Source organism: Olleya sp. YS, assembly GCF_029760915.1.
Taxonomy (GTDB): domain Bacteria; phylum Bacteroidota; class Bacteroidia; order Flavobacteriales; family Flavobacteriaceae; genus Olleya.
Genome location: NZ_CP121685.1, coordinates 230,686 through 461,371 on the forward strand (window position 1 = coordinate 230,686; position 230,686 = coordinate 461,371).

The following is a 230,686-nucleotide window of genomic DNA, read 5'->3' on the forward strand; positions in this document are numbered from 1 at the left end:
TAAAGACGATAACTGTCCTGATATGCCAGGAACTTTAGAGGGTTGTCCAGATACAGATAACGATGGTGTACCAGATCCTTATGACAGATGTCCAAATGTAGCTGGAGAACAATCTAACAGAGGTTGTCCATTACCAGATACAGATGGAGATGGTGTACTAGACAAGATGGATAAGTGCCCACAAAACAAAGGATTAAGTAGTAACAATGGTTGTCCAGAAGCTAAAAAAGAGCCAACAAAAATGACAGTATCTAATAAACCTGTTTTAATATATTTTGAATTAAGTAAAGCTGAAATCACAGAAGACAGTCAAACCATATTGGATAACGTTGCACAGTTTATGAAAAAATCTAAGTTCAAATCTTATGAGATTTCAGGACATACAGACAATACCTCGTCTAACGAGACCAATTTGAAACTGTCTTTAGAACGCGCTAATGCAGTAAGAGCTTATCTTGTGGATAAAGGTGTTGATGTAACCATGTTAATAACCAAAGGGTTTGGAGAAGAATTCCCGATTGACAAAACCAATACAGAGGAAGGTAGACAGAAAAATAGACGTGTAGAAATTATTCCATTGCAATAATGTGACAACTCATCTATAAAAAATAACAACTGGGTTACTTGTTTTAGTGAAACACAACGGTTTATTGCACCTTTGAAGTGTTAAACAATAAAACCACACATCATGAAAACATCAACAACACCAAACCAATTAAAAAGTAACCTATTAACCACTTTAGTTTTATTTGTATTAAGCCTAACACTAAGTGTTGCCCAAACAGATACTAAGGTTACTACCGAAGAGGGGCAGACTATAACAGTGACAATAGACAATGTAAAAAACAATACTGGACAAGTCGTGTTTGCCTTACATACAAAAGACACTTGGATGAAAGGTCAAGGAGTACAAAATACAACCACTACAATTGAAAACAATAGTGTAACAATTACTTTTACAAACGTACAACCAGGTACCTACTCGATTATGGCATTACACGATGTTAATAATAATAACCGCATGGATTTTGAAAACGGTATGCCACAAGAAAGCTATGGTATGTCAAACAATCCTATGAGTTATGGACCACCACAATTCTCTGAAGCTAAATTTGAAGTTACAAACGAAGATTTAGAATTTAACATACGCTTCTAACCACATCAAAAACCGAATAGTTATTAAGCCACTTTTTAAGTGGCTTTTTGTGTTTGTACTATTTGACTTTGACAAATTTTTCAAGTAACTTCGTTTAACGACTGATATAAAACACTTGTACTGCACTTTTCGAGGTGTTGAAACGTTTTCGTATCATTTAAGTTTGCATCATTACGAAAAACATCCTGCCATAAATTGAACAATTATTTTCAAGACATCGAATACCATTTAATAAAACACCTTTCGGAAACTAAAGAAAGACTTTTAATTGCTGTGGCTTGGTTTACGAATCAAACTATTTCTAATGCTTTAATTCGACTGAAAGATGTTAACATTGACATTATTGTAGATGATAATAAAGTAAATCGAGAATCAACAGCTATAATAGATTTACAGAATAACGCAATACAAATCTCATTCATTAAAGATTTACAAAAGAACTATTATTCAATGCACAATAAATTCTGTGTAATTGACAATAAAACTGTTTTAACAGGCTCATATAATTGGTCAAAAAACGCAAATACAAACGACGAGAATTTAGCTTTTATTTCTGACAAGGATATTGCTACAAGTTACAATATGGAGTTCAGCAAAATAAAGAACAAAAAATATAAAATAGACAGAATTTCATTTTCAAAAACAGAGGTAGAACAAATAACAAATCTCATTGAAAAGGGACTTGTCAACTCACTTAAAGCAAATCGTGAAAATCTGGAAACTGGAATGTTTAACAAGTGGACTGACAGAAAAATCAAAAACCAAATTCGTGAAATTAGCGAGAGAGTTCATAACACAGTCAAAGACAAAGTAGGTTCAATTGGAATTTATTCAGATTTAATAGCTAAATATGGAATTGAATTTAATTATTTGGCAACCGAAGAGGAAAAAGCCAACTCTCGGCATAAATATTCAAAAGAAGGAATTGATAAAATAGAACACTATTTAAACATTGATTTTCAGTTATTAAAAATCAAAGCTATAGACAAAATCTTATCTAAATATCAGGAATTAATTAAAACAAAAACAGCCAGAGAGGAAACAAGAAAGATATTAGAAATGGTTAATTATATAATAAAAGAGAAGTTATTTATTAATAATCAGTTAAAAAAAGACTGAATTGAAAAAATAACGTCGCACTACAACGTATAAAATTAATTGCTAGTGCAAGCCTACTCACGAAAATTCTCGCCGATTTTCTATTCGGTTTGTATTTGTTAAATTAGTTGCTAAAACCACGAAACTAATCATAAACAAAACCGTTAAACAAAAAACAAAAAAAAGAGCAACTTAAGTTGCTCTTTTTTTTGCTATTAATCAATCCTAATTAAAGGCTTTCACCCAACCAAGCATTCATCATCCAAACGGTTTTTTCTTGTTCAGTAATAAAATCGCTCATCATAGCGTTGGTTCCTTCATCATTGGCATCGTCAGATGCGTTTAAAATGTGTCGTTCTATTTTTAATAATTCGGTTAGCGAGGTTACAATTAACGCAACTGCGTTTTCGTCTTTAGACACATTGTGTCCAACAGGTACTTTAGCCTGTTTAATATAATCTCCAAAGGTATGTAAAGGGGTTTCGCCTAAAGTTAACACACGCTCTGCTATTAAATCTACTTTCATATTAGCATCTGTATACAGCTCTTCAAACTTAACATGTAAGTCAAAAAAGTTTTTTCCTTTTATATTCCAATGGATGCCTCTTAAATTCTGATAATATATCTGAAAATTAGCTAGTAAGTGATTTAATTGATCTGCTAATTCTTTTGTTTTTTTGATGTCTAATCCAAGACTATTAAGTGTCATAAAGCTATTATTTTTTGTTTAACATAAATTTACTGTGAATTAATTTCGATTTATCATAAATTTTATTGATAGATTTTATATTTTTATAGTCTTAAACTATTATTATGACTATCACACAATTATCATATGTCCTCGCAGTAGCAGAAAACCAGAACTTTACCAAAGCTGCTCAAAAATGCTTTGTGACGCAACCTACGCTAAGTATGCAAATACAGAAATTAGAAGACCAATTAGATGTTTTAATTTTTGACCGAAGTAAAAAACCTATAGAGCTAACCGAAGTTGGTAAAAAAATAGTAACACAAGCTAGAAATATAGTTAACGAATCGTACAGAATACAAGATATTGTAGATCAAGAAAAAGGATACATAGGTGGCGAATTTAAACTAGGGATTATCCCAACCGTTATGCCAACCTTACTCCCAATGTTTTTGAACAATTTTGTAAAAAAATATCCTAAAGTAAAGCTTAAAATAGAAGAGTTAACCACAGAGGAAATTATTTCTAGAATAAACGACGGACATTTAGATGCTGCTATAGCTGCGACACCGTTAGAGAACGAAACTATTAAAGAACGTGTCTTGTACTTTGAGCCTTTTGTGGCTTACGTCCCACAAAACCATAGATTAAGAGATAAAAAGACGTTAGAGGTCTCAGATTTGGATATTGACGACATGTTGTTACTAGAAGATGGACATTGTTTTAGAGATGGTGTGATTAATTTGTGTAAAGCGTTTAAACATCATAGTGATGATAAATTTCAACTAGAAAGCGGAAGTATAGAAACCTTAGTAAAATTATCTAATGAAGGCTTAGGTATGACCTTATTACCTTATTTGCATACTTTAGACTTAAATGATAAAGCCAAAAATAACCTACATTATTTTACAGAACCATCTCCAGCACGAGAAGTGAGTTTAATTTATCATAAAAGTGAACTAAAGATGCAAATTATTGAAGCATTACAAGATGTAATATCTGGTGTGGTAAGAGGCGCAATTGCTTTTCAGAACGTGCAAATAATAAGTCCAATAAGTAAATAAAAAAAGCGACCAGTTGGTCGCTTTTTGGTTTATCTTGTTAAGGATTTAAATAAATTAAACATTGATCTAGTTTTGGGTTTTGTAGTACTAAGGATTGTATATACACCTTAAGCTCTTCTATCTCGTAGGGCAATAATCGCTCCAGAGCTTTTTGTACTTCTTTACAAAACAACGTGGTATCAAAACTAACTTTTTGAAGTACAGTTTTGGTGTACTCAAACATTGCTCTTGCCATAATTAATTAAAGGTTTAGTTAAATAAAAGTAGTATTGTATTATAGGCAAACGGTTTAAAAGTTCCGATTAAAGGTAACAAAAAAATACATTCAAATTTCAAAGTCAACAAACTTTAACACTTAAAAAGACGTTAAATTTTAGGCTTTAAAATCTGTTGTCACCATCCAATAAATCGCCTAATCCACCTAAAATACTACCTTCGCCTTTACTTTTTCCACCTCTAGGCACGCTTTGTAATACACGTCCTGCTAATCTACTAAATGGTAAGGATTGCACGTAAACCACACCTGGACCTTTTAGTTTTGCAAAAAACAAACCTTCGCCTCCAAAAACAGTATTTTTTATACCACCAACAAACTCGATGTCATAATTAACCTCTTGTGTAAATCCAACAATACAACCAGTATCTACTCTTAAGGTGTCTCCAGCATGTAATACTTTTCTAGCTAATGTTCCGCCAGCGTGTACAAATGCCATTCCATCTCCTTCTAGTTTTTGCATGATAAATCCTTCACCACCAAACAACCCTCGACCTAATTTTTTACTAAATTCAATTCCAACACTAACACCTTTAGCTGCACATAAAAAGGCATCTTTTTGGCAAATAAATTTTCCGCCATACTCTAATAAATCGATAGCAACAATTTTTCCTGGATAAGGCGATGCAAAACTCACCTTACGTTTTCCTGTAAGGTTATTGTAAAAGGCTGTCATAAATAAACTTTCACCTGTTAGCAATCGTTTTCCTGCGCCAAACACTTTGCCTAAAAAACCTGTATCGTTTTTAGAGCCATCTCCAAAAATAGTTTCCATTTTAATGCCATCATCCATCATCATAAAGCTTCCTGCTTCAGCAATAACACCTTCATCTGGATCTAATTCGATTTCTACATATTGCATTTCTTCTCCAAAAATCTCAAAATCTATCTCGTGAGCATTTTTGTTATGTTCTGGTAATTCGTCTTTACGATACATATTTTTAAGGTTTTAATTTATTATATGTTGCTTATTAATGTAATTTGTTACAAAAAGTTAACTACCCTTTAACTTTAATAGACCATTCAAAATTAAACGTGGACACAACTAATCCTTCTTGGTTGGTTCCAATGGATTGCATAGTCACCGTTTGACCGTCTCCAGTTTTAATGGCTGCAGCTAGTGCTTGGTCTACCTTGTGACCATCATCACACACAAAAGTGATTCGTCCAGTTGCTTTTTTAGTAAACGTGGCGTTGTTAGAGGTGACTAACATAGATACTTTTTTACCAGAGGATTTAATTTTCATCATCATCATAGCTCCAGTTGCAAACTCTGCTGCCATCCCTTGAACAGCCCAAAACATAGAATTAAACGGATTTTGATTTATCCACCTATGCTTTACAGTAGTAATACATTGCTGGTCGTTAAGCACTTTAGTGCGAACACCACAAAAGTAAGCAGATGGTAATTTAAGCATTGTAAATGCGTTGAGTTTACTGGGAGATATCTTCATTTATAAGTCTATTTTCAGCTAAATTATTGAAAATAATTGACATTACTATATGTTAAAAAAATGTTAATTTTAAGTACTTTGTATTGCATAATACCTTCTTTTAGATATATATTTGCATAAGAAACTATTATATACTTTTTAAATATGGTTACCAATCATCATAAAAACCTAGCCACTTGTATTCATTTATCGACATTTTCTCGATTTATAATTCCATTTGGAAATATTATAGCGCCAATTATATTATGGATTACTAATAAAGATAAATCAGATTTTATAGATACACATGGTAAGCAAGCTATTAATTTTCAATTTAGTGTATTGCTATATGCACTAATTATTGGTTTGGCTTGTATTCCGTTTTTTGCTTTTAATGTATTTAGTCATTTTGACATCTTAGATTTTCAAGCGTTTGAAGGAATAAGAATTAATATTAGCAAACCCTCTCCTCTATTTTATATTGGAGGAGGATTAGGTCTTTTAGCTGTTATTGGATTTATATTGGAAATCATTTTTATTATTAATGCAAGCTTAAAAGCTAAAGATGGAGAGAATTACAACTATCCATTAACCATACATTTTATAAAATAAGCACATGAAACATTCACTATTAATATTAGTCCTATTATTTTCAGTTTTTGCTTTAAGCCAAGTAGATAAAGATTCAGAATTATATAAAAAATTAGCTATAAATGATAGTATGTTATTTACAGAAGGATTAAATAAATGTAATCCAAAATTAATGGCTAAATACATACACTCTGACTTTGAATTTTACCATGACAAAGGTGGAATCAATAAAGGTAAAGACCAATTTATAATTGGTTTAGAACAACAATGTGCTGGAGAAGGCTTAGGTAACAAACGTTATTTAGTAGCTGGATCTTTAGTTGTTTATCCTCTTTATAACAAAGGTGAACTTTATGGCGCAATACAACATGGAGAACATAATTTTGGAGATAGTACACCAAAATTTACCCACTTATGGCTCCTTGAGAATAACGAGTGGAAAATAAGTAGGGTTTTAAGTTACGACCATTAACAATCATCATCAATCAATCATATCATCAAAAAACGAACAGTTTAATTATGAAACACTCTAAAGACTTATGAAGATAGAAAACACAAAAGCACAAATGCGTAAAGGCGTTTTAGAATACTGCATTTTGTCTGTTTTAAAAGACGAAGACGCTTACGTTGCAGAAATTTTAGGTACGCTAAAGGACGCAAAGTTGTTGGTAGTAGAAGGAACCATTTATCCTTTATTAACTCGACTAAAGAATGCTGGATTACTCAATTATCGTTGGGAAGAATCTACTTCTGGACCACCACGTAAATATTACGGATTAACAGAAACAGGTCACCTATTTTTAAAGGAATTAACCACGACTTGGGACGAATTACAAAACGCAGTAAACATAGTAACATCAATTAAATCAACTAAAAAATGAATAAAACAGTCAACATAAATTTAGCAGGTATATTTTTTCATATCGATGAAGATGCATACTTAAAATTACAGCGCTATCTTGAGGCTATAAAACGTTCATTTACAGACTCTCAAGGTCGTTCAGAAATAATAGCAGATATAGAAGCTAGAATAGCAGAACTATTCTCTGAACGCATGAAAACAGACCGTCAGGTTATTGGAAATAAAGAAGTTGAAGACGTCATTACTATTATGGGGCAACCTGAAGATTATCTTGTCGATGACGAGATTTTTGAAGACGAGCCAAACAAAAGTTATACACATTCAAAATCATCAAAAAGCAGTAATTCTAAAAAGTTATTTAGAGACACAGAAAACAGTTATATTGGAGGTGTTTGTGCAGGATTAGCGCATTACTTTAATATAGATGTTATTTGGGTGAGATTAGTATGGATTTTACTTGTTTTTGGAGCAGGAACTGGTATTTTCTTATATATTTTACTTTGGATTTTTATTCCTGAAGCCACAACCACATCGGACAAGTTAACCATGACTGGTGAGGAAGTCACGATAACAAACATCGAAAAAAAAATTAAAGATGGATTTGAAAGCGTATCCGAAAATGTAAAGAATATTGATTTTCAAAAACACGCAGACAAATTAAAAGAAGGATTTGAACAAGCGTCAGATAACATTTCAGAGTCGGTCAAACGTATTGATAGCAACAAGATAAAATCTAGTAGCAAATCGTTTTTTGATAGTGTTGGAGGCGTATTCTCCTCATTTTTTAAAATCTTTTCAAAATTTATAGGTATTGCTTTAGTCATGTCATGTGTTGCTGGAATAGTTGTTTTGGCTATAGGTCTATTATTTGGAACATTCTATGATGCTGATTTTAGATTTTTTGATGCCGATTTTATTAGAGCACATGATGCATTAGACGGATCATTTTGGGTATTTCCAGTATTGATTTTTATAGTCTCTGTTATTCCTATAATTTTCTTTATATACTTAGGTTTAAAAATCTTGATTAACAATCTTAAACCTATGGGTAGTGTTGCAAAATACAGCTTAATTGGTCTATGGATAATGGCGGTTATTGGACTAGCAATAGTAGGAACCAAACAAGGCTTGAGTTATAAAGAGAAAGCTGCAGACATCAAAACACAACCATTAGTAAATATCAAAACAAACGACACTTTAGTGGTTAGTATGAATTATAATGACACATTTGCTGAGCGTTTTAGAAGAGATTACGGCTTACAAAGTGCTAATGATGACAATGGTAACGAGGTAACTTTCTCTCAAGGTATTCGATTAATAGTAAAATCAACAAAAGATAGCGTCGCTAAACTTAGAGTAGATAAATCTGCAAGAGGAAGTAACTTTAACAAAGCTAAAGATAGAGCTAAAAATATAAGTTACAACTATACTTTAAATGGTAATAATTTAATTTTAGATAACTATTTTACAGTCCCAAATAATGCTATATCAAGAGATCAAGAAGTAGAATTAACCTTATACTTACCTGAAGGTAGTATTTTATATGCAGAAGAAAGTACTTATAACTACCACAAAAATAATAGTCACTATTACAATGACATATTAAATAATGGTATGGAAGAGCACTATCTATTGGTTAAACGTGCAAAATTAGAATGCCTTGATTGTGAAGAAGATGAAAAAGACAATGACCAAACTATGACCAATGAAGAAGACACCTCAACTCTAGTAGTTAACGAAGATGGTTTAGTAGCTAAAAGTGAAACTATGGACGTCATTATAAATGATGAAGGTGCAAAAGCTAGCACCAAAAATGTTGAAGTCACTATCACAGAAGAGGATGGTATAAATATTACAAACAAAAACGACAAATAACAATCACACTAAAAACAAACATTATGATCGCATTAATCGAGTATCTAGTCACCTCAATTTCATCTATTTTTATATAGATAAAACCAAAATCAATCAAAAAAACCAGCCATCTCAAGCTTTAAAAAAGTTTGGGATGGTTTTTGTTTATATTTGTAAGTAACTAAACTATTTATACAAATGATTAAACAATTACTATCCTTATTTTTAATACTGATTACTACTACAGCCTTTTCTCAAAAAAAAGAAAAAGTAAAAGGTAGTCGCGTGTTAAGCACAGAAACTACTGCTGTTTATGGGTTTCAGCGTTTAGTTTTAAACGAAGATTTTGAAGTTAAATTGGTTAAAGCAGACTCAACGTCGGTACAAATAATGACAGACGACAACTTGCATGAATACATAAGTATAGTCTCTCAAGACAGTACCTTAAGTCTTAAAACAACTGCAAAGCTTCAGGAAAAAAAATTAGAAATCACTGTGTTTTATAATGATATTTTAAATACCATAGAGCTAAATGAAGATGCGGAAATAAGTTCTGAAAACACCTTAGAATTCAACGATTTAACACTTACTGCTTCAGAAAGCTCAAAAGCCTACTTAACTATAGAATCTGATTTATTTAAAATAATAAACAACGATAGAGCTAAAGTAGAACTTAATGTAACAGCAAAAGCAGTTAATTTAGAGCTAAACGACAATAGTAAATTAGAAGCTTTAATTAATGCGTCTAATATTGTCGCAGATTTATTAGAAAGTGCTAATGCAAAAGTTGAAGGTGACACAGAAAACTTAACTTTAACAGCAGATAACTCTTCAGATTTTAGAGGCGAAAATTTAACCGTTAAAGACGCATCTGTAAAGACAGAGAATAGAGCTGAAGTTAGTATTGAAGTTAATGGAGATTTAATTATTGATGCTTCAGGCTCTTCAGATATTAGTATTTACGGTAGTCCAAAAATTACAATAGAAGCGTTTGAGGATAATGCTATTTTAAGACGTAAATAGCCTCATGTTATAATACAAAAAAGCCGAAGCAAATGCTTCGGCTTTTTTAGTTAGTACTATTAAAGTGTTAGTTATAAGTAGACGTACTTACTTCAAAATTAGCATCTTTTGCTGCTAAATAACGTTCGGCATCTAAAGCTGCCATACAACCTGTTCCTGCAGCTGTAATAGCTTGTCTATACACGTGGTCTGCTGCGTCTCCACTAACAAAAACTCCGTCTATGTTAGTTTTTGAAGTACCTGGTTTTGCATTAATTATATAACCTGTTTCATCTAGGTCTAAATACCCTTTAAAAATATCGGTATTTGGTTTGTGTCCAATTGCAACAAAAAATCCAGTAGCTGGTATCTCATGCTTCTCATTAGTCTGATTATTAAATACTCTTACACCAGTAACTACTTGTCCATCACCTAATACCTCATCGGTTTCTGTGTTATATAGTATTTCAATATTCTCAGTATTTTTAACACGCTCTGTCATAATTTTTGATGCTCTAAACTCATCACGTCTTACTAACATAGTTACTTTGGTGCATAATTTAGATAGGTAATGTGCTTCTTCACAAGCACTATCTCCTGCTCCAACAATAACTACTTCTTGATTTCTATAGAAAAAACCATCGCAAACTGCACATGCAGAAACACCACCTCCTAACTTTAGATATTTTTGTTCTGAGTCTAAACCTAAGTATTTAGCAGAAGCACCTGTAGAAATAATAACAGTATCGCAATGAATTTCTTTTTCATCGTTAACCCATACTTTGTGCGTATCTCCAGAAAAATCTACTTTAGTAACCCAACCGTTTCTAACATCTGTTTCAAAACGCTCTGCTTGCTTTTGAAGCTGCATCATCATTTCTGGACCAGTAACACCATCTGGATAACCTGGAAAATTTTCGACTTCGTTAGTTGTTGTTAATTGTCCACCTGGTTGTGTTCCTTGGTACAAAACTGGTTTCATATTGGCTCTAGCTGCATAAATTGCTGCAGTATATCCTGCAGGACCAGACCCTATAATTAAGCATTTTACTCTTTCTATTGTATCAGACATATATATATAATTTTTCTTTGACAAAAGTAGAATTTTAAGTCAAAACCTTACCTAAGATTTATTAAAAGTTATTATAAAATCATAAACATATCTTATGGTGTTTTATTGAAACATATATATAGTGATTGTTTATCTTTTTTTAAAATTCTGGTTGAAAAGATTTAAGAAGTCGCATTAAATTAGTTTCCATTTGCGTAAAATGCGTATTCCTTTCTGTTTTATTTGAAGCATTGGTAAAATAAGGGACGATGCTTCCATCTTCGTATTTATCTATAATTAAGGGATGTACATAATATTTTCTGCAGACGTTTCTGGTGTTACCCAATTCTTTAGCAGCTGTATCAATTGCTATTAATATATTTTTTTTATTCTGTTTATCATCTTCAGTATACCCTAATTCTTTCAAGGTTTCAAAACAAATAATTGTGGCTGCCCAAGTCCTAAAATCTTTGGCGGTAAAAAGTATTCCGCTTACCTCTTGCAAGTACTCATTTAGCATCGTACTATCTACTTTTTGCTTTACACCATTTTGATCGTAGTATTGAAACAATTCCCAACCAGGTATTTCTTCGCACTTATTAACCAAGCGTATCAATTTTTTGTTTCTTAAAGACACTTTGTACTCTTTTCCTTTTTTACCCACAAACTCAAACTGTATTTTATCTTTAAATGTGTTTACGTGTTTGGTTCTTAACGTAGTCAACCCATAGGTTTCGTTACGTTTAGCGTATTGATGGTTGCCTATTCTAATATGTGTTTCTTCCATTAATCTTACAATTAATGCCAAGACTTTAGTTTGTGTCCATTTGTTTTGGTCTAAATCAGATTCAACTTGCGCTCTAATATTGGGTAGCTGTTGACCAAACAAATACATTTTATAAAACTTTGTTTGGTTTCTAATCTTATTCCATTTGGGATGATATCTATATTGTTTACGTTGTTTGTTATCACGTCCTACAACTTGAAGATGTCCATTGGGAAGTTGTGATATTTTCACCTCATTCCAAGCTGGTGGTATTACTAATTTTTGCAATCGATCTAACTGGCTTGGCTCTTTAATAATTTTATTTTTTAACTTAAAAACAAAATTGTCATCATCTTTTTCTCTTATGATTTTAAGATGTGATGGATTGGTATAAACCAAATCAAATTCTTCTATCACCTGTTCTGGTTGTAAAAGAATTTGATTGTAAATGGATGCATGTAAGGAAGCCACAACTATAAGTTTTTGTGCATATAAGATTTGTAAGCTTCTGCTAATTCTTCTTTTTGTTTGTCGGTAAACACTTTTCCTGCTAATTGAAAAAATGTATGTTCTTCATCTTCTAGGTGATGCTCAACTTTCTCTTTTAAATCTTTAGCTATTTTTAACCAAGCAGAAGAGCTATAGTCTGTATTGTCAAGTTGTTCGATTAACTCATCAATTTCATGATGCTCTGCAATACCGTGTCTTGCTTTTTCCTGCATCATATCATTGCTAATTAATGGTTTGTAAAAGTGACGTTCTTCAGCTTGAGCATGGATTTCGAGTTGATTTTTCAATTTTTTGTATAGCATGTCTCTATCACTAGTATCTCCTGAGGTTTTAACAAGACGGTCTAATAACTCCCTTTGGGTATCGTGGTCTTTTCTAATAGATTCAAAAATAGTCATGGTTTTATATTTGATGGTTAATAAAGATGTAGTTTTATCTAATAATTTTTTTGACAAGCATCATCAATCCTAATTTTGTAAACATTTTAAATCCAGTTTGTAACCAATGTGAAGGCTGTAAAGCATCCCTAAAATCTTCTTTAATTATCTTTAATTCCTCCCATGCAATTTGCTTTTCGAGGCTTAACCTTCTAATATCTCTTTCTATGTCTTCCTGTGTATTGTATTGCTTCATAATTAATCAAAAAAGGATTTAGAAATGGTTCTAATTACGGTATTATTTATTTGCTTACGCAGTAAATAAATAATTAAAGAAATTATAAAAAATAAGGCGCCTACAATTACAAAGCCTAATGCAAAACTGTCAAGATTATTTCCTATAGCTATTGCAGAGGATATTGCTAAAAAAACTAATCCAATAAGCATCAGTCCACCAATTAAAAGTGCTTTAAGCATTAGACTTAAAGAGCTTGTTAATTGTTGAAAAATTTTAAGCTTGTAATACTCGTGCGATTTTTTTAAAAAAGCTTCGCCTTTATCAACTGCTTGGCTAGAGGTGTCGTTTAATGATTCAAAGACGCTCATTATTATTTTTGTAGTTTTTTATTTCTAGCCTTTAAATCTTTTAATTTTTTTTCTAAAGTAGTAATAACATCGTCAGCTTTATAACTAGCACTGGATACAATAGTTTCTAGTTGTGAATCTAGATTACTTTTTTGATTAGTTAATGTACTAGCTACTTGATCTTTTAAGTGTACTGCACTATCTGCAATTTTATCTTTTGTAGCAATAGCTTCTTCAGTTAATTTTTTTCTAGTATTGCTTCCTTTATCTGGTGCAAATAGTATTCCTAAGGTAGCTCCTATTGCTCCACCTAATAATAGTCCTAATGCTGTATTTGTGCTTTTACTCATGTTTTAATTTTTTTATGGTTAATAATTAAATAAATGAGCTTTCATTATAATATTGAAAGCTCAATTATGGTTTATACCCAAAGATAGAAAACTTCAATTAAATTATTCTTAATAAAAATCTAAATTAATTGATAAATATTTGTTAAAGACTTTATATTTTGATCTAATATTATTGATTATTTATAATTTTAACAAAAACACTTGCAATGAAAAAATCAATAACTACCAAAAACCCTTACACTGGGCAGGTTTTAAAAGAATACCAATATCATTCAAAAAATGATATCGAAAATATTTTAAATACTTCGGATAAAACATTTGAAAATTGGAAAAAAACCGACATAAAGCATCGTACAGATTTATTGCAAAATTTAGCAAACTTACTAGAGCAACATAAAGAAAAGTATGCTAAACTTATGATGGAAGAAATGGGAAAACCAATTACGCAAGGTATAGCAGAAGTTGAAAAATGTGCTAAGCTTTGTGATTTTTACATTGCTAATGCTGACCATTTTTTAGCAGACCAAATCATTGAAACTGAAGCTAAAGAGAGTTTTATTAGTTACGATCCGCTTGGCGTTATATTATCCATAATGCCTTGGAATTACCCCTTATGGCAAGTCTTTAGATTTGCTGTACCTACATTAACTGCTGGTAATGTAGGACTACTTAAACATGCTTCAAACACAACTGGATCAGCTTTAGAAATTGAAAACATTTTTATTGAAGCAGGTTATCCTAAAGGTTGTTTTCAAACCTTATTAACCGATCATGAAACCATAGAGTCAATAATAGGTAATAAAATTATTAAAGCTGTTACACTTACAGGAAGTGAAAAGGCAGGAAGAAGCATTGCTGAAGTTGCAGGTAAAAATCTTAAAAAAACAGTTTTGGAATTAGGCGGAAATAATGCCTGTATTATTTTAGACGATGCTAACCTTGATAAATACATAGATACAATTGTAAAAGCAAGAATGCAAAACAATGGACAAAGTTGTATTGCTGCAAAACGATTTATTGTAACTGAAAACATCTATGATGAATTCTTAGAAATGTTTACTAAAAAAATTGAAGGTTTAACAATAGGTAATCCAGATAGTAAGGATACCTATATTAGTGTAATGGCTAAACAAGGTTTGGCAGAAGAACTAGAAAATCAGGTTAAAAAATCATTAGAAAAAGGGGCTGTAATCCACTACGGAAACGAAAGAAAAAACGCTTACTACCAACCAACAATCATTACCAACGTAACTTCAAATATGCCTATATTTGAAGAAGAAACCTTTGGGCCAGTTGCAGCGGTAATTAAAGTCAAAGATAAACAGGAGGCTTTTAAAACCGCAGCTAATTCTAGATTTGGATTAGGCACAATGGTATTTTCAGAAAACATCAAAGAAATTTATGATGACATAAGTAATGTTCCAGATGGCGCATTATTTATCAACGAAATGGTAAAATCAGACCCAAGATTACCCTTTGGTGGAACTAAAGCATCTGGTTACGGTCGTGAATTATCCAAAGAAGGAATCTTAGAATTTGTAAACATCAAAACAGTATACATTAACAAATAAATTAACCAAAAATAACTAAACAATATGAGCTTAATTAAAGACGAAGATGAAAAAAGAAGAGATTACATTTTACAAAAAGACAAAACAACAAAACGAACTGGAGGTTTTGTAGCAGTCATGTTAATCATACTCACATCAGCTGTTATAATTTCAGGATTGGTATTTAAATGGTTTTAATTTCATTTGAAACAATCTTTTTTGTAAATTGTATGGTGACTTTTTAATTAAAACATATTATTATGAAAGCAAAAATTATATTATTCATAGCATTGTTTTTATGTCTTTCATGTAATGACAAAAAAGAAAATATTTCAGAAGAAAAAGAAAATACTTATACAGAACAAAAAACCACTAAAAAATTCCCTCTTGAAGGTGCTTGGGAGCTAGTAAGTTTTTATAATTATGTAGATGATAAAGTCAAAGACTCGTCCTTTACAGATCCAAATCAAAGACAAATAAAGCTCTACACGAAAGAAAAGTTTATGTGGAGTAAAAAAAGACCAGCAGATTCAACTGAGTGGTTTGCTTACGGTAATTATAAAGTTGAAAATAATATGTTGATAGAACATGTTGAATATGGCTCGTTAACCATGGACAATATAATGAAACAACGTTCCTCTTTTGATTATGAATTAATTATAACTCAAGACACTTTTAGTCAAGTAGAACTTGATGAAAATGGTTCCAGAATTTATTCCGAAAACTATAAAAGACTAGAATAAAAAAAGCTTCAGTTTCCACTGAAGCTTTTAAAGTCGGGGTGGCAGGATTCGAACCTGCGACCTCCGCGTCCCAAACGCGGCGCGATAACCGGGCTACGCTACACCCCGAAACTGGTTATCTTTTCCTAAAACATCCTGTTTTTGGAGGTGCAAATATATACCTTTTCTTTAAATTAGAATAAAAATTATTAGTAAATTGTATGTTTAATTAATTTGCTTACAATGACGTCTAAAAACATTCAATTTTTAATTCTCATAATCGTTTCTTTTTTAGCTTGTGCTCAAGATAAAAATCCCGTAAATAATGACCATTACCATGAAATTGTAGTTACAGAATTGAACAATCCTTGGGGATTTGCTTTTCTTCCTGATGGCTCAATGCTAATTAATGAAAAAGATGGACGTATCATTCATTTTAAAGACAACAAAAAAACAGAAATTGCCAATCCTCCAGACATATACCTAAGAGGTCAAGGTGGATTATTAGATATCGAGCTACATCCTGATTATAAAACCAATGGATGGATTTATTTTTCATATGCATCTTCAACAGGAACTGGTGATGGTGGAAATACTGCTATTATGAGAGCCAAACTAAAAGATAATGCTTTGGTTGATAAACAAGTATTATACAAAGCAACTCCTAACACCACTAAAGGTCAACATTTTGGATCAAGAATTGTATTTAAAGATGGTTATTTATTTTTCACCATTGGTGATCGTGGAAATAGAGATGAAAACCCGCAAGATTTAACCAGAGATGGTGGTAAAGTCTACCGATTGCATGATGATGGACGCATTCCTGAAGACAATCCATTTGTAGATACTAAAAATGCAAAAACTGCAATTTGGTCTTACGGTCACCGCAATCCACAAGGCATGAAAATTAATCCGTCAACTGGAGATATTTGGACGCATGAGCATGGTCCACGTGGTGGAGATGAAATTAACATTATTAAAAAAGCAGCTAATTATGGTTGGCCAATCATTACATATGGTAAAAACTATTCTGGTACAACTATTACAGATCAAACAGAAAAAGAAGGCATGGAACAACCGCTACACTATTGGGATCCCTCAATCGCACCTTCAGGTATGGCGTTTATATCAAGTGATAAATATGCAGATTGGAAAGGTAGTGTATTAATCGGTTCACTTAAATTTCAATATTTAGATTTATGTACTTTAAAAAATGGAAAAGTGGTTAAAGAACAACGCTTATTAGATGGATTGGGTCGTGTTCGTTCTGTCGAGCAAGGTCCTGATGGCTATATTTATGTAGGCATAGAAAACTTAGGTATTGTTAAATTAATTAGAGGTCAGAAAAATGAAAATTAATTTTTTAATTGTAATAGTATTCCTATTGTTTTTTAGCTGTAATTCGTCAGATAAAAAAGTAGTCTCAAAAGAATTATCAGCATCAATAGACGCTGGACAAACTGTCTACCAAAACTTTTGTTTAAACTGTCATATGGCTAATGGAGAAGGTATAGAAAAAGTATATCCTCCCTTAGCAAATTCTGATTATTTAAAAAATAATTTAGAAGCCAGCATCAGAGCCACTAAATATGGCTTAAAAGGAAAAATAATAGTAAATGACAAAGTGTATAACAATGTAATGGCTCCAATGGGATTAAGTAATCAAGAAGTTGCTGATGTTATGAACTATATTTCAAACAGTTGGAACAATAAAAATAACTCACTAATAACTCCTGAACAAGTTTCAAAAATTCAACCTAAATAATACCGCTTAAATTCTTAAATTTGGAGCAAAATCTAAACATTACATATGCTTATTATAGGAATAGCTGGAGGTACAGGTTGCGGTAAAACAACTGTTGTTAATCAAATTTTAAATCAATTACCTGAAGGAGAAGTTGGTGTCATTTCTCAAGATTCATATTACAAAGATACCACTCACCTATCTTATGACGAACGTGTTAAAATTAATTTTGACCATCCACGCTCTATAGATTTTGAGTTATTAGAACAGCATTTAAAAGACCTAAAAGATGGTCAAACTATAGAACAGCCTGTATATTCGTTTGTTAAGCATAACAGAACTGGTGACACCATTAAGACCATACCAAGAAAAGTGATGATTGTTGAAGGTATTTTAATACTGACGCATCCAGAATTAAGAGATATGTTTGATATTAAAATTTTTGTACATGCAGATAGTGACGAGCGTTTAATAAGACGATTAAAACGAGACATTACAGAGCGTGGACGTGATATAGACGAAGTGTTAACACGTTATCAAAATACGTTAAAACCAATGCATCAACAATTTATAGAACCTATGAAAGAGTATGCAGACATTATTATACCTAACAATAAATATAATACTGTAGCGGTTGATATTGTTAAGACTATTATTAACGAGAAGTTGCAATAATGAAAACAAAGTGGTACAAAAACGTTTATATTATTATCCTTATCATTTTTGGTATATGGATGATTTTTTTTGATACCAATTCTTTAGTCAATCATCATGATGTTAATAAAGAAAAAAATAAGCTTGAAGAACAAAAAGACTATTACAAAACCCAAATCAATCAAGATAAAGAAGCTTACCAAGAGCTGAATAGCGATGAAGGATTAGAAACCTTTGCAAGAGAAAAATATTACATGAAAAAAGAAAACGAGGATATTTACATCATCGAATATGAAGACAGCCTAAAGACCAACAATAATGAGTAAATCACTTTTTTCTGCATTTGAAAACGTATCGTCTAAAGCTTGGAAACAAAAAATTCAAGTCGATTTAAAAGGTGCTGACTATAACGACACCTTAATTTGGAAAACTACCGAAGGTATTGACGTTAGACCATTTTATCATCAAGATGAGATAGACAACACCTTCCTGATTCAACCTCAACAATGGTCAGTTGGGCAAATTATTTTTGTTCAAAACGAAACTGCTGCAAACCAAAAAGCAATTGATGCCATTCAAAGAGGTGCAGAAACCATTAAATTTATAATTCCTAACCCAGATATTTCTATTGAAAAAACGCTAGAAGCTATAGATTCTAACATTACAAATATTCAGTTAGAACTTCAATTTTTTGACCCACAATTTATTGACCAAGTGGCTCAAATTTCTGCGAAAGCACAACTTATAGTAGACCCAATAGGTCAATTAGCAGCTACAGGAAACTGGTTTAAAAACGAAGAACACACACTAGTTTTTGGTGAGTCGTTAACTATTAACACTACCACTTATCAAAACGCAGGCGCAACTAGCGTACAACAACTAGCGTATGGCTTAGCCCATTTAAACGAGTATCTAAATCGCGCAGAAGGTAAGTCTTTAAAGACTATTCATTTCAACGTGTCTGTTGGGACAAATTACTTTTTTGAAATTGCAAAACTCAGAGCGTTACGTGTGTTGTACAACACCTTAGCTTCAGAATACCAATGTGAAGCGCAATTGCATATTCATGCTATTCCAACCAAACGCAACAAAACTATTTACGATTACAATACCAATATGTTGCGTACCACTACAGAATGTATGAGTGCTATTTTAGGTGGTGCCAATACCGTTTTTAATTTACCATACGACGCCATTTACCATAAAGACAATGAGTTTGGAGAGCGTATTGCCAGAAATCAGTTATTAATCTTAAAACACGAAAGCTATTTTGACGCAGTCCATAATGCATCAGACGGTAGTTATTATATAGAAACCCTAACCACGCAATTGTCAGAAAAAGCACTAGCTCTGTTTAAAGATATAGAAGCCAATGGAGGATTTATTGCACAATTAAAAGCGGGAACCATTCAGAAAAAAATAAAAGAAAGCGCTAATAAAGAACAAGAGTTATTTAATAATGGTAAACTAACACTTTTAGGGACTAACAAACACCCAAATAAAAATGACAAAATGAAACACGAGCTAGAACTGTTTCCGTTTGTTAAAATAAACCCTAGAAAAACCCTTATTCAACCTATTATTGAAAAACGATTAGCCGAAACAGTAGAACAAGATAGATTAAAAACCGAATAAATATTTAGCAAATTATGAACACACGTATTTTTAAAATTGTATTAGTAGTTATTTTAACAATAACTTTTAGTTGTAATAAAAACGAAGCAAAATTACCAGACTTTAAATACGCAGATCAACCTAAAGCGGTAGATTGTAAAACGGGTTACGACGATGTATTAAACGAAGCATTATATGCTTTTGAAAATGATATAGTGAATAAATACGACCCAAAAACCAAAAACAAACTTAGAGCTTACAGAGCCTATATTAGTAATGTTATTTCTAACAGAACTAATTTAGAGCAAACCGTAACAGCACATAGTAAAGCGCTTTATGATGTACTAAAAACTAAGCCTGAATTATGGGATAACAATCATTTAAATTATAACAATGAAGCTGTTAAATGTATTATGGATAACATTAAAGACACCTCATTAAAACAAACTTTAAATGCTTTAGTGGAAAACACAGACAGTAATAGAATTTCAGAATTATTTTCTGCACCTTTAACAAGTAACACCTCATACTCTAGAGACACGTACTTAGCCACCTTTATAGCTTTAGATTTGTATTATTCTAAATTTAATAGTGTAGACTTTTCTACAGTAGATTTAACTGCAAACGAGCCTAAACCGCAACCTATAGATTTTAATAAAAAACCAGTACAAACTCCTGTATTACAGCCAAAACAACCACAACAAGAGATTGATCATACTGGACATAATCATGATTAATAACTGATGTGATTTGAAAATTAAAATTTATCTAGTAGCTATAATTTTACTTTTACATTCTTGTAAGGATGAAAAGAAAGTCGAACAAAACATTGTAAAAGACAATCTTTTTGGTAAACATTATAATTTATCTAAAGACAACATAGATATATACTTACCAAATACATTACAACAGTATAGTGTAGATCAATATGAAAGTGTATTAGCATCAATTGAAGATTCAATAGCAAGACAATCTGAACTACTACGCTTTAATATTTTGAAATTTTCAAAAAAGAACGTGTACTTTTTCAGAACACCAAATCACACAACAGATGTAACGGTTAAAATGATGGACTACTACCCTTTTACCAAACAAGATTCAAAATACCTGTCCGCATTGTTATCACAATCGTGCAGAGAATCTTCAGAAGTAGCAAATAGTACATGTACAAAATTAAGGTCTGGATATTCTGGGACACCACAGACCAAAGCATTTATGGCTAAATTTAAGATAGATTCAGATAAAGAGCCTTCAAGTTTTGCTACAATCTATGCAGTAAGTTCTAATTATAAATCGTTTATAATCACATTTCGTTCGTTATTAAACAGAAATTATAATAAATTTATTGAAAAAACTATCGTCAAATAATGACCAGAAAAAACCTTCAACATATCACCTTAACCGCTTCAGCTAAAAGCCAAAAGCCAAAAGCTACCAGCACTTTCTTAACTGCAGAAGACATTCCTGTCTCATCCAACTATTCTAAAGCAGATTTAAAAGACGTTGAGCATCTAGATTTTGTCGCAGGAATTGCTCCAAATCTTCGTGGTCCTTATAGTACTATGTATGTTAGAAGACCTTGGACCATACGTCAATATGCAGGATTTAGTACAGCTGAAGAAAGTAATGCGTTTTACAGACGTAACCTTGCTGCAGGACAAAAAGGATTATCGGTTGCTTTCGATTTAGCCACACACAGAGGTTATGACTCCGATCACGAACGTGTGGTTGGCGATGTTGGAAAAGCTGGAGTTGCTATAGATAGTGTTGAAGACATGAAAGTGCTCTTCGACCAGATTCCGTTAGATAAAATGTCGGTGTCTATGACTATGAATGGTGCTGTGTTACCCATTATGGCATTTTACATTGTTGCAGCAGAAGAACAAGGTGTACAACCAGAACAGCTAGCGGGAACCATTCAAAATGATATTTTAAAGGAGTTTATGGTACGTAATACTTACATCTATCCGCCTACACCATCCATGAAAATTATATCTGATATTTTTGAATATACTAGTAAGAACATGCCAAAATTTAATAGTATTAGTATTTCAGGATACCATATGCAAGAAGCTGGTGCGACTTGCGATATCGAGTTAGCTTACACGCTTGCAGATGGTTTAGAATATATCAGAAAAGGACTAGATGCAGGCATGGATATAGACACTTTTGCACCAAGATTATCGTTTTTCTGGGCAATTGGGATGAACCATTTTATGGAAATTGCAAAAATGCGTGCAGCACGTATGTTATGGGCAAAATTAGTAAAACAATTTAATCCAAAAAACCAAAAAAGTTTAGCCTTACGTACACATTGCCAAACTAGTGGATGGAGCTTAACAGAGCAAGACCCATTTAACAATGTAGCACGTACCACTATTGAAGCTGCAGCTGCAGCGTTTGGTGGCACCCAAAGTTTACATACCAACGCGTTAGACGAAGCTATCGCGCTACCAACAGATTTTTCGGCACGTATTGCACGTAACACACAAATATTTTTACAAGAAGAAACCCATATTACAAAAACGGTCGACCCTTGGGCAGGCAGTTATTATGTGGAAAAATTAACCCATGATATTGCTCAAAAAGCCTGGTCTTTAATTGAAGAAGTTGAAGCATTAGGAGGCATGACCAAAGCTATTGAAGCTGGTATCCCAAAACTACGTATAGAAGAAGCTGCAGCCCGAAAACAAGCACGTATCGATTCTGGACAAGACATTATTGTTGGAGTTAACAAATACGTATTGGAAGAGGAAGATGCTATCTCTACTTTAGAAGTCGACAACCAAACCGTCCGTTTACAACAAATAGAAGGGTTAACAAAAATAAAAGCCCAACGTAACTCTAATAAAGTTAACCAAGCCTTAGCTAATTTAACCGAAGCTGCTAAGACAGGTCAAGAGAATCTATTATCTTTAGCAGTAGTAGCAGCAAGAGAACGCGCAACTTTAGGCGAAATTAGTGACGCTTTAGAAGCTGTTTTTGGACGTTATAAAGCACAAATCAAATCTTTTTCTGGCGTGTATAGTAAAGAAATTAAAAATGATAAATCGTTTGCAAAAGCCAAAGAGCTAGCAGACCAATTTGCAGAGCAAGAGGGTCGCAGACCACGTATTATGATTGCTAAAATGGGACAAGATGGTCACGACAGAGGTGCCAAAGTCGTCGCTACTGGTTATGCAGACGTCGGTTTTGACGTCGATATTGGACCATTGTTCCAAACACCACAAGAAGCAGCTAAACAAGCAGTAGAAAACGACGTGCATATTTTAGGGGTTTCTAGTTTGGCAGCAGGACACAAAACCTTAGTCCCACAAGTCATTGAAGCACTTAAAAAGTATGGACGTGAAGACATCATGGTTATTGTTGGTGGTGTCATCCCAAAACAAGATTACCAATATTTATTTGATGCAGGCGCAGTTGCTGTCTTTGGTCCTGGAACCAAAATTAGCGATGCTGCTATTAAGATTTTGGAGATTTTGATTGATTAGGTCATATGAAGGTAAGTGTTACATCCTAAATAAAAATGCAAAATCTATATATTAATTTTCTAATAAAAAAACCACTAACATCGTTTATTGACTGATATAAAAGACTACATGTTGAGCTTAAAAAAAGTATTAAAACGTTATTATATCGCATACGTCATAAACAATTACGAAAAATGAATTTTATTTTAGGAATAGGTATTGGAATAAGTCTATTAGCAATTTTTCAACTGATGAAAGAAAAAAACGCTAAACTTATTTCTACCAAAATAGCTGTTTTAATAAATATAGTTTGGATTGTTAGGCTTGCTTTTTTTCTGATTAAAGATTCTGAAATAGCTTTAAAATTTCCAATCTTATTGATGTTGGATCAAAACTTGCTACTGTTGGACAGTGTCGTTTTATGGATGTATTCAAAATCTTTATTAAACACTGCTAAATTTAAAGTTAAAACACTTCTTAATTTTCTTCCCTTTATAATAGGATTTTTAATTTCTGTAGCTACTTACCTATCTGTTCCCAACGAATTAATTGTAGAGCAATACATTAAAATGAATAACAACATTAGTAGTAATAAATCTCTTTTTACAATAGATGTCTTAGTCCTTTTCTTAGTAATCATAATAATATCAATCATTTATTTTAGTAAGAGTATTGTAGAGATAAAAAAGTACAACAGTATTCTCTATAATCATTTTTCTAGCTTAAAAAATATTAATGCCAATTGGATTTTAAAGTTTCATGGTCTGTGGATTTCTCTTTTTTTGATTCCAATAATTCTATACTTTATTAATTATATGTATCCAATAATTAACATTAAAATCCTATTAAGTATTATGATTATAATTCAAGTCTTATTTTCATTTATTTTTAATTCAAATGTATTATCTCAAAACTATGTTAGAATACCTGAAAAAAGCAATATAAAACAAGACAACAAATCAATAAAGGAATTTGAAGAGCAAATAAGTAAGTTAAAAAAGACTCTAAATACAAATAAATACTATCAAGATGAGAATCTTTCGTTAGTTAAACTTTCAAGCTACCTAAATATCAAACCTACAGAATTAACTGAAATAATTAAATGTAGTGAGTTTGAAAATTTTTATGATTTGATTAATACATATAGAATAGAATCTATAAAAAAAGAACTCCTATCATCTACAGAACAAATTATGATTATAGCCTACAATAATGGCTTTAATAGTAAATCTGCTTTTAACAGAATATTTAAAGATAAAATAGGACAAACGCCAAGTAATTATAGAAGTTTATATAAAAATACGTCCTAATAATATTAAAAGGACTTCTATATCTTAGACTGCCACTACTTTTGATTCAAATTAAAATTTTACACTATTATGAAAAAAGTTTGGCAAAAGACACCTGCATTATTAAAAGCATTATTATTGAACATAGTTTTATTATATCCAATAGTAACTATTAATCAAATTATAATACAACTCAACCTTAAGTACTTTCCAAAGTATGGTATTAGTTTAATCCCTATTTTAATTATACTCTATTTATACTGGAAAGTTATCACTAAATGGAATCCATATATAAATAAAGACGATATTAAATTAAGCTTTAAGTTTAACATTGTAAATATAAAAAACATTTTAATCGTTTTAGGTTTAGGTTTATTTACAGTAATAACTATATACTTTAGTTACATATTTTTTGATATAGACAACTCTCCTCAATTAGGATATATAAAATCATTTTCTAATAATAATATTATAACAGCTATTCCTCTTTTACTAGGATTAGCACTTACAGCTGGTATAGCAGAAGAAGTTACTTATAGAGGTTTTATACAGAATACTACACACAGAAAATACTCTAAAATTATTAGTTATTTAATTATTGGAATATTATTTTCAATAGCTCATTTTTTACCATTAGAATTAATAGCGCCATATATTTTAATTTCAATTGCGTATAGTTTTATTGCTGATAAACAGAAATCAACTGGATTGGTAATATTTACACATTTTCTATCTGATTTTGCATTGTTTTTATTGATTTATTTCAATGTAATATCATAGTGGTATACTCTTTAAAAAAGTGTTATTAATTTATTATTACAGTTCTTTGGAGTTAAAACACAGAACCTTAGTCCCACAAGTCATTGAGGAACTTAAAAGTACGGACGTGAAGATATTATGGTTATTGTTGGTGGTGTCATCCCAAAACAAGATTACCAATATTTATTTGATGCAGGCGCAGTTGCTGTCTTTGGACCTGGAACCAAAATTAGCGATGCTGCTATTAAGATTTTGGAGATTTTGATTGATTAGGGTTGCACATATAAGAATTACATTTTACATAAAATACGTAGTTCTACGTATTTGTTTTCTTACAATAAAGGACTAACTTCGTTTGATATTGATATAAAAACACTTGTACTGAGCTTGTCGAAGTATTGAGACGTTTTCATATCATGTAAGTTAGCTACAAGTTTAAAAATGAAAAAATGACAAAACAACAATTAGGAGGAACAAGGCATTCTTCACCATTAGGTGATGAAGTAAGCTATCCTTTAACAAATGATGAGTACTTTCTTATTAAAGAAAACCTTAACACGGATAAAATTAGCAATTTTGAAGCTATGCTTTTGTCACTAGGTATTTCTTCTTTGATCTCTTTTATTATTTTTTGCATGACAGGATCATTTGAAAATAAATCAGTCATTGAAGGCAAAGAAGTAATAGAACCAAATTATCAGCTAATAATTATAGTTATTATTTATGGTGCAGTTACTTTCGGGTCTGTTCTTGGTTTCATCTTTTTATTATTAAACAAAAAAAAATCAAAAAATATAATTGCGAGATTAGACAGTAAAATTACCAATCACCTAAATGAAGTTTCTGATGAGTAATGCATATTTAATAATTTTTGACGCAAATGATAAGGATTATAAAGATATCCTTATCGAAGAAATACGCAGTAATTTTGTTTCCAAGATAAATAATGAAAACTCAATAATAATTTCTGTACCAGAAACTATGAATTCAAAGAAAATTTTTGAGAAAATAGAATCTGTAGTTGAAGAGAGTGTAACAACTGTGGTTGTACCATTCAACTACTTTTATGGAAGATTAGACAATGAAGTATGGGATTGGTTAGAAGAAAAATTCCCAAATAAAGGAATTGCTCGTGAATCCGAAAACTAACAACCAGTAGCTAACAAAGTATATAATTAATTGTTGTGGTCATTGCTAAATCGGAAAATCCTAGCAGATTTTCTTATGGTTTGTTATAGTTTATTATCTTTAAGCTAGACAACGCAACTAATAAACACAAGTACACGTTAAACGAAAACCAAAAATCAGTAATCCAACTACTGATTTTTTTTGTGCAAGATTGTAATCCCATTCAACAAAACACGACTTATATCATATAAATATGTTATATTAATTTCTTTAATACACGCTATGATTATGATAACTGTAAGACCTTTTAAACTTTGCACAACACTTTTGTTGTTGGGCTTGTTTTTGGGTGTGCAGTCGTTTATCCTTGCCCAACAATCCTCAACATTTAAAACTACTACAAAAGATAGTTTAAAGACCAAAAAACTAAAAGCAATTGCTTTAGATGGTATTGATGGTCCTTATATAATTAATGACAAACTCTACAGAGTGACTGCGACTAACCAAGTAGTTACTTCTGTTATTGACAAAGATTCTATTTTAGTTCAAGTAAACAACAAAGATAAAGATGCATTTTATGTGTCGTTACAGTCCGATTATACGTACCCAGAAACCAATTATACCCAACCTGACAACATGGTGGTTATCTCAGATATTGAAGGTAACTTTAATGCGTTTTCTAGCTTTTTAATAGCTAACAATATTATAGATAATAATTACAATTGGAGTTATGGTAATGGACAACTGGTTTTGGTTGGCGACTTTGTAGATAGAGGCAAAAACGTGACACAAGTCCTGTGGTTAATCTATAAATTAGACTATCAAGCTAGACAGCATAATGGACAACTTCATTTTATATTAGGTAATCATGAAATCTTAAACTTTTATGGCAACTACAAATACAATCATGGTAAATACATAAAAGTCGCCCAAGAGATTAGCCAAATAAAAAACAAAAAAGAGGCTGTTAAATACCTCTATTCTGAAGCTTCAGAATTAGGTAAATGGTTAGCCTCAAAAAACGTGATTGAAAAAATTGGGAACTATATTTTTGTACATGGTGGATTAAGTCCAGAGTTATTAGACTATCAATTAAGCTTGGAAGATATTAATAAATTATCGCGTTTAAGATATCATGACAAAAAGTATCCAAAAGACAAGACCCTAAACTTTTTATATGGTCCTAAAGGTCCGTTTTGGTACAGAGGTTTGGTGGTAGAACGATCTAAATATAACAAGATAACAAGTCAAGACCTTGATGCTATTTTAAACTACTATGAAGCTACAAAAATAGTGATTGGTCACACACCTGTTACAGATGTTTCAACCGATTTTGAAGGTAAAATTATTAGAACAGACGTGTTACATGACACAGTTAAGTTTACCAATAAAACCAAAGGATTATTGATAGAAAATAACCAAGAATTTGTTATTGATGCGATAGCAACAAAAATGGTGTTACAGTAGTTATTATAACGAATTAAAATAAGTATCTAAATGACTCATACGTTTATTAACCCAAGTGGTTAAGTAGGTGTAATGGTCTTGATTAGAGGTGTCGTTTAGCTTATTGATCCAGACTAATTGTTCGCGTTTATAGATGTTTTCTGTGGTAAATCTGTTGTAAATGGTTTCAATTTTAGACAACAAATTGTCATTACTAAACTGATTAGCTCTTAAAGCGGTCCATCTTTCTTTAAGCTTTTGGTTATAATTATTAGGGTTTAATTGTATTAATCTATTAAACAAGCCATTTCCTAAAATATCGTTGGTGTAATTTTCGCGTTTTCCATCCTGAATAATACCCATAACACCATCTAAATCCCAAGCCACAAAAAAATACGGTTCGCCAGTAGTGTACTTTCCTAAATAATAGTTTTTACCCAAATTATCGGTAGCTCTCACCACATTTATAAAAAGGTAATAATCAATAACATTATCTATTTGCACATGCTTGTCTATGTTATTAATGAAGTCGTTATCAGATCCATTAACCACTAGATTAACAAAGTCTGAAAGGTTTTTCCAATCAGCTTCATAATCTATTAAAGGGTATTCTACCCTAAAACCAGCCCAATGCGGAAACAGGTTATTATACTTGGGTGCTTTAGTAAAATCTGGTCCACCATCGTAAGAATTAGCTTTATACAATTCTCCATAAATCGTTTTTTTGTCGTGTTTTTTAAGCTTCAATTGCTTTCTATCTACAGATTCTGAAAACTGATACAATCCATAATACTGGTTATTTTTAAAGACCTCAACATACTTGACCTCAAATCCACTTTTGGCTTTAGGTTCTTTATCTGCGTAATAAGGCTTATGGACTTTGGTCCATAATTTTGTAGAGATATGAGAGCGCAAACGTAAAGGCTCGTTAAACATACCATCCAAAATCCAATCGTCGTCAGATCGCATCCCTTTAAATTTTAGGTCTTTGCTATCTTTGGTAATACTATCTGTCCAAAACTCGATATCATAAGACTTTTTAGGAAAGGTTAGCGATAAATTTCCTCTGTGTCTCACTCCCATTAAACTTTTTTTGTATTCACCCTTATTGTAATAGGTAAAATATCCAGGAATTTTAGAAAATCGGTCTATTTTAGAGGTATCGATTGTAATATGAATTAGTGGCAATTTTGTGATAAACAAGGTATAACTGTTTCCATTTGACACTTTATATTGATTGGTATAAGATAAGTTTGAAGAAGCGTCTTCAAGTGTATAAATCTTGTCAAATTTTAAACTGGTTATTGTTTTATGTGAAGAAACAATAGAATCTAAATTAGAAGTGTGCCAAACAATAATTTTATTGTTATCATCCACACCAAAACTACCTTCTTCAGCAACAATATCTTGAGCATAAGTATGAACAAAGCAAATTAAAAGTAGTACCTGAATTATATGTTTCATTTAGTAGTATATGTAGATTCTTTTGGTAAAATAATGAATATATTTTGTATTCTGTTGTAGATGTTAAATTTTACTAATTTTAAGATTAAAGAACTGTTAACAACTAAGGTTTTTATTCCTCATAAATAATTGTATTTTTACGCTTAATAAAACCAAATCAAATTAATGGGTAAAATCATTGCAATTGCCAATCAAAAAGGTGGTGTAGGAAAAACAACAACCTCAGTAAACTTAGCTGCTTCACTGGGTGTTTTAGAGAAAAAAGTGTTGCTAATTGATGCAGACCCACAAGCCAATGCAACGTCTGGTTTAGGCATAGATGTCGAGTCGGTAGACATAGGTACCTATCAATTATTAGAGCACACCAATAGTGCTAAACAAGCCATAGTTAAAACCGAAACACCAAACCTAGATATTATTCCTGCTCATATAGATTTGGTAGCTATAGAAATAGAATTGGTAGATAAAGATGAGCGAGAATATATGCTTAAAAAAGCATTACAAGACATAAAAAACGATTACGATTTTATATTAATAGATTGTGCACCATCCTTAGGATTGTTAACGCTTAATGCCTTAACTGCTGCAGATGCAGTCATCATTCCAATCCAATGCGAATATTTTGCATTAGAAGGCTTAGGCAAATTATTAAACACCGTAAAAAGTGTACAAAAGGTTCATAATCCTGAATTAGATATTGAAGGCTTATTACTAACCATGTACGATTCGCGTTTACGCTTATCTAACCAAGTGGTAGAAGAAGTACAAAAGCATTTTAACGATATGGTTTTTAAAACCATTATACAACGTAACGTTAAACTAAGTGAAGCACCAAGTTATGGCGAAAGCATTATAAATTATGATGCCTCTAGTAAAGGTGCTAGTAATTACTTAAGTTTAGCTAAAGAAATTATTACAAAAAACTCCTAAATTATGGCGAAAGCGACAAAGAAACAGGCTTTAGGACGTGGACTTTCAGCATTATTAAAAGATCCAGATAACGACATACAATCTGCAAAAGATAAAAACGCAGATAAAGTAATTGGTAACATTGTCGAATTAGATTTGAATTCGATAGAGATGAATCCGTTTCAACCACGTACCAATTTTAACGAAGAAACCCTTCGCGAATTGGCATCTTCTATAAAAGAATTAGGTGTTATTCAGCCTATAACAGTGCGTAAATTAGGGTTTGAAAAATATCAATTAGTCTCTGGTGAGCGTCGTTTTAGAGCCTCTAAATCAATTGGATTAGAAACCATTCCTGCATATATCAGGATTGCTAATGACCAAGAAAGCTTAGAGATGGCGTTAGTAGAAAATATACAACGTCAAGATTTAGATCCTATTGAAATTGCATTGTCATACCAACGTTTAATTGACGAAATCCAGTTAACTCAAGAGCAAATGAGCGAGCGTGTTGGTAAAAAACGTAGTACCATTGCTAACTATTTGCGTTTATTAAAGTTAGACCCAATTATACAAACAGGTATACGTGATGGATTTTTAACTATGGGTCATGGTCGTGCGATTATTAATATTGAAAACCAAACCACTCAATTAGAGATTTACGAGAAAATTTTAAGCGAAAAACTATCTGTTAGAGCCACTGAAAATTTAGTACGTCACTACAACTCTACCAGTGAGGTAAAGGTACCAACTAAAAAAGAAACCGAAGAATTGCCAAAATATGTTAAAAAAGGCATCACTGCGTTTTCAGAATACTTTGGACATAAAATTGACGTTAAAGTATCCAGCAATGGTAAGGGAAAAATAACAATTCCGTTTCATTCTGAAGAAGATTTTAATCGAATTAAAAAGCTAGTTCAAGGTGCTAAATAAAGCCTCCATTTTTACTTTAATATGTTGTTTATTAAGTGCATTTAGTATCGCTCAAGACACAGAACCTGTAAAAGACACTGATACTACAGAGCAAATACAAGAGATTCCTAAAGTTTTAAAACAGAGACAACAAAAGATTAGTGACAAACCAGTCGTTATCGACTCAACTGTTTTAAAACCAACTAGAGCATACGACCCTTTGTCGCCTTCTCGCGCTGCATTTTATTCTGCCATATTACCAGGTTTAGGACAAGCCTACAATAAAAAGTATTGGAAAATACCTATAGTTTACGCAGCATTAGGAACAGGAATTTATTTTTATATTGATAACAATAAAGAATATAATCGTGCTAGAGATGCTTACAAAAGACGTTTAGCAGGTTTTAGTGATGACGAGTTTCAAGGTAGGTTAACTGACGATGGTTTAATTGAAGCGCAAAAAACCTTGAGACGAAACAAAGAGCTATCTTTACTAATTACTGTTGGTATCTATGCACTAAATATAATAGATGCTAATGTCGATGCACATTTACTTCAATATAACATTAGCAACGATTTAAGTTTAAAACCACATTATAAAATAGAAGAATTTGATAATTTAGGTCGTGTGGGTTTAACTTTAAATTTTCAGTTTTAATAATAGATTTATGAAAATCGCTTTACTAGGCTATGGTAAAATGGGAAAAGCAATAGAAGCTATTGCTATACAACGTGGTCATAATATCGTCATAAAAACCTCAGAGCAATCTGGTTATGACATTACTGATGCAGACGTAGCTATAGACTTTAGCGTCCCTTCTGCAGCATTCAATAATATTTCAAACTGTCTTAATAATAAAGTTCCCGTCATTTCTGGAACTACGGGTTGGTTAGAACGATACAACGACGTAGTTTCGCTTTGCGAAAAACAAAAAGGAGCTTTTATATATGCGTCTAATTTTAGCTTAGGTGTAAATATCTTTTTTGAGCTAAATAAAGTATTAGCTAAAATGATGGCAAAAGTTGACGATTACAACGTTGACATTGAAGAAATCCATCACACGCAAAAACTTGACGCACCTAGTGGTACTGCAATAACTTTGGCTGAAGGCATTATTAGTAACAACCAAGCCTATAAAGCTTGGAAGTTGGATAAGAGTGAAGACAAGACTGTACCAATAACCGCTAAACGTATTCCAGAAGTACCAGGAACGCATACTATTACCTATAACAGTACTATAGAAACTATTAAAATAGAACATAAAGCACACAGCAGACAAGGTTTTGCTTTAGGAGCTGTTATTGCTGCAGAATGGTTAGTAGGTAAAACTGGGATATTCTCTATGAAAGATGTGTTAAATATTGGGTAACCTAAAAAAAAATGTTAACATTTGTACATATCAAAATAAACTACCTCATTAAAAATATATTATGAACGGAACAAATTGGATTATCTTTTTCTTTGTTATTCAGTTTTTACACGGATTAGCAACTTGGAAATTGTATGTAAAAGCAGGCAGAAAAGCTTGGGAAGCGTTTGTACCAGTTTATAACGCTGTTATATTAATGAAAATTATTAACAGACCTTGGTGGTGGACTATTCTTCTATTTTTACCTATTGTAAACCTAATTTTATTTCCTGTGATTTGGGTAGAAATAGCTAGAAGTTTTGGCAAAAACTCTGCTACAGACACCTTTTTAGCTATTTTCACATTAGGGTTTTACAGTTTCTATTTAAATTATGTCGCTAAAGATATTCAGCATATCAAAGACAGAGATTTACATCCAAGAACAGAATTAGGAGATTGGGTAAGTTCTATCTTATTTGCAGTTATTGCTGCTACTATAGTGCATACGTATATTATTCAACCCTTTGTTATACCAACATCTTCTCTAGAAAAAACCTTGTTAATTGGTGATTTTTTATTGGTTAGTAAAGTGCATTACGGTCCACGTACACCAGGAACAACGGTAGCGGTACCAATGATTCATGATGCTATTCCTGGTACAACAACACCATCTTATCTTAAAAAACCGCAATTACCAATGTTTAGATTGCCAGCATTTGAGACCATAAAAAACAATGATATTGTGGTTTTCAATTGGCCTGTAGATACTTTGGTGGATATTAATAATCCTTATGGAGAAGTGCGTTACAAGCCTGTTGACAAAAAAACAAATTACGTTAAACGTTGTGTTGGTATACCTGGTGACACACTTACGGTTAAAGATGGTTATGTGTACATTAATGGTAAGAAAAACGAATTACCAGATCGTGCAAAGCTTCAGTATTTTTATTTAGTTGAAACTAAAAACCCACTATCTCAGAGCTTTATAAATCAATATAAGTTAACAGAATGGGGACAAGTAAAAAGCATTAGCACCAAGCAATGGAATAATGAAAAAGTACAAAATGTAATTAGAACTAATAATATTGCATTAGATGTTGTAAAACAAGATTCTATTAAAACTATTGTATTGGGTAATGTCGATGAAAAACTGATGAAAATTATTGGTATGGATTACGACAGAAATGCGTTATATGCTAACCTAACCGATGAATTAGCTGAAACGATGCGTTCTGACCCATCAGTTACAAATGTCAAAAAAGATATTTCTTCAAGTAAAACCGAACAGTTATTTCCTAAATCTCCAGATTACACATGGAATAGAGACTTTTTTGGACCAATATACATTCCAGAAGCTGGTCAAACGGTAAAATTAAATTTAGAAACTTTACCACTTTACAAGCGTATTATTACTGCTTATGAAGGTAATACACTAAAGGTTAATGGTAATCAAATTATCATAAATGGTAACGTAACAGACTCGTATACGTTTACACAAGATTACTATTGGATGATGGGAGACAACAGACACAACTCGCAAGACGCAAGAATGTGGGGTTTTGTACCATTTAATCACGTAGTAGGTAAACCTGTTTTTATTTGGATGAGTTGGGATACTAATGGTGAAGGTATCAACAAAATACGTTGGAATCGACTATTTACAACTGTTGGTGGTAGCGGTAAACCTGTTTCTTATTTAATACCATTTTTAGTAATATTGGGTGCCATTATTGCTTTTAATAAATTTAGAAAACGTAAGAAAGCTGCTTAAGGGTTGATATGTATTTTGGTGATTTGGTTATTTGTTGATTTACTAAAACTTAAAAAAACAACATGTATACTTATAGCTTCGAAAAATTGGAAGTTTGGATTGAGTTTAAAGAACTTTCAAAATCAATTTATGCATTAACTAAAAAATTTCCGTCTGATGAAAAATTTGGATTAATTTCTCAATTAAGAAGAGCAAGTGTTTCTATTTGTTCTAATATAGCTGAGGGTTCAGCTAGAAAAACAAATAAAGACAAAGCACATTTTACAACTATGGCTTTTAGCTCTGCAGTGGAAGTTTTGAATCAGATTATAATTTCCTATGAGTTAAATTATATTAACTCTGAAAAATATTTTGCGCTAAGAAAATCTATAGAAAGTATAACAAATAAACTTAATGCGTTAAGAGCTTACCAAATCAACAAATAAACGCATTATCAAATGAAGAAGATTCTACTCCATCCAACATACTTCCCTAGTATCGCGCAATGTGTAGCAATTGCTAATGCTGAAGAGTTAATTTTTGAAATGCATGACAACTTCCAAAAGCAAACGTATAGAAACAGAGCGTATATTTATGGTGCTAATGGAAAATTACAATTAAGTGTTCCAATAATACATAGTCATAAAGAGCGACAGTTATACAGAGATGTCAAAATTAGTGACGTAGATAAATGGCAGCTAATACACTTGAAAAGTTTTGAAGCTGCTTATAGAACATCTCCATATTTTGAATTTTATGAAGACGACTTCCAGCCTCTTTTTAAATTAAAGTCAGAATTTATTTTTGACCATAATTTAAAGTGCTTTGAAGTCATTTCTGAGTTTTTGCAGTTAGACTTAAGTCCCAAGTTTACAAATACATTTGAAAAGACACCATTAGACTTAAAAGATTATAGATATTTAGCCAATGCTAGACAGGAAAAAAATATAGTTTTAGACCCATACACACAAGTGTTTAATGATAAGCATGGCTATATTAATAATCTGAGTGTTTTAGATTTATTATTTAATGAAGGAACTAATGCTCTAACCTATTTAGAATCTCAAACCCTACCTGATGTATAGACCATTAATACATTACGGAATTCACTTTGGGTTACCGCTTGTAATTGCGCTGCTATTTTTTAAAAAACAGTGGAAAAAAGCGACTTTAATAATGCTTTTGGGTATAATCATTGATGTAGACCATTTACTAGCCACACCAGTATTTGCTCCAAACAGATGCAGTATCAACTTCCACCCTTTACATACTTATTATGCTTTAGCAGTTTACCTAGTATTGCTTATTCCAAACAAAACCAGACTTATTGGACTAGGATTAGTTATACACATTATTGCAGACATCACTGACTGTTATTTAATGAGTCATTAAAAAGAAATTCGAGCCATAATAGGATAATGGTCAGAATACTGAACATCATAAGTTTTAAAACTATTGATAGTGTAAGATTTATCAACTAATATAAAGTCTATTCTTAGCGGAAAAAATTTGAAGTTATATGTACGTCCAAAACCATTACCTTGTTGTTTAAATGCATCTATCATATCTGCTTTAATGGTTTTGTATACATAGGAAAACGCAGAGTTATTAAAATCACCAGAAATGATGACTTTATACGGACTACTATTTTTGTGTTTCAAAAATAGTTCAGCTTGACTTTGTTGTAATTTAAAGGTCTCTCCTATTCCGTTAATTAACTTTTCAGAATTTTCGGTAGTTAAACTTTGTACTCGTGGGTCGATGCGTAAAGATTGTAAATGCAAATTATACACTCTAATAGTATCGTTACCTTTAACTATATCCACAAATATGGCATTATTAGCAGTATTGGGAAACTCAATAGAACCTGAGTTAACTATAGGATATTGAGAAAAAATAGCTTGTCCTATTTTTGTTTTTTTTCCTTCTAATTTTTCGTATTTATATTTATAGAAAGAAAAGTCGATATCATCTTGTAAATGATACTCTTGTAAACACAAGACTTTTGGATTTTCTTTTTTAACAAATTCTACTAATTTTTGGTCTATGTCTTTACTAGGAATCCATTCATATAAATTAAACAAACGCACATTATAATTCATAATGGACAAGCTTTCTGTACCATCTTCCTCCCAGTTAGAAAATTTATATAACGATCCAAATAAAAAATAACCAATTGTAACGACAATAAGGGATAATAGGAGTTGTTTTTTTATTTTAAACAACCAATACACAAAGAACAGTACGTTAAGTAATATTAAAAATGGCACACCTAAACTTAGTACAGATAGTGTAGCAAATGTCTTTGGTGGTATATTAGGTAATACGTAGGAAAGTAGTAACAAAAACGCTGCAATAGAGTTTATGAAGAAGATAATTTTTTCAAAAAACGTTAAGTTTTTCATTTCCCTGCTTTAAATAAAAATTCCTTTTCGTCTTTAGATAGACTATCGTAACCACTTTTACTTATTTTATCTAATATAGCATCAATTTTTTTCTGATTATTTAGTTGGTTAAACTCTTCTTTTTTATAGCCAGCAACGTTACCCTTTTGTTTGTGTACGGTTTTCATTTTAGGCGTTTTGCTAGCTTTAAATAGGCTAGTCATCCAATCCATAAACCGACCAAAACCAGTACCAATATCATGTCCCATAGCTAATTGTTTTGCATAGATAAAACCTAAAGCTGCTCCACCTAAATGTGCTAAATTACCACCAGCATTATTTCCTCCAATAATATTTAGAACGTCAAAACCAATCAACACTGCACCTATCCACCATAACTTCAAATTAAACGTAAAAAATCTAATATCCTTGTCTGGCATATAAGCACATAAAAATATTAGTATAGCTCTTACACCAGCAGAAGCACCAAGTAAATATGCAGAAGTGGCGAACACTTTGGGTATAACATTATATCCAAATAAAAAGGCTAATCCACCAGCAATAATACCCATAAAATAGATGTTTAAAGCCATTTTTGGATTGAATAAATTTAACATGATTCTACCTAAAAAGTACAACCAAAGCATATTAAACAAGACATGAAACAAATCAAAATGCAAAAAACCATATGTAATAATAGTCCATGGTTTGTACAAAAAATCGTAAAAATCACTTGGTAAATGTAACCACTTAAAAACTCCAGGAACAAAACGTCTAAAAATTACAGCAAATAAAAAAACAACACTATTAATAGCTATTATTTTTTCTAAGACATTTAGCCTTGCATATTTATATTTTAATTGTTCTATCTGATTCATTTATTGATCCCAACGGTATTTGTTCATGCTATTTTTTTTCCAGTACCACATAATAATAAAACCAATAATTGCACCACCAACGTGAGCCAAATAAGCAGTATTGCTTGGGCTGAAAAACGATTGTCCTGTAAACGCAGAAATAACATCTAAAATTATAATTCCTGGTATAAAGTATTTTGCTTTAATAGGAATTGGTAATAATATCAGCATTAATTCTGCATTAGGATTCATTAATCCAAAAGCAGCTAAAATACCCATAATACAACCTGAAGCTCCAACCATTGAGCTATTATATGCATTATAAGCATCTTGTAAACTAATAATTAATTCTGAAGAAACACCATTTAAAATTTTACCAGTATCCATCATATATTTTATCTGATTTGTTGATAAACCAGATTCTAAAGCTTGATTATAAGCTGGAAAATAATCCCAATAATAACCAGCTAACTGGAACAATACAGCTCCTATTCCTGCAGAAAAATAAATGAACAAAAACTTATTACGTCCCAAACGTTGTTCTACAGGTGAACCAAACATCCATAGCGCAAACATATTAAATAGTAAGTGTGTAAATCCACCATGCATAAACATATGAGTTACCACTTGCCAAGGTTTAAAAGTATCACTAGCAGGAAAATGCATAGCGAATAAATCGTAAAACAGACGTCCATCTCCAACAGTTATAGTACCCACAAACATGATTATATTTATTATAATCAAATGCTTTACCGTATCTGTTATTCTCATCATAGTTTACATAAATTTTTTATCTAACTCATCCACAGTCATGGTGATAAATGTGGTTTTATTAGTAGGTGACACATTAGGTTCCTTACAGGCAAATAAACGATTTACTAAATGTTCTTGCTCTGGGTTGGTTAATGTTTGTCCTGTTTTTATTGCTAAGCTTTTCGCCATAGATTTTGCTAACAAATCTGTAGCCGAAAAATTACTATCTGGCACTTCGTTTTCTACATCACTAATCAATTGCTCTAAAATAATAGACACTTCACTTTCTGGAACATTTACTGGTACTCCAGTAATTTGAACGGTTTCATCTTTTATAGATTGAAATATAAAGCCTGTAGATTCTAAATCTTCTTTTAATTGATCAATTAATGCTATTTCTTGCTTAGAAAAATGTAACTCTAACGGAAAAAGTAACTGTTGACTCACACCTTCCTTAATAGTAATGTGTTGCAAAAATTCTTCATACAACACACGTTGATGTGCACGATGTTGGTCAATAACTAACATACCAGACTTTATGGTACTAATAATAAATTTGTTGTTAAGCTGATATGTGGTTTGCTTTTGCTCGACATCTTGTTCATTTTTGAAAATAGATTCATTTTCTGGCTCGCTTTCAAAATGTACTTCACTAAAATCTGTATGTGTTTTAGTACCTTTAGATTCTAAACCTACATACAAACTTTCCCAATTAGCGCCTACGTCTTTTTTATAAGTTTGAGTATTTCTGGTCTTTGATGTTTCGTCTTTAAACGGATTAAAACTTTGATCGACCTCTATGGTTGGTGTTCCTTTTTGTTGATAGCTATAAGGCGTATCTAAATTGGCATCACGCTCAAAATCCAACACAGGTGCTATATTAAATTGTCCTAGACTATGCTTAACAGATGAACGTAGAATGGCATAAAGCGTATGCTCGTCATCAAACTTAATTTCTGTTTTTGTTGGATGAATATTGATATCGATACTTTGTGGATTAACCGTTAAATTTAAATAATAACTTGGTTGTGCACCATCTTTTAATAAACCTTCAAACGCCGAGTTAATAGCATGGTTTAAATACGCACTTTTAATAAAACGGTTATTAACAAAGAAAAACTGCTCGTTTCTAGATTTTTTAGCGAATTCTGGTTTACCTACAAATCCAGAAATGGTTAAGACTTCGGTTTCTTCCTCGACAGGAACTAGTTTTTCGTTGGTTTTGGTTCCAAAAATATTGACAATACGTTGTCTGTAATTACTAACTGGTAAATTAAAAGTTTCGCTTCCATTAGTAAACATAGAAAATCCGATACTTGGATGCGCTAATGCTACACGATGAAACTCGTCAATAATATGACGTAACTCAACAGAATTAGACTTTAAAAAATTACGTCTAGCAGGAATATTAAAAAAAAGGTGTTTAACAGATATTGAGGTACCTTTTGGTGTTACAACCACTTCTTGAGATTTAACCTCACTACCTTCAATAACTAGTTCTGTACCTAAGTCTTGTTGGTCCTGTTTTGTTTTTAGCTCCACATGTGCGATAGCTGCAATACTTGCTAAAGCTTCACCTCTAAAACCTTTAGTGTGTAATTGAAATAAATCGTCTGCTGTGCGTATTTTGGAGGTGGCATGACGCTCAAAACTTAATCTCGCGTCAGTGGTACTCATCCCTTTTCCGTTATCAATAACTTGAATTAAGGTTTTTCCAGCGTCTTTAATTATAAGTTTTATGGTAGTTGCTTCAGCATCAATAGCATTTTCTAACAGCTCTTTTACAACTGAAGCTGGACGTTGCACGACCTCTCCTGCTGCAATCTGGTTAGCAACGTGATCTGGTAACAATTGAATGATATCTGCCATACGATTAGTTAGGGAAGAATATGGATAAATCGAATCCTATAAGCAAGAAAAATAAAAACACTAGAATAGCTACAATCAATAAAATACGTCGATTGGCTTCTCTATCTGGATTGCTTTTTAGTTCGTTTAAAGCATTATTAAATTTACCTTTTAAGCCAGGATTTTCACCTACAGTGGTTCTGTGTTCATCAAATTTATGTTTGATTTCAAACGGATTACCTTCACCTTTGTAAAATCTAGGTGTGTAATCGAATCTTTTATTTTTTCTTCTAGACAGAAATCCCATAACTTATGGTCTATTTAATTTTTGTTTCTAAGTAATACATTAAAATGGCTAATAATGCTAACACGCCTAAAAGCAGAAATAAAGTATAATTTTTTCTGTTACTGGACGTTGTTCTTCTAGCATCATTCCAACTAGAGTTCATGCTTTCTTTAAGCTTTGTAGCAGAATTGTTGTCTTTAGAAAAGCGTGTTTGGTAATTGAACTTTTTATTTTTCTTCTGAGTGAACAAACTAGAATAGTTTTAATATATAATCTACTCAAAAATACTGAAAATACTACAGAACCTTAGGTTCTGAATGCTAAAAATTGTTAACAAGTTGTATCGACCAGTAAGTTATTGTTTTGAAATAACAAGTAGCAGAATAAAACGATAAACCAATTACTAAATTCTAAACACTAATTTTTAAGCGTTTCTACGTAATTCAGCCATTTTTAAAGCTGCAACAGCTGCTTCCACACCTTTATTACCGTGTTTTCCACCAGAACGATCAATTGCTTGTTGCATCGTGTTATCTGTTAATACACAGAAAATGACTGGAGTTTCACGAGTAATATTTAAATCTTTAATACCCTGTGCTACAGCCTCACAAACAAAATCAAAATGCTTGGTTTCGCCTTGAATTACGCTACCAATTGCAATAACAGCGTTAACCATTTGCTCTTGCATTTTTTTACAACCGTAAATCAACTCGTAACTTCCTGGCACATCCCAAACCACAATGTTATCTGGTTTTACTCCATGTTCTAAAAGCGTGTTTTTTGCGCCTTCTAATAAGCCTTGGGTGATGTTATCGTTCCATTCTGAAACAACAATCCCAAACCGAAATTGCTTTCCGTTTGGGATTGATGCTTTATCGTATGCTGATAAATTTGTTGTAGCCATAGTCTAGTTTGACATTGCTTGTGCTTTTCCAATAAACACTTCAACTTGAGTAGCTTCTGGTGATTTTGGATAGTTATCTTTTATTTTATTAAATAAGTCTAATGCTTTTGATGCTTGACCTAAATTTAAAGCAGTAACACCAGCTTTAAATAAGTAGGTTGGTGCTGTAAAGTCGTTTTGACGTAAGTTAGCAGCTTCTGTGTAATACTTTAAAGCATCTTCAGCTTGATTTAATTGTATAAATGCGTCGCCAATTGCGCCTTTAGCCATAGGTGCTAAAGCTTCGTCATCACTTTTAAATTTATCTAAATAAGCAATAGCTTGCTCGTAATTTTTAATGTTTAAGTAAGCCATTCCTGCATAATAATTAGCAAGGTTTCCAGCTTGAGTCCCACTATACTGATCAGCAATATCTGTCATCCCTAATTTACCTTCTCCTCCAGATAAGGCTAAATTGTATAGAGAGTCTTGACCAGATGAAGCAGTAACTGCTTCGTTAAAAAACTTTTGAGCTTGGTACATCTCATTCATAGCTTCACTTTGTTTAGGCTTAGCTATAAATTGCTGGTATCCTAAATATGCTAAAGCTAATCCAGCTACGACACCAATAACTATAAAAATATTTTTCTGATTTTTTTCTACAAACTCTTCTGCTTTGTTAGCAGATTCATCTAAGGTATTAAAAACTTCTGCTGTTGCCGAGTTTTCTTCTACTTCAATTTCCTTTTCTACTTTTGTTTTTGGTTTGTATCCTCTTTTCTTGTAAGTCGCCATGTTCGTTTTATTAATGCGCACAAAAATATAATTTTTCTTTATAAATAAAAGGTTATTATTTGATAATTTTCAATAATTTGCACATCCTTATCAGGCTATTCTTAATAAAGCACATTCTTTTAGCACTAATTCTATGATTTTAAAGTCTTTATCGCTTTTAAACTATAAAAATTTTGACTCCAAAACCTTCTCGTTTAACGAGACTATAAATTGTTTGGTAGGCAATAATGGTGTAGGAAAAACTAATGTGCTGGATGCAATTTATCATTTATCCTTTGGTAAAAGCTATTTTAATCCAGTAGCCAAACAAAACATCAAATACGACCAAGATTTTTTTGTAATCAATGGTGAGTATGACAAAGACCAAAAGACAGAAAACATAGTAGTTAGCTTAAAAAAAGGACAGAAAAAAATTATCAAGCGTAATAGTAAAGTTTATGATAAATTTAGTGACCACATTGGCTTTTTACCGTTGGTAATTATTAGTCCAGCAGATAGAGATTTAATTACAGAAGGTAGTGATACTAGACGTAAATTTATAGATGGTGTGATCAGCCAAAGTGATAAAAGCTACTTAAGCAGTTTGATTAACTACAACAAAATCCTGTCTCAACGCAACTCGTTGCTAAAATATTTTGCGGTAAATCACACCTATAATAAAGATACTATTGATGTTTACAATCAGCAATTACAACAATACGGATCAGAGATTTTTGAAAAACGAAAATCATTTTTAGACAATTTCATCCCTTTATTTAAAGCACGCTACAAAGCAATAAGTAATAATAATGAAGACGTGTCCTTAAATTATAAAAGCGATTTATTTGAAGATGATTTAGTCACACTTCTAAATCAATCTATTAATAAAGACAAGGCACTTCAATACACAAGTGTTGGGATACATAAAGACGATTTAGAGTTTAATATTGGTGATTATCCTATTAAAAAATTTGGAAGTCAAGGACAGCAAAAATCGTTTTTAATTGCCTTAAAACTGGCTCAATTTGATAGTATTAAAGCTATTAGTGGAGATAATCCCATTTTACTTTTAGATGATATTTTTGATAAGTTAGACGAAACACGTGTGGCACAAATTATAAAATTGGTGAATGATGAAAATTTTGGACAAATTTTTATTAGTGATACACATGCAGAACGCACTGAAAATGCAGTAAAACAAGTGCATCAATCTTATGAAATATTTAAACTGTAGAGTTGAAAGTATTTAAAGTTTAAAGTTTATAAAGTTGCTTACTCGGACTTGTTATTGTTAGTAAAACGAAGCAATCTGTTTAAAAATAGAATTATTAATTAAAAAGAAAATCCACTGGAGTTTATATTAAGCGCAGTCGAAATACGGAAACTGAAGATGAAAAAACTATACTACATACTACTCATCTTAATAGTAAGTTGTACTAAAAATCCAAAAGATTTTAAACAACACATTACTGGATATTGGGAAATTAAAGAAGTGACACTAAATGATGGCACTAAAAAACAATACAATTTTAACAATACTATTGATTATATTGAAATTAATGACACTACAGGATTTAGAAAAAAGATGAAACCTAACTTAGATGGAACATTTCAAACCTCAAATAATTTAGAACGCTTTACTGTAAAAGTTGAGAATGACAGTTTAAACTTATATTACAAAACACCTTTTTCTAATTGGAAAGAAACCATTTTACATGCTAATAACAATCAATTACAAGTTATAAATAAGAATAAAGACTTATATTTATATCAACGCTACACACCTATTACCTTAGACTAATGCCAAAACGCAATAACACCATATTAAATATTTCTGATGCTTTAAAAGATTTTGTAACCGAAAACAATTTAGAGAAAGGATTAGACAAAGTCAATGTTAGAGAGGCTTGGGCTAAACTTATGGGAAATGGTATAAACAATTATACCACAGCAATAGAATTAAAACGAGATACGCTTTACATACAACTTAGCTCTAGCGCTTTAAGAGAAGAGTTAAGTTATGGTAACCAAAAAATAATAGCCTTATTAAACGAAGAGTTGGGTAAAGAGATTATTAAAAAACTGGTTTTAAGGTAATTGAAAAAAATTCAACAATGCGAATATTTTTTTGAAATATTTTAAAAATAATGTTCAGTTAACATTATATATTCTATCTTTGAAACTATTATTAACAAATTTTTTTATTACAATGGCTCAAGGCACAGTAAAATTTTTCAATGATTCAAAAGGATTCGGTTTTATAACTGAAGAAGGATCAGACAAAGACCATTTCGTACACATCTCTGGACTTATCGACGAAGTTCGTGAAGGAGATACTGTAGAATTCGACTTACAAGAAGGAAGAAAAGGTATGAACGCAGTAAATGTAAAAGTAGTATAATTATATATTTTCTATTTCAATCTTTACACAAAAGCCTTTCCATATGGAAAGGCTTTTTTTGTGTCAAAACGTAATTAATTGAAAATAAACCAAATAAATAGCTTGTATTAAATTTAATGGCACCATCTTTGCAACCAATTAAATAATTAATATTAAATTTTATTACAATGAGTAAAGGCACAGTAAAATTCTTCAATGACTCTAAAGGTTTTGGTTTCATAACAGAAGAAGGTGTAGACAAAGACCATTTTGTACACATTTCAGGATTAATCGACGAAGTCCGTGAGGGTGACGAAGTAGAATTCGACTTACAAGAAGGTAAAAAAGGATTAAACGCAGTTAACGTTAAAGTAATTTAACAACTACCATATATCTTTAAAAGTAAAAGCCTCTCCAATTGGAGAGGCTTTTCTTATTTGATAACATTTGTAAACTAAAAAAATCCAGCTAAACGCTGGATTTTTTAATTCTATAATTGTTTTAAGCTTAAAACATCTCGCGTCCAGAAAAATGGAAAGCACCTTCAATAGCTGCATTCTCATCGCTATCACTTCCGTGTACTGCATTTTCTCCTATAGAAGCTGCATATAATTTACGGATAGTCCCTTCTGCTGCATCTGCAGGATTAGTTGCACCAATTAGGGTTCTAAAATCCTCAACTGCGTTTTCTTTTTCTAAAATTGCTGCAACAATAGGACCACGTGTCATATACTCTACCAACTCACCAAAAAATGGTCTTTCGTTATGTATCGCGTAAAATGCTTCAGCATCTTGCTTAGTCATGTGTGTTAATTTCATTGCAACGATTCTAAAACCTGAAGCGTTAATTTTTTCTAAGATTGCGCCAATATGCCCTTTTTCAACAGAGTCAGGCTTAAGCATTGTAAATGTTCTGTTAGTTGCCATTTTTTAATTTTATATTATCTAATTCATTTAAAAAACAAGCCTTATTACTTTTCTAAAAAGCGCTTGTTAATTTTGTGCAAAAGTAAGGTATTTATTAAGAAAAACAATATTATCCATTATTAAAAATTTGTATATTCGTCTGCTATGAAAACACAAGAAATTTCAGAATTAAAAACACTGCTAAATTCGCCTAAAAAAATTGTAATAGTTAGCCATAAAAATCCAGATGGAGATGCTATTGGCTCTAGTTTAGCGTTGTTTCATTACCTAACAAAAACTAACCATTTAGCTACTGTTATTGTACCAAATGACTATCCAGATTTTCTAAAATGGATACCAGGTCAGGATTTAATTTTAAAATATGAATCTCAGCAGGAAGATTGCAATCAAAAATTAGAGGAAGCAGATCTTATTTTTGCTTTAGACTTTAATGCGTTTCATAGAACAGGAAACATGGAAACTGTTTTAACTAACAATACAGCATTGAAAATAATGATTGATCACCATCAACAACCTGATGGATTTGCCAAATACACTTATAGTGATGTTAGTATGAGCTCTACCTGTGAGATGGTTTATAATTTTATTGACTATTTAGATGGTTTAAAAATCATCGATAGCAATATTGCAACTGCCATTTACGTTGGTATCATGACAGATACTGGATCTTTTAGATTTAGATCAACCACAAGTGCAACCCATAGGATAATTGCTAGTTTAATAGATAAAGGTGCAGATAATACCATGATACATAATCAAGTGTACGACACCAATAGCTACAACCGATTGCAACTATTAGGTTGTGCGCTAAGTAATCTAAAAGTTGTACCAGATTCTAGAGCTGCATATATCACTTTATCGCAACAAGAGTTACAGCAGTTTGATTATAAAAAAGGAGATACAGAAGGATTTGTAAATTACGCCTTATCATTAAACAACGTCGTTTTGGCAGCTATTTTTATTGAAGATTTGCAGCAAGGCATTATTAAAATTTCATTACGATCTAAAGGTGATTTTTCTGTAAATGAAATGTCAAGAGCGCACTTTGAAGGAGGAGGACACACCAATGCTGCAGGAGGAAAAAGTGACACGACTTTAGATAAAACCGTTGAAAAATTTATTAGTATATTACCACAATACAACATTGCATTACATGAAGCATAACCTAATTATATTAATAATATTATTAACCACAGTTTTTGGTTGTAAAACACCTGAAGCCCGTAAACCTGTTTCTGTAAATTCTGGGTCTTTTATAAATGAATCTGTTGAACGCAACAAAGCATTAAACCAAAAAGAAACAGAGGTTATTGAAGCTATTATGGCTAAGCAACCAGAAAAAAATTATCAAACCTCAGGTAACGGTTTTTGGTATTATTATAATACTAAAGTTGAAGATAGTACAGCTACACCAGAGTTTGGTGACCTAGTAACGTTTGATTATAACGTCAAAGACCTTAAAGGAAACACTATTTACACTAAAGAAGAACTTCAAACACAACACTATGCAATGGACCAACAAGAGTTGTTTAGTGGACTTCGTGAAGGCTTAAAATTAATGCAAGCTGGCGAAACTGCTACATTTATTTTTCCATCTCAAAAAGCTTATGGTTATTATGGTGATGAAAATAAAATAGGAACCAACATTCCAATAATTTGTGAAGTTTCTGTACATTCGATAACCCAAAAAGAATAGAAATAAACCCAATTTAATACAATGAATAATTTAATTAACACAATGAAATTAATAATTATTGCACTTATGGTAAGCCTTTCAAGCACGTCTTGCCAAGATAAATACCCAGATTTAGAAGACGGATTATATGCCGAAATTGTAACCAATTACGGAACTATGGTTGCCAAATTGTATTACGATAAAGTACCAGTAACCGTTGCCAATTTTGTTGGTTTAGCCGAAGGAACACACCCAAAGTTAGCAGACACCTTAAAAGGAAAACCATTTTATAATGGAGTAATTTTTCATCGAGTAATGGACAAATTTATGATCCAAGGTGGTGACCCAACTGGAACAGGTATGGGTAGTGCAGGTTTTAAGTTTTATAGCGAGTTTGACCCATCATTAAGTCACAATAAAGCAGGAATTTTATCTATGGCTAATTCAGGTGGTGTTAACACTAATGGAAGTCAGTTTTTTATAACCGAAGTCCCAAGAACAAATCTAGATGCCTTTTTAGCAGATGGTAGTTTAAAAAATTGTAATGCACCAAGAACTAGTTGTCACCCAGTATTTGGAGAATTGGTATTAGGATTAGATGTACAAGACACCATTTCTAATGTGCCTGTTGCTGGACCAAGAGGGACGACACCTGTAGACGATGTTGTGATGCAACAAGTTAATATTATCCGTAAAGGAAAAGACGCTAAAGCATTTGATGCAGCAAAAGTATTTACAGAGCAAGAACCGTTACTACCAAAAAAATTAGAAGATCTAAAAGCAGAAATGCAAGAAAAAATGAAAGCTCAAGCTAAAGAAGCAGCTGATAAGTTTATTAAAGACAATATTGATAAAAAAGGGGAAGTAAAAGAGTTTTCAACTGGATTAGTAATGATTTTAGATGCTAAACCAAATGGTGTTACACCAAAAGCATCAGACAGAGTGTTAATAGATTGTACTGGTTATTTAGAAAACGGAACATTTTTCTGGACAACAAAAGCAGAAGATGCTAAAAAAGCAAACCAATACAATGAAGATGCAGACAAGCAAGGTGCTTATAAACCGTTTGGTATGCCTTATAACGAATCTGCTACTTTAGTACCAGGATTTAGAGAAGCGATGTTAAATATGGATATTGGTGACAAAGCCAGAATATTTGTACCAAGTTATTTAGGTTATGGTGCATCTGGTAATGGACCAATTCCACCAAACGCTAATATCATTTTTGATTTAGAATTGGTTGGATTGGAGAAAAAATAGAATACAATAAATATAAATACATTAAAAGCACTCTTCGGAGTGCTTTTTTGATTTAAATACTTTGAGTTTTAGTTTAGTTTCTAAAATGTCAAGTGTGCTTTATAATTAATTCATTCATAATAGTATTATTTGTTATAACTTAAAAAGTACACTCCAAAAAATTTCATAACTTTCCAGTCAACTAACTTAAAATTTACAACCTTATGAAATTAGGAGCCTTCTCAATAAGCCTTGCAGTTAAAGATTTAAATACCTCTAAAGCTTTTTACGAAAAATTAGGGTTTAGCGTATTTGCTGGACAACCAGAAAAAAATTATCTAATTATGAAAAATGGGAATTCCCTAGTAGGATTATTTCAAGGGATGTTTGACAATAATATTTTAACTTTTAATCCTGGTTGGGATGAAAGTGCTAATAAATTAGAAGATTTTGATGATGTTAGAAGCATCCAAAAACATTTAAAGCAATACAACGTCCCTTTTATAACAGAAGCTGATGAGAACACCACTGGTCCTGCTAGTTTTGTGGTTTTGGATCCAGATGGAAATGCTATTTTAATAGATCAGCATGTATAAAGTAGCTAATTGCTACTACTCTACAGGAAAATCAAAATATTGATTACGGAAAGGTTCACCTCTTAATGTAAAGTGCCACCACTCTTGCGGATAATTTCTAAAACCATTAGTCAACATCACCTTTTGTAATAATTGTCTGTTAGCTTGTTGCTGTTTACTTAGATTTTTATTGTCAACCCAAGATTCTGTACCAAAAAAGTCATAAGGTGTTCCCATATCCAACTCTTCTCCAGTTTCAAGATTTATAATAGTTAAATCTAAAGTACTACCACTACTGTGTCTAGATTTAGAAGCAATATAACCCTCTTTAAATAGATTTTTCTTTTGCACATTAGGATAATAGTCTTGTTTTTTTAGGGTATCGTTAACTTGTTTAGCCCAACGCACAAAATGGTCAACTGCTCGTTGTGGTCTGTAAGCATCATAAATTTTTAATCCTAACCCTTGTTTTTTTAGTGTATCTTGTACCTTTTGTAAAGCTTTAGCAGCTTGAGTTGTCATAATAACCACTTCTTTATTGTAACCATCTATCTGCTGTCCCACAAAATTATTGTCGTTACAATATCTTAATTCCACAGCTAAGTCATCAATAATATCCTGAGCATAAACAAAACCTTCACGTAATTGTGCAGTGCAAATGATTGTAAAAAATGTTAGTAAAAGTGCTAGACTAAACTTCATGATTAATTATTTATAGGCTAAATTTAAAAAATAAAAATCAACTAAAGATTGTCATGCTATTTAATGAAGAAATAAAGCTGAATTTACCAGATGCAGAAATAAGCTACTTTCCAAACTTTTTTAATCAAGAAGAAGCAAATCAGTTTTATAAAGTGTTATTAAATGACATCCCTTGGCAACAAGATGATATAACAATTTTTGGAAAAACCTACGCACAGCCTAGACTAACTGCTTTGTTAGCAGATAATAACAAACCCTACAGCTATTCTAATATAACCATGCATCCACACGTATTTGATTCCGCTTTAAACGAAATAAAAAAACGAGTAGAGCAACACGTTGGAATAACTTTTACCACATGTCTTGCAAATTTATACAGAGATGGACAAGATAGTAACGGTTGGCATGCAGATAACGAAAAAGAATTAGGTAAAAATCCAACAATAGCTTCGGTAAGCTTTGGTGAGGCTAGGTATTTTAATTTAAAACACAGACATAACAAAAATCTAAAACAAAAACTATTGCTAGAGCATGGTAGTCTATTATTAATGAAAGGCGAAACACAACACCACTGGTTACATCAAATTGCAAAAACTAAAAAAGTAGTGAAACCAAGAATTAATTTAACGTTTAGAATCATTAAATAAGGATAAAACATTAGGTATTAACTGTAAATAAGTGGATGAGATTCCGTTTAAAGTCAGAGATTTTAAAACCAACAAACTTTTATACGGACTGCATGCTTTAAAAATTTTAAAGATGGGATCCCAACTGTTGTTGGGATTTATGTGACCAACAAGCTATAATTCGCGCTTTGCGCTTTTAAAGCTTGGGTCTTACAAACATAAAAGCCAAGGTCCCTCAACCTTGGCTTTTTGCTATTTGGCATCTTTTGTATTAGGTTAGATTTAGGGTCTCTATATCAACTTAATGGATGCAAATATTAATTAATTAATCCATTGAACTAAAAAGTATGTAATTCTTAGTACGTGTCAAACATAAAACTTATTCTTATAGTTTGCGATAAAAAACATTATAAATCGATGAAATGCATAAAATTTTAACATTTATCGATTAAAATATACTAACTATCGTTTAAAAACACTTTTTTAGCACACTATTTTTTTAATTTGCTTAAAAAATTAAATGTAAATTTGAACGTTATAAATAAAGTTTTGGCACTTAATTTGAATACTTAGTATAAATTTTTTTATATGAAAACCTATCTTTTAGTTCTACTCACTTTGTGTTCTGTTTCTGCAATTGCTCAAGAACAGGACTATTCATCTCAAGACTTAGTCATTAATAAACATATAGAAGGTACTTTATTGCTTCCCAATAATAAAGATAAACCCAATCTAGCTATTATAATTGCTGGATCTGGACCGACAGATAGAAACGGAAATCAGAATTTTTTAAAAAGTAATACCCTAAAAAAACTAGCTATTGGTTTAACCAATAATAATATTGCAACTTTTAGATACGATAAGCGCATTGTAAAACAAATACGAGAAAACAACGTAGACAAAGACATTATGTTTGACGACTTTGTTACTGATGCTACATCTGTCATAGACTATTTTAAACTGCAAGGCAAGTATAATAAAATATTTATCGTTGGGCATAGTCAAGGTAGCCTGGTTGGCATGCTTGCAGCAAAAGATAGAGCTGATGGTTTTATATCCTTAGCTGGAGCTGGCCAAACTATAGATAATGTTATTTTAGAACAAGTCGAAAAAACTGCTCCTCAATTTACTGAAGATACCAAACGTGTGTTTAAAATTTTAAAAGAAGGAAAAACAACTACAGATTACCCTATAGCTTTATCATCAATTTTTAACTTAGACGTTCAAAAATTTATAATGAATTGGATGACCTATAATCCAGTAGAAATAATGAAAACTTTAGATATGCCTTCATTAATCATTAACGGAACCAAGGACTTACAAGTTAGCGAAGCTGAAGCTACGCTTTTAAAAGACGCATCACCTAAAGCAGAATTAAAAATTATTGAAAATATGAATCATGTGCTAGTGACTATTCTAGGTGATGATCTAGAAAACTCAAAATCTTATAACGAGTCACAAAGACCTTTAGCATCAGAGCTTATTGATAGCATAGTTTTGTTTATCAACAAATAATCAAACAACCCTATATAAAACAGAAAAAGCATCCTAAAAGGATGCTTTTTCATACTAACCAACCAAAAATATGATAATTACCACTCGTTTCTATTAGGTAACCACACCTAGAAAGAAAGTCATCATAAGTAATTACACTTTCTATATTACAATTGTCGTGCCAAATCACTGATAATTACACGTTTAAATGTTAAAAAAACACTAAAATTATTAATAGAAAAAGCACCCAAAAAAAGGGTGCTTTTTCATACTAACCAACCAAATGTAATCATTACTCGTTTTAGTTAAGGTAACCACACCTTGTATTAAAAGTCATCATAATTGATTACACACTATACAAATCAATTCTTGTGCCAAACTTTATTTTTAAACCTTTTGTTAACCATTTTATTTGATTATTTTGCGATAAATAAACTAACATTATGAGTGAACCACTATTTACTAACGACACCGTTATTTTTGGCGTATTGATGCTAGCTTTAGGTTTGATTTTTTATACCGAATCATTAAAAGGTGGCTTTTGGGAAAAATTTTATAAGATTGTTCCAGGTCTATTTATGGCGTATATGCTACCAGCAGTATTAACAACCATTGGATTAATTGCTCCAGAATGGGAAACTACTACTGATACTGGAGAAGTTATTAAACATAAAACCAATTTGTATTATGTGGCTAGTCGTTACTTACTACCTGCTGCTTTAGTATTAATGACCTTAAGTATTGACCTAAAAGCTGTTTTTAATTTAGGATGGCGTGCTTTAGTTATGTTTTTTACAGGAACAATTGGGATTGTCATTGGTGGTCCAATTGCCATATTATTAATTTCTATTTTCTCTCCAGAAACTGTTGGTGGAGCTGGTCCAGATGCTGTTTGGAGAGGCTTGTCCACACTAGCAGGAAGTTGGATTGGTGGTGGAGCCAATCAAACTGCTATGCTAGAAATTTTTGAATATAATCAAGCAGAATACGGTAAAATGGTTTTTGTCGATATAGTCGTAGCTAACATTTGGATGGCACTTTTATTAATAGGAATTGGAAAACGTACCAAGATTAATAAATGGCTAAAAGCAGATACGTCTTCTATAGAAGAACTAAAAGAAAAAGTCTCTACTTTTTCTGAAAGTGTAAAACGCAATCCGTCACTTACAGATTTAATGATTTTAGGAGCTATTGGTTTTGGAACAGTAAGTATTGCACATTTAGGTGCTAATTTTTTAGCTCCATTTTTTGGCGAAGTGGTCTCTAATATAGAATCACCAACTTGGAAAAACACACTTACTTTTTTAGATAGTACTTTTTTCTGGATGATTAGTATTGCTACTGTAATTGCAATAGTGCTATCCTTTACAAAAGCACGAAACTACGAAGGTGCTGGAGCTAGTAAATTTGGAAGCGTTTTTATCTATATTTTAGTTGCAACCATCGGAATGAAAATAAACATTGCCTCAATTTTTGACAATTTAGGTTTAATAGCTGTTGGATTAGTCTGGATGACAATTCATGCTATACTTTTAATAGGTGTCGCTAAATTAATTAAAGCACCTTATTTCTTTTTAGCTGTTGGAAGTCAAGCCAATGTTGGTGGTGCAGCATCTGCTCCAATTGTAGCGTCTGCATTTCATCCTTCTCTAGCAACGGTTGGTGTCCTTTTAGCAGTTGTTGGATATGCTGTAGGGACTTTAGCCGCAATTGGTTGTACTATTTTAATGCAATTAGCTGCAGGAGGTTAGTATTTTTGTGATATTTATTTGATATTTGCCCACGCTTAAAAACAAGTTTTAAATGAAAAAAATTATTGCATTATTAATCTTAGTTTCTCTATTTTCTTGTAGAACTGATGCTGATAAACTAACAGTTAAAGGTACAGTTAAAGGATTAAAAAAAGGAACCATATATTTAAAGAAAATAGAAGATACTTTATTAGTTACTGTAGATTCTATTAGTATTAACGGTTCACCAGATTTTACTTTACAATCAGATATTGAAGAACCTGAGATGTTTTATTTGTACTTAAATAAAAATACTAAAGAAGATGAACGTATTTCATTTTTTGCTGATAAAGGATTAACAGAAATTAATACGACACTTAAAAACTTTGCTTATGATGCTAAAATCAAAGGATCAAAACAGCACGAAACTTTAGAAGAATATTTAGCAATGATTGGTAAGTTTAACAATAAAAATCTAGAGCTAACAAAACAAATGTTGGAAGCTGCCAGAGATAACGATAGCTTAAAATTAAAACAGACAGAAACTGCTTTAAATAACTTTACAAAACGCAAGTACTTGTTTACTGCCAATTTTGCAGTTAATCATAAAGATAGCGAGGTGTCTCCTTATTTAGCACTTTCAGAAATTTATGATGCTAATATCAAATACCTTGATACCATTAATAACGTATTAAGTCCAAAAATTAAAGCTTCAAAGTATGGTAAAGCTTTAGAAAAATATATTTCTAAAATTAAAGAAGAAGAAAAACAGTAGTAATCTACTAAATCTATAAAATAACAAAAAAGCCATTTAATTACTTAAATGGCTTTTTATTTATATTTATCTCAACTTAGAGAAGCTTCTAAGAGCCGATGGAGGGACTTACTTCGACTTCGCTCAGCATAAACTTCTCGTCCCTCAATTTTTAATTAATATTAATTTTTTGAAATAAAAAAGCCTCTCTACTTAGAGAAGCTTCTAAGAGCCGATGGAGGGACTTACTTCGACTACGCTCAGCATAAACTTCTCGTCCCTCAATTTTTAATTAATGCTGATTTTTTGAAATAAAAAAGCCTCTCTACTTAGAGAAGCTTCTAAGAGCCGATGGAGGGACTCGAACCCACGACCTGCTGATTACAAATCAGCTGCTCTAGCCAGCTGAGCTACATCGGCAAAAAGAGTTGGCAAATATAATTCTGAAAATTAAATATGCAAACTCTTTTTCGTAGGATTATCCTAACTTATTGATTCTGTCAATTAATGCACGACCTTTATCCTCAAGCTCTTGTTTAATTGCATTAAAATGTGCTTTTTTATTCTCTACATCTCTAGCATTAGTCTTAGCTATCAAATCGTCAAAGGTATCAATTGCATCATCTATAATTGCTTCACTTTTTTTAGTATCCTTATCTGTGTTTGAATATTCCCAAACATAAACTGCTTCAATAATATCTCCTAAAACATAATTAATGTCTTTTTTTAGGTCTCTTTTATTTGCCATAATATTAAAATTTATTTAGCTGCAAAGCTACATATAAAGTTCCAAATTAGAACTATTTATAAGCATTTTAAAGCCTTTATTTTAATTGATTGAGGTTATTTACCAGAATAACTAACAAAGTTTCTTGGTGTCTCATAAAGAGTTACTTCTAAGTCTAAATTAGGTTCTAATTTAGCCTTAATTTTATTGTAGATAACAACTACTATGTTTTCTGCGGTAGGATTTAAATGTTTAAATTCTTCTACTTCGACATTAAGATTTTTATGATCAAAAGCGTCCTCTACTTCTGCTTTAATAATATCTTTTAATATTTTGACATCTATTACATACCCTGTTTCTTGATCTATATCTCCTGTAACACTTGCTATTAACTCATAGTTGTGACCATGATAGTTAGGGTTATTACACTTCCCAAAGATTTTATCATTTTTTTCAAAAGACCAATCCTTTCTATATAATCTATGCGCTGCATTAAAATGTGCTTTTCTGTTTACTGTTACTCTCATGATTGGATATTTATAAAATCGTAGAACTTATCAAAAATTATTTTAAACCAGGCAGTATATAGTTCTGGTTGGGTTTCTATATCTGTCTTAACATCTTCTAATAGCATCCATTTCCAAGCTTCTACTTCGTCTTTATTAATAATTGGCTCATCTTGGTAGTAACCAACCATAATATGGTCTAATTCATGCTCTGTTAGGCCATTATCAAATGGTGCTTTGTATATAAATGAGGTTTTTTCTTCTAAATCTGTAACAAAACCCATTTCTTCTTGTAAACGTCTAGTACCAGCTTCTATATTGGTTTCTCCATCACGTTGATGACTACAACATGTGTTAGTCCATAATCCTGGAGAATGATATTTACTTAATGCTCTTTGTTGAAGCATTAACTCATTTTTATCATTGAAAACAAAAACTGAAAAAGCGCGATGCAATACTGCTTTTTCGTGTGCTTCCATTTTTGGCATTAAACCTATTTGCTCATCAAACTGATTGACTAAAATTACTTTTTCTTCTTCCATTAATTCTTATTAATACACAAAGTTAAGGATTAGACTTTTGGTAATTTTTGTTTTAAGTTAATTTTAATAAAAAAGCATCTCTAATAGAGATGCTTTTTTATTAAATACCAATTAATATTATCTATTAATAACTATAAAGTTACTTCTTCTATTCCAATCGTGCTCGTCTTCTGAACATTTTACTCCATTACTACATCTATTAACTAACATAGTTTCACCATATCCTCGACCTTCTAACCTATCTGGAGATATGCCTCCTTTTTCAATAATATATTGTTTTGTTGAAACATTTCTTCTGTTAGATAAAGCCCAATTGTAATCGTCTGATGCTCTAGAGTCTGTATGCGATTGAACATCAATTCTGATAGTTGGGTATTTTTTCATGTAATTAATGACCTTCCATAACTCAACTTCTGCGTCAGGTCTAATGTTAGACTTATCAAAATCAAAATAAATTGGATTTAAATCTAATACTTCTACTAAATCTCTACCAACATCTGCTGGCTTGGTAGTTTCTGGAGTTAAGTTAAGCTTTAAGACCACATCTTCCCTCTTGCTAGGATTAACAACAAAAGTTTGATCTGATTGAATGAAACCATCCTTAGATGCAATGATATTATATTTTTGCTTAGTACATGGTCCTTCATAACTAAAAGATCCATTTTGATCTGAAGTTAGGTTTTGGACTTCAATTCCTTTTTCATTTATAACTACTACACTTGCATAAGGTATTATGGCATTAGTATTTTTATTTACTGTAGTACCAGAAACTAACTGTGTACAGAATGATCTAGAAAATCTGTAGATGTCATCATCTCCTTTTCCGTTATATCTGTTGGACGTTAAATATCCTTCATTTGAGAATTCGTCTATAATAAATTCAAAATCATCTCTGGAACTGTTGATAGGCTTACCTAGATTAGTAACCGTCTGTGTTACATCATCTAACTTAGTCATGAAAACATCTAATCCACCTAATCCTTGGTGACCATCTGAAGAAAAATATAAAGTTCCATTGTTACTAATGTAAGGGAAATTTTCTCTACCCTCTGTATTTATTTTACTTCCTAAATTTACTGGATCTCCATAGCTACCATCTTCTAAAATATCTACATAGTAGATGTCTGATTTACCTTGTGTTCCTGGCATATCACTTGCAAAGTATAATCTAGATTCATCTAAGTTTAATGCAGGATGCGCAACATTATAATCATCATTGTTGAATGGCATACTCGTAATATTTGTCCAAGCACCATTTATAAACTCTGCTTTAAAAATCTTCAATCCATTAACTTTCTCGTCACTTTTTCTAACTTTTCCTTTATAGTAGTTGTTTCTAGTAAAATACATTGTGTTACCGTCTTGAGTAAACGTAGTTGATGACTCGTGAAACTTAGTATTTAAAGTAGAAGAAAATGGTTTTGCAGTGTTATCTTCATTACTTATAAAATATAAATCTAAGAATGGCTGTTCATTCCATTTATAAAGCTTACCATCACCTCTGGATGATGCAAATACTATCCCATCCTTATAAAAAGAAGTTCCAAAATCTGAAAAACGTGAGTTAAAATCTAAGTTTTCTAATTCAAAATCTCCAGAAAGTGCCTCTATGGTTTCAAGGTAATTTGGTGATTTTGAAAATAGGATGGCTCTAGAATCTTCTGGTTTTAAAGTTGCAAATTTTTTCATATTTGCATTAGCACGTTCATAGTCACCTATCGCCTTTAAACTCATTGCATATCTGTAGTAATATTCATATTCAACAACAGCGTCTAGTTTAAAGAGCTCTCCATACCATTTTGAAGCTTCTTCCATCTGCGTATTAAAATAATATGCATTAGCTAATTTTTTATAAACTTCTGGTGTTTTATTACCGTTTTCAACCAATTTTAATAATTCCTTGGTTGTAGCTACATATGATAAATTATCATATTTTTTTTCGGCACTACTACTTATACCATCCTTTTGAGAAAAAGAAACATTAAATGTCAGTATAGTAATTAAAGTAGAAAGTATAAATCTATTTTTCATAATTATTATTGTCAATTATTAGAAGAATCTTGGTGATAATATTTTAGAAATATCTCTTGGTTCAAACCTCAGAAAAACCTCAAAAGATCCTGCATCAAATTTGGTTTGCCCTAAATCTGTTACTTCTCTATCGTAAGCAAGTCCTAATAGAAAACTGTCAGATATTTGGTATCCAAATAATCCACTAACAGCAGCATCCCAACGATATGCTAGACCAAATGTAAATTTTTCATTAAATAATGCATTTAATGTTAAATCTGCTTGTAATGGTGCTCCTGTAACTGCTTTAACCAAAAATGCTGGTTTAAGTTTAATATCGGTATCTAAGTCAAAAACATAACCACCAATTAAGTATGCATTCATTCTTTCTTTAGCTTGTGATAAAGAAGACTCATCAAAATGAGTAGTTTCTAATAAGTTTGGAACAGATAAACCTAAATACCATCTATCTGCTTGACGATAATAAATACCAGCTCCAACATTGGGAGAAAACTTATTTTCAATGTCTGATTGTAATAATGCGTCTCCGTTGTTATATTGACTAAGTTCAGAATATCGTATATCTAGCAAATGCCCACCACCTTTTAAACCTAAAGATAACCTACCTTCTTCAGACGTATGTATTGTATAAGAAAAATCAATATCTACATAAGTTTCTTGAGTTGGACCAATTCTATCATTTATTACCGATAGACCTAAACCTACTTTATTCTCTCCTCCTAAAGGGGAATGAATATTAAAAGTACCTGTATCTGGCGCACCATCCAATCCTACCCATTGGGTACGATATAATAATAGTGCACTTAAACCATCTCTTTGACCTGCATAAGCTGGGTTTACACTCATAGTATTATACATGTACTGAGTGTATTGTGCATCTTGTTGAGCAGACACATCTACTAAGCTTATAGAACTTATTAGAACGACTAAAATTAAAATTTTATTTCTCATTATAAATAAAGGTATAATTATATTTTTAATTAGAGATAGCCTTTTCAGGCTATCTCTTTCTTATAGATTATTAACGTTGAATATATAAATATCCAGCTCTTGATTTAGTTTCTCCATCTTTATTGTATTCAACAATATAGAAGTAGGTACCTACTGGTAATTGTTTTTCAACTTCAACGTTTACTCTTCCATTAGATTCACCTGTAAAGAAGTTACCATTTTGAGCATAACCTTTAGTTTCAAACACTATTACTCCCCATCTGTTATAAATCTTAACAGTGTTTTCAGGATATAATTCTATGTTTCTTATTACAAACACATCATTATCACCATCTCCGTTAGGCGTTACTGCATTGAAAATTTCTAAATCATCTTCAGAAGGTGAAGCATTATTTACATCTAAATAATCAGGTAAACCATCTCCATCACTATCTACTGCATCACCACCAAATCCAATTCCATCCATATTTGGATCTGGATACTCATCTTCTGTTAAAATTCCGTCGTTATCATCGTCAGTATCTAAATAATCTGGAATACCATCTCCATCTGTATCATCATTTGTTGGATCATTATCTCCTGTAGGATTAACGTCTCCATCTGAAACATCAACATCTCCATAATCTTCGTTAATAGTATCTACTCCGTCATTATCATCATCAGGATCTAACCAGTTTGGCATTCCATCTCCATCTGTATCGCCAAACGGGAATTCGACTCCATTTGGTACATTATCAAAATCACAATCTCCTGCTAACCATTCTGCCGATTGAGGAACAGTAGTACTAGATGTAATAAAGTCACATGGATCTAATGGATCTGTATTATCATCTAATTCAGTTCCGTTAATTACTCCATCACCATCGCAATCTAATGCTTCCCATGCTGGGGAAACTGAATCATCGTCTTGGCTTGCAGTTAAGAAATCACATGGATCTAATGGATCTGTTCCATCAGTAATTTCTTGTCCATTAGTTACTCCATCACCATCACAGTCTGCTGCTAAGTATAAAACATCTGGTGTCAACGTAACATCTGATATAATGAAATCACACGGATCGTTCGGATCTGTTGGTGCCTCTCCATCTGGTGGTGTTAATTCATCGCCATTTGTTACTCCGTCACCATCACAGTCTGCTGCTAAGAACGCTGCATCTGGTGTTAACGTTATATCTGATGTAATGAAATCACACGGATCGTTCGGATCTGTTGGTGCCTCTCCATCTGGTGGTGTTAATTCATCGCCATTTGTTACTCCGTCACCATCACAGTCTGCTGCTAAGAACGCTGCATCTGGTGTTAACGTTATATCTGATGTAATGAAATCACACGGATCGTTTGGATCTGTTGGTGCCTCTCCATCTGGTGGTGTTAATTCATCGCCATTTGTTACTCCGTCACCATCACAGTCTGCTGCTAAGAACGCTGCATCTGGTGTTAACGTTATATCTGATGTAATGAAATCACACGGATCGTTTGGATCTGTTGGTGCCTCTCCATCTGGTGGTGTTAATTCATCGCCATTTGTTACTCCGTCACCATCACAGTCTGCTGCTAAGAACGCTGCATCTGGTGTTAACGTTATATCTGATGTAATGAAATCACACGGATCGTTTGGATCTGTTGGTGCCTCTCCATCTGGTGGTGTTAATTCATCGCCATTTGTTACTCCGTCACCATCACAGTCTGCTGCTAAGAACGCTGCATCTGGTGTTAACGTTATATCTGATGTAATGAAATCACACGGATCGTTTGGATCTGTTGGTGCCTCTCCATCTGGTGGTGTTAATTCATCACCATTTGTTACTCCGTCACCATCACAGTCTGCTGCTAAGAACGCTGCATCTGGTGTTAACGTTATATCTGATGTAATGAAATCACACGGATCGTTTGGATCTGTTGGTGCCTCTCCATCTGGTGGTGTTAATTCATCACCATTTGTTACTCCGTCACCATCACAGTCTGCTGCTAAGAACGCTGCATCTGGTGTTAACGTTATATCTGATGTAATGAAATCACACGGATCTTTTGGATCTGTTGGTGCCTCTCCATCTGGTGGTGTTAATTCATCACCATTTGTTACTCCGTCACCATCACAGTCTGCTGCTAAGAACGCTGCATCTGGTGTTAACGTTATATCTGATGTAATGAAATCACACGGATCGTTTGGATCTGTTGGTGTCTCTCCATCTGGTGGTGTTAATTCATCACCATTTGTTACTCCGTCACCATCACAGTCTGCTGCTAAGAACGCTGCATCTGGTGTTAACGTTATATCTGATGTAATGAAATCACACGGATCGTTTGGATCTGTTGGTGCCTCTCCATCTGGTGGTGTTAATTCATCACCATTTGTTACTCCGTCACCATCACAGTCTGCTGCTAAGAACGCTGCATCTGGTGTTAACGTTATATCTGATGTAATGAAATCACACGGATCGTTTGGATCTGTTGGTGCCTCTCCATCTGGTGGTGTTAATTCATCACCATTTGTTACTCCGTCACCATCACAGTCTGCTGCTAAGAACGCTGCATCTGGTGTTAACGTTATATCTGATGTAATGAAATCACACGGATCGTTTGGATCTGTTGGTGCCTCTCCATCTGGTGGTGTTAATTCATCACCATTTGTTACTCCGTCACCATCACAGTCTGCTGCTAAGAACGCTGCATCTGGTGTTAACGTTATATCTGATGTAATGAAATCACACGGATCGTTTGGATCTGTTGGTGCCTCTCCATCTGGTGGTGTTAATTCATCACCATTTGTTACTCCGTCACCATCACAGTCTGCTGCTAAGAACGCTGCATCTGGTGTTAACGTTATATCTGATGTAATGAAATCACACGGATCGTTTGGATCTGTTGGTGCCTCTCCATCTGGTGGTGTTAATTCATCACCATTTGTTACTCCGTCACCATCACAGTCTGCTGCTAAGAACGCTGCATCTGGTGTTAACGTTATATCTGATGTAATGAAATCACACGGATCGTTTGGATCTGTTGGTGTCTCTCCATCTGGTGGTGTTAATTCATCACCATTTGTTACTCCGTCACCATCACAGTCTGCTGCTAAGAACGCTGCATCTGGTGTTAACGTTATATCTGATGTAATGAAATCACACGGATCGTTTGGATCTGTTGGTGCCTCTCCATCTGGTGGTGTTAATTCATCACCATTTGTTACTCCGTCACCATCACAGTCTGCTGCTAAGAACGCTGCATCTGGTGTTAACGTTATATCTGATGTAATGAAATCACACGGATCGTTTGGATCTGTTGGTGCCTCTCCATCTGGTGGTGTTAATTCATCACCATTTGTTACTCCGTCACCATCACAGTCTGCTGCTAAGAACGCTGCATCTGGTGTTAACGTTATATCTGATGTAATGAAATCACACGGATCGTTTGGATCTGTTGGTGCCTCTCCATCTGGTGGTGTTAATTCATCACCATTTGTTACTCCGTCACCATCACAGTCTGCTGCTAAGAACGCTGCATCTGGTGTTAACGTTATATCTGATGTAATGAAATCACACGGATCGTTTGGATCTGTTGGTGTCTCTCCATCTGGTGGTGTTAATTCATCACCATTTGTTACTCCGTCACCATCACAGTCTGCTGCTAAGAACGCTGCATCTGGTGTTAACGTTATATCTGATGTAATGAAATCACACGGATCGTTTGGATCTGTTGGTGCCTCTCCATCTGGTGGTGTTAATTCATCACCATTTGTTACTCCGTCACCATCACAGTCTGCTGCTAAATCAGAAAGACAGTCTTGTATCGTTACCGTTCCGCTTGGGTCTGTGTTTACTGTATTACCACTGGTTACCGTTCCGTCTACTGTGAAATCTTCATCGCCTTCTGCGATATTATCATCTGTAATTGGAATACTAACATCTACACTTGTACTTCCTGCTGGAATCGTTACTGTAGTGGTTGTCGTTGTATAATCTGATGTACCTGCGGTTCCACTTGTCGTTACAATATCTATTACCGTATCTACTGAACTTGGCGTGTTGATGGTTACTGGTACTGTTGCGGTACCATCACCTTCGTCTACTGTCACGTCACCTATGGTTACCGTTACTGGATCGTTATCTGTAATCGTTACCGTTCCGCTTGGATCCGTATTGTTAGTGTTACCACTGGTTACCGTTCCATCTACTGTAAAGTCCTCTGTTGGCTCGCCAATGTTATCATCCGTTATTGGAATACTAACATCTACTGATGTGCTGCCTGCTGGAATCGTTACTGTAGTGGTGGTCGTTGTATAATCTGATGTACCTGCAGTTCCACTTGTCGTGACAATATCTATTACTGTATCTACTGAACTTGGTGTGCTTAAGGTTACTGGTACTGTTGCGGTACCATCGCCTTCGTCTACTGTCACATCGCCTATGGTTACTGTTACTGAATCGTTATCTGTAATCGTTACCGTTCCGCTTGGGTCTGTGTTTACTGTATTACCACTGGTTACCGTTCCGTCTACTGTGAAATCTTCATCGCCTTCTGCGATATTATCATCTGTAATTGGAATACTAACATCTACACTTGTACTTCCTGCTGGAATCGTTACTGTAGTGGTTGTCGTGGTATAATCTGATGTGCCTGCGGTTCCACTTGTTGTTACAATATCTATTACCGTATCTACTGAACTTGGCGTGTCGATGGTTACTGGTACTGTTGCTGTACCATCGCCTTCGTCTACTGTCACATCACCTATGGTTACCGTTACTGGATCATTATCCGTAATGGTTACCGTTCCGCTTGGATCCGTATTGTTAGTGTTACCACTGGTTACCGTTCCATCTACTGTAAAGTCCTCTGTTGGCTCGCCAATGTTATCATCCGTTATTGGAATACTAACATCTACTGATGTGCTGCCTGCTGGAATCGTTACTGTAGTGGTTGTCGTTGTATAATCTGATGTACCTGCGGTTCCTGAGGTAGTTACAATATCTATGACTGTATCTACTGAACTTGGTGTGCTTAAGGTTACTGGTACTGTTGCGGTACCATCGCCTTCGTCTACTGTCACATCGCCTATGGTTACTGTTACTGAATCGTTATCTGTAATCGTTACCGTTCCGCTTGGGTCTGTGTTTACTGTATTACCACTGGTTACCGTTCCGTCTACTGTGAAATCTTCATCGCCTTCTGCGATATTATCATCTGTAATTGGAATACTAACATCTACACTTGTACTTCCTGCTGGAATCGTTACTGTAGTGGTTGTCGTGGTATAATCTGATGTGCCTGCGGTTCCTGAGGTAGTTACAATATCTATTACCGTATCTACTGAACTTGGCGTGTCGATGGTTACTGGTACTGTTGCTGTACCATCGCCTTCGTCTACTGTCACATCACCTATGGTTACCGTTACTGGATCATTATCCGTAATGGTTACCGTTCCGCTTGGATCCGTATTGTTAGTGTTACCACTGGTTACCGTTCCATCTACTGTAAAGTCCTCTGTTGGCTCGCCAATGTTATCATCCGTTATTGGAATACTAACATCTACTGATGTGCTGCCTGCTGGAATCGTTACTGTAGTGGTTGTCGTTGTATAATCTGATGTACCTGCGGTTCCTGAGGTAGTTACAATATCTATGACTGTATCTACTGAACTTGGTGTGCTTAAGGTTACTGGTACTGTTGCGGTACCATCGCCTTCGTCTACTGTCACATCGCCTATGGTTACTGTTACTGAATCGTTATCTGTAATCGTTACCGTTCCGCTTGGGTCTGTGTTTACTGTATTACCACTGGTTACCGTTCCGTCTACTGTGAAATCTTCTGGTCCTTCTGCAATAGCATCATCTGTAATTGGAATACTAACATCTACACTTGTACTTCCTGCTGGAATCGTTACTGTAGTGGTTGTCGTGGTATAATCTGATGTGCCTGCGGTTCCACTTGTTGTTACAATATCTATTACCGTATCTACTGAACTTGGCGTGTCGATGGTTACTGGTACTGTTGCTGTACCATCGCCTTCGTCTACTGTCACATCACCTATGGTTACCGTTACTGGATCATTATCCGTAATGGTTACCGTTCCGCTTGGATCCGTATTGTTAGTGTTACCACTGGTTACCGTTCCATCTACTGTAAAGTCCTCTGTTGGCTCGCCAATGTTATCATCCGTTATTGGAATACTAACATCTACTGATGTGCTGCCTGCTGGAATCGTTACTGTAGTGGTTGTCGTTGTATAATCTGATGTACCTGCGGTTCCACTTGTCGTGACAATATCTATTACTGTATCTACTGAACTTGGTGTGCTTAAGGTTACTGGTACTGTTGCGGTACCATCGCCTTCGTCTACTGTCACATCGCCTATGGTTACTGTTACTGAATCGTTATCTGTAATCGTTACCGTTCCGCTTGGGTCTGTGTTTACTGTATTACCACTGGTTACCGTTCCGTCTACTGTGAAATCTTCTGGTCCTTCTGCAATAGCATCATCTGTAATTGGAATACTAACATCTACACTTGTACTTCCTGCTGGAATGGTTACCGTAGTGGTTGTCGTGGTATAATCTGATGTGCCTGCGGTTCCTGAGGTAGTTACAATATCTATTACCGTATCTACTGAACTTGGCGTGTCGATGGTTACTGGTACTGTTGCTGTACCATCGCCTTCGTCTACTGTCACATCACCTATGGTTACCGTTACTGGATCATTATCCGTAATGGTTACCGTTCCGCTTGGATCCGTATTGTTAGTGTTACCACTGGTTACCGTTCCATCTACTGTAAAGTCCTCTGTTGGCTCGCCAATGTTATCATCCGTTATTGGAATACTAACATCTACTGATGTGCTGCCTGCTGGAATCGTTACTGTAGTGGTTGTCGTTGTATAATCTGATGTACCTGCGGTTCCTGAGGTAGTTACAATATCTATGACTGTATCTACTGAACTTGGTGTGCTTAAGGTTACTGGTACTGTTGCGGTACCATCGCCTTCGTCTACTGTCACATCGCCTATGGTTACTGTTACTGAATCGTTATCTGTAATCGTTACCGTTCCGCTTGGGTCTGTGTTTACTGTATTACCACTGGTTACCGTTCCGTCTACTGTGAAATCTTCATCGCCTTCTGCGATATTATCATCTGTAATTGGAATACTAACATCTACACTTGTACTTCCTGCTGGAATCGTTACTGTAGTGGTTGTCGTGGTATAATCTGATGTGCCTGCGGTTCCACTTGTTGTTACAATATCTATTACCGTATCTACTGAACTTGGCGTGTCGATGGTTACTGGTACTGTTGCTGTACCATCGCCTTCGTCTACTGTCACATCACCTATGGTTACCGTTACTGGATCATTATCCGTAATGGTTACCGTTCCGCTTGGATCCGTATTGTTAGTGTTACCACTGGTTACCGTTCCATCTACTGTAAAGTCCTCTGTTGGCTCGCCAATGTTATCATCCGTTATTGGAATACTAACATCTACTGATGTGCTGCCTGCTGGAATCGTTACTGTAGTGGTTGTCGTTGTATAATCTGATGTACCTGCGGTTCCTGAGGTAGTTACAATATCTATGACTGTATCTACTGAACTTGGTGTGCTTAAGGTTACTGGTACTGTTGCGGTACCATCGCCTTCGTCTACTGTCACATCGCCTATGGTTACTGTTACTGAATCGTTATCTGTAATCGTTACCGTTCCGCTTGGGTCTGTGTTTACTGTATTACCACTGGTTACCGTTCCGTCTACTGTGAAATCTTCATCGCCTTCTGCGATATTATCATCTGTAATTGGAATACTAACATCTACACTTGTACTTCCTGCTGGAATGGTTACCGTAGTGGTTGTCGTGGTATAATCTGATGTGCCTGCGGTTCCTGAGGTAGTTACAATATCTATTACCGTATCTACTGAACTTGGCGTGTCGATGGTTACTGGTACTGTTGCGGTACCATCGCCTTCGTCTACTGTCACATCACCTATGGTTACCGTTACTGGATCATTATCCGTAATGGTTACCGTTCCGCTTGGATCCGTATTGTTAGTGTTACCACTGGTTACCGTTCCATCTACTGTAAAGTCCTCTGTTGGCTCGCCAATGTTATCATCCGTTATTGGAATACTAACATCTACTGATGTGCTGCCTGCTGGAATCGTTACTGTAGTGGTCGTCGTGGTATAATCTGATGTACCTGCGGTTCCTGAGGTAGTTACAATATCTATTACTGTATCTACTGAACTTGGTGTGCTTAAGGTTACTGGTACTGTTGCGGTACCATCGCCTTCGTCTACTGTCACATCGCCTATGGTTACTGTTACTGAATCGTTATCTGTAATCGTTACCGTTCCGCTTGGGTCTGTGTTTACTGTATTACCACTGGTTACCGTTCCGTCTACTGTGAAATCTTCTGGTCCTTCTGCAATAGCATCATCTGTAATTGGAATACTAACATCTACACTTGTACTTCCTGCTGGAATCGTTACTGTAGTGGTTGTCGTGGTATAATCTGATGTGCCTGCGGTTCCACTTGTTGTTACAATATCTATTACCGTATCTACTGAACTTGGCGTGTCGATGGTTACTGGTACTGTTGCTGTACCATCGCCTTCGTCTACTGTCACATCACCTATGGTTACCGTTACTGGATCATTATCCGTAATGGTTACCGTTCCGCTTGGATCCGTATTGTTAGTGTTACCACTGGTTACGGTTCCATCTACTGTAAAGTCCTCTGTTGGCTCGCCAATGTTATCATCCGTTATTGGAATACTAACATCTACTGATGTGCTGCCTGCTGGAATCGTTACTGTAGTGGTTGTCGTTGTATAATCTGATGTACCTGCGGTTCCTGAGGTAGTTACAATATCTATGACTGTATCTACTGAACTTGGTGTGCTTAAGGTTACTGGTACTGTTGCGGTACCATCGCCTTCGTCTACTGTCACATCGCCTATGGTTACTGTTACTGAATCGTTATCTGTAATCGTTACCGTTCCGCTTGGGTCTGTGTTTACTGTATTACCACTGGTTACCGTTCCGTCTACTGTGAAATCTTCATCGCCTTCTGCGATATTATCATCTGTAATTGGAATACTAACATCTACACTTGTACTTCCTGCTGGAATCGTTACTGTAGTGGTTGTCGTGGTATAATCTGATGTGCCTGCGGTTCCTGAGGTAGTTACAATATCTATTACCGTATCTACTGAACTTGGCGTGTCGATGGTTACTGGTACTGTTGCTGTACCATCGCCTTCGTCTACTGTCACATCACCTATGGTTACCGTTACTGGATCATTATCCGTAATGGTTACCGTTCCGCTTGGATCCGTATTGTTAGTGTTACCACTGGTTACCGTTCCATCTACTGTAAAGTCCTCTGTTGGCTCGCCAATGTTATCATCCGTTATTGGAATACTAACATCTACTGATGTGCTGCCTGCTGGAATCGTTACTGTAGTGGTTGTCGTTGTATAATCTGATGTACCTGCGGTTCCTGAGGTAGTTACAATATCTATTACTGTATCTACTGAACTTGGTGTGCTTAAGGTTACTGGTACTGTTGCGGTACCATCGCCTTCGTCTACTGTCACATCGCCTATGGTTACTGTTACTGAATCGTTATCTGTAATCGTTACCGTTCCGCTTGGGTCTGTGTTTACTGTATTACCACTGGTTACCGTTCCGTCTACTGTGAAATCTTCTGGTCCTTCTGCAATAGCATCATCTGTAATTGGAATACTAACATCTACACTTGTACTTCCTGCTGGAATCGTTACTGTAGTGGTTGTCGTGGTATAATCTGATGTGCCTGCGGTTCCACTTGTTGTTACAATATCTATTACCGTATCTACTGAACTTGGCGTGTCGATGGTTACTGGTACTGTTGCTGTACCATCGCCTTCGTCTACTGTCACATCACCTATGGTTACCGTTACTGGATCATTATCCGTAATGGTTACCGTTCCGCTTGGATCCGTATTGTTAGTGTTACCACTGGTTACGGTTCCATCTACTGTAAAGTCCTCTGTTGGCTCGCCAATGTTATCATCCGTTATTGGAATACTAACATCTACTGATGTGCTGCCTGCTGGAATCGTTACTGTAGTGGTTGTCGTTGTATAATCTGATGTACCTGCGGTTCCTGAGGTAGTTACAATATCTATGACTGTATCTACTGAACTTGGTGTGCTTAAGGTTACTGGTACTGTTGCGGTACCATCGCCTTCGTCTACTGTCACATCGCCTATGGTTACTGTTACTGAATCGTTATCTGTAATCGTTACCGTTCCGCTTGGGTCTGTGTTTACTGTATTACCACTGGTTACCGTTCCGTCTACTGTGAAATCTTCATCGCCTTCTGCGATATTATCATCTGTAATTGGAATACTAACATCTACACTTGTACTTCCTGCTGGAATCGTTACTGTAGTGGTTGTCGTGGTATAATCTGATGTGCCTGCGGTTCCTGAGGTAGTTACAATATCTATTACCGTATCTACTGAACTTGGCGTGTCGATGGTTACTGGTACTGTTGCTGTACCATCGCCTTCGTCTACTGTCACATCACCTATGGTTACCGTTACTGGATCATTATCCGTAATGGTTACCGTTCCGCTTGGATCCGTATTGTTAGTGTTACCACTGGTTACCGTTCCATCTACTGTAAAGTCCTCTGTTGGCTCGCCAATGTTATCATCCGTTATTGGAATACTAACATCTACTGATGTGCTGCCTGCTGGAATCGTTACTGTAGTGGTTGTCGTTGTATAATCTGATGTACCTGCGGTTCCTGAGGTAGTTACAATATCTATGACTGTATCTACTGAACTTGGTGTGCTTAAGGTTACTGGTACTGTTGCGGTACCATCGCCTTCGTCTACTGTCACATCGCCTATGGTTACTGTTACTGAATCGTTATCTGTAATCGTTACCGTTCCGCTTGGGTCTGTGTTTACTGTATTACCACTGGTTACCGTTCCGTCTACTGTGAAATCTTCTGGTCCTTCTGCAATAGCATCATCTGTAATTGGAATACTAACATCTACACTTGTACTTCCTGCTGGAATGGTTACCGTAGTGGTTGTCGTGGTATAATCTGATGTGCCTGCGGTTCCTGAGGTAGTTACAATATCTATTACCGTATCTACTGAACTTGGCGTGTCGATGGTTACTGGTACTGTTGCGGTACCATCGCCTTCGTCTACTGTCACATCACCTATGGTTACCGTTACTGGATCATTATCCGTAATGGTTACCGTTCCGCTTGGATCCGTATTGTTAGTGTTACCACTGGTTACCGTTCCATCTACTGTAAAGTCCTCTGTTGGCTCGCCAATGTTATCATCCGTTATTGGAATACTAACATCTACTGATGTGCTGCCTGCTGGAATCGTTACTGTAGTGGTCGTCGTGGTATAATCTGATGTACCTGCGGTTCCTGAGGTAGTTACAATATCTATTACTGTATCTACTGAACTTGGTGTGCTTAAGGTTACTGGTACTGTTGCGGTACCATCGCCTTCGTCTACTGTCACATCGCCTATGGTTACTGTTACTGAATCGTTATCTGTAATCGTTACCGTTCCGCTTGGGTCTGTGTTTACTGTATTACCACTGGTTACCGTTCCGTCTACTGTGAAATCTTCTGGTCCTTCTGCAATAGCATCATCTGTAATTGGAATACTAACATCTACACTTGTACTTCCTGCTGGAATCGTTACTGTAGTGGTTGTCGTGGTATAATCTGATGTGCCTGCGGTTCCACTTGTTGTTACAATATCTATTACCGTATCTACTGAACTTGGCGTGTCGATGGTTACTGGTACTGTTGCTGTACCATCGCCTTCGTCTACTGTCACATCACCTATGGTTACCGTTACTGGATCATTATCCGTAATGGTTACCGTTCCGCTTGGATCCGTATTGTTAGTGTTACCACTGGTTACGGTTCCATCTACTGTAAAGTCCTCTGTTGGCTCGCCAATGTTATCATCCGTTATTGGAATACTAACATCTACTGATGTGCTGCCTGCTGGAATCGTTACTGTAGTGGTTGTCGTTGTATAATCTGATGTACCTGCGGTTCCTGAGGTAGTTACAATATCTATGACTGTATCTACTGAACTTGGTGTGCTTAAGGTTACTGGTACTGTTGCGGTACCATCGCCTTCGTCTACTGTCACATCGCCTATGGTTACTGTTACTGAATCGTTATCTGTAATCGTTACCGTTCCGCTTGGGTCTGTGTTTACTGTATTACCACTGGTTACCGTTCCGTCTACTGTGAAATCTTCATCGCCTTCTGCGATATTATCATCTGTAATTGGAATACTAACATCTACACTTGTACTTCCTGCTGGAATCGTTACTGTAGTGGTTGTCGTGGTATAATCTGATGTGCCTGCGGTTCCTGAGGTAGTTACAATATCTATTACCGTATCTACTGAACTTGGCGTGTCGATGGTTACTGGTACTGTTGCTGTACCATCGCCTTCGTCTACTGTCACATCACCTATGGTTACCGTTACTGGATCATTATCCGTAATGGTTACCGTTCCGCTTGGATCCGTATTGTTAGTGTTACCACTGGTTACCGTTCCATCTACTGTAAAGTCCTCTGTTGGCTCGCCAATGTTATCATCCGTTATTGGAATACTAACATCTACTGATGTGCTGCCTGCTGGAATCGTTACTGTAGTGGTTGTCGTTGTATAATCTGATGTACCTGCGGTTCCTGAGGTAGTTACAATATCTATGACTGTATCTACTGAACTTGGTGTGCTTAAGGTTACTGGTACTGTTGCGGTACCATCGCCTTCGTCTACTGTCACATCGCCTATGGTTACTGTTACTGAATCGTTATCTGTAATCGTTACCGTTCCGCTTGGGTCTGTGTTTACTGTATTACCACTGGTTACCGTTCCGTCTACTGTGAAATCTTCTGGTCCTTCTGCAATAGCATCATCTGTAATTGGAATACTAACATCTACACTTGTACTTCCTGCTGGAATCGTTACTGTAGTGGTTGTCGTGGTATAATCTGATGTGCCTGCGGTTCCACTTGTTGTTACAATATCTATTACCGTATCTACTGAACTTGGCGTGTCGATGGTTACTGGTACTGTTGCTGTACCATCGCCTTCGTCTACTGTCACATCACCTATGGTTACCGTTACTGGATCATTATCCGTAATGGTTACCGTTCCGCTTGGATCCGTATTGTTAGTGTTACCACTGGTTACGGTTCCATCTACTGTAAAGTCCTCTGTTGGCTCGCCAATGTTATCATCCGTTATTGGAATACTAACATCTACTGATGTGCTGCCTGCTGGAATCGTTACTGTAGTGGTTGTCGTTGTATAATCTGATGTACCTGCGGTTCCTGAGGTAGTTACAATATCTATGACTGTATCTACTGAACTTGGTGTGCTTAAGGTTACTGGTACTGTTGCGGTACCATCGCCTTCGTCTACTGTCACATCGCCTATGGTTACTGTTACTGAATCGTTATCTGTAATCGTTACCGTTCCGCTTGGGTCTGTGTTTACTGTATTACCACTGGTTACCGTTCCGTCTACTGTGAAATCTTCATCGCCTTCTGCGATATTATCATCTGTAATTGGAATACTAACATCTACACTTGTACTTCCTGCTGGAATCGTTACTGTAGTGGTTGTCGTGGTATAATCTGATGTGCCTGCGGTTCCTGAGGTAGTTACAATATCTATTACCGTATCTACTGAACTTGGCGTGTCGATGGTTACTGGTACTGTTGCTGTACCATCGCCTTCGTCTACTGTCACATCACCTATGGTTACCGTTACTGGATCATTATCCGTAATGGTTACCGTTCCGCTTGGATCCGTATTGTTAGTGTTACCACTGGTTACCGTTCCATCTACTGTAAAGTCCTCTGTTGGCTCGCCAATGTTATCATCCGTTATTGGAATACTAACATCTACTGATGTGCTGCCTGCTGGAATCGTTACTGTAGTGGTTGTCGTTGTATAATCTGATGTACCTGCGGTTCCTGAGGTAGTTACAATATCTATGACTGTATCTACTGAACTTGGTGTGCTTAAGGTTACTGGTACTGTTGCGGTACCATCGCCTTCGTCTACTGTCACATCGCCTATGGTTACTGTTACTGAATCGTTATCTGTAATCGTTACCGTTCCGCTTGGGTCTGTGTTTACTGTATTACCACTGGTTACCGTTCCGTCTACTGTGAAATCTTCTGGTCCTTCTGCAATAGCATCATCTGTAATTGGAATACTAACATCTACACTTGTACTTCCTGCTGGAATCGTTACTGTAGTGGTTGTCGTGGTATAATCTGATGTGCCTGCGGTTCCACTTGTTGTTACAATATCTATTACCGTATCTACTGAACTTGGCGTGTCGATGGTTACTGGTACTGTTGCTGTACCATCGCCTTCGTCTACTGTCACATCACCTATGGTTACCGTTACTGGATCATTATCCGTAATGGTTACCGTTCCGCTTGGATCCGTATTGTTAGTGTTACCACTGGTTACCGTTCCATCTACTGTAAAGTCCTCTGTTGGCTCGCCAATGTTATCATCCGTTATTGGAATACTAACATCTACTGATGTGCTGCCTGCTGGAATCGTTACTGTAGTGGTTGTCGTTGTATAATCTGATGTACCTGCGGTTCCACTTGTCGTGACAATATCTATTACTGTATCTACTGCGCTGACCGCATCAATAGTTACTGGAACGGTTGCGGTACCATCGCCTTCGTCTACTGTGACGTCACCTATGGTAATATTAACTAAACAAGAGTTTATAGTATCACTCGTAACAGCTGCAGTTGTTGCTTGCTGGTAAGAATTCATACTAGTATCCTCTGGAACACCATTAGCATCAACTTGTCCTTCGTCTGCATCTGCAAGATTATCACTTGTTGTCAAATCTGATTGAACAAAAGTTCCTGCTGCTTCAACAGCATCTGGACAACCATCATTATCACTGTCTGTGTCTAAATAGTCTGGGGTATTATCACCATCAGAATCTGTACTTTGGCATGCAGAAAGAATAAATTCTATACCATCAGTACCTGTTCCAAATAATCCGCCTTGTACAAACTCGACAGTAAATGTTGAAATTTCACCATTAATCTGCATTGTTCCCGCAGCAGTACCATCTGAATCATTTTGTGTACTTTCTGGAGTGTGACCAGGGTCAGCTGGAGTATTTATTCCAGCATCAGATGCTGTATTTGAAGTCGTGAAAAAATCGTCTGTTCCTGTTAATTCAGTCCAAGTGAGACCTCCTTGAAGTGTTACTATTGCTCCATTTTGAGTAGTAACACCATCCGTACCACCTAATCTGTCTAGGTGGACAATTGGATTAGTCACTAATACTGGATTACCCAAGGAATCTACATAGTTTACAGTAAGCGTGCTTCCCCAAACAAATGAACTTTCTAAAGAAGGAGCATTAGCTAAACTTTCTGTCCAAAACGATTGATTGGTAAAATTACCCGAAGCAAAATTAATCACATTTGTGGTAGTTATCTCTGCAATAATCCCATTACCAAAATCATAAGAAGCTGAAGTACCACCTGTAATAGTCCAAGCTCCTGATAATACTTGAGTTGCACATTTACCCTCGTCTGCATCTAAAATACCATCATTATCATTATCTAAATCAGTACCATCATCTATGCCATCTCCATCTGTATCTGGTAAAACAGTTACAGTTACAGTTGCAGTATCACAATTAGTTGAATTGGCAGTTTCACATATTTGATATTCTAATGTATAAGTTCCTGCTGGAACACTAGACGTAACATTTACTGCTCCAGTTGATGTATTTAAAGATACTCCTGGATTAGTAGTACTTAATTGTGTTAATGTTACTCCACCAGCTCCAATTGTAGGCTGACTTGTATTTAAAATATCATTTGCTAATACATTTGAAACTACTACACCACCAACACCTTCGGTTACATTATTACCACTATCATCATTTGCATTAATAAAAAAATTTATTCCTGTAAAAACCCACTCTAATTGATCTGCTCCATTAGGACTTCCTGTTGCCTGAGTTGTATTTATAACAATTGTAGAGTAACCACCTTGCAATTCTAAACTTCCAGCAGCAGTCCCATCAGTAGGAGGACCACATTCAGGAGCATTAGTTGTAGTTCCATTACTTCTTCTAACGGTAGTTGTTGTAGACTCAAAATGAACATCATTTTCAGAAAGTTCAATCCAAGTTCCACTTGCCAAAGTATAAAGAGGTGAATTAGCAGTTGTACCTGAAGCACCTCCTAGACGGTCTAAATGTATTATAGGGTTTCCTATTGTTACTAAATTATTAGATGTAGGGCCATCATAAAATCCTATAGTAACTGATCCAGCAGTTGGAGTAGCTGCCCTAACTCTTAATGATGCATTGTTATCTACTGCAGCATCAGAATAAGAACCAGCACAAGCCATTGTCTCTGTACCAATAATTGACCAATTGTTAAGATTTGTTACTCTTACATAAACACTTCCTGCTTGCGCTTGCCACTCTCCACTAGGTCCTGATTGAGACCAAGTACCAGTTATTTGAGCTAAAGAAACTGTAGTTGTTGTTAATAAGAAAATAATCGTGAATAATACTTTAAGACATGCTACTTTTTTATTGAGCACTGATAGAGTAGAGATTTTCATATTGTTGATGGGTAAAATTATTTTATATTCAATTAATTTGGGTTATATCTACAATGTGTGGTTTTAACCACACTTAACTACGAATGTAAAAACTTACAAACTTTTTTATTTCACTTCTACGCTGAAAGGTGTTAATTTTCGTTAAAATGTATATTTAGTCGTTTAATGTCACAAAAGTGAATTAACTTATTTTATAGAAATTTATTCAAAATCAATTTGTAATCATAGATAAAATGCAAATATAATCGCTTAAATGCTATTTACAAAAGTTTTGAAAGAAATTACTTAACATTTATTTAAAGCGATTGTTTTATAACTACTTACGATAAAAAATTACAAGAGGTTTTATTTACAGATTAATATACATACGTTTATATTTGCACAAATTGACAAAATGAAGTTTTTAGACGAAATACAAAGAAGAAGAACATTTGGTATTATATCTCACCCAGATGCAGGTAAAACAACACTTACAGAAAAACTATTACTTTTTGGAGGTGCAATTACTGAAGCTGGTGCTGTAAAAAGTAATAAAATAAAAAAAGGTGCTACTAGCGATTTTATGGAGATTGAGCGCCAACGTGGAATCTCTGTTGCAACTTCTGTATTGGCTTTTGAATATAATGGCATCAAAATAAATATTTTAGATACTCCTGGACACAAAGATTTTGCAGAAGACACCTTTAGAACTTTAACTGCTGTAGATAGTGTAATTGTTGTTATAGACGTTGCAAAAGGAGTTGAGGAGCAGACAGAAAAATTGGTAGAAGTCTGTCGTATGCGCAACATACCTATGATTGTTTTTATTAATAAAATGGATAGGGAAGGTAAAGATGCGTTTGAATTGTTAGATGAAATAGAACAGAAACTCAAACTAACAGTTACTCCTTTAAGTTTTCCTATAGGTATGGGCTATGACTTTAAAGGCATTTATAACATTTGGGAGAAAAATATTAATTTGTTTAGTGGAGATAGCAGAAAAAATATTGAAGAAACTATAGAAATTAGTGATTTAAATTCTAATGAATTAAATGAATTAGTTGGTAACAAAGCTGCAGAAACTTTACGTGAAGAATTAGAATTAGTTGAGGGTATTTATCCAACGTTTAACAATGAAGAGTATTTAAAAGGAACTTTACAACCTGTGTTTTTTGGTTCAGCTTTAAATAGTTTTGGAGTTAGAGAATTATTAGATTGTTTTGTTGAAATAGCTCCAAAACCAAGAGCTAAACAAAGTGAGGAACGTTTAGTTAAACCAGATGAAGATAAATTTTCTGGTTTTGTATTTAAAATTCATGCTAATATGGATCCAAACCATAGAAACAGATTGGCTTTTGTTAAAATAGTTTCGGGTCAATTCAAGCGAAACACACCATATTTACATGTTAGACATAATAAAAAGGTGAAATTTTCAAGTCCTAATGCTTTTTTTGCAGAGAAAAAAGAAATTGTAGATGTTTCCTATCCAGGTGATATTGTTGGATTACAAGATACTGGAACCTTTAAAATTGGTGATACACTAACAGAAGGCGAAGTACTTAATTATAAAGGAATCCCAAGTTTTTCACCTGAACATTTTAGATATATCAATAATGCAGATCCATTAAAATCTAAACAATTATTTAAAGGTATAGATCAATTAATGGATGAGGGAGTAGCCCAATTATTTACTTTAGAGCTAAATGGTAGAAAAGTTATTGGAACAGTAGGCGCCTTGCAATATGAAGTTATTCAATACAGATTAGAGCATGAATATGGTGCAAAATGTACATATGAAAATTTGAATGTGCATAAAGCTTGTTGGGTAGATCCAGAAGACAAAAAAAATGAGGAGTTCAAGGAATTTTTAAGAGTAAAACAACGTTTTTTAGCCAAAGACAAAAGAGGACAATTGGTGTTTTTAGCAGATTCTGCTTTTTCTTTACAGATGACAGAGCAAAAATATCCAAGTATTAAATTTCATTACGTTTCTGAATTTGAATAAACCAAAATTTATTTTAAAGCGATTTAAGAGCGTTTTACTATTTAGTATGCAGAAATACATTACCTAAATTTTTAAATTCATATTTATCATATTAAATAAAGTAATATTTTTTAAAACTATAAGTAATACTTATAACAAACACTAAATATTATAATAATATATTATAGTTGTTGTTCTTCATAAAAAAACCTTTTTACAAATTTGTAAAAAGGTTTTTTAGTTAAACTTTAAAATTATACCTAATCAGTCGATCCAAAATTCAAAAGAATAGGAGATTGCTCAAAAAAATATTTTGAGCACCTACTAAAATCAAATTTTATATTGTTATTTAAATAATTAAGCTTGACCTGTAAGCCAATATTTAATGGTATAGGAGGTTGCCCAAAAAAATATTTTGAGCACCTCTACTAAAATCAAATTTTATATTGTTATTTAAATAATTAAGCTTGACCTGTAGGTCCAAAATTTAATGGTATAGGAGGTTGCTCATAATCTTTGATTTCACCATGTGCTTTTTCGAATCGTTTTACATTTTCGCCTAAAGCTTTTAACAATCGCTTTGCATGTTGAGGCGTCAAAATAATTCTAGACTTTACTTTACTTTTTGGTGTACCAGGCATTATACTAACAAAATCTACTACAAATTCCGAAACGGAATGATTGATTATTGCCAAGTTAGAATAAGTGCCTTCAGCAACTTTTTCGTCTAACTCTATATTTATTTGTCCTTGCTTTGGTTTATTATCTTTATTATCTGCCATAATTATTTTGTTTTAAATAAAGAATCCTGCAATAGTGCAGGATTCTTTTAATTATTCAATAAGAATTATATTTATAACTTAAACTATACAATTAGTTATAGTTAACTTCTTGTTTAGCTTTCATCATTTGATCAAATTCTTCTTTAGATCCTACTATGATGCTCTCGTAAGCACGCATTCCTGTTCCTGCTGGAATACGGTGTCCTACAATAACGTTTTCTTTAAGACCTTCTAAAGTATCTACCTTACCAGCTACTGCTGCTTCGTTTAATACCTTTGTAGTTTCTTGGAAAGACGCTGCAGAGATAAACGATTTAGTTTGTAAAGAAGCTCTTGTAATACCTTGTAAGATTGGCGTTGCTGTTGCTGGTTGCGCGTCTCTTGCTACTACAAGTTTTTTATCTTCACGACGTAAGATTGAGTTTTCATCTCTTAATTGGAAAGCAGAAATAATCTGTCCTTCTTTTAAATTAGTAGATTCTCCAGCATCTTCAACTACTTTCATTCCGAAAATTTCGTCATTTTCTTGAATGAAATCAGATTTATGAACTAGTTGGTCTTCTAAGAAGATTGTATCTCCAGAATCAATAATTCTTACCTTACGCATCATTTGTCTTACAACAACCTCAAAGTGCTTATCATTAATTTTCACACCCTGTAAACGATATACTTCCTGTACTTCGTTTACTAAATATTGTTGTACCGCAGATGGACCTTTAATATTTAAGATATCGTTTGGAGTTACTGAACCATCAGATAAAGGCATACCAGCTTTAATAAAGTCGTTTTCTTGTACCAAAATCTGGTTAGATAACTTCACTAAATACTTTTTAACTTCACCTAATTTAGACTCAACAATAATCTCGCGATTACCTCTTTTTATTTTACCAAATGACACTACACCATCAATTGCACTAACAACCGCTGGGTTAGAAGGATTACGTGCTTCGAATAACTCTGTTACACGTGGTAAACCTCCTGTAATATCACCTGCTTTTGCAGATTTACGAGGAATTTTAACTAAGATTTTTCCAACCTTAATTTTTTCTCCGTCGTCAATCATAATGTGCGCACCTACTGGTAAGTTGTAAGAACGAATTGCTTCACCTTTAGCATCCTCCACAATAAGTGTTGGTATTAATTTTTTGTTTCTTGATTCAGAAATCACTTTTTCTTGGAACCCTGTTTGCTCATCAATCTCTACTTGATAAGTAACCCCTTGTTCAATATTTTCATATCTTACTTTTCCAGCAAATTCTGAAATAATTACACCGTTGTATGGATCCCAAGAACAAACTACATCTCCTGCTTTTAGTTTATCTCCATTTTTAACAAAAATATGAGAACCATAAGGAATGTTATTTGTACTTAAAGTAATACCTGTTTTCTTATCAACTAATTTAAGCTCTGAAGTACGAGAGATTACAACATCTACTGCTTTACCATCGTTATCAGTACCTTTAACCGTTTTTAAGTCTTCAATTTCGGCAATTCCATCGAACTTAACAGCTAATTTATTTTCTTCAGAAATGTTACCTGCAATACCACCTACGTGGAATGTACGAAGTGTTAACTGTGTACCAGGCTCTCCAATAGATTGCGCTGCTACTACACCAACTGCTTCACCACGTTGTACCATTTTATTAGTGGCTAAGTTACGTCCGTAACATTGTGCACAAATACCTTTTTTAGCTTCACATGATAATGGTGAACGTACTTCTACAGCTTCTACTGGTGAATTTTGAATTCTTGCAGCAACTTCTTCATTAATTAATTGCCCAGCTTCTACTAGAACTTCTTCAGTTAATGGATTGTAGACATCATTTAATGAAACTCTACCTACAATTCTTTCTGCTAAATCTTCAACAACTTCGTCATTCTTTTTAAGTGCTGTTACTTCTACACCTCTTAAAGTACCACAGTCTTCACTGTTTACAATAACATCTTGAGATACATCTACTAAACGACGTGTTAAGTATCCTGCATCTGCAGTTTTAAGTGCTGTATCGGCAAGTCCTTTACGTGCTCCGTGAGTTGAGATAAAGTATTCTAAAATTGAAAGTCCTTCTTTAAAGTTAGAAAGAATTGGGTTTTCAATAATTTCTCCACCACCTGCATTAGATTTTTTAGGCTTTGCCATTAATCCACGCATACCTGTTAACTGACGAATCTGTTCTTTAGATCCACGAGCTCCAGAATCAAGCATCATATATACCGAGTTGAATCCTTGTTGATCTTCTCTAATACGCTTCATTGACAATTCTGTCAATTCTGCATTGGTAGAAGTCCAGATATCAATAACTTGGTTATAACGTTCGTTGTTAGTAATCAATCCCATGTTATAGTTACCAGTAATACCATCGACCTTAGCATTTGCTGCATCAATCATAGATTGTTTTTCTGGTGGAATAATAATATCTCCTAAACTAAATGATAACCCTCCTCTAAATGCGAAATTATACCCTAAAGTTTTTATTTCATCTAAGAAAGCAGCAGTTTCTGGTACACTAGTTACTTTAAGGATATTACCAATAATATCTCTTAAAGATTTTTTAGTTAATACTTGGTTAATATAACCTGCTGCAGCTGGAACTTTTTCATTAAATAGTACACGTCCTACTGTTGTTTCAATAATCTGTGGTACTAATTCTCCAGCCTCGTTAAAGTCCATTGTTCTAACTTTAATTCCTGCGTTTAATTCTACTCGTTTTTCGTTGTAAGCTATTGTTACTTCTTCTGCCGAATAGAAAGTTAAACCTTCACCTTTTACTGGCACCTCTTTAGTAGATAATCTGTGCTTAGTCATATAATATAGACCAAGTACCATATCCTGAGAAGGTACAGTTACTGGAGATCCGTTTGCTGGATTTAAAATATTATGAGAGGCTAGCATTAAAAGCTGTGCTTCTAAAATTGCTTCTGGACCTAGAGGTAAGTGAACAGCCATCTGGTCACCATCAAAATCAGCATTAAACGCAGTACACACTAATGGGTGTAACTGAATTGCTTTACCCTCAATTAATTTAGGTTGGAAAGCCTGAATACCAAGTCTGTGTAATGTAGGAGCACGATTTAAAAGTACTGGATGTCCTTTTAAAACATTTTCTAAAATATCCCAAACTACTGGTTCTCTTTTATCTATAATTTTCTTAGCAGACTTAACTGTTTTTACAATACCTCTTTCAATTAATTTTCTAATTACAAAAGGCTTATAAAGTTCTGCAGCCATATTTTTAGGTAAACCACACTCAAATAACTTCAATTCTGGTCCTACAACAATTACAGAACGTGCAGAATAGTCAACACGCTTACCTAGTAAGTTTTGACGAAAACGTCCTTGCTTACCTTTAAGTGAATCTGATAATGATTTTAATGGTCTGTTAGAGTCTGTTTTTACAGCAGATGATTTACGTGTGTTATCAAATAATGAATCTACAGATTCTTGTAACATACGTTTTTCATTACGTAAAATTACCTCTGGTGCTTTTATCTCCACTAATCGCTTTAAACGGTTGTTACGGATAATTACACGACGGTATAAATCATTTAAATCTGAAGTTGCAAAACGTCCACCATCTAAAGGCACTAATGGTCTTAATTCTGGTGGAATAATTGGCACTACCTTCATAATCATCCATTCTGGACGATTTTCTCTATTTTGATTAGACTCACGTAATGCTTCAACAACTTGTAGACGTTTTAAAGCTTCTGTTTTACGTTGTTTAGACGTTTCTGTATTAGCTTTATGACGTAATTCGTATGATAAAGCATCTAAGTCTATTCTTGATAATAGATCTATAAGACATTCTGCACCCATTTTAGCGATAAACTTATTTGGATCAGAATCTTCTAAATATTGATTATCCTGTGGAAGTGTTTCTAAAATATTTAAATACTCTTCCTCAGTTAAAAAGTCCATTTTTTGTAATGGTTCTCCTTCTTCATTTTTAGCATTACCTGGTTGAATTACTACGTAACGTTCGTAATAGATAATCATATCTAATTTCTTAGATGGTAATCCTAATAAATATCCTATTTTGTTTGGTAACGAACGGAAGTACCAAATATGTGCTACAGGTACAACTAAATTAATGTGTCCTACTCTGTCACGTCGTACTTTCTTTTCTGTTACTTCTACTCCACAACGGTCACAAACGATACCTTTATATCGAATACGTTTATATTTACCACAAGCACACTCATAGTCCTTTACAGGACCAAAGATACGCTCACAGAATAAACCATCACGTTCTGGTTTATGTGTACGATAATTGATAGTTTCTGGCTTTAATACTTCACCTCTAGACTCTGCTAAAATAGACTCTGGTGATGCTAAACCAATAGAGATTTTATTAAATCTCTGTACTGTATTCTTATCTTGTTTTTTTGCCATAATTCTTATAGTGTTCAGTTTGTAAAGCAGTTTTAAGATAATTTAAAACTGCTTGACTCACTTAAAATTATTCTTCTAATCTAATGTCTAATCCTAATCCTTTCAATTCGTGCATAAGTACGTTGAACGATTCTGGTAATCCTGGTTCTGGCATTGGCTCTCCCTTAACGATTGCTTCGTAAGTTTTAGCTCTACCTACTACGTCATCAGATTTTACAGTTAAGATTTCTCTTAAAGTACTTGACGCTCCATAAGCTTCAAGTGCCCAAACTTCCATCTCACCAAAACGCTGACCTCCAAATTGTGCTTTACCACCTAAAGGTTGTTGTGTAATTAATGAGTATGGTCCAATAGAACGTGCGTGCATCTTATCATCTACCATATGCCCTAATTTAAGCATATAGATTACTCCAACGGTTGCAGGTTGATCAAATCGATCTCCAGTTCCACCATCATATAGATACGTATGACCATATCTTGGTATTCCAGCTTCATCAGTTAATTCATTAATCTGATCTATGGTAGCTCCATCAAAGATTGGAGTAGCGAATGTGCGACCTAAATCTTGTCCTGCCCATCCTAAAACAGTTTCATAAATCTGTCCAATGTTCATACGCGATGGTACACCTAATGGGTTTAATACAATATCAACCGGAGTTCCATCTTCTAAGAAAGGCATATCTTCTTGACGAACAATACGTGCAACAATACCTTTGTTACCATGTCGTCCTGCCATCTTATCACCTACTTTTAACTTACGTTTTTTAGCAATGTATACTTTAGCTAATTTGATAATTCCTGCTGGTAATTCATCTCCTACAGATATAGTAAACTTCTCACGTCTTAAAGACCCTTGTAAGTCGTTTTCTTTAATCTTGTAATTATGAATTAAGTCAGCTACTAATTTGTTAGTATGCTCATCTGTAGTCCAAGTACCTCCTGTTAAGTGCGTATAATCATCAACAGCATTTAACATTTTTAAAGTGAATTTTTTACCTTTTGGTAATACTTCTTCACCTAAATCGTTAAAAATACCCTGAGATGTTTTTCCGTTAACTATTGCAAAAAGCTTTTCAACTAATACAGCTTGTAACTCATCAAACTTAGTGTAATACAGATTTTCTAATTTTGCAATATCTTCTTTATCCTGAGCTCTCTTACGTTTATCTTTTACTGCTCTAGAGAATAATTTCTTATTAATTACAACTCCATGTAAAGAAGGAGACGCTTTTAATGATGCATCTTTTACATCACCAGCTTTATCTCCAAAGATAGCACGTAATAATTTTTCTTCTGGTGTCGGATCAGATTCTCCTTTAGGTGTAATCTTACCAATTAATATATCACCAGGTTTTACTTCTGCACCAATACGAATCATTCCATTTTCATCAAGGTCTTTTGTTGCCTCTTCAGAAACATTTGGAATATCATTAGTCAATTCTTCATTTCCTAGTTTAGTATCTCTAACATCTAAAGAGTACTCATCTATATGAATAGAAGTAAATATGTCTTCACGTACAACTTTTTCAGAAATTACAATTGCATCCTCAAAGTTATAACCCTTCCAAGGCATAAAGGCAACTTTCATGTTTCTACCTAGAGCTAGCTCTCCTTTTTGGGTTGCATAACCTTCAGATAATACTTGACCTTTAACTACTTTATCTCCATTTTTAACAATTGGCTTTAAGTTGATAGAAGTTCCTTGGTTTGTTTTTCTAAATTTAACTAGAGGATAGGTTTTAACATCACTGTCAAAACTAACTTTTGCTTCGTCTTCTGTACGTTTGTATTTAATAACAATCTCGTTAGCATCAACATATTGTACTACTCCATCTCCTTCTGCATTAATTAATACACGAGAATCTGAAGCTACTTGACGCTCTAATCCAGTTCCAACAATAGGAGCTTGAGGACGTAATAATGGTACCGCTTGACGCATCATGTTTGATCCCATCAATGCACGGTTGGCATCATCATGCTCTAAGAAAGGAATTAATGATGCTGAAATCGATGAAATTTGGTTAGGTGCTACATCAGTATAATGAATCTCTTTAGGATCCATTACTGGGAAATCACCTTCCATACGAGCAATTACTTTATCATGTAAAATTTTACCCTTACTATCAACTTCAACAGTTGCTTGCGCGATTAATTTATCTTCTTCTTCTTCAGCACTTAAATATATTGGTTCTCCTTTAATATCCACGACACCTTTATCAACTTTCCTGTATGGCGTTTCAATGAATCCCATTGAATTAACCTTAGCATAAACCGATAATGAAGAAATTAATCCAATGTTTGGTCCCTCAGGAGTTTCAATTGGACATAATCTTCCGTAGTGTGTATAGTGTACATCACGTACCTCAAAACCAGCTCTTTCTCTAGATAAACCTCCAGGTCCTAATGCTGATAAACGACGTTTGTGAGTAATCTCGGCTAATGGATTAGTTTGATCCATAAACTGAGATAACTGGTTTGTACCAAAAAACGAATTAATTACTGACGATAAGGTCTTAGCATTAATAAGGTCAATTGGTGTAAACACCTCGTTATCACGAACGTTCATACGCTCACGAATAGTACGAGCCATACGAGCTAAACCAACACCAAATTGAGAAGATAATTGCTCACCTACTGTACGAACACGACGGTTAGATAAGTGATCAATATCATCAATCTCTGCTTTAGAGTTAATTAACTCAATTAAATATTTAATTATGGTAATGATATCTTCTTTGGTAAGCACTTGCTTATCCATACCAATATCTAATCCTAATTTTTTATTCATTCTATAACGACCTACTTCACCAAGAGAGTAACGTTGATCACTAAAGAATAATTTGTCAATTATACCTCGTGCTGTTTCCTCATCTGGCGGTTCAGCATTACGTAATTGACGGTAAATATGTTCTACTGCTTCTTTTTCAGAATTTGTTGGATCCTTTTGAAGCGTATTATGTATTATTGCGTAATCTCCTTGTTGCGCACTTTCTTTATGTAAAAGAATAGTCTTTACGTCAATTTCAAGGATTTCTTCTATATTGTCTTTATCTAATTCTGTGTCACGATCTAAAACTATTTCGTTACGTTCAATAGATACAACTTCACCAGTATCTTCATCTACGAAATCTTCATGCCAAGTATTTAAAACACGTGCGGCTAGTTTACGACCGATTACTTTTTTAAGTCCAGATTTTGACACTTTAACCTCTTCGGCTAAGTCAAAAATCTCTAAAATGTCTTTATCTCGCTCAAATCCAATAGCTCTAAAAAGAGTCGTTACAGGTAACTTCTTCTTTCTATCGATGTAAGCATACATCACTTGGTTAATATCCGTAGCAAATTCTATCCACGATCCTTTAAAAGGAATGACTCTAGCTGAATATAATTTGGTTCCATTAGCATGGAATGATTGCCCAAAAAATACACCTGGAGACCTATGTAACTGAGATACTACTACACGTTCTGCACCATTGATACAAAATGTACCAGAAGGTGTCATGTAAGGTATAGTTCCTAAATACACATCTTGAACAATGGTCTCGAAATCCTCATGTTCAGGGTCTGTACAATATAACTTTAACCTTGCTTTAAGCGGAACGCTATAGGTTAGTCCTCTTTCAATACACTCTTCTATGGTATATCTTGGTGGATCAATAAAGTAATCTAAGAATTCTAATACGAATTGATTACGTGTGTCTGTAATTGGAAAGTTTTCCATGAAGGTATTATATAAACCTTCATCACCTCTTTCTTCAGATTTTGTTTCTAACTGGAAAAAATCCTGAAAGGATTTAATCTGAATATCCATGAAATCTGGGTATTCTGTTCTATTAATTATAGACGAGAAATTTAATCTTTCAGCTTGTGTTACTAACATCAATGGACGAAATTTTGATTAAAAAAAATATGATTGCATATAGCTAATGACTATATACGACAAATGGTTTAGGTCGAAAAGCACATGCTTCAGACCTAAACCTTTGTAAAAATTATTGAGTAAGCTTACTTAAGCTCAACCTCTGCTCCAGCTTCTTCTAATGAAGTTTTTAAGCCTTCAGCTTCGTCTTTAGAAACTCCTTCTTTGATTGCACTTGGTGCATCATCAACTAAACCTTTAGCTTCTTTTAATCCTAAACCAGTTAATTCTTTAACTAATTTTACAACAGCTAACTTAGCGCTACCTGCTGATTTTAAAATTACATCAAATTCAGTTTGAGCTTCTCCAGCGTCTCCACCAGCAGCACCACCACCAGCAGCAACAGCTACTGCAGCAGCAGCAGGCTCGATACCATACTCATCTTTTAAAATAGTAGCTAACTCGTTTACTTCTTTTACCGTAAGGTTAACTAATTGTTCTGCGAAATCTTTTAAATCTGCCATTTTTCTATCGTTTTAATAATTTTTTAATTTAATATATAATTGTAAAAGTGCGTACTTTTTAAATTATCCCTCTTTTTGAGATAATGTTTTTAAGATACCTGAAAGTTTTCCACCACTAGATTTAAGAGCCGAAACAACGTTTTTGGCTGGAGATTGTAATAATCCAATGATTTCTCCAATTAACTCTTCTCTAGACTTGATGTCAACTAGCATATCTAACTGATCGTCTCCTAAGTAAATAGCTTCTTCAATAAAAGCACCTTTTAATAGAGGCTTTTCAGATTTTTTTCTAAAAGCTTTAATTACTTTAGCTGGAGCGTTTCCAGTTTCAGAATACATCACAGATGTATTTCCTTTTAGTGTTGATGGTAATGCTCCAAAATCTCTATCTGAAGCTTCCATTGCTTTTTCAAGTAATGTATTTTTAACTACTGCTAATCTTACATCTGCTTTAAAACAAGCACGACGTAAATCTGAAGTAGCACCTGCATTTAAACCAGAAATATCTGCGATGTAGATATTTGAATTATCAGCTAATTGTGCAGTTAAGTCTTTAATTACTTGTGATTTTTCTTCTCTTGTCATAATAATATAAAGTGTTTAACTACTTAACCTATTTTAGTATCTACAGCAATACTAGGACTCATTGTACTTGACATATAAATGCTCTTTACATAAACTCCTTTTGATGCAGTTGGTTTAAGTTTCATTATAGTTGTTAATAATTCATTTGCATTACCTTCAATTTTATCAGCACTGAAAGATGCTTTACCTATTGATGCATGTACTATTCCTGTTTTATCAACTTTAAAGTCGATTTTACCAGCTTTTACTTCTGTTACAGCTTTTGCTACATCCATAGTTACCGTTCCTGTTTTAGGGTTAGGCATTAAACCACGAGGACCTAATACACGTCCTAAAGGACCTAATTTACCCATAACACTAGGCATAGTGATAATTACATCAACATCAGTCCAACCACTCTTGATTTTATCAAGGTATTCGTCTAATCCAACGTAATCTGCACCAGCTTCTTTAGCTTCTGCTTCTTTATCTGGAGTTACTAAAGCTAAAACTTTAGTGTCTTTACCAGTTCCGTGAGGAAGAGATACTACACCTCTTACCATTTGATTAGCTTTTCTTGGGTCAACCCCTAAACGAATTGCTAAATCCACAGATGCGTCAAATTTGGTATTAGTAATTTCTTTTACTAATTCTGAAGCTTCTTTTAAAGAATATACTTTATCCTTTTCTATTTTAGCTACAGCTTCTTTTTGTTTTCTTGTTAATCTTGCCATTTTAAAATCTTTTTAGGTTAATTTGGTGCATCTCCACCTTTAACAGTTATACCCATAGATCTTGCAGTACCAGCAATCATTTTCATTGCAGAGTCAATAGTAAATGCATTTAAATCTACCATTTTATCTTCTGCAATAGTTTTGATTTGATCCCAAGAAACTTTTGCTACTTTTTTCACGTGTGGTTCTCCTGAACCCTTTTTTACTTTGGCCGCTTCTAATAATTGAACCGCTGCAGGTGGTGTCTTAATTACAAAGTCAAATGATTTGTCTTTGTAAACAGATATCACAACTGGTAATACTTTACCAGCCTTATCTTGGGTTCTAGCATTAAATTGCTTACAGAACTCCATGATGTTTACTCCAGCAGCACCTAAAGCGGGTCCAACCGGTGGCGACGGATTCGCTGCACCTCCCCTTACTTGTAGTTTAACTACTTTTCCTAATTCTTTTGCCATTTTGAATAATTTAGTTTTGTGTTCTTATTAAGTGGAAGCCTAAAGGAACACTTATCTCTAGTGTAACAATTATTAAATTTTTTCTACTTGCATATAGCTTAATTCTAATGGTGTTTTTCTTCCAAAAATTTTAACCATTACTTCAAGCTTACGCTTTTCTTCATTGATATTTTCAATAGTACCGTCAAATCCATTAAAAGGACCATCAATTACTTTAACAGTTTCTCCTTTTGTAAATGGAATCGCAACATTAACATCCGCATCTACTGACAACTCATCCACTTTACCTAACATTCTATTAACTTCAGATTGTCTTAATGGTAAAGGATCTCCTCCTTTAGTTGCTCCTAAAAAACCAATTACGTTAGTTATTGATTTAATAATATGTGGAATCTCTCCGGTTAGGTTTGCCTTAATCATAATATAACCACTGAAGTAAACTTTTTCTTTGTTTACTTTTTTACCGTTTCTTATCTGAACTACTTTTTCTGTAGGCACTAGTACTTGTTCTACATAATCTTGCAAACCTAGTCTAGCTATTTCATTTTCGATATAGGTCTTAATTTTATTTTCTTGACCACTTACCGCTCTGACTACATACCATTTTTTTTCTCCTACCTCAGCCATAATTTTTTATCCTATAAGATTAAAGTATAAACTAATTACCTTACTAAAAACGGTATCAATTCCCCAAATAGCTAAAGAAAAAATAATTGAAAAAACAGCCACAAGGATAGTTAAACTTTGCGCTTCAGACCAAGGTGTCCAAGTCACATTATTTTTTAACTCTCCAAATGATTCTTTTATGTAGTTTACTATTCCAGCCATATTTTATTATTTAATGTCTTCAAAATGAGCGGACAACTTATTACTATTTAACAAGAGATAAACACTTGTTTAACTATTGCACGGGTTGAGAGACTCGAACTCCCGACACCTGGTTTTGGAGACCAGTGCTCTACCAACTGAGCTAAACCCGTAAATATAAATCAAGGCACTTCGAAAAACGAAGCACCTTAATTCTATATTTATTAAACTATAATTTAGTCTAAAATCTCAGTTACCTGACCAGCTCCAACTGTTCTACCACCTTCACGAATCGCGAAACGTAATCCAACATTCATTGCAATTGGTTGAATTAACTCAACAGTAATTGTTAAGTTATCACCAGGCATTACCATCTCTACTCCAGAAGGAAGCGCAATATTTCCTGTTACGTCAGTTGTACGTACGTAGAACTGTGGACGGTAGTTATTATGGAATGGAGTGTGACGTCCACCTTCTTCCTTTTTAAGGATATAAACCTCAGCTTTAAATTTAGCGTGTGGTGTTACAGATCCTGGCTTAGTAATTACCATACCTCTAGAGATTTGAGACTTCTCAATACCTCTTAATAAGATACCAGCGTTATCACCAGCTTCACCTCTATCTAATATTTGACGGAACATCTCGATTCCTGTAATTGTAGAAGTTAATTTCTCAGCACCCATACCGATAATTTCTACAGGGTCTCCAGTATTAGCTACACCGGTCTCAATACGACCAGTAGCAACAGTACCACGACCTGTAATTGAAAATACGTCTTCGATTGGCATTAAGAAAGGCTTATCCATATCACGAACTGGCTCTTCAATCCAAGTATCTACAGCTTCCATTAATTCCATTACAGTATCAACCCACTTTTGCTCTCCATTTAAAGCACCTAAGGCAGAACCTGAAACAACAGGTCCATTATCACCATCGTACTCATAGAACGATAATAATTCTCTAACCTCCATATCAACTAACTCTAATAGCTCTTCATCATCAACCATATCCACTTTATTTAAGAATACAACGATTCTTGGGATACCAACCTGACGTCCTAATAAGATATGCTCACGAGTTTGTGGCATTGGACCATCTGTTGCAGCTACTACTAATATAGCACCATCCATTTGAGCAGCACCAGTTACCATGTTTTTTACGTAATCGGCGTGACCTGGACAATCTACGTGTGCATAGTGACGATTTGCTGTTTGATATTCTACGTGTGAAGTATTAATAGTAATACCTCTTTCTTTTTCTTCAGGAGCGTTATCGATAGTATCGAAATCTCTTGCTTCTGATAAACCTGCATCAGCTAATACTTTAGTAATAGCAGCAGTTAAAGTTGTTTTACCGTGATCTACGTGTCCAATTGTACCAATATTTAAGTGTGGTTTTGAACGATCGAAAGTTGCCTTTGCCATGTTTTAATAATTTAATCTTAGTTATATAATAATATTAGTGTATTCTAAATTAATCTTTAAAAAGAGCCAATGACGGGATTTGAACCCGTGACCTCTTCCTTACCAAGGAAACGCTCTACCCCTGAGCTACACCGGCTTAAATAATTAGAGCGAGAGACCGGGTTCGAACCGGCGACATTCAGCTTGGAAGGCTGACGCTCTACCAACTGAGCTACTCTCGCAATTATTTAAAATCCTTTAATGTTTAAAATATCTTTAAAAAAAGTGGGGAGAGCAGGATTCGAACCTGCGAAGACGTAGTCAGCAGATTTACAGTCTGCCCTCGTTGGCCGCTTGAGTATCTCCCCAATTTTAAACTTTTCACTCTAATAAAGAACTTATAAAGTCAAATTGAAATTAATCAATTTTTCCTTATTTAAGAGCCGATGGAGGGACTCGAACCCACGACCTGCTGATTACAAATCAGCTGCTCTAGCCAGCTGAGCTACATCGGCTTTTTGCTGCAATTTTTAGTTATAAAAAAAGCCCGCTATTTCTAACGGACTGCAAATGTAAATATTTATTTATTTATTCAAAACATTTTTTCAAAATATTTTAAAATTTTTCTCTTAATTTTTGTTTTCGCTTTTTTAATTGCCTTTCTAAAGAAGCTACAGCCACATCAACTCCTTCCTCAAAAGACTTACAATGTTTTTTTACTATTAAACTATCGCCTGGCACATTTAGTTTAGCTTCAAATATTTTATTTAGTTTATCACTTCTTTTTTCTACTTTTAAATAGACTTCTGACTGTATTACTTTATCATAATACATTTCTAATTTATTCATTCTTTTTTGAATAAAGTCTAACAGTTTTTGATCTGCATTAAAATTAATTGCTTGAGTGTTTACCTTCATACTTGAGATTTTAGTGGTTAAACATTTATTTTTTGCTTCTTGGATGCGCTTTAGCATATACTTTTTTTAACTCTGCTATACTATTATGTGTATAGACTTGAGTGGCTGCTAAACTTGAGTGCCCTAACAGCTCTTTTACTGCATTCAACTCGGCACCTTGATTTAAAAGATGAGTTGCAAATGAATGCCTAAGAATATGCGGACTTTTTTTCACCTTACTTGAAGCTAAACTAAAATAATCATTTATTATTCTGTATACAAGGGTTTCATAAATTTTAACGCCTTTTTTTGTAAGGAACAAATACTCGTTATTTGAAATATTTTCTAATTGGTTTCTTTGAATTAAATACTTACTAATACTTTCTGTGACTAATTTTAATAAAGGAATGACACGTTCTTTATTTCTTTTTCCTAAAATTTTTATGGTTTTATTTTCTAAATCGACATCTTTTAATTTGATATTTATAAGTTCTATTCGTCTTATTCCTGTAGAATAAAATAGTTCTATGATGAGTTTATTTCTAATACCCTCAAAAGATTGATTGTGGTTTATTTGATCTAATACATCAGCAACCTCTTGTTCTGAAAAAGGTATTTGTACTTTTTTTCTTGTTTTGAGCGCTTTGTGTTTTGCAAGAGGATTAATTTTTATTTCTTCAATTTTTAATAGGAATTTGAAAAAACTATTTAAAGCAGAAATCTTTCGGTTTATACTTCTATTAGATATTTTTTTTTCCACTAATCTGACTATCCAAGTCCTGATTTGTGAATAGTTAACTTCTTTTATTGTATTGTCTGAGCTTTCTTCATTTAGAAAATCTAGGAATGACTGAATATCTTTATTGTAAGCATTTACTGTTAGCTCTGAATATTTTTTTTCGAGTAATAAATAATCTAAAAAAGCTTTTAACAACATAAAATTTAGTATCTATTAAGTAATGTATAAATATACTATTTTGAAATGGATTGTTTGTAAAACAAAAATCCCACTAAAATTAGTGGGATTTTGAATGTATAGAATCTACAATTAGATTGCTTCTTGATCTTTTAAATGTTGCACATACTGAGCTTTTTGAATCTTAGCTCTTTTTTCTACAGAGGGTTTAGTAAATTGTTTACGACCTTGTAAAGCTCTACGCGTTCCAGTTTTATCAAACTTACGTTTGTAACGTTTTAACGCTCTTTCTATATTTTCTCCGTCTTTTAATGGAATTATTAACATAGTGTCTTAACCTCCTCTCTTTTTAAAATTTTGAGGTGCAAATATAAAAAGTATTTTAAATTAAACAATTAAAAATAATTATTGCTTGAACAGTGTCGAACGCTTTGTCAAATCTTTAATTAGTTTTTCATCCTCTTCACTTTCTAATAAGGTATTGTAGTTTTCCCAAAACTCTTTATCATAAGGTTTTATTGAAAAGATATCTGCATCCCATTGTTGTTGTAAAGCTGTATCTACTATTTCTTCATCTTGAATGATTTCTGTAAATAATATTTCTTGAACCGTATAATAATAGCGTTCTTCTTTATTAAAAAGAGCTTCTTCTTCTTTGTCTATTTTTCCTGTTGGCTTATACCCTACATTAACCAACTTAGGCGTTTCGTAATAGATATAATTAGGATACATTTTGTCTTGATACTCCATGTAAGAGATAACCAATTTGTGATTGATTTGGGTATCAAATAAAGTTTTACTTCTACTTTTCTGAGCGTTAGATCCTGCTTTTAATTGATATTCTATCTTCTTAATAGCAAAATTATCCCAATAAATGTAGATCCAACCGTCTGCAATATAACCTTCGTTATAAATACCTTCTGTATTTAAACCAACAAAGTCATCACTTTTATTGATTTTTATTTTGTAGATTTTTCTTTCGTTATCAACTAAAATAGTATCTAATTTAAATTGGTGAGTTTTTAAAATATCTTCGCCTAATAATGCTTTTGGGCTTTTAGAGTTTCTAACTAGATTAAGCTTTCCTTTAAACAAGTTTTCTAATCCGTTAACACGTGTATCGTTCCATTTAATTGCTTTAACTAATGAGGACTTTTTAATTGTATCCCTTTTTAAATTTTTAGGTTTTAAGTTAACGTTAGCATTATACTTTAGGTAAGTAGAGTATGAAAATAGACTATCTACATCACGTAAATCGTAACTTTTTCTAACCTGATCGACGTTAATTTTCATATTATCTTTTCCGCCAGACACATAGCTTGAATCGTCATATAAAGTAATAGCACTTTCTATTAACCATTTAAATTGTTTTTTGTTACGCTCTTTGTGTCTTAAAAATCCTTTTTGAAGGTAAGGTTGTTCTGGAAGGTTACTTTGAAGCTTCTCTAATGCACGTAACACAATATCATTACCAGTTGTTGGTCTGTTTTCCGCAACGATTAATACCTCATCTAAAGAGGCTACATCTTCTTCTAAAAGAATATCCAACTCGTTATCAAATTGATCGATAGTCGTTTTATAACTTTTATAACCTATTGAAGAAATTACAATGGTATCCGTAACATATTCACTAGGTACTAATAATACAAACTTACCGTCTGCATTGGTTATAGTTCCAATAGTTGTGTTTTGGATATACACACTTGCATTTTCTATAGGAACCATCGTCATAAAATCGGCTACCTTATTTTTAAGTTCGGTTTGTGCAAGTGTAGATGATGTAATTAGCAAAAAAAAGATAATTGCTAATTGTTTGATTTGGGTGAATTTCATTTTAAAATTTTTTTTACTTAGTCGCTGGTTTATAATCTTTACCATCAATAACCATTTTAGCGATTATTTCTCTAAGTATCTCAGAGGTACCACCACCAATTGGTCCTAGTCTACTATCTCGCAATAGTCGTGCCAATGGATACTCTTCCATATAACCATAACCTCCTAAAAACTGAAGGCAATCATAAATGACTTCGTCTGCCATTTTTGTAGATTTTAATTTAGACATGGTTGCTTCTTTAACCACATATTCACCTTTGTCTAATCTATAAGTGATTGCATAATTAAAAGATTTACAAATTTCCATATCTGCATAATGGTCTGCTATTTTATGTCTTAATGCTTGGAAACGGTCTATAGTTTTTCCAAACGCTGTACGTTGCGACATATAGTCTAAAGTATACTCTAAAGCAAATTGTGCTCTAGCATGAGCATTAACTCCCATAATTAAACGTTCTGATGCAAAATGCTGCATAATGTAACCGAACCCTTTGTTTTCTTCTCCCATTAAATTAGATGCTGGAATAGTTACATTATCAAAAGCAATTTCTCCAGTATCTGATGCTCTCCAACCCAATTTATCTAGTTTAGTCGCAGATACACCAGGAGTATCTCTATCTATTAAAAAAATACTTATTCCTTTATTACCCAGCTCTGGTTTAGTCTTTGCTGCTATTACTAAGTAGTCACTATATACACCGTTAGTAATAAACGTTTTAGATCCGTTTATTACATAATTGTCACCTTTTTTAACTGCTGTGGTACGCATACCTGCTACATCACTTCCACCAAATGGTTCTGTAATACATAAGCAACCTATCATGTCACCTGCAATACTTGCTGTAAGGTATTTTTCTTTTATGGCTTCGCTTCCTTCTGCATTTAAATGGGTCATAGCTAAATATGCATGTGCCCACATTGCTGCTGCAAAACCACCTGAATTGATACGTTGTAGTTCTTCTAATAGAATGACCATGTAAAAAAGGTCCAGGTTTAGTCCACCATATTGTTCTGGATAGTTGATTCCAAAAAAGCCCATGTCTCCGAACTTCTTCCAAATAAAGCGTTCAATTGTTCCTGTTTGTTCCCATTTTTCAATGTGAGGAATAACTTCTTTTTGTAAGAAATCGCGTAAGCTTTCTCTAAATAATTGATGCTCTTCTTTGAAGTACATACTTTCCATAGCTATGTTTTTTGATGATATTAATCGAGCTGTAAAGATAACTTAATTATCTCTAATTTTTTTACAGGAAAATCTTTAACTTTTGTTAATTCGTCTAAAGACTTAAACCCTTCACGAAGCGTCCTAGCCTCAATAATATTATGAGCCACCTCGTAGTCTATAAATTTGATGGTTACCAATTGCTCTTTTGTAGCATAATTTAGTGGAATTTTAGTAATACTTCTTGGTGTTTTAATACTAAAATTATCTTTTATATTTTGAATAACTTCTGGTGTTAAACCATATACTTCTTGTAATTCTATAAAACTATGAAAGCCATTAATTTTACGCCTGTATTTTATAATACGTTCTGCATACGATGGACCTATACCATATACTTTTTGCAATTGTGCAGCTGTTGCTGAATTTAAATCCAGTTTTTGAGCTTCTGTTTTTGGTGTATTTGAAAAGGGCTTATCAAAAGTTTGCTGTTTAGGCTTTGGATTAGTTACCCAATCTGGAAACTTAAAATAAGGTGATATTTTTGCCAAAAGCGAATCTGAGACTTTAGTGACTTGCTGAAACTGACTCACCGAATTAATCCATTTATCTTGTTTTCTGAAGTTTAATAATCTATCAATTTCTTCATTTGACATGCCCAAGCTATAGCCTTTATAGTCTGTGATAAAGTTTGGGTTAAAAGGGTAAATTTTTGGTTTTCGATTTTCAATCTCAATTGCTTTAAGCGAATCTATTTGATTGATAAATGCAGAAACCTCATGACTATTTGAAGAAAAATCATGATTGGTTTGCATTAGTTTTGGTAATACTAAATGGTAAAACCCTTGTATTAGAAGTATGATTATTAACAATAAAAAAATCCCACTTCGTTGTTGTTTAGAAAACTTGAAGTGGGATTTAAAATTCATATTAATATTATAAATTAAATCTTATTTTTTGATAGCAGCCATGTATTTACCTAGTTCTGCTCTAACTTTTGGAGCTAATATTACTAATCCAATCATGTTAGGAACCATCATTGCAAATACCATAGCATCTGAGAAACCTATTACCGAGTCTAAGCTTGCAGCAGCACCAATAATGACAAATACACAGAAAATAACTTTATAAGTATATTCTGCTTTTTTAGTTCTTCCAAATAAGAAAGACCATCCTTGAAATCCGTAATAAGACCAAGATATCATTGAGCTAAATGCAAATAAAACTACTGCAATTGTTAATACATAAGGAAACCAACTTATTACGCTACCAAATGCACCAGAAGTCATTAAAATTGCTTCTGCATCATTAGCAGGACCTGTTCCTGATAAAGATCCAGTAATAATTAAAACTAATGCTGTCATTGTACAAACTACAACAGTATCAATAAATGGTTCTAATAAAGCAACCATACCTTCACTTGCTGCATACTTAGTTTTAACTGCTGAATGCGCAATAGAAGCCGATCCAATACCTGCTTCATTTGAAAACGCAGCACGTCTAAATCCTTGCACTAATACACCAACAACTCCACCTGCAATACCTTCTGGGCTAAAAGCACCATTCCATATAGCTGCAAATGCACTACCTATCATATCATATTTAGCAAAAATCACAAATAAAGATGCTAGCACATAAATTAATACCATAAATGGTACAATTTTATCGGTTACTTTGGCGATAGACTTAATTCCACCAATAATTACTATTCCTACTAATATAGCCATTACCAATCCAAAAGCCCATCCATAACCATGTAATAAAGAACTATCTCCACCTGTAATGTTTTCTACTAATTGAAAGGCTTGATTTACCTGAAACATGTTTCCTCCTCCAAAAGAACCTCCAATCACAAATATGGCAAATAAGACTGCTAATACTTTACCTAATCCGCCTAATCCTTTAGATTTTAGACCCTTAGTTAAATAGTACATTGGACCACCATAAACGGTTCCATCTGCTGCAATATCTCTGTATTTAACACCTAAAGTACATTCTACAAACTTGGATGCCATTCCTAAAAAACCTGCAATAATCATCCAAAATGTTGCTCCTGCTCCACCAATAGAGACAGCAATTGCTACACCTGCAATGTTACCTAAACCTACAGTTGCTGACAAAGCAGCTGTTAAGGCTTGAAAGTGAGATACTTCCCCTTCATGATTTTCAATAGCTATTGTTTCTATATTATCTCCTCCAGGCGTTGAGTCACCTGCACCAACTAAGGATTCGTGATGATCTATATCGTCATATTTACCTCTTACAATATTGACCGAAGTAAAGAACCCTCTAAAGTTGATAAACTTAAAGTAAATAGTGAAGTATATTGCTCCTAAAATTAACGGAAATAATACCCAAAACACTTTTACTCCTCCTCCAAAATCTATTTGATAAAATATAATATTAACAAACCATCCTGTTGCATCTCCAAATTTTTCGTCAATGATTTTATCAATACCCTTATCGTCTTGAGCAAAGGTTATTAATGGTACTATTAGTGTTAAAATTGAAAGAAGATATTTCTTCATAATTAATTTATTTGTTAGTTAAATATTTAGTTAGGATAGCAAGATGCAAAAAAATGCTGAATTTTTAAAAGAAAAGCTGTTAAATGCTATTTACACATTTAAACTAGTCCAAACTAAAAACTGTATTTAATTTTTTAATTTGTTCTGGTCTACCAAGGACTATGACTTTTGAGTTTGGTACTAATTGTTGTTCTGCTTCTGGATTAACCACATAATCTCCATCTCTGGTTTTAAAACCAATAACATTGCAGCCAGTTTTGTTACGCAAATCTAGATCTCTGATAGTTTTTACAGAGGTATTTGGGTCGTATAAACGTTCTACTTGAACTTCTTCGATATTTATATTATTTTCTCCAACAATAGCCAAATTATCTATAAACTCAATCAAATCTGGAACAACAACTAAGGATGCCATATGGTCTCCACCAATACGGTCTGGTAAAATCACATTATTTGCACCTGCGAGTTTTAATTTTTCGTAAGACGTTTCTTGAGAGGCACGACTAATTATTCTTAAGTTACTTTTTATTTGTCTTGCAGATAATACTACAAATAAATTATCGGCATCGTTGGGTAACGCAGATATTAAAGTACTAGCACGATCTATTCCAGCTTGTAATAAGGTTTCGTCTTCATTGGCATTACCATATACAAAAGGCGTGTTTTCGTCTTCAAATTTCTCAATGATCGCTTTGTTTTTTTCGATAATAACAAAAGGTTGTTTGTGAGCTGACAACTTAGTCGCAGCTTGTTTTCCGTTTCGACCGTAACCACAAATGATAATATGATTGGACAGTCCATCAATTTTTTTCTGCATTTTCTTTTGTTTTAAATCTTCAAAATTACTTTTACTCAAAATAAACTCGGTTATAATGGCTAACGCATAACCTACAATAACAACACTGGTTAAAATTAAAAAAATGGTAAAAATTTTAGACGCATCATCTAAAGGATGTACTTCTCCAAAACCAACCGTAGTAATGGTTATTACTGTCATGTAAAACGCATCTACCCAAGTGTAATTAGACATAAATCTAAAACCTAACACACCAATTATTAAAACAGTTAATAAAAGTGCTATTGCTGTATATATTTTAGATCTATAAACTGCTATTAAAGGATTGGTCATAAATTTACAAGTCAAATACAGATGATCGTTTAGTGTATATTATATCTTTAATTCTTATCCAAAATGCTAAAAACAAATAGAGTGCAAAACCAAATCCAAGCGTTGCAAATGTCAAGTACATAAAACTAGTACGAACTACCTTGGCTCTGATACCAATACGATCTGCAATACGCTGACATACGTGATAACCTCGTTTTTGAAAATAGTGTAATGGTTTGTATAAAAATTGCATACTGCAAGGTAATTAATTTTGCGTTAGTATGGTATTACCTACAGCACATTTTAAACACAGATTGTTATCGCAATAGTTATTTTTTAACTGAATAATCGCCTGACTTTGTAATGTAGATTTAGCCTCTACGTTTAAGGTTTTAAATTTATCGACAATGCTGTTTTTTTCTGGTTTTAGATGTTCCATTACGCTAATAATTTCTTCGTCTATAGATTTTCCTTGTTGCTTAGCATAACAGAATTTAAGCGGAATAATGGTATTAATTAACAACAAATCTATAAACGCTTTAGTAATAGTTTTTTTACTGGTTTTTGATGCTTTTTCAAAGGTGTAATGCGTGTCCCAGAAGGAAGACGTAGAAATAGAAAACAACTTGTACAAATCCTCTACATGATCTAGTGCTATAACTTTTGAGAACAAGTTGTGATGCACATGATACAAATTAGCTAATTGCGATAATCTAATGGTCGGAAAATTAGGTGGACGTAATCTAAAAAACTGAAACGGAAGCACACCAGTATTCTCTAATCCAAACTTCTGCTTTAAAAACAAATACTCTTTTTGTAACGCTATGTAGTAAGCGTCTTGCACCTCTGCTTCTAGCATATTGGCTTGACCAAAAAATAAAGCTTCCAAACTCTGCAAGTTGGATTGTTGCTTTCTAACAATAGAAAAATCAAAACTATTAGCTAAACTTAAAAACGCCTCACTATTGACTTTTAAACCAAAATTTTTAGCTAGCAGCTTAAATAATACTGCTTCCCAATTGTTATTGGATTGTTGTAAAATAGCTTCAATATCTTTTGCTTTACGTTCTAAACGCTCAAAATAGAGACGCTCTAACCAGTTGTTAATGACGAATGGACTAACCTCAGCAATCGTGTTTTCGCAATTTATCCACGATTGTTTGCTATTAAATAGTTTGTGATAGTTGTTTAAAGCAGAAGTTTGGACATACTGTTTAATCTCTAAAGTTGGGATTTGTGTGTTGTCTTTTCTAAAGATGTTGGTGTCGTGTTCCCAAACCACATGCAAAATCACATTATCATAATTAGCATCCACCTCATGATTATGCACAAACCAATCGCTGGATTTAATGTGGATTTCTACATTTCCAGCCCATAACTGATTGTCTATAGTGAGTTGTGCATTAAAAAAATCTGGTCCAGCATGTTGGTTGTGTGTTCCAACGTGGTTAATAGTGATAGACTCTCCTGTTGTGGTTTTAAGGTTAGTGCTGTCCAATTTTTTAAGTTTCCAGAGGTAGTGTAGAAAATCTTCTTGCATGCATTAAAAATACACTTTTGATTTAAATTGAACACAAACTATAGTCTATTAAACACAGGAAATGTTAAAAAAAACGTTAACAACTATTTGTAAGCCATTCCTGACTAATTGTGCTAATTACTACATTTAGCCAGTATAACTAACTAATTATCAAAACAAAATGGCAAAAATTACAAAAATAAACGACGACGGAACCACAACACCATCTAATGACCAACCAACATTTACACCAAGTCCAGAGAGTGCCTCTAAAGCAAAAATGTTTCGTGTAATATCCATTGTATTGTGGGCAATTGCAATTGGTATTGAAATTTACGCAATACTATTATTACGCAAACCACCAATTAACATGACTTGGATGATTGTGTTTATAGTGGCTATGTTAATTCTGGTGGTAGTTGCTAACATCCTTTGGAAAAAAGCCAACAGACTAGATCCAGCGTCCGAGAAAAACAAAACCAAATTTTTTATTCAAAATCAATTAGGACTAATTATTAGTGTTATTGCGTTTTTACCGTTAGTAGTCTTAATTTTAACCAATAAAGATTTAGATGGAAAACAAAAAGGAATTCTTGGTGCTATTGCAGGAGCTGCCTTATTAATTGCAGGATTTACAGGTACCGAATTTAATCCAGTCTCGCAGGAGCAATATGCAGAGCAAACCCAACAGGTGCAAGATTTAACAGGCGGAAACAATGTGTATTGGACCAAGTCTGGTAAAAGCTACCATTTGTATAGCGACTGTGGTTATATTAACTCTAAGCGTACTAACGAGATATTTGAAGGAACCGTAGCCAACGCTAGAGAGTTAAAAAACATTACAGATATTTGCGACCGTTGTCAAAATAAAGCTAAAAAAGCAAAAGCTTTAGAATTGGATACGTCTACAGAAGATGAAGCTGCAGAATAGTTGATTAATAGCGTTTTTAAATAAAAAGAACTCACCACTTTGGTGAGTTTTTTTAAAGAATGAAAGAAAGGAATGATTAAATTATTTAAAAGCTCATCTTTGAATGGAATCATTCAAATCTTAGTTTCAACATATTGGTTATGGCACTTTGGTGAATTATTACATCTATATAATTATACAGATGTTTTATTTGTATTTATGTACCCAAATTGGTTACTCTTTATCTTCATATCATTTAGTTTGATAGGAATATCAATAGGCTTGACAGTTTTTTTAAAGAAAATAAAAATCAAAAGTGGATATTTTAAGTTAGTTGGTCTATTTTTAATTGGACTATTAATACATTTAATAGTAATATCTTAAAAATATTAAGTAATACAACATATTTAATTAATTGCATAAACATACGACTAACCACACCTAAATCCGTTATACAAAACCCACAAAAAAACTCACCATTACCATGGTGAGTTTTTTTGTTTTATGTTGCTAATAGTAATTGTTAGGCTTGAAGAGATTGCTTCGTGTCTCGCAATGACTGGTTGAGGGTTTAGTCGATGTATCCTTTTTCGCGCATCCAGTCGTCGTTAAACATTTTACCAACGTATCTGCTTCCATGGTCGTGGAATAATACCACAACCACATCGTCTTTTGTAAAGTGTTCTTTAAGTTGTAACACACCTTTTATGGCTGCACCTGCACTATTACCCAAAAACATACCTTCTTCTTTAGCAAGGCGTTGTGTGTACACGCAAGCGTCTTTATCGGTTACTTTAGTAAACCCATCAATAATATCAAAGTTGACGTTTTTTGGTAGGATGTCCTCACCAATCCCTTCGGTAACGTAAGGATAGATTTCGTTTTCGTCAAAAATGCCTGTTTCGTGGTATTTTTTAAATACAGAACCGTAGGTATCAACTCCCCAAACTTTAATGTTTGGATTTTTCATTTTTAGATAGCTTCCTACACCAGAAATGGTTCCTCCTGTGCCTACACCAACTACAAAGTGTGTTATTTTACCGTCTGTTTGTTCCCAAATTTCTGGTCCAGTACTTTTAAAATGTGCTTTACAGTTACTTGGATTGTCGTATTGGTTTACGTACCAACTGTTTTCTATTTCGGTACTCAGTCGTTTAGAAACCGAGTAGTATGATCTTGGATCGTCAGGTTCTACAGCTGTTGGGCAAACCACTACTTCTGCTCCTACTGCTTTTAGGATATCGACCTTTTCTTTACTCTGCTTGTCAGCCATTACAAAAATACATTTGTAGCCTTTTACTATAGCTGCCAATGCTAATCCCATACCTGTGTTACCAGAGGTTCCTTCTATAATGGTTCCTCCTGGTTTTAAGCGTCCATCTGCTTCTGCATCTTCTATCATTTGTAAAGCCATACGGTCTTTTACCGAGTTTCCTGGGTTAAAGGTTTCGTATTTTGAAAGGACTAGACAGGGTAATTCTGCGGTTAGTTTGTTTAGTTTTACTAAGGGTGTGTTACCGATAGTTTCTAATATGTTGTTTGCGTATTGCATGTTATATTTTTTGCTTCTGCAAAAATAAGTTAAAAGTTAAACCTTGAAAATTAAAAGTTGTTTTATTTTATTTCAAAGCATTAATCACTTTAGGAATTACATGTTTAAAGCTACGATTTGCAGTTCCTTTGCTTCTCACTTTGTTTCTGATTTTATTTTCTCTCTGTTCATTTTGTCTTGATACAAACTGCGCAGCAATCATAAGATCCATAAAAATGAATATTGGCGAATAAACGAACTAAAACATCAAGTCAAAAATAGGAAATTGCTAAAGCACCACTCACTATCGGAATTACATGCTTAAAGCTGCGCTTTGCAGTTCCATTCCTTCGTTCATTATTTCTGATTTTTGACGTTTTCCGACTATATTGGAATTTCAAGTGGGAAGAAAAATTTGAGGTTTGTTTTAGTGTTTGATGTTTTGATGAGGTTGCGTTAGCGGTAGTAACGACATCCTTTTTTGTGCGCGCTTATGTGCAAAAAAGATATAGTGGATGACGCGACCCTTGTGGTAACGCCCAAAAAAAATTAATCAAATCTAATGGCTTTGATTGGTGATATTTTTGAAATGATGTACGATGGTACTAACAGCATGAGTAGGCATAAAATAAATGTACCAATATTAAGTGCAATAATGTAGCCAATATTGATATACACTGGTACTGCAGACACGTGATACGTTTTTGGATCTAATGGGATTAATCCAAAGTATTTTTGCAGTAATAAGATACTGATACCTATGAGGTTTCCCCAGAATAGTCCTTTTAAAATCAAATAGGCTGCGTTGTATAAAAATATTTTGCGGATGCTTAAATTGGCGCTTCCTAGTGCTTTTAAAATGCCTATCATTTGGGTTCGCTCCAAAATGAGTACCAACAATGCGGTAATCATATTAATGCCTGCTACTAGAATCATGATTCCAATAATGGCATAAATGTTATTATCGAATATTTTAATCCACTCGAAAATAAATGGATATTCTTTATCTACTGTTTTAGCATTTAGATTGGAAGGGACTTCTTGATATATGGATTTTCCTGTAGTTTCTAGATTGTTGTAATTGTCTATAAACACTTCGAATCGTCCTACTTGATTGTCATCCCAATTATTTAAACGTTTGATGTGTTTAATATCACCAATAACGTATAATTGGTCAAACTCCTGCAAACCAGAATCGTAAATACCAACAATATTAAACGTGACGACTCTTGGTGGCTTGGTGGTGTCTTCTCTTAAAAAATAGGTATTGATTCTATCGTTAAGCTTAAGCTGTAATCTATTGGCTAAATATTGTGAGAGTAAAACGTCTTGATTTAGTTTTTGAGTGTAGTCTGGCAAACGTCCTTCGACTAGAAAATCTTTAAAATATTGCCAGTCGTAATCTGCTCCTACACCCTTTATAACCACATATTCAAAGTCGTTTTCTAGTCTTATTATTCCGGATTTAGTTGCAGTGCCTTGTATGTGTGTAACTTCTGGAACGCTTGTAAACTCTGGGTAAAAATCCTGATCTGTAGATATTGGTCTAATGCTTTCTTGCGAGTTGTTATTGTCGTAATTCTCAATAATGGTGTGACCATTAAAAGCAATTACTTTTTCTCTAATTTTTTGTTGTAAGCCAATTCCGGTTGCAATAGCAATCATCATTACAATTATACCTAATGCAATTGCTACGATACCAATTTTTATTATTGGTGCCGATATGCTACTTTTATACGCTTTACTGTCAATTATGCGTTTAGCTATAAAAAACTCGAAATTCAATTTAGACTATGAGATTTAATGTTTTCAAAAATACAGTTTTATTATTTGTTTTAGTATTAATTTCTTGTGCTTCTAAAACGAAAAATAATATTAGTGATTCAAGCGAGTTACTCACACAAACTAAGCAAGACAGCATTAGTATTAAGCTTGATCCGATTGTTGTTGGCGCTAACCAAACGGAAGGCTATTTACCTTTATTAAAAGGGAAACGTGTTGGAATTGTGGCTAATCAGACGAGTGTAATTTTTAAAGTGAATAGTGAAAAGTTAACAGTGAATAGTTATAGCCATTTAGTAGATTCATTAGTGTCTTTAAAAGTTGATGTTAAAACCGTTTTTGCTCCTGAGCATGGGTTTAGAGGAACTGCAGATGCTGGCGAAATAGTTAAAGATGGTCTTGATGTTAAAACAGGATTACCAATTATTTCTCTATACGGAAACAATAAAAAACCTACAGCAAATCAGCTTAAAGATATTGATGTCGTAATTTTTGACATCCAAGATGTTGGTGCACGTTTTTACACGTATATCTCCTCTTTACACTATGTTATGGAAGCTTGTGCTGAACAAAATAAAACGCTAATTGTACTGGATAGACCAAATCCTAATGGACATTATGTGGATGGTCCAATACTAGAACCTGAACATTCTAGTTTTGTTGGGATGCATCCAATACCTGTAGTACACGGACTAACTATTGGTGAATACGCACAAATGATAAATGGTGAGAATTGGTTAAAAAATAAGGTGCAATGCAACTTAACGGTTATAACAATAAAAAACTACAACCGCAATATGGCCTATGATTTACCTATTAAACCGTCCCCAAACTTACCCAATGCGCAATCCATAAATCTGTACCCTAGTTTGTGTTTTTTTGAAGGAACTACTATTAGTGTTGGACGTGGTACAGACTTGCAGTTTCAGGTATACGGATCGCCATATTTACCAAAAACTGATTTTATTTTTATACCACAACCTAATGAAGGAGCCAAATATCCTAAGCATGAAAATAAAATTTGTAATGGGTACAATTTAAGCGACGTGTCGCCTTTAAAAACTCTAGATTTAAGTTACTTATTGAATGCTTATAACACGACTAAAAATAAGGCTGATTTTTTCTTAAAGAATGGCTTTTTTACAAAACTAGCAGGTACTAAAACATTGCAAGAACAGATTGAAGCGGGTTGGAGTGCAGACAAAATAAAAGCCACTTGGGCAAGTGGCTTAAGTAAGTTTATGGATAAAAGACAACCGTATTTATTGTACTAAATCTATTGTTTATTTTTCTTCTCTTCTTCAAGTGCTTCATCATACTTTTTACCGTTAGGTCTTAAGTTTTCCTTTCTATATTCTTCTCTTGATTGTTTGTCTAAACCACCATTGTCAATATCAGAGATATTATATTTTACTTCTTTTTTATCAATGTCTTTAACAGTATTTTTCTTTTCTCTTTCTGCAATAGCTGCTTCTTCTGCTTTTCTTTTTTCAGCTTCAGCTAACGCTCTTTCTCGTTCTTCTTTTTGTCTAGCTTCTGCTAATGCGCGTTCTTTTATGGCTCTTCTATTGGCTTCAATTTGAGCTTTCTCTCTATCAGCTTTTTCTCTAGCTAATCGCTCTTTGTTAGCTTCTGCTAAGGCACGTTCTTTTTTAGCTCGCTCTTCAGACTCTCTTTTAATTCTTTCTCTCTTTTCGCGTTCTTCTGCTTCAATTTTAGAACGGTCTGGTCTAGAATTAACATTGGCTAAACGCGTATCTCTTTCTTTTTTAACTCTCGGCTTGATGTTTCTTTTACGTTGTTCGTCTTCAGATAAACTAGCTCTTAAAATATCTTCTTCCAAATCTGCAATAGCATTTTCTGGTTTTAAAATAACTTCTATTCTATTTAAAGAAATTGGGTATACAGCGTCTTCTCTGTAAGCTACAACAGTATAACGACCAACCTCAAAATGATGTAATGGTATTTTTGCTTCTTTACTACCTAAATCCATTAAAACCGACTCTTTTTGAGTGTGGTATAAAAAACTAAATCTAAAAATTTCTTTACTACTTTTAAGAATAATAGTATCTCCTGTTCTGTTTAATACGTGTACAAGACCTGCTTTAGTAGCGTTAACATTTTCCACTATAGTTGTTCTGCTTCTTGTCTGAGAAAAAGAAAGCGTACTTAACAACAGAGTTAAGGAAAGTAGGTATGTTATTTTTTGCCTAGTCATAATTACAAATTATATCATTACGCTAAAAATCAGTTCAAGGGGAAACCAAAATTATAATGAAATTGGGAGATTCCATATTAATCACTCAATAAAATAGCTATTATTAGCTAAACGACACAAAAAAGTCGATGAATAGTTAATTTATCTGATTATCAATGAATTAAAGCACGATATATGATTTTAGTAATAGATATTCAAAAAACATACCAATGCTATAAAATATTCTTGTTTATTTACAAAAAATATTGAAAAATCAATAATTCTTATTCTATGGTTGGCTTACGGTATTTATGAAACGGCTGCTTTAATAAGTGCTTTAAACTACTGTTTTCCGTCTCGTTTGGAAAAGTATCTACGCCATACACAATTTTGTCTCGATCTAAGGTCATAAACGTTCCAAATAATCGGTCCCAAATAGAAAAAATATTTCCGTAATTACTATCTGTATAAGGCAGTTTATAATGATGATGCACTTTGTGCATATCTGGAGATACTATAATAAAACTTAACGCCTTATCTACTGCTTTTGGCAATCTGATATTAGCATGAGAAAACTGAGTAGCTACCAAGGATAAGGATTGATATAAAAACACGATTGCTATTGGAGTCCCGACTATAAAAACTCCCAATAAAGTAAATGCAAACCGAATCATACTCTCTAAGGGATGATGTCTATTTGCTGTAGTGGTATCTACTTTATGATCACTATGATGCACCAGATGAATCATCCATAGTGGTTTTACTTTATGTTCTACATAATGTGCTAAATAGGCACCAAAAAAGTCTAAAAGTAATACGCCTAAAATGACTTTTAACCCTAAGGACATATCTGGAAGCCAATTGATAATTCCAAAATTATTTGCTTCTACCCAATCTGAGGTAAATAACAATAAACCAGCTAAGGCAAAATTAATAATAACCGTTGTTGCTGTAAAAAACAAGTTAGGCCAAGCATGTGTCCATTTTTTGTATTTAAAATTTACTAAAGGTAAAATACCTTCTAATAACCAAAATAAAGTGATACCTCCAATGAGTATAATGGCTCTATGAGGTGATGGTATAGTTTCAAAATAATTTATTAGGGTTTCCATTTATAATTATTATAAGTTAATTGACAATAAACTGGACTTTTTTAAGGTCGATTTGTTGTACTTGATCTCTCCATAATAAAGCTTCATCAATCTTTTTTAAATATGTAAATGTTGTATAGTTTAAGAAGGCAAATAGAGAAGCGTTTATATCATGTATTTTTAAGTCTTTATATTTTTTAAGAAGTCTTCGAGCTTTTTTAGGTTTTCCTAGTAGCAGCTCTTTTTTAACAATTAGCAAATCCAGCTTTTGCGTTAATGCATCTTTATTGTCTAAATCTGTATTCTCAAAAAATACTCTAGCTTCCTCTAAATAAATGTCTGACAAATTTATTATATCCTTCTTAATATTTTGGTTTGCATAAATAGCTGCTTCTTGATACTTAACACCTAATCTGAAAGCAGTAGAGAAATTTTTATCTTCAAAATAAATACCTAATTCCGGATTTAAAGAAGAAGTATTTAAAGCATAGTTTTTAATGATAAACGATAAATTTTGATCCATAAAATAATCCTGTGGTGAGGCATTTAAAATAAAGCCATTAGGATCCATAACTTTAAGATTATCATCATTAAATCTCTCTTCATAATTTAAACTTCGCTTTCCAACAACCTCTTTAGCCAGTTTATCATAACTAGACTCTTGAATAATAACTGGCACAAAATAGTCCCAAACTAATTCTTTAATACTATCATTATTAAACAACTCTACCACTTTAAATTTTCCATTGCTATCTCTTATTGCTACAGGATAAGAATCGTATGTGGCATCTTCCCAAACTGCTAAAATCATTTTATTTTTTGATAGTGCTAAGCGTTTGGCCAATTCAAAAGAGGTCAGCCATTCCTGAGAAAATGAGGTATTAATAGTAACAACACATAATAAGGTTAAGAGTAATATTTTTTTCATACTGTTAAGATAAAAAGATAAATTTTTAATTCAAATACAATTTACTTTATTAACGTTTTCATCTTCTCGACAATATTAAAAGCTGCAGGACAAATGGCTACATTTTTTAATGTTAAATTAGATATTTGTTGAAACTTTTTTCTGTTGGTATGCGGGAATTCGGCACACGCTTTTGGACGTACATCATATATTGAACAATAATTATCAGCTCCTAAAAAAGTACAAGGTACAGATTGTAGGACGTAGTCATTGTCTTCGTCTAAACGCAAGTAACTATCAATAAATTGTTGTGGTTTTAGTCTAAAATGTTTTGCAATGCGTTGTATATCTTTATCAGTAAATAAAGGTCCAGTGGTTTTACAACAATTTGCACAAGTTAAACAGTCGGTTTGTTTAAACTCCTCTTCATGCAACTCTTGCATTAAATAATCTAATTGTTTTGGTGGCTTCTTTTTTAATTTGGTAAAAAAAGTTTTATTGTCCTTATGCTTATCTTTGGCAAGCTTTGGGAGATTATTTAAAAATGCTTCCATCGTACAAAAATACTATTTTTAAGACACTTTGACTAGACGCATTGTGATAATTAAATGACTATGAAAGACCTTTTTGGAACAGCATTATTAGATTACCAAAATGGTGATTACACAGAAGATTTAATAACCTCAACTAATATTTCTGGAGAGGATATATTACCTCTTCCTTATCTATTTAGAGGTTACAAAAACATGCCTAAATTAGAACAAAAAGCATTGCAGCTATCCAAAGGACACGTATTAGATGTTGGTTGTGGAGCAGGTAACCACAGTCTGTATTTGCAAGAAAAAGGTCTAACTGTAAAAGCTATTGACGTTTCTAAAGGCGCTATAGAAGTCTGTAAAATAAGAGGTGTAAGACGTGCTGAAATGATAGATGTATTAAAAGAAACCGAAACTTTTGACACCATTTTACTATTAATGAATGGTACTGGAATTTTTCAAAAACTACATCGTGTTACAACTTATTTGAAGCATTTAAAATCTTTATTAAATGAAGATGGGCAAATCCTTATAGATTCTAGTGATATACAATACATGTATGTTGATGAGGATGGTGGGTTTTGGCAAGATATGAATGCTAATTATTATGGCGAATTAGATTACTTTTTAAGCTATAAAGGTGAGGAGGAAGCACCTATGACATGGCTTTATCTTGATTTTAACACCTTACTCACCGCTTGTACTGCTGTAGGGCTAAAATGCGAAATGCTCGCGGAAGGCGAGCATTATGACTATTTAGCTAAACTTTATATTTAGATAGTATATCCTTTTTCTGATAGTTTTGCTATCATACTTTTATATAAATCGCCACTCCACATGATAGAAATATCACTCATTGAAGCATTCATCGAATCTTGAGAGCTTACAATTTTTTGTCCTGTTTCGCTTTGGTAAAATTCTTTTAAAATAATTTTATCACCTTCAGATAATGCTTCAGGTTTAAACATGTTTTGACCTGCTTTGGTAGCATATAAGGCATTCATGTTTTTAACATCTTGGTGCGTAAAATGTGCTCTGTAGGCACTTACAATCATTTGTGCTAATTCATCCATAGATTCTGGTTTGACTTTTTTAAGTTCTCTCCAGACTTCTGCAGGTACTTCTTGAGAAGCAAATTGCTCTTCTAACATAGTAAACATTTGATCTATAACTCCTTCATAGTAAGTCATAGTACCATTACTTTTAATGCACTTTTTTACATCTTCGCTGTACTCATCAACTTGTGCAAAGCTTAATGTTCCGATTGCTAAAAAGCATATTAATGTGAAAAATTTTTTCATTTTAGTCAGTTTGATTCGTTTAAAAAAGTGCAACTATTGTGCCACACCATTAATAAACGTTTGATTTACTTTAATATTTGGAATCTCTTTTTCATCGATTGTCATGATATCTTTATCTAAGATAATAAAATCGGCAAATTTACCGACTTCGATACTTCCTTTTTCTTGCTCTTCAAAGTTAGCATATGCAGCCCAAATAGTCATTCCTTTAAGGGTTTCTTCTCTTGTTAGTCCTTCTTCTTTATTAAATCCACCTTCAGGATATTGCTTAGTATCTTGTCTAGACACTGCTGCGTAAAAGGTTAAAAACGGACTTACTTGTTCCACTGGAAAATCTGTCCCTAGTGCTACTCTTCCGCTTTTTTCTAGTAAGGTTTTGTAAGCATAAGCCCCTTTTATTCTGTCTTTCCCTAAACGGTCTTCTGCCCAATACATATCGCTAGTAGCGTGTGTTGGCTGTATGGAAGGGATAATGTTTTCATTTTTAAAATAATCAAAATCATTATCTGTAATAACTTGTGCATGCTCTACTCTCCATCTACTGTTTGATTTTCCTTTTAAGGTTTTCTCATAGGTTTGAAGCACAAATCTGTTTGCAGAATCACCAATTGCATGTGTGTTCATTTGGTAACCTGCTTGAGATATTCGTTCCGCTAAATCTACATACTCTTGTGTACCAATAACTAAAGCACCAAAATGATTATGCTGGTCTGAATACTCTTGTTTTAAAGCTGCACCTCTTGAGCCTAAAGCACCATCTGCATAAACTTTTACAGATTGTACATTTAGCCTGTCTGTTTTTATTTTTCCTTTTGACAAATAATACTCTAAATTGTCTGTTCTATTACTAATCATAGCATACACACGCATGTCTAATTTACCTGCTTGTTGTAAGCTGTCGATCAATTCAATAACCTGTTTATCCAATCCAGCATCTGAAACCGTCGTTAAACCTAAATCAGTACAAATATTGTGTGCTTCCAACAAGGCATCAATCTGTTGCTGTTTGCTTGGTTCTGGGAAAATAGCTTCAACCAACTCCATAGGATTATCGATTAATATTCCTGTAAGTTCACCATTTTCTTTAAGGATTTCACCACCTTCTACAACTGTATTTTTATCAATCTTAGCTAGATCTAAAGCTGCTTGGTTACATAACATAGCGTGTCCATCTATTCTGGTTAATGCCACAGGAGTATCTGGATACAACTTATCTAACAATGCTTTATTAGGATAGGTTTTGTCTTCCCAATCGTTTTGATCCCAACCTCTACCAATTATAAAATTTGAAGGTCTTTTGTTATGAAAATCGATGACTGCTTTCATGACCTCATCAAAACTGGTGGTACCAACTAAATTAACACGCAACTGGTTTAATCCTAAGCCATAAAAATGACAGTGCGCATCTATAAATCCAGGTAAAATAGTCTGTCCTTTAGCATCTATAATATTGGCTGCTTGATATTTTTTTTGAATATCTGATGCTGTCCCAACCTCAACAAACTTTCCGTCTTTTATAGCAAAAGATTCCACAGTTTCAAACTGAGAATTTACAGTATAAATCGTTGCATTAGTAACAATAGTGTCGACTTCTGTTTTATTTGAAGTACAAGCAGTAAGTATTAAAAATAAAATGAGGAGTTGGTTGATTTTCATAAATTAAAATTTTGCGTAAATATAAGAATAAAAAAAGCCTCAAGTTGAGGCTTTTTTAAATTGTAATAGTCATCACTTTTATAGTATGAACATGAGAGTTTTAAAAATCAAACTTATAAGTTGCACCAGCTAAAAATTGAATACCTTGTACTGGTGTATTTTGCCATTTGGTATACTCTTCGCCGACAATATTATTGGCTTTTGCAAATACCGAAAAACGGTCGTTTATGTTGTAACCAACATGTGCATTAACATCAAAATAGCTATCAAGTGTAACTACTCCAAAAGTAGGCATCACTAAGCTTGGAACATTAAACTGATCTTTACGTTCTCCTACAAAGTATAAATTTGCTCCTGCAAACCAATGCTCATTAATTTGATAGTCTAAAAACACAGATGCTTTAATATCTGGAAGATTCCATGCTTCAGCTTCGTTTTTGACATCATAAGCAAAGTACTCTCCTTTGATACCAAGCGTAAAATTTCTGTTCACATCTACATTTAACTCTCCAGCAATACTAAAGGTTGTGACATCATCATAAGTTACTCCAAAAGAGTTTCCGTAAGTGTAAGGTTCAGAAGTTTGTGTGACGTCATTATTTACAAATAAAGGTTTGTTTTTTTCAGCTTTATAGTGTCCACTTACCGAATAGCTCATGGTATTAGATAACTTCCCTTTTAATCCTACAAAAGTGTTGTATTGTTGATCTGTTGGAGCCACTAATAAATTAGGAGATACAAACGGATTTTCTTGAGCAAAATCATAATACGAATGCTGAATCAAACCACCTTTTACACCTCCAAAAGCTATTAAAATCTCATCTACTAATCTATAACTAGCAGAGATGTTTGGGTAAATAAAGAATTTATTCTTGCTTGCTTCAGTATCGTTTAAATAAACCGCTTTTACACCTAAATCAACTGTTAAATCATCTTGTTTTAATTGAAATGTTGGTGCAACACCTACTTGAAAATTTCCGTAATTTAACTCAGTTGGAGATGCATAAGCTTTATCAAAGCTTCCGCCTAAATAATCTGTAAATATTTCTATATCTACATCGTAATCTTGAATATTAATAGTCCCTATTCCATTAGCCTTAAACCTATTTTCTCCAGAACCATAGTTATCTCCAAAACGTCTAAAAAAGACACTTCCAGAAGATAGGATAGCGTCTTCAAAAGTAATATCACCTCCAACATATCCATTGGTAAAGCTGTGACCAACGTCTAATGCGTCCGCAGTAGTTTGATCAAACAAAGGTTGCTGTAACCCATACCAATTGTAGGTTTGGTATTGAAAACCTCCTAAAACCGACCAACTATAATCACGGTTATTTTTACTGTAGGTTAAGTTTAGTTTTGAGTCTGAAAACCCATTGTCTGTCAATACATTTTCAATATCGCCTTGTGACGAATGATGACCAACGTACGCGCTAAAAATCTCATCTCTACCTATTGCATGGTTTAAATACACCTCACCCAAAATAGTTGTATAAGTTCCTACACCTAACGTCGCATAATTATCAAAAAGCTTTGCTTTTTTTGCCTTATCAACTACTGCAGCTTTTCCTTTTGCAGGCGTAAAGGTTGATGCTACCGGAAATGAAAAGATATTATATTTTACCTCCTTTTTTGTGGTGGTTTCGGTATCATCTAAAGTTGGAGTTTCCTTTACTTTGAACGCATCAGATATAGTTGGTGTATAAGGTTTTACAACATCTATAACTCCTGTTTGTATGGTATCGTTTTCTCTATCTTGGGCAAATGCAAAGACAGTGATTAACAACGAAACAATTAATAAGATGACTTGCTTTTTTTTATTAAACATAATTAATATTTATGAATGACAATTGTCGATTGATGATATTAGTCTTCAGTGATTACTGATGAATTTGTTTTGGCTTCTTCAGCTTTGATTTTATTTAATTCGGTTTGTGCTTCTGCCTTTACATCTTCAAAATTTGAAAAGTTTTTAATAACACTTTCTAAGATATAAGTAGCTTGAAACGCATCACCTAACGCATAAAAATTCTTAGCCATAACTATTAAGCCTTTTGCTCCATAGTATTTATAACCAGAATAATCTTTGGCTAATCGCTGAGTTACCTTGTTAGACTCGTTATACAAACCATCTTTATTTTTAAAGTACGCATTGTAGTATAAAGCTTCTGCTGCAGTTTCACCAGTTGCAAAAGTTTCTACTTGTGCATAAGCTGTTCTGGCTTTAGCTTCGTTGTTAGTTTTAATTGCGGAACGTGCAATAATAACATAGGCATCACTTCTAATTTTATTGTCCAAATTAGCGTTGCCAAGCACTTTTTCCGCGTAAGCGACTGCTTGATTATAATTATTTAATTGGTAGTTAGCTTGCATTAAATTAGATTGTGCAAACAAACTATTTTGCGGGAAGTTAGCTTCTACTTCTAAGCGCTGCAACGTTGGGATAGCTGCATTCCAATCTTTTTTATCCAATTGAATTTGCGCCAAACGCAACAAAGCTTCTTCAGAAAATTCGCTTTGCGATTGATTAACAACATAGGCATAGTGTGGTTCTGCATTAGCTTTTAAATCTTTTTTAAAGTATAGTTGCGCTAAATAAAAATGGGCTTGAGTAGCGTGTAACCCTTTAGGAAACTGGTTTAAGTATCCATTAAATTGTTTGATGGCATCATTAACATTTTCATCTAAATACTGTTTTTCTGCAGCTTCATATGTTGCATTGTCTAAATCGGCATCTGTAACTTCAACAAAATCTAGTGTTCTTACCCAAGCTGCATACTCGTCTACCTTACCTAAATCTATATAAATCAATCTTGCAGTAGCTACTGCTTGATTGGCCTCTGGAGTTCCTGGATAGTCTTTTGCTACCGATTTAAACGTGTTTAACGCTTGCTGGTTTTGACTTGCATTGTAATACACTAATCCTTGACGTAATTGTCCTTTGCTGGCAAATGGACTGTTACTATACTCTTTTTTAAGTTGGTTGTAAATAGCAATTGCTTTAGCATCTTGACCAGCCTTAACATAACTATTACCCAATGCATACATCGCATCGTCACGTAATTTTGATGTTGGATATTTAGTTATAAATTGCTCTAACTGACTAGTTTTACTATTCTCGTTTCCAATAAATCCATGACTCATTGCTTTCTGGAAAAACGCATAATCGTTTTCCATAGTACCTACTTGCATTGCTTTATCATAAGCCGAAATAGCTTCACCGTAACGACTGGAGACAAAATAACCATCTGCTAGACGCAAATACGCATCGTTTAATCTAACCTTGTCCGTTTGATTTTTTTGGATGTATTGGTTAAAATACGTTGTTGCTTGGTCATAGTTTTTTTGTTTAAAATACGCATAAGCAATATTGTATTCTAAATTCTGAAACTCGGTTGTAGCTGAAGCTTCACTTTGTTGAGCATACTGTTTAAAACCGATTAACGCATCCTCATAATTGGTTAAATTATAATCAGTTTCGGCTTTCCAAAATGTTGCTCTTGCGGTAAATTTTTGGTCTTGTTGTTCTTTTAATGATTTATCAAATAAATTTTCGGCTTCTTGATACTGATTATCGTTAAACAATTCCAATCCTCTGTAAAATGCTACTTTTTGATAAGCGACTTTACTTTCGTAGCTATTTTTATTTTTTAATAATTCTAAAGCTTCCTTATAGTTTTTTGAAGTGATGTAAGAATCTATTAAAAGTGTTTCTATCTCTTCTTTATATTGCGTATCAGGATACTTTTCTAAATAACCCGTTAATACTTGTGGTACCGATTGGTAAGCATTACCAATCTCGTAACTAATTTTGGCATAATTTAACCACGCGTCCTCTTGGATTTTTAAATCATAATCCATTTGTGAAGCGTTTCTAAACGCGTTTAAAGCCTCTTGCTTTTTGCCTACATTCACGTAGCTTTCTCCTAAATGGTAATATGCATTTTGTGCCACACTATTATCTGCGCTTACTATTTTATTAAACTCAGATATGGCTTTGTCATAATCTTTTTGCTTGTAATAGGCATACCCTAATTGATAGTAATCGGTGTTGCTCCACTTACCTTTTCTTCCTTTATATTCGGTTAAATACGGAATAGCTTCGCTATATTGTTCTAGGTTGAAATAACTTTCACCTATAATCTTATTTAATTCAGATACTTCATCTCTATCGCTAGTAGGCAGTTTTTCTTTGGCTAGCTCGATAGCTTTTTCAAATTTTCCTAATTTGAAATTTAAATCGGCTTGATAATAACTTAGTTTTTCTTTATATTTTTCTTCATCACTGACTTGCTCAAAGTATTTATTAGCTCCATCGTAATCATCACCTTCATAAGACATAAATCCTAGATAATATTTCGCTTGTGATCCATATTTTTGAGAGGTTTCTACACGTGTTAAATACTTTTTGGCATCCTTATAATTTTTAGTAATAAACGAAGCGTAACCATTATTAAAATTATAGGTTTCTCTATCTGCTTTAGATAATGCATTATCATCTACTTTGGCATACCATTTTTGAGCATACGCATATTTACCATTGGTAAAATAATAGTCTGCAACGTCTAAAAAAGCTGTATTACGCTTAGTGCTTGTTGGATAGTTTTCTACAAAACGTTCCATTAACACATCTGCGTTTTGCTGATTTAATCTAATAGCTGCATTGGCAATATAAAAGGCACAATTGCTCTGAATGTTTTCATCATCAGATGCTTTTTTTATTTGAGTAAATAAGTTTTGGGCTGCTAAATACTGCTGGCTATTATACAATTGCAATGCTTTTTGATAATCGCCCAAACTACTAGTGTAAACTGCAGATTCTTGTGCAAGTAACTGAAAACAAAACGCTATGGATATTAAAAATGTAAGTTGCTTTTTTACTAACATTGACATTATTTTTTAATTCAAAATCAAAGATAAATTAATCTATAGGTCTAACGTTAGAATTAGTCAATAATTATAAACGGAGTTATTAAAAATAAAAAATCTAGTACAACTAAAGTTGTTTTAAGCCCTATTTAATAAACAAAAGTTGCCTTAAAAATAATAGAGTTTCCGTTTTCTGTTTATGACATTAATTGTTTACTTTGTGAAGCGCAATTTAATAGCATTAAATCGCGTTGTTTCAGCTAAAAATAAATTTATTTTATGTCAAATACTGTTTTAGAATTAAAAGACGCCTCTATATTTCAAGGTGATAGCCTAGTACTATCTGACGTTAATTTAGAGGTTAATAAAGGTGATTTTGTGTATTTAATTGGTAAAACAGGTTCTGGAAAAAGTAGTTTTATGAAAACACTTTATGGTGATTTAAAGTTGACAAAAGGTGAAGGTCATATTGTTGATTTTGATTTACCAACTTTAAAAGAAAAAGATATTCCGTTTTTACGTAGGAAGCTAGGTATTGTATTTCAAGATTTTAAACTGCTTACCGATAGAACGATAAACGACAATTTATTATTTGTACTGAAAGCTACAGGTTGGAAAGACAAAGCAAAAATGAATGAACGTGTTGCTTCTGTTTTAAAAAAAGTAGCTATGGAAACTAAAGGTTTTAAATTTCCACATGAATTATCTGGTGGAGAGCAACAACGTATTGCCATAGCACGTGCTTTATTAAATGATCCTGAATTAATCTTAGCTGATGAACCTACTGGTAACTTAGATCCTCAGACTAGCATTGAGGTTATGGAAGTACTACAGGATATTAATAAAAATGGTAATACTATTTTAATGGCAACTCATGATTATGCTTTACTATTAAAGTATCCAAGCAAAACTTTAAAATGTGATGACAATAAGGTTTTTGAGGTTGTACAACGTAAAACCAATTAAACTATGCTATCTGTTTTAATACCGACTTACAATTACGATGTCACCAAGTTGGTATCTGCCTTACATAAGCAATTAATAGCGTCTACAATTGCTTTTGAAATCATTATTTTTGATGATGGCTCTAAAACAGAAATAGCCAAAGAAAACCAAAAGCTTAACACACTAAACTTTGTTACTTTTAAAGTAAACCCTGAAAATGTGGGCTTAAGTAACAACAGGAATCTGTTAGCCAATACCGCTTCATACAATTATATACTTTTTATTGATGGTGATTCCTTAGTAATTGATCCAGATTATATTAGTAATTATCTTGAAGCAATAACTGCAGAAACTGCTATAATTTATGGTGGACGTATTCATCCAAAACAAGTTTCTAAACAAAGAAAATTACGTTGGAAATACGGTACACATCGGGAAGATTTGACTGCCAAACAAAGAGAGCAAAACCCATACAAACGCATGTTTTGTAATAATACATTAATGACTAAAGCTATCTTTAACACCATTGGTTTTGAAAAAACGTTAACCCAATATGGTCATGAGGACACTTTATTTGCTTATAAAGCCAGTCAATTACAAACTAAGGTGTTACATATTGATAATCCTATTTTACATGGTGATGTCGATTTTAGTTCTGTGTTTTTAAAAAAGACAAAAAACGGATTGCAGAATTTAGATTATATCTATAATTCAAATTTGATTGACTATCATTTTATTCCGTTTTTAGTATACTTTACTAAGCTAAAACAGTGGAAACTTAATTATATCTTAGCAGCTAGTTATTATCTGATTAGTCCTTTAATAAAACTAAATTTGACTTCCAAACGACCTTCTCTATTTTTATTTGATTTGTTTAGAATTAGCTACTTTTGTCATATCAACTTAAAAACATGAGCTGTTTCTTCTCTGTAGTCATTCCGCTTTATAATAAAGAAAAATACATTTTAAACACCTTAACATCTGTTTTAAATCAGACGTTTCAAGATTTTGAAATCATTATCATTGATGATGGTTCAACAGATGACAGTGTAGAGATTATTGAGACTATAGTTGACCACAGAATTACCTTAATTAAACAACCTAATCAAGGCGCCTCAATTGCTAGAAATAATGCGATTAAGGCTTCAAAAAGTCAGTACATCGCTACTCTTGATGCAGATGATATTTGGGAAAACAATCACTTACAAGCACTTAAAGCGTGTATAGAAAGTATTGAAAACGCTGTTTTATATTGTACTAATTATAAAATAAAAAGACTTGGTGGATTGATTACTCCTGCTGCATTTAATTTTGATTATCAAGATCATTGCTTGATTATTCAAGATTTTTTTAAAGCTAACACCATTAATTTTATACCTACATCGTCTTCAGTTGCCTTTAAAAAAGAAGATTTTTTAAAACTCAATGGTTATAACACAAATTTAAGAACAGGTCAAGATATTGATTTATGGATTAAATTTGGACTACTAGGCAAAGTAGCTTTTAATCCTAAAATCACAATGACTTATAACCTATATGACACTTTAAGTTTATCCAATAGTACATTTAATGACGATAGGTATCTACTAATAAATAATTACAAAACTGAAGAGTATGATAACCCCTCTTTAAAGCATTATTTGGATATTAACAGATATGCATTGGCTATTAGATACAAGCTAAATAATGATGAGTATAACTTTAAAAAAATAAAAGGAGAAATTGATTATAGCAATCTAAACAGCAAACAAAAACTACTGTTAAAGCTACCAAAAACTGTTTTGAATATTCTTAAGAACATTCAGCACTTTTTAATTAAAAACAATATTTATTTATCGGCTTTTAAATAGCTTGAATGCATTATAATCTCTAATATAATCGGCTTCGTCATAAACCTCTGAAGCTAAAACTAAACAGACAGCTCCAGAAGAAAAATTTTCCAGTTCTCTCCAAATACCAGGAACAATTAATAATCCTTTATTTGGCTTATTTAGCGTTACCGAATTTATATTAGTACCATCTTTTAAAATAACATCAAAACTTCCACTTAAAGGTATCAGAAACTGGTATAACGCTTTGTGTGCATGACCACCTCTGTAAGCATCACTTGGTACGTCATACAAATAGTACACTCGCTTAATATCGAAGGGTACAATATCCTTCTCTACTACAGATAAATTACCTCTTCCTTCTGGGTCTTTGATTTTTGGAATTTCAATTATTTTAATCACTTATGTACATTTTAGCGTGTTTCTAAACCTTCTTTTAACAATTGCTTATATCTTGAAATACCTGAGCGTCCTACTTTAAATTTGGGTAAAAACAATTTTGCTTTTAACTGTTTTAATTGTATTAATAAATACAATTGTTTTATTAATCTAAAATAAGCCAAACTACCTGAATATTTATAAAATAAAGCAGCTCTAGCATAAATTAAAGTGTCACTAGCCGAATCTTGACCAGAACTAAAGGCTGGATGAGACAAGATAATTTTGGGTTGAAAATACAACTTTAAATTACTTTTTAAAGCATTACGCAAAAACACATATTCATTTGCTGTTTTAAATTCGGCTCCCAAACCAAAATTAGGATTAAACTCTACTAGCTGATTAATTAAACTGTCTCGATTAAAAGTAATTACAACAGAATTGACCGTAAAAATGCTTTTTTTATCATGTATAACAGTAGGTTTATAATCTCTAAACTCATTACCATCAAAATCTGTCATTTTGAAAGTTACAATATCTGCATCAGTATATTTTTGATACGCTTCTAAGATAATATTGCTTAAATTATTTACATAAATCACATCATCATCTGCAACTAAACAGATTTTACCTATAGCATGTTTAATTGCTAGATTTCGACTATTAGGCAGTCCTCTTTCAAAAGAATTTACAACTCTTATATTATCATGAGATGATTCTAAGAGTTTATCTGGAGTCGTTTGATTAATAATTAATATGTGATAATCCTCTAATTGTAGGTTTTGAAACATTGGTTTTAAAAACGATAGTGATGTTCTATGCATCGTTGACACCAAAATTTCAAAATCAACATCTTTTTTCGAGGATTTACTCATTTAATTTATCTTTGAAACAAATGTAATCATTTTATGAAAATTTTATTGGTTGGCGAGTATAGCAGACTTCATAATTCCTTAAAAGAAGGATTAGTTACTTTAGGACATGACGTTTTGTTAGTTGGAACAGCTGATGGGTTTAAAAATTTTAATGTGGACATTAACTACGAAGCCACTTTTTTTACCAGACCAAGCATAAATTGGTTAGTAAAAGCAATACTAAAACTTACCACTATTAATCTTATAAAACTTGAATATGCTTACCGTTTTAATAAAATATTGAAATCTTTAAAAGGATTTGATGTTGTACAATTAATTAATCAAAATAGTATTAAAACGCATCCTTTTATTGAGAAAAGATTATTAAACAAGTTAATTAGTCAAAATAAAAAAACTTTTTTGTTGGCTTGTGGTACAGACTATGTTAGCGTGCAATACGCCTTAGATAAGAAATTTAAATATTCAATACTGACACCCTATTTTAATAATGCTGATTTAAAAAAATACTATAACCATATTTTAAAAAAAACATCTTCAGCCAATCAAAAGTTATTCGCTTTTTTACAGAATAATACCAATGGAATTATATCTAGCGATCTAGATTACCACCTACCATACAATAATAAAAAAGGCTATTTGGGTATGATACCTAACCCAATTATAATTAATAATAATGATTTGACTCCTACAAAAAATGAATCAAAAATTGTTATATTTCATGGTATAAATACTTCAAATTATATAAAAAAAGGTAACGATATTTTTGATAAGGCATTAGATACTATTTCAAAAAAATATCCAGATACAGTAGACGTTGTTAGGACAGAAAATGTACCATATACTGATTATATAACATCATACAATAGTTGTCATATATTAATGGACCAAATATATGCTTATGATCAAGGTTACAATGCTTTAGAAGCTATGTCTAAGGGTAAAGTAGTATTTACAGGTGCAGAAAAAGAATGGCTAGACTATTACAATCTAGAAGAAGATACAGTCGCAATACATGCACTTCCAAGTGTAGATTATCTTGTTGAAAAATTAGATTGGTTAATTAATAATCCTGACCAAATAGAGCGTATTTCTAAACATGCAATAGCGTTTATTAAAACTCATCATCATTATAAAAAGATTGCAAAACAGTATCTAGATACTTGGAACAAAGCGTAATTATTCTTCTTCAATTCTATCTGGTATAACACCAAATAAAGACGAGTAAAAGATCAATAAAATGATGGCATAATACATGACATAAGTTGCGAAGTGTGCCATATTTGCTCCAACTACTCCAAACTCGTCAATTAAAAATTTACTAGTAAAATATAGAGTAACTACAGAGAACGCTTCTGTAATTATATAATGCCAGAACATGCGCTTAGCTAAAAATTGATAAGCAATAACTATAGACAGTACTTTTATAAAATCGCCTAATAATTGCCAAATAAATAATTCTTCAACTGGTTTAAACTCGTCAGTAAATACCATTTGTATTATTACGTGTCTCAAAAAATAAACTGCAATTAATCCTAAAGCAAAAATTGGAATAATAGTTTTATAAAAGCTAAAGACTTCTTTTCTAAAATCTTTAATATTATCAATTTCAGAAAATCTTGGAAGGATATACATGGTTAATAATGTACTTACAAAAAGTAAATAGTACTTGGACACTCGGTTCATCGCTTCCCAAAATCCAGCTTCTTTTAAACCAACATTATCAATAATATAACTTCTAATCAATATAGCAACAAAAGGTAAAATGATTGCAGAAAATAATGCCATACCAGAATAAGAGCTCAACTTTTTTGCAAAATTGAAACTAAAATTGCTGGCTTTAATTAAAGGTATAAAGTTTTTACGGTTAATAATACCAACTAAAGTGATTAAAAATATCAAAGATTCGGCTATAACTACAGCAATTAATGCTCCATCAATTTGTTCTAACCATATTAGTAATATAGTTATAACAGCACCTAAAATTTGACCGAAAATATTAAAAATGATTAGGTACTTATACTTAGCAAAACCATTCATTATGGAAAATGCTAACATATTTAAAGCATAAAATGGTAGTGCTATTGCAAAAATTTTAATAACGTAAGCGTAGTTATTGTATTCTTTAAAAATTAAATCGTTAATATAGTCTGCTTTAAAATACACCAAAAAGCTCATTAGCATAGTCGCAATAAAGCCTAAGTAAAATACTGTAGAAATGGTTTTACTTAGCTCTAAGGTGTTATTTTTAAACTGTGCTATATATTTTACAACACCTTTGTACAATCCTAAAATAGATATGGCTTGAATAGACCCAACAAAGTTTCTTAGATTTCCTACTAAAGCCATTCCTTCTGACCCAACAAAAAGTGCAATAAATTTTGACGTTAAAAATCCAGCAATAATTTTAATGATTACAGACACAGAATTAAGTGAAGCAACCTTTACTAAAACATTATTATTTATGTACGCTAAAACTCGTTTCAATTAGTAATTATTCAGTTTATCAATTACTGTATCTACCTCTAAATTAGTCATTATCGGACTAATTGGTAAACTCACGCAAGTTTCGTGAATTTTTTCTGTTATTGGAAATTTTAAGTGGTTAATTCGATAAAGCGCTTGCTGTTTATGTGGTGGAGTTGGATAGTGTATTGCAGTTTCTATATTATTTACTTTTAAATATTCAATAAAAGACTTTCTGTTTTCTACCAAAACCACAAACAAATGAAACACATGATTTTGTGATCCGTCATAATATGGAAGTTTTATTTTTTGGTTTTTAATTTCAGAAATATAACGTTTTGCAATGGTCTGTCTAGCTTTGTTGTCCTGATCCAAAGACTTTAATTTTATATTTAAAAACAATGCTTGCAGTTCATCCAATCTATTATTTACGCCTAAAATTTCATTTTGATATTTGGTTGTGGTTCCATAATTTCTGAGTTTTGAAACGACTTCTGCTAAACTAGAATTGTTAGTCGTTATTGCTCCAGCATCACCTAAAGCACCTAAATTTTTTGCAGGATAAAAACTAAACGCTGCTGCATCTGCTAAACTACCTGCACTTCCTATTTGATTTTTAGCACCATGTGCTTGTGCAGCATCTTCTACGATTATTAAATTATGTAATTTGGCTAATTCTGTTATGGATTGCATATCACATAGTTGTCCATATAAATGAACGACTAAAATGGCTTTAGTCTTATCAGTAATATGATGTTTGATAGTTGTGGCTTCGATATTGAAGGTATCTGGATTTGGCTCAATTAAAACTGGTGTCAATCCAGCTTCAATAATGGCTAAAGTTGAAGCAATAAAAGTATGAGCAGGCACAATAACCTCATCCCCTTTTTTTAATACACCTAACTCTATATAGCCTTTAAAAATTAAAACCAAAGCATCAAAACCATTACTTACACCAACGCAGTGTTTTGTACCACAATAATCTGCATAATTAGCTTCAAAAGTTTTTACTCCTTCGCCAAGTATATATTGTCCATTATTTAGAAACGAAGAAAATTCTGCATTAAATTCGTTCTCAAAACGAGCATTTATTTTTTTTAAGTCTAAAAACTTAATCATATAAAAACTGAATTTAACTTATTAAAATTCTTAGTGTCTACTGAATAAAAATCTTGAATAATTGTTCGTGCTCCAAAACCTTCTTTCCAGTATTGCAGTCCATGATTGACTTTTTTACCCTCGTTTTCATTAGACGTTCCAAAATCAAAATACGGTTTGTCTTTAAAAATATTAGTTAGTAAATGATGGTGCAAAAAGTCTAAACTTCCTAGTTCATTTTTATTGTTATTTCCTGATATATATTGGGAATGCGCCACATGTTTAGTTTCAAATATCGTTGTACCAGCAACAATCTTATCATCTTTATAAACATTAAATTGTCTAATCTGAGAGTTAAAATTTTGTTTAAGTGTCGTTATTTCTGTTAAACTATGGACTGGACTTGTATTGTGTTTAGTATTGAGGTTAGGTATCAAAATTAAATTCCAAAACTCATCAAATTGTCCTACTTCCTTGACGACTAAGTTTTGTTTCACTCCTCGTTTATAACCTTCTACTCTATCTTTAGACAACTTGATTTTTTGACTCATGTTGACAACAGATAAAGCATCTCTTCTATGTAGTTTAGCCTCTACTAAAAACATTAAATAGTTAAGCTCTTCATTAGGAATTTTGGTATAAATAGAAGGTAATATTTTTAAGTTTAACAGCTTAATTTCCTGTTGGTGTAAATATTGTAAAATAGCTTTAAATATATCTAAAACAACTTTAAACTTTAACTTTTCAGAATAAATCAGCCCTCCATAAGTTAGTCCTTGATGCGAGTGTAAAGTAGCTTCAGTTATATTGGCTGGTAACACTGCAATTAATTTTTCATCTTGAAATACTAGTAACGAGTGGTCTGTAAATCGGTCTTTATGGTAATCCATAAAATCTCGATAAAACAAAAAGGTTGCATTTTTAGCTTGAGCTATAAAACTATCCCAAAGCGCTTTGTTTTTACTAGTATATGTGGTTATTAAAAATATAACAAATGGTGTTAGTTATCAAGGCTTGAAAGTACTAATTTTTCTTTAATAACAAGTAATAAAAATGAATACAGCCTTTTATAGGCTAGTTGTTTGTATAAAAAAAGAGAAACACTGTTTAGTATTTCTCTTTTTATGAAAGTAATAGTTTAAACTATTAGATAATTTTATTTCTTTTACGTTCTACTTCAGTTAAAAATACTTTACGTAAACGTAAGTGGTTAGGTGTAACTTCAACATATTCATCTTTTTGAATATATTCTAAAGCTTCTTCTAACGAAAACTTAATTGCAGGCACAATTTTAGCTTTATCATCTGCTCCACTACTACGTACGTTACTTAACTTTTTAGTTTTAGTAACATTAACCACCATATCGTCACCACGAGAATTTTCTCCAATCACTTGACCTTCGTAAATATCTTCTCCTGGATCAACAAAAAACTTACCTCTATCTTGTAATTTATCGATAGAATAAGGTATTGCTTGCCCTTTTTCCATAGACACTAACGATCCGTTTTGACGTTCAGGAATACCACCTTTTAATGGTTGATACTCTTTAAAACGGTGTGCCATAATAGCTTCACCAGCTGTTGCAGTTAATAATTGATTACGTAATCCAATAATACCTCTTGACGGAATTAAAAACTCGCATACCATACGCTCGCCTTTAGCTTCCATACTTAACATTTCTCCTTTACGCATCGTTACCATCTCTACAGCTTTACCTGATACGTGCTCTGGTAAATCTATAGTCATTTCTTCTACTGGTTCGCATTTAACACCATCAATCTCCTTAATAATAACTTGTGGTTGTCCAATTTGTAACTCGTAACCTTCACGACGCATAGTTTCTATTAACACCGATAAGTGTAATACACCACGTCCAAAAACCATAAATTTATCTGCACTATCTGTTTCTTCAACACGAAGTGCTAAGTTTTTTTCAAGCTCTTTATTTAGTCTTTCTTTAATATGTCTAGACGTTACAAACTTACCATCTTTACCAAAGAAAGGCGAGTCGTTAATAGTAAATAACATACTCATTGTTGGCTCGTCAATAGCTATAGTTTTTAATCCTTCAGGATTTTCAAAATCGGCAACTGTATCTCCAATATCAAATCCTTCTAAACCTACTATTGCACAAATATCTCCAGTCTGAACTTGATCTACTTTAATACGACCTAGACCTTCAAAAACGTGTAATTCTTTAATTCTATTTTTAACAATCTTACCATCTCTTTTAACCAAAGAAATTTGCTGTCCTACTTTTAATTCACCACGAGTTAAACGTCCAATTGCAATACGACCTGTAAACGACGAAAAGTCTAAAGATGTGATTAACATTTGTGTGTTTCCTTCAGGAATTTTTGGTGCAGGTATATGCTCGATAACCATATCCAATAATGGTTCGATATTTTCGGTTGGCTTTTGCCAATCGTCGCTCATCCAATTGTTTTTTGCAGAACCGTAAACTGTTGGGAAGTCTAACTGCCACTCTTCTGCTCCTAATTCAAACATTAAATCAAACACTTTTTCATGTACTTCTTCTGGAGTACAGTTTTCTTTGTCAACTTTATTAACTACCACACAAGGTTTTAACCCTAAATCGATTGCTTTTTGTAATACAAATCGTGTTTGTGGCATTGGACCTTCAAAAGCATCTACTAATAACAAAACACCGTCTGCCATATTCAATACACGCTCTACTTCTCCTCCAAAATCGGCGTGACCAGGTGTATCAATAATATTGATTTTTGTGTCTTTATAAATAACCGATACGTTTTTAGAAGTAATTGTAATTCCTCTTTCACGCTCTAAATCGTTATTATCTAAGATTAGATCTCCTGTGTTTTCGTTTTCACGAAATAATTGACAGTGATACATAATTTTATCAACCAAAGTCGTTTTCCCGTGGTCAACGTGTGCAATAATTGCAATGTTTTTAATATTAGCCATAATAGTGCCTTATTTTAAGCGTGCAAAGGTACTCAATTTTTATCGATTTAAAGGGTTTTATCATTTATTTGATGATTTCAATTTATAATCTTGTAACGTTTTTAACTTATCATACACAGATAGTTATCCTTACAAGAGAAAAATTAATGGTTAATTGACCAATTAATTTCTATAAAAACAATATATGTTTAGATTTGTATCTGTGACTTAATCAATAATATAAAAAACATCATTTTTCATGAAAAAAATCATCTACCTACTAACCATTGCCATTTTGTTTGCCAGTTGTGGCACTAAAAGTGAAGAAGCAAAATTTATCCCTAAACATGCTATTGGTGTCATGTATGTTAATGTTAAATCACTTTCAGAAAAAAGTGAAGGACTGGACTTTAAAGACTTAAAGGTTAATAGCTTAATGGAAGACAAAGCACCTAAAGAACTTAAAGACTTTATGAGTGAATTTATGACGTCTGAAAACATAAATAAAACCTTTAGAAAAGAATATATCCTAGGATTTATGACTTACAAAAGGCTTACTGGTGTTGGTGGACTAATTTTACCAATTAATAACGCAGAATCATTTGAAGCTTTTATACAACCTATGATTGATAAAATGCCAAGATTAGAAAAAGAAACTAACGTAGGAAAAGATGATGCTTTTACTGTGTATTCTAACCGAGAGCTAGCAATTGGATGGAACAATAAAACTGCACTTTTGATAGGAGCTAATAATTATGCTGGCGCAGAATTAAAAGACTTAACAACATTAGACGCTTCTGAAACTGTGTTAACCACAAAATATTTTAACGACTTTTTTGATAAAGGTCAAGATATGGGTGTGCATATTACATCAACTCCACTAGGAGATGCTTTTGATGGTTTGTTAAGTATGTTTGCTGGTTTAGACGTTAATTTAGAGGATAATAATATAGCCTATTATGGTAGTTTTGAAAAGGACCATATCCATACTGAAACTAAATTAAAATTAAATAAAGATATTAAGTCTTTAAGTGGTTATAAAGATTGGATGAGTACAGATTATAACAGAGACATGTTAGACGTTTTACCAAAAGACGCTTTGTTAGTTGGAAAACTATCTATTAATTTAGAAAATTTACACGAGCATTTTTATGACTTAAGAGACAACAAAACGCTACCAATGGAAGCTAGAGAAGAGCTGAAAAAAAGCTTAAAACGAATGGATAGAGACTTTAACAAAGAATTTAATATGGACACTAAAACATTTGCCAAAATCTTTGATGGATCTGCACTTTTTGCTTTAACAGAAGGTCAAACAGTAAAAGACTCAGTATACAGTTATAATTATTATACAGACGAAGAAGAATACAAAATAGTCGAGAAAAAAATGCCTAACATGTTTGGTGCAATTGGCGTTAAAGACAAAGCTAAATTTGACAGACTTTTTAATAAAATTAAAGATCTTGGTGCACCAATACAAGAGATTAGCACCAACTATTATGAGGTAGATCGTAACACATTTATGGTCATATCAGATAGTTTTGTGTTTTTTACAAATCATGCTAATAGTGCAGACGAGGTTAAAAATAATGGAAAATTAGCCACTAACCTTTCAGACTTTGAACACAAAGATAAATTGTCACACTCCATTTATTTATACACTAAAGGTAATATCACCAATATTGCTCAAGATTTTACAAATATGTATAATCCATATGGTAGAAATAATTTTTACAGAGTAGATGCAATGGATGAACTAACCGAAATAAGTGGTAAGTTATATGAAAAATACTTTGGAGAAAACCACTATTTTATTGATGCAGATGGAGCCGAATCTTTTACCTACACTAAAGGTGACAAAAACTCTTTAATCCAAACGATTCTTTATGGTGATGAAATGGCTAAAACTATGAGCGAATTAGAAGATAAAACTGAGGATGTTAAAATTGAAGACTTAATAGAAGAAACCATTATAGAATCTACCAAAACAAAATAAGTTAAGTGCAAATACACATTAAATCTATTGTTCCAGATTTTTTTACTCCAGCTTCGTCAGAAGTCTGGAGTAAAAATTTTGAATTAGATACTGACTCTAGTTATTTAATTCAGGCAGTTTCCGGTAGTGGTAAAAGTTCTTTTTTTAATTTTTTATATGGTTTAAATAATCGGTATTCTGGAACCATTTTATTTGACAACAATTCCATATCTACTTTTTCTGAATGCGATTGGACTAACATTAGAAAACATCAAATCTCCATTGTTTTTCAAGGCTTACGACTGTTTCCTGAATTAACTGCTTTTGAAAATATTCAACTAAAAAATGGGTTAACCAATCATAAATCTAAACCAGACATTTTAGAGATGATGTCACGTTTAGATATTGATCAATTAGCCGATAAAAAAGCTGAAACGTTATCTTACGGTCAGCAACAACGTGTTGCAATTATCAGAGCATTATGTCAACCTTTTGAGTTGTTGTTGCTAGACGAACCGTTTAGTCATATTGATAATACTCAAATAGACAACGCCATAGCATTAATTAATCAAGAGGTCACAAAGAATAACGCTACTTTAGTTATTGCCAGTTTGGGCGACACTTATAATATCAATTATACAAAAACATTCATGCTATGATTGATACACTGTTAAAAAAACAAGTCCATAAATCTCAATTATTATTTTTTGCGTTAAGTTCTAGCTTAGGCTTAGGAATTTTATTGGTTGTTATTCAATTATTTATAGACACACAATCTATTTTTAATTCTAAAAACGACTTATTAGGTAATCAAAACCTAATTATTTACAAAGATTTAGGTAGAAATAATGCTTTTACAGATGCAGAAATTACAGAACTCGAACAGCAAGACTTTATCACAAAAACTGGTGGTTTTACCCATGGTACATATCGCGTATTAGCTAGTGTTACATTCCCTAATCATGCAGGAATTACTACTGAAATGTTTTTGGAAGCAGTCTCTGACCAGTTTATTGATATTACTAATAAAGACTGGAAATGGCAACCAGGTGACCGAGAAGTCCCTATAATAATTCCAAAAAACTACATTAATTTATACAATTTTGGATATGCTACCAGTTCTGGATTACCACAGATTAACGAGAAAATAATTAGGCAAGTTCCAATTGACTTAACCCTTAGCGGAACGCACAAAACTGAAAACTTTAGAGCTTATATTTTAGATGCGTCAGAAAACATTAATTCGATATTAGTTCCAGAATCTTTTTTAAAATTTACTAATAAGAATTTAAGCCCAAATAAAACTGCTAAAATATCGAGATTAATACTGGATGTCAAAAATCCTTCTGATCCTAAATTATTAGAATTTTTAGCCTCTAAAAATTACAAATACCTCTCAAACGATGTTAAAAATTCTAAACTAAGTTATGTGTTAAAATTAATATTAAGTATTGTCCTTTTTATTGGTTTACTTATTACTATTCTTTCAATGTATTTAGTCATTACCAATATTAACTTGCTTATTTTAAAGAATAAACAAACTATTACGCAGCTTCATTTTTTAGGATTTTCTAAATCAGATATCGCAAAAGTTTATCATGCAATAGCATTAAAAGTGTTAGCCATTTCAATTATTGTTGCTTTAGCTATAAGCATTATATTAAAGTTTGTTTTTGCACCTTATTTAAGTATACTTCAAGTAGAGCATTCTTTACTATCCATTGTGTATTTGGTTATTATTAGTATAATTATTTTTATCGCATTGGCTCTTTATTATCGTAAACATACCAACGCTAAAATTGGTCAGATGACACAACCAAACACCAGTCTTTTAACTACTGAAATTTAAACTATCTTTGCACCACAAATCATTTTAATTATGACGCTTCAAGACATTCCTAAAATAAAACATACTAACAGTAATAACTTCTTTTTACTTTGTGGTCCTTGCGCAATTGAAGGTGAAGACATGGCTTACAGAATTGCTGAGAAAGTTGTTTCAATTACTAATAAGCTTGATATACCTTATATTTTTAAAGGGAGTTTTAAAAAAGCTAACAGAAGTAGAATTGATAGTTTTACAGGAATAGGAGACGAAAAAGCTTTAGAGATTTTAGCAAAAGTCTCTGAGAAATTTGATGTCCCAACTGTTACAGATATCCATGAAGTTAGTGATGCTGCTAAAGCTGCTCAATATGTGGATGTATTACAAATACCAGCGTTTTTGGTAAGACAAACGGACTTGGTTGTTGCTGCTGCAAAAACAGGTAAAGTAGTTAACCTTAAAAAAGGACAATTTATGAGTCCTGAAGCTATGAAACATGCGGTACAAAAAGTAAAAGATGCAGGAAGCAACAAAGCATGGATTACCGATCGTGGAACCATGTTTGGCTACCAAGATATGATTGTAGATTTTAGAGGCATACCAACTATGCGTCAATATGCGCCAACAGTGTTAGACGTGACACACTCGTTACAACAACCCAACCAGAGTGCTGGTGTTACTGGTGGACGTCCAGATATGATAGAAACTATCGCTCGTGCTGGAATTGTAAATAACGTCGATGGTTTATTTATCGAAACACATTTTGATCCTGCTAATGCAAAAAGTGATGGTGCCAATATGCTTCATTTAGATAATCTTGAAGGTTTATTGACTAACTTAACTGCAATTAGAAAGTTAGTACAATCGTTTTAAGTTGAAACAACTAATTATAATTTTATATGTCTTAATGTCTGGGTTTGCTTTTTCTCAAAGTGGAGAAACCAGCTCTTTTAAAGAATCTAAATCTCTTGATGTTGTGTTCTCTCCTAGTGTATTGATTCAAAAAGAAGTTTTTGTAGATGCAAATATCGGAATAGGAGAAGTCTCTACATCTTTTCCTGAAAAAATGTTTCCAATTGTTGGCTTTCAAGGTTTTAGGATTGGGCTAGAAACCAATTTAAAAGCTAACGAAGATTTTATAATTGCTCCAAAATTAGGTTATGAATTTTCCATTACTTTTTTTTCTTTAAGGCTTTCAGCACTTAATTATTTTCAGAATAATCAATCAGAATTTAGACTTCTTCCAGAACTAGGAATTAGTCTTGGAGGTTTAGTAAATGTAACTTATGGATATGGAATTGGTTTTGGACAATCTATAAACGGAATCTCAAACCATAGATTATCATTAAGTTTCAATTTAAATAAAAGATTGTGGAATGCTGTAATTTATGGCTCAGACTCAAATTAATTCAACAAAATAATTATTATAAAAATAATCTGTTTGAATAAACCTATAGTCAAATTTTCTTTTTAGGCTTTAAAATTAATTTAAAAGGATTGGTATTTATTTCTAATTGCCTTTTGATAACATAAATAATAACTTCATCATCAATATCTTCTAAAGAAAAATACCTTAGTGAGGTAACAGATTTGCGGTTTGTGGTCACAAAATGTGATCTATAATCTTTTAATCGCTCACCATGCCAAAAAGCTAAATCGACATAGTCTTTAGATTGGTTTAAATAACAAATAGGAATCCCATTCCAGTAATAGAATGGGATTTTCCATTTGTATAATAATTCTGCTTCAGGAACAATTGCTTCAATAACCATTTGTAATTCTAACAAAATAGAACGAAACGGTTCTGGCTGCTTTAATATGTATTGTTCTGCAGGATTCAACTCTTACAGGATACGCAATAAACTTAAAATACCTATTACTAGCAATGCTATACCTATGATAGCTTTAAATGGCATCAATTTATCTGATATTTTTCTTAAAGTATCCTCCAATGCTGGTACTTTTCCAAACACATGAGTTAGCAATAATAAACCACCAATAATACTCACTATATTAAATATTAAACCATCCCAAAACTCTAAAATTGCTAAAACAATTAAGGCACCACCTATTACGGTTTGAAAAGGTGCCAAAACACCTGCTATTTTATTAAAAAAGTTGCTTTCGCCATCCCATTTATCTAATGTTGCTAAACCAAGCAATACACCACCAGAAATATTTGCAATGTCTAAAAGTAATTCTGTTAAATCCATAATTTTGTTTTTTAGTTAATTAGTTGAATTTAAAATTAGTAAAAAAAAGTAAGTAATCTTCAAATTTGTTAAAAATAGAATAAGATTTATTTGTAAAATCTGGCTTTTTAAATTAAGACACTTTTAACTTGTGTATTAAATAAAAATAAACTTACTTTGTTTTTCAAAGTACTTTATCATGAGCAACGAAGATTATTTAAAAGACATTAACGAGATTAAAAACTTAATGAATAAGTCGTCTCGTTTTATTTCACTAAGTGGTTTATCAGGAATTTTAGCAGGTATTTATGCCTTAATTGGCGCTGCAATTACCTATTACTTAGTTACGGAATATAGTTATGGAACACTAAAACTTGATGGCTGGATATTTGAAACAGTACTATTTATACTTTTTATGGTTGCTACATTAAGTATTATAACTGGAATCTTTTTAACGACCAAAAAAGCTAAAAAAAATGGTGAAAAAATTTGGGATAACTCCTCTAAAAGATTACTTATTAATTTTTTAATTCCTTTAGTAGCAGGCGGTTTGTATACCATTATTATATTAAGTCAAGGAAAATATGGACAAACAGGTGGCTTAATGCTTATATTTTATGGCTTGGCATTAGTTAACGCTTCCAAATATAGTATTGGTGACATCAAATATTTGGGTTACACCGAAATTATTCTAGGTTTGATAGCTGCTATATATCCAGGATACGGATTCTGGCTTTGGGTATTAGGCTTTGGAGTAATGCATATTGTTTATGGAACATTTATGCATTTTAAGTATGATAAAATCAAATAAAAATGTCTAAAAAAACAGTACTATACATAGTCATAATAGTCATGATTATTTTAAGCATACCTTTAATAGCCATGCAATTTACCAATACAGTAAATTGGTCAGTCTTTGATTTTTTAGTTGCTGGAGTTTTATTAGTTAGTTTAGGTTTAATAGCCACCTACTTAGCAAAAACAATAAAAAATCCAAATATTAAAATAGTAATAATTATAGTATTAATAGTTTTGTTCCTATTAATTTGGGCAGAATTAGCAGTAGGGATTTTTAATTCACCTTTTGCTGGAAGTTAAAATTAAATGAGCATAATAAATAACATAAATAAAGTTTTTGATCACAGGATTAGATTGGGCATCATGTCTGTTTTAATGGTCAATGAGTATGCCGATTTTAAAACACTAAAAGAACTTTTAGGTGCTACAGATGGTAATTTAGCTAGTCACACTAAAGCATTAGAAAAAGCAGAATATATTAAAATTGAAAAACAATTTATAGATCGTAAACCCAACACAAGATATTTTGCAACCAAATTAGGACAAGCCGAATTTAAAAAACACATCAACGCACTTGAAAAATTAATTAATAAACAATAGATTTTTTTTAACTTTTTACTTTGTATTTCAAAGTACTTTAAATTACAATTAAAAATGGAAAACACACACTCACAACACCACATCAATCAACCACAACAAAACAATAACAAATTTGGACATTGGCTTAAAACATCAATTACAGCTAGATTACTAATGGTAGGTTTTCTAACCTTAATCTTATTAATTCCGTTATTTTTTATTCAAACTTTAATTGACGAACGCTCCAGACGACAGGAAGATGTTGTGCAAGAAATTAATGAAAAATGGGGAAATGAAGTACTGTTATATGGTCCAGTTTTAAAAATTCCGTACAAAACTTTTTCAGAAAAAATAGTCACTAATCAAGAGACAAAAAAAAGCTACACAGAAACTAAGGAGAATATATATTATGCTTACTTCTTTCCTTCAGATTTAAACATATCGTCTACAGTTAATCCAGAAGAAAAAGAACGTGGTATCTTTAAAACTGCGGTTTATGATAGTCAGATAAATTTAAATGGTCAATTTAGTACTCCAGATTTTTCAATAGGAGACATTAAACCAGAGCAAATCCTTTGGAACAAAGCTAAACTTATGGTTAGTACATCAAACTTAAAAGGAGTTACTACTGCAAAACTTAAGCTTAATAATACCAATTATGAGTTTGCTTCAACCTATAACGGAAAATCTAATAACTACTATAATCAAGTAGTTATGCATACCTTAGAAACTAAGGTTTTAAAAGAATTTACAGAAGATTCTTTTAACAAAAACATATCTTTCGCTTTAGACTTTAACATAAAAGGAAGCAAGCAAATTAGATTTATTCCTATTGGTAAACAAACAAAAGCTTCTATGATGTCTAATTGGAAAGACGCTAGCTTTTTTGGAGAATTCCTACCCTTTAACGAGGATAAATTTACTGAAACAGGTTTTGATGCTAAATGGAATATTCTTGATCTTAATCGTCCATTTTCTCAGCAACATTTTGGTGCATTGCCAAAGTTAGACGAGTTTGCTTTTGGTGTTAATTTTATGATTCCTGTTGACGAATACACAAAAAGTGAACGTTCAGCAAAATATGGCTTTCTAGTTATTGGACTAACCTTTTTGTTATTCTTTTTAATACAAACACTAAGTAAGATTAATATTCATCCTTTCCAGTATTTAATGATTGGTTTGGCGTTAACCATGTTTTACACACTATTAGTGTCTATTAGTGAGCATAGCAACTTTTTAAAGGCTTATTTAATTGCTGGTGTATCTGTAATTTGCTTAATTACACTCTACTCAAAATCTATATTAAGCACCTGGAAGTTCCCTCTATTTATTGGCCTCTCCTTAACTGCTTTATACACCTTTATTTACGTTATTATTCAGTTAGAAAATTACGCCTTAATCGTGGGAAGTATTGGTTTATTTATCATACTAGCACTAGTTATGTATGTGTCAAGAAAAATAGATTGGAACAATAATTAACCTTTTAGTTAGTGTGTGATGATGCTCCTCTGCTTTGGCATGAGCATCATTATTTATATAATTTTAATAATGAAAATAAGTATCAACACCCTTTACCTTAAACTAACAGGTATAGTATTACTAATAGAAATAGCTATTGCACTTTTTTTAAAAGAAGGGTTTATCCGCTTTACTGTTGGCGATTTTTTAGCTTCAATTTTGGTGTACACATTGCTAAGAAGTTTTTTAAAAATAAAACACATTTACATTGCTATAATAGCTTTAGTAATTTCTTTTTCCATAGAATTTTTACAGATGTTTAATTTCTTAGACTATTTAGGTGTTAGAGGAAACAGCATTATTGCCATATTACTAGGTAGCCATTTTAGCATAGAAGATTTAATTGCTTACGCATTAGGCGTGATTACCATTTTTATAATTGATTTAAAATACATGACACATGAAGACCATTAAAACCTATTTAAAAACCGAATTTAAAATCATTTCCATTCTATCCATGCTTTCAGCATTCAGTATTATTTTATTGATGGTTAGAATGAAATTGACACAGTCCTACTACTATTTATTTTTAGTCTGGAATTTATTTTTAGCAGGAATACCATACCTTTTAAGCTCTTATTTGAGCACACTCCATAAACCCAATACGTTCTATGTGTTTGCAGTTAGTTTTGCTTGGTTACTCTTTTTACCTAATGCACCTTATATTATTACAGACTTATTTCATTTACAATATAGTAACCAGCACTTAATTTGGTTAGACACTTTAGTTATTGCTGCTTTTGCAATAACTGGAATGCTACTGTTTTTTAAATCGGTTGTATCAATGGAAACCATCTTTAAGACTAATTTTAATAATCGCATTATAAATTACAGTAAACCTATATTATTTATTCTTGTTGGTTTTGGTGTCTATTTGGGACGTTTTTTACGCTTTAATTCTTGGGAGATTATCAATAAACCAATAAGCATTTTTGAAACTATTTTTGAGATTACGTTAAATCCAAGCATACACCAAAGTGCTTGGTTATTTACAGTTGTCTTTGGATTGTTTTTATGGGTTGGCTATATAGTGTTTAAACAATTTACTACAATCAAAGCATAAAAAAAGGAAAGCTGTTGCTTTCCTTTTTTTAATATTTTTAGATTTTAAAAATCTGTAGGATCGTTTGGATCAGTTTCATTAGGTCCTAAAAAGCCATCACCATCTGAATCTATTTCATCTTCATCATTGACACCATCATCATCGGAATCTTCGTCATATGGATCAGTTGGAGCAAATCCAGTAGAAATGTTACCTAACACTGCGTTTATTTCCTCATAATTATATAAACCATCATCATCACAATCTGCATAATACAACCAATAATTACTGTATGGTTGAGAGATTAAAGTTTCATCAGAATCACATGTATCTAAAGGATCAGTATTACTGTTAACTTCATCATTGTTAGTAACACCATCACCATCAGTATCAATAATTGGAAAATCGGTTGCATCGTTAGGGTCTGTACCAGCAGATACTTCATCACAATCAGTTACTCCATCATCGTCACTATCTGAATCGTATGGATCAGTAATATTTCCGTTAGGATTACAGTTAGAATTTGGATTATTAATTCCGGTTAATTCTTCACAATCTGTTAAACCATCTTGATCACTATCTGCAAAACCTTCCCCTAACAAGTATATCATACCTACTGCAGATTGATTAGAAATAGTATTTGTAGTCAATACAAAAACTTCTTGTAACATTAAAGTATTGACATATAAACTAGGATTGGCAATTGGATTGATGTTAGCATCTGCATCTGCTTGAGTTTCAAAATAAGTAAAAGTTGTGTTAGGGTAAGTTACTCCGTAAGTGTCTGTTAAATCATATTCATAAGCTGTGCTATCACAATTAAGTGAAAAAATCTCAGAGAAAAACGTTATAACATCTTGTTCATCTAAATAATCTGGTATTTGGTCACCATCACTATCCTCATTCATTGGGTTACCGTCATTATCATAATCTTCATCAATGGTGTTGACACCATCACCATCATCATCAACGTCTAAATAATCTGGTGTTCCATCTTGGTCTGTATCATCATCATCTAAATTGTTATTTCCGTTTAAATCTTCATTAAAATCTAAAACACCATCTGCATCACTATCTACTAAATCCACACAGGACATTTGCATACCTAAATCTGTTGTAGGTATGGTAAAGTTTCCTGTAACTGCGTCTGTACTTTGACCATTAGCTAAATCAAAAAACTGAGCAGAAAAATTAGTATCTGAGTCACAGTAATCAATTACTAAATCTAACAATCCGTTAGTGATTGGTATTGTACTTGTAGAATCATTATAAAATAATTGCACATATCCATTAGTAGCAGGATTACCAGAGCAATCATTAAACACTCCTGTTAAGTTTGTAGTTTCTGCGTTAGAATCTGAAACAGTTATTGTAATGTTAGTATCTATTGAAAATGGACCAATAGTTTCAGTGAAATCGTTATTAATACATCCATAATTAGGAATAGTTAATGTTAATGTTTCATTTAAAGGGACTAAACCACAATCTTCACCATTTTGATTAGTGTAACCACCTGATGAAGAGCTCCAACCAATAGCATCACGTTGTAATTGTATATAAGTATTAGGTATTGGGTTACCATTTCCATCGACCAAAGTCACACAAAACTGAACGGTATCAAAAGGCGCATCACAATTCCAAAAACTAAAGTGAGTGACTTCTCCAACATATTTATTACCATCTAATGTAGCAAAACCTTCTTCTACCCAATAGCCATATTGCTCATCAAAATACCATAAAGGGATAGTTGCTGGTGGATTAGTTGCGTTGGTTGGTACTGGAATAGAAATCTCTGCAACCGTACCTTCAGCTATATTTAAGCTCTCGCCATTTTGTCCAATTAGCTCTACTGCAATCATACCATAAGTTTCCAAAACACGTAAGTCACCATTACTATTTTCTGCAATAAGTGCTCCTGGCATTTGTAAATCCATAGTCTCGTTATCTGGATTAAGATGTTTTAAAACCACATCTACATTACCTTGATACGGAAAACCATTTTCGGTCTGATACTCTCCAGCAAAATTTACAGCTGTCCCATTTGGTAAACCTACAGATATAGCTTGACCAGAAGTAACTGTTGTCAATACATCTAAATCTAATAACATAATTGTTACTTGATTAACACCATCTGTTGGTACTAAAGCTCTAGAGCCATCTATAAAACCAGTTTTACTGGCTTTGACATAGGCAAATTTTTCATAAACTTGAGCATTTTCTAAAGAAAAAATACCATTAGAATCTGTTAACGTCATAGATGTTCCAATGGTTATGGTTACTCCAGAAACTGGGTTACCATCCTCATTGACAACAGTTCCCATAAAACGAGCAGTTGTAGTGTTTCCAAAATTGTCTAAAAAAGGGTTACCAGTTTCGGCATCCACTTGTTGTTGATTTAATGGAATATTATTGTCTTTTTCGCAAGATAAAATGGCAAAAAGTGCAAGCAATGGAAGTAACAATCTTAATTTTTTCATGTCAATTGGTTTATTTTATAAATATAACAAGTTGATTAGTAAATCACCTACTTTATAGATGCATCTTACCACTAATGGTTGCGTATAAAAATAGTTTTTACTTTAATTTAATAATTTATCATTACTCTTTTCCGTTTACATAATCTTGCAAATAGCTAAAACGCTTAGTTAATTGACCATTTTCGGTCATTTTAGCACGTTTTAAAACACCATCCGCATCATTATTAAAAAAAGCAGGAATGACATGTTTTAAAAACATATCTCCAAAGCCTTCACTTGCATCTTTTGGTAATTCGCATGGTAGGTTATCTACTGCCATAACCGTTATAGCATCTTTATGGTTATAAGCAACCTCATGTTCTGTTTCAGGATGATAGCCATAAAAAGGATCTGCAATGGTCGACGGTCTTATGGTACTAGCTACAGGTCCATCAATATCGCAAGAGATATCCGCTACTAAATTGATTCTAAATTCTGGATGCTTAGCATCTTCTCTGGTAAATAAATAAGGTGCTCCATCTCCGTAGAAGTGTCCTGCTATAAAAAAATCGGTTTGTTTTGCGTAAGGCATAAAATTACTTTCGTAATTACTTGGATCTTTGTAGAACGCATACTTATTGCCAACTTTACCATCCTTACGTTTATTATATTCCATGACATCAACCATGCAATACACAGGTTCTGAAAATTCAGTAGTCAAATACAAGGCATCACTAACTTCTTTAATTTTTAAGTGATCTAAAATTTCTTTGGCGCCTTTTGCTACTTTTCCAGTACCTGACAGTAATATCTTAATATTAGGAATAGTGATTTTGTCTAATTCCTGCTTAACATGATCTAAATCGTCTAACGTTTCTACTTTAGGCAAATTGAATAATCTGTCTCGTAAACCCAAAGCTCTAAATCCATTATATGCACCTACTAATCCAGCATAACGACCAAAACCTATAAGTCTGGCACCATTTTGTTTAACAATGGTTTCATGATCATATAATTCAATATTTTTTTCTAAGATGGCTTGCAACAACTTACGATTGTAAGGTTGTTTTTTAATGGTATGGCTAAAGAAAAAGTATTTTTTATTTGGAATCAGTGCCTCAATAGGCACTTCTTTTACGCCAAACATAACCTCTGCATCAGAAACATTTTCTGACACTTGAAAACCTAATTTTTTATAGTCGGCATCATTAAATACGCGAATATCAGAAGTTTCCACAATAACTTCAGCTTGAGAAAAATCAGCTTGTAGCTTTTTTAAATCGTCAGGTGAGAATACAACACGTCTATCTGGTGGATTTTTACGTTCTTTTATAATGGCGAATTTCATAAATCTAAATTTGTAGTTGCTAAAATACCTTTAAAATTAAGGTTTAGCAAATATAATTTAGTCTACACGTTGCACTTCACTTTCGCTTTTTAAAACATAATCTCCATCATCTTGTTTAATGTAAAGGGCTTTGTTTCCTGACTCACCATCTCTAGTAACTTCGGTACCTTTAATTGTTTTTGTCACTTTATCAGTGTAGGTTTCTTGGACTTTTCCTTGTGCAGTTCCATTACCCCATTTCCATAGTACTTTTGTTCCTTTTTGTATCATTTTATATTTTTTTGTTTAAATTACTTTAAAAGCCTGACATTATATCTTAAGATTTTTATAAAACTTGATTGGTACAGACTTTGCTTTATATTTTTTAGTAATTTCGTTATCCTTAATTACACAACCTTTAATTAAAATGGGGTCGACTGGTTTTGACAGCGAGATTAATTAAATGGTAAGCACGTCGAGTAATGATTTTGAACTCGTAAAACGCTAAGTCAACTTTTTAATCGGCGAGAATAACTACGCTTTAGCTGCCTAATCCGAATTATAGTAGGATTAAGCCTCGGCTCACAAGGTGAGCAAGCTTTATGTCTCCGGAAAGCCTTGATTGACGGCGTTCCATTTTGAGGCATCGAAAATGTCAATATAGATTAAGTAGCGCTTCGATGCTTTTTCGAAACTAAAGAAGATAAGTTAAAAGTGGGTTGTTTGTAACCAGCTTTTAATCGAAAACCCAAGAACAAAATAAACGTGTAGAAAGCCCTTTGGTTACTTGTTTGGACGAGAGTTCGATTCTCTCCGACTCCACTTATACTCTCCACAGTCTAGAACTTTTGGAGAGTTTTTATTTATAATTAATATAGTATGGAAAAAACAGTTACAGAAGCCATTAAGTACCGACGCTCTACTAGGGTTTACAAAAAAATAGACATAGATACAGAACAAGTAAAGCAATGTTTATACAATGCTTCGTTAGCACCAACAAGCAGTAATTTACAGCTTTGGGAATTTTATCATGTTACTAATAAAAAAACTTTAAAGCAAATTGCAGAAGCATGCTTTAATCAAAGTGCTGCAAAAACGGCTAATCAAATAGTTGTAGTTGTTACTAGAAAAGATTTATGGAAACAACGTGCTAAAGCCAATATTCAGTTTTTAAATAGTGTATACAATAAGCCAGATTTATCTGATAAAGACTTAAAAAGAAAAAAAATGGCAACAAATTACTATAAAAAATTAATTCCGACTATTTACACGGATTTTTTAGGAATTCTTGGTTTTACAAAATATATAATTTTTCAAATTGTTGGTATTTTTAAACCAATATACAGACAAACCAGATTAAGTGATATGCGAATTGTTGCTCATAAAAGCGCAGGTTTAGCAGCTCAAAATTTTATGATTAGTATGGCAGCTGTTGGGTATGATACTTGCCCTATGGAAGGAAGCGATACGTTACGCGTAAAAAAAATACTTAATTTACCGTCTGGTTCTGAAATAAATATGGTTATTGGTTGCGGAATTAGAGAGGAGTCTGGTATTTATGGCCCACGTTTTAGAATACCTTTTGAGGAAGTTTATAAAGAGGTTTAAAACTACTTGACGTACTTATAACCTTCATGTTTCCATTTGGAAAAGCCACCTTCTAAATCATATATTTTTTTAAACCCTAAATTTTTCATCTTTTCAGCGCATTTAGCACTTCTACCACCTTTTTGACAATACAAAAGCACAGGTTTTTCTTTGTTTAATGTTTTTATGTCATCTTCGAAAGTTGGAGACATAAAATCTATATTTTGGGCTTCAGCAATATAACCAGATTGATACTCCTCTGGCGATCTTACATCTACTAATTGTACATTATCTAATTGTAAAAGAGTTTGCATCTCTTCTGGAGAAACTACTTTAGTCTCACTCTCTATTTGTGGTTTACAACTTATTAATACTATTACTAGTAAAAAGCTTAATAAGATTGATGATGTTTTCATAATATTATAGTTATTCAACTTCTCCTGTCCACTCACTAAATCCTCCTAAAAGATTATAAGTGTTTTCAAAGCCTAATTGATTCATAATTGCACATGCTTGAGCACTTCGTCCTCCTGCTTTACAGTAGACATACATGTTTTTAGATTTATCTAATTCTTCTACTTCATATATAAATCCTTGACCTTTATAAATATCAATATGCAAAGCATTTGGTATTTTTCCTTCTGCTACTTCATCCTCTGTTCTTACATCTAGGATGATTGCATTATCATCATTTTTTAATTGATTTACCCAATCTTCTTGTGTTAAATCTGCCATTATCCGTTACTATTATTTTACCTCAAAATTAACGTTTCTTTAGGATATAGACGTAAAAAAATCCGAAATGTTACAATTTCGGATTTTAATATAAGGGTATAAATAGTATTATACTTTTATAGAACAACCTATAGCTCTAGTTTCTTTAACTTCAATATCTTTTCCGCTTAATAGTGCGTTTACTGCATTTTCAACATATTTTATTTTAACAGCTGATTCATCTTGGAAATTATCATCTATTGCGCCAATGTACTTCACGATATTTTTTTCGTCATATTTTTCTAGAATGTAAACGTGTGGTGTTTTAGTTGCACCATATTGAGGGTAAATTTTTTGTCCTTCGTCCATTAAATATGGGAAAGTAAATCCTTTTTCCTTCGCTCTCTCCTGCATAGCTTCCATATTGTCACCTGGTTTAACCTGAGTATTATTAGGCATAATAGCTATTACTGGATACCCTATATCTGCATATTTTTTGTTTAATGCTTCAATCCTATCCTCATAGGCTACTGCATAAGGACAAGTGTTACAAGTAAAAACAACTATAAAGCCTTTAGCCTCTTTAAAATCTGATAAAGACACCATTTTTCCATCGATATTTTCTAATTCAAAATCGGTAGCATCATCACCAATTTTATAACCTTGAGATTCAATATTTGTTTTGGTTGTAAATGCGCTTACTACAATTAGTAATAACATTACTGCTGTAATTTTTAGTGTTTTTTTCATGATTATTTAATTTAAAAATTGTTTTAATTCGGTTTCTAATTCTTCATATTCAAAAGAGTGTTCGTAAAATAATGTTTTCTTTTGATTATATATTATTGTAGCAGGAATAGCTCCTGACCAGTCTTTGTCAACTTTTGGAATCCACGTATTAGAGTCTACGTCATTTAGTAGTATGACTTCACTTTTAAGTTTGTGCTTTGCCAAAAATGGTTTTAGCTTAGTTTCTAAATGCTTTGGAAAATCTAAACTTACTAAAATAACTTCAACTTTTTTATTAGCATAGTCTTTGTTCAATTTTTCAAAATAAGGTAATTCTTTGACACATGGTGCACACCAAGTGGCCCAAAAATTAACGACGTAAGTTTTACTATTATCTTTAGCTGCCAAGTAAACTTCTAACTCGTTAAAATTGAAAATTTTTAATGCATCAGAATAGAAAGTAGTAGATTCTTTTACTGTAGAATTAGAGTTGCCAATGTTATTACCTAAAGGCGTTAAAAGTAAAAACGATATTAGTAAAATAAACTTCATAAAGTAAAAATAGTATTAAATACAATGTGTTTTTATCTTTTAACAAATAATTAAATGGCAAAACATTTGAAAACTAAAATTTGATTTCTATATTTGAACTTTACAAAACAAATGAACGCAACTTTAAATCATACTTGGTGGTGGAACTCTCGAAAATCAACATTCGTGAACTAACGCTATAGGTATATTTAACAAAAAATATCAAAAAGGCTTGTCATTCACGACAAGCCTTTTTTCATTTTAAACCAAAACATGAAAACATTTAGTTTATATACACATTACAAAAAAATATTAGCAGATACCATTACACCTGTTAGCATTTACCTTAAAATAAGGGATAAATATCCTAACAGTATTCTATTAGAAAGTAGCGATTATCATGCTAACGACAATAGCTTCTCATACATCTGTTTTAATCCTATTGCCTCTATTAAAGTAGATGATAAAGCCATTACACAAACGTTTCCTGATGGAAGTGTAATGAAGAACAAAGTGCGTAATGTCACTAAAATGATTCATAAATTTACTAAACGATTTAAAGTAAATTCTGAAGATTTTAAATTTATTAATAACGGAATTTTTGGGTACACCGCTTATGATGCGGTCAAACATTTTGAAGACATTGACATTTCAAAAAAACCTAACTCTTTAGACATACCAGATATTTATTATGCTGTATATCAGAATATTATTGCAATAAACCATTTTAAAAATGAAGCTTATATTTTTGCACATTGCTTTGAAACCGAAAATAATATTGAAGAAGTCTTACAACTGATTCAATCTAAAAACTTTGCGTCTTATGATTTTAAAACTAACTCTGAAATTGAATCAAACTTAACAGATGATGAATATAAACAACAAGTTGTATTAGCAAAGCAACATTGTGCCAGAGGTGATGTGTTTCAATTAGTACTATCAAAAAAATTTTCACAAGCGTTTAAAGGCGACGAGTTTAATGTTTATCGTTCATTGCGAAGTATTAACCCATCACCTTACTTGTTTTATTTCGACTATGGTAATTTTAAAATTTTTGGAAGCTCGCCAGAAGCACAATTAGTAGTTAATAAAGGTCGTGCAGAAATCCATCCAATTGCAGGTACTTTTAAACGTACAGGTAACGATGAAAAGGATACGGAATTAGCAAAACAATTAGCTGCAGATGAAAAGGAAAATGCAGAACATGTTATGCTAGTTGACTTGGCAAGAAACGACCTAAGCAGACATGGAAGCCAAGTTAAAGTAGTAACGTATAGAGAAGCTCAGTTTTTTTCTCACGTTATTCATTTAGTAAGTAAAGTCACTGGAAAAGTGTATAAAGATGTTCCAACCATGCAAGTAGTAGCAGATACCTTTCCTGCAGGAACTTTAAGTGGTGCACCAAAGCACAGAGCCATGCAACTTATAGAAAAATACGAAAAAACAAGTCGTACTTTTTATGGAGGCGCAATAGGTTTTATGGATTTTGAAGGTAATTATAATCATGCTATTATGATTAGAACTTTTATGAGTAAAAACCATAAACTACATTGGCAAGCAGGAGCTGGATTAGTATCAAAATCTGACCCAGAGGACGAATTACAAGAAGTCTACAATAAACTAGGCGCTTTGACAAAAGCTATTGAGTTAGCAAAGAATATTTAAAATAGTAAGAAGTGAAAAAAATTAAAACTAATAGCCAAAAGCTAAAAGCAAACAGCTAAAATATATGAAAGTATTAGTAATAGACAACTACGACAGTTTTACCTACAACCTAGTCCATTATTTAGAAGATTTAGATTGTGAGGTTACTGTAAAACGAAACGACAAACTCACTTTAGACGATGTTGAGGCTTTTGATAAAATAGTATTATCACCAGGACCAGGAATACCTGACGAGGCAGGATTGCTAAAAGCTATTATAAAGCAATATGCGCCTACTAAAAGTATTTTAGGAGTGTGTTTAGGACAGCAAGCTATAGGTGAAGTTTTTGGAGGTACATTAATAAATTTAGAGGACGTCTACCATGGAGTAGCAACCACAGTTACGACCAGTGTAGATGACGAGATTTTATTTAAAGGATTAGATAAAACCTTTGAAGTTGGACGATACCACTCATGGGTCGTCAATGCAAATTTACCAGACGTCTTAGAAGCCACATCGTTTGATGAAAACGGTCAAGTCATGTCATTAAGACATAAAATATATGACGTTAAAGGCGTACAATACCATCCAGAGAGTGTTTTAACACCAAATGGAAAACAAATATTAGAAAATTGGGTGAACAGTTAGCAGTTAGCAGTTAGCAGTTAGCAGTTAGCAGTTAGCAAAAATTGAAATAAATTAGGAATTAAAAAAATAGAAAAAAAAAAGAAAAGTCCCAAATCAATTCGCAGAATTGAACATTGAAATGCAGAAATAATGAGTGAAGGAATGAAGATGCGAAGCGTAGCTTCAAGCACAGGACAGAGCGTTAAAAAAATGTATAGTATACATTTTTAGCGTATGTGCCAGCTAGCGCTAAGGATAAAGCGAATGGTGCTTTAGCAATTTCCTCATTTCAATATGATTTTTTGGTTCGTTTTGTATCAAGACAAAATGAACAGAAATAAAATTGCTTTAGAAGATAATAAAAGTATAATTAAAAAAATTACCGCTTTCGCGGAAATGAAAAACAAGTTTTTCAATGAAACACATACTAAACCGATTAATAAACCAAGAAAGCATCACCAGCGAAGAAGCAAAAAACGTGTTGGTTAATATTTCCGCAGGACAATATAACCAAAGCCAAATCGCTTCATTTTTAACCGTTTATATGATGCGAAGCATCACTCTGGAAGAGCTTCAAGGCTTTAGAGATGCACTTTTAGAATTGTGTATTCCAATAGATTTGTCAGATTTTAATGCTATTGATTTATGCGGAACTGGTGGAGATGGAAAAGACACCTTTAATATTTCCACATTAGCCTCTTTTGTAACTGCAGGTGCAGGAGTAAAAGTAGCAAAACATGGTAATTACGGAGTCTCTTCTGCATCAGGATCTTCAAATGTTATGGAAGCGTTAGGGATTCATTTCTCAAATAAATCAGATTTTTTAAAATATGCTATTGATCAAGCTGGCATTTGTGTGTTACACGCGCCTTTATTTCATCCAGCGATGAAAAATGTGGCTCCAATTCGTAAAGAATTAGGTGTGAAAACCTTTTTTAACATGTTAGGACCAATGGTAAATCCAGCGTTCCCAAAAAACCAAATGGTTGGTGTTTTCAATTTAGAATTACAACGTATCTATGGGTATCTTTATCAAAATACTGATAAAAATTATAGCATTGTTCACGCGCTTGATGGTTATGATGAAATTTCATTAACAGGGAACACCAAAATTATATCTAATACAACCGAAACGATGTTAAGTCCATCAGATTTAGGTGTAGAACAAATAGAACAGTCAGATATTTTTGGAGGACACTCAGTAAAAGCTGCTGCCAAAATATTCAAAAACATAATTAATGGAAAAGGAACAGAAGCGCAAAACAATGTGGTTTGTGCCAATGCAGGATTAGCAATTGCAACAGTCAATCAAATCTCTCATCAAGACGGATTTGAATTGGCAAAAGAGAGTTTAGAAAGCGGAAAAGCTAAAGCTAGCTTAGAACGATTAATAGAATTGAGTAAATAAATATAAACGTCACTTCGAGTGATTTTTGAGGTACAAAAAAAATGTATCAAGAAGCTAATAAAGTTCTCGATACAATTTCGATAAAAATCGAAATCACTCGAACTGACGGAAAAATAATATGGACATATTACAAAAAATAACAAACGATAAACGTATAGAAGTAAACCTTCGCAAACAACTCATACCCATAAAACAATTAGAGCAATCCGTTTTATTTGAACGTGACACCATTTCACTTGCAAAAAAATTAAAAGCAAGTAACACAGGTATTATTGCTGAACACAAACGTCGTTCGCCATCAAAACTAGTGATTAATCACAATCTAAATGTATTTGATGTCGCTAAAGGTTATGAAAACGCAGGAGTTTGTGGTATGTCTGTGTTAACAGACGGAAAATATTTTGGTGGTAGTTTGGAAGATTTATTAATAGCCAGAGCAAGTTGTCATTTACCATTATTGCGCAAAGAATTTATAATTGACCCTTATCAGATTATCGAAGCTAAAGCTTATGGAGCAGATGTTATTTTATTGATAGCTGCTATCCTGACTAATGCAGAAATCAAACAATTTTCAGAATTGGCAAAAAGTTTAAATCTTGATGTGCTTTTGGAAGTACATAACGAAGCGGAATTACATAAATCTATTATGCCAAGTTTAGACATGCTTGGCGTAAACAACAGAAATCTTAAAACCTTTGAGGTAAGCCTAGACACTAGTAAACAACTTAGTAATTTAATTCCTGAAGACTTTGTAAAAGTCTCAGAAAGTGGAATAAGCAACATACAAGCAATTAAACAATTACAACCTTATGGTTATAAAGGGTTTTTAATTGGTGAAAACTTTATGAAAACCAACAATGCTGGCGAAAGCGCTATGCAATTTATAGAAAAATTAAAATAATAATCAAAATTTATGGCGTGTGGTGAGATTCCCACTGTCGCAAGAAAACAATGAAACTAAAAGTTTGCGGAATGAAATTAGAACATAACATCCAAGATGTTGCAGTTATGCAGCCTAGCTATATGGGTTTTATTTTTTATGAAAAGTCATCACGTTATTTTAATGGAAATATTCCTGAAATCTCAGAAAATATTAAAAAAATAGGCGTTTTTGTTGATGCCACTTTCGATTATATTCGTGGTAAAGTTGAAAAATATGACTTACAAGGTGTTCAGCTTCATGGAAATGAATCTCCTGAATTATGTCAACGATTAAAAGAGCTTGACATTATTGTTATAAAGGTGTTTTCTATTAAAAATCAATTCGATTTTAAAGTTTTAGAACCTTATGAGGACGTTTGCGATTTGTATTTATTTGACACAAAAGGTAAAGAACCAGGTGGAAATGGCTATGTTTTTAATTGGAATGTCTTGAAAAAATACCCATCTGCTAAACCCTATTTTTTAAGTGGTGGATTAGGACCAAAAGAGATGGACGCCATTCTATTATTTTTAAAACGACCAGAATCTCATTTGTGTTTTGGATTAGATTTAAATAGCAAATTCGAAACTGCAGCAGGTTTAAAAGATGTTGCGAAACTAAAAGCATTTAAACAACAATTAACAGCAAATAATTATGAAGCATAATATAGATAGCAAAGGATATTATGGAGAATTTGGAGGCGCATACATACCAGAAATGCTGTATCCAAATGTAGAAGAGTTGCGTCAAAACTATTTAAAAATAATGGCTGAGCCTTCATTTAAAAAAGAGTTTGACCAATTATTAAAAGATTATGTAGGACGTCCTTCTCCACTCTATTTTGCTAAACGATTAAGCGAAAAATATAACACTAAAATCTATCTAAAAAGAGAAGATTTAAATCACACAGGTGCTCACAAAGTAAACAATACTATTGGACAAATACTAATGGCTCAGCGTTTAGGTAAAACCAGAATTATTGCTGAAACTGGAGCTGGACAACATGGTGTAGCAACAGCAACTGTTTGTGCTTTAATGGGTATGAAATGTATTGTCTACATGGGAGAAATTGATATTGCACGTCAAGCACCAAACGTTGCTAGAATGAAAATGTTAGGTGCAGAAGTTAGACCAGCTCTATCTGGAAGTCGCACCTTAAAAGATGCTACTAACGAAGCTATTAGAGATTGGATTAACAATCCAGTAGACACGCATTATATTATAGGTAGTGTTGTTGGACCTCATCCCTATCCAGATATGGTTGCACGTTTTCAAGCAGTGGTTAGCGAAGAAATAAAATGGCAATTACTAGACAAAGAAGGTACAGAAAAACCAGATTATGTGGTCGCTTGTGTTGGAGGTGGTAGTAATGCTGCAGGTGCTTTTTATCATTATTTAGAAGATACTGATGTTAAGCTAATTGCAGTAGAAGCAGCAGGAAAAGGAATACATTCTGGAGAGAGTGCTGCTACCTCTGTTTTAGGAAAAGAAGGGATTATTCATGGTAGTAAAACCTTACTAATGCAAACTAAGGATGGTCAAATTACTGAGCCATATTCAATTTCAGCAGGATTAGACTATCCAGGAGTTGGACCCATGCATGCGCATTTGTACAAAACTGGTCGTGCAGAGTTTATTTCTATCACAGATGATGATGCCATGACTGCTGGTTTGGAATTAAGTCAGCTTGAAGGTATTATTCCTGCAATAGAAACGTCACATTCTCTAGCAGTTTTTAAAGATTATAAATTTAAAGACGATGATGTTGTAGTTATAAATTTATCAGGAAGAGGCGACAAGGACTTACAGAATTATATTGATTATTTTAAATTGTAGAATTATAGCGTTACCACAAGGGTCAGGCTTTCAAGGCTCGCTATCAAAGATGAGCTCAAACAAACCTTTCAATCCTTAACGCAACATAAATAATGTGAACCTGAAACAAGTTCAGGTTGACGAAATATATTAAAATGAACCGCATTCAATCAAAATTACAAGAAAACAAAAAGCTACTGTCCATATATTTTTCAGCAGGATATCCCAATTTAAACGATACCGTTTCAATCATTCAAAACTTAGAGAAAAGTGGAGTTGACATGATCGAAATAGGTTTACCCTTTAGTGATCCTTTAGCAGATGGACCAACCATTCAAGCCAGTTCTACAGAAGCTTTAAAAAACGGTATGACAACCCAAGTACTGTTTGACCAACTAAAAGACATTAGACAAACGGTGTCTATTCCGTTAATTATAATGGGTTATTTTAATCCAATCTTGCAATATGGTGTTGAAGCCTTTTGTAAAACATGTCAAGACATTGGTATCGATGGACTCATAATTCCAGATTTACCTCTAGATGTTTACAATGAACAATATAAAACCACTTTTGAAACATATGGGTTAATCAACGTGTTTTTAATAACGCCTCAAACTTCAGAAAAACGTATTCGATTTATCGACTCGATTTCTAACGGATTTATTTATATGGTTAGTAGTGCAAGTGTTACTGGAAGTAGTTCCGGTTTTGGCGATGAACAAACCAACTATTTTAAGCGTATTGCAGACATGAAATTAGAAAATCCACAAATAGTAGGTTTCGGAATTTCAGATAATAAAACATTTACGCAAGCCACTCAATATGCAAAAGGGGCAATTATTGGTAGTGCTTTTATTAAATATTTATCTAACAACTCTGCACAAAACACACATACGTTTGTTGAAAATATTTTAAATTTAGACTAAAATACTATAATCTTGAATATTGACTTGAAACATATAATCTTTAGTTTTAGTCTTGTTTTAATATCCTGTAATACTCAAAAAAGTGATGTATTAAAGCAAACAGCATGTATCGACACTATTTTAAAACAAGATGATTCTTTAGGTCGAATAAGAAATGATGCTAGTAAAGAGCACTCATTAAGCAACACCATATTAAGTTATACAGATGCGTTAAATGCTTTAGATTATTCAAACTGTCCAGAATCATTTTCATCTGCATTTAAAGGCCATATTGATGCATGGAATAATATGATGTTAATTACTAATAAATATCCAACTCTTAGAGGAGAGATGCACGATGTATTTGATAGTATCAAAACGACTAAAGACTCTGTAGCTTTTAAAATATTCCTAAAAGACATTTGGGACACTTGGGATACAATAGAAAAAGTAAAAAGCCTCAATTGACAACATCTTTTTAACTAAGTTTAACGTTTATTACCAAGGTTTTAACGAAGCCTTGTGAGCCTTTTCTCTTGATATTAAGTATCTTTATTACGAACCAAAAAAACAAATAAAAAATGGGAATGATAAAAGATAGAAAGAAATTTAAAACTACAGTAGAACAAACTAATCCGACAAATCCAACAGGAAATGTCAACATTAAAACAAACGATTTTGATATCGATAAAATGACTATCAAAAAACAGCAAAATAAAACGATTAGCTAATCACTTTTAGTATCGTTATTAAATGCCTATTCAGTATATTTGAATAGGCATTTTTTTTTATGAAACTTGTAAACGACTACAGACTAATTTTAGTAATGTGCTTAACCTTAGGATTAGCTCCTTTTTATCCAGAACCTCATCTCTGGGGAAAACTTAAATGGATTGCTGGAGGAGCAAATGGCATGCAATTTATGGATTGGTTTGATGTGATTGTGCATGGCTTTCCTTGGGTGCTTTTAATACGATTAGTAATAGTAAAATTATTTTCTAAAAAAAATGCTTAATATAGTTTTAATAGAACCCGAAATACCAAACAACACAGGCAATATTGGTCGATTAGCCTTAGCAACAAACAGCAAATTACACTTGGTAAAACCTTTTGGATTTGAGTTAAGTGATAAGCGATTAAAACGAGCTGGATTGGATTACTGGCAGTATTTAGAAGTTATTATTTACGATTCTGTTGACGCATTTTTTGATATTAATCAAAATGAAAATTTTGTGTTATTTTCAAGTCATGGTGCAAAATCACATTGGGACATACCATTTACAGACAACATGTTTCTTATCTTCGGGAAAGAGTCTGTTGGACTGGACAAAACTTTAATTAGAACACATTCAAATTCACTTTATAAAATTCCGCTTTACAGCGAACATATTAGGAGTTTAAATTTAGCTAATGCTGTGAGTATTGTTATTTATGAAGGATTAAGACAATTAAAATAATAATGCTATGACATCAAAAAAATCGAAAGCTTTAAAATCTCTGTCAGAATATACTCAGATTGCTGTAGGCATTATTTTAGCAAGTATTGGCTTAAAAGCATTTTTATTACCTAACGGATTTATGGATGGTGGTGTTACTGGTATTGCCTTACTAGTTAACCGTTTGGTAGATATTAATATCTCTTTACTTTTAGTGTTGTTTAGCATTCCGTTTTTAATAATGGGATATTTTACAGTGTCTAGACGCATAATTTTAAAATCCATTGTTAGTATTTTAGGTTTAGCACTATTTATTCACTTTGAAAATTTCGGAATCATTACCGAAGATAAATTTTTAATATCCATTTTTGGTGGATTATTTCTTGGCGCAGGAATTGGAATTGCTATAAGAAATGGATCTGTTTTGGATGGCTCAGAGATTTTAGGCGTGTTTATTAATGATAGGTTTGGAATAAGTATTGGTAAAGTCATTTTACTATTTAATGTTATTTTATTCACCATTACTGCTTTTGTAGTCTCAAAAGAAGTTGCCATGTATTCCATATTAACCTACATTGTTACTGCTAAGGTTACAGATTTAACTATCGAAGGATTTGAAGATTTTATTGGTATAACCATTGTATCTAAACACTACGATAAAATCAAAGTAGATATTATTAAAGAGCTTGGTGCTGGAATGACTATTTATAAAGGTCGAAAAGGGTTTGGTAGCAAAGGAGAAGTTGAAGATTTTGATATCATCCATACCATAATTAATCGTATCGATATTAAAAAAATGCATCGTATAGTTTCTAATATAGACGAAGATGCTTTTATTGTAGAATTTGATGTCAACAATGTAAAAGGTGGTGTATTACGTCGTTATTTAGACAGAAAAAATGGTAAAAAATTAGCTAAATTTTTAGCTGAAAATCAACAGGTTAAATTTTAAATTAACCAATATTATTTTAAATATTTTCTATATTTGAAAGACACTATTAAACCTATTTAAAATGAAAAAATTATTATTACTTGTTTTTATACTTCCGTTAATGTCTTTTAATCTATTAAATACTGACTTTGACCTTGTTGGGAAATGGAAAGGTTACGACAACGGAGACATTGGTTATGCCATTTTTGATAAAGAAGGCTATGCTACTTTTGAGTCTAATGGAGAAAGCATGGGAGGAAAAGAATTTATGATGGATGATGAAAAAGCACAAATGACTTATATCTTAAATAAAGAGACACAACCTATGGAAATTGATTTCGTAATTACTTTACTAGAATCTGGTGATACACAAAGATTGTTTGGTATTATACAATTTGAAAACAAAGACAAACTTCGTTTAGGTGTAGGATTTGATGGTAGTGATAGACCCACAGAGTTTGATGAAGAAAACTCTATTTATTTTGAAAGAATAAAATAATTATACTTTATTCTTCTTCAAATACTCTAAATACATATTTTCTACTTTGGTTCTTGCCCAAGGTGTACGACGTAAAAATTTTAAGCTAGATTTTACAGATGGGTTATCTGTAAAGCATCTAATATTAATGTTGTAACCCATATACTCCCAACCATAATGCGCTTGCAAATCGGTTACAATTTGTTCTAATTTAATTCCGTGTAATGGATTATTTTTTTGTGTTTCCATGTGTGACAAGAAAATACTATTAAAATGCGATCCTAAATTAACTATTAGATCGTCTATCGCTACTTCGGTTTCTACTTTTATTTCGGTTTCTGTTTCGTCCTCCTACATTAGAAGATGTATTCCCTCTAGATTTGTTTCCGCCACCTTTAGACTTACTATGTCTAGACTGCTGTCTTTTATTCTGTCTAGGTTTTATTGGTGCAGTAGAGGCATTTGGATCTGGTTCAAATCCTTCCAGAATAGTTACTGGTAGCTTCATACCAATAAGCTTTTCAATATCTCTTAAAAAAGAGGTTTCATCTGCACTTACTAAACTAATTGCTTCTCCATTGGCACCTGCACGACCTGTACGACCAATTCTATGAACGTAATCTTCAGAAATGTTTGGGATTTCAAAATTAATAACATGTGGTAATAACGGAATATCCAAACCACGTGCAGCAATATCTGTAGCAACTAAAACGCTTACACTACCACTTTTAAATCCAGCTAATGCTTTAGTACGTGCACCTTGACTTTTATTTCCATGGATGGCAGCAGCTTTAATATTGGCTTTCATCATTTTTTGAACCAACTTATTAGCACCATGTTTTGTACGTGTAAATACTAAAACCTGTTTCCAATTTCCATCAGTGATTAACTTAATTACTAACTCGGTTTTTTTACCTTTTGCTACTCGGTATATTTTTTGAGTAATAGCTTCAACCGTTGTGTTTTCTGGTGTTGCTTCTACTTGTACTGGACGCTTTAAAATTCCGTTTGCTAATTTTCTAATGTCTTTAGAGAAGGTTGCCGAAAACATTAAGTTTTGACGTTTGTCTGGCATTAACTTCATGACACGTTCTATATCGCGTAAAAATCCCATATCTAACATACGGTCGGCTTCATCTAATACAAAAATCTCGACACGTTTTAAAGATAGTAAGCCTTGACTTTCTAAATCTAATAAACGTCCAGGCGTTGCTACCAAAATATCAATACCTTGACGTATGGTCGCAGCTTGTGGTTTTTGATTAACTCCACCAAAAATAACAGCACTACGCAAGTTTAAAAACTCGCTATACTCTTTGACGTTTGCATAGACTTGTGCTGCCAGCTCACGAGTTGGTGTTAAGATTAACGCACGAATAGGTCTGTATTTTTCTTTTGGATTTTCGGATAATATATGTAATAATGGTAATGTAAAACCTGCGGTTTTACCAGTTCCCGTTTGTGCAGAGGCTAACACATCGTGACCTTGTAATACTGGCGGAATGGCTTTTGCTTGAATTGGACTTGGAGTAGTGTATCCTTTTTTGCTAATCGCTTTTAGCAAGGCTTCGGATAAGCCTAGAGATTGAAATGACATAAATAGGGTTTATTGAGATAAACACTATTTAGTTAGGCTACCTCTTTTAATTTAACGCAAAGGTACAGCTAATTAATGGGTTTAAGATTTTAATTGGGTTTTGTTTGGGTTTTTGAGGTTTGGGTTTGTCAGAATTTTAGGGTAACTTCGTTGAACGACAGATATAAAACACTTGTGACCAGCTTGACTGGTTATTGAAACGTTTTCATATCATTTAAGTTAGCTAACATTACACTCAAGAAAAACTTGAACTAAACAATGAACTTTTTTGAAGAAATAGAATTTAAAAATTGGAATGAACTAAAAACATTTTTTGGTGACAAAAATTCTAGTTGGTGTTTTAGAGGACAATCTAATTATAATTGGAAACTTACAACTTCCATGGACAGAGTGGAAATCCCATTTCAAGACTTAAAGAATTACAAAAAAGAGTTTGAAAGCTACATGATTAGAGATTTTAAACGACATACTGAATTTCATTATGACAATCCTTATTTAACAAGTACAGACTTTCAAATCATTTCATTATTGCAACATCATGGAGCGCCAACTAGACTTCTAGATTTCACACAATCACCATATATTGCTTCTTTTTTTGCTATTGACAATTGTTATAAAGAATGTGCTATTTATGCGATAAATTATATGGAATTACTATCATCAACTCGTTTACTATTTAAAAACCAATTAGATGATAACAGTGATGAAATAAATGGATATAAATTTAGCGGAAACATGAGTGCAAATAATGTTTTTGACAAACTCGTACTAGGAGAAAGACAGTTTCAGTTCGTTGAATTAGTACAACCATTTTCTTATTTTGAAAGGTTAGTGAAACAACAAGGTGTGTTTTTATGTCAAGGTGATTTGAAAATCGATTTTGAATCTAATTTATATTCAAATTATTTAATCGCATTGGAAAATGGTTTTTCGCCTATGTATAAAATTAAAATTCCATCTAAATGGAGAATGGAAATTTTAAAAGATTTGAATCGTATGAATATAAATAATGGAACTTTATTCCCTGGTTTAGATGGTCATTTCAAGTCTTTAAAAAATACATTTGATTTTTCAGTTTCTGACAGAAAAGAACATTTGACAAAAGATTATTTTAAATAAAATAAGCTGAATTTAAAAAGAAAAAACGTTAGCTAACAAAGTACTGAGATTAATTTGCTAAATTAGGTGCTTAACCACGCAACTAACCATACACAAATACGTTCAACGAAACCTTTCAAAACACCTCATAAAACCAAGTCACAACAACCCCTTTACCATCATCCAACTTAACAGACAAAAGTTGTGTTTTTGTCTTAACTTTAAAACTAAAAGGTGGTTGTAAAATATCTAATCCACTTTGCTTTTTTAATCTTATCCCTTGCCCAGAAATTATGTCTTTATTAGGCACAAAGTCGCCTTGAGGTACATGCTCAGTTAGGACAATGTATTTATAATTGGATAACTTGTTTAATACACTTTGTACCTCAGGATTGGATAGATGCTGTAATACTTGTCTTATTATAACACAATCTGCATTTGGTAATGGGTCTTTAGCAATATCTAAACACTGAAATTGCAAGTTGTCTGCTTTATAGGTTTTGTCATTAAATGCAATCAATTCTGGGACTATATCTACTGCAATATATTGTTTTGTGTGCTGTACTAATTGTTTACCAATATTAAAATCACCACAACCTAAATCTGCAACCACTAACGGTTGCTTAAACGAGGTTAAAAATGTTTTTAAAACCTCGATATAAGGAGTTACTAATTCTGGATGATGTGATCCTTCTCCAGAATAAAACTTAGACTGATTGCTTCCCCAAAGTTGCTTAGCATATACTTGTTGCATGGCTTGTTTAGTTGGCCAAGGGGTTTTGTTTTTTTTAGATTTATCGTGGTCTTGCACTAAGTAATTATTGTTTAAATATCTATAAAAAAAGCAGGTTATCAAAACCTGCTTTTTATTTTTCTAGTCATCTCTTCCACCTCTTGCTTCACCCAAGGATGGTGTTGATCTTCCACTATTACTGCCACTAGAGTTTGAAGAACCACTCGAACCAGATGAATTACCACTAGGTCCATAATCTCTAATCTCTTGTTCATCAAGCTCTTTTAAAGGATCAGTTTCAGTTGTTTTTCTACCATCATAAGAAGTTATATCGCTTTTACTTTTAGTTGATCCAGCTGGACTTCTATTTGAGTTATTTTCCTCCATTTGTTTTCTTTCCATTACATTTGGCGCTTCATTACCTTGAGCAAATCCAAAAGAAACTGAGAATAAAAATAACGCAGATGTTAAGATTAAATTTTTCATGACAAATGATTTAATTGATTAATAGAATTAATTTATAACATAAATGATGCCAAAAAAATTACACATCTTCTAAGATTAATAATTTAAAAAAACTCGCTATACTGCATCACTCTAAAATCAAAGGTATTAAAGTCCGGATTTTTTGCTTTTAGTTGTTTGTATAACGGATTACTACCTATAGAGATATTTGCAGCTCCAGAGGAAGAGGTTAAGGAAACAGTTTTAATTATTCTATCTACAGATTCCTTCGTGTTACGTGTAATGACAGGCAATTTAAATTGATGAATTTTTGGTGTGTCTTTTGACACTAACTCCATTTTTATATTATAATCCTTAATGTGTTTTCTAAAAAAATACTCTGGTCCGTTTTTGCTGTTTCCACCTGTAAACAATAAGGTATCAATGGTTGGATATTGTTTTAAATAACCAATAACGTCTCGCAGTTTTATATTGGTCATCCCTAAATCTGAGGCATCAATTTTTGTTCTTTCGCAGCTTTCTACAATATCACACACACCAATATTATGTTGTATTAAAAAGGTTTTACGTTGCTGGATAGCTTCTTTAGAGTTATCATAGCGCAACTTTAAATTATGAATTTTATCTATAAACAACCACAAACTGTTGTAATAACTTCCGTAACAAAAGTCCACATCTTTATCTAATAAATCTCCTGTGCTAAAACGAGGAGGTGGTAAAGTCCCAACAATTAGTTTTTTGGTGGTTTTATTTATGAATGGTGGATATGGATGTTGGTGTTTAAACACGAATTAGCTTTGTTATGGTTTTATTTTTTTGTATTTTAAGACGACAAATTACAAATAAAATTATGGGAAAAGGCGATAAAAAATCAAGACGAGGAAAAATTAATAGCGGAACTTTTGGAGTAAGACGTCCACGTATTAAAAAACGCGTACGTCCTGAAGCTAAGATTAGTGTAGATAAAAAAGCAAAAACTAAAGCTTAATAGCGTTAGCTAGTTTTTTACCAACAACATAGGCACCATAAACAGCCAAAATTAAGATAACGATGGTAAAAAACACATATAAAGTAAAGAGTAACACATCTGTTTTTGAATTTACACAAAACGTGTCTGTAACACATACAGTTACTGCTTTTTCATAAAATTGTGGCAGTAAAAAACTTAATACTAATAAACCACCAATAACCGAAAGCAAATACACAACGTTTTTGCTTTTTTTGGGTTTTCCGGTAGCTTTAAATAAATTACGCTCTGCTTCTGTGCGTTTATTATCTTGTAAAGACCAAGTTTTTTTCTGTTGAGAGGTTGGCATCAAATTGATAATTATCGTAGTTAAATTGCTTTACATCGTCTAATGTTTTGGCATTAGCATCTATAATATACCTAGCCATTAACCCTCGTGCTTCTTTTGCAAAAAAGGAGATTATTTTAAGCTTTCCGTTTTTTAATTCTTTAAAAGTTACATCAATTACTGGTACTTTTAATGCTTTAGTATCTATAGCTTTAAAATACTCGTTACTGGCTAAATTTAAAAACAACTCGTCGTATTCAAGCTCTTCATTCAACGCCTTAACAATGTCTTTTTTCCAGAAATCATACAAATTTTTTTTAGTTCCAATTTTTAATTTAGTTCCCATTTCTAATCTATAAGGTTGTATTAAATCTAATGGTTTTAATACTCCATATAAACCTGATAAAATTCGGACTGTATTTTGGGTTGCTTCTAACTTTTCTTTTGGAATAGTATACGCATCTAAACCTCTATAAACATCTCCATTAAAGGCGTAGATAGCTGGTCTTGCATTGTCTTTTGTAAATGGTAGTGACCACTCTTGATTACGATCGTAATTTAGTTGTGCTAAATTATCGCTAATACTCATTAACTTAGATAGTACCTTTGGTGACTTCTTTTTTAATAGCGTATTTAATCGTTTAGACTGTTCTAAAAACTGAGCTTCTGTTGCTTTAGTAGTTGGTAATTTGGTTTCAAAATCTAAAGATTTTGCTGGTGATATGACTAATTTCATAGATAAATTTTTCTGTTACTAAATTACGTTAATTCTTTAATTTGTCCATTTACAAAATTAAAATTATAATCGCCTTTAATTATAAAATCTGAAGTAAATGCGTCTTCCATTGTTGGATACCATTTCTTTTTATTTTTGTCTATAACAATAAATAATCCTTCATCATTTCCTAAAGCACAAAAACGCTCAAAACTACCATCAAAAATAGTGATAGGCTTAATATTATTAATTGTATTATAAATAGATTTGATATTATCTGTAGCTATTGCTATCTCGCTAATTGACAAAATAGAATTTGATGTAAAAGCAATGTCACTATTTATATCTACACGCTCTCTTGCAATAAATTCCATAATATTATTGTCACTATCATAAAAATATACAGATTTAGCTTTCCACGATTCAAAGCCAATAACCTCTTCATTTTCATATGGAAGTATCTCTGTTTTGTCTTTTAAATACTCTAAAGCTTTATAAATAGCATTACTTGGAATATTAAAAGCAAGATGAGATGAGTTTACTTTTTCATGTTTATATTCAAAAGCTAGTATGCTCTCTCCTGTTTTAAATGAAATTCTATCAGGATTATCCTCTATAATTTGAAAACCCAAAACAGTTTTATAAAACTGTTTTTGTTTTAAAACATTATTTGTGAATAATGTAATCTGATTGATTTTCATACATTAAAAATAAGATAGAAATCTATAAGTCTAACTGATTCAAAACTGAATTATTCTATTTTGAAATAAGGTTTAACTATGTAAGAGTAATTTGTATTGAAGTATGACAACTCAACAAGCTTATTCCATATGTTTAGAGTAGCCTCTCCACTTCTCTATGCAATCTTGCATGTCTTGTGGGATTGGCGCTTCAAAACTCATAAACTCCTTTTTTGTTGGATGCATAAACCCTAAGGTTTTGGCATGCAGTGCTTGACGTGGTAATACTTTAAAGCAATTATCTACAAATTGTTTGTATTTGGTAAAAGTGGTACCTTTTAAGATCAGGTTTCCGCCATATCGCTCGTCATTAAATAAGGTGTGTCCAATATGTTTCATGTGGACACGGATTTGGTGTGTGCGTCCTGTTTCTAACTTACAACTAACTAATGTGACATAGCCTAAACGCTCTAAAACTTTATAGTGCGTAATGGCTGGTTTACCTTTATCTGCATCGTCATCTAGATAGACCGTGTTTTGTAACCTATTTTTAGGATGTCTTCCTATGTTGCCTTCTATTGTGCCTTCTTCTTCGTCCATATTTCCCCAAACAATTGCTAGGTACTCTCGCTCGCTTGTTTTAGCTTTAAATTGTGCAGATAGATGTGCCATAGCCAATTCTGTTTTAGCTACAACAAGCAAACCTGAGGTATCTTTATCAATCCTGTGGACTAATCCTGGTCGATCACTTGAATTGTTAGGTAAATTATCAAAATGGAATATTAACGCATTTATTAACGTCCCAGAATAATTACCATGTCCTGGATGCACCACCATACCTGCTGGTTTATTGACTACTAATAATTGGTCGTCTTCATACACGATGTCTAAAGGTAAGTCTTCGCCTATTAGTAAGTTTTCGTGAGGTGGATGCTCAAAACGTACTGCAATCTGGTCGTCTGGTTTAACCTTATAATTAGACTTTACAGGGACTTCGTTTACAAAAATACTTCCGTTTTTTGCTGCTTCTTGTATTTTGTTGCGTGTAGCGTTTTCGATTTTGTTCATTAACCATTTGTCAATTCGCAATGGTTTTTGACCTTTATCGGCTACAAAACTATGATGCTCGTATAACTCGTCTGCATCATCATTGGGTAATTCTGGTGTGTAATCGTCCATAATTAATTGGCTGAAGGACGGTTTCCATTACCTAAAACCACATCTATGACTGCAGTTTTTGGGAGTTTAGTGTCAGGTTCTAAGACCTTACCTTTATAACGTAGTCCTAACACCATATCTTTTCCTATATTATCTATATATGTGGTCTTACCTACTTTAAATCCTAATGCTTCTAAGGTTGGTTTTGCTTGTCTAAAACTACGTTGACGTAAGTCCGGAACAGCAATTTTACGATAACCTGAAGGGTTTAGTGTGATATAAATTTTTCGGTTTTCTTTAACCTGAGCATTGGCTTTTGGATCTTGATCGATAACAGAATATTTAGGATAATTAGGATTAAAGTTAGCAGAATCCTGAATCTTTAACTCTAAATTATTTTGTTCTAATTCCATTTTAGCCACCTCAATAGACTTACCTTTTAAATCAGGTACAGTTTCAAAATCGCCATTATTAGTAGTTATATCTAGCCATTTTAGCATTAAAAACACTAATACAATAGAAGCTACTACAGCTATTGCTAATTGCTTAAAAAACATTTTACTTTTAAGAAAACTAATTATGCTCATTTAATAAATTTTAAGTAGACAAATATATAAAAACAAAAAGGTTTTATCTTCGGATTAAAATAAATGATATTTTTACAAAACGATTAATATTTACATTTATTGAATTATTAAGGTTTTTGCTTTAGCATAAACTTAAAACATTTTAAGATTACCGCTATTGCGGAACTGTAAGCATGAAAAAAAACATTGCCATAATCATGGGAGGTTATTCTAGCGAATATGAAATCTCTTTAAAAAGCGGAAACGTTGTTTACCAACATTTAGATAAAAGTAAATACAACACTTATCGTATACATATATTTAAAAACAAATGGGTGTATGTTGATGATAACGATGCAGAGTTTGCTATTGATAAAAACGATTTTTCTGTAACCATAAATGGTAATAAAACAACGTTTGACTGTGTATTTAATGCCATACATGGTAGTCCAGGAGAAGATGGATTTATGCAAGGGTATTTTAAACTGTTAAACATACCTCATACCAGTTGTGGTATGTATCAAGCAAGTATCACCTTTAACAAACGGGACTGTTTAAGTATTTTAAAACCTTATGGGATTTTAACTGCTGAAAGCTATTACCTAAACCTAGGTGATACAGTTAAAGAAGATGAAATAATAGAAAAAGTTGGGTTACCTTGCTTTGTAAAAGCTAATAAAGCTGGAAGTAGTTTTGGTATAAGTAAAGTCCATAAAAAGGAAGATTTACAGCAAGCCATTACATATGCTTTTGAAGAAGATGACGAGATTATTATCGAATCTTTTTTAGACGGTACAGAAGTATCTGTTGGTGTTATTACCTATAAAGGAACTACTAAAGTATTACCCATTACAGAAATAGTTAGCGATAATGACTTTTTTGATTACGAAGCTAAATATTTAGGAAAATCTCAAGAGATTACACCAGCTAGATTAACAAAAGAGCAAGAAAACAAGGTGAATACCATAGCTAAAAAAGTATATGAAGTCTTGAAAATGAAAGGATTTTCACGAAGTGAATACATTTTTAAAAATGGCGAACCTCATTTACTAGAAGTCAATACTGTACCTGGATTAACAGATGCAAGCATATTACCACAACAAGCACAAATAGCTGGAATAAGCATGGCTGAATTGTTTAGTAATGCTATTGAAGAAGCTTTGAAGTAAATAAATTATTCTATATTTAAAAACTAACTAACCAAAATAATCTCACCAACTATGGTTTTTTACGGAACTAAAGCAACAACATTAAAAGAAGGACAACTTATAAATGTACAATGTCCAAATTGCGAAGAAGGACGCTCTATGCGATATGGCATTTACGGAAAATATGCTTACCTCTATTGGATTCCAATGTTTCCTGTAGGTAAAGAAAATTATTTAGAGTGTAATCAATGTAAACGTACATACGATTTAAAAGAATTACCAAACGAAATAAAGCAAAAATTTGAACTTGAAAAATCTGGTGCTAGTTACCCTATTTGGTATTTTAGCGGTTTGGCTGTTTTAGCTATACTTGTAGCTACCGCTTTTTACTTAAGCAAAAAAGATGCTGAAAATGATAAACGCTATATCCAAGAGCCTTTAGTTGGTGATGTGTATTCTGTTGAGACTTCACAAAAAGGATTTTATAGCTCTATGAAAGTTTCTGAAGTAACTGCTGACAGTATTTTTGTAATTTATAATGATTATGAGATTGACAAAAAATCTAAGATTTATAAAATAGATAAAATTGAAAATTATACCACTGAAAGAGGTGGTTTTTCTAAAGCAGAGATTAAATCTCTTTTTGATGAAAACGTTATTTTTGAAGTAGATAGAGACTAAATACTAAATTATGAGACGTGCACTTTTTCCTGGATCTTTTGATCCAATTACTTTAGGACATTACGATATTATACAACGAGGTGTTAAACTTTTTGATGAAGTAATTGTAGCAATAGGTATTAATGCAGATAAAAAATACATGTTCTCTCTAGAAGAAAGACAACGTTTTTTAGAAGACGCATTTAAAGATGAACCAAAAGTAAAAATAGTGACATATCAAGGATTAACCATTGACTTTTGTAGAGAAATTAATGCTGAATTTATTTTACGTGGTTTACGTAATCCTGCTGATTTTGAATTTGAAAAAGCTATAGCACATACCAATAGAAAACTATCCAAAATTGAAACTGTGTTTTTACTGACTGCAGCTAAAACCAGTTTTATTTCTTCATCCATTGTTAGAGATGTTATTAGAAATAATGGTGACTATACCGTTTTAGTACCTGATAGTGTTCGAGTGAAGTAATAGTTAATAGTTAAACTTTATATACTTCAAACTTTAAACACTCTTAACTTTAAGTACTTACAACTTTGAAATACTTAGAACTTATACTCAGAGATTGGTTTTGGAAATTTTTCAGGGTCTTCTGCTAAATGATACCTTGGATCGTCAATAGCTTCAATAACCACTTCTCTAAATTTTGGACTTGCTTTGTATAACAAGATTTTACAGTCTTCACTTAGATGTTTTAGTCTAATTTGCTTGCCTTCAGCTTCGTATTTTTCGACTAAATTAAAAATGGCTTCTAATGCAGAATGATCACTGACTCTAGATTCAACAAAATCAATTTCTACTTTATCAGGATCGTTTTTAGCATCAAACTTATCGTTAAACGCTTGAATACTTCCAAAAAATAATGGTCCCCATATTTCGTACACTTTAGTTCCATCCTCTTTTACACGTTTTCTAGCTCTAATACGCTTTGCGTTTTCCCAAGAAAACACCAATGCACTAACTATTACACCAGCTATAACTGCTATAGCTAAATCAAAAACAACGGTTAAACCAGACACTAAAACTAAAACAAAAACATCTGCTTTTGGTATTTTATTCATGATTCTAAAACTAGACCATGCAAACGTTCCAATTACAACCATAAACATCACTCCTACTAATGCTGCAATTGGTACTTGTTCAATTAGTCCAGATGCAAATAGAATAAATGCTAATAAGGCTAATGCTGCTACTAAACCAGACAAACGTCCACGTCCTCCACCTTTTATATTAATTAAAGATTGACCAATCATGGCACATCCTCCCATTCCGCCAAACAATCCAGTAACAATATTTGCACCACCCTGTGCTAAACATTCTCTGTTGGAATTTCCTCTAGTTTCAGTGATTTCATCCACTAAATTTAGAGTCATTAATGACTCTATTAATCCAATAGCTGCTAATATTAATGCATACGGAAAAATGAATTTTAGAGTTTCAAAGTTAAAAGGCACTTTATTAAAAATATCCCATTGAAATTCTGGGAGTCCACCTTTAAGACCTGCTCCACCACCATCTCTTATAAAACTTCCAACAGTTGCAACATCTAAATTACCTAATATAACAATTGCAGATACCACTAAAATAGCAATTAAAGCTTCTGGTAATTTTTTAGTTAGTTTAGGTAACCCAAACATAATTAACATAGTTAAGGCTACCAAACCTATCATTATCCATAATTCTGATCCTTGCATCCATACTTTTGTAGCTCCTACTGTCTCTTTAAACATTCCTAATTGCGATAAGAAAATAACTATAGCCAAACCATTAACAAATCCCATCATTACTGGATGTGGAATTAGCCTAACAAATTTTCCTAGTTTAAAAACACCAGCCAGCATTTGGATGATTCCCATTAAAATCACAGTTGCAAATAAGTAATATAAGCCTAATTCTTCACTAGGTTGTCCCATTGCATTACCTTCTGCTACCAAGCTTACCATTACAACTGCTAAAGCGCCTGTAGCACCACTAATCATTCCTGGACGACCACCAAAAATGGAAGTAATTAATCCAATCATAAATGCTGCATATAATCCAACTAAAGGATCAACTCCTGCAACAAATGCAAAAGCAACTGCTTCAGGTACTAAAGCTAAAGCTACTGTTAAACCTGATAAAATATCGTTTTTTGCGTTTGCGGTTTGTCTTCTAAAAAATGCGGTCATAGTCTAATTTTCAAGCTGCAAAAGTACATTTTATATATAGATTGTCAAATCAATGTCTATTAATTTAATAGCTAACAAAAAAAGAGCTACAAGATTTTTGTAGCTCTTAAAATAAATACTCTAAAAAAAAGACTATTTATTCACCACTATTTTTTTAGTGATTGTTCTATATTCAGACTCTAAACTAATTAGGTACATTCCGCTAGATAATGCATTAGTATTTATGACTGAGGTTCCACCATTTGTATTTAAAATACCACTCATAACTTGTCGTCCACTTGCATCATTAATAGTGTAATTCATTATTTCATCATCAAATACTTGTATGTCAATATTTAATTCTGAAATTACTGGATTAGGAAATAATTTAATGTCTGTATTTGCATTTGCTTCAGTAAATGAGTTTTTGAAAGCTTCATAACTATCAAATTCTAATACTGCTGTATTTAAATACTCGCTAATATCCACACGGTTGTTATTAAAGAAATTACTAATAAAATTACAGAACCAAGTGTTGTTTATAACTATGTTTATTGCTCCATTAGGATTTAATGATGCACATATGTTATTATCATTAATTAAATTAATAACATCAAAACCAGTAGTTGTTCCTGGTACTACCACACTTAAGTCTAAAGTATTTGGATCATAGACTAAACTGTGAATACGATAGAAGCCAGTCGTGCTAATGTCGAAACTCGGAGTTGCTGAAACATCTAAAACAGTTAATCCAAAAGCGTTAGTCAATACAAATATTTCTGAATAACCATTTGGTACTACCGCATCTTGAAATACAGTAGCGGTAAGATTAGCTGTTCCACCTGAAAGACAATTAATAGGACTTTGAGAATACATGACAGCTGCTTGTGCATTACACTGTTGAGATTCTTCTACCATAATTGGTGCTCCTGCAACATCTAAGCTTGCGCAAATCATTCCGCCTCCTTGAAGTAATAATCCATTGACATCAAATCCTGTAGTTTGTCCTGGTACAACAATACTTAAATCTAACGTATTTGGATCGTATACTAAACTGTGGATGGTGTAATCTCCTGCTTCGGTCACATCAAAACTTGGTGTGCCTCCTGCGTTTACTATTACTAATCCATCGCCTTGAGTTAATACATATATGTTGCTATAGCCTGCTGGTACTATTGCATCTCCATTTGGTGTTGCGCTTATGGTAGCTGTTCCGTTTACTAATGTCACTGGTGAAGCGTCTGCACTCATTGTACCTGCATTGGCATCGCAAGTCTCTACCATAATTGGTGCTCCTGCAACATCTAAGCTTGCGCAAATCATTCCGCCTCCTTGAAGTAATAATCCATTCACATCAAATCCTGTAGTTTGTCCTGGTACAACAATGCTTAAATCTAACGTGTTTGGATCGTATACTAAACTGTGAATGGTGTAATCTCCTGCTTCGGTCACATCAAAACTTGGTGTGCCTCCTGCGTTTACTATTACTAATCCATCGCCTTGAGTTAATACATATATGTTGCTATAGCCTGCTGGTACTATTGCATCTCCATTTGGTGTTGCGCTTATGGTAGCTGTTCCGTTTACTAATGTCACTGGTGAAGCGTCTGCACTCATTGTACCTGCATTGGCATCGCAAGTCTCTACCATAATTGGTGCTCCTGCAACATCTAAGCTTGCGCAAATCATTCCGCCTCCTTGAAGTAATAATCCATTGACATCAAATCCTGTAGTTTGTCCTGGTACAACAATGCTTAAATCTAACGTGTTTGGATCGTATACTAAACTGTGAATGGTGTAATCTCCTGCTTCGGTCACATCAAAACTTGGTGTGCCTCCTGCGTTTACTATTACTAATCCATCGCCTTGAGTTAATACATATATGTTGCTATAGCCTGCTGGTACTATTGCATCTCCATTTGGTGTTGCGCTTATGGTAGCTGTTCCGTTTAATAATGTCACTGGTGAAGCGTCTGCACTCATTGTGCCTGCATTGGCATCGCAAGTCTCTACCATAATTGGTGCGCCTGCAACATCTAAGCTTGCGCAAATCATTCCGCCTCCTTGAAGTAATAATCCATTGACATCAAATCCTGTAGTTTGTCCTGGTACAACAATGCTTAAATCTAACGTGTTTGGATCGTATACTAAACTGTGAATGGTGTAATCTCCTGCTTCGGTCACATCAAAACTTGGTGTGCCTCCTGCGTTTACTATTACTAATCCATCGCCTTGAGTTAATACATATATGTTGCTATAGCCTGCTGGTACTATTGCATCTCCATTTGGTGTTGCGCTTATGGTAGCTGTTCCGTTTACCAATGTCACTGGTGAAGCGTCTGCACTCATTGTACCTGCATTGGCATCGCAAGTCTCTACCATAATTGGTGCGCCTGCAACATCTAAGCTTGCGCAAATCATTCCGCCTCCTTGAAGTAATAATCCATTGACATCAAATCCTGTAGTTTGTCCTGGTACAACAATGCTTAAATCTAACGTGTTTGGATCGTATACTAAACTGTGGATGGTGTAATCTCCTGCTTCGGTCACATCAAAACTTGGTGTGCCTCCTGCGTTTACTATTACTAATCCATCGCCTTGAGTTAATACATATATGTTGCTATAGCCTGCTGGTACTATTGCATCTCCATTTGGTGTTGCGCTTATGGTAGCTGTTCCGTTTAATAATGTCACTGGTGAAGCGTCTGCACTCATTGTGCCTGCATTGGCATCGCAAGTCTCTACCATAATTGGTGCGCCTGCAACATCTAAGCTTGCGCAAATCATTCCGCCTCCTTGAAGTAATAATCCATTCACATCAAATCCTGTAGTTTGTCCTGGTACAACAATGCTTAAATCTAACGTGTTTGGATCGTATACTAAACTGTGAATGGTGTAATCTCCTGCTTCGGTCACATCAAAACTTGGTGTGCCTCCTGCGTTTACTATTACTAATCCATCGCCTTGAGTTAATACATATATGTTGCTATAGCCTGCTGGTACTATTGCATCTCCATTTGGTGTTGCACTTATGGTAGCTGTTCCGTTTACTAATGTCACTGGTGAAGCGTCTGCACTCATTGTGCCTGCATTGGCATCGCAAGTCTCTACCATAATTGGTGCTCCTGCAACATCTAAGCTTGCGCAAATCATTCCGCCTCCTTGAAGTAATAATCCATTGACATCAAATCCTGTAGTTTGTCCTGGTACAACAATGCTTAAATCTAACGTGTTTGGATCGTATACTAAACTGTGGATGGTGTAATCTCCTGCTTCGGTCACATCAAAACTTGGTGTACCTCCTGCGTTGACTATTACTAATCCATCGCCTTGAGTTAATACATATATGTTGCTATAGCCTGCTGGTACTAGTGCATCTCCATTTGGTGTTGCACTTATGGTAGCTGTTCCGTTTACTAATGTCACTGGTGAAGCGTCTGCACTCATTGTGCCTGCATTGGCATCGCAAGTATTATCACTTAAAGAAAAAGTAACAACTTCTTCATCACACTTAAATCCAAATGCATAATTAAATTTATATAGCTTAGCCTTAACTTCAAAATTACCTACTCCTAGATTCCAAGCTGTATTTCCTGCTGGGAAAGTATATGGTAATTGATTTTCAATTATGTTTATTACTTCACCAGTATCTAAATTAGTAACTCGGTATTTAGCACTTTGAGAGTAACCACTGACATTTAAACTTAAATAAAAGTTACTTGGTAAATCTCCAATGCTGTAATTCCCGCCATTTTCAAGTGTAGTTATTTCATTACCATTTGAAAATTCAATGTTGTTAATATGACCACATACTAAGTCATCATTAGCGTAAGATTGAAAGGAAAAAAATAAAGTGAACAAAAATAGGATGGTAGATTTGGGAAGTCGGAAAGTAATTTCTTTTTTCATCGCTTTTTTGTTTAATTAATATTCAATAAAGTTAAACAAAATAATCATTGAGATATTCTGTTTAATATATCTTTAACAATTTTAACTTTTGCAACTTGCTGATTTACAAGTTTTAAAAACTAACTAAACAACAGCCAATATTATTATATTTGTCATGTTTACACCAAATAAATTAATGATGAAAAAACTTTTTATAATATATCTATTTACAATATTCTCTTGTACTAATTCAGCAAAAAAACAATTTGATTTTACTACTGTTTTTGAAAATAGTGAAGGCTTAGAGACTGCTACATATGTTGAAACTATTCAGTTTTATCAAAATTTAGCTGATGTATATCCAGAAATCTCTATAGATAGTTTCGGTAAGACCGATTCTGGAAAACCATTACATTTAGTGACTTTAAATCCTGATAAGAGTTTTGACTTTGATTTATTTAGAGAAGAGAAACGCATCCTATTAATAAATAATGGAATCCATCCAGGAGAGTCTGATGGTATAGATGCTACCATGATGCTATTTAGAGATATTGCTAATGGCACTATAAAAATGCCAAAACATACTGTTATTACAACTATTCCTATTTATAATGTTGGAGGTAGTTTAAATCGAAATTCTGGTACTAGAACCAATCAAAATGGGCCTAAGGCTTATGGATTTAGAGGAAATGCTAGAAACTATGATTTGAATCGAGACTTTATTAAATCGGACACCAAAAACGCTAAGACTTTTGCACAAATTTTTCATATGATACAACCAGACGTTTTTATTGATAATCATGTTAGTAATGGTGCAGACTACCAATATACGTTAACCCATTTATTCACTCAACATAATAAATTAGGTGGAGCATTGGGTAATTACTTACACACCAAAATACAGCCCAATTTAGAGCAAAAACTTGCTAATAAAAGCTGGGATATTACACCTTATGTTAATGTATTTAATCAAGTCCCTGAAGCAGGATTTTCTCAATTTATGGATAGTCCAAGGTATTCTACAGGCTATACTACATTGTTTAATACGTTAGGAATGATGGTAGAAACGCATATGCTAAAACCTTACAAACAACGCGTTGAGGGTACCTATGAGCTAATGATATCCATGATAGATATTATTGAAGAAGACCATGACACGATAAAAACACTTCGTGATACTGCTATTGGAGATTTAAAAAACCAAGACACCTATCCTTTAGCTTGGCAAATAGACACTACACAGACATCGACTTTGCAATTTAAAGGGTTTGAAGGACAAATGATTGATAGTGATATTACAGGAGCAAAACGTTTACAATATGACCCTACAAAACCGTTTACAAAACCTGTAGTATATCAAAATTACTTTAAGCCTAAAACAGAAGTAACTATTCCTAAAGCTTATATCATTCCTCAAGGTTGGTGGTCTGTTATTGAGTTATTACAGCTAAATCAAGTTGAGATGAAACCACTTGAGAAAGATTCGACATTTATGGTACAATCTTATAAAATCGATGCTTTTGAGACTAGAAATCGAGCTTATGAAGGGCATTATCAACATTACAATACTACTGTAAAGGTTTCTGAAGAAGAAATGACTTTTAAGAAAGGAGATTATATTATTGAAACTAATCAAAAAGCATTTAGGTATTTACTAGAAACCTTAGAGCCTGAAGCACCTGATTCATTTTTTAATTGGAATTTCTTTGATACCGTTCTTCAGCAAAAAGAAGGTTTTTCGCCTTATGTATGGGAAGACAAAGCTAAATTACTACTGAATAATCATCCAGAAATCAAGAATGAATTCAACAGGAAAAAAGTAACCGACAACAATTTCAAAAATAACTGGTTTGCGCAATTAGATTGGTTGCATAAACAAAGTGATAATTACGAACAAGCGCATTTACAATATCCTATATATCGCATAAAACATTAAAACTAATTTACAAAACATAAAAAAACCGTTACAATTGTAACGGTTTTTTCTTTATTTATTTTAAAGATTATTTATTTACTAAAATTTTCTTAGTAAAGCTTCTTCCTTCAGACTTTAATTTTAATATATATAGTCCTCCAGCTAATTCTTTTGTTTTAATTATATTTCTATTACTAGTTAGTGATCCAGAAAGTACTTGTTTACCATTTAAATCTATCATAGTGTAATTAAGTACTTCACCTTCTAATAATGTGATATCAACGTTTAACTCGTTAACAACTGGATTAGGATATAATTTAATATCAGAAACTAAAGTTACATCGTCGCTATTACTAGTATTGCTTGTTCTAGAATTATTAGCTACCTTATCGGTAGATCCTGAAAGAATTACTAAAATTGAAACTCCAACTGTATCAAGATCTGCACATACTTGACCATTATTAATTAAATTAAGCACATCAGAAGCAGTAGTTACCCCTAAACTAATATCGTTTAAATCTAATGTTGAAGGATTATAAGCCAACATATGTATTTTATAATTTCCTCCAACTGCTGGTAACTGTATTGTTGTTGTACTACTTACTTGTTGAATAGTTAATGCGTTTCCACTTGTAACAACAGTACCTAATTGATATCCTTGAGGAATTGATGCATCACCATTTGGTGTTACAGTTACAAAAAAGTCAACATTTGGATCAACTAATACTACACTAGCAGCTAACGATCCTGTTCCTGCTGAAACAGGTTGACAAGCAACACCATCTGTTAATGTGAAACTTATAGTTTGTACCTCACATAACTGAAGACAATTATTACTAGTTGCAGATTTTGAATTAGTAGTATTATTATTGGCTACTCTATCTGTTGAATTATCGCAATCGCCTGTTGTTGAAACTGTATACAATTGCGCTGTAATCATGAAGTTACCAATACCTAAATCCCATGATGTTTCACCAGCTGGATATGTATAAGGCATACTATTATCTGTAAGTAAAGATGAAATATTAGTGTCTGTATTTGTTATAGTATACATAACACTATCTGCAGTTCCACTAACAATACTATTGATGTAGGAATCTAAAGGCAACTCAGATAAATCGTAAGTACTACCATCTACAATAGAAACATCTTCTGTTCCGTTAGTGAAAACAAATTCATCGATAGTTCCACAACAGTTAGTTATAGTAAATGTTATACATTGTGTATCACATTCTGTTCCGCTAGCATTATTTTCTTCGTAAACAGTAGAACAAAAATTAAACGTACCACAACCTAAATTCCAAACTTGATTTGTTGCTCCTGGGAATGTATAAGGTATTACGTTTTCAAGTTTTGTATATACTTCGCCTGTATCTAAATTAGTTAGGGTGTTAAACGCACTTTCAACATTACCTGAAGTTAATACATTAATGTTAAAGTCAGAAGGTATAGCATTAATATCATAACTACCACCATCGACTATTGCTACTGAAGGGTCAGAAAAATTCGAAAACTCAAATCCATCTATTGTACCACAACAATTAGTTATTGTAAATGTTATACACTGTGTATCACATTCTGTTCCATTGGCATGGTTTTGATCATATACACTAGAACAGAAATTAAATGTTCCGCAACCTAAATTCCAAACTTCGTTTGTTGCTCCTGGGAATGTGTAAGGCACAACGTTTTCTAGATTGGTATACACTTCACCTGTATCTATATTAGTTAGTGTGTTGAATGTGCTTTCAATATTCCCTGATGTTAATACGTTAATATTAAAATTAGCAGGTATACTATTGATATCATAACTACCACCATCGACTATCGCTACTGAAGGGTCAGAAAAATTCGAAAACTCAAATCCATCTATTTGCCCACAAACATTATCGTTTATTGTAAAATAAATTGACTGCACGTCACATGGATCTCCTTGACAATAGTCAAATTCAAAGATTTTTGCTTTTAATTTGAAATATCCTGTACCATAACTCCATGCAGCATTACCACCTGGAATTGTATAAGGAAGATGATTTTCACCTACATTATAAACATCACCAGTATTTAAATTTTCTAATCTCAAGCTAGAACTTTCAGACTGACCATCTACTAATAGGTCTACATAAAAATTATCTGGCAAAGCATCAATGTCATACGAACCATCATTTACTATGGAAACAGTGTCAGATCCATTTGAAAATTCAAATCCAGATATATCTCCACATGATTGAGTACATGTAATTGAAAAATTTATAGTTTCTGTATCACAGATTGTTCCACATCCATCATATTTGTATAATCTTGCTTTAATTCTAAAATCTCCACATCCAAAATTCCATGCGCAATTTCCTCCTGGAAATGTATATGGTAAATGATTTTCAGTAATATTATAACACTGACCTGTATCTAGATTTGTAACATCAAATTTGGCACTTTGTGAGTAACCATCTACTAATAAATCAACATAAAAATTGTTTGGTAAGTCTCCTATAAAATAAGATTGATTATCATTAATTGTTATTGTTGAATCACCATTAGAAAATTCAAATCCAGAAATTGATCCACAATTGGTGTCTACAAAAGCATAAGCTTGAAATGAAAAAATTAAAGCAACTAAAGTAAATAGAGCTCTAAAATTTAGTGTTTGGTTAGGTAAAAATTTACACATACGTTTGGTTTTTATTATTAACATTTACCTAACAAATTTACCTAACAGAAAACCCTTACAGAAAAAAAATAGCCTAAATGCAATATTTGTCTTTAAAAGGATAAAACTTACATTTTTAGCAGATTAAATGTAAAAATTAATAATTTTTTTTATCGTGCAAAGACTTTTTTAATAGTTGTAATACTATTAAAACAGAAGTTTGATATTGGAATAAGAATTACCCAACGCTTTCTTTACTTCTTCTGTATTTAACCATTTAACCTCAGTAATCCCCTCATTTAATTGAGGATAAAATTTACCAGAAAATGTAGAGTACATCTCAAACCAATACGTTATTTTTAATTTCACCTTTCCGTTACGTTTAAAAATATGATAGGTATTTGGTAATGGTTTTACGATTTCAAGTTTACCGACTCCTGTTTCTTCTTTAACCTCTCTTATAGCAGTTTCTTCAATAGATTCCTTTCCTTCAGTTTTCCCTTTAGGTAAATCCCATTTATCATTCCTATAAATAAAAAGAATATCTCCTTTATCGTTATGCACCTTTCCACCTCCAGCTACAACGTTAGGTAACTTTTTCTTGAAAGACTTAAGTAATTTATCTTCTTTATGACCTATAAGTCTAACAGAATTAATGGATTTTTTAGACAAGGTTTTGAGTATTAACTCGATATTAGCATCCTTAAGCAAGAAATTTTTAAAGTCGGTCTCTTTTTCTACCTTAGTGGTTAAGTAAATAGGCTTATCATTAACAAAAATGGGTTGCATTAAAACTGGCGGTGCTTTTTTATTTTTGGTAAAAATATTAAAATTAATCAGATAGTTGTATGCTCTTTATTTATTTTAAAATTTAATTTAAGTCAAATTAAATTTATCTGTATTTTTGCTTTATGATTTTTAACGACCAAACTGCAAGGCAAACCGCCAAAGTATTATTACAAATTAATGCCATCAAACTTCAACCTAATGATCCATTTACATGGGCTTCTGGCTGGAAATCTCCTATATATTGTGACAATCGTATTATACTATCGTATCCTACAATAAGAAATTACGTTAGAGAAGAGATGAGTAAGTTTATCGAAGAACACTACGGAAAACCAGACGTTATAGCTGGTGTTGCTACTGGAGCGATAGGCATTGGTATGCTAGTAGCAGAATATTTAGGACTACCCTTTATATATGTAAGACCAGAAGCTAAAGGTCATGGTAGAAAAAACCAAATAGAAGGACACATAGAAAGTGGACAAAACGTGGTGGTGGTTGAAGACTTAATTAGCACTGGTAAAAGTAGTCTTAATGCTGTAAAGGCTTTAAGAGAAGCTAATGTAAACGTTAAAGGGATGATTGCTATCTTTTCTTACGGTTTTAAAGTAGCAAATACCAATTTTGAAAACGAAAACATGACGCTGCATACATTAAGTAACTATGAAAATTTATTGATTGAAGCAGCCTCTAGTAAATATATTACAGAAGATCAAATAGAGACTTTAAGTCAATGGAATGCCAACCCTAGTGTTTGGAACGCTAATTGATACTACATCCATGTTGTTACTACCTAACAATATTATTAAATTATAAAACACATACTAATTATGAGACTAGAAAGCCCTAAAGTTACTTTAGATAAATCAACAGAAGACACGTTTAACTTTTTAAGCGATATCAAAAATTTTAAAAGCCTGATGCCTGAAAACATCAGTAAATTTGAAGTGTTGGGAGAAGATAAATTTTTGTTTGCCTTAAAAGGAATGCCAGAAATAATATTAAAAAAGAAAGAAAGCACGCCAAACAGTCAAATAGTGTTGGGTGCAGCTGGTGGAAAAATAGATTTTTCTTTAATCGCTAATATTACTCAAGTAGATGCCAACAAAAGTGAAGTACAACTTGTTTTTGAAGGCGAATTTAATGCGATGATGGCCATGATGATTAAAGGACCAATTAATAAATTTATTGAAACTTTAGCAACTAATATGCCTAATGCCATTAATACAGTAGCGTAACAGTTTTTAAATCGAAGGTTTTTAATACTTGATCTTCTATTAAAACTTCAAGTAATCCTTCGTTAGATACGCCTTTTATAATACCAGAAAACAAACCTTCGGCAGATCTAAATGTTGAAGGTTTTTCTTTTCTAAATAAATAAGACTCATAAGTAGTTTTTAGTAAAACGTTGTCTTTAGTAAAATTCTTAAATTCAACTTGCAACTGTTTTAAAATAAGTTGTAATACGTCATCTAAATTATAAGTAATACCAGTTAACTGTTTTAAAGAACTAGCTTTAGGATGGTTATTAAACTGCAATTGATTGACGTTTAAACCTATACCAATTATAGAAGATTCAATATGGTTTTGCTTTATGACGTTTTCTATTAAAACACCACAAATTTTTTGGTTGTCTGACAAAATGTCGTTTGGCCATTTTACGCTCAACTTAGGGATATTTAGGATTGCTAAAGCTTTAATTATAGCTAAAGATACAACCATGCTAATATCAAATTGTTGCTCAGGCAATAATCCTTTAAAACGTTTATAAACACTGAAGGTTAGGTTTTTAAAGGGTTGCGATTGCCAAGACGTACCCATTTGACCTCTTCCTTGCGTTTGGTCGTCTGTAACAATTACAGTAAAATCCTTAACAGGACTTTCTAAACTTAGATTACGAAGAAATCGATTTGTAGAATCGGTGGCATTAAGTTTGATTATACGCATATTAAATAATTATCTTCGTATTATAAAATCTTATGATTTTTTTAGAGTATAAAGAACTTAAAAATAATAACTTTGCACAAATATAAATCTTATTAATGGCGAAAAAACAATCAAACGCAGATGCCCTAATTGCAACAATAATTGAGGGTATTGAAGATGTAAAAGGAAAAGACATAAATATTCTTGATTTAAGAGAGATTGAAAACACAGTTTGTGACTACTTTGTAATTTGTGAAGGAACTTCTAACACACAGGTTAACGCCATTGTCAATTCTATTCAGAAAAAAGTTAGTAAATCATTAAAGGACAAACCTTGGCATATAGAAGGCGAAGACAATGCAGAATGGATATTAATGGACTACGTCAATGTAGTAGTACATGTATTTCAAAAACATATAAGAGAATATTATGATATAGAAAGTCTTTGGGGAGATGCCAAAGTAACACTTATCGAAACAAATTATTAAACACATTTCATGGCAGATAAAAATAAAAATACAGTTCCAAAAAAACCAAAATTTAATCCGTACTGGATTTATGGTGGCATTATTATTTTCTTTATTGCACTTCAGTTTTTTGGAAGTGGATCTGGAAGTGCTGATAAAACATCTCCATCACAATTTTTTGAATATTTAAGAGATGGTGATGTAGAAAAAGTTGACATTGTTAACGAAATTACAGCAAAGGTATATCTAACTAAGGAAGCCCAAGAGAAAGAGATTCATAAAAACTCTAAACCTACTTCTATTTTCCCGTCTGCTACTAAGCTACCTAACTACTCTTTTCAATTTGGAGATTTAGCGTTATTTCAGGAATCCATTAACGAAATCAATAAAGAATTAGGCAAAGACAATGCTGCAGAAGTCACTTTTAGTATAGAAAGTAATCCATGGGGCGAATTATTATTTAGTTTATTACCATTTGTGTTACTTATTGGTGTTTGGATTTTTATTATGCGTCGTATGTCCTCTGGAGGAGGAGGTGGTGCTGGTGGACAGATTTTTAATATTGGAAAATCTAAAGCTAAATTGTTTGACGAAAAATCTCAAGTTAAAACTACTTTTAAAGATGTTGCTGGACTTGAAGGTGCTAAAGAAGAGGTTCAGGAAATTGTAGATTTCTTAAAAAATCCAGAAAAATACACCAATTTAGGAGGTAAAATACCAAAAGGCGCTTTACTTGTTGGACCTCCAGGAACAGGAAAAACATTATTAGCTAAAGCAGTCGCTGGAGAAGCTAAAGTCCCTTTCTTTTCATTATCAGGTTCTGATTTTGTAGAAATGTTTGTTGGTGTTGGTGCCTCACGTGTTAGAGATTTATTTAAACAAGCTAAAGAAAAATCTCCAGCTATTATCTTTATTGACGAGATAGATGCTATTGGACGAGCTAGAGGTAAAAATGCAATGTCAGGAAGTAATGACGAACGTGAAAACACCCTTAACCAACTGTTAACAGAAATGGATGGTTTTGGTACAAATACAAACGTTATTGTACTTGCAGCTACCAACAGAGCAGATATTTTAGATAAAGCGTTAATGCGTGCTGGACGTTTTGACAGACAAATACATGTCGATCTACCAAATTTAACAGAACGTAGAGAAATATTTGAAGTACACTTAAAACCTTTAAAAAAGTCGAAGGGATTAGATGTAGACTTTTTATCTAAACAAACACCAGGTTTTTCTGGTGCAGACATTGCCAACCTTTGTAATGAAGCTGCATTGATTGCTGCAAGAAAAAATAAAAAAGAAGTTGAAAAACAAGATTTTTTAGATGCAGTAGATAGAATTGTTGGTGGTTTAGAAAAAAGAAGCACTATTTTCTCTGAAGAAGAAAAAAATCTTATTGCCTATCACGAAGCAGGTCACGCAACCACAAGCTGGTTTTTAGAGCATGCAGATCCATTTGTAAAAGTAACTATAGTCCCTAGAGGTCGTAGTCTTGGTGCTGCTTGGTATTTACCAGAAGAAGCTCATACCACTAGAACCGAGAAATACTTAGACGAGATTTGTATGACCATGGGTGGACGTGCTGCCGAAAAATTAATGTTTGATAAAATTTCTACTGGAGCAATTAGTGATTTGCAAAGCGTTACCAAAAAAGCTAAAGCAATGGTAATGATTTATGGTTTAAATGAAAAAGTTGGTAACATAACGTATTATGACCCAACAGGAGAAAATGGATTTGTAAAACCATACAGCGAGAAAACAGCAGAATTAATTGATACCGAAATTAAAAATATCATTGAAACGCAATACCAAAGAGCTATCTCTATTCTATCAGAAAAGAAAGATCTTTTAATCTTATTGGCAGAACGTTTAAGAGAAAGAGAAGTTTTGTTTAGAGAAGATTTAGAAGAAATATTAGGAAAACGTCCGTTTGACAATGTTATCGAAAAGCCTTCAGAAAAACTTCAAGCTAGTAACGAAGAGGAGGAATAATACAAAACTCTTAGTAATAAGCATAAAAATCTTAGATTATCTCGTTTGATAGTCTAAGATTTTTTATATTTGGTAATCCCATAACAGAATTGTGATTATAGCAACGTGTAAATGAGCCTTTTTAGAAAATTTTTTAGTTCTAAATCTCAAAAAGAAAAACAGGAATTAAAGTCCGAAGAGAGAGGTAAATATATGCCTCAAAAGGAACTACCAATTGATGAGAGTTTTACAATAAACTTCAAAAAAAATGGTGGTAAGTTCTTGTATTGTGACTCGTTAGATGAAGTTTATGACAACCTCAATAATATCATCCTCGAAAATAATTGGGAAGACCATTCGGTATATTTTTACGATGATAATCTAAAAGACAAGTTTAAAAGTTCGCAATTAAAAGTAAGCGATACGTTATCCGAATGCACGTATTTTATTACAACATGCGAAAACTTAATAGCCAATGACGGATCTTTATTAGTGTGCTCCAACCAACTAGCCGAAAAAAAACTTAACGAGTTTCCTAACAACGTCATAGTGTTTGCTACAACAAGTCAAATAGTGTCTAATATTGGTGAAGGCTTAAGAGAAATTAAAAACAAAAACACTAAAAATATTCCAACAAATATAACGACCATAAAGCATTTTAAATTACAAGAGGAAAAAGACTTTTTATCTTACGGAAGCAGTTCAAAAAACTTATATTTGTTGCTTTTAGAAGACCTTTAGTTTTATGAGCGAAACGCTAACCAGAGCACTTTCAGGATTTTTATATATTAGTTTGCTAATTGCATCTTTGCTAAACCAGCATGCATTTATCGTTTTGTTTTTTGTGTTTGGTTTTATTTGTCTTGTTGAGTTTTGTAAACTCATTCAACTTAAAAGCATAGTGCCATATATTATATTTACGCTACTATATTTGGTTTTTGGTTACTGGTTGTTTGTCATGAAATCCAATAAAGGACTCAATGAGGCCACACAAATACTGCAAGTCATCACTATTTTTGTGCAATTGATTTTAATAAAAGATTTGTTTTCAGAAAAAACAATCCCATTATTTAGCTCCAAACGATTTATCATTACTACATTTTACTTATCCAGTGGATTTGTGTTTTTAGTATTAATTGCAAATCACAATGGCTCATTTACACCAGAATACATTTTAGGCTCATTTATATTAGTTTGGATTAACGACACGTTTGCCTATCTAGTAGGTAAAAATTTTGGGAAGCAAAAGTTATTTCCAAGAATCTCACCTAAAAAAACTGTTGAAGGTTTTTTAGGAGGATTATTTTTTGCAACAATTGCCAGTTATTTTATTTATATCTTTACTAATACACTAACCTTTACTAATTGGCTTATATTAAGTATAATAGTTAGTGTCTTTGGTACTCTTGGAGACTTAATAGAATCCAAATTTAAACGCCAAGCCCAAGTTAAAGATAGTGGTGTTATTATGCCAGGTCATGGTGGTCTATTGGATCGTTTTGACAGTATGATATTTGCAGCACCTTTTATTTATTTGTTTTTAAGATTTTTAAAATATGTTTCATAAAGAAGGCTTTAAGATTATTGCAGTAACCTTTTTAACGGTTGCTATTTTAGCTGTAGTTATAGATAAGTTTGTAACATTACAATGGTTACAATATGTGTTATTTTTCATCCTTTTTATTTTTTTATTTCTAATACTTCAATTTTTTAGAAACCCAAAACGACTCACCCTTTTAAATGACAATACTGTAGTATCTCCTGTAGATGGAAAAGTGGTTGTTATTGAAGAAGTTTTTGAACCAGAATTTTTTAAAGAACAACGTTTACAAGTTAGCGTATTTATGTCTCCCATAAATGTACATGTGACGCGCTATCCTATTGGAGGGCAAGTTGCTTACAGTAAATATCATCCTGGTAAATATCTAGTCGCTTGGCATCCAAAAGCTAGCACAGAAAACGAACGTACTACAGTAGTTGTAGACAACCCATCCTACGGTAAGGTATTATACAGACAAATTGCAGGTGCATTGGCTAAACGTATTGTAAATTATGCAAAGGAAGGTGATACAGCTATACAAGGTGAAGACTCAGGATTCATTAAATTTGGGTCAAGAGTAGATTTATTTTTACCTTTAGATACTAATATAAAGGTTAGTTTAAATCAAAAAGTAAAAGGAGGCGAGAGTGTTATTGCCGAAATTTAAAGTATGACTCCAGAAGAATTAGATAAAACTTTTGATGATGCTGTAGAACGCATAAATGCGCACACAGAACCTTTTCCTGCAGATTTCCTTCTTCGTTTATACGCCTATTATAAAAAAGCCACTAATAATTACGAAAGACCAAGTAGTAGAAAACCTATTATTAATGCTTTTAAAACTAATGCACTTTTTCAGATAAAAGATATTACTGTTGAAGAAGCTAAAACCACTTACATCGAGCTAGTCAATAACTATTTTCTCTACAGAAAATAGTTTTAGTCCAAAACCATTTCTAGAGGTCTTCCTGTTGCTCCATTAGGAAAACTAATTCCTAATAAAGAGGACATGGTTGGAGCTATATCTGGTATGGTTGTACGTTGCAAAGTGCTTCCCTTTTTTATTCCATGACCATAAAATAGTAAAGGTACATGCGTATCATAATTTAACGCAGAACCGTGTGTGGACCCTGTTTTACTATAACTTATGACTGCTGGATCTAAAACAAACAGCACATCGCCAGAGCGTTTTTGATTATAACCATTTTGTAATAAGTTTTCAATCCCTTCGGCAAACTCTGTATTACTCATACTCGTTGCTGTATATGCTTTATCAATATTAGGATAATCAATTATAAGATTAACTATAGCTTGTTGTACAGCTGCTAAGTTTAATCCGTAATTTTTAATCAACTCTCGATCTAAAAAAATCTGATTGTTACTAATATTTTTTATGAAGTCTTTAGCTTTATAGTTAAAAATATCCGAAGCCTCCAGTTTAGTTTTAAAAGCATCTCTATTAAAATAACCAGCTGGTATTTTTACAGACTGCAAATAAGAAGGTACTTCTACTGCACCATGATCTGAAGTTAAAAACAAAGTATAATTGCCTTTACCAACTTTAGTGTTTAAGGCATTAATAATACGCTCAATATCATTATTAAGTCTAATGTAAGTATCTTCTATTTCTTTACTGTTAACACCAAAATTATGTCCAACATAATCAGTACTTGAATAACTAATAGTTAATACGTCAGTAAAACTATCTTGTCCTAATTGCTCACCATCAATAGCAGCTATAGCAAAATCAGTTACTATACTATTACCATAAGGTGTTGCTTTTATAATATCATAACCTCTATTATCTTTACTTAAAGCCTTTAAATCATAAGGAAATGTTGCTGTTTCTTTCCCTTTAAATCCGCCTTCAAAAGTATTTAAATCACTTCCACTTTCTGTATAAGTATTAATATCATACAGTGTGTTCCACTCTTTTAAATAGCTTTCAGCTACAGCTGAATTATTAAAAGCTTGAACCCATTGTGGTAACGATTTTAAATAATACGTACTACTTATAAAACGTCCTTCATCCAAACCATGAAACCAATACGCTGCATTTGCTGTGTGTCCTGCTGGCAAAATAGCACCTCTATCTTTTAACGAGATACCTATGGTTTTTCCTCTCATTTGCGTGAATAATCTATTTTGATCGGCAAATGAAGTAGTCTTAAGCCTGTGTGGTGACATTTGACCTGCTTTATTTAGAGTTCCTACAGATTGTACTGTGGTATCACCTGCACAATACACATAACTATCTGATACTTTATCGTACCAATTGTTAGATATTATTCCGTGCATTTTTGGTGTTGTTCCTGTAAATACTGACGCATGTCCAGGTCCTGTATATGTTGGGACGTAGTTAAAATGATTGTTTTTACAATTAAATCCATCAATCATTAAACGTTTAAATCCTTCATTGCCAAATTTGCTAGAAAAGCGTGTTAAATAGTCATAGCGCATTTGATCGACCACTATACCAACCACTAGTTTTGGTTGTATTGGTTCAACCAAAACATGATCTCTATAAGATTGATTGTAAACTTTATTTTGAACATTACAGGATACTAACAATAGAGCAAATAAGAGGAAGTAAATATTTTTTTTCATTATAAAAAGTATAGACTAGGCAAAAATACAGATTTTAAAACATCTAATTTGAAATTAAGGTTAAATACCTACCTAGAATTTTATATTTTAGCAGTAACAAATAAAGCATGAATTACCTACATTATATTGGGACTTACTTTTTGATGGTTGTCGAGATGTTTCGAAAACCAACCAAGTGGTCTGTTATGAAAAAACTAATCCTTAAAGACATTGACGATTTAATTATTGGCTCTTTAGGTATTGTTGCTTTCATTTCGTTTTTTGTTGGTGGTGTGGTTACAATTCAAACAGCTTTAAATATTGACAATCCGTTAATACCAAAAAATCTTGTTGGGTTTGCCACCAGACAATCAATTGTTTTAGAATTTGCACCTACATTTATGTCTATAATTATGGCAGGAAAAGTAGGTTCTTTTATTACTTCCAGCATTGGAACAATGCGTGTTACAGAGCAAATTGACGCATTAGAAGTTATGGGAATTAACAGTTTAAATTATCTGGTATTTCCGAAGTTTATAGCTTTAACCTTATATCCTTTTGTGATTTCCATCTCCATGTTTTTAGGGATTATGGGTGGATTAGCTGCTTGTGTATATGGTGGCTATGCAAGTATGCCAGATTATATTGAAGGCATTCAGTTAGACTTTAAACCTTTTCATATGGCTTATGCCTTTATTAAAACTCTAATATTTGCTTTTATTTTAGCCACTATTCCTTCCTATCATGGATATTATATGAAAGGTGGTGCACTTGAGGTTGGTAAAGCCAGTACAACGTCTTTTGTTTGGACCAGTGTAGTGATTATTCTTTTAAATTATATATTAACGCAACTCCTACTAAGTCAATGATAGAAGTTAAAAATTTACATAAGTCGTTTGGAGATGCTCATATTTTAAAAGGGATTACTACCTCTTTTGAAAAAGGAAAGACTAATCTTATTATTGGACAAAGTGGTTCTGGTAAAACTGTATTTTTAAAATGTTTATTAGGATTGTTTAATTATGAAAAAGGTACGATTGCTTATGATGGCAAAGTGTTTGCACAATTAAGCGAAGATAAACGTCGTGAAATTAGAGCAGATATCGGAATGGTTTTTCAAGGTAGTGCGTTGTTTGATTCTATGACAATTGCCGAAAATGTGATGTTTCCGTTGCGTATGTTTACCAAACAAAGTAAAAGCGAAATGCAAGATCGTGTTGACTTTGTATTAAACAGAGTAAATCTAGGAGATGCCCACAACAAAATGCCAAGTGAAGCGTCTGGAGGTATGCAAAAACGTGTGGCTATTGCCAGAGCAATTGTAAACAAACCAAAGTACTTGTTCTGTGACGAACCTAACTCTGGATTAGACCCAAAAACCGCAATAGTTATTGACGATTTAATTAAAGAAATCACTGAAGAATACCAAATCACAACCGTTATCAACTCGCATGACATGAACTCGGTAATGCAAATAGGTGAAAAAATTATCTTCCTAAAAAATGGGTATAAAGAATGGGAAGGTTCACGTTACGACATCTTTAAAACAGATAACGAAGCGGTTACCGACTTTGTGTACTCGTCAGAACTATTTAAAAAAGTACGTCAAATGTACTTGGAAGAACGTAGCTAAATTAGTTTCTTCTAATAATTATAGTATCTGTAACCAACTCTTTTTTCAACCACTGTTGTAATTCTTTTTCCTTTGCCAAAACAATACTGTCAGGCAACGAGACTTTCCATCTTACATTTGCAATAGTTACCGTATCTATATTTATAAAATCTTTAGACTCTAATACTTTGGAATAGCCAAAATACTCCAAGTCATTAAATCGTACTTTAGCATCACGCGATAAGTTAGTAAATGACACCGTTCTTTGAGCACTTTTAGACTCGATTTGCTTATTTAAGTTAGTAATACTCTCCTGCAATTCTTCAATTTGCTTTTGTAATCCAGCAATCACATTGTCTTTTTTGTCCAATTCTCCAATAGCTCTATCATAAGCATCCACTATTTTGTCAAAGCTTCGATTTTTATTTCCTTGTATATCTAATCTAAAGTCCTTGATTTTATCGTAGTTTTTCAATTCGTTAGTCAAATCTGCAATGGTCGCATCTGGGACTTCGCCATTAAAGTAAAGCACAATCGTTTTATCATCCCAATTTGGTGTTCCTTTTTGCAACCACAATTCGTTATTAGGCTCGACTTCTAACCTTAAAAAGTTATTATAATCGCTTTCTAACCCACTTTGTGTAATAAAATTAAGAAACGTCCATATCGCAGGAGCCATCACTAAAACTGCAACTACAGAAGCTAACTGGGCAATACGCTTACGCTTTTTAGAATTGGCATATTTAAGCATTGGAAAACGTAAAATCTTAAGCACTAAAAAAGTAGCCAATGCTATAAAAATGGTATTTATGGTAAATAAATACATGGCACCAATAAAAATATCCCAATCATGTGCTAACCCATAACCAGCTGTACATAATGGTGGCATTAACGCAGTAGCAATTGCAACACCAAAAATAACTGTTGCAATAGTTCCTTTTTTAGTACGCGCTATAATTAGTGCTAGTCCACCAAAAAAGGCAATTAACACATCCCGTAAATCGGGTTTGGTACGACCAAATAACTCGTTGGTCATGACATCTGCAGTTGGGAAAAATTTAAAGAATAAAAATGCGGTTAGTAAACTAAGCACAATCATGGTCGCTAAATTGATAAGCGAGCTTTTAAGCGTGTCAATATCATTTAATGCAATAGATAAACCAATCCCTAAAATAGGACCCATTAATGGCGAAATTAACATGGCACCAATCACTACAGCTGTACTATCTGCATTTAAACCAACAGATGCCACCATGATGGAGCAAATTAAAATCCAAGCAGTAGCACCTCTAAAAGGGATATCTGCTTTAATAGCAGCGATAGTCGCATCTCGATCTGTATCGTCTCTAAAATCTAATAAATTATCTAAAAATGTTCTTATGCTTTTAAACAAGCCTTCAGCATCCTTTTTTACAGCTTCTTTTTTCTGCTCGACAGCATCCACTTGTTGCTCCTCATCAGAGAAGTTAAATTTATTTTCTTTAGGTTCGTTGTTTTGTTCCATAGTTAAAACCTATCCATAATGTTCTCCAAATTTGTCTTTGACGTTTTGGAGCACTTTTTTAATATCTTGTTCTTTTGTCTTCGGAAAGATAAGCAAAACTTCGTCTTTATCCACAATAATATAATCTTGCAATCCATCTACTACCACTAGCTTACCTGCTTTGGTACGTATCATGTTTCCTGATGCATCTTCGGTTAAGGTTTTAGCATTAACAACTGCATTATTATCTTGGTCTTTATCTAGTTTGTCATACAAACTTCCCCAAGTTCCTAAGTCGTTCCAATCAAATGTAGCAGGTATGACATATACGTTTTTAGACGGTTCCATAATCGCGTAATCTACAGAGATGTTTTCCGCTTTAGCGTAATTATCTTTTATAAAATTATCTTCTGCATCTGTATTATAGGCAGCGATTCCAGATTTAAATAAGTCGAATAATTCTGGTTGGTTATTTTTGAAAGCTTTAATCACACTTGCCACACTCCACATAAAAATACCAGCATTCCATAAAAAATTACCTTGAGACAGAAACTGCTTAGCAGTCTCGTAATCTGGTTTTTCTCTAAACTGAATCACTGGATGAATCCCATTAGTAGCCTCACCACTTTCTATGTAACCATACCCAGTATTAGGAAAGGTTGGTGTAATACCTAGCGTCATTAACGCATCGTTTTGCTCACAAAACTGAAACGCTTGCTGGACGTTTTGGCTAAATGCGTTTTCGTCTTCTATCCAGTGGTCACTAGGTGCCACAATCATGACTGCATCAGGATTTTCTTTTTGTATTTTTAAACTAGCATACAAAATACAAGGCGCTGTATTGCGCATAGCAGGTTCTAACACCACTTGACGTTGCGTCACTTCTGGCAATTGCTGCAGGACTAAATCGTTATATTTTTCATTGGTTAAAATGAAAATATTCTCTTTTGGAATCACCTGACTTAATCGGCTAAATGTTTTTTGGATTAGCGTGTCACCAGTCCCAAGCATATCATGAAACTGCTTTGGAAACTGCTCTGTACTAATTGGCCAAAACCGTGAGCCTACTCCACCTGCCATTAAAATGGCGTAATAATTTTTATTCATATGTTGTTGTCATTGCGAGACCTTCAGGTCGAAGCAATCTTTTTTAATAACTTAACTTTTAACTAGTTCCTTTTTCCTTCTAACTTTTCACTATTCACTTTTCACTATTCACTTTTCACTTTTAACTCTCCACCAGCTCCACTTCAGCATTCGCATTAAACAGATACACTTTACCAGATTTAAGCTCGACGCACTCGTGACGCGTACGTCGTTTAGCGCCTTTTTTAAACACACGTCCATTAGGTGTTTTAAAGGTTTGGTGCAAAGGTACTTCAAATATAAAGGTTTTATTATTTGGTGCGTCAAATTGCTTTAAGGCATAAGCGAGTTGCACGTCTGTGTCGCTGGACGCTTTTGGGTTTTTAAAATGTTGGGCTAACACTGGTAAAATGGTGTCCGGAAACACCTCTGGATTAATAAATGGTAACATTAAATGTTGGAAGGTACGCTTCCACTCTGCACCATGTGGTTTTATGAAACGACCATAGTTTTGAAAAGCTTCCAGATGTGCAATCTCATGGATTAGCGTGATTAAAAAACGGTATTTATTAAGGCTACCATTAACTGTAATTTGGTGTTTACCATTGGGTAATTTGCGGTAATCACCATGTCTGGTTTTACGTTCTTTTTTAACCAACACACTTAGGTTATCACGTTCTAACAGTTGTAAGACGTTGGGGACAGACGCTTCTGGAATATAATAAGATATGGTGTGCTGCATGACTGCAAAAATAGAAGATTTTACCGAGAAAAATACGTAGTTCTACGTATTTCATAGCGTAGGAAAAGGTTGTAACTTGGGTGAAATTTGATATAATATATTTGTACTAAGTATATCAAGGTATTGAAATAGTTTTATATCAGTTAATTTAGGCATAACTTAAACTACTCAACACAATTTAGAGAATGAAATTAAAAATGACTATCAATAAAATAAAGTCTATTGAAAATCTGACGATAGAATTACCAGTTGATAAAGGATTATATGCATTAACTGGACAGAATGGTGCTGGAAAAAGTACAGTAGCAACCTGTGCCTCAAGTGTATTCTTCAACATGACTATGAAAGACTATTTTGGAAAAACTGACAAAGAAGCCTTTATTAGTTTTGAATATGATGGAGCTTCCAAAATCTATAAAAAAAATAGTTATGGAAAATGGTATAGTTCAAAAAACGGACATATCGATTTAAAAGGTTTTTATGAAGGAAGTTTAATTTTTGGAAATAGATTTAGAAATACTAACTATAACAACTTAAGAAAATTAGACCGCATTAGTGATAGCTACTTGAAAAAAGCACCTGAGTTTATAAGAGAAAATTTAGGTTTAATTCTTCATAATAATAAAGAATTTTACGAAAAACTATTTAGAGTTAATCCATCATCAATTAGCCATATAGCAAAATTCTATGGAGACATATTTTATTATGAAATACACGGAAAAAAAGTCAGTCAATTTCATATGTCGACTGGAGAAAATTTACTTATTAGTATTCTAAACTCTCTGAATATTAGAAATACAGACAGAAAAACAATAGACACACCTTGCATCCTACTTTTAGACGAAGTAGAACTTGCATTACATCCATCTTCATTAAAGCGATTAGTAGTCTTTTTAAAGGAAATTTCTAAGCAATTCAATTACTCTGTTTATTTTTCAACTCATTCCCTAGAGTTAATTAGTTCAATTAAGCCAGATAATATTTTCTTTCTCGATAGACATAGCGACCATTCACTTGAACTTATAAACCCATGTTACCCTGCATATGCAACACGAATGCTTTATGACCATACTGGATACGATTATATAATATTAGTCGAAGATGATTTAGCTAAAGAGATTATTAAAAGACTATTGAGACAAAATTCTTTATGGGGAAATAAACTTATATATATATTGCCTTGTGGAGGTTTTACAAATGTTATTGATTTAGCGCAAGAGGTCGTATCAAGTAATTTGGTTGGTAAAACTTCAAGTATTAGTCTTATTCTTGATGCTGATATTAAAGAGCAAGCCAAAAAATATATTACTAAAAATAATATTGCTAATAATATACCCTTAAATTTTCTTCCTATTGAAAGTTTAGAAAAATATTTAAAATCCAAATTATTTGACAACGTTGACCACAAACTGTTCCGTCATCTTAATGATTTCGTTTTTCATCAAGTAAGTTTAAACGAGATAATTGATGAATACCGTAGTTCAAAGGATTTTGAAAATGACAATAATGGAAAAAAATTATACTCTAGAATTGACAAAGAATTAAGAGCGCGAAATAAGGATAGAACCGAAATTATTGAGATGGTTGTAGATTATCTCACTGCAAATGATAAAATAAGTATAGATAAAATAGTTGCTTTTTTAAAAGCCCAATTCGAATAAAAAAACTAAGTCTAACAATGTACTTAAAAAACATCGCAAGTAATTACTAAAATTATTTATTGAGTGTTTTATAAAGTCGCCTAATTTTAAAATTTGACGACTTCTAAGTTTTAAGTTTAAGGATAAATAGTAAAACTTAAATATTCATCTTTTATTTTATCAGAAAAGTTAATCATTTTTTTGGCAGTACTTTACATGCACAAATACTTTCAACAATCTATTCAAACATTCCCACAATCAATTAACATTCCTTTAAACAAAAACGCTATTCTGTTTTGTATCTTTAAGTATGAAACAGATCACACTTTTAGCACTACTTTTTATGGCAGCAACTACTGGATTAACTATTGATTTTGGACAAGATAAAGCTGGAGATACTTGGCGTATTGTTAATGATGGTGTGATGGGTGGATTGTCACAATCTTCTGCTACGTTAACCGAAGATACGGTTCTATTTAAAGGCGACGTGAGTCTAGAAAATAATGGTGGTTTTGCTAGTATGCGTACCTTAATTACAGAAGGTGCTTTAAAAGACTGTAAGACCATGACGATACGTTTTAAAAGCAGTAGTACAAATAGGACGTTTGGATTGTCGCTTAAAAATAGTCAGCAGTATTATATACCATACTACAAACATACCTTTACACCTAAAACTACAGATTGGGAAATACTAACGGTTAATTTATCCGACTTTAAACATTACCGTATTAGTGAGGTGATTGGCAACGAGATGCCTAAAAAAGCGTTAGACGATGTGTTTAATATTGCACTAATTATTAGCGATAAAAAAGCAGGTCCTTTTGATATTGAGATTGATTATATTACATTTGAGTAATATAACACCCTAATTAACATTTAGTTACATTGACTTTTAACTTACATAAATGGTTATTTAGCATTACTGTAGTTGCTCTACTAGTGTCTTTTTCTGGTTATGCAACGACTAGTTCTGAAGTTATAACACCTACCACAGAATGGATTAAAAACTCAAACACTAAAGACCAATCTAATACTTTTTATGTGGACTTTAGTTTTGAAGATTCACCAATGTCTTCTTTTGTATTTTATGAGTCTAAATTTTCAACTTTCCTGTTACAAATTAAAAAGCAAAATCTGTTACGTTTAAAAACTCAACATGTTATTTTTAATCATTACAAGCGTACTTATCTTAATAGACTAATCAAACCTAATTACGTACATCATTCTGTGAGCAACTAATTATTTAAATAGGGCTAACGTCAACTTTTCTGTTTTAAATAATTAAAAAACTCATCAAATGAATTTAAAAAGAGGACTACGCTTAGTTGCATTAGTCTTATTTATAGCTATAGCTTGTGTATTACCATTTCCTATGACTTTTAAAAGAAAGGACAATTTACCAAAAGACTTAATAGAGCAAATTGATAAGACAACAAAAACTGATGAAGAAGATGTTAATAAAGAGGCTTTTAATTAAGCACTTGTTTAGAGTAACACCATTTTAACTGATTGTTTATTAAATATAGCGCATAAAAAAACCGCTTCCAACCAACAAGAAAGCGGTTTCACACTAAAATTCCGAAAAATTATTTCGGCATTACTACAGTATCAATCGCATGAATCACGCCATTTGAGGCTGCTACATCTGCTATAACTACTTTAGACTTATTTCCTTTTTCATCGGTTAATATTACACTGTCACCATCTAATGATGCAACTAGTTTTCCACCTTGTACAGTAGCTACTTCAAAAGCACCATCGTTAGATTTGATAGCATCTACTACTGCTGCTGCTTCAAATTTTCCTGATACCACGTGGTATGTCAGTACTGCTGTTAAGGTTGCTTTATTTTCTGGTTTTAGTAAGTTTGCTACTGTACCTTCTGGTAATTTTGCAAACGCATCGTTGGTTGGTGCAAATACAGTAAATGGTCCATCACCACTTAATGTCTCTACTAATTCTGCTGCATTTACTGCTGCTACTAATGTAGAAAAGTTGTCATTTCCTACTGCTACACCTACAATGTTTGGAGTGCTTTGCATCTCTTTTTTAGCCTCGTCTGTGTTTACTGCTACTTCTTTTTTAGCATCATCCATAGTGGTTTCTGCGTCTTTTTGTGCGTCTTTACAAGAAGTCAATCCTAATAGTCCGACCATTGCAAACGCCATAAATACATTTTTAGTTTTCATAGTTTTATTTTTAAGTTTACCCAAAGATAGATAGTGATCTTATTAAAACTATCACAATTTTGTTTAAAGTTTAGTTAAAATTATTAAACAAAAATATATCGTAATAAAAAACCGATACATAATCAACGCATCGGTTATTGTTATTTACATGGTTTAGACTTAAAAATCAAAGCCTACAGAAAATTGCCACACTCTGTTACTTGGCTTACCATCGTCATAGATATCTCCTAATCCTAAGTGGTAACGTACACCAAAACTAACACCTGCATCAGTCTTAAATCCAGCTCCGAAATTAACTCCGTAATCAAAACTATTTGGCTCAAACTCTTGCGATGTATCAAACAAATTGAAGTTAGCATCAAACGTTTCTTTATGAGATATAGCGTATCCAATTTGTGGACCAGCTTCTAGATAAAAGGTACTTACAGGATATAATTTTAAACTTAACGGTAGATTGATGTAGTTTAATTTTTGAGTAAATGTTCCACTGTCGTTTTTTATTTCATACCCTTGTTGCGAGTATAATAATTCTATTTGGATGGATGCAAAATCACTAAAATAAGACTCGCCATAAAGTCCTATATGAAATCCGCTTCTCTGACCAGTTTCTCCGTCTCCATCATACTCGACAGATGCAAGGCTATAACCGCCTTTTAATCCTCCGTTAGACTGTAGTTTTGTGTCATTATCTTGTGCGTTTGCAAAATATAATGCACCAAAAATTAACACGATTGATAAACATTTAATTTTCATAATTTATAAGATTTTTAGTTTGTTATTTTATAAATACGAAAAAAAAATATGCTTGGTTTTTAAAAAAAATTACATGCGTTCAGGCACGTTGATTCCCAATAAGTTAAATCCATTTTTTATAGTGTTAGCGACAACTTTGGAGAGTTGTACTCTAAATACAATCTCATTTTGCGTGTCTGCACTAAGTATAGTGACATTTTGATAAAAGCTATTAAATGCTTTAACCAAATCGTAGGTATAATTAGCAATTAATGCTGGACTATGTTGACTAGCTGCTTGCTGAATAACTTCTGGAAACAGTTGTAAGTGTTTAATTACTTCACGCTCTTTGTCGTGTAAAGAAATTTCGTTTGTATTTAAAGTAATAGCAGAGTCTATATTTGCTTTACGCAAAATAGACTGTATTCTTGCATACGTGTATTGAATAAATGGTCCTGTATTACCTTGAAAATCTATAGATTCTTTGGGATCAAAAAGGATTCGTTTTTTAGGATCTACTTTTAAGATGTAATATTTTAAAGCACCTAGACCTATGGTTTTATACAAATCTTGCTTTTCTTGCTCTGTATAACCATCTAGTTTTCCTAAGTCTTCAGAAATGGTTTGAGCGGTATCTGCCATTTCGACAATTAAATCGTCTGCATCCACAACAGTACCTTCTCTACTCTTCATTTTTCCAGAAGGTAAGTCGACCATTCCGTAGCTTAAATGATATAGATTTTTTGCCCATTCAAATCCAAGTTTCTTAATAATTAAAAACAGTACTTGAAAATGATATTCTTGCTCGTTTCCAACCGTATATACCATTCCGCCAACATCAGGAAAGTCTTTAGCACGCTGTATAGCTGTACCAATATCTTGTGTCATGTACACAGCAGTTCCGTCTGAACGTAGTACAATTTTTTCGTCTAAACCATCTTCGGTTAAATCGCACCACACAGATCCATCGTCTTTTTTATAAAATACGCCAGATTTTAATCCTTCAGCAATAAATTCTTTTCCTAATAAATAGGTTTGACTTTCATAATACAACTTATCAAAATCGACACCTAAGTTTTTGTATGTGGTATTAAAACCATCGTATACCCAACCATTCATAGTGTCCCATAAAGCCACAACCTCTTTATCTCCTGCTTCCCATTGTTGTAGCATTTGTTGTGCTTCCAATAAAATAGGCGCTTCTTTTTTTGCTTCTTCTTCAGTTTTACCTTGAGCTACTAACGCTGCAATTTCTTTTTTATATTCTTGGTCAAACTTAACGTAGTAATTACCGACTAATTTATCGCCTTTTAATCCTGTAGATTCTGGCGTTTTACCATTACCAAAACGTTGCCAAGCCAACATGCTTTTGCAAATATGAATCCCTCTATCGTTTATTATCTGCGTTTTATAGACTTTTTTTCCTGAAGCCTTTAAAATTTCAGACACACTATACCCTAATAAGTTATTACGTATATGTCCAAGGTGTAATGGTTTGTTGGTATTGGGTGAAGAATACTCCACCATTACCGCTTTGTTTTTAGTATTAACGTCAACAAAACCAAAACGCTCTTCCTCCTTTATTGTATTAAAATAATTGACAAAATAGGACGCTGCAATTTCTAGATTTAAAAACCCTTTAACCACATTGAAGCCTTCAACATCTGCTACATGTTCTACAAGGTAGTTACCAATAGCTTCTCCAATTTGCACAGGATTACCTTTAACCACGCGCAACATTGGGAAAACAACTAAGGTGATATCTCCAGCAAACTCTTTTCTGGTTGCTTGAAATTCTACCGATTCTAAATTAGCATTGTAAATGGTAGATACTGCTTGTCTTACTGCTTGCGTTAAAGTGGCTTGAAGGCTCATTTTTTGTTACATTTTTAGAGCGCAAAGATAGCATTTTTATTGAATGAATATTATTCGACTATCTTAATAAAATCTCGATTAAAATTCATCAAAATATAACTTGAAAAAATAAATTAACCTTTTAGCTAATTTTTTGGTATTACCTCTTAAAAATTATGATAACAATATATTAATAGTCATTTTTAACATCGAAGGAAAATCCCTCTAATTTTCTTCTTTTAATTAAACTAACAAATAAGTCGTTAACTTAAGTTAAATCAAGCACATTTTTTGTGCAATTTGTCTTACTTTTGTTTTTGATGTTGTATACTTAAATGAAGAGACTATTTGTCCTTATTTTTTTATTCTGTTTTGCATTTGGTTTTTCACAAGATGAAGAGCTAGACAGCTTAACTATTCAGTTGGCTTATCAAAGTCCTGACTCTTCAAAAGTGGATACTTCTGTTAGTATTATCAAATTGCTTTTTGATAAAAAAGATTACAGCAAAGCACAAAAATTTATTACTCTAAGTGAAGATTTAGCCAAAGATTTAAACTACAAGAAAGGTTTAGCTGAAATTACATACTATAAAGCAAAAATTGGTAATGAGCAAGGCGATGTTGCACAAGCCATAAGACATTTTAAAAACGCAAAATCGCTATACGCTTCCATAAAAGATACTATATCGATAGCTAAAGTTAATAGTAACTTAGGCGTTTTAGAGATTAAAAACGGAAATTATAAAGACGGTTTAGCGTATGCATTATCTGCAATTAACGAATTAGAAAAAAGAGGTCTTTTTGAAGAGTTGTCTAAAAACTATGATAATCTTGCCAACACATATGAAACTACTGGCAATCTCGAAAAAGCAATTACTTACTACCTGAAAAAACTAGATGTTGACAATAGATCTAACAACATTGAAGGATTAATTAGCACCAATAAAAATCTTGGTGACATTTACACCAAAAAAGAAAACTACAATCAAGCAGTAAGCTATTACGAAAGTGCTTTAGGATATGCTAGTTCTAGTGACGAAAAACTTAGAGCCCAAATATTACCTTATTTAGGAAATGCATATTTAAAAGATAAAGACTATAAAACATCTGCTAGATATCTTGTAGAATCTATCAATCTAAATAGACGATTTGATAACAAAAATGAAATTTTAATAGCCTTAAATAGTTTAGGAGATTTAAATATACAACAAGGTAGACTTAAAACTGCTGAAGAACAATTACAAGAGGCTGCTAATATTAGTAGAGTTACAAAAAATGATGAAGAGTTGCTACGTAATTACAAGTTGATGCAAACTCTAGATTCTAAAAAAGGTAACTTTGAAAGTGCTTACACTTGGCAAGAAGAATATTATAAATTAAAAGAAAAACTAGATCAAGAACAGGCTAAAAATACACCAGTATTTGTTATTGATGATGTAGAAGAAGCTAGTACAGATGTAGATCCCTTACTTATTCCGAATACTGGAGTTGATGAAGATTTAGTAAGTAAGAAAAAATTAGATAAATTTAAACTTATCTTTTATGCTTTATTAGCAGCATTTGCAATTGTTTTGACCTTTTTTGTGCTATTTTATTTAAAACGAAACAACAGACTAAAATATACTAGAGAGCTTGAGGCAAAAAACAAGAAGATAGAATTGCAAAACGAAGCTATTTTAGAGCAAAGCAAACATCTAGAAAACATAAATAAAGTTAAAGACAAGTTGTTTTCTATTGTCTCTCATGACCTTAAGGACTCTTTAACATCTACAAAAGGATTTATAGATTTATTAAAAGAAGGACAATTAACTCAAGACGAGTTCCATAGTCTACTACCAGAATTAAGTGAGAATGCTAATAATGCCTCATTATTGTTATTTAATCTTTTAAATTGGTCTAAATCACAGATGCAGTCTTTAGAACCTAAACCTTCCTTATTTGATATCCAAGAAGTATTTGCTGAAAAAGTAAAACTAATGGACCAAAAATTTGAAGCAAAAGGTGTCAAACTTATTGATAATACACTTCGTGATTTTGTGTATGCTGATAGAAGCATGATAGAAATTGTAATCCAAAATTTATTAGCTAACGCTGTAAAATTTTGTAATAAAGGTGATAGTGTATCTATTTCTAATCAGATTAGCAATGGAAAAGCCATACTAAGTGTTGCAGACACAGGTGTAGGAATTAGTAAAGAGGACCAAGGTAAATTGTTTGGTAACAATACATTTACTACTAGAGGAACTAATAAAGAAAAAGGAACAGGTCTTGGATTAACCATATGTAGAGAGTTAGTCGAACTAAACAAAGGAACCATTTGGGTAGAAAGCGCTGTAAATGTAGGTAGTACTTTTTATGTAGAATTACCTAAAAACAGAGTGGAAAATCCAGGTGATACATGAACTACCCCTTCGGTAGAAATACCTCAGCCATCATACACCGAGCGCTTCCGCCACCACAAGTCTCAATAGTTTCTAAAGAGCTTGATAAGATTGGGCAATATGCTTCAATTAACGCTATTTGTGCAGGACTTAAACTATCATGAGCAGCTTGACTCATAACCAAATATAACGCATCGTCTTTACCTTTAACTTGTAACATATTACCAGCAAATTGGTGCATTTGCTTTTCGTTGATTGTAATAACTTTTTTGCCTGTTTTTTCTAACTGAGCAATAACATTTTTGCGTTCCTTTTTGTCATCAATAGTTTCTAAACAAATAACAGCAAAAGTTTCTGCCAAACACATCATGACATTGGTATGGTAAATTGGCAATCGTTTTCCATTAACCGTTTGCTTAGCTGTAAAAACCACTGGTGTATATTCAAAATCTTCACAAAACTCTATAAATAACGTTTCATCAGCTCTTGGTGATAACGCACAATACGCTATACTGTTAACTCTATCTAGCAACAAACTACCAGTACCTTCTAAAAACACACCTTCCTCTTCAGCAGAAGTATAATCTATAATATTATTTATTTTAAAACCTTCTTTTTCTAGACGCATAAACACCTCGTCACGTCTCTCTTTTCTACGGTTTTCTGCAAACATTGGGTAGATAGCCACATCACCATTTTCATGAAAACTCACCCAATTGTTTGGAAACACTGAATCTGGAGTATCCATTAACTCATCATCATGCTCTACAATTATATTAACACCTACATGTCTTAGTTTTTCAACGAAAGCATCAAACTCGGCTTGTGCTTTTGTATTGATATCTACATTTTTTATGTCAATATCTTCTTGAAAATAGTTATTTACTGCGGTTTGTTCATTCATCCTAAAATTAACAGGACGAATCATTAATATAGTGTTTGTGGTTTGTTGCATTATTTAAAAATAAATTGAACACAAAATTAGAGTATTTTTAAATTTAATTTACATTAAAAATCATAATTATTTCCACTTAATATTACAGCCTATACTCGGTTTTTGAATTGCTAAAGGTTGTTGGTTATTTAAAACTGCATCCATAGCTTTAATTAAATCTTCACCAGTAATTGGTATGTTATTACCTGGTCTGGAATTATCTAACTGTCCATGGTAAGTAGACTTTAAATCGGCATCAAACACATAAAAATCTGGAGTACAAGCAGCATCATAAGCTTTGGCTACCTCTTGTGTTTCATCATATAAGTATGGAAAAGGATATAGTAAATCCTTAGCGACTTGTGCCATTTTATCTGGCGCGTCTTGTGGGTAATTATCAACATCATTACTACTTATAGCTATAAATGCAATACCTTTTTTTTGATACTGATTTGCCAATTTGACCAATTCAGGGTTGATATGTATTACAAATGGACAGTGATTACAGATAAAAACAATTACTGTTCCCTTATCTCCTTTTATTTGATGCAAATTAAGTGTCTTACTCGTGACAGTATCATATAAAGAAAATTCTGGTGCTGTTTTTCCTAAAGGAAACGGATTAGAAGGTGTTAATGCCATAATTAAAATGTTAAAATTTTATATTTAAATCAGTTTTACTTTTGTTTTAATGAAAAAAATTACTTTCTTAGTATCGATTAATTATTATCCCTAATTAACTAACAGATTAATAGCAACTATGAGATTATCCCTTATTCTCTTGTTTGTACTTTCCCTAAGTACATTACAAGCCCAAGACAACTCAGACCAAAGTACAAATTCTGCAGACTATTTACAAGTAACTCGATACAGACTTCACCCTGAAGAGCTTAGTATTGAAAACGAAATCGACTCAGAAAAAGTCTACATAAAAATATATTATAATGACAAAGCTAGCATCGCTAGTGACTTTGCGTATTTTAAACCTAAAAAAAATGAAATCTTGTTTTTTTATGGTAAAAATACCGAAAATGAAACTACAGAAATGTATTTTAAATTAGACGATAGCCTGAAACCTATTTATCAGAAAAAAGATTTTGATCAATTAATGCAAGTCATTAAAGTGTTAGAATACAATGTGTTTTCTGAAGACCAATTTTCTAGTGCAGAAGCCTATGCAGCTCTAGAGCGAGTTTAAAATTATTAATACAATATATTATCTTTAGGTTTTATAGATTCTGGTAAATCCTGTTCATCTAACATATCTCTTAAATCTATTTCAATAGTTCTGCAAAGCGCTGTCATTGGTACATCATTTATCCTACCTTCAAAAGGGTCTTCGCTGTTGTCTCCTATACTCTCCATAGATGCAAAAATCCATGAGATTAATACTGAAAAAGGTATCATTAAAAAGATATACCAATCCTTAACTTGTGTATCTAGGTTAATAGCATCTGCCTCAAAGACATCTAACAAACCAAAAGGTAGTAATAGCACAAAAATCCATGTGAATACTTTTGAGAAATAACCATACTGTCTTGGAAAAGGCGTGTTTTTTATTCTTTCACATTTACCTTGAAGATTATAAAATTCTTCTAAACAGGATTGTAATTGGTCTTCTTGAAATCCATCAATTATACCGTCTTGCTTTAATTTGGTTATTTGAATTGCCTGATTCTTTACTAAATGTGTTGCTGGATTGACTCTTTTCTGCAAATCATTATATTCTTCTTGCGATACATAATTTATAGCCTCATTACAAGATATATTTCGCTCTCCGTGTTTGTCAAATAAACTTTCGACAGCTCTGTTTTCTTTTATCGCCCAAGATTTAGGTTGTCGCAATTGAACACGCAACGCATTAATCCATGCTATATGCCTATAAATTAGTTGCTGATGTACTTGTTTTGTTGTATCACTAGAGTCCAGGTTAATAAAACTTAATACTTGTATCGTCCATGTTCGGCTATAGTTAACAATACCACCCCAAATTTTTCTACCTTCCCAAAATCGATCATAGCTTTGACTGTTTTTAAAACCTATATAAAAAGCTACTGCAATCCCTATAACACTTAATGGTTGAAACGGAATATCAATAAAATCAAGCTTTAAATAATAGTATAAACAAAAGATTACTCCAGCATATATAGTAAAAAATAAAATATTTTTCCATGCATATCTTAAAATAAGTCCCCAACCAATATTTCTTTTAATGTACATATATTAAGGTGTTGAATTAGATACTTGTAATAATTTTCCGTTATAAAACTGGTGTCCACTTAATGCAAAATTAGATAGATATTCTGCCATTTGCTTTGCTGTAGTTGGTGCCTGATAACCAGGAAATGCCTCCTCTAACATTTCGGTTTGAACAGCTCCTAAAGCTAATACATTAAAACTTGGTCCAGTGTCTTTATATTCTTCTGCCAATAGCTCTGTAAGGGTTATAACTGCTCCTTTACTAGAACTGTAGGCAGATAACCCTGGAAATTTCATACTACCTTGCACACCACCCATTGAACTAACAGTAACTACATGACTATGTTTGTGCATAAATGGTATTACAGTTCTTGTCATTTCGGCAACACCAAAAACGTTAGTCTTATAAACATTTTCGAAATCCTGCATTGTGGTTTCAACAAAAGGCTTATTTAATAATGTACCTGCGTTGTTAATAAGTATATCAACTTGCTTCCATTCTTCTTTAATAAAAGCTTGTACTTTTTCATAATCTTTAGGATTACCCAAATCAAAAGCTATAGAGGTAATGTTTTCAAAATGAAGGTTATTTACAGGTTGTGCATTTCTAGATAATGCCAATACGTTGTGACCTTGATTTGCAAATATATGTACTAGCTCAAAACCAATCCCTCTACTGGTTCCTGTAATAATAATATTTTTAGTTTTCATTTAAACGAATTTCTTTAGTAGGTGTATTACTCATTTTCTCTATTCCTGGAATAATACTATTAATTAGATTGACCATGTGGTTATAGTCTAATTTATCTGCTTCGTCATCCACATGGTGATAATAATCATAATTAGATAAATCACAAGATGAGATGGTGTGGCAAGGTAAATTAAACTCTTTAAAAAAAGCGTAGTTATCAGATTGTCTAAACAGGTTATACTTTTTTGAAACCTCTGAATAACCAATAATTTTTTCTCCAGAGTAGTCATTTATTTTATCAGCAATGTTAGATTTATCATAACCAGTAACAAATGCAATATAATCTCTGTCTTTAAATGGTACACCAATCATTTCTAAATTGACCATAGTGTACATATTAAAGTTGTTTTCTTTTAGTTTTTTGGCCAAGTGTGCAGATCCTAATAATCCTTTTTCTTCAGCAGAAAATGTTACAAATAGCAAGCTTCTTTTGTGTGTTTTTTTAGCTCCAAAGTATTTTGCTAACGCTAAAACACCACTAGTACCTGCAGCATTATCATTAGCACCATTTGCAATACTATCATTTTCAACTATTTTACTTTTACCAATATGATCGTAATGCGCTCCAATAACAATAAACTCGTCTTTAAGCTTAGCATCATGACCTTCTAGATAACCTACAACATTATATGCTGGTATATCTCCAACGCTAAAGTTGTCTCTAAACGTTTCAAAATATGGGTTTAAACCATAAGACTTGAATTTAGATTCCACATAATTAGCAGCATCATTTATACCTTCTGTTCCAGTATCTCTTCCTTTTAAATTATCGTCTGCTAAAAAAGATACCATGTCTTTAATTTCTTGACTAGTTACTGAATAGTCTTCTGGCTTTAAAGTGTCATTTACTTTTGTTTTACAGGCAGTAAATAAAAAGATAAATACAAGAATTGTTATAAAGTTTTTCATTTGGTTGTTTGAATGGTTAATGTTTAAAGATAAAAAAATCCCAAATCAATTGACTTGAAATGGGATTATATATAGTTTTTATTTCGTTTAAGCGAAAAGTATTATACTAGCATCGTAACTGGGTTTTCAATATATCCTTTTAATGTTTGAAGGAATTGAGCGCCTGTAGCACCATCAACCGTTCTATGATCACAAGCTAGCGTTAACTTCATGGTGTTACCTGGTACAATTTGACCGTTTTTAACGACTGGTTTTTGCACTATTGCTCCTACAGATAATATTGCAGAATTTGGTTGATTTATAATAGAGGTAAAACTTTCTATACCAAACATTCCTAAATTAGAAATGGTAAAGGTACTACCTTCCATCTCGTCTAGAGATAATTTTTTATTTCTGGCACGTCCTGCAAAATCTTTAACTGCTGCTCCAATTTGAGGCAGTGATTGCTCATTAGCAAACTTCACCACAGGTACTAACAGACCATCTTCTACAGCTACTGCAACTCCAATATGTACGTGATTGTTTAGTTTCATTTTATCATCAAACCACTGTGAGTTAACTTGTGGATGTTGACGTAGCGCTAAAGCACAAGCTTTAACAATCATGTCGTTAAATGAAATTTTAGTGTCAGGAATTGAATTGTATTGTGTACGGAATGCTATTGCATTATCCATATCAAACTCAACATTTAAGTAATAGTGAGGCGCTGTAAATTTAGATTTAGCTAAGTTTTTGGCAATTGCCTTACGCATTTGAGAGTTTGGTTTCTCATCAAAATCTTCTTGACCTGAGGCAACAAATTTAGCAACTGGCGCAGAAGATTGTACTGCTGCAGATGGTGTAAAGTTTTCAATGTCTCGTTTTACAATACGTCCGTTTTCACCAGAGCCTTTAACTTGAGAAATATTAATTCCTTTTTCTTCAGCCATTTTTTTAGCTAAAGGAGAAATAAACACACGTCCTGTTGAAGTATTCTCAGAAATTTGAGAGACTGTATCTTGTGTGATGGTCTCTTTTTTAGGTGCTTCAGACTTAGGTTCCTGCTTTACTTCTGGTTTAGAAGTTTCCTTTTTAGCTGATGCATCACCATCTGCTTTAAAGTTTTTAGCAATTCCTGAAACGTCCGTTCCTTTTGGTCCTATTATCGCTAATAATGAATCTACTTTGGCAGAATCTCCTTCTTCAAGTCCTACATATAATAATGTACCAGACTGGAAAGATTCAAATTCCATAGTGGCTTTATCCGTTTCAATTTCTGCTAGAATATCTCCTTCTTCAACAACATCACCTACTTTTTTTAACCAAGTGGCTACAGTCCCTTCTTCCATGGTATCACTTAACCTTGGCATAGTAACTACCGTCACGCCATCTGGAATATCTTGAGTTTCTGAAGATTTATTACCATTTTCTGCTTCGTCTTCTTCTTCTTTAGATTCTTCTTTTTTATCTTCAGAAGGTTTTTCTGAGCCACCGTTTAACAAGCCTGAAATATCTTCTCCTTCTTCACCTATAATGGCTAATAACTCGTCTACTTTAGTTGTTTCACCTTCTTGAACACCAATGTGTAATAAAGTTCCCTCATGGAAAGATTCAAATTCCATGGTTGCTTTATCGGTTTCAATTTCAGCAAGAATATCTCCCTCTTCTATTTTATCTCCAACTTTTTTTAACCACGCAGCGACAGTACCTTCTTCCATGGTGTCACTTAAACGAGGCATATTAATTATTTCTGCCATAGCTTATTTAATTTTGTGGTCTATAAATGGATAATCCTCTTGTTCGTAAACTGAGTCATACATCACATTCTTATCTGGATATGGAGATTCTTCAGCAAATTTTTCGCACTCGGCAACTTTATCTTTTACGTTTTTATCAATCTTTTTAAGATCTGCTTCAGTTGCGTATTTATTTTCAAGAATAATATCTTTAACTTGTGTAATTGGGTCAATTTTCTTGTACTCAGCTACTTCGTCTTTTGTTCTATAATGTTGCGCATCAGACATTGAATGTCCTCTGTATCGATATGTTTTCAACTCTAAAAACGTTGGTCCATCACCACGACGTGCACGTTGTATTGCTTCATCAAAAGCTTCAGCGACTTTTACAGGATTCATACCATCTACTGGTCCGCAAGGCATTTCGTAACCTAAACCTAATTTCCAAATATCTGTATGATTAGCTGTACGTTCTACAGAAGTACCCATTGCATATCCATTATTTTCACAAACAAAAACGACAGGTAATTTCCAAAGCATCGCGAGGTTAAACGTTTCATGTAACGACCCTTGTCTAGCTGCTCCATCACCAAAACAACAAAGGGTAACACCATCTACGCCATGATATTTATCTCCAAAAGCAATTCCTGCTCCTAAAGGAATTTGGCCTCCTACAATACCATGTCCTCCATAAAAACGGTGTTCTTTAGAAAAGATGTGCATAGAACCACCTAAGCCTTGTGACGTTCCTGTTGCTTTACCGTATAACTCTGCCATAACACGCTTTGGATCAACTCCCATTCCAATAGGTTGAACGTGATTACGATAGGCTGTAATCATTTTATCCTTTGTTAAATCCATAGCATGTAAAGCTCCAGCCAAAACAGCTTCTTGACCGTTATATAAGTGAAGGAAACCTCTAACTTTTTGTTGGATGTAAACAGCTGCAAGCTTGTCTTCAAACTTTCTCCAAAACAGCATGTCTTCATACCATTTTATATACGTTTCTTTTGTTACTTTTTGCATTGGTGACGTTTAAAATTTTTAACGAATAACAAAAGTAACACTTTAGTTATTAATAAAAAAGACTGAAAATAGTAAAATTATTACGAAAACGATTTAGTTATAACGCTGATTTGTCAAAAATTAATGGTAGAAGGTTTGCTAAAGAATTTGATCGCACCACCTTCCCTGTTTCTCCCATAAAATAAAGCTCTATTGGAGCGTCTTGTTTGACTTCGTATTCTGCAATAGCTTGTCGACACGCTCCACATGGAGGGATTGGTGTTAATGTTGGATGACTTTGTGATCCAGCTATTATGGCTATTTTAAGTATTTTAGCATCAGGATATTTAGCACCTGCGTAATAAATTGCTGTTCGCTCAGCACATAATCCAGATGGATAAGATGCATTTTCTTGATTACTTCCTGTTACCACTTCTTTATTATCTAATAATATTGCAGCACCAACACTAAACTTTGAATAAGGCGCATAGGCATTACCTCTAGCATCTGAAGCATGACGCATCAAATCTTGTATATCTTTTGACAACTCGTTTATGTTATCAAATACTTGTAATGTGGTTTCTATTTTAACTTCCTTCATAATTTAAATATAAGCAACTATTTTAGACAAAAAAACTATTGTTTTCACAATAGTTTTTAAGTTTTATATTATTTAGCTCTATTAATATTCGTCATAAGTTCCAGCACCTAAATTAAAGGTTAGAGAAAAACGTAATGTACTTTCTAATGGACTTTGTACTTGAGATGCAGAGAATAGATAAGATAAATCTACATTTATAACGTTATATTTAAAACCTGCTCCTAAAGCAAAAAACTTTCGTGCACCTTTTGTTTCATGTTCGTTAAAATAACCTGCTCTAAAAGCAAACGAATCTTGATAGGTGTATTCTGCACCTAGTGCATAGGTAAACTCTTGTAATTCTTCTTTAAATCCTCCTGGAGCATCTCCAAACGATTGAAAAACACCAGATAAGAAAGGGACATCAGGATCTTTTCCTGAAACGATATATGTTGGCTCATCTGCATCTTGTGTTCCATCACCATCTGTATCATCAAAACCTAAAATTGGAGGTGTTGGCACTAATAATTTAGAAAATTCTGCTGTTACACCAACTTTATTGTATTGATCTAAAATAAAATCAAAACCTCCACCTAATCTTAGGTTAGTAGGTTGAAAATTTTCTTGACCAGCTTCATCGTATTTAAATTTAGGTCCTAAATTTTGAATAGCAAATCCTGCTCTCCAACGACCATTAAAATCATTATATGCTTGTTCCTCACTTTGATAATAACCAGAAATATCTACGCCAAAGGTACTAGCTGCTTTTGTGTCGTTATCACCAATATTCAATTTTAAATCTGATTGTAAATAACGCATAGCCACAGACATCCCAAATTAATCACTTAGACGTAATGCATAAGACACATCAAAAGTGAATTCGTTAGGTCTTTGTACTAAAGCTTCAGAAAACTCGTCTTGAACAAATTCTATATCTCCTAATGAAAAATACTTAAAACTTGCTGCAAACGCACTATTATCGTTAAGTCTGTTAAAATAAGTTACATTTCCTAAAAAAATATCATTTACTAATTTACTTAAGTAAGGTGTATAACTTATTGCTACTCCAGATTTATTTTCTGAAAACACATATTTAGACGAGTTCCATTGCTGTGAAAATGCGTCTGGTGACGTAGCCACACCCATGTCACCCATTGCAGCTGCTCTGGCATCTGGCGCTATCAACAAAAATGGGACTCCTGTTGTAATTACTCTAGAATCGTTTGGATTTGTAATTGTCGTTTGCGATATTCCTTTAAGGGACAAAAAGAACGCTATCGCTATTAAAATTTTATTTTTCATGTATCAATATTAGTTAACAAATATAATTTTTTATTAGAGGATTACAAGTTTCTCTATTTTTTCTACTGATTTATTTGTGCTTGGTGAATGGACTTTAAGTTTATAAATATAAGTTCCTTTTCCTATTTTATCTCCAAAATCGTCACGACCATCCCAAACAATATCTCTGGAAGTTGACTTAACAGATTTACCACCAGCCAATGAAGTTTGACCATTTAATGTTCTAACCAATTTGCCGGAAATAGTAAATATTTGAACAGAAATATCTAAAATTTCTGAGCTGTTGTGGCTGAACCAAAACTCGGTATAATTTACAAAAGGGTTAGGATAATTAAGAACGTTATTGATGACCAAATTTTCATTTTCATTAAAAACCACAAATTGAATCTCTGCAATAGCCGAATTATTATAAACATCCCAAGCTTTAAGTGTTAAGGTGTGTAATCCTGGTTCTAAGTTTCTGAATGGAAAACTTAAATTTCCTTTAGTATAATCGTCAACTTCAGTTAAATAATAATCATTTAAGACATAAGGATTAACCTCGTCGCCATCTATTAATGCTACTATATCATGACCAATTCCACTTGCCGTATTTATACCATTATCATCTTCAAACTTTGCTATAAGGGTTGGAGACTCGTTTGTAATCCCTCCAGAGACAAAAGACTCGTCATTCATGTATAACTGAATAGTTGGACCAATATTATCTTCTGCTGCATTTGGATTTATACCTCCAATTTTAAGAGTTTCGATACTTGCTCCTGTTTTATCGTCTAACGAATTGTTTTGAGTGGCATAAAAACTAACTTTACCTGTACCTATCGGAATACCAATATCTTTAGGGACTACAAAATCAAATTCGAATTGACCATTTGTTATTGTAGCTTGACCTCTAAATACGATAGCTCCAAGTGTACTAAAATTTAGTTTTATTAATTGACCATTTTCAGAGACGTTGTCATTAGCAAGCGTTTCTCTTTCAATTTCTTTATCGTATATGGTTGTGGTTAAAATACCATTATAATCACTAAGTACATTTCCGTTTAAATCTGTTACTTCACCTGCTAATTTAGCATAACTTAATGCTTGAAGCACGTCTGTATCTTGAGCGATTGGAACATCATTTATTTTGGTTAATCTAATATTAGGTTGAGGAATTGTTAATGTCATTGCAGGATCACCAATATAAAATGCTAGATTTTTTTGTGCATTTGAAAAACTTGGATCGTTTTTAGCTAATCTTAAAGCTTCAGCAACTGTTGGATACTCATAATCACTATAAGTATCATTTGTACTGTATGAAAACAAATATTCTTTTAAAATTTTATTAAAATCTTTTCCTACGGTTACAAAAATTTGTCTTGTTGTTGTTATTAGTGCTATTGCTCCTGCATTTTTATTCCAATAGATTAATTCACCTGCTGTTACACGTAACGGATTGTCAAAACGAGTAAACTCACATGTTACAGTTACAAATAAATTTAACTTACAATCATTATTTAAAGCTTCTGCATCAGGCTTTTGAAAAATACGCTCAAATGCTAATCCATCTTCACCACCATGTCCAAAATAATTGACCATAATAGCTCCCCTTTCGATAGCATTTGAAATAGCTTCGTTAACTTCTGGATAACGGTCACCACCTGCAGAGGCTTCTTGTTGATAGGAATCTGAATGGATTTTGGTCACATTAATAAATGGCTTAAAAGATGTGACTTCATCTGCAATTTCATCAGTGGTTTCTTGTAAGGTTGCTTCCCAAGCTTCATCTATATCATCAGATACAACAACAAAATTATTACGCCAGCTACCTAACGCTTCTTTAGAATAGTAAACTTCTATTTTATCAACCATTTGTTGCGCTCGTAAGGGTGAATCTGCTAATATTCTACCCACAGCTATATCTAGTTTATTAGCATTATTAAATATGTCCATAACACCTTCACCTGGATCTACATAAGCGTAAAAGTCATCTGATATAAATGAATTTGATAATGTAAAACTGTTATATGCATTCCATGTTGGAAAGTTATATGTATTATTAGATATTCGGCCTTTATAATCAAAAGAAGAATCACCAAAAAGACAGAGGTATTTCACCCTGTTATCAGGTGAACTAGCATTGTCGTATACGTATTTTACAAAATTTCTTATTCCAGTAATATCAGGATTTCCTGATGAAAATTCTGTATAAATTTGATCTAGTGTAACAACTTTTACATTTAAGTTATTTCTATCTCTATTTATTTGTGCCAATCGTTGTGCTTGAGATAAATGAGATTGCGTGGTTAACATCAAATAATCTATATCCTGAAATTGACCTTGGCTATTTAGAAATATGGTCCCTTTTAAATTTTGATTGTTAACAATACTATTAGCAGCCAAATTAGGTTCAAAATAGTTCTGAGAACTTACAGTAATAAATGTTTTTAAGTTACCCATTGGTGCATTAAAGCTAAACGTAGCATCTGCATTAGTATTTGTTATAGAAGTTACATCATATATATTACTAACATCCCAAATTTCTTGAACTTGTGATGCATTAGTCAATACATAGCTAGCTACACCATTAGATAATGTTGATTCATTATTTTTAAAATGAAATTGTGCTCCTGAAAACGTAAGTGCTCTAGTTGCTTCAATAGATATGTAGTCTAGGTAAGCTGACGCACTAGGGTTACCTTGATTATCATAATCTAAAGTAATGTTAATATTATCACCAGAAACCGCTAAACTTTTCTGGTAGGTTCCGCCTGTTGCGTAGACTCCATTACTTGTATTTGAACCATTGATATTAAAAGTTCCGTCTAACACATTATTAACTGATACTGAAAATACTGTTTCGTTAACTGCTACTGAAGCTGTCACCACTTTTAAATCTATTGGTTCTGAGGTGATTAAGTTTGGAAAATTAAAATCAAATGTACGAGAATTTTCTACGCCAAACCGTTCTCCAAACCAACGTCTTCCTACAAAGACAATATTGTTTTGATCTAATTCATAAAACTTATAATCATGAAATGTATTAAAAGTAGTTGTTGGTGCATTAGTTGGTTGACTAAATGGTTGTATGCGTTTACCTAATCCAGCACTTATGTTGATATAGTATACTGTTTTATCTGTGTATGGATTAATATTGGTGTTTATGTAGGACGTATTGACGTCTGCAGATGGACCTTGAGCATAAAATAAGATATAATCTGTATCATTAAACACGCCATCTTCTTCACCAATGACCTTTATTGCATTCTCTGTTGGGTCAAACGGAAAGTTAGCATTATTGGCAAAAGGCATCATTTTACCGCCATTACCGAATAATTTTATATTTCTTGGATCCAACCCATTAACGTTTATTCCCATCTGGCCCAAAAAAGATTTTGATAATTTATAAACTCCAGATGTTGTTACTTCAAATCTATACCAACTACCACTGTTTAACACTGAATTGGTTATAGCTTGTGTATTACTAACTCTGTTGGAAGCAGCACTCATAGTATATCTTATAGTAAAAGAACTTATTTTTTTATATGCATTACCATCTTTAATAATAGGGCTTAAAGTAAAAACAGCATAATTAACATTACGTGCGGTTGCATTTTTTAAAGAGAATTCTAAAGTGTTAGGTATGGATTTAATATTAAGGTCTCTTAACTCCGATTTGGATATAGGTAAATAATTAATATTGGTGACACTAACAGAGTTTTCATTTACATACCCATTAATTTTCCATTGCTCAACAAAATTGATTCCGTTAACACCATCAAACGAAAAATTTTCAGAAGGCAAAAACGACGGAATCGTTAAAGCATAATCGCTAGTTGCATAAGTTTTAGGCTTATCCCAATCTAGGTTAATCTTTTTTTCTTGAGAAAATAATGGCGTAAAATAAAGTAATAGTAGTACTAATAATATCTTTTTCATTGCAATAGTAACGTCTTATTTTAAATGATATTATTTAAATCTTAATAATTTCATAAAAACATGTCAAAATTACAATAATAAATTTTAAAAACACACGTTATAGTGTTTCAAAACGACGATAAAAAGCATAAAAATCATCGTTGTAATGTAAAAAAACAGGATGAAATGCAATTTTTTTTACTCAAAAATGACAAATTATGTTGTTTTGTTGGGTTTAATTATTATATTGCGACTCCAAAAAATAATATTAGCTTACTTAAACGTATGAATATGAAAAAAGTAATTGTATCAAGGTTGTTATTAATCGTAGCGGTTTCCCTAACCTTGGTTGGTTGTAAAAGATCAGGTGGTTCAAACACTTCTAGAGCTACAGGATGGCAAATTAACGATAAAGATGGTGGTTTTCAGTACAACACCAAATTTAAAGAGCAAGAAACTGCTCCTGGTTTAGTTTTTATTGAAGGAGGAACTTTTACAATGGGTAGAGTCCAAGATGATGTCATGCATGATTGGAACAATACACCAAACCAACAACACGTTCAGTCTTTCTACATGGATGAAACTGAAGTTACAAATAAAATGTATTTAGAATATTTGGATTGGATTAAGAGAACTTATCCACCTGAAGAAGAAAATTTTAGAGCAATATATAATGGCGTATTACCAGATACTTTAGTTTGGAGAAATCGTTTAGGTTATAATGAAGTTATGACTGAAAACTATTTACGTCATCCAGGTTATGGAGAATATCCTGTAGTTGGTGTAAGTTGGATTCAAGCGGTAGAGTTTGCTAACTGGAGAACCGATCGTGTAAACGAATTATATTTACAAAAAGACGGATACCTAAAACAAGGTAGTCAATTTGAAGCTACAGCAGATTCGAACTTTAGTACTGATACCTATATTAACTCTCCAACACAAACTTTTGGAGGTAATGAAGATATTTTAAGAGGTGGAAAATTAAAAGCACAAACTAATGCAGCTGGAGAAGAAATTAATGTTTACGCATCACGTGAAACAGGATTAATCTCTCCAAAATACAGACTACCAACTGAAGCAGAATGGGAATATGCTGCTTTAGGTTTATCAGAAATTAGAAGTTACAACGTATACAGAGGTCGTAAAAAATATCCATGGGATGGACAATATACGCGTTCTGGAAAACGTAAAATAAAAGGAGATCAATTAGCAAACTTCAAGCAAGGAAAAGGAGATTATGGAGGAATTGCTGGATGGTCTGATGATGGTGCAGATATTACTGCTGAAGTAAAAACTTACGACCCTAACGACTATGGTTTATATGATATGGCTGGTAACGTTGCAGAATGGGTTGCTGATGTTTACAGACCGATTGTTGATGATGAGTTTAACGACTTTAATTACTACAGAGGTAATGTGTATACAAAAAACGTTATCACTGAAGATGGAACAGTTAAGGTTGTAGGAACAGATGAAATTGTTTTCGACACCTTACCAAACGGAAAAGTTGTACCAAGAGATTTACCTGGAGAAATTGCAACCAAGCCAGTTGATGAAGAAGAAACTTACTTAAGAACAAACTTTGATAGAAGTGATAACCGTAACTTCAGAGATGGAGACACACAATCGTCTCGTTACTATGCTGATAGATTTGGTGACGAAGAAGGTGAATCAACAGAGGATGCAGCTACACGTAAAATGTACAATGCACCTAAGCATAATATTGAAGTAGATTCAACTGGTAACTTAATCAGAGAATATGACAAATCGAACAAGCGTACCTCTTTAATCAATGACGAAGTTAGAGTATATAAAGGTGGGTCTTGGAAAGATAGAGAATACTGGTTAGATCCTGCACAGAGACGTTACTATCCACAAAATATGGCTACAGACTATATAGGGTTTAGATGTGCAATGTCTAGAGTTGGTTCTAAATCAAAAGGTCAGAGAAAATCTAAAAACTAAACTAAATTTATTAGTTAATAAATTAAAGTCCTAACACTATTGTTAGGACTTTTTTTATACTTTTATTTTATGAATATTGAGAGTTTACACAAATTATTTTTGGACTGCAACACAGTAAGTACAGATTCAAGAAAAGTAGCAGAAAACAATATGTTTTTTGCTTTAAGTGGTGATAATTTTAATGGTAATGTTTTTGCACAAGACGCATTAAAAAAAGGCGCAACTTATGCTATAATTGATGACAAAGATTATCTAACTTCCGATAAAACTATTCTGGTTAATGACAGCCTTAAGACGCTTCAAGCATTAGCTAATTATCATAGACAGTATTTAGGTTTAAAAATTATTGCTTTAACAGGTAGTAACGGAAAAACAACAACTAAAGAACTTATACATACCGTATTATCTCAAAAATATAACACAACTGCTACAATAGGTAATTTAAACAACCATATTGGTGTACCACTCACCTTATTGTCTATGACTAAACAAACTGAAATTGGCATAGTAGAAATGGGAGCTAATCATCAAAAAGAAATAGAATTTCTATGTCAAATTGCACAACCAGATTATGGTTACATCACTAATTTTGGTAAAGCACATTTAGAAGGATTTGGAGGTGTAGAGGGTGTTATAAAAGGAAAAAGCGAATTATATGAGTATTTAGTGACTAATAATAAACATATATTTTTAAATGCTGACGATGCCATTCAAAAAGAAAAATTAAAGCATTACATCAAAAAATTTGGATTTAGTCAAAACGATTCTAACTATTTTAAAATAGAATTTTTAGGAGCCAATCCTTTTGTGACTTTAAAAATTGAGGATACTAAAATTCAATCCAACTTAATTGGGGAGTATAACTTTACTAATCTTAGTGCAGCAACAATCATTGGTAAATATTTTAATGTGAAAATTGATGCTATAAAAAAAGCTATAGAAAGTTATATACCCACTAATAATCGTTCTCAAATAATAAATAAAGGCAATAACACCATTATTTTAGATGCTTATAATGCTAATCCGTCAAGTATGGAAGTGGCTTTAAAACACTTTAGTAAACAAGAACAAAACAATAAAATTGCTATTTTGGGTGATATGTTTGAGCTAGGTAATTCAGCTTCAGAAGAACATCAAAACATTGCTGAATTCGCTAACTCATTAAATATAGATTCTATTATTTTAATTGGAGAACACTTTTTTAAAGCAAACATAAATAGTTCTAAGGTTAAACAATACCAAACATTCGAAGAATTTAAAGCCAAATTTAAACCCATAACAAACAGTACTCTTTTAATAAAAGGGTCCAGAGGTATGGCATTGGAGCGTGTTTTAGAACTGTTGTAAACAAAAAAATTCCGAAACATAAGTTTCGGAATTTTTGTGGGCGCGAAGGGATTCGAACCCCTGACCCCTTGGGTGTAAACCAAGTGCTCTGAACCAACTGAGCTACGCGCCCTAATTATTAGGACTGCAAATATAGAGTAGTTTTTGATTTTGCAAAAACTTTTTGCTAAAAAAATAAAATATTTTTTTAGCAAAAAACTAACCCTTTAATTTATAGTGTTTAACAAACAGTCTAATTAGTAAATATTTAATATTTTTGATTTTAAATTAAGCTCCAAGTTTGAATTATATTTCTTTAATTGACGAATTAGGTATAGATATTAATACAATAACTACCCTAGATGCTACAAAAATAATTAGACTTCAAAAACAGCTTAAAGCTAAAGCCGTATTAAATAACCAGAGTAATTTAGGTGAGCTTGCAGCACTTATAGACAATCTTAAAGATGAAAATGTTAGAAAGCATCATGTTTTTGTCGAGAACCATAAGTGGCTAAAACAAATTATAAGTGGTGATTACAGTAATATTCCTCAAAACTCTGTTTCAGTAAATCTAGATTTAATTACTGATGCAGAAGATACAAAACATTTTTTATCACCTTATTTTAAAGAGCATATAAAACCTTTTCTTTCAGAAACATTATCCAAAGGAAAATATCTTTTACTTATCAATTTTGTTAAAAGTAATATCTTATTTTCTGAAGAAATTGAACAAATCATCATCAACTTTTTTATCTCAAAACTTAATTATGCAAAGGTTTATATTGAGGAAGGTAAATTAAAGGATAAGCACTATCCAGTAGCATATATTACCAACCGTAACTTTATTAAATGTTTAAGCCAATATCCAAGTTCTTTTGATGATGAAATTAATGAGCTTAACTCAGAAGTTATTGATACTTACAACGCTAAACGTAAAAATGTAAATAATGATATTTTCATTTTTGCTGCCAGAACAATGGTTGCGTTTGGAGAGTTAGAAATCTCTAATTATATGCTAAAAGATGTTTTGTTATCCAATGCTGAAATTGCAAAATCTTATGCCTATAATACTGGTTCTAAATCTAAATCTGGAGCAGGTGTTGGCGTGTGGAGCATTATTATTTTTGTTGTCTTGATTATAAGAATTGGAACTACGTTTTTTAAAAACAGTAGTAATTCTTATGATTCTAATTATAATTTAGAAAAATATAGAATAAATAATTCTGTTTATGAAAATGAAGACATCATGGAAGCCATAAGGAGAATTCAAGAGCAACAAGAAGCAAATAACAATAATAATTTAACAAGTACTGATGATGTTGAATTTGAAATAGAAGAAACTGTTATTGAAAGCACGGAACCAGCTGAGCCTGAAAGCAATAAAATCACTCTTCCAGATAGAGGTAACAGATTAAAACAATCTGATCATATTAGATTTATTTATACACTAAAACTAAAAACTAATAGAGATGAGGAAAATCTAGGAAGTAGTAATAGTGTAGAGCTTAACGATTTTACTAACCCTTTTCCTAAAACATTTAATCTTTTAAACACCTCAAAAACCAGATTAAACAATACCAACTATAGATTAGTTAAAAATAATAGTAACAAAGACCTTATTGTTTTTAGGTTTACTTCAGGAATTGACGAAGCTGTTTTTATACCAAAGGATGAAACAATTTATGTAAATCTAAGACAAGGCGACTCTATTATATTTTACACAGGACAACGTTTTACTGTAGATAGACTCTCTCATTTTAAGGAGAATGCGGAGCTTTCAAAATTATATTTAATTGAAAATTTTATTGGTAGTACTAACCAAGAAATAAACGTACTGCCATTTAAAGTAAGTAGTTATAAGAGCAAAAAATTAAATAGTGATATAGAAACTATTAAAGAAACTAAAACCGATGTTATTAAAACAAAAAACATCAACCTTAGAGGTATCAACATTGATAAAATTTACATTAATTGGTATAAGAAAAAATACAATTAAAACTATTGTAACCCTGTTTTACTATCGTCTTTAAAGTGCTTTTGCTTTTCTTTTTCAGAATCTGGTAATAAAGCATACAAAGCAAATACAATATGCTTTAATGACTTGTAATCTCCACGTTCAATTGCTTCATCACCTTGTTTAATTAGCTTTTCTGCTTTTTTAGTATTAGTAAATTCGTAACTAAATTTCAACCCTAAAAAGTAAGAGATATAATTTTCATCACTAGATTGTAAGATGGAATTATATAACACATCTAATTCTTTAATTTTAGCCCTAATAAGATATTTATCTCCAGAATTAACTACTTCTTTTTCATTAGCAATTAATTTAAGATATTTAGGTCTGTATTTTTCATTTTCCTCTTTATTAACCAACCATTCGACACCTTCTTTCGATGCATTATATTCTTCAATTTCTAAAGCAATTACTTTGTTTCTAGTTAAACTATCAAACTCTTGGATAAGCTTTCTTTTCTTATCATCTAATTGGTACTTTTGGTCTGAAACGTCATCATCATTTAAATAGGTAGTTTCAATCTGTACTTCAATTAACCCAACTCTTAATTGTTCTAATTTGTTAGAGTATTCATAATTTTCTTCCTCAACTTGTTCTTTAATAAGTTGTTCAACATCTGCTAGTACAGCATTGACTTCCATATTGATTTTGCTGATGCTTATTGCACGTTCTGACTGACTAAAAACATTTTTAAATTCTTGGTCACAAGCTTGCAAATAGACATTAATTTTTAAATCTCTGGATTCTGTGATTTCTAATTCTATTTCAATATCAGTCCCTTTAATTAAATCGTCTTCTAAGTCTTTACCAGAAAACTCAATATAACCAATACTCAATCCAGAACTTGGCAGTCCTTTAGATTGTCCTTCAACGATGTTTATGATTAGATTAGCATCAGATCCTTTAAGAATAGTTTTAGATGCTGTTTTATAAATTTTCTTTTTTAAAGGTAAAATACTTCCTTTTTTGAAAATTTGTTCTAGTCGAGTAGTTGCTGCATCCAAATCGTCAATTTCCATACAAATATCTATAGGCAACGGTTGTCCTAAGACATTATAGCTTCCTTGATTAATTGCTACAGAGTTCACGGTTGTTAATACGTTTAAATCTGTATCTAAAAATTGAATTTTAAAACGGTTTAGTTGTCCTTTTAATAGTGGAACAAATTCAGAAAACCCATTGTTTTCGATGGTTTTCACGCTAGAATCATAGCCACCATCTACTCTTGTGATTCTGTATTTTAAGTTGTTACCTGCTACTTTACAAGACACTAACTCTTCTAAATCTCTAGTGTTTTGTTCGTAAAAAAAATGAGCGTCTATTACAGTTTTAGTCTCCTCAACTACTTTCTCTTCTACAGTTTCAATAGTTGTTGGTTTTGATCCTGCGAAATAAGCTGCTCCATCTACTACTGCAGATGTTGGATCTATGCTAGAATCTACTAAAATTCCAGTTTCTTCTTTAATGCGTTCTTTAATTAAAGGCACATAGGTACTACCTCCTATTAAAATTAAGCGCTCTATTTGAGAATTAATTAACTGGTTTTGAGATATGACCTTTTTTATAAACGTAATTGTTTGCTCTACCTTTGGTGCAATAACATCTTCAAATTGCGCTCTGGTAATTATTATCTGATCAAATAAATTATCATTATTTATATCTATATCTATTTCAATTTCTGTTTCTGGATAAACAGACAATTCTTTTTTAGCTTCTTCTGCCTTTTTGAGCAATTCAAAATATAAGCCCTTATAAGTACTAGATTTAGCTTTTATATCCTTCCAAAGATTAGTTACATTAGCTTTAGCTTCAATTTGTGGTACTATAATTTTTTCGACAATTAAATTGTCAAAATCAGCACCTCCTAAAAAGTTATCACCTTCGTTATCAATAACTTTCAATTCTCTATCATTAACTTCAACCAAAGCTACATCAAAAGTTCCTCCTCCAAAATCGTAAACAATCCAGTGTTTAGAACCTTCTATATCTAAGTTGGATTGATTAGCAAACGCTAAACAAGCAGCTATAGGTTCTTGTAACAGAACAACCTCTTTAAAACCAGCTAAGTATCCTGCTTTTTTTGTTGCATTGGATTGAATAGTATCAAAAGATGCAGGAATGGTTATTACAGCAGTTTGTAATTGATCAGTATCAGTTACAAAGTTTTTAAGCTCTTTTAAAATCAATGAAGACAATTCTATTGGAGATACTTCTCTATCTATTGACGGTATAAAATAGGTTTCTTGTGTTCCCATTTTACGTTTAAAGAGCATGCATACGTTCTCAGCATCCTTTTCAAGGTAATCTAAAGCCTTATCACCAATAATGGTTCTGTTACCCCTAAAAGCGACACAAGATGGCAAGGTTTGTTTTAAACCTAGAGGGTTGTTGTATATTTTAATAGCTCCATTATTATAATTAGCAATTAAACTATTAGTGGTTCCTAAATCAATAGCAAAGTTTATAGTCTTCATTTGGGTCTTATTCTACAATTACAATTCCTTTTTGTACTAATGTATTTTCTTCATTAGTCTTTTTATAGACAACAGGTTTTAGCACTTTAATTATCTTCATTCTTCCAGAAAAATCACCAGTAATATTCGCCTCAACATCTGTCATCTCATTTCTATAAGTCTGACCAATTGGATTAATGATATGATACCCTAAAGTTTCAAATTCGTGATGGATTCTATCAATATTTCTATTGAATAGTGTCAAGTTTTCTTTATCACTTTTAAGTTGAATTGAAAAAATTTGATTGATAATTTCCAGCATTTTAAATTGAATTTAATAAAAGCTGTAAGATACAATTTATTAGAAATTATACCACTTCTGCAACTACAAAAGTGCTACCACCAATGTAGATAAAATCTTTATTGGTTGCATTTTTTAATGCTTGTTGATAGGCTTCTTGTACTGAAGAAAAAGAAAAACCAATAAAACCGTTAGCAATACATATCTCTTTAAGTATATTTTGGTCTAAACCCCTTGGCACATCAGGTTTACAAAAATAATAGGTTGCTTTTTTTGGCAATATTGGCAGAATCGACAGTAAATCTTTGTCGTTTACCACACCAAAAACAACATGTAAATTTTTAAAATTTTCTTTAGATAATTGCTGCATGGTTATGGTTAACCCTTCTTTGTTATGTGCAGTATCACAAATAACTTTTGGAGACTTATTTAAAAGTTGCCAACGTCCTTTTAAACCTGTGTTTTTGACAGTGTTGAGTAATCCGTTTTTGATGTTTTTAGAAGTAATGTTATACTTTTTTTTCTGAAGGATTTTAATAACTTCTAAAACACCTTTACTATTTTTTGATTGATATTCACCTTTTAAGTCCGTAGCATAGGATGAGTTTTCAACTTGGTCTGCAAATACAATGGGACTGTTATTGTTTTTAGCAGTTTCAATAAAAACCGATTGTGTTTCTGGTTGAGTTTCGCTAATAACAACTGGTATGTTTGGTTTAATAATACCTGCTTTTTCTTTCGCGATAAGCGGAAGTGTATTGCCTAAAAATTGAACATGATCAAAACCAATATTTGTAATTAAAGACACTTCTGGGGTTAAAATATTTGTTGAGTCTAACCGACCACCTAAACCGACTTCTATAATTGCTATGTCTACTTTTTGCTTCGCAAAATAGTCAAAAGCCATACCTACTGTCATTTCAAAAAAAGATAGTTGTTGCTTGTCTAAAAAAGCTGTATTGCGTTTAATAAAACCAATAACAAATTGTTTGCTGACCTCATTACCATTAATTTTAATGCGCTCTCTAAAATCTTTTAAATGCGGAGAAGTATATAATCCCACTTTATAACCAGCTTCTTGTAAAATAGAAGCTAACATATGGCTACTAGAGCCTTTACCATTGGTACCAGCAACGTGAACAGATTTAAATTGGTGTTGTGGATTATTAAGATGTTGTGTTAAAGCTAGGGTATTGGTTAAGTCTTTTTTAAATGCTTTTTGACCTTGCTTTTGATACATTGGAAGTTGAGAGAACATCCAATTTACAGTCTCTAAGTAAGTCATGATACTTACTGACCTAATTTAAAATTAATACTGACAAAACCTACTTGTCTAACTGGTGCATCTGCATCTGCAGGCCATTTGTGAGATTTTGCTATACGTTTTGCAGGCTCTACTAAACAAGGGTCAGAATTAGTTGTTCCATTCAAATCTAACTCTGCCTTTTTTACATTACCAGCACGATCCACTTCAATTTTAATAACTACACGACCTTCTTTGTTACAATCTTGTGTTTCGGTATTATAATTAGGTTTACCACGTCCATTTAATCCATATCCAACACCATTTCCATTACCCTTTCCTGAGCCATCACCAAAACGACTTGGTCCGTAAGAATTTCCACTTGTTGGCCCATTTCCTGGACCGTTTCCTGGTCCATCATTTGGGTTATTTCCAGGTTTATTATTAGGATCCAAAAGATCTTTCATGGCTTGATCAGCTTCTGCTTTCTTTTTAGCTTCCGCTTCTGCTTTAGCTTTAGCTGCAGCTTTTTCTTTAGCTATTTTATCTGCTTGTGCTTTGTCTCTTGCTTCTTTTTCTTTTTGTGCTTGTTCTTGCTGCTTTTTAATTAAAACCGCTTCCTCTTCTTCTTGTGTTAACACATTGTCTTTAGAGGTTGGTGTTGAAGCTTCTTGTTGTTCTTCTGGTTTTGTGTCTTCTGGTTTAGTTTCAGAAGGTTCCGATATTTGTGCTGGTGCACCTCCACCTCCACCTCCAGAACTTCCTCCAAAGTTAATAGCAACTCCAAATTCTTCTGGTGGGTCCATATAATTTTGACCAACTACAAACAATAACAAAACCAATATCAACATAATTAATGTTGTTATTTTAGCTGAGTTACGTTTATGTTTGGTATCTAGATATTTCATCTTATTGTGCTCTTACTGCTAATGTTGATTTAATTTTGTTTCTGTTAGCAATATCCATAATAAAAACAACATCTTTAAAATCTACCGTTTCATCTGACCTGATAGTAATGGTTGGTGACTCTACATTACCTAATTTAGCCAATACTTCTGCTTCTAGTTGTTCTTTAGGAACCTGCTTCATATCTACATAATAATTGACATTTTTATCAACGCTTACAGATACGTTTTTAGTCTGAGTGGTCTTACTAGTTGACTTTGGCAATAACAAATCTATTGCTTCAGCTGACACTAAGGTTGATGCAATCATAAAAAAGATAAGCAGCAGAAAGACGATGTCTGTCATAGACGACATATTAAATTCTGGTGTGACTTTATTTCTTCCTCTTAATCGCATATTAGCTAGGTTCGTTTAATAAATCTAAAAATTCTAAAGAGTTTGCCTCCATTTGGTAAACTACTTTATCTGTTTTAACTACTAAGTGGTTGTATGCTATATAGGCCACAATACCTACTATTAAACCTCCAACCGTTGTAGTCATTGCAGTGTATAATCCGTCTGCTAGTGTTTTAATATCTATAGAGCCTCCAGAATTAGCAATTTCAAATATGGATAATATCATCCCAATAACTGTTCCAAGAAAACCAATCATTGGTGCAGCACCAGAAATGGTTGCTAAAATACTAACGTTTTTTTCTAGACTATATATTTCTAAACGACCAGCATTTTCAATGGCTGTATTGATATCGTCTAAAGGCTTTCCAATTCTAGAAATCCCTTTACTAATTAATCTAGACACTGGTGAATCTACCGTTGTACATAAGTTTTGAGCTGATTCTATTTTCCCATTACTTACATAGTCTCTAATTTGATTCATGAAGTTAGAATCAACTTTTGAGGCTTCTTTTATTGCAAACAAGCGTTCAAAATAAATATAAACTGCCATAATTAATAATACAAATAGTAGAGCAATAATGATTATTCCAGCTGTTCCGCCAGTAGTGACTAACTCTATTATTGATAATGTTTTCTCAACCGATTCTCCTTCTACTAATGGATCTACTGTTTGAGCAGTGTCTTGAATTAATGTACTTATCATAGTATAAATTTAGATACGTTTATAACGTTTAATTTTTGTTTTGCGTATATAAAACTAAATTTCTTAGAAATTTGTTTTGATCTTCCCGTTAAAACAGGAATAACAATTTTATTGATATCTCAAGGTTTTAACTTGAGGAATTATTGTATTAATTAAAATAAAGTTCTTGTCCAGAAAAATACAATTGCTCCTGCTAAAAACCCAATTAATGCTAACCAAGCTATCTTTTTTAAGTACCAGAAAAAATCTATTTTTTCCATTCCCATTGCTACTACACCTGCAGCAGAACCTATAATCAACATACTTCCACCTGTTCCTGCAGAATAGGCTATAAAGTGCCATAACTCGTTATCAATCGGTTCAGAGAACATTCCTAAGCTGGCTGCGACTAATGGAACATTATCGATAACCGCAGATCCAATACCTAATAGCAGGATTACTAAATCGGATACACCTTCACCATGTAATTCTGTTCCCATCATTGGCATGCTTTCTTTTAAAGTAGAAGCAAAACCAAATAATATTCCTAAAGATTCTAATGCAGCTACAGCCATTAAAATTCCTAAGAAAAACAAAATACTAGGCAACTCTATTTTAGATAAGGAATGATGTACTGGACTATGATGTGCGTTTGCATCACTTTCTTCTCCATCAAATTCTGTTAAACTAAATTTAGAAGAACTATAAATCTCTGCAAAGATTGCTACAACACCTAAAGCTAACATCATACCTACATAAGGTGGTAAGTGAGTTACTGTTTTAAAAATTGGTACAAATACAATAGCACCCAAACCTAAATAGAGCATGGTGGCACTAAATTTACTTTTTGGTTTTTCAATATTTTGCTCGTCTACTTCTAAATTACCTTTAAATGCTGGTAAAAACGAAGCAATAAAAGTTGGCACTAACATACATACTAACGATGGTAGTAACAGATACCCAATTAAGTGTCCTGTAGTTACTTTTTTACCAATCCAAAGCATTGTAGTTGTTACATCTCCAATTGGCGACCATGCTCCTCCAGCATTTGCTGCAACAATTATTAAACCAGCAAACCAAATACGCGAACTTCTATCTTTAACTATTTTTTGAAGAATTGAGATTAATACAATAGTTGCAGTAAGGTTGTCTATTATAGCTGAAAGTATAAAAGCTAAAAAAGCAAAAATCCATAATATTTTAGTCTTCTTTTTTGTTTTAATAAAGCTTTTTATTGTAGAAAACCCATCAAAATAATCGATGATCTCGACAATGGTCATTGCTCCTAAAAGAAACACTAAAATCTCGGCTGTTTTACCTAAATGATGTAGTAATGTTTCTTCCATGATATGCATTCTGCTTTCATGCCCTAAACTAGTATAACCCTCAACCAAACCGTGTTTTGCAGAATCGAACCATTCTGGAAAAGTATCAAGCCCTAAAGAGATTAATGCCCAACTAATAGCCATCATGACTAACGCAGGAATTAATTTATCGATTTTTAAATTATGCTCTAATGTTATGGCCAAATAGCCAAAAACAAATACTAAAATTATTACTGTTTCCATATTACACTAATTGTTTTAAAGCTATTTCGAAAGCTGTTTTACTAATCTCTAATTTTGAATTATTTTTTGCATGTACTTTTTGAATGGCTTTTTTAATAATCTCTGAAGTATCATTAAAAATTGCTTCGTCTGTCATTTGTACTTTACGTTCCATAAAATAAGCAAATACACGAGCCATACCACAATTTGAAATAAAATCTGGTATTAAACTTACACGCTCGTCTGTATGCTCCATGATGGATCCAAAGAAAATTTCTTTATCCGCAAATGGGACATTTGCTCCGCAAGAAATTACTTCTAAGCCTGTGTCTATCATTTGATCGATTTGATCTTGAGTGATTAATCTTGAAGCTGCACAAGGTGCAAAAATCTCGGTTTCTAGTGACCAAATGCGCTCATTCATTTCTTTAAAAGAAATCATGTTATCTGTTTGAAGCGTATTTCCGTTTTTGTTTAAAAAGAACTCTTTAATCTCTTGAAACGTAAAACCTTCCTCTTTAATCACTCCTCCAGAAATATCTATAATACCAACTATTTTTGCTCCCATTTGAGCTAAATAGTAAGCTGCTGAAGAACCAACATTACCAAATCCCTGTACTACTGCACGTTTACCTTTAACGCTACCACCATAAACATCATAATAATGCCTTACAGCTTCTGCAACACCATAACCAGTAATCATGTCTGCGACTGTATATTTTCTTGCAACATCTGGCGAATAGTTTATGTTTTCTAGTACCTTAATGACACCTTGACGTAATTGTCCAATACGATTAATTTTATCTGCTTCTGTAGGCCTGAAGTGTCCGTTAAAAACACCTTCTTGCGGATGCCAAACTCCAGAACTTTCTGTTATGGGAATAACCTCATGGATTTCGTCTACATTTAAATCGCCTCCTGTACCATAATAACTTTTTAGTAAAGGTGACACTGCTTTATACCAACGCTCTAAAACGCCATGTTTTCTTGGATCTTTTGGATCAAAATTAATTCCAGATTTTGCTCCACCAATCGCTGGTCCAGAGACTGTAAATTTAACTTCCATGGTTTTGGCTAGAGATAGTACTTCGTTCATATCTAAGCCTTTTCGCATCCTGGTTCCTCCTCCTGCTGCTCCTCCTCTAAGTGAGTTTATAACTGTCCATCCTTCTGCATCTGTTTCAGCATCTTTCCAATTAAAAACGATTTCTGGTTCTTTGTTTTCGTAAATTTTTAATAAGTCTTTCATGTATGATTGTTGATTTCAACTTTAGTTATATTCTTTATTAATAATCTTGAGGGTAGCTAAAGTTGATTCATCTTATGAAGTAAATGGTTTAATTAGTTTAACAAATATAAAAAAACAAAAAATGGCTTTTAAAATTAAAGCCATTTTTATTGTAATAAAAAAAAATTAAGAATTATTCTATTGTCATTTTTCCAAATGCTTGATATTTATTGCCTAAAGCATAAATATAATACGTATTGTCATCCAACTGAATAGTTTTAGTAGGCGCAAAATCTACTACATTTTCTTTTCCGCCAACAATTCCGCTTTTAAAAGCCTCAATAGATAAGCTTCCATCACTTTCTAGTTTTTTAGTAACTATTGCTTTTGCATTGATATTTTTCCATCCAAAAACTATTTTTTTCTCTTCTAAAATGGATACTTTTTCGTTTGCGAAAAAATATATGATATTATCTCTAATAAACGGTTTAAAAGATCCTAATGGCTGCATGTGGTTTTTGTATTCTTCGTCATACTTTATATAACTATCGTAAGCCACATCTCCATTGGTATTTAACTTAACAACAACGCCAGGACCAAAATTGTAGGTGTAATTATATTCAAAGTTTTGTCCAGGAATAGGTTTACTTTCTTCAGAAAATCGATCTCCAATTAAATAGATTTCATCATTTTGAACAACAATGTCTTTTACTTTTAAATCTATAAAGCCTTTACCTAAAATTCGTTTTGTAATCTCAGGATTCCACTCTTGATTTTTAATTAGTTTTTGATCTGTGATATTATAAATAAAGAAGCTTTTATCTTTTGCTCCACCCATAGACACTGTAGGTTTAGCATTATCTGTTGCAAAGCCTAATAAATATTGTTTACCTTTTATGGTTACTACCCTGTTATCAGAAATGTAAAACTCGTTTGCAGATACTTGTTGCTCAGAAATTGCATCTCCTGTTATAGTTATAGCTGATGTAATTGGTTCTTTTTTAAAGATATCTGTCTTTTTAACAATAGTAACAGTTGCGTCGTTACCCACAAAAAGCTCTTCTCTGTAAGCACGTTCACTATCAAAAGACAATATATGTTCAGAATTTGAAATAGTATTTAAATCTGCATCTAGAATGACCACTTCAATACTTTCTTTTGTTTTTTTAATAAAAGGTTTATTGACTAAAACAGCAATAGTGTTTCTATCTTCTGAAATCTGGACTCCAAAAAAACCAGAGGTATTGACTTTTTCAATTGGCAATGTGTATACTTCTTTGGTCTCTGACACTTCTCCTGAAGTATTATTATAAACCTGAGCGTACAATACATTTTTTTTATCCTTCTTTACAGCAATAAATGAAAAAACATAAAGTTTATCTTCTCCCTCAATAATCTTTAATAATGTTGCATCTTTTAATGCTCTTTTTGGAAGTGAAAAATCTAAAGTTTTTCCTGCATCACCATTAGCGTTAAATTTGGTTATAAAAACCGATTCTGGAGCAAAAACTTGAGTACCTTGTTTCTCTACTGTATAGGTAGTAAATCCAGAAGCGTTAGGAAACACTAAAGTTGGATTTTGCAATCCAACTTTAGTGTTACTTATTAAATCTGACCACTCAAATGTTGCGTTTTGTGCTTGTATAGATAACGTTGCTGTTAAAAACACAACACTACATAAAAAAAATTTAATTTTATTCATTTTCAAAATGAGTGTTATATTCATTTATAATTTTAAGAATACCTAATACTCTATATCCTTTTTCTTTACTCTTTATTTTTTTTGCTAATTCAGGATAGTCGCTTACATATTTACTCATGATGTTTTTGAAGCTAAATAATAATTTTGGAGAAGCAAATTTTAAATAATCTTTTCCATCTTTAACCGCAAGCGTTTCGGTTTGGATTTTGGTACCATCAAAGTCTAAAATAATTTCTTTTGTACCATCGTCTTTGATTGTAATTTCTTTTCCTTGATCATCTTCGACTCTTATATAATATTCAAATAAGTCAATTTTACCTTCAAGTACTCTTAATAAAAACACTTTGGTTTTTCCGCTTAATCCCTCATAGGGATGCGACTCATAATAATCATCAGCAATTTGGTAAGCTTTTAAGTCTTTAGCATTATAAACTACTGGTTTATCATCTAATGTTTTGAAGAATTTTACTTTACGTTGACTTTTTATTTTTAAAAATCGTTTAAGATAACCTTCTATTTTTTCACCTTTGTTAGTTATAACATATCCTGGTAATTTTTCTGACAACTCTTCCCAGTTATCATCAATATCTTGTGCAAAAGTTGCGCTAGAAAAAATTAAGGCTAATACTAGTAATACGTGTTTCATTTTTTAATCTGTTTAGTTATTGTAATGTTTGCATTAGGCTTTACAAAAGTTAAGCCAAAGTTGTCAAAAGTAATTAATCTATTCATTTTGAAGTGTTAAAACTAAAAATTTTACCTGAAGAGTGATCTTTTAAAGCTCCTGTTACAGATTTTAAGCAATTAGTTTCTCCTCGCAATTTTAAAACTCCTAAAAAACCAAAAATTAATGCTTCCTTAAATTCTATAATTTTATTTGAAGGAATCACAATCTGATTGTCAGTTAACTTTTGAATTTCATCAATTAAAAACACGTTAAAAACTCCACCACCAGTTGTTAAGACTGAAGTTTTTTCTGTCTGGTTTATAATATTGGTAATTTGAAACGCTATATGCTTAATAAATGTATGCAAGATGTCTTCTGTATTTATATTGCAACTATTTATTAATGGAAAAATTTTTTGTTCTACCCATTCTAAACCAAGAGATTTTGGAGGTATCTGGCTGTAAAAACTCAAACTATTTAATTTATTTAATAATTGGATATTAAGCTTTCCGCTTTTAGCGATATTACCCTTATCATCATAGTTTAACCCTAGATTTTCAACGTATTTATTTAGTACAATATTGACTGGACAAATGTCAAAAGCAATTCTGTTGTTATTAATCTCTGCGGAAATATTAGCAAAACCACCCAAGTTTAAACACCAATCATATTTATTAAATAGTAGTTTATCACCTATTGGTACCAATGGTGCACCTTGACCTCCAAACTCTACATCCTGAACTCTAAAATCGCAAACAACAGTTTGCTTAACTAAAGTGGCTAATTGTGGTAAATTGCCTATTTGCTTTGTTATACCATTTTGTGGTTGATGTAAAGCTGTATGTCCATGTGAGCAAACAGCATCAATACTAGTTATTTGGTGCTTTTGTATAAATTGGTTAATAATTTGTGCTAGATAATTTGTGTAATCTTTATCGATTTTTGATAGTTCAGATTGAGAGAAACCAGTTAAATGTTTCAATTTTTTAACCCAATGTTCTGGATAAGAAATGGTTTTAGCATGTATTATTTTGAAGTTCCAATTGTCATTTTTTATAAATGAAATGTAAGCTAGGTCTATTCCGTCTAAAGACGTACCTGACATGACACCAATAACATCATACTTCGTTTTTATCATATTCTGTAAAAATAACTATAACGATTGAAAAAATCCTAATAAAGACTTATCTTTGCATGAAAATTTTATTATATCAACAGTCAAATATAAATTATGGATTTTAGCCTTACTGAAGAACATATCATGATTCGCGATGCTGCTCGCGATTTTGCTCAAACCGAATTACTTCCT

The 230,686-nt window shown here is 32.8% G+C and carries 220 protein-coding genes, 8 tRNA genes, 1 other RNA gene and 1 pseudogene (2 of these 230 running past the window's edge); 107 read left to right on the forward strand and 123 right to left on the reverse strand.

The features are described 5' to 3' along the window. The 3 genes from Ollyesu_RS01105 to Ollyesu_RS01115 form a co-directional block, all read left to right on the forward strand. Positions 1 to 586, forward strand: partial view of an OmpA family protein gene (locus Ollyesu_RS01105; protein WP_279301978.1) — the 3' end only. Its footprint begins 656 nt before the window's first position; the window shows 586 of its 1,242 coding nt (coding positions 657-1,242); its start codon lies off the left edge, out of view; it ends in the stop codon at positions 584 to 586. Between the two features lie 102 nt (positions 587 to 688). Beyond that, positions 689 to 1,156, forward strand: a complete 468-nt coding sequence (locus Ollyesu_RS01110) for a DUF2141 domain-containing protein (protein WP_279301979.1) — start codon at positions 689 to 691, stop codon at positions 1,154 to 1,156. 195 nt (positions 1,157 to 1,351) lie between these two features. Further along, positions 1,352 to 2,275: a phospholipase D-like domain-containing protein gene (locus tag Ollyesu_RS01115; RefSeq protein WP_279301980.1), complete on the forward strand. Its 924-nt coding sequence runs from the start codon at positions 1,352 to 1,354 to the stop codon at positions 2,273 to 2,275. A 208-nt stretch (positions 2,276 to 2,483) separates the two neighbouring features. Here Ollyesu_RS01115 and Ollyesu_RS01120 read toward each other — a convergent pair whose 3' ends face one another. Continuing rightward, positions 2,484 to 2,963 (reverse strand): DNA starvation/stationary phase protection protein, encoded by a 480-nt coding sequence (locus tag Ollyesu_RS01120; RefSeq protein ID WP_279301981.1) that lies wholly within the window; start codon positions 2,961 to 2,963, stop codon positions 2,484 to 2,486. 104 nt (positions 2,964 to 3,067) lie between these two features. On the opposite strand from Ollyesu_RS01120, the gene Ollyesu_RS01125 reads away from it, so the two are divergent. Beyond that, a complete protein-coding gene (locus tag Ollyesu_RS01125; RefSeq protein ID WP_279301982.1) occupies positions 3,068 to 4,006 on the forward strand; it encodes a LysR substrate-binding domain-containing protein in 939 nt (312 codons plus the stop codon). Positions 4,007 to 4,043: 37 nt separating this feature from the next. Here Ollyesu_RS01125 and Ollyesu_RS01130 read toward each other — a convergent pair whose 3' ends face one another. The 3 genes from Ollyesu_RS01130 to Ollyesu_RS01140 all read right to left on the reverse strand — a co-directional run bounded on the left by Ollyesu_RS01130 (position 4,044) and on the right by Ollyesu_RS01140 (position 5,734). Continuing rightward, positions 4,044 to 4,241 (reverse strand): hypothetical protein, encoded by a 198-nt coding sequence (locus tag Ollyesu_RS01130; protein ID WP_279301983.1) that lies wholly within the window; start codon positions 4,239 to 4,241, stop codon positions 4,044 to 4,046. Between the two features lie 145 nt (positions 4,242 to 4,386). Next, positions 4,387 to 5,217 (reverse strand): TIGR00266 family protein, encoded by an 831-nt coding sequence (locus tag Ollyesu_RS01135; RefSeq protein WP_279301984.1) that lies wholly within the window; start codon positions 5,215 to 5,217, stop codon positions 4,387 to 4,389. A gap of 61 nt (positions 5,218 to 5,278) precedes the next feature. Beyond that, positions 5,279 to 5,734: a DUF4442 domain-containing protein gene (locus Ollyesu_RS01140; protein ID WP_279301985.1), complete on the reverse strand. Its 456-nt coding sequence runs from the start codon at positions 5,732 to 5,734 to the stop codon at positions 5,279 to 5,281. Positions 5,735 to 5,878: 144 nt separating this feature from the next. Between Ollyesu_RS01140 and Ollyesu_RS01145 the strand changes: the two genes are divergently transcribed. The 5 genes from Ollyesu_RS01145 to Ollyesu_RS01165 all read left to right on the forward strand — a co-directional run bounded on the left by Ollyesu_RS01145 (position 5,879) and on the right by Ollyesu_RS01165 (position 10,043). Beyond that, the gene (locus Ollyesu_RS01145; RefSeq protein ID WP_279301986.1) at positions 5,879 to 6,325 is read left to right on the forward strand and encodes a DUF4870 domain-containing protein; all 447 of its coding nucleotides are present in this window, start codon (positions 5,879 to 5,881) and stop codon (positions 6,323 to 6,325) included. Between the two features lie 4 nt (positions 6,326 to 6,329). Then, positions 6,330 to 6,776 (forward strand): DUF4440 domain-containing protein, encoded by a 447-nt coding sequence (locus tag Ollyesu_RS01150; RefSeq protein WP_279301987.1) that lies wholly within the window; start codon positions 6,330 to 6,332, stop codon positions 6,774 to 6,776. A 67-nt stretch (positions 6,777 to 6,843) separates the two neighbouring features. Further along, positions 6,844 to 7,185 (forward strand): PadR family transcriptional regulator, encoded by a 342-nt coding sequence (locus Ollyesu_RS01155; protein ID WP_111658952.1) that lies wholly within the window; start codon positions 6,844 to 6,846, stop codon positions 7,183 to 7,185. Beyond that, positions 7,182 to 9,041 carry a PspC domain-containing protein gene (locus Ollyesu_RS01160; protein WP_279301988.1) on the forward strand — a complete coding sequence of 620 codons (1,860 nt, stop codon included), beginning with the start codon at positions 7,182 to 7,184 and terminating at the stop codon, positions 9,039 to 9,041. Before Ollyesu_RS01155 ends, Ollyesu_RS01160 begins: the two co-directional genes overlap by 4 nt. Positions 9,042 to 9,218: 177 nt before the next feature. Next, the gene (locus tag Ollyesu_RS01165) at positions 9,219 to 10,043 is read left to right on the forward strand and encodes a DUF2807 domain-containing protein (RefSeq protein ID WP_279301989.1); all 825 of its coding nucleotides are present in this window, start codon (positions 9,219 to 9,221) and stop codon (positions 10,041 to 10,043) included. 67 nt (positions 10,044 to 10,110) lie between these two features. Here the strand turns inward: Ollyesu_RS01165 and trxB are convergent, their stop codons facing one another. From trxB to Ollyesu_RS01195, 6 genes are all read right to left on the reverse strand, one after another. Further along, complete coding sequence (gene trxB, locus Ollyesu_RS01170; RefSeq protein WP_279301990.1) at positions 10,111 to 11,094, reverse strand: thioredoxin-disulfide reductase; 984 nt, start codon at positions 11,092 to 11,094, stop codon at positions 10,111 to 10,113. 139 nt (positions 11,095 to 11,233) lie between these two features. Then, positions 11,234 to 12,310 carry a DNA topoisomerase IB gene (locus Ollyesu_RS01175; RefSeq protein ID WP_279301991.1) on the reverse strand — a complete coding sequence of 359 codons (1,077 nt, stop codon included), beginning with the start codon at positions 12,308 to 12,310 and terminating at the stop codon, positions 11,234 to 11,236. 2 nt (positions 12,311 to 12,312) lie between these two features. Further along, positions 12,313 to 12,747: a hemerythrin domain-containing protein gene (locus Ollyesu_RS01180; protein WP_279303049.1), complete on the reverse strand. Its 435-nt coding sequence runs from the start codon at positions 12,745 to 12,747 to the stop codon at positions 12,313 to 12,315. A 34-nt stretch (positions 12,748 to 12,781) separates the two neighbouring features. Next, positions 12,782 to 12,982: a hypothetical protein gene (locus tag Ollyesu_RS01185; RefSeq protein ID WP_279301992.1), complete on the reverse strand. Its 201-nt coding sequence runs from the start codon at positions 12,980 to 12,982 to the stop codon at positions 12,782 to 12,784. 2 nt (positions 12,983 to 12,984) lie between these two features. Beyond that, entirely contained in the window at positions 12,985 to 13,332 is a 348-nt protein-coding gene (locus tag Ollyesu_RS01190; RefSeq protein WP_279301993.1) for a hypothetical protein, read from the reverse strand. Between the two features lie 2 nt (positions 13,333 to 13,334). After that, on the reverse strand, positions 13,335 to 13,661 hold the full coding sequence (locus Ollyesu_RS01195; protein ID WP_279301994.1) for a YtxH domain-containing protein: 327 nt from the start codon (positions 13,659 to 13,661) through the stop codon (positions 13,335 to 13,337). Positions 13,662 to 13,867: 206 nt separating this feature from the next. Between Ollyesu_RS01195 and Ollyesu_RS01200 the strand changes: the two genes are divergently transcribed. From Ollyesu_RS01200 to Ollyesu_RS01210, 3 genes are all read left to right on the forward strand, one after another. Continuing rightward, positions 13,868 to 15,232, forward strand: a complete 1,365-nt coding sequence (locus Ollyesu_RS01200) for an NAD-dependent succinate-semialdehyde dehydrogenase (protein ID WP_279301995.1) — start codon at positions 13,868 to 13,870, stop codon at positions 15,230 to 15,232. Between the two features lie 24 nt (positions 15,233 to 15,256). After that, complete coding sequence (locus Ollyesu_RS01205) at positions 15,257 to 15,409, forward strand: hypothetical protein (protein ID WP_279301996.1); 153 nt, start codon at positions 15,257 to 15,259, stop codon at positions 15,407 to 15,409. A 62-nt stretch (positions 15,410 to 15,471) separates the two neighbouring features. Then, the gene (locus Ollyesu_RS01210; protein ID WP_279301997.1) at positions 15,472 to 15,954 is read left to right on the forward strand and encodes a hypothetical protein; all 483 of its coding nucleotides are present in this window, start codon (positions 15,472 to 15,474) and stop codon (positions 15,952 to 15,954) included. Positions 15,955 to 15,987: 33 nt separating this feature from the next. On the opposite strand, the gene Ollyesu_RS01215 is transcribed toward Ollyesu_RS01210, so the two are convergent. Continuing rightward, a tRNA-Pro gene (locus Ollyesu_RS01215) sits at positions 15,988 to 16,062 on the reverse strand. Between the two features lie 114 nt (positions 16,063 to 16,176). Here Ollyesu_RS01215 and Ollyesu_RS01220 point away from each other — a divergent pair. The 14 genes from Ollyesu_RS01220 (at position 16,177) to Ollyesu_RS01285 (ending at position 28,058) form a co-directional block, all read left to right on the forward strand. Beyond that, positions 16,177 to 17,292: a PQQ-dependent sugar dehydrogenase gene (locus tag Ollyesu_RS01220; protein ID WP_279301998.1), complete on the forward strand. Its 1,116-nt coding sequence runs from the start codon at positions 16,177 to 16,179 to the stop codon at positions 17,290 to 17,292. After that, positions 17,282 to 17,698 (forward strand): cytochrome c, encoded by a 417-nt coding sequence (locus Ollyesu_RS01225; protein WP_279301999.1) that lies wholly within the window; start codon positions 17,282 to 17,284, stop codon positions 17,696 to 17,698. Before Ollyesu_RS01220 ends, Ollyesu_RS01225 begins: the two co-directional genes overlap by 11 nt. A 45-nt stretch (positions 17,699 to 17,743) precedes the next feature. Next, positions 17,744 to 18,352, forward strand: a complete 609-nt coding sequence (gene udk / locus Ollyesu_RS01230; protein ID WP_279302000.1) for a uridine kinase — start codon at positions 17,744 to 17,746, stop codon at positions 18,350 to 18,352. Further along, a complete protein-coding gene (locus Ollyesu_RS01235) occupies positions 18,352 to 18,657 on the forward strand; it encodes a septum formation initiator family protein (protein ID WP_279302001.1) in 306 nt (101 codons plus the stop codon). The genes udk and Ollyesu_RS01235 overlap by 1 nt, the downstream gene beginning before the upstream one ends. Next, entirely contained in the window at positions 18,650 to 19,966 is a 1,317-nt protein-coding gene (locus Ollyesu_RS01240) for a methylmalonyl-CoA mutase subunit beta (protein ID WP_279302002.1), read from the forward strand. The genes Ollyesu_RS01235 and Ollyesu_RS01240 overlap by 8 nt, the downstream gene beginning before the upstream one ends. A 14-nt stretch (positions 19,967 to 19,980) precedes the next feature. Next, positions 19,981 to 20,682: a hypothetical protein gene (locus Ollyesu_RS01245; RefSeq protein WP_279302003.1), complete on the forward strand. Its 702-nt coding sequence runs from the start codon at positions 19,981 to 19,983 to the stop codon at positions 20,680 to 20,682. A gap of 13 nt (positions 20,683 to 20,695) precedes the next feature. Further along, positions 20,696 to 21,313, forward strand: coding sequence for a hypothetical protein (locus tag Ollyesu_RS01250; protein ID WP_279302004.1), 618 nt, complete (start codon positions 20,696 to 20,698; stop codon positions 21,311 to 21,313). Continuing rightward, positions 21,313 to 23,436, forward strand: coding sequence for a methylmalonyl-CoA mutase (gene scpA, locus Ollyesu_RS01255; RefSeq protein WP_279302005.1), 2,124 nt, complete (start codon positions 21,313 to 21,315; stop codon positions 23,434 to 23,436). Before Ollyesu_RS01250 ends, scpA begins: the two co-directional genes overlap by 1 nt. A gap of 173 nt (positions 23,437 to 23,609) precedes the next feature. After that, the gene (locus Ollyesu_RS01260) at positions 23,610 to 24,725 is read left to right on the forward strand and encodes an AraC family transcriptional regulator (RefSeq protein WP_279302006.1); all 1,116 of its coding nucleotides are present in this window, start codon (positions 23,610 to 23,612) and stop codon (positions 24,723 to 24,725) included. A 69-nt stretch (positions 24,726 to 24,794) separates the two neighbouring features. Beyond that, entirely contained in the window at positions 24,795 to 25,484 is a 690-nt protein-coding gene (locus tag Ollyesu_RS01265; protein ID WP_279302007.1) for a CPBP family intramembrane metalloprotease, read from the forward strand. Positions 25,485 to 25,601: 117 nt separating this feature from the next. Then, on the forward strand, positions 25,602 to 25,736 hold the full coding sequence (locus Ollyesu_RS01270; protein WP_279302008.1) for a hypothetical protein: 135 nt from the start codon (positions 25,602 to 25,604) through the stop codon (positions 25,734 to 25,736). A gap of 176 nt (positions 25,737 to 25,912) precedes the next feature. Continuing rightward, positions 25,913 to 26,317 carry a hypothetical protein gene (locus tag Ollyesu_RS01275; protein ID WP_279302009.1) on the forward strand — a complete coding sequence of 135 codons (405 nt, stop codon included), beginning with the start codon at positions 25,913 to 25,915 and terminating at the stop codon, positions 26,315 to 26,317. A 127-nt stretch (positions 26,318 to 26,444) separates the two neighbouring features. Then, positions 26,445 to 26,612 (forward strand): hypothetical protein, encoded by a 168-nt coding sequence (locus Ollyesu_RS01280; protein ID WP_279302010.1) that lies wholly within the window; start codon positions 26,445 to 26,447, stop codon positions 26,610 to 26,612. A 261-nt stretch (positions 26,613 to 26,873) separates the two neighbouring features. Continuing rightward, positions 26,874 to 28,058: a metallophosphoesterase gene (locus Ollyesu_RS01285; protein ID WP_279302011.1), complete on the forward strand. Its 1,185-nt coding sequence runs from the start codon at positions 26,874 to 26,876 to the stop codon at positions 28,056 to 28,058. Positions 28,059 to 28,061: 3 nt separating this feature from the next. Here the strand turns inward: Ollyesu_RS01285 and Ollyesu_RS01290 are convergent, their stop codons facing one another. Then, positions 28,062 to 29,501: a CotH kinase family protein gene (locus Ollyesu_RS01290; protein WP_279302012.1), complete on the reverse strand. Its 1,440-nt coding sequence runs from the start codon at positions 29,499 to 29,501 to the stop codon at positions 28,062 to 28,064. Positions 29,502 to 29,666: 165 nt separating this feature from the next. On the opposite strand from Ollyesu_RS01290, the gene Ollyesu_RS01295 reads away from it, so the two are divergent. The 8 genes from Ollyesu_RS01295 (at position 29,667) to Ollyesu_RS01330 (ending at position 35,813) form a co-directional block, all read left to right on the forward strand. Beyond that, positions 29,667 to 30,431: an AAA family ATPase gene (locus Ollyesu_RS01295; protein ID WP_279302013.1), complete on the forward strand. Its 765-nt coding sequence runs from the start codon at positions 29,667 to 29,669 to the stop codon at positions 30,429 to 30,431. A 3-nt stretch (positions 30,432 to 30,434) separates the two neighbouring features. After that, on the forward strand, positions 30,435 to 31,343 hold the full coding sequence (locus tag Ollyesu_RS01300) for a ParB/RepB/Spo0J family partition protein (protein ID WP_279302014.1): 909 nt from the start codon (positions 30,435 to 30,437) through the stop codon (positions 31,341 to 31,343). Continuing rightward, entirely contained in the window at positions 31,333 to 31,980 is a 648-nt protein-coding gene (locus Ollyesu_RS01305) for a DUF5683 domain-containing protein (protein WP_279302015.1), read from the forward strand. The genes Ollyesu_RS01300 and Ollyesu_RS01305 overlap by 11 nt, the downstream gene beginning before the upstream one ends. Before the next feature lie 10 nt (positions 31,981 to 31,990). Beyond that, positions 31,991 to 32,692, forward strand: coding sequence for a 4-hydroxy-tetrahydrodipicolinate reductase (gene dapB / locus Ollyesu_RS01310; protein WP_279302016.1), 702 nt, complete (start codon positions 31,991 to 31,993; stop codon positions 32,690 to 32,692). A 61-nt stretch (positions 32,693 to 32,753) separates the two neighbouring features. Then, positions 32,754 to 34,442, forward strand: coding sequence for a signal peptidase I (gene lepB / locus Ollyesu_RS01315; protein WP_279302017.1), 1,689 nt, complete (start codon positions 32,754 to 32,756; stop codon positions 34,440 to 34,442). Between the two features lie 62 nt (positions 34,443 to 34,504). Further along, positions 34,505 to 34,867, forward strand: coding sequence for a four helix bundle protein (locus Ollyesu_RS01320; protein WP_279302018.1), 363 nt, complete (start codon positions 34,505 to 34,507; stop codon positions 34,865 to 34,867). A 12-nt stretch (positions 34,868 to 34,879) separates the two neighbouring features. Then, positions 34,880 to 35,506, forward strand: coding sequence for a WbqC family protein (locus Ollyesu_RS01325; protein WP_279302019.1), 627 nt, complete (start codon positions 34,880 to 34,882; stop codon positions 35,504 to 35,506). Further along, positions 35,499 to 35,813 (forward strand): DUF6122 family protein, encoded by a 315-nt coding sequence (locus Ollyesu_RS01330; RefSeq protein WP_279302020.1) that lies wholly within the window; start codon positions 35,499 to 35,501, stop codon positions 35,811 to 35,813. The genes Ollyesu_RS01325 and Ollyesu_RS01330 overlap by 8 nt, the downstream gene beginning before the upstream one ends. Here the strand turns inward: Ollyesu_RS01330 and Ollyesu_RS01335 are convergent. The 8 genes from Ollyesu_RS01335 to Ollyesu_RS01370 form a co-directional block, all read right to left on the reverse strand. Beyond that, on the reverse strand, positions 35,810 to 36,826 hold the full coding sequence (locus tag Ollyesu_RS01335; RefSeq protein WP_279302021.1) for an endonuclease/exonuclease/phosphatase family protein: 1,017 nt from the start codon (positions 36,824 to 36,826) through the stop codon (positions 35,810 to 35,812). The two genes, Ollyesu_RS01330 and Ollyesu_RS01335, sit on opposite strands and share 4 nt — an antisense overlap. After that, positions 36,823 to 37,683: a rhomboid family intramembrane serine protease gene (locus Ollyesu_RS01340; RefSeq protein WP_279302022.1), complete on the reverse strand. Its 861-nt coding sequence runs from the start codon at positions 37,681 to 37,683 to the stop codon at positions 36,823 to 36,825. Before Ollyesu_RS01340 ends, Ollyesu_RS01335 begins: the two co-directional genes overlap by 4 nt. Next, entirely contained in the window at positions 37,684 to 38,436 is a 753-nt protein-coding gene (locus Ollyesu_RS01345; RefSeq protein ID WP_279302023.1) for a rhomboid family intramembrane serine protease, read from the reverse strand. Positions 38,437 to 38,439: 3 nt separating this feature from the next. Further along, positions 38,440 to 40,284, reverse strand: coding sequence for a DNA mismatch repair endonuclease MutL (gene mutL / locus Ollyesu_RS01350; protein ID WP_279302024.1), 1,845 nt, complete (start codon positions 40,282 to 40,284; stop codon positions 38,440 to 38,442). 4 nt (positions 40,285 to 40,288) lie between these two features. Next, positions 40,289 to 40,570: a riboflavin synthase subunit beta gene (locus Ollyesu_RS01355; RefSeq protein ID WP_111658919.1), complete on the reverse strand. Its 282-nt coding sequence runs from the start codon at positions 40,568 to 40,570 to the stop codon at positions 40,289 to 40,291. A 10-nt stretch (positions 40,571 to 40,580) separates the two neighbouring features. Then, the gene (locus Ollyesu_RS01360; RefSeq protein WP_279302025.1) at positions 40,581 to 40,799 is read right to left on the reverse strand and encodes a hypothetical protein; all 219 of its coding nucleotides are present in this window, start codon (positions 40,797 to 40,799) and stop codon (positions 40,581 to 40,583) included. A 174-nt stretch (positions 40,800 to 40,973) separates the two neighbouring features. Further along, positions 40,974 to 41,453, reverse strand: a complete 480-nt coding sequence (gene ribH / locus Ollyesu_RS01365; protein ID WP_279302026.1) for a 6,7-dimethyl-8-ribityllumazine synthase — start codon at positions 41,451 to 41,453, stop codon at positions 40,974 to 40,976. Between the two features lie 3 nt (positions 41,454 to 41,456). After that, on the reverse strand, positions 41,457 to 42,227 hold the full coding sequence (locus tag Ollyesu_RS01370) for a tetratricopeptide repeat protein (RefSeq protein ID WP_279302027.1): 771 nt from the start codon (positions 42,225 to 42,227) through the stop codon (positions 41,457 to 41,459). Between the two features lie 133 nt (positions 42,228 to 42,360). Here Ollyesu_RS01370 and recF point away from each other — a divergent pair, with 133 nt between their 5' ends. The 5 genes from recF to Ollyesu_RS01395 all read left to right on the forward strand — a co-directional run bounded on the left by recF (position 42,361) and on the right by Ollyesu_RS01395 (position 44,966). After that, positions 42,361 to 43,440, forward strand: coding sequence for a DNA replication and repair protein RecF (gene recF, locus Ollyesu_RS01375; protein WP_279302028.1), 1,080 nt, complete (start codon positions 42,361 to 42,363; stop codon positions 43,438 to 43,440). 156 nt (positions 43,441 to 43,596) lie between these two features. Then, positions 43,597 to 44,007 (forward strand): lipocalin family protein, encoded by a 411-nt coding sequence (locus Ollyesu_RS01380; RefSeq protein ID WP_279302029.1) that lies wholly within the window; start codon positions 43,597 to 43,599, stop codon positions 44,005 to 44,007. Continuing rightward, positions 44,007 to 44,303, forward strand: coding sequence for a DUF721 domain-containing protein (locus Ollyesu_RS01385; RefSeq protein WP_279302030.1), 297 nt, complete (start codon positions 44,007 to 44,009; stop codon positions 44,301 to 44,303). The genes Ollyesu_RS01380 and Ollyesu_RS01385 overlap by 1 nt, the downstream gene beginning before the upstream one ends. A gap of 112 nt (positions 44,304 to 44,415) precedes the next feature. After that, positions 44,416 to 44,607, forward strand: a complete 192-nt coding sequence (locus Ollyesu_RS01390; protein ID WP_111658912.1) for a cold-shock protein — start codon at positions 44,416 to 44,418, stop codon at positions 44,605 to 44,607. A gap of 167 nt (positions 44,608 to 44,774) precedes the next feature. After that, positions 44,775 to 44,966 (forward strand): cold shock domain-containing protein, encoded by a 192-nt coding sequence (locus Ollyesu_RS01395; protein ID WP_279302031.1) that lies wholly within the window; start codon positions 44,775 to 44,777, stop codon positions 44,964 to 44,966. Between the two features lie 127 nt (positions 44,967 to 45,093). Here the strand turns inward: Ollyesu_RS01395 and Ollyesu_RS01400 are convergent, their stop codons facing one another. Further along, positions 45,094 to 45,513 (reverse strand): nucleoside-diphosphate kinase, encoded by a 420-nt coding sequence (locus Ollyesu_RS01400; RefSeq protein ID WP_279302032.1) that lies wholly within the window; start codon positions 45,511 to 45,513, stop codon positions 45,094 to 45,096. Between the two features lie 144 nt (positions 45,514 to 45,657). Here Ollyesu_RS01400 and Ollyesu_RS01405 point away from each other — a divergent pair, with 144 nt between their 5' ends. The 4 genes from Ollyesu_RS01405 (at position 45,658) to Ollyesu_RS01420 (ending at position 49,023) form a co-directional block, all read left to right on the forward strand. Beyond that, complete coding sequence (locus tag Ollyesu_RS01405; protein ID WP_279302033.1) at positions 45,658 to 46,677, forward strand: bifunctional oligoribonuclease/PAP phosphatase NrnA; 1,020 nt, start codon at positions 45,658 to 45,660, stop codon at positions 46,675 to 46,677. Beyond that, positions 46,667 to 47,209: a gliding motility-associated peptidyl-prolyl isomerase GldI gene (gene gldI, locus Ollyesu_RS01410; RefSeq protein ID WP_279302034.1), complete on the forward strand. Its 543-nt coding sequence runs from the start codon at positions 46,667 to 46,669 to the stop codon at positions 47,207 to 47,209. The genes Ollyesu_RS01405 and gldI overlap by 11 nt, the downstream gene beginning before the upstream one ends. Before the next feature lie 42 nt (positions 47,210 to 47,251). After that, positions 47,252 to 48,448 (forward strand): peptidylprolyl isomerase, encoded by a 1,197-nt coding sequence (locus Ollyesu_RS01415; protein ID WP_279302035.1) that lies wholly within the window; start codon positions 47,252 to 47,254, stop codon positions 48,446 to 48,448. 203 nt (positions 48,449 to 48,651) lie between these two features. Next, a complete protein-coding gene (locus Ollyesu_RS01420; RefSeq protein WP_279302036.1) occupies positions 48,652 to 49,023 on the forward strand; it encodes a VOC family protein in 372 nt (123 codons plus the stop codon). A gap of 15 nt (positions 49,024 to 49,038) precedes the next feature. On the opposite strand, the gene Ollyesu_RS01425 is transcribed toward Ollyesu_RS01420, so the two are convergent. Next, complete coding sequence (locus Ollyesu_RS01425; RefSeq protein ID WP_279302037.1) at positions 49,039 to 49,704, reverse strand: M15 family metallopeptidase; 666 nt, start codon at positions 49,702 to 49,704, stop codon at positions 49,039 to 49,041. Positions 49,705 to 49,757: 53 nt separating this feature from the next. Here Ollyesu_RS01425 and Ollyesu_RS01430 point away from each other — a divergent pair, with 53 nt between their 5' ends. From Ollyesu_RS01430 to Ollyesu_RS01445, 4 genes are all read left to right on the forward strand, one after another. Then, positions 49,758 to 50,351 carry an alpha-ketoglutarate-dependent dioxygenase AlkB gene (locus Ollyesu_RS01430; protein ID WP_279302038.1) on the forward strand — a complete coding sequence of 198 codons (594 nt, stop codon included), beginning with the start codon at positions 49,758 to 49,760 and terminating at the stop codon, positions 50,349 to 50,351. A gap of 567 nt (positions 50,352 to 50,918) precedes the next feature. Next, positions 50,919 to 51,845, forward strand: coding sequence for an alpha/beta hydrolase (locus Ollyesu_RS01435; RefSeq protein WP_279302039.1), 927 nt, complete (start codon positions 50,919 to 50,921; stop codon positions 51,843 to 51,845). Positions 51,846 to 52,267: 422 nt separating this feature from the next. After that, positions 52,268 to 53,575 carry a DUF819 family protein gene (locus tag Ollyesu_RS01440; RefSeq protein WP_279302040.1) on the forward strand — a complete coding sequence of 436 codons (1,308 nt, stop codon included), beginning with the start codon at positions 52,268 to 52,270 and terminating at the stop codon, positions 53,573 to 53,575. A 52-nt stretch (positions 53,576 to 53,627) separates the two neighbouring features. Beyond that, entirely contained in the window at positions 53,628 to 54,329 is a 702-nt protein-coding gene (locus tag Ollyesu_RS01445) for a DUF4369 domain-containing protein (RefSeq protein WP_279302041.1), read from the forward strand. A gap of 325 nt (positions 54,330 to 54,654) precedes the next feature. On the opposite strand, the gene Ollyesu_RS01450 is transcribed toward Ollyesu_RS01445, so the two are convergent. The 7 genes from Ollyesu_RS01450 to Ollyesu_RS01480 form a co-directional block, all read right to left on the reverse strand. Continuing rightward, positions 54,655 to 54,728: transfer RNA gene (locus tag Ollyesu_RS01450), tRNA-Thr, on the reverse strand. Positions 54,729 to 54,786: 58 nt separating this feature from the next. Beyond that, on the reverse strand, positions 54,787 to 55,056 hold the full coding sequence (locus tag Ollyesu_RS01455) for a hypothetical protein (RefSeq protein WP_279302042.1): 270 nt from the start codon (positions 55,054 to 55,056) through the stop codon (positions 54,787 to 54,789). 95 nt (positions 55,057 to 55,151) lie between these two features. Further along, on the reverse strand, positions 55,152 to 55,562 hold the full coding sequence (locus Ollyesu_RS01460; RefSeq protein WP_279302043.1) for a 6-carboxytetrahydropterin synthase: 411 nt from the start codon (positions 55,560 to 55,562) through the stop codon (positions 55,152 to 55,154). Beyond that, on the reverse strand, positions 55,559 to 56,083 hold the full coding sequence (idi, locus tag Ollyesu_RS01465; protein WP_279302044.1) for an isopentenyl-diphosphate Delta-isomerase: 525 nt from the start codon (positions 56,081 to 56,083) through the stop codon (positions 55,559 to 55,561). The genes Ollyesu_RS01460 and idi overlap by 4 nt, the downstream gene beginning before the upstream one ends. 117 nt (positions 56,084 to 56,200) lie before the next feature. Continuing rightward, positions 56,201 to 58,114: an OmpA family protein gene (locus Ollyesu_RS01470; protein WP_279302045.1), complete on the reverse strand. Its 1,914-nt coding sequence runs from the start codon at positions 58,112 to 58,114 to the stop codon at positions 56,201 to 56,203. Positions 58,115 to 58,132: 18 nt separating this feature from the next. Continuing rightward, positions 58,133 to 59,065: a type IX secretion system membrane protein PorP/SprF gene (locus Ollyesu_RS01475; RefSeq protein ID WP_279302046.1), complete on the reverse strand. Its 933-nt coding sequence runs from the start codon at positions 59,063 to 59,065 to the stop codon at positions 58,133 to 58,135. Positions 59,066 to 59,135: 70 nt separating this feature from the next. Beyond that, positions 59,136 to 75,740 carry a Calx-beta domain-containing protein gene (locus Ollyesu_RS01480; RefSeq protein ID WP_279302047.1) on the reverse strand — a complete coding sequence of 5,535 codons (16,605 nt, stop codon included), beginning with the start codon at positions 75,738 to 75,740 and terminating at the stop codon, positions 59,136 to 59,138. A gap of 394 nt (positions 75,741 to 76,134) precedes the next feature. Here Ollyesu_RS01480 and Ollyesu_RS01485 point away from each other — a divergent pair, with 394 nt between their 5' ends. Next, on the forward strand, positions 76,135 to 77,724 hold the full coding sequence (locus Ollyesu_RS01485) for a peptide chain release factor 3 (RefSeq protein WP_279302048.1): 1,590 nt from the start codon (positions 76,135 to 76,137) through the stop codon (positions 77,722 to 77,724). Positions 77,725 to 78,164: 440 nt separating this feature from the next. Here the strand turns inward: Ollyesu_RS01485 and Ollyesu_RS01490 are convergent, their stop codons facing one another. The 25 genes from Ollyesu_RS01490 to Ollyesu_RS01610 form a co-directional block, all read right to left on the reverse strand. Next, complete coding sequence (locus Ollyesu_RS01490) at positions 78,165 to 78,485, reverse strand: DUF3467 domain-containing protein (RefSeq protein ID WP_111660180.1); 321 nt, start codon at positions 78,483 to 78,485, stop codon at positions 78,165 to 78,167. A gap of 91 nt (positions 78,486 to 78,576) precedes the next feature. Next, positions 78,577 to 82,878: a DNA-directed RNA polymerase subunit beta' gene (rpoC, locus tag Ollyesu_RS01495; RefSeq protein ID WP_279302049.1), complete on the reverse strand. Its 4,302-nt coding sequence runs from the start codon at positions 82,876 to 82,878 to the stop codon at positions 78,577 to 78,579. Between the two features lie 67 nt (positions 82,879 to 82,945). Further along, positions 82,946 to 86,758, reverse strand: coding sequence for a DNA-directed RNA polymerase subunit beta (gene rpoB, locus Ollyesu_RS01500; RefSeq protein WP_279302050.1), 3,813 nt, complete (start codon positions 86,756 to 86,758; stop codon positions 82,946 to 82,948). Between the two features lie 125 nt (positions 86,759 to 86,883). Beyond that, positions 86,884 to 87,261: a 50S ribosomal protein L7/L12 gene (gene rplL, locus Ollyesu_RS01505; protein ID WP_279302051.1), complete on the reverse strand. Its 378-nt coding sequence runs from the start codon at positions 87,259 to 87,261 to the stop codon at positions 86,884 to 86,886. A 63-nt stretch (positions 87,262 to 87,324) separates the two neighbouring features. After that, the gene (gene rplJ / locus Ollyesu_RS01510) at positions 87,325 to 87,846 is read right to left on the reverse strand and encodes a 50S ribosomal protein L10 (protein WP_279302052.1); all 522 of its coding nucleotides are present in this window, start codon (positions 87,844 to 87,846) and stop codon (positions 87,325 to 87,327) included. 23 nt (positions 87,847 to 87,869) lie between these two features. Next, positions 87,870 to 88,559: a 50S ribosomal protein L1 gene (rplA, locus tag Ollyesu_RS01515; RefSeq protein ID WP_111660185.1), complete on the reverse strand. Its 690-nt coding sequence runs from the start codon at positions 88,557 to 88,559 to the stop codon at positions 87,870 to 87,872. 17 nt (positions 88,560 to 88,576) lie between these two features. Then, positions 88,577 to 89,017: a 50S ribosomal protein L11 gene (gene rplK / locus Ollyesu_RS01520; RefSeq protein WP_028290297.1), complete on the reverse strand. Its 441-nt coding sequence runs from the start codon at positions 89,015 to 89,017 to the stop codon at positions 88,577 to 88,579. 72 nt (positions 89,018 to 89,089) lie between these two features. Further along, positions 89,090 to 89,644 carry a transcription termination/antitermination protein NusG gene (gene nusG / locus Ollyesu_RS01525; RefSeq protein ID WP_111660186.1) on the reverse strand — a complete coding sequence of 185 codons (555 nt, stop codon included), beginning with the start codon at positions 89,642 to 89,644 and terminating at the stop codon, positions 89,090 to 89,092. A 6-nt stretch (positions 89,645 to 89,650) separates the two neighbouring features. Next, positions 89,651 to 89,845, reverse strand: coding sequence for a preprotein translocase subunit SecE (secE, locus tag Ollyesu_RS01530; protein WP_028283620.1), 195 nt, complete (start codon positions 89,843 to 89,845; stop codon positions 89,651 to 89,653). A gap of 79 nt (positions 89,846 to 89,924) precedes the next feature. Beyond that, positions 89,925 to 89,997 (reverse strand) — tRNA-Trp (locus Ollyesu_RS01535). Positions 89,998 to 90,060: 63 nt separating this feature from the next. Next, complete coding sequence (gene tuf / locus Ollyesu_RS01540; protein WP_279302053.1) at positions 90,061 to 91,248, reverse strand: elongation factor Tu; 1,188 nt, start codon at positions 91,246 to 91,248, stop codon at positions 90,061 to 90,063. Between the two features lie 64 nt (positions 91,249 to 91,312). Beyond that, positions 91,313 to 91,384 (reverse strand) — tRNA-Thr (locus Ollyesu_RS01545). Positions 91,385 to 91,396: 12 nt separating this feature from the next. Continuing rightward, a tRNA-Gly gene (locus Ollyesu_RS01550) sits at positions 91,397 to 91,469 on the reverse strand. A 44-nt stretch (positions 91,470 to 91,513) separates the two neighbouring features. Continuing rightward, a tRNA-Tyr gene (locus Ollyesu_RS01555) sits at positions 91,514 to 91,595 on the reverse strand. Positions 91,596 to 91,668: 73 nt separating this feature from the next. Continuing rightward, positions 91,669 to 91,742: transfer RNA gene (locus tag Ollyesu_RS01560), tRNA-Thr, on the reverse strand. Between the two features lie 100 nt (positions 91,743 to 91,842). Further along, positions 91,843 to 92,145, reverse strand: coding sequence for a ribosome-associated translation inhibitor RaiA (gene raiA, locus Ollyesu_RS01565; RefSeq protein ID WP_279302054.1), 303 nt, complete (start codon positions 92,143 to 92,145; stop codon positions 91,843 to 91,845). Positions 92,146 to 92,170: 25 nt separating this feature from the next. Beyond that, a complete protein-coding gene (locus Ollyesu_RS01570; RefSeq protein WP_279302055.1) occupies positions 92,171 to 93,061 on the reverse strand; it encodes a tyrosine-type recombinase/integrase in 891 nt (296 codons plus the stop codon). A 111-nt stretch (positions 93,062 to 93,172) separates the two neighbouring features. Beyond that, positions 93,173 to 93,367 carry a 30S ribosomal protein S21 gene (gene rpsU / locus Ollyesu_RS01575; RefSeq protein ID WP_279302056.1) on the reverse strand — a complete coding sequence of 65 codons (195 nt, stop codon included), beginning with the start codon at positions 93,365 to 93,367 and terminating at the stop codon, positions 93,173 to 93,175. 78 nt (positions 93,368 to 93,445) lie between these two features. After that, the gene (locus Ollyesu_RS01580) at positions 93,446 to 94,873 is read right to left on the reverse strand and encodes a carboxypeptidase-like regulatory domain-containing protein (protein WP_279302057.1); all 1,428 of its coding nucleotides are present in this window, start codon (positions 94,871 to 94,873) and stop codon (positions 93,446 to 93,448) included. A gap of 13 nt (positions 94,874 to 94,886) precedes the next feature. Beyond that, the gene (locus tag Ollyesu_RS01585; RefSeq protein ID WP_279302058.1) at positions 94,887 to 96,056 is read right to left on the reverse strand and encodes an acyl-CoA dehydrogenase family protein; all 1,170 of its coding nucleotides are present in this window, start codon (positions 96,054 to 96,056) and stop codon (positions 94,887 to 94,889) included. A 20-nt stretch (positions 96,057 to 96,076) separates the two neighbouring features. Next, a complete protein-coding gene (locus Ollyesu_RS01590) occupies positions 96,077 to 96,964 on the reverse strand; it encodes a helix-hairpin-helix domain-containing protein (RefSeq protein WP_279302059.1) in 888 nt (295 codons plus the stop codon). 21 nt (positions 96,965 to 96,985) lie between these two features. Beyond that, positions 96,986 to 98,563, reverse strand: a complete 1,578-nt coding sequence (locus Ollyesu_RS01595; protein WP_279302060.1) for an alanine/glycine:cation symporter family protein — start codon at positions 98,561 to 98,563, stop codon at positions 96,986 to 96,988. A gap of 103 nt (positions 98,564 to 98,666) precedes the next feature. Beyond that, complete coding sequence (locus tag Ollyesu_RS01600) at positions 98,667 to 99,692, reverse strand: potassium channel protein (protein WP_279302061.1); 1,026 nt, start codon at positions 99,690 to 99,692, stop codon at positions 98,667 to 98,669. A 4-nt stretch (positions 99,693 to 99,696) separates the two neighbouring features. Then, entirely contained in the window at positions 99,697 to 99,924 is a 228-nt protein-coding gene (locus Ollyesu_RS01605) for a PspC domain-containing protein (RefSeq protein ID WP_279302062.1), read from the reverse strand. 12 nt (positions 99,925 to 99,936) lie between these two features. Further along, positions 99,937 to 101,211: a DUF2851 family protein gene (locus Ollyesu_RS01610; RefSeq protein ID WP_279302063.1), complete on the reverse strand. Its 1,275-nt coding sequence runs from the start codon at positions 101,209 to 101,211 to the stop codon at positions 99,937 to 99,939. A 160-nt stretch (positions 101,212 to 101,371) separates the two neighbouring features. Here Ollyesu_RS01610 and Ollyesu_RS01615 point away from each other — a divergent pair, with 160 nt between their 5' ends. Then, positions 101,372 to 102,121, forward strand: a complete 750-nt coding sequence (locus Ollyesu_RS01615; protein ID WP_279302064.1) for a hypothetical protein — start codon at positions 101,372 to 101,374, stop codon at positions 102,119 to 102,121. 550 nt (positions 102,122 to 102,671) lie between these two features. Here Ollyesu_RS01615 and Ollyesu_RS01620 read toward each other — a convergent pair. After that, positions 102,672 to 103,652 (reverse strand): pyridoxal-phosphate dependent enzyme, encoded by a 981-nt coding sequence (locus tag Ollyesu_RS01620; protein ID WP_279302065.1) that lies wholly within the window; start codon positions 103,650 to 103,652, stop codon positions 102,672 to 102,674. Positions 103,653 to 104,180: 528 nt separating this feature from the next. After that, entirely contained in the window at positions 104,181 to 105,416 is a 1,236-nt protein-coding gene (locus Ollyesu_RS01625) for an FtsX-like permease family protein (RefSeq protein ID WP_279302066.1), read from the reverse strand. A gap of 8 nt (positions 105,417 to 105,424) precedes the next feature. Between Ollyesu_RS01625 and Ollyesu_RS01630 the strand changes: the two genes are divergently transcribed. Continuing rightward, complete coding sequence (locus Ollyesu_RS01630) at positions 105,425 to 106,687, forward strand: DUF1343 domain-containing protein (protein WP_279302067.1); 1,263 nt, start codon at positions 105,425 to 105,427, stop codon at positions 106,685 to 106,687. A gap of 2 nt (positions 106,688 to 106,689) precedes the next feature. Here the strand turns inward: Ollyesu_RS01630 and Ollyesu_RS01635 are convergent, their stop codons facing one another. The 4 genes from Ollyesu_RS01635 to Ollyesu_RS01650 all read right to left on the reverse strand — a co-directional run bounded on the left by Ollyesu_RS01635 (position 106,690) and on the right by Ollyesu_RS01650 (position 110,162). Further along, positions 106,690 to 107,541, reverse strand: a complete 852-nt coding sequence (locus Ollyesu_RS01635; RefSeq protein WP_279302068.1) for a hypothetical protein — start codon at positions 107,539 to 107,541, stop codon at positions 106,690 to 106,692. 353 nt (positions 107,542 to 107,894) lie between these two features. Further along, complete coding sequence (locus tag Ollyesu_RS01640; protein WP_279302069.1) at positions 107,895 to 108,722, reverse strand: sterol desaturase family protein; 828 nt, start codon at positions 108,720 to 108,722, stop codon at positions 107,895 to 107,897. A gap of 16 nt (positions 108,723 to 108,738) precedes the next feature. Beyond that, complete coding sequence (locus tag Ollyesu_RS01645) at positions 108,739 to 109,629, reverse strand: hypothetical protein (protein ID WP_279302070.1); 891 nt, start codon at positions 109,627 to 109,629, stop codon at positions 108,739 to 108,741. A 41-nt stretch (positions 109,630 to 109,670) separates the two neighbouring features. Continuing rightward, entirely contained in the window at positions 109,671 to 110,162 is a 492-nt protein-coding gene (locus Ollyesu_RS01650) for a YkgJ family cysteine cluster protein (protein ID WP_279302071.1), read from the reverse strand. 60 nt (positions 110,163 to 110,222) lie between these two features. Here Ollyesu_RS01650 and Ollyesu_RS01655 point away from each other — a divergent pair, with 60 nt between their 5' ends. Beyond that, the gene (locus Ollyesu_RS01655; RefSeq protein WP_279302072.1) at positions 110,223 to 110,921 is read left to right on the forward strand and encodes a class I SAM-dependent methyltransferase; all 699 of its coding nucleotides are present in this window, start codon (positions 110,223 to 110,225) and stop codon (positions 110,919 to 110,921) included. Here Ollyesu_RS01655 and Ollyesu_RS01660 read toward each other — a convergent pair. From Ollyesu_RS01660 to Ollyesu_RS01675, 4 genes are all read right to left on the reverse strand, one after another. Beyond that, a complete protein-coding gene (locus Ollyesu_RS01660) occupies positions 110,918 to 111,445 on the reverse strand; it encodes a DUF2059 domain-containing protein (RefSeq protein WP_279302073.1) in 528 nt (175 codons plus the stop codon). The genes Ollyesu_RS01655 and Ollyesu_RS01660 overlap by 4 nt on opposite strands. Positions 111,446 to 111,478: 33 nt before the next feature. Next, positions 111,479 to 113,101 carry an amidohydrolase gene (locus Ollyesu_RS01665; RefSeq protein ID WP_279302074.1) on the reverse strand — a complete coding sequence of 541 codons (1,623 nt, stop codon included), beginning with the start codon at positions 113,099 to 113,101 and terminating at the stop codon, positions 111,479 to 111,481. Positions 113,102 to 113,201: 100 nt separating this feature from the next. Beyond that, on the reverse strand, positions 113,202 to 114,929 hold the full coding sequence (locus Ollyesu_RS01670) for a TonB-dependent receptor (RefSeq protein ID WP_279302075.1): 1,728 nt from the start codon (positions 114,927 to 114,929) through the stop codon (positions 113,202 to 113,204). 38 nt (positions 114,930 to 114,967) lie between these two features. Beyond that, the gene (locus Ollyesu_RS01675; protein WP_279302076.1) at positions 114,968 to 117,988 is read right to left on the reverse strand and encodes a tetratricopeptide repeat protein; all 3,021 of its coding nucleotides are present in this window, start codon (positions 117,986 to 117,988) and stop codon (positions 114,968 to 114,970) included. Positions 117,989 to 118,249: 261 nt separating this feature from the next. On the opposite strand from Ollyesu_RS01675, the gene Ollyesu_RS01680 reads away from it, so the two are divergent. Genes Ollyesu_RS01680 through Ollyesu_RS01690 form a run of 3 tightly spaced genes read left to right on the forward strand, consistent with a single transcriptional unit; the run spans position 118,250 to position 120,765 of the window. Further along, the gene (locus tag Ollyesu_RS01680) at positions 118,250 to 118,936 is read left to right on the forward strand and encodes an ATP-binding cassette domain-containing protein (protein WP_279302077.1); all 687 of its coding nucleotides are present in this window, start codon (positions 118,250 to 118,252) and stop codon (positions 118,934 to 118,936) included. Positions 118,937 to 118,939: 3 nt separating this feature from the next. Then, positions 118,940 to 119,830 carry a glycosyltransferase family 2 protein gene (locus tag Ollyesu_RS01685; protein ID WP_279302078.1) on the forward strand — a complete coding sequence of 297 codons (891 nt, stop codon included), beginning with the start codon at positions 118,940 to 118,942 and terminating at the stop codon, positions 119,828 to 119,830. Then, complete coding sequence (locus Ollyesu_RS01690) at positions 119,827 to 120,765, forward strand: glycosyltransferase family 2 protein (protein ID WP_279302079.1); 939 nt, start codon at positions 119,827 to 119,829, stop codon at positions 120,763 to 120,765. The genes Ollyesu_RS01685 and Ollyesu_RS01690 overlap by 4 nt, the downstream gene beginning before the upstream one ends. On the opposite strand, the gene Ollyesu_RS01695 is transcribed toward Ollyesu_RS01690, so the two are convergent. Together Ollyesu_RS01695 and Ollyesu_RS01700 are read right to left on the reverse strand one after the other, a co-directional pair. Continuing rightward, the gene (locus Ollyesu_RS01695) at positions 120,748 to 121,146 is read right to left on the reverse strand and encodes an FdtA/QdtA family cupin domain-containing protein (protein WP_279302080.1); all 399 of its coding nucleotides are present in this window, start codon (positions 121,144 to 121,146) and stop codon (positions 120,748 to 120,750) included. The genes Ollyesu_RS01690 and Ollyesu_RS01695 overlap by 18 nt on opposite strands. An 11-nt stretch (positions 121,147 to 121,157) precedes the next feature. Further along, a complete protein-coding gene (locus tag Ollyesu_RS01700; RefSeq protein ID WP_279302081.1) occupies positions 121,158 to 121,997 on the reverse strand; it encodes a glycosyltransferase family 2 protein in 840 nt (279 codons plus the stop codon). A 33-nt stretch (positions 121,998 to 122,030) separates the two neighbouring features. On the opposite strand from Ollyesu_RS01700, the gene Ollyesu_RS01705 reads away from it, so the two are divergent. Then, positions 122,031 to 123,173, forward strand: coding sequence for a glycosyltransferase (locus tag Ollyesu_RS01705; protein WP_279302082.1), 1,143 nt, complete (start codon positions 122,031 to 122,033; stop codon positions 123,171 to 123,173). On the opposite strand, the gene Ollyesu_RS01710 is transcribed toward Ollyesu_RS01705, so the two are convergent. The 4 genes from Ollyesu_RS01710 to typA all read right to left on the reverse strand — a co-directional run bounded on the left by Ollyesu_RS01710 (position 123,174) and on the right by typA (position 128,504). Beyond that, entirely contained in the window at positions 123,174 to 124,481 is a 1,308-nt protein-coding gene (locus Ollyesu_RS01710) for an O-antigen translocase (protein WP_279302083.1), read from the reverse strand. Further along, positions 124,482 to 125,579 carry a DegT/DnrJ/EryC1/StrS family aminotransferase gene (locus tag Ollyesu_RS01715; protein ID WP_279302084.1) on the reverse strand — a complete coding sequence of 366 codons (1,098 nt, stop codon included), beginning with the start codon at positions 125,577 to 125,579 and terminating at the stop codon, positions 124,482 to 124,484. Next, a complete protein-coding gene (locus tag Ollyesu_RS01720; protein WP_279302085.1) occupies positions 125,576 to 126,448 on the reverse strand; it encodes a GNAT family N-acetyltransferase in 873 nt (290 codons plus the stop codon). Before Ollyesu_RS01720 ends, Ollyesu_RS01715 begins: the two co-directional genes overlap by 4 nt. A 256-nt stretch (positions 126,449 to 126,704) precedes the next feature. Further along, positions 126,705 to 128,504, reverse strand: coding sequence for a translational GTPase TypA (typA, locus tag Ollyesu_RS01725; protein ID WP_279302086.1), 1,800 nt, complete (start codon positions 128,502 to 128,504; stop codon positions 126,705 to 126,707). A 238-nt stretch (positions 128,505 to 128,742) separates the two neighbouring features. Between typA and Ollyesu_RS01730 the strand changes: the two genes are divergently transcribed. From Ollyesu_RS01730 to Ollyesu_RS01750, 5 genes are read left to right on the forward strand one after another with little or no spacing between them, the layout of a single operon-like run. After that, a complete protein-coding gene (locus Ollyesu_RS01730; RefSeq protein ID WP_279302087.1) occupies positions 128,743 to 130,479 on the forward strand; it encodes a DUF4836 family protein in 1,737 nt (578 codons plus the stop codon). A gap of 5 nt (positions 130,480 to 130,484) precedes the next feature. Then, positions 130,485 to 131,117: an ATP-binding cassette domain-containing protein gene (locus Ollyesu_RS01735; protein WP_279302088.1), complete on the forward strand. Its 633-nt coding sequence runs from the start codon at positions 130,485 to 130,487 to the stop codon at positions 131,115 to 131,117. Continuing rightward, positions 131,114 to 132,307, forward strand: coding sequence for a hypothetical protein (locus tag Ollyesu_RS01740; RefSeq protein ID WP_279302089.1), 1,194 nt, complete (start codon positions 131,114 to 131,116; stop codon positions 132,305 to 132,307). The genes Ollyesu_RS01735 and Ollyesu_RS01740 overlap by 4 nt, the downstream gene beginning before the upstream one ends. 30 nt (positions 132,308 to 132,337) lie before the next feature. Beyond that, complete coding sequence (gene kdsA, locus Ollyesu_RS01745; protein WP_279302090.1) at positions 132,338 to 133,156, forward strand: 3-deoxy-8-phosphooctulonate synthase; 819 nt, start codon at positions 132,338 to 132,340, stop codon at positions 133,154 to 133,156. 1 nt (position 133,157) lies between these two features. Beyond that, complete coding sequence (locus Ollyesu_RS01750) at positions 133,158 to 133,691, forward strand: hypothetical protein (RefSeq protein ID WP_279302091.1); 534 nt, start codon at positions 133,158 to 133,160, stop codon at positions 133,689 to 133,691. Positions 133,692 to 133,740: 49 nt separating this feature from the next. Here Ollyesu_RS01750 and Ollyesu_RS01755 read toward each other — a convergent pair whose 3' ends face one another. Further along, positions 133,741 to 134,124 carry a DUF1801 domain-containing protein gene (locus Ollyesu_RS01755; RefSeq protein WP_279302092.1) on the reverse strand — a complete coding sequence of 128 codons (384 nt, stop codon included), beginning with the start codon at positions 134,122 to 134,124 and terminating at the stop codon, positions 133,741 to 133,743. A 3-nt stretch (positions 134,125 to 134,127) separates the two neighbouring features. Then, the gene (locus Ollyesu_RS01760) at positions 134,128 to 134,496 is read right to left on the reverse strand and encodes a hypothetical protein (protein ID WP_279302093.1); all 369 of its coding nucleotides are present in this window, start codon (positions 134,494 to 134,496) and stop codon (positions 134,128 to 134,130) included. Positions 134,497 to 134,674: 178 nt separating this feature from the next. Between Ollyesu_RS01760 and Ollyesu_RS01765 the strand changes: the two genes are divergently transcribed. From Ollyesu_RS01765 to Ollyesu_RS01790, 6 genes are all read left to right on the forward strand, one after another. Continuing rightward, entirely contained in the window at positions 134,675 to 135,286 is a 612-nt protein-coding gene (locus Ollyesu_RS01765) for a hypothetical protein (RefSeq protein ID WP_279302094.1), read from the forward strand. A gap of 2 nt (positions 135,287 to 135,288) precedes the next feature. Then, on the forward strand, positions 135,289 to 135,573 hold the full coding sequence (locus tag Ollyesu_RS01770) for a hypothetical protein (RefSeq protein ID WP_279302095.1): 285 nt from the start codon (positions 135,289 to 135,291) through the stop codon (positions 135,571 to 135,573). A 6-nt stretch (positions 135,574 to 135,579) separates the two neighbouring features. Next, a complete protein-coding gene (locus Ollyesu_RS01775; protein WP_279302096.1) occupies positions 135,580 to 135,873 on the forward strand; it encodes a transcriptional regulator in 294 nt (97 codons plus the stop codon). 54 nt (positions 135,874 to 135,927) lie between these two features. Then, entirely contained in the window at positions 135,928 to 137,331 is a 1,404-nt protein-coding gene (gene creD / locus Ollyesu_RS01780; RefSeq protein WP_279302097.1) for a cell envelope integrity protein CreD, read from the forward strand. A gap of 69 nt (positions 137,332 to 137,400) precedes the next feature. Next, on the forward strand, positions 137,401 to 137,784 hold the full coding sequence (locus Ollyesu_RS01785; protein WP_279302098.1) for a DUF2809 domain-containing protein: 384 nt from the start codon (positions 137,401 to 137,403) through the stop codon (positions 137,782 to 137,784). Then, complete coding sequence (locus Ollyesu_RS01790; protein WP_279302099.1) at positions 137,771 to 138,433, forward strand: DUF1361 domain-containing protein; 663 nt, start codon at positions 137,771 to 137,773, stop codon at positions 138,431 to 138,433. Before Ollyesu_RS01785 ends, Ollyesu_RS01790 begins: the two co-directional genes overlap by 14 nt. Positions 138,434 to 138,477: 44 nt before the next feature. On the opposite strand, the gene Ollyesu_RS01795 is transcribed toward Ollyesu_RS01790, so the two are convergent. The 3 genes from Ollyesu_RS01795 to Ollyesu_RS01805 all read right to left on the reverse strand — a co-directional run bounded on the left by Ollyesu_RS01795 (position 138,478) and on the right by Ollyesu_RS01805 (position 142,486). After that, on the reverse strand, positions 138,478 to 140,889 hold the full coding sequence (locus Ollyesu_RS01795; RefSeq protein ID WP_279302100.1) for a hypothetical protein: 2,412 nt from the start codon (positions 140,887 to 140,889) through the stop codon (positions 138,478 to 138,480). 121 nt (positions 140,890 to 141,010) lie between these two features. Continuing rightward, entirely contained in the window at positions 141,011 to 142,216 is a 1,206-nt protein-coding gene (locus Ollyesu_RS01800; RefSeq protein WP_279302101.1) for an NAD(P)-dependent oxidoreductase, read from the reverse strand. 57 nt (positions 142,217 to 142,273) lie between these two features. Beyond that, positions 142,274 to 142,486 carry a DUF2945 domain-containing protein gene (locus Ollyesu_RS01805; protein ID WP_279302102.1) on the reverse strand — a complete coding sequence of 71 codons (213 nt, stop codon included), beginning with the start codon at positions 142,484 to 142,486 and terminating at the stop codon, positions 142,274 to 142,276. Positions 142,487 to 142,624: 138 nt separating this feature from the next. Here Ollyesu_RS01805 and ssrA point away from each other — a divergent pair. Both ssrA and Ollyesu_RS01815 read left to right on the forward strand, forming a co-directional pair. Then, positions 142,625 to 143,020: a transfer-messenger RNA gene (gene ssrA, locus Ollyesu_RS01810) on the forward strand. Between the two features lie 54 nt (positions 143,021 to 143,074). After that, the gene (locus Ollyesu_RS01815) at positions 143,075 to 143,803 is read left to right on the forward strand and encodes a nitroreductase family protein (protein ID WP_279302103.1); all 729 of its coding nucleotides are present in this window, start codon (positions 143,075 to 143,077) and stop codon (positions 143,801 to 143,803) included. A 2-nt stretch (positions 143,804 to 143,805) separates the two neighbouring features. Here the strand turns inward: Ollyesu_RS01815 and Ollyesu_RS01820 are convergent, their stop codons facing one another. From Ollyesu_RS01820 to Ollyesu_RS01835, 4 genes are all read right to left on the reverse strand, one after another. After that, a complete protein-coding gene (locus tag Ollyesu_RS01820; protein WP_279302104.1) occupies positions 143,806 to 144,198 on the reverse strand; it encodes a rhodanese-like domain-containing protein in 393 nt (130 codons plus the stop codon). Positions 144,199 to 144,208: 10 nt separating this feature from the next. After that, a complete protein-coding gene (locus Ollyesu_RS01825) occupies positions 144,209 to 144,517 on the reverse strand; it encodes a rhodanese-like domain-containing protein (RefSeq protein ID WP_279302105.1) in 309 nt (102 codons plus the stop codon). A 108-nt stretch (positions 144,518 to 144,625) separates the two neighbouring features. Beyond that, complete coding sequence (locus Ollyesu_RS01830) at positions 144,626 to 145,246, reverse strand: thioredoxin family protein (RefSeq protein ID WP_279302106.1); 621 nt, start codon at positions 145,244 to 145,246, stop codon at positions 144,626 to 144,628. Positions 145,247 to 145,252: 6 nt separating this feature from the next. Then, positions 145,253 to 145,777 carry a TlpA disulfide reductase family protein gene (locus Ollyesu_RS01835; RefSeq protein ID WP_279302107.1) on the reverse strand — a complete coding sequence of 175 codons (525 nt, stop codon included), beginning with the start codon at positions 145,775 to 145,777 and terminating at the stop codon, positions 145,253 to 145,255. Between the two features lie 252 nt (positions 145,778 to 146,029). Between Ollyesu_RS01835 and Ollyesu_RS01840 the strand changes: the two genes are divergently transcribed. The 13 genes from Ollyesu_RS01840 (at position 146,030) to Ollyesu_RS01900 (ending at position 155,944) form a co-directional block, all read left to right on the forward strand. Beyond that, the gene (locus Ollyesu_RS01840; protein WP_279302108.1) at positions 146,030 to 147,421 is read left to right on the forward strand and encodes an anthranilate synthase component I family protein; all 1,392 of its coding nucleotides are present in this window, start codon (positions 146,030 to 146,032) and stop codon (positions 147,419 to 147,421) included. 64 nt (positions 147,422 to 147,485) lie between these two features. Further along, on the forward strand, positions 147,486 to 148,049 hold the full coding sequence (locus tag Ollyesu_RS01845) for an aminodeoxychorismate/anthranilate synthase component II (RefSeq protein ID WP_279302109.1): 564 nt from the start codon (positions 147,486 to 147,488) through the stop codon (positions 148,047 to 148,049). A gap of 394 nt (positions 148,050 to 148,443) precedes the next feature. Next, positions 148,444 to 149,436 (forward strand): anthranilate phosphoribosyltransferase, encoded by a 993-nt coding sequence (gene trpD / locus Ollyesu_RS01850; RefSeq protein ID WP_279302110.1) that lies wholly within the window; start codon positions 148,444 to 148,446, stop codon positions 149,434 to 149,436. A gap of 118 nt (positions 149,437 to 149,554) precedes the next feature. Beyond that, positions 149,555 to 150,337: an indole-3-glycerol phosphate synthase TrpC gene (gene trpC / locus Ollyesu_RS01855; RefSeq protein ID WP_279302111.1), complete on the forward strand. Its 783-nt coding sequence runs from the start codon at positions 149,555 to 149,557 to the stop codon at positions 150,335 to 150,337. Between the two features lie 50 nt (positions 150,338 to 150,387). Continuing rightward, positions 150,388 to 151,023 (forward strand): phosphoribosylanthranilate isomerase, encoded by a 636-nt coding sequence (locus tag Ollyesu_RS01860; RefSeq protein ID WP_279302112.1) that lies wholly within the window; start codon positions 150,388 to 150,390, stop codon positions 151,021 to 151,023. Then, positions 151,013 to 152,194 (forward strand): tryptophan synthase subunit beta, encoded by a 1,182-nt coding sequence (trpB, locus tag Ollyesu_RS01865; protein WP_279302113.1) that lies wholly within the window; start codon positions 151,013 to 151,015, stop codon positions 152,192 to 152,194. The genes Ollyesu_RS01860 and trpB overlap by 11 nt, the downstream gene beginning before the upstream one ends. A gap of 134 nt (positions 152,195 to 152,328) precedes the next feature. Beyond that, positions 152,329 to 153,099: a tryptophan synthase subunit alpha gene (gene trpA / locus Ollyesu_RS01870; RefSeq protein WP_279302114.1), complete on the forward strand. Its 771-nt coding sequence runs from the start codon at positions 152,329 to 152,331 to the stop codon at positions 153,097 to 153,099. Between the two features lie 24 nt (positions 153,100 to 153,123). Further along, positions 153,124 to 153,546, forward strand: coding sequence for a hypothetical protein (locus Ollyesu_RS01875; protein WP_279302115.1), 423 nt, complete (start codon positions 153,124 to 153,126; stop codon positions 153,544 to 153,546). Positions 153,547 to 153,659: 113 nt separating this feature from the next. Continuing rightward, positions 153,660 to 153,809: a hypothetical protein gene (locus Ollyesu_RS01880; protein WP_279302116.1), complete on the forward strand. Its 150-nt coding sequence runs from the start codon at positions 153,660 to 153,662 to the stop codon at positions 153,807 to 153,809. Between the two features lie 59 nt (positions 153,810 to 153,868). Next, a complete protein-coding gene (locus Ollyesu_RS01885; RefSeq protein ID WP_279302117.1) occupies positions 153,869 to 154,093 on the forward strand; it encodes a hypothetical protein in 225 nt (74 codons plus the stop codon). Then, positions 154,086 to 154,535 (forward strand): tRNA (cytidine(34)-2'-O)-methyltransferase, encoded by a 450-nt coding sequence (locus tag Ollyesu_RS01890; RefSeq protein WP_279302118.1) that lies wholly within the window; start codon positions 154,086 to 154,088, stop codon positions 154,533 to 154,535. The genes Ollyesu_RS01885 and Ollyesu_RS01890 overlap by 8 nt, the downstream gene beginning before the upstream one ends. 7 nt (positions 154,536 to 154,542) lie before the next feature. After that, a complete protein-coding gene (locus Ollyesu_RS01895; RefSeq protein ID WP_279302119.1) occupies positions 154,543 to 155,466 on the forward strand; it encodes a YitT family protein in 924 nt (307 codons plus the stop codon). A 61-nt stretch (positions 155,467 to 155,527) separates the two neighbouring features. After that, a complete protein-coding gene (locus tag Ollyesu_RS01900; protein WP_279302120.1) occupies positions 155,528 to 155,944 on the forward strand; it encodes a hypothetical protein in 417 nt (138 codons plus the stop codon). On the opposite strand, the gene Ollyesu_RS01905 is transcribed toward Ollyesu_RS01900, so the two are convergent. Next, positions 155,945 to 156,172, reverse strand: coding sequence for a VF530 family protein (locus Ollyesu_RS01905; RefSeq protein WP_279302121.1), 228 nt, complete (start codon positions 156,170 to 156,172; stop codon positions 155,945 to 155,947). 37 nt (positions 156,173 to 156,209) lie between these two features. Then, a complete protein-coding gene (locus tag Ollyesu_RS01910) occupies positions 156,210 to 157,520 on the reverse strand; it encodes a DEAD/DEAH box helicase (protein WP_279302122.1) in 1,311 nt (436 codons plus the stop codon). 258 nt (positions 157,521 to 157,778) lie between these two features. Here Ollyesu_RS01910 and Ollyesu_RS01915 point away from each other — a divergent pair, with 258 nt between their 5' ends. Then, a complete protein-coding gene (locus Ollyesu_RS01915) occupies positions 157,779 to 158,639 on the forward strand; it encodes an FRG domain-containing protein (protein ID WP_279302123.1) in 861 nt (286 codons plus the stop codon). Positions 158,640 to 158,754: 115 nt separating this feature from the next. On the opposite strand, the gene Ollyesu_RS01920 is transcribed toward Ollyesu_RS01915, so the two are convergent. The 3 genes from Ollyesu_RS01920 to Ollyesu_RS01930 form a co-directional block, all read right to left on the reverse strand. Next, a complete protein-coding gene (locus Ollyesu_RS01920) occupies positions 158,755 to 159,372 on the reverse strand; it encodes a class I SAM-dependent methyltransferase (protein WP_279303050.1) in 618 nt (205 codons plus the stop codon). Positions 159,373 to 159,492: 120 nt separating this feature from the next. Then, positions 159,493 to 159,753 carry a hypothetical protein gene (locus Ollyesu_RS01925; protein WP_279302124.1) on the reverse strand — a complete coding sequence of 87 codons (261 nt, stop codon included), beginning with the start codon at positions 159,751 to 159,753 and terminating at the stop codon, positions 159,493 to 159,495. 167 nt (positions 159,754 to 159,920) lie between these two features. Continuing rightward, positions 159,921 to 160,604 carry a uracil-DNA glycosylase family protein gene (locus Ollyesu_RS01930; protein WP_279302125.1) on the reverse strand — a complete coding sequence of 228 codons (684 nt, stop codon included), beginning with the start codon at positions 160,602 to 160,604 and terminating at the stop codon, positions 159,921 to 159,923. Positions 160,605 to 160,666: 62 nt separating this feature from the next. Between Ollyesu_RS01930 and Ollyesu_RS01935 the strand changes: the two genes are divergently transcribed. Further along, complete coding sequence (locus tag Ollyesu_RS01935) at positions 160,667 to 160,804, forward strand: 30S ribosomal protein THX (RefSeq protein WP_111660269.1); 138 nt, start codon at positions 160,667 to 160,669, stop codon at positions 160,802 to 160,804. Here the strand turns inward: Ollyesu_RS01935 and Ollyesu_RS01940 are convergent. The 5 genes from Ollyesu_RS01940 to Ollyesu_RS01960 form a co-directional block, all read right to left on the reverse strand. Then, positions 160,794 to 161,132, reverse strand: coding sequence for a hypothetical protein (locus Ollyesu_RS01940; protein WP_279302126.1), 339 nt, complete (start codon positions 161,130 to 161,132; stop codon positions 160,794 to 160,796). The genes Ollyesu_RS01935 and Ollyesu_RS01940 overlap by 11 nt on opposite strands. Further along, a complete protein-coding gene (gene yaaA / locus Ollyesu_RS01945) occupies positions 161,089 to 161,847 on the reverse strand; it encodes a peroxide stress protein YaaA (RefSeq protein ID WP_279302127.1) in 759 nt (252 codons plus the stop codon). Before yaaA ends, Ollyesu_RS01940 begins: the two co-directional genes overlap by 44 nt. Positions 161,848 to 161,870: 23 nt before the next feature. Then, a complete protein-coding gene (locus Ollyesu_RS01950; protein WP_279302128.1) occupies positions 161,871 to 162,527 on the reverse strand; it encodes a VOC family protein in 657 nt (218 codons plus the stop codon). Between the two features lie 120 nt (positions 162,528 to 162,647). Then, the gene (locus tag Ollyesu_RS01955; RefSeq protein WP_279302129.1) at positions 162,648 to 163,685 is read right to left on the reverse strand and encodes an RluA family pseudouridine synthase; all 1,038 of its coding nucleotides are present in this window, start codon (positions 163,683 to 163,685) and stop codon (positions 162,648 to 162,650) included. Positions 163,686 to 163,687: 2 nt separating this feature from the next. Beyond that, positions 163,688 to 164,251: a PASTA domain-containing protein gene (locus tag Ollyesu_RS01960; RefSeq protein WP_279302130.1), complete on the reverse strand. Its 564-nt coding sequence runs from the start codon at positions 164,249 to 164,251 to the stop codon at positions 163,688 to 163,690. A 173-nt stretch (positions 164,252 to 164,424) separates the two neighbouring features. Between Ollyesu_RS01960 and Ollyesu_RS01965 the strand changes: the two genes are divergently transcribed. Genes Ollyesu_RS01965 through coaD form a run of 3 tightly spaced genes read left to right on the forward strand, consistent with a single transcriptional unit; the run spans position 164,425 to position 166,525 of the window. After that, positions 164,425 to 165,399, forward strand: coding sequence for a D-alanine--D-alanine ligase (locus Ollyesu_RS01965; RefSeq protein WP_279302131.1), 975 nt, complete (start codon positions 164,425 to 164,427; stop codon positions 165,397 to 165,399). Positions 165,400 to 165,450: 51 nt separating this feature from the next. Continuing rightward, entirely contained in the window at positions 165,451 to 166,059 is a 609-nt protein-coding gene (locus tag Ollyesu_RS01970) for a zinc-ribbon domain-containing protein (RefSeq protein ID WP_279302132.1), read from the forward strand. A gap of 10 nt (positions 166,060 to 166,069) precedes the next feature. Then, complete coding sequence (gene coaD, locus Ollyesu_RS01975) at positions 166,070 to 166,525, forward strand: pantetheine-phosphate adenylyltransferase (protein WP_279302133.1); 456 nt, start codon at positions 166,070 to 166,072, stop codon at positions 166,523 to 166,525. Between the two features lie 74 nt (positions 166,526 to 166,599). Here coaD and Ollyesu_RS01980 read toward each other — a convergent pair whose 3' ends face one another. Both Ollyesu_RS01980 and Ollyesu_RS01985 read right to left on the reverse strand, forming a co-directional pair. Further along, positions 166,600 to 168,222, reverse strand: a complete 1,623-nt coding sequence (locus Ollyesu_RS01980; protein ID WP_279302134.1) for a SulP family inorganic anion transporter — start codon at positions 168,220 to 168,222, stop codon at positions 166,600 to 166,602. A gap of 132 nt (positions 168,223 to 168,354) precedes the next feature. Further along, on the reverse strand, positions 168,355 to 172,110 hold the full coding sequence (locus tag Ollyesu_RS01985) for a T9SS type A sorting domain-containing protein (protein ID WP_279302135.1): 3,756 nt from the start codon (positions 172,108 to 172,110) through the stop codon (positions 168,355 to 168,357). Positions 172,111 to 172,288: 178 nt separating this feature from the next. Here Ollyesu_RS01985 and Ollyesu_RS01990 point away from each other — a divergent pair, with 178 nt between their 5' ends. Continuing rightward, on the forward strand, positions 172,289 to 174,025 hold the full coding sequence (locus Ollyesu_RS01990) for a M14 family metallopeptidase (RefSeq protein ID WP_279302136.1): 1,737 nt from the start codon (positions 172,289 to 172,291) through the stop codon (positions 174,023 to 174,025). 67 nt (positions 174,026 to 174,092) lie between these two features. On the opposite strand, the gene Ollyesu_RS01995 is transcribed toward Ollyesu_RS01990, so the two are convergent. Next, complete coding sequence (locus Ollyesu_RS01995; protein ID WP_279302137.1) at positions 174,093 to 176,672, reverse strand: T9SS type A sorting domain-containing protein; 2,580 nt, start codon at positions 176,670 to 176,672, stop codon at positions 174,093 to 174,095. Positions 176,673 to 176,858: 186 nt separating this feature from the next. Continuing rightward, the gene (locus Ollyesu_RS02000) at positions 176,859 to 177,440 is read right to left on the reverse strand and encodes an NUDIX domain-containing protein (protein WP_279302138.1); all 582 of its coding nucleotides are present in this window, start codon (positions 177,438 to 177,440) and stop codon (positions 176,859 to 176,861) included. A gap of 122 nt (positions 177,441 to 177,562) precedes the next feature. Between Ollyesu_RS02000 and pyrE the strand changes: the two genes are divergently transcribed. Both pyrE and Ollyesu_RS02010 read left to right on the forward strand, forming a co-directional pair. After that, positions 177,563 to 178,207, forward strand: a complete 645-nt coding sequence (gene pyrE, locus Ollyesu_RS02005) for an orotate phosphoribosyltransferase (protein WP_279302139.1) — start codon at positions 177,563 to 177,565, stop codon at positions 178,205 to 178,207. A 60-nt stretch (positions 178,208 to 178,267) separates the two neighbouring features. Continuing rightward, complete coding sequence (locus tag Ollyesu_RS02010) at positions 178,268 to 178,675, forward strand: SRPBCC family protein (protein ID WP_279302140.1); 408 nt, start codon at positions 178,268 to 178,270, stop codon at positions 178,673 to 178,675. Here the strand turns inward: Ollyesu_RS02010 and Ollyesu_RS02015 are convergent. Continuing rightward, positions 178,659 to 179,384, reverse strand: coding sequence for a biotin--[acetyl-CoA-carboxylase] ligase (locus Ollyesu_RS02015; RefSeq protein WP_279302141.1), 726 nt, complete (start codon positions 179,382 to 179,384; stop codon positions 178,659 to 178,661). The genes Ollyesu_RS02010 and Ollyesu_RS02015 overlap by 17 nt on opposite strands. A gap of 95 nt (positions 179,385 to 179,479) precedes the next feature. Here Ollyesu_RS02015 and rsfS point away from each other — a divergent pair, with 95 nt between their 5' ends. The 6 genes from rsfS to Ollyesu_RS02045 all read left to right on the forward strand — a co-directional run bounded on the left by rsfS (position 179,480) and on the right by Ollyesu_RS02045 (position 184,281). Beyond that, entirely contained in the window at positions 179,480 to 179,851 is a 372-nt protein-coding gene (gene rsfS / locus Ollyesu_RS02020) for a ribosome silencing factor (RefSeq protein ID WP_279302142.1), read from the forward strand. Between the two features lie 9 nt (positions 179,852 to 179,860). Beyond that, the gene (ftsH, locus tag Ollyesu_RS02025; RefSeq protein WP_279302143.1) at positions 179,861 to 181,825 is read left to right on the forward strand and encodes an ATP-dependent zinc metalloprotease FtsH; all 1,965 of its coding nucleotides are present in this window, start codon (positions 179,861 to 179,863) and stop codon (positions 181,823 to 181,825) included. Positions 181,826 to 181,936: 111 nt separating this feature from the next. Next, the gene (locus Ollyesu_RS02030; RefSeq protein ID WP_279302144.1) at positions 181,937 to 182,545 is read left to right on the forward strand and encodes an LUD domain-containing protein; all 609 of its coding nucleotides are present in this window, start codon (positions 181,937 to 181,939) and stop codon (positions 182,543 to 182,545) included. A gap of 4 nt (positions 182,546 to 182,549) precedes the next feature. Further along, the gene (locus Ollyesu_RS02035) at positions 182,550 to 183,371 is read left to right on the forward strand and encodes a phosphatidate cytidylyltransferase (protein ID WP_279302145.1); all 822 of its coding nucleotides are present in this window, start codon (positions 182,550 to 182,552) and stop codon (positions 183,369 to 183,371) included. Continuing rightward, positions 183,361 to 184,011, forward strand: a complete 651-nt coding sequence (locus Ollyesu_RS02040; RefSeq protein ID WP_279302146.1) for a phosphatidylserine decarboxylase family protein — start codon at positions 183,361 to 183,363, stop codon at positions 184,009 to 184,011. The genes Ollyesu_RS02035 and Ollyesu_RS02040 overlap by 11 nt, the downstream gene beginning before the upstream one ends. 3 nt (positions 184,012 to 184,014) lie before the next feature. Further along, positions 184,015 to 184,281, forward strand: coding sequence for an acyl-CoA-binding protein (locus tag Ollyesu_RS02045; RefSeq protein ID WP_279302147.1), 267 nt, complete (start codon positions 184,015 to 184,017; stop codon positions 184,279 to 184,281). 2 nt (positions 184,282 to 184,283) lie between these two features. Here Ollyesu_RS02045 and pafA read toward each other — a convergent pair whose 3' ends face one another. Then, on the reverse strand, positions 184,284 to 185,951 hold the full coding sequence (gene pafA, locus Ollyesu_RS02050) for an alkaline phosphatase PafA (protein WP_279302148.1): 1,668 nt from the start codon (positions 185,949 to 185,951) through the stop codon (positions 184,284 to 184,286). A gap of 107 nt (positions 185,952 to 186,058) precedes the next feature. Here pafA and Ollyesu_RS02055 point away from each other — a divergent pair, with 107 nt between their 5' ends. Next, entirely contained in the window at positions 186,059 to 186,799 is a 741-nt protein-coding gene (locus tag Ollyesu_RS02055) for an ABC transporter permease (protein ID WP_279302149.1), read from the forward strand. Further along, positions 186,796 to 187,563: an ATP-binding cassette domain-containing protein gene (locus tag Ollyesu_RS02060; RefSeq protein WP_279302150.1), complete on the forward strand. Its 768-nt coding sequence runs from the start codon at positions 186,796 to 186,798 to the stop codon at positions 187,561 to 187,563. The genes Ollyesu_RS02055 and Ollyesu_RS02060 overlap by 4 nt, the downstream gene beginning before the upstream one ends. Position 187,564: 1 nt before the next feature. Here the strand turns inward: Ollyesu_RS02060 and Ollyesu_RS02065 are convergent, their stop codons facing one another. From Ollyesu_RS02065 to Ollyesu_RS02075, 3 genes are all read right to left on the reverse strand, one after another. Next, a complete protein-coding gene (locus tag Ollyesu_RS02065; RefSeq protein ID WP_279302151.1) occupies positions 187,565 to 189,046 on the reverse strand; it encodes a DUF389 domain-containing protein in 1,482 nt (493 codons plus the stop codon). A 9-nt stretch (positions 189,047 to 189,055) separates the two neighbouring features. Beyond that, positions 189,056 to 190,132, reverse strand: coding sequence for a mannose-1-phosphate guanylyltransferase (locus Ollyesu_RS02070; protein ID WP_279302152.1), 1,077 nt, complete (start codon positions 190,130 to 190,132; stop codon positions 189,056 to 189,058). A 121-nt stretch (positions 190,133 to 190,253) separates the two neighbouring features. Continuing rightward, positions 190,254 to 190,853 carry a SprT-like domain-containing protein gene (locus Ollyesu_RS02075; RefSeq protein WP_279302153.1) on the reverse strand — a complete coding sequence of 200 codons (600 nt, stop codon included), beginning with the start codon at positions 190,851 to 190,853 and terminating at the stop codon, positions 190,254 to 190,256. 185 nt (positions 190,854 to 191,038) lie between these two features. Between Ollyesu_RS02075 and Ollyesu_RS02080 the strand changes: the two genes are divergently transcribed. The 4 genes from Ollyesu_RS02080 (at position 191,039) to Ollyesu_RS02095 (ending at position 193,970) form a co-directional block, all read left to right on the forward strand. Continuing rightward, positions 191,039 to 192,514, forward strand: a complete 1,476-nt coding sequence (locus Ollyesu_RS02080) for an AAA family ATPase (protein ID WP_279302154.1) — start codon at positions 191,039 to 191,041, stop codon at positions 192,512 to 192,514. Positions 192,515 to 192,803: 289 nt separating this feature from the next. Beyond that, positions 192,804 to 193,349, forward strand: a complete 546-nt coding sequence (locus Ollyesu_RS02085) for a CIA30 family protein (RefSeq protein ID WP_279302155.1) — start codon at positions 192,804 to 192,806, stop codon at positions 193,347 to 193,349. 29 nt (positions 193,350 to 193,378) lie between these two features. Next, positions 193,379 to 193,732 (forward strand): hypothetical protein, encoded by a 354-nt coding sequence (locus tag Ollyesu_RS02090; protein ID WP_279302156.1) that lies wholly within the window; start codon positions 193,379 to 193,381, stop codon positions 193,730 to 193,732. 58 nt (positions 193,733 to 193,790) lie between these two features. Next, positions 193,791 to 193,970, forward strand: a complete 180-nt coding sequence (locus tag Ollyesu_RS02095) for a hypothetical protein (RefSeq protein ID WP_279302157.1) — start codon at positions 193,791 to 193,793, stop codon at positions 193,968 to 193,970. A gap of 109 nt (positions 193,971 to 194,079) precedes the next feature. Here the strand turns inward: Ollyesu_RS02095 and Ollyesu_RS02100 are convergent, their stop codons facing one another. The 3 genes from Ollyesu_RS02100 to argS all read right to left on the reverse strand — a co-directional run bounded on the left by Ollyesu_RS02100 (position 194,080) and on the right by argS (position 197,289). After that, positions 194,080 to 194,682 carry a fasciclin domain-containing protein gene (locus Ollyesu_RS02100; protein WP_279302158.1) on the reverse strand — a complete coding sequence of 201 codons (603 nt, stop codon included), beginning with the start codon at positions 194,680 to 194,682 and terminating at the stop codon, positions 194,080 to 194,082. Positions 194,683 to 194,841: 159 nt separating this feature from the next. Beyond that, positions 194,842 to 195,435, reverse strand: a complete 594-nt coding sequence (locus tag Ollyesu_RS02105; RefSeq protein WP_279302159.1) for a porin family protein — start codon at positions 195,433 to 195,435, stop codon at positions 194,842 to 194,844. A gap of 69 nt (positions 195,436 to 195,504) precedes the next feature. Beyond that, complete coding sequence (argS, locus tag Ollyesu_RS02110) at positions 195,505 to 197,289, reverse strand: arginine--tRNA ligase (RefSeq protein ID WP_279302160.1); 1,785 nt, start codon at positions 197,287 to 197,289, stop codon at positions 195,505 to 195,507. Positions 197,290 to 197,603: 314 nt separating this feature from the next. Between argS and Ollyesu_RS02115 the strand changes: the two genes are divergently transcribed. After that, positions 197,604 to 199,670 (forward strand): tetratricopeptide repeat-containing sensor histidine kinase, encoded by a 2,067-nt coding sequence (locus tag Ollyesu_RS02115; RefSeq protein WP_279302161.1) that lies wholly within the window; start codon positions 197,604 to 197,606, stop codon positions 199,668 to 199,670. 1 nt (position 199,671) lies between these two features. On the opposite strand, the gene Ollyesu_RS02120 is transcribed toward Ollyesu_RS02115, so the two are convergent. Beyond that, positions 199,672 to 200,604 (reverse strand): arginine deiminase-related protein, encoded by a 933-nt coding sequence (locus tag Ollyesu_RS02120; protein WP_279302162.1) that lies wholly within the window; start codon positions 200,602 to 200,604, stop codon positions 199,672 to 199,674. A gap of 66 nt (positions 200,605 to 200,670) precedes the next feature. Further along, positions 200,671 to 201,225, reverse strand: a complete 555-nt coding sequence (locus Ollyesu_RS02125) for a thioredoxin family protein (protein ID WP_279302163.1) — start codon at positions 201,223 to 201,225, stop codon at positions 200,671 to 200,673. 118 nt (positions 201,226 to 201,343) lie between these two features. Between Ollyesu_RS02125 and Ollyesu_RS02130 the strand changes: the two genes are divergently transcribed. Further along, the gene (locus Ollyesu_RS02130; protein ID WP_279302164.1) at positions 201,344 to 201,781 is read left to right on the forward strand and encodes a hypothetical protein; all 438 of its coding nucleotides are present in this window, start codon (positions 201,344 to 201,346) and stop codon (positions 201,779 to 201,781) included. Positions 201,782 to 201,786: 5 nt separating this feature from the next. On the opposite strand, the gene Ollyesu_RS02135 is transcribed toward Ollyesu_RS02130, so the two are convergent. From Ollyesu_RS02135 to porU, 8 genes and pseudogenes are all read right to left on the reverse strand, one after another. Continuing rightward, on the reverse strand, positions 201,787 to 202,803 hold the full coding sequence (locus Ollyesu_RS02135; protein WP_279302165.1) for a bestrophin family ion channel: 1,017 nt from the start codon (positions 202,801 to 202,803) through the stop codon (positions 201,787 to 201,789). A gap of 3 nt (positions 202,804 to 202,806) precedes the next feature. Next, positions 202,807 to 203,493 (reverse strand): SDR family oxidoreductase, encoded by a 687-nt coding sequence (locus Ollyesu_RS02140; protein ID WP_279302166.1) that lies wholly within the window; start codon positions 203,491 to 203,493, stop codon positions 202,807 to 202,809. Next, the gene (locus Ollyesu_RS02145; RefSeq protein WP_279302167.1) at positions 203,483 to 204,442 is read right to left on the reverse strand and encodes a M28 family peptidase; all 960 of its coding nucleotides are present in this window, start codon (positions 204,440 to 204,442) and stop codon (positions 203,483 to 203,485) included. Before Ollyesu_RS02145 ends, Ollyesu_RS02140 begins: the two co-directional genes overlap by 11 nt. Before the next feature lie 101 nt (positions 204,443 to 204,543). Beyond that, positions 204,544 to 206,178, reverse strand: a complete 1,635-nt coding sequence (locus Ollyesu_RS02150; protein ID WP_279302168.1) for a pyruvate dehydrogenase complex dihydrolipoamide acetyltransferase — start codon at positions 206,176 to 206,178, stop codon at positions 204,544 to 204,546. A gap of 3 nt (positions 206,179 to 206,181) precedes the next feature. Further along, positions 206,182 to 207,183, reverse strand: coding sequence for a pyruvate dehydrogenase (acetyl-transferring) E1 component subunit alpha (gene pdhA / locus Ollyesu_RS02155; protein ID WP_279302169.1), 1,002 nt, complete (start codon positions 207,181 to 207,183; stop codon positions 206,182 to 206,184). Between the two features lie 97 nt (positions 207,184 to 207,280). Beyond that, positions 207,281 to 207,763 (reverse strand): cytidine deaminase, encoded by a 483-nt coding sequence (gene cdd, locus Ollyesu_RS02160; RefSeq protein ID WP_279302170.1) that lies wholly within the window; start codon positions 207,761 to 207,763, stop codon positions 207,281 to 207,283. An 81-nt stretch (positions 207,764 to 207,844) separates the two neighbouring features. Further along, a pseudogene (porV, locus tag Ollyesu_RS02165) lies at positions 207,845 to 209,044 on the reverse strand (type IX secretion system outer membrane channel protein PorV). Positions 209,045 to 209,077: 33 nt separating this feature from the next. Next, positions 209,078 to 212,965, reverse strand: a complete 3,888-nt coding sequence (porU, locus tag Ollyesu_RS02170) for a type IX secretion system sortase PorU (protein WP_279302171.1) — start codon at positions 212,963 to 212,965, stop codon at positions 209,078 to 209,080. Positions 212,966 to 213,229: 264 nt separating this feature from the next. Between porU and gldJ the strand changes: the two genes are divergently transcribed. Both gldJ and murF read left to right on the forward strand, forming a co-directional pair. Next, positions 213,230 to 214,909 carry a gliding motility lipoprotein GldJ gene (gldJ, locus tag Ollyesu_RS02175; protein WP_279303051.1) on the forward strand — a complete coding sequence of 560 codons (1,680 nt, stop codon included), beginning with the start codon at positions 213,230 to 213,232 and terminating at the stop codon, positions 214,907 to 214,909. Between the two features lie 69 nt (positions 214,910 to 214,978). Then, on the forward strand, positions 214,979 to 216,256 hold the full coding sequence (gene murF, locus Ollyesu_RS02180) for a UDP-N-acetylmuramoyl-tripeptide--D-alanyl-D-alanine ligase (RefSeq protein ID WP_279302172.1): 1,278 nt from the start codon (positions 214,979 to 214,981) through the stop codon (positions 216,254 to 216,256). 37 nt (positions 216,257 to 216,293) lie between these two features. Here the strand turns inward: murF and Ollyesu_RS02185 are convergent. Beyond that, a tRNA-Val gene (locus Ollyesu_RS02185) sits at positions 216,294 to 216,368 on the reverse strand. 168 nt (positions 216,369 to 216,536) lie between these two features. Here Ollyesu_RS02185 and Ollyesu_RS02190 point away from each other — a divergent pair. Then, on the forward strand, positions 216,537 to 218,234 hold the full coding sequence (locus tag Ollyesu_RS02190) for a hypothetical protein (protein ID WP_279302173.1): 1,698 nt from the start codon (positions 216,537 to 216,539) through the stop codon (positions 218,232 to 218,234). A 2-nt stretch (positions 218,235 to 218,236) separates the two neighbouring features. On the opposite strand, the gene Ollyesu_RS02195 is transcribed toward Ollyesu_RS02190, so the two are convergent. The 11 genes from Ollyesu_RS02195 to Ollyesu_RS02245 form a co-directional block, all read right to left on the reverse strand. Next, positions 218,237 to 220,726, reverse strand: coding sequence for an Hsp70 family protein (locus Ollyesu_RS02195; protein WP_279302174.1), 2,490 nt, complete (start codon positions 220,724 to 220,726; stop codon positions 218,237 to 218,239). A gap of 7 nt (positions 220,727 to 220,733) precedes the next feature. Further along, the gene (locus tag Ollyesu_RS02200) at positions 220,734 to 221,027 is read right to left on the reverse strand and encodes a hypothetical protein (RefSeq protein ID WP_279302175.1); all 294 of its coding nucleotides are present in this window, start codon (positions 221,025 to 221,027) and stop codon (positions 220,734 to 220,736) included. A 46-nt stretch (positions 221,028 to 221,073) separates the two neighbouring features. Further along, the gene (locus Ollyesu_RS02205) at positions 221,074 to 222,291 is read right to left on the reverse strand and encodes a bifunctional folylpolyglutamate synthase/dihydrofolate synthase (RefSeq protein ID WP_279302176.1); all 1,218 of its coding nucleotides are present in this window, start codon (positions 222,289 to 222,291) and stop codon (positions 221,074 to 221,076) included. Between the two features lie 5 nt (positions 222,292 to 222,296). Continuing rightward, complete coding sequence (locus Ollyesu_RS02210) at positions 222,297 to 223,157, reverse strand: energy transducer TonB (RefSeq protein ID WP_279302177.1); 861 nt, start codon at positions 223,155 to 223,157, stop codon at positions 222,297 to 222,299. Between the two features lies 1 nt (position 223,158). Then, on the reverse strand, positions 223,159 to 223,551 hold the full coding sequence (locus Ollyesu_RS02215) for a biopolymer transporter ExbD (protein ID WP_279302178.1): 393 nt from the start codon (positions 223,549 to 223,551) through the stop codon (positions 223,159 to 223,161). A 1-nt stretch (position 223,552) separates the two neighbouring features. Continuing rightward, positions 223,553 to 224,254 (reverse strand): MotA/TolQ/ExbB proton channel family protein, encoded by a 702-nt coding sequence (locus Ollyesu_RS02220; RefSeq protein WP_111660325.1) that lies wholly within the window; start codon positions 224,252 to 224,254, stop codon positions 223,553 to 223,555. Between the two features lie 152 nt (positions 224,255 to 224,406). Beyond that, positions 224,407 to 225,801, reverse strand: coding sequence for a sodium:proton antiporter NhaD (gene nhaD / locus Ollyesu_RS02225; RefSeq protein ID WP_279302179.1), 1,395 nt, complete (start codon positions 225,799 to 225,801; stop codon positions 224,407 to 224,409). Position 225,802: 1 nt separating this feature from the next. Next, positions 225,803 to 227,029: a Glu/Leu/Phe/Val dehydrogenase dimerization domain-containing protein gene (locus tag Ollyesu_RS02230; protein WP_279302180.1), complete on the reverse strand. Its 1,227-nt coding sequence runs from the start codon at positions 227,027 to 227,029 to the stop codon at positions 225,803 to 225,805. A 172-nt stretch (positions 227,030 to 227,201) separates the two neighbouring features. Then, complete coding sequence (locus Ollyesu_RS02235) at positions 227,202 to 228,710, reverse strand: hypothetical protein (protein WP_279302181.1); 1,509 nt, start codon at positions 228,708 to 228,710, stop codon at positions 227,202 to 227,204. Next, complete coding sequence (locus tag Ollyesu_RS02240) at positions 228,703 to 229,356, reverse strand: hypothetical protein (protein WP_279302182.1); 654 nt, start codon at positions 229,354 to 229,356, stop codon at positions 228,703 to 228,705. The genes Ollyesu_RS02235 and Ollyesu_RS02240 overlap by 8 nt, the downstream gene beginning before the upstream one ends. An 82-nt stretch (positions 229,357 to 229,438) precedes the next feature. Then, the gene (locus Ollyesu_RS02245; RefSeq protein WP_279302183.1) at positions 229,439 to 230,515 is read right to left on the reverse strand and encodes an anhydro-N-acetylmuramic acid kinase; all 1,077 of its coding nucleotides are present in this window, start codon (positions 230,513 to 230,515) and stop codon (positions 229,439 to 229,441) included. A gap of 93 nt (positions 230,516 to 230,608) precedes the next feature. Here Ollyesu_RS02245 and Ollyesu_RS02250 point away from each other — a divergent pair, with 93 nt between their 5' ends. Further along, a protein-coding gene (locus Ollyesu_RS02250; protein ID WP_279302184.1) for an acyl-CoA dehydrogenase crosses the window boundary here: on the forward strand, positions 230,609 to 230,686 show its 5' end (the start). The gene runs 1,065 nt beyond the window's last position; only the first 78 of its 1,143 coding nucleotides appear in the window; the start codon lies at positions 230,609 to 230,611; the stop codon falls past the right edge of the window.

Bases quoted from the DNA above. Each gene is read 5' to 3' on its own strand.
- Ollyesu_RS01110 (WP_279301979.1), top strand. From the start codon at position 689: ATGAAAACATCAACAACACCAAACCAATTAAAAAGTAACCTATTAACC.
- Ollyesu_RS01120 (WP_279301981.1), bottom strand. From the start codon at position 2,963: ATGACACTTAATAGTCTTGGATTAGACATCAAAAAAACAAAAGAATTA.
- Ollyesu_RS01125 (WP_279301982.1), top strand. From the start codon at position 3,068: ATGACTATCACACAATTATCATATGTCCTCGCAGTAGCAGAAAACCAG.
- Ollyesu_RS01130 (WP_279301983.1), bottom strand. From the start codon at position 4,241: ATGGCAAGAGCAATGTTTGAGTACACCAAAACTGTACTTCAAAAAGTT.
- Ollyesu_RS01135 (WP_279301984.1), bottom strand. From the start codon at position 5,217: ATGTATCGTAAAGACGAATTACCAGAACATAACAAAAATGCTCACGAG.
- Ollyesu_RS01140 (WP_279301985.1), bottom strand. From the start codon at position 5,734: ATGAAGATATCTCCCAGTAAACTCAACGCATTTACAATGCTTAAATTA.
- Ollyesu_RS01145 (WP_279301986.1), top strand. From the start codon at position 5,879: ATGGTTACCAATCATCATAAAAACCTAGCCACTTGTATTCATTTATCG.
- Ollyesu_RS01150 (WP_279301987.1), top strand. From the start codon at position 6,330: ATGAAACATTCACTATTAATATTAGTCCTATTATTTTCAGTTTTTGCT.
- Ollyesu_RS01155 (WP_111658952.1), top strand. From the start codon at position 6,844: ATGAAGATAGAAAACACAAAAGCACAAATGCGTAAAGGCGTTTTAGAA.
- Ollyesu_RS01160 (WP_279301988.1), top strand. From the start codon at position 7,182: ATGAATAAAACAGTCAACATAAATTTAGCAGGTATATTTTTTCATATC.
- Ollyesu_RS01165 (WP_279301989.1), top strand. From the start codon at position 9,219: ATGATTAAACAATTACTATCCTTATTTTTAATACTGATTACTACTACA.
- trxB (WP_279301990.1), bottom strand. From the start codon at position 11,094: ATGTCTGATACAATAGAAAGAGTAAAATGCTTAATTATAGGGTCTGGT.
- Ollyesu_RS01180 (WP_279303049.1), bottom strand. From the start codon at position 12,747: ATGACTATTTTTGAATCTATTAGAAAAGACCACGATACCCAAAGGGAG.
- Ollyesu_RS01185 (WP_279301992.1), bottom strand. From the start codon at position 12,982: ATGAAGCAATACAATACACAGGAAGACATAGAAAGAGATATTAGAAGG.
- Ollyesu_RS01190 (WP_279301993.1), bottom strand. From the start codon at position 13,332: ATGAGCGTCTTTGAATCATTAAACGACACCTCTAGCCAAGCAGTTGAT.
- Ollyesu_RS01195 (WP_279301994.1), bottom strand. From the start codon at position 13,661: ATGAGTAAAAGCACAAATACAGCATTAGGACTATTATTAGGTGGAGCA.
- Ollyesu_RS01200 (WP_279301995.1), top strand. From the start codon at position 13,868: ATGAAAAAATCAATAACTACCAAAAACCCTTACACTGGGCAGGTTTTA.
- Ollyesu_RS01205 (WP_279301996.1), top strand. From the start codon at position 15,257: ATGAGCTTAATTAAAGACGAAGATGAAAAAAGAAGAGATTACATTTTA.
- Ollyesu_RS01210 (WP_279301997.1), top strand. From the start codon at position 15,472: ATGAAAGCAAAAATTATATTATTCATAGCATTGTTTTTATGTCTTTCA.
- Ollyesu_RS01220 (WP_279301998.1), top strand. From the start codon at position 16,177: ATGACGTCTAAAAACATTCAATTTTTAATTCTCATAATCGTTTCTTTT.
- Ollyesu_RS01225 (WP_279301999.1), top strand. From the start codon at position 17,282: ATGAAAATTAATTTTTTAATTGTAATAGTATTCCTATTGTTTTTTAGC.
- udk (WP_279302000.1), top strand. From the start codon at position 17,744: ATGCTTATTATAGGAATAGCTGGAGGTACAGGTTGCGGTAAAACAACT.
- Ollyesu_RS01235 (WP_279302001.1), top strand. From the start codon at position 18,352: ATGAAAACAAAGTGGTACAAAAACGTTTATATTATTATCCTTATCATT.
- Ollyesu_RS01240 (WP_279302002.1), top strand. From the start codon at position 18,650: ATGAGTAAATCACTTTTTTCTGCATTTGAAAACGTATCGTCTAAAGCT.
- Ollyesu_RS01245 (WP_279302003.1), top strand. From the start codon at position 19,981: ATGAACACACGTATTTTTAAAATTGTATTAGTAGTTATTTTAACAATA.
- scpA (WP_279302005.1), top strand. From the start codon at position 21,313: ATGACCAGAAAAAACCTTCAACATATCACCTTAACCGCTTCAGCTAAA.
- Ollyesu_RS01260 (WP_279302006.1), top strand. From the start codon at position 23,610: ATGAATTTTATTTTAGGAATAGGTATTGGAATAAGTCTATTAGCAATT.
- Ollyesu_RS01265 (WP_279302007.1), top strand. From the start codon at position 24,795: ATGAAAAAAGTTTGGCAAAAGACACCTGCATTATTAAAAGCATTATTA.
- Ollyesu_RS01270 (WP_279302008.1), top strand. From the start codon at position 25,602: ATGGTTATTGTTGGTGGTGTCATCCCAAAACAAGATTACCAATATTTA.
- Ollyesu_RS01275 (WP_279302009.1), top strand. From the start codon at position 25,913: ATGACAAAACAACAATTAGGAGGAACAAGGCATTCTTCACCATTAGGT.
- Ollyesu_RS01280 (WP_279302010.1), top strand. From the start codon at position 26,445: ATGAATTCAAAGAAAATTTTTGAGAAAATAGAATCTGTAGTTGAAGAG.
- Ollyesu_RS01285 (WP_279302011.1), top strand. From the start codon at position 26,874: ATGATTATGATAACTGTAAGACCTTTTAAACTTTGCACAACACTTTTG.
- Ollyesu_RS01290 (WP_279302012.1), bottom strand. From the start codon at position 29,501: ATGAAACATATAATTCAGGTACTACTTTTAATTTGCTTTGTTCATACT.
- Ollyesu_RS01295 (WP_279302013.1), top strand. From the start codon at position 29,667: ATGGGTAAAATCATTGCAATTGCCAATCAAAAAGGTGGTGTAGGAAAA.
- Ollyesu_RS01300 (WP_279302014.1), top strand. From the start codon at position 30,435: ATGGCGAAAGCGACAAAGAAACAGGCTTTAGGACGTGGACTTTCAGCA.
- dapB (WP_279302016.1), top strand. From the start codon at position 31,991: ATGAAAATCGCTTTACTAGGCTATGGTAAAATGGGAAAAGCAATAGAA.
- lepB (WP_279302017.1), top strand. From the start codon at position 32,754: ATGAACGGAACAAATTGGATTATCTTTTTCTTTGTTATTCAGTTTTTA.
- Ollyesu_RS01320 (WP_279302018.1), top strand. From the start codon at position 34,505: ATGTATACTTATAGCTTCGAAAAATTGGAAGTTTGGATTGAGTTTAAA.
- Ollyesu_RS01325 (WP_279302019.1), top strand. From the start codon at position 34,880: ATGAAGAAGATTCTACTCCATCCAACATACTTCCCTAGTATCGCGCAA.
- Ollyesu_RS01330 (WP_279302020.1), top strand. From the start codon at position 35,499: ATGTATAGACCATTAATACATTACGGAATTCACTTTGGGTTACCGCTT.
- Ollyesu_RS01335 (WP_279302021.1), bottom strand. From the start codon at position 36,826: ATGAAAAACTTAACGTTTTTTGAAAAAATTATCTTCTTCATAAACTCT.
- Ollyesu_RS01340 (WP_279302022.1), bottom strand. From the start codon at position 37,683: ATGAATCAGATAGAACAATTAAAATATAAATATGCAAGGCTAAATGTC.
- Ollyesu_RS01345 (WP_279302023.1), bottom strand. From the start codon at position 38,436: ATGATGAGAATAACAGATACGGTAAAGCATTTGATTATAATAAATATA.
- mutL (WP_279302024.1), bottom strand. From the start codon at position 40,284: ATGGCAGATATCATTCAATTGTTACCAGATCACGTTGCTAACCAGATT.
- Ollyesu_RS01355 (WP_111658919.1), bottom strand. From the start codon at position 40,570: ATGGGATTTCTGTCTAGAAGAAAAAATAAAAGATTCGATTACACACCT.
- ribH (WP_279302026.1), bottom strand. From the start codon at position 41,453: ATGGCTACAACAAATTTATCAGCATACGATAAAGCATCAATCCCAAAC.
- Ollyesu_RS01370 (WP_279302027.1), bottom strand. From the start codon at position 42,227: ATGGCGACTTACAAGAAAAGAGGATACAAACCAAAAACAAAAGTAGAA.
- recF (WP_279302028.1), top strand. From the start codon at position 42,361: ATGATTTTAAAGTCTTTATCGCTTTTAAACTATAAAAATTTTGACTCC.
- Ollyesu_RS01380 (WP_279302029.1), top strand. From the start codon at position 43,597: ATGAAAAAACTATACTACATACTACTCATCTTAATAGTAAGTTGTACT.
- Ollyesu_RS01385 (WP_279302030.1), top strand. From the start codon at position 44,007: ATGCCAAAACGCAATAACACCATATTAAATATTTCTGATGCTTTAAAA.
- Ollyesu_RS01390 (WP_111658912.1), top strand. From the start codon at position 44,416: ATGGCTCAAGGCACAGTAAAATTTTTCAATGATTCAAAAGGATTCGGT.
- Ollyesu_RS01395 (WP_279302031.1), top strand. From the start codon at position 44,775: ATGAGTAAAGGCACAGTAAAATTCTTCAATGACTCTAAAGGTTTTGGT.
- Ollyesu_RS01400 (WP_279302032.1), bottom strand. From the start codon at position 45,513: ATGGCAACTAACAGAACATTTACAATGCTTAAGCCTGACTCTGTTGAA.
- Ollyesu_RS01405 (WP_279302033.1), top strand. From the start codon at position 45,658: ATGAAAACACAAGAAATTTCAGAATTAAAAACACTGCTAAATTCGCCT.
- gldI (WP_279302034.1), top strand. From the start codon at position 46,667: ATGAAGCATAACCTAATTATATTAATAATATTATTAACCACAGTTTTT.
- Ollyesu_RS01415 (WP_279302035.1), top strand. From the start codon at position 47,252: ATGAAATTAATAATTATTGCACTTATGGTAAGCCTTTCAAGCACGTCT.
- Ollyesu_RS01420 (WP_279302036.1), top strand. From the start codon at position 48,652: ATGAAATTAGGAGCCTTCTCAATAAGCCTTGCAGTTAAAGATTTAAAT.
- Ollyesu_RS01425 (WP_279302037.1), bottom strand. From the start codon at position 49,704: ATGAAGTTTAGTCTAGCACTTTTACTAACATTTTTTACAATCATTTGC.
- Ollyesu_RS01430 (WP_279302038.1), top strand. From the start codon at position 49,758: ATGCTATTTAATGAAGAAATAAAGCTGAATTTACCAGATGCAGAAATA.
- Ollyesu_RS01435 (WP_279302039.1), top strand. From the start codon at position 50,919: ATGAAAACCTATCTTTTAGTTCTACTCACTTTGTGTTCTGTTTCTGCA.
- Ollyesu_RS01440 (WP_279302040.1), top strand. From the start codon at position 52,268: ATGAGTGAACCACTATTTACTAACGACACCGTTATTTTTGGCGTATTG.
- Ollyesu_RS01445 (WP_279302041.1), top strand. From the start codon at position 53,628: ATGAAAAAAATTATTGCATTATTAATCTTAGTTTCTCTATTTTCTTGT.
- Ollyesu_RS01455 (WP_279302042.1), bottom strand. From the start codon at position 55,056: ATGGCAAATAAAAGAGACCTAAAAAAAGACATTAATTATGTTTTAGGA.
- Ollyesu_RS01460 (WP_279302043.1), bottom strand. From the start codon at position 55,562: ATGAGAGTAACAGTAAACAGAAAAGCACATTTTAATGCAGCGCATAGA.
- idi (WP_279302044.1), bottom strand. From the start codon at position 56,083: ATGGAAGAAGAAAAAGTAATTTTAGTCAATCAGTTTGATGAGCAAATA.
- Ollyesu_RS01470 (WP_279302045.1), bottom strand. From the start codon at position 58,114: ATGAAAAATAGATTTATACTTTCTACTTTAATTACTATACTGACATTT.
- Ollyesu_RS01475 (WP_279302046.1), bottom strand. From the start codon at position 59,065: ATGAGAAATAAAATTTTAATTTTAGTCGTTCTAATAAGTTCTATAAGC.
- Ollyesu_RS01480 (WP_279302047.1), bottom strand. From the start codon at position 75,740: ATGAAAATCTCTACTCTATCAGTGCTCAATAAAAAAGTAGCATGTCTT.
- Ollyesu_RS01485 (WP_279302048.1), top strand. From the start codon at position 76,135: ATGAAGTTTTTAGACGAAATACAAAGAAGAAGAACATTTGGTATTATA.
- Ollyesu_RS01490 (WP_111660180.1), bottom strand. From the start codon at position 78,485: ATGGCAGATAATAAAGATAATAAACCAAAGCAAGGACAAATAAATATA.
- rpoC (WP_279302049.1), bottom strand. From the start codon at position 82,878: ATGGCAAAAAAACAAGATAAGAATACAGTACAGAGATTTAATAAAATC.
- rpoB (WP_279302050.1), bottom strand. From the start codon at position 86,758: ATGTTAGTAACACAAGCTGAAAGATTAAATTTCTCGTCTATAATTAAT.
- rplL (WP_279302051.1), bottom strand. From the start codon at position 87,261: ATGGCAGATTTAAAAGATTTCGCAGAACAATTAGTTAACCTTACGGTA.
- rplJ (WP_279302052.1), bottom strand. From the start codon at position 87,846: ATGACAAGAGAAGAAAAATCACAAGTAATTAAAGACTTAACTGCACAA.
- rplA (WP_111660185.1), bottom strand. From the start codon at position 88,559: ATGGCAAGATTAACAAGAAAACAAAAAGAAGCTGTAGCTAAAATAGAA.
- rplK (WP_028290297.1), bottom strand. From the start codon at position 89,017: ATGGCAAAAGAATTAGGAAAAGTAGTTAAACTACAAGTAAGGGGAGGT.
- nusG (WP_111660186.1), bottom strand. From the start codon at position 89,644: ATGGCTGAGGTAGGAGAAAAAAAATGGTATGTAGTCAGAGCGGTAAGT.
- secE (WP_028283620.1), bottom strand. From the start codon at position 89,845: ATGGCTGGAATAGTAAACTACATAAAAGAATCATTTGGAGAGTTAAAA.
- tuf (WP_279302053.1), bottom strand. From the start codon at position 91,248: ATGGCAAAGGCAACTTTCGATCGTTCAAAACCACACTTAAATATTGGT.
- raiA (WP_279302054.1), bottom strand. From the start codon at position 92,145: ATGAAGGTAAACACTCAAGCAATTAATTTTAATGCAGATCAAAAACTG.
- Ollyesu_RS01570 (WP_279302055.1), bottom strand. From the start codon at position 93,061: ATGTTGTTAAAAGCTTTTTTAGATTATTTATTACTCGAAAAAAAATAT.
- rpsU (WP_279302056.1), bottom strand. From the start codon at position 93,367: ATGTTAATAATTCCATTAAAAGACGGAGAAAATATAGAAAGAGCGTTA.
- Ollyesu_RS01580 (WP_279302057.1), bottom strand. From the start codon at position 94,873: ATGAAATTCACCCAAATCAAACAATTAGCAATTATCTTTTTTTTGCTA.
- Ollyesu_RS01585 (WP_279302058.1), bottom strand. From the start codon at position 96,056: ATGGAAAGTATGTACTTCAAAGAAGAGCATCAATTATTTAGAGAAAGC.
- Ollyesu_RS01590 (WP_279302059.1), bottom strand. From the start codon at position 96,964: ATGAATTTTAAATCCCACTTCAAGTTTTCTAAACAACAACGAAGTGGG.
- Ollyesu_RS01595 (WP_279302060.1), bottom strand. From the start codon at position 98,563: ATGAAGAAATATCTTCTTTCAATTTTAACACTAATAGTACCATTAATA.
- Ollyesu_RS01600 (WP_279302061.1), bottom strand. From the start codon at position 99,692: ATGACCAATCCTTTAATAGCAGTTTATAGATCTAAAATATATACAGCA.
- Ollyesu_RS01605 (WP_279302062.1), bottom strand. From the start codon at position 99,924: ATGCAATTTTTATACAAACCATTACACTATTTTCAAAAACGAGGTTAT.
- Ollyesu_RS01610 (WP_279302063.1), bottom strand. From the start codon at position 101,211: ATGCAAGAAGATTTTCTACACTACCTCTGGAAACTTAAAAAATTGGAC.
- Ollyesu_RS01615 (WP_279302064.1), top strand. From the start codon at position 101,372: ATGGCAAAAATTACAAAAATAAACGACGACGGAACCACAACACCATCT.
- Ollyesu_RS01620 (WP_279302065.1), bottom strand. From the start codon at position 103,652: ATGCAATACGCAAACAACATATTAGAAACTATCGGTAACACACCCTTA.
- Ollyesu_RS01630 (WP_279302067.1), top strand. From the start codon at position 105,425: ATGAGATTTAATGTTTTCAAAAATACAGTTTTATTATTTGTTTTAGTA.
- Ollyesu_RS01640 (WP_279302069.1), bottom strand. From the start codon at position 108,722: ATGGAAACCCTAATAAATTATTTTGAAACTATACCATCACCTCATAGA.
- Ollyesu_RS01645 (WP_279302070.1), bottom strand. From the start codon at position 109,629: ATGAAAAAAATATTACTCTTAACCTTATTATGTGTTGTTACTATTAAT.
- Ollyesu_RS01650 (WP_279302071.1), bottom strand. From the start codon at position 110,162: ATGGAAGCATTTTTAAATAATCTCCCAAAGCTTGCCAAAGATAAGCAT.
- Ollyesu_RS01655 (WP_279302072.1), top strand. From the start codon at position 110,223: ATGAAAGACCTTTTTGGAACAGCATTATTAGATTACCAAAATGGTGAT.
- Ollyesu_RS01660 (WP_279302073.1), bottom strand. From the start codon at position 111,445: ATGAAAAAATTTTTCACATTAATATGCTTTTTAGCAATCGGAACATTA.
- Ollyesu_RS01665 (WP_279302074.1), bottom strand. From the start codon at position 113,101: ATGAAAATCAACCAACTCCTCATTTTATTTTTAATACTTACTGCTTGT.
- Ollyesu_RS01670 (WP_279302075.1), bottom strand. From the start codon at position 114,929: ATGTTTAATAAAAAAAAGCAAGTCATCTTATTAATTGTTTCGTTGTTA.
- Ollyesu_RS01675 (WP_279302076.1), bottom strand. From the start codon at position 117,988: ATGTTAGTAAAAAAGCAACTTACATTTTTAATATCCATAGCGTTTTGT.
- Ollyesu_RS01680 (WP_279302077.1), top strand. From the start codon at position 118,250: ATGTCAAATACTGTTTTAGAATTAAAAGACGCCTCTATATTTCAAGGT.
- Ollyesu_RS01685 (WP_279302078.1), top strand. From the start codon at position 118,940: ATGCTATCTGTTTTAATACCGACTTACAATTACGATGTCACCAAGTTG.
- Ollyesu_RS01690 (WP_279302079.1), top strand. From the start codon at position 119,827: ATGAGCTGTTTCTTCTCTGTAGTCATTCCGCTTTATAATAAAGAAAAA.
- Ollyesu_RS01700 (WP_279302081.1), bottom strand. From the start codon at position 121,997: ATGAGTAAATCCTCGAAAAAAGATGTTGATTTTGAAATTTTGGTGTCA.
- Ollyesu_RS01705 (WP_279302082.1), top strand. From the start codon at position 122,031: ATGAAAATTTTATTGGTTGGCGAGTATAGCAGACTTCATAATTCCTTA.
- Ollyesu_RS01715 (WP_279302084.1), bottom strand. From the start codon at position 125,579: ATGATTAAGTTTTTAGACTTAAAAAAAATAAATGCTCGTTTTGAGAAC.
- Ollyesu_RS01720 (WP_279302085.1), bottom strand. From the start codon at position 126,448: ATGGATTACCATAAAGACCGATTTACAGACCACTCGTTACTAGTATTT.
- typA (WP_279302086.1), bottom strand. From the start codon at position 128,504: ATGGCTAATATTAAAAACATTGCAATTATTGCACACGTTGACCACGGG.
- Ollyesu_RS01730 (WP_279302087.1), top strand. From the start codon at position 128,743: ATGAAAAAAATCATCTACCTACTAACCATTGCCATTTTGTTTGCCAGT.
- Ollyesu_RS01740 (WP_279302089.1), top strand. From the start codon at position 131,114: ATGATTGATACACTGTTAAAAAAACAAGTCCATAAATCTCAATTATTA.
- kdsA (WP_279302090.1), top strand. From the start codon at position 132,338: ATGACGCTTCAAGACATTCCTAAAATAAAACATACTAACAGTAATAAC.
- Ollyesu_RS01760 (WP_279302093.1), bottom strand. From the start codon at position 134,496: ATGGATTTAACAGAATTACTTTTAGACATTGCAAATATTTCTGGTGGT.
- Ollyesu_RS01765 (WP_279302094.1), top strand. From the start codon at position 134,675: ATGAGCAACGAAGATTATTTAAAAGACATTAACGAGATTAAAAACTTA.
- Ollyesu_RS01770 (WP_279302095.1), top strand. From the start codon at position 135,289: ATGTCTAAAAAAACAGTACTATACATAGTCATAATAGTCATGATTATT.
- Ollyesu_RS01775 (WP_279302096.1), top strand. From the start codon at position 135,580: ATGAGCATAATAAATAACATAAATAAAGTTTTTGATCACAGGATTAGA.
- creD (WP_279302097.1), top strand. From the start codon at position 135,928: ATGGAAAACACACACTCACAACACCACATCAATCAACCACAACAAAAC.
- Ollyesu_RS01785 (WP_279302098.1), top strand. From the start codon at position 137,401: ATGAAAATAAGTATCAACACCCTTTACCTTAAACTAACAGGTATAGTA.
- Ollyesu_RS01790 (WP_279302099.1), top strand. From the start codon at position 137,771: ATGAAGACCATTAAAACCTATTTAAAAACCGAATTTAAAATCATTTCC.
- Ollyesu_RS01795 (WP_279302100.1), bottom strand. From the start codon at position 140,889: ATGAAAAAATTAAGATTGTTACTTCCATTGCTTGCACTTTTTGCCATT.
- Ollyesu_RS01800 (WP_279302101.1), bottom strand. From the start codon at position 142,216: ATGAAATTCGCCATTATAAAAGAACGTAAAAATCCACCAGATAGACGT.
- Ollyesu_RS01805 (WP_279302102.1), bottom strand. From the start codon at position 142,486: ATGATACAAAAAGGAACAAAAGTACTATGGAAATGGGGTAATGGAACT.
- Ollyesu_RS01815 (WP_279302103.1), top strand. From the start codon at position 143,075: ATGGAAAAAACAGTTACAGAAGCCATTAAGTACCGACGCTCTACTAGG.
- Ollyesu_RS01820 (WP_279302104.1), bottom strand. From the start codon at position 144,198: ATGAAAACATCATCAATCTTATTAAGCTTTTTACTAGTAATAGTATTA.
- Ollyesu_RS01825 (WP_279302105.1), bottom strand. From the start codon at position 144,517: ATGGCAGATTTAACACAAGAAGATTGGGTAAATCAATTAAAAAATGAT.
- Ollyesu_RS01830 (WP_279302106.1), bottom strand. From the start codon at position 145,246: ATGAAAAAAACACTAAAAATTACAGCAGTAATGTTATTACTAATTGTA.
- Ollyesu_RS01835 (WP_279302107.1), bottom strand. From the start codon at position 145,777: ATGAAGTTTATTTTACTAATATCGTTTTTACTTTTAACGCCTTTAGGT.
- Ollyesu_RS01840 (WP_279302108.1), top strand. From the start codon at position 146,030: ATGAAAACATTTAGTTTATATACACATTACAAAAAAATATTAGCAGAT.
- Ollyesu_RS01845 (WP_279302109.1), top strand. From the start codon at position 147,486: ATGAAAGTATTAGTAATAGACAACTACGACAGTTTTACCTACAACCTA.
- trpD (WP_279302110.1), top strand. From the start codon at position 148,444: ATGAAACACATACTAAACCGATTAATAAACCAAGAAAGCATCACCAGC.
- trpC (WP_279302111.1), top strand. From the start codon at position 149,555: ATGGACATATTACAAAAAATAACAAACGATAAACGTATAGAAGTAAAC.
- Ollyesu_RS01860 (WP_279302112.1), top strand. From the start codon at position 150,388: ATGAAACTAAAAGTTTGCGGAATGAAATTAGAACATAACATCCAAGAT.
- trpB (WP_279302113.1), top strand. From the start codon at position 151,013: ATGAAGCATAATATAGATAGCAAAGGATATTATGGAGAATTTGGAGGC.
- trpA (WP_279302114.1), top strand. From the start codon at position 152,329: ATGAACCGCATTCAATCAAAATTACAAGAAAACAAAAAGCTACTGTCC.
- Ollyesu_RS01880 (WP_279302116.1), top strand. From the start codon at position 153,660: ATGGGAATGATAAAAGATAGAAAGAAATTTAAAACTACAGTAGAACAA.
- Ollyesu_RS01885 (WP_279302117.1), top strand. From the start codon at position 153,869: ATGAAACTTGTAAACGACTACAGACTAATTTTAGTAATGTGCTTAACC.
- Ollyesu_RS01890 (WP_279302118.1), top strand. From the start codon at position 154,086: ATGCTTAATATAGTTTTAATAGAACCCGAAATACCAAACAACACAGGC.
- Ollyesu_RS01895 (WP_279302119.1), top strand. From the start codon at position 154,543: ATGACATCAAAAAAATCGAAAGCTTTAAAATCTCTGTCAGAATATACT.
- Ollyesu_RS01900 (WP_279302120.1), top strand. From the start codon at position 155,528: ATGAAAAAATTATTATTACTTGTTTTTATACTTCCGTTAATGTCTTTT.
- Ollyesu_RS01905 (WP_279302121.1), bottom strand. From the start codon at position 156,172: ATGGAAACACAAAAAAATAATCCATTACACGGAATTAAATTAGAACAA.
- Ollyesu_RS01910 (WP_279302122.1), bottom strand. From the start codon at position 157,520: ATGTCATTTCAATCTCTAGGCTTATCCGAAGCCTTGCTAAAAGCGATT.
- Ollyesu_RS01915 (WP_279302123.1), top strand. From the start codon at position 157,779: ATGAACTTTTTTGAAGAAATAGAATTTAAAAATTGGAATGAACTAAAA.
- Ollyesu_RS01920 (WP_279303050.1), bottom strand. From the start codon at position 159,372: ATGCAACAAGTATATGCTAAGCAACTTTGGGGAAGCAATCAGTCTAAG.
- Ollyesu_RS01925 (WP_279302124.1), bottom strand. From the start codon at position 159,753: ATGGAAAGAAAACAAATGGAGGAAAATAACTCAAATAGAAGTCCAGCT.
- Ollyesu_RS01935 (WP_111660269.1), top strand. From the start codon at position 160,667: ATGGGAAAAGGCGATAAAAAATCAAGACGAGGAAAAATTAATAGCGGA.
- Ollyesu_RS01940 (WP_279302126.1), bottom strand. From the start codon at position 161,132: ATGCCAACCTCTCAACAGAAAAAAACTTGGTCTTTACAAGATAATAAA.
- yaaA (WP_279302127.1), bottom strand. From the start codon at position 161,847: ATGAAATTAGTCATATCACCAGCAAAATCTTTAGATTTTGAAACCAAA.
- Ollyesu_RS01950 (WP_279302128.1), bottom strand. From the start codon at position 162,527: ATGAAAATCAATCAGATTACATTATTCACAAATAATGTTTTAAAACAA.
- Ollyesu_RS01955 (WP_279302129.1), bottom strand. From the start codon at position 163,685: ATGGACGATTACACACCAGAATTACCCAATGATGATGCAGACGAGTTA.
- Ollyesu_RS01960 (WP_279302130.1), bottom strand. From the start codon at position 164,251: ATGAGCATAATTAGTTTTCTTAAAAGTAAAATGTTTTTTAAGCAATTA.
- Ollyesu_RS01965 (WP_279302131.1), top strand. From the start codon at position 164,425: ATGAAAAAAAACATTGCCATAATCATGGGAGGTTATTCTAGCGAATAT.
- Ollyesu_RS01970 (WP_279302132.1), top strand. From the start codon at position 165,451: ATGGTTTTTTACGGAACTAAAGCAACAACATTAAAAGAAGGACAACTT.
- coaD (WP_279302133.1), top strand. From the start codon at position 166,070: ATGAGACGTGCACTTTTTCCTGGATCTTTTGATCCAATTACTTTAGGA.
- Ollyesu_RS01980 (WP_279302134.1), bottom strand. From the start codon at position 168,222: ATGACCGCATTTTTTAGAAGACAAACCGCAAACGCAAAAAACGATATT.
- Ollyesu_RS01985 (WP_279302135.1), bottom strand. From the start codon at position 172,110: ATGAAAAAAGAAATTACTTTCCGACTTCCCAAATCTACCATCCTATTT.
- Ollyesu_RS01990 (WP_279302136.1), top strand. From the start codon at position 172,289: ATGAAAAAACTTTTTATAATATATCTATTTACAATATTCTCTTGTACT.
- Ollyesu_RS01995 (WP_279302137.1), bottom strand. From the start codon at position 176,672: ATGTGTAAATTTTTACCTAACCAAACACTAAATTTTAGAGCTCTATTT.
- Ollyesu_RS02000 (WP_279302138.1), bottom strand. From the start codon at position 177,440: ATGCAACCCATTTTTGTTAATGATAAGCCTATTTACTTAACCACTAAG.
- pyrE (WP_279302139.1), top strand. From the start codon at position 177,563: ATGATTTTTAACGACCAAACTGCAAGGCAAACCGCCAAAGTATTATTA.
- Ollyesu_RS02010 (WP_279302140.1), top strand. From the start codon at position 178,268: ATGAGACTAGAAAGCCCTAAAGTTACTTTAGATAAATCAACAGAAGAC.
- Ollyesu_RS02015 (WP_279302141.1), bottom strand. From the start codon at position 179,384: ATGCGTATAATCAAACTTAATGCCACCGATTCTACAAATCGATTTCTT.
- rsfS (WP_279302142.1), top strand. From the start codon at position 179,480: ATGGCGAAAAAACAATCAAACGCAGATGCCCTAATTGCAACAATAATT.
- ftsH (WP_279302143.1), top strand. From the start codon at position 179,861: ATGGCAGATAAAAATAAAAATACAGTTCCAAAAAAACCAAAATTTAAT.
- Ollyesu_RS02030 (WP_279302144.1), top strand. From the start codon at position 181,937: ATGAGCCTTTTTAGAAAATTTTTTAGTTCTAAATCTCAAAAAGAAAAA.
- Ollyesu_RS02035 (WP_279302145.1), top strand. From the start codon at position 182,550: ATGAGCGAAACGCTAACCAGAGCACTTTCAGGATTTTTATATATTAGT.
- Ollyesu_RS02040 (WP_279302146.1), top strand. From the start codon at position 183,361: ATGTTTCATAAAGAAGGCTTTAAGATTATTGCAGTAACCTTTTTAACG.
- Ollyesu_RS02045 (WP_279302147.1), top strand. From the start codon at position 184,015: ATGACTCCAGAAGAATTAGATAAAACTTTTGATGATGCTGTAGAACGC.
- pafA (WP_279302148.1), bottom strand. From the start codon at position 185,951: ATGAAAAAAAATATTTACTTCCTCTTATTTGCTCTATTGTTAGTATCC.
- Ollyesu_RS02055 (WP_279302149.1), top strand. From the start codon at position 186,059: ATGAATTACCTACATTATATTGGGACTTACTTTTTGATGGTTGTCGAG.
- Ollyesu_RS02060 (WP_279302150.1), top strand. From the start codon at position 186,796: ATGATAGAAGTTAAAAATTTACATAAGTCGTTTGGAGATGCTCATATT.
- Ollyesu_RS02065 (WP_279302151.1), bottom strand. From the start codon at position 189,046: ATGGAACAAAACAACGAACCTAAAGAAAATAAATTTAACTTCTCTGAT.
- Ollyesu_RS02070 (WP_279302152.1), bottom strand. From the start codon at position 190,132: ATGAATAAAAATTATTACGCCATTTTAATGGCAGGTGGAGTAGGCTCA.
- Ollyesu_RS02075 (WP_279302153.1), bottom strand. From the start codon at position 190,853: ATGCAGCACACCATATCTTATTATATTCCAGAAGCGTCTGTCCCCAAC.
- Ollyesu_RS02080 (WP_279302154.1), top strand. From the start codon at position 191,039: ATGAAATTAAAAATGACTATCAATAAAATAAAGTCTATTGAAAATCTG.
- Ollyesu_RS02085 (WP_279302155.1), top strand. From the start codon at position 192,804: ATGAAACAGATCACACTTTTAGCACTACTTTTTATGGCAGCAACTACT.
- Ollyesu_RS02095 (WP_279302157.1), top strand. From the start codon at position 193,791: ATGAATTTAAAAAGAGGACTACGCTTAGTTGCATTAGTCTTATTTATA.
- Ollyesu_RS02100 (WP_279302158.1), bottom strand. From the start codon at position 194,682: ATGAAAACTAAAAATGTATTTATGGCGTTTGCAATGGTCGGACTATTA.
- Ollyesu_RS02105 (WP_279302159.1), bottom strand. From the start codon at position 195,435: ATGAAAATTAAATGTTTATCAATCGTGTTAATTTTTGGTGCATTATAT.
- argS (WP_279302160.1), bottom strand. From the start codon at position 197,289: ATGAGCCTTCAAGCCACTTTAACGCAAGCAGTAAGACAAGCAGTATCT.
- Ollyesu_RS02115 (WP_279302161.1), top strand. From the start codon at position 197,604: ATGAAGAGACTATTTGTCCTTATTTTTTTATTCTGTTTTGCATTTGGT.
- Ollyesu_RS02120 (WP_279302162.1), bottom strand. From the start codon at position 200,604: ATGCAACAAACCACAAACACTATATTAATGATTCGTCCTGTTAATTTT.
- Ollyesu_RS02125 (WP_279302163.1), bottom strand. From the start codon at position 201,225: ATGGCATTAACACCTTCTAATCCGTTTCCTTTAGGAAAAACAGCACCA.
- Ollyesu_RS02130 (WP_279302164.1), top strand. From the start codon at position 201,344: ATGAGATTATCCCTTATTCTCTTGTTTGTACTTTCCCTAAGTACATTA.
- Ollyesu_RS02135 (WP_279302165.1), bottom strand. From the start codon at position 202,803: ATGTACATTAAAAGAAATATTGGTTGGGGACTTATTTTAAGATATGCA.
- Ollyesu_RS02140 (WP_279302166.1), bottom strand. From the start codon at position 203,493: ATGAAAACTAAAAATATTATTATTACAGGAACCAGTAGAGGGATTGGT.
- Ollyesu_RS02145 (WP_279302167.1), bottom strand. From the start codon at position 204,442: ATGAAAAACTTTATAACAATTCTTGTATTTATCTTTTTATTTACTGCC.
- Ollyesu_RS02150 (WP_279302168.1), bottom strand. From the start codon at position 206,178: ATGGCAGAAATAATTAATATGCCTCGTTTAAGTGACACCATGGAAGAA.
- pdhA (WP_279302169.1), bottom strand. From the start codon at position 207,183: ATGCAAAAAGTAACAAAAGAAACGTATATAAAATGGTATGAAGACATG.
- cdd (WP_279302170.1), bottom strand. From the start codon at position 207,763: ATGAAGGAAGTTAAAATAGAAACCACATTACAAGTATTTGATAACATA.
- porU (WP_279302171.1), bottom strand. From the start codon at position 212,965: ATGAAAAAGATATTATTAGTACTACTATTACTTTATTTTACGCCATTA.
- gldJ (WP_279303051.1), top strand. From the start codon at position 213,230: ATGAATATGAAAAAAGTAATTGTATCAAGGTTGTTATTAATCGTAGCG.
- murF (WP_279302172.1), top strand. From the start codon at position 214,979: ATGAATATTGAGAGTTTACACAAATTATTTTTGGACTGCAACACAGTA.
- Ollyesu_RS02195 (WP_279302174.1), bottom strand. From the start codon at position 220,726: ATGAAGACTATAAACTTTGCTATTGATTTAGGAACCACTAATAGTTTA.
- Ollyesu_RS02200 (WP_279302175.1), bottom strand. From the start codon at position 221,027: ATGCTGGAAATTATCAATCAAATTTTTTCAATTCAACTTAAAAGTGAT.
- Ollyesu_RS02205 (WP_279302176.1), bottom strand. From the start codon at position 222,291: ATGACTTACTTAGAGACTGTAAATTGGATGTTCTCTCAACTTCCAATG.
- Ollyesu_RS02210 (WP_279302177.1), bottom strand. From the start codon at position 223,157: ATGAAATATCTAGATACCAAACATAAACGTAACTCAGCTAAAATAACA.
- Ollyesu_RS02215 (WP_279302178.1), bottom strand. From the start codon at position 223,551: ATGCGATTAAGAGGAAGAAATAAAGTCACACCAGAATTTAATATGTCG.
- Ollyesu_RS02220 (WP_111660325.1), bottom strand. From the start codon at position 224,254: ATGATAAGTACATTAATTCAAGACACTGCTCAAACAGTAGATCCATTA.
- nhaD (WP_279302179.1), bottom strand. From the start codon at position 225,801: ATGGAAACAGTAATAATTTTAGTATTTGTTTTTGGCTATTTGGCCATA.
- Ollyesu_RS02230 (WP_279302180.1), bottom strand. From the start codon at position 227,029: ATGAAAGACTTATTAAAAATTTACGAAAACAAAGAACCAGAAATCGTT.
- Ollyesu_RS02235 (WP_279302181.1), bottom strand. From the start codon at position 228,710: ATGAATAAAATTAAATTTTTTTTATGTAGTGTTGTGTTTTTAACAGCA.
- Ollyesu_RS02240 (WP_279302182.1), bottom strand. From the start codon at position 229,356: ATGAAACACGTATTACTAGTATTAGCCTTAATTTTTTCTAGCGCAACT.
- Ollyesu_RS02245 (WP_279302183.1), bottom strand. From the start codon at position 230,515: ATGATAAAAACGAAGTATGATGTTATTGGTGTCATGTCAGGTACGTCT.